Genomic DNA, 230686 nt, shown 5'->3' on the forward strand with positions numbered 1-230686 from the left:
TTTAAAATATATGTTTTAGTTTGTTTTTCATAAAGCAGTTAATCTTAAATTCTTAACATCTTTATCCAAACCTCATGGTGGGCCTAACAAGACTTGAACTTGTGACCTCACCCTTATCAGGGGTGCACTCTAACCAGCTGAGCTATAGGCCCTTTATAATGGTGGAGAATAGCGGGATCGAACCGCTGACCTCCTGCGTGCAAAGCAGGCGCTCTCCCAGCTGAGCTAATTCCCCAAAATTAGCTTATCAATCTTTAAAATCTAAACAAGGACAATTGAATAAGTTAGCTTTGTGAGAAAGCTACTTTTATACTCTATCCTAATGAAAGGATAAAGTTGTACTCTAGAAAGGAGGTGATCCAACCGCAGGTTCTCCTACGGTTACCTTGTTACGACTTCACCCCAGTCGCTGATTCCACTGTGGGGGATAACTAGTTTAGTATTTCCACTTCGAGTGAAATCAACTCCCATGGTGTGACGGGCGGTGAGTACAAGACCCGGGAACGTATTCACCGCAACATGGCTGATTTGCGATTACTAGCGATTCCGGCTTCATGCTCTCGAGTTGCAGAGAACAATCCGAACTGGGACATATTTTATAGATTTGCTCCACCTCGCGGTATTGCGTCTCATTGTATATGCCATTGTAGCACGTGTGTCGCCCTAGGCGTAAGGGCCATGATGACTTGACGTCGTCCCCACCTTCCTCCTCCTTACGAAGGCAGTCTCCTTAGAGTGCTCGACCGAATCGTTAGCAACTAAGGACGAGGGTTGCGCTCGTTGCGGGACTTAACCCAACATCTCACGACACGAGCTGACGACAGCCGTGCAGCACCTGTCTCAACATTCTAGCAAGCTAGCACTTCCGTATCTCTACAGAATTTGTTGGATATCAAGCCTAGGTAAGGTTCTTCGCGTAGCTTCGAATTAAACCACATGCTCCACCGCTTGTGCGGGTCCCCGTCTATTCCTTTGAGTTTTAATCTTGCGACCGTACTCCCCAGGCGGTATGCTTAATGCGTTAGCTGCATTACTGAGATGACTAGCACCCCAACAACTAGCATACATCGTTTAGGGCGTGGACTACCAGGGTATCTAATCCTGTTTGCTCCCCACGCTTTCGCGCCTTAGCGTCAGTTGAGTTCCAGCAGATCGCCTTCGCAATGGGTATTCTTGGTGATATCTACGGATTTTACCCCTACACCACCAATTCCATCTGCCTCTCCCTCACTCTAGACTATCAGTTTCCCAAGCAGTTTAATGGTTAAGCCATTAGATTTCACAAGAGACTTGATAATCCGCCTACGCGCCCTTTACGCCCAGTGATTCCGAGTAACGCTTGCACCCTCCGTATTACCGCGGCTGCTGGCACGGAGTTAGCCGGTGCTTATTCCTTTGGTACCGTCAAAATTCTTCCCAAAGAAAAGGAGTTTACGCTCCGAAAAGTGTCATCCTCCACGCGGCGTTGCTGCGTCAGGGTTTCCCCCATTGCGCAATATTCCCTACTGCTGCCTCCCGTAGGAGTCTGGACCGTGTCTCAGTTCCAGTGTGACTGATCATCCTCTCAGACCAGTTAAGCGTCATAGCCTTGGTAAGCCTTTACCTTACCAACTAGCTGATACTATATAGTCTCATCCTACACCGAAAAACTTTCCCTATCTAACTTATGTTAGGTAGGAGTATGGGGTATTAGCACTCATTTCTAAGTGTTGTCCCCCAGTGTAGGGCAGATTAACTATACCTTACTCACCCGTGCGCCACTAATCCACTTCTAGCAAGCTAAAAGCTTCATCGTTCGACTTGCATGTATTAGGCACGCCGCCAGCGTTCACTCTGAGCCAGGATCAAACTCTCCATAGTTGTTTTATTAGGCTAAACCTAATAAGAAGTAATACTAAAGATAAGATTGCTAAAAGCAATCTATATAAGTTTCCTTAATATCTTTAGTGCTATGAAGTTTTAATCTAAAACTTTTAATGTTTATTTCACTTTATTTATAAAGTGTGGCTCAATCGTCACTTATTTAGATTTCAAAGATTGACTATAAGATTTGAATAACAATATCGATGTTAAAGAACAAGACTTTTTAGGTTTTTAATGAGGCTTAAAGCTGAGTTAAAAACAAAAAGAAATGAAATTATAGTAAAGAAAGCTTAAAATGGGATTAAATAAAGCATAAAAATAAGTTTATGGATGGATTAAGGCTTTGATCTAGGAGAGATTTTTGATGCTTGGGTTTGATCTGAAGAAGTTGAATCATTGTTCGAAGGCATTGATGATGAGTGGAGTTTGTGAGTTTATCGCTAAATTTTATAAAATTTTTCTCACTCCATTAGAGTCAGGTTCGCTTAAAAAGCCTATTTGACTTAATTGCTCTATGATAATTTCAGCTCTATTGAAACCGATTTTAAGTTCACTTTGTAAATATAGAGCATTAGTTTTGCCACCCTTTAAAATAGCCATTTTAGCCTCATCTAAAAGTTCATCTAAATTTCCTCTAAAACTAGTATTTTTAACGCTTGACGCATTTTTTAAAATGTCTGCTACCTCTACATCGCTTAGTTGATTTGGATCGACTACCATAATTTTTTCCTGCATTTTTAATCCTTTGCGTTAGAATGTAAAATTTCTCTTTGTCCTTTGGAATCAGGCTCACTTAAAATTCCCATTTGGCTCAATTGTTCTATGATATTGGCGGCTCTATTATAGCCTATTTTAAGACGGCGTTGCACATAAGAGATGCTCGTTTTGCCATCTTCTAAAATCACTCTTTTCGCCTCCTCAAAAAGCTCATCTTGTCCGCCTTCCATTTCGCCACTTATTGTTACTCCACTACTTCGCTCATCTTTTAAAAAGCTATCATCATATTCTGCAACTTGTTGTTCTTTTAGAAAATCCACAATTTTTTCAATTTCAAATTCGCTAGCAAAAGGTGCGTGCAAACGCACGATATTACTCGTTCCAGGAGGAGTAAAAAGGCAGTCTCCACGCCCTAATAAACTTTCAGCACCCATAGCATCAAGTATGACTTTTGAATCGATTTTTTGCCCTACCTTGTAAGAAATTCGGCTTGGTAAATTTGCTTTGATGAGTCCTGTAACTACATCAACGGAAGGGCGTTGAGTCGCCACGATGAGATGGATCCCACTTGCTCTTGCCATTTGTGCTAAACGCCCGATGTAAAATTCCACATCTTTACCTGCCGTCATCATCAAATCAGCCAATTCATCAATAATCACAACGATAAAAGGCAGTTCCTCCGCTTCACCGCTTAGTCTTACTTTTTCATTGTAATTTTCTATATTTTTGGTTTTTGCTTCAGCCATTAGGCGGTATCTACGCTCCATCTCTGCGACCATATTAGAAAGGGCATTGACAGCTTTTTTTGGGTCGGTAATAACAGGCGTTAAAAGATGAGGGATATCATTATAAATGCTAAATTCAAGCATTTTTGGGTCTATCATCATCAAACGCAAAGTTTTAGGACTATTTCGGTATAACAAGCTTAAAAGCATAGCATTTATCCCCACGCTTTTTCCACTTCCTGTTGTCCCTGCAATGAGAAGGTGGGGAAGTTTTTTAAGGTCGGTTACAAAGGCATTTCCCACTATATCCTTGCCGAGTGCTATGGTAAGTGGGCTTTTTGAGTTACGAAAAACTTCACTTTCTAAAATTTCTCTTAAATAAATGGTCTGCGTTTCTTCATTTGGCACTTCAATGCCGACTACATCTTTACCAGGAATAGGTGCTTGGATACGGATAGAGCGTGCCCTCAAAGCCATTGCTAAATCATCTTGTAAATTTAAAATTCGGCTTACTTTTACATCAGCACTAGGGCGAAATTCAAAGGTCGTTACCACAGGTCCTGTATAGGTGCTAATCACATCGCCTCCTATTTTAAAGCGGCGTAATTTCTCAAGCAGATCATAAATTTTTTTATCAATCTCGCTTTCGTCAATTTCTCGCTTTTTTTCATCAGGATTTGCAAGAAAATCAAGAGGAGGTAAAATGAAATCCTTTGGATTTTCAAAATTCCCCTGTTCTATCTCGGCTAAAAGAGCTTGATTTATAGCTATTTCTTTAGCTAAAACGCTTCTTTTTTGTGGCAAATTCTCTTCTGATACGATTTTAAAATCTTCTTTTAAAGGTTTTTTTGCCTCATCGTTAAGATAAAGTTTTTCATTTTTTTCCTCAACATCTTCAAGTTTAATGACGGAAGGCTTTGGTGGCATTATCGGGCTTTCAAGCTCTTCGACGACAAATTCTACATCTTGCCCTAAATTTTCTTTTAATTCTATGATTTCAAAATCGTCATTGCTTATTTGCGGTTGTGAATTTGCTAGAGGAGTGCTTTGAATTTCTGGCGTTTTTCTTAAAGAAGTTGTTTCTTCATTGAAGCTATATTTGCTATTTGTAGGAAGTGGGCTAAGATTTTTCAATTCTTCGTTTTCAAGTCTTTGAATTTGCTCTTGCACTTTTTTTTCTAAAATTTCATTTTGATTTTCTTTATATTCTTTTTCAAGTCTTGCTTTTTGCATTAAATTTTCTCTAGTTTCTAGCTCTTTAGTGAAAATTTTAGGCTTGGTTTCATTTTTTGGAGAAGTAATTGCTATATTTTTTCTTTTGTAGCTTGGCTCGTCTAAATTGTCCTTAATGTCAATTTGTTGAATATCCTCTGGCTTCTTAGGCTTTAAAAAACGCTCTGGTATCACTTCCATCTCCTCTTGTGGTATAAAGTTAAATTCCTCATCTAGCCCCATTACACTTTTGCTTGCTTTTTGTGCGAAAGAGCGTAATTCCTTAGAATTTTCATAAAGAAAACTTTGGGGATTGAGATTTTCAATTTCTATTTTTTCGTCTAAAATTTGCGTTTTAAGCTTGGCAAAATCGGCTTTTGCATTACTACTTGCTTTAAGATTATTTGTTTTTATCTCTTCTTCTATTGCAGGTTTTAAATTTTGCATTTTTGATGACGGGGTGTTTTCTTCTTTACTCTTTGTTTTTCTTTCTGCAAGCTCTTCTTTTTCGCTTTCCCCGCCAAAAATTTTCATTAAGATATTTTTGAAACTGCTTTCAAATTTAGCTAAACGCTCCCATTTAATTTCTATTTTAAACACTTCTTTGATGAAATTTGGAAAAAGTAGGCAAATAGAAAGAAGTAAAAATAAAAGTGCCACTATCCCACTTCCTATATGCCCAAAAAGCGTAGAAAATAAAGCATATAAAAGCTCTAAAATATAGCCATTATGCTTATCAAACACAGCAAATAAAAGCAAAGTGGCAAAAAAGGCAAAGCTTATGCCAAAAAGCTCCGTGCGTTTAAAAAGCTCTATTTTGTAAGATTTTTTAAAATATAAATAATTTAAAACAAAAAGGGCAAAAGGATAATAAATTCCAAATTCCCCAAATAAAAAGAAATTGAACTCATAAAGCCATACACCCATTTGAGGTGCTAACATACAAAGACAAAGATAAAAAATAATTAAAGATGAAAGGATAAAAATAGCTTCTTTTTTGATGTTAAATCCTTAAAATTTTATAAAAGAAGCTATTATAGCATTAAAGCTTTACATATAGTTTAACAAGCTTAGTTGTGATATGGTCGTGGTCGCTTTCATCGAGGCTTGATAGGCAAGTTGGGTTTGCATTAAATTCATTAAAGTTTCAGCATAATCTGCGTCATTAACTTTTGTTTTAAGTGTTTGCACATTCACTCCTAAAAATGTTACGCGTGTATTAACATTATCTATATTATTATGATACGCACCCATAGTGGTGTTAAGTTTATTGATGTGATCGCTTAAATGATCAAGCCTCTCAAGCGCACCTTGCATTCCTGTATTTCTAGGATTATCTCCGTCTGCATTAGCTCTCATATTTCCACTTAAAACCGCCTCTATCATCAAATCTAAATCCTTAATCACATCAACATTTGGCTCATCAATCACTAAAGAATTGTTCGCATTAAAGGAAAAATCCGGTCCCGGTTGAGAATTTGCCGTATGATTGTAAGGAGGCGGTGGAAATTGTCCGCTTTGTGAGTCGCTTAGAGAAACTCCTATATTCGTGCCTGTTGAAAGCTTATCTGTAACGCTAATACGCCCACGATAATCCATCGTAACATTTACGGTCGATTTTGAATCGCTCATAAGTTTTTGTAGGGTGTCGTATTGATTTGCATTAATTTGCCCATTATTTGGTGTGATGGTTTGCGTTGGCACTTGATCACTTGCAAACATTCCTATGATGTCGTTAAGCTGTCTATAAGTTATCTCATTTGGCGGAGTTACGACACCATTATTTCCTGTGGTAGGATTTGTATGCGTGATAGGAAAGGTGATAGTTTGACCCGGATTGGCAGGATCTGGAAAACTCACGGTTGAGTTTTGCAAATCAACCGTTACATTATAGGTATTTCCACCCTTTGAATTGACGGTTAAATTTAAAGTGGAGTCCATAGCATTACCCGACATTACCTCACTTAGCTTTGTATCATCGGTGGCGTAGGCATTTGTGCCTTGTATGACTTGAGAAACATTACCTATAACAGAATTTCCGTGCTTTTCAAAAAAGGTATTATCATAGTCCGCTCCATTTGTCGCATTTCCTTGTGTGTCCGTTAGTTTGGAATTAATAAAATTTGTTTGGTGTAGGTCTATGGTAAATTGCTTATTGTTAATCGTTACGGTTACAGGCGAATTTAAATCCGTGATAGGATTATTTCCTGGAGGTGGATTACGCTTTAGGGCTTCTTCCATTACTAAATTTGTTAAGGCATCTTTATCTAAAGGAGGTTGAGCCGCCGCCATTTCCGTTTCTATATCTTTCATTTGCGTCTTATCACTAAACTGCGGAGTGTAAGCCACTGCGTGAAAATCAAGCTTATTATTGCCCTCTTTTAAATCTCTTATTTGAATTTGACCGCTATCGTTAATCGTTACATCGACTACTTTTTCGGTAGAGGTGTTACCATATAAATTGCCTATTTTTTCAAGCACATCTTCCATTTTATCCGTAGGATTAACCAAAACAGCAGATTTAAAGCTCTGTCCATCAGGCTTTACTCCTTGCACATAAAGCGTAGTTGGTGGAAATTTAAGCCTAGTGTCATCTTGCTCGAAATCTTTATCAATTTCTAACTTTTTATCTTTCACATAGCCAAGCCCGATTAAATCCTGCCATAAATTATCTCCCTTTAAATACTGCTTTTTGCTAGGATCTTTAATCAAATCGTGTCTATTATCCGTAAAGCTCTCATTGGTCGTAATTTGCTTTTGATAATCTCCATCGGCTTTGAAAAATAAATCAAAGCCCGGGATATTATAAGGACTTTCCGTCCCCGCACCCGTTACGACATTGACATTATTTTTATCGCCAAAATAATTGCCCTTAGAGTCAAAAGGCTTGTGATTGAGTTGGGCTCCTGCGAAAAGGTATTGCCCATTAATGCTCGTATTTGCAAGCTGGACGATTTGCTCTTTTATCTTTTCTAGCTCTTTAGCTATGGCTTCACGAGAGGTTTGAGAATTACTATCACTTGCAGCTTGAGTTACTTTAACCTTGAAATTTTCTAGCAATTTCACCATATCCTGCAAGGCTTTCATACTATTTGAGGTCATTTCTTTAGCTGAACTTGTCGCCTCTTTAATCTGCTCCAAAGTTTTTAGCTCATACTCAAGGCGCGTATTATCGATGTAAATGCTAGCATCTTCGTAAGAATCTTGTATTTTCATACCTGAGCTAAGTTGCATACTAAGCTTATTTAAAGCAGAAGCACCGCTCATCGTATTTTGAATGGAGTTTGTAAAATTAAGTTTATTTGTAACTCTCATTGTCTTTCCTTAATGATGAATTTAATCTTTTCAAATACTGCTACGACATTACAAGCAAAAAGCGTTCCTAAATTTAAAATTCCTTTTAAAGAATTTATAAACTTAAAAAAGTATAATTACGCTCTTAATATGCCCAAGTGGTGAAATTGGTAGACGCGCTAGACTCAAAATCTAGTAAGGGCAACCTTGTGTCGGTTCGAGTCCGACCTTGGGCACCATCACAAGTCGCATTAAAACCATCTCATCGCCGTCTAAAACCTTTAAATCCACGCTTTGACACTTAGGACATTTAAAAACATTTTCTTCTAAGATACTTTTTTCCCCACAAGAAAGACATAAAATTTCAAGCTCCGCCACCTCTACAAAAAGCCTAGCTTTTTGACAGAGTATAGAATTTTCTTTAAAAGTTTCAAAGCAACGCTTAAAAAGCGAGATTTCCACCCCGCTTAAACGACCGATTTTAACATAAATTTCGTTAATTTCTTTGGCGTTTTGAGTGATGGCATTTTCCTCGCAAAGTGTGATTAGGGATTCTACTATACTTAATTCGTGCATTAGCATATCCTAGGTAAAAGCTCGCCCTTAGGGCTTTCTAAAAAGCGTTTGGCGCCATAGCTATTTTGTAAAATCACCCTTGCTTTTTCGCTTGATAAAATTTCTCCTATAATGTTCGCATTTTTGTTATATTTTTGCAAGATTTCTAAGGCTTTTTGCGCGTCTTTTTGCTCTATGCAAAGCACAAAAGTGCCTTCATTGGCAAGTTCATAAGGCTCATAGCCAAATAGCTCGCAAAGTCCTAAAACTTCATTTTTAACGGCTATTTTTTCTTCATAAATTAAAATATCTTTTTTGCAAAAACTCGCCCACTCATTTAAAACAGCCGATAAGCCCCCACGCGTAGCATCACGCATTGCCACTATACTTAAATTTGCCTCCAAAAGCTCTAAAACTTCATCTTTTACGCACTTACAATCGCTTTTAATGTCCGCTTCAAGCGCATTTCTTTTTATAAGCACACTAGCGCCGTGTCTGCCTATATCTCCACTTATTAACACGCTTAAACCTGCTTTTAAATTCCTTGTTTGGCAGGGTTTTATGATTTGCCCTAGGGCTGTTGTATTGATATAAATTTCATCGCCTTTTCCCTTAGGCACGACCTTAGTATCCCCACAAACAAGCTTAACGCCTATATTATCGCACTCACTTTTAATACTTTTTAAAATTTTTTCTAATTTTTCAAAAGCAAATCCTTCTTCTAAAATCAAAGCAAGACTTAAAAATAAGGGTTTCGCACCCACCATCAAAATGTCATTGATTGAGCCACACACGCAAAGTTTGCCTATATTAACTTCCTCATCTAAAAAAATAGGACTTAGCACAAAAGAATCCGTGCTTAAAGCCATATCATCTAAAATGGCGGCGTCATTTGCCTCATTTAAAATATCGTTGTCAAAAAGCTTAAAAATGCCTTTCAAAAATTCGTTCATTTCTTCGCCACCGCCTCCGTGTGCTAGTGTGATTTGTTTCATTTTTAACCCTTTTAAATTTTTATGCTATTTTAACATTAAATATAAAATATTGGTTGGCGATTAATTAAAATCGTTTAGAATTTTAAGAAAATACAAGAGGCTAAGGAGAAAATATGTGTAAAGACTGCGGCTGTTCTGTAGCTCCACCCACTCACACCCACTCACATCATCATTATCAAAATTATGAAAATCCCGAGCTCAAAGAGGAAAAAACCCTAGAAGTTTTAAGCAAAATTCTAAGCAAAAACGACCACGAAGCAGAGCATAATAGGGAACATTTTAATGAGGCTGGAGTGCTTTGTATTAATTTAATGAGTTCTCCAGGAAGTGGGAAAACTACGCTTTTAGAAAATACTTTAAAAGCTTTAAAAAATGAAATGAAAATAAGCGTTATTGAGGGCGATTTAGAAAGTGAAAATGACGCTAAACGCGTAAGAGAAGCGGGGGCTGAAGCATTTCAAATCACCACAGGGCAAAGTTGCCATTTAGATGCTTTTATGGTGCATGAAGCCTTACATCATTTAAGCTTAAGGGAATGCGATTTACTTTTTATAGAAAATGTAGGAAATTTGGTTTGTCCTGCGAGTTATGACTTAGGACAGCATTTAAATGTCGTGCTTTTGAGCGTTACAGAAGGGAGTGATAAGCCGCAAAAATATCCCGTGATGTTTAAAAAAGCGGATTTAGTCATCATTTCAAAAGCAGATTTGGCACATCATTTTGATTTTAACATCGAAGAAGCAAGTAAAGAGTGCAAAAAGCTTAATCCCAAAGTCGATATTTTAGTCCTTGATTCTAAAACGGGGACAAATTTAGAGCTTTGGTATCGTTATTTAAGACTTAAAAAGGAGCTTTTTTAATGTGCCTTTCTATCCCTTCCAAAATTTTAGAAATCGATGAATTAAACAATGCCTTAGTCGATACTTTAGGCGTCAAAAGAAAAGTGAATTTAGATTTGATTAGCGAGCCTTTGAAAGAGGGTGATTTTGTCTTAATCCATGTGGGAGTAGCTATGGAGAAAATCGACCAAGAAGCCGCACTTTTAAGCATTAAAACCTACCAAGAAATAGTAGATAAAATGCAAAGCGGAGAGATAAAAACGGACGAAGGGGATATGGGGCTTAATGAATTTCATCGATGAATTTAGAGACAAAAATACCCTTTTAGCACTTAATGCTTTAATTAGAAAAAATATTAAAGAGTCTATAAATATAATGGAAATTTGCGGAGGACATACACATAGTATTATGAAATATGCTCTATGCGATTTACTTCCTAAGGAAGTAAATTTCATACACGGACCGGGTTGTCCTGTGTGTGTAATGCCACGTCAGCGTATTGATATAGCCTTAAAACTTGCTAATCAAAAAAATGTGATTTTTTGCACCTTAGGAGATTTATTAAGAATCCCTGGGAGCGAAGAATCTTTGCTTGATTTACGCGCTAAGGGTGCTGATGTAAGAGCGCTTTATACTCCGCTTGAAGTTTTGCAAATTGCAAAAGAAAATCAAAATAAAAAAATCATTTTTTTCGCTATAGGTTTTGAAACAACTACGCCGATGAGTGCTTTGCTTTTAGAAAAGGTCATAGAACAAGGCTTAAAAAATATTTCTATTTTTTCAAACCATATCACCGTCCCAGCTCCGATACAAGCGATAATGAGCGATGAAAATGTCAAAATTGACGCTTTTTTGGGACCTTCTCATGTGAGTGTGATTACGGGTTATCAAATTTATGAGCCTTTGGTTAAAAATTTTCACACGCCCATAGCTGTGAGCGGTTTTGAGCCTGTGGATATTATGGAAAGTGTGCTAAATATCATCTTACAAAAAAACGCCCAAAAAGCCGAAATTTATAATCAATACTCAAGGGTTGTGAGTCGCTTGGGTAATGTCAAGGCACAAAATTTGGTTCAAAAATATTTCAAGCCTTGCGATTTTGAATTTAGAGGTTTAGGACTTATAAAAAATGGAGGCTTAGAGCTTAGAGAAGAATTTGCAAGATATGATGCAAGTAAGCTTTATGATTGCGAGGTTAAAAGTAAGAGTGAAAATAAAGCTTGTATTTGTGGTCAAATTTTAAGAGGCTTGGCAAAGCCTTATGAGTGCAAAGTTTTTGGCAAGGTTTGCACACCGAAAAATCCCATAGGCAGTTGTATGGTTTCGGGTGAAGGTGCTTGTGCGGCGTATTATAAATATGCTATCTGTCATTAAAAAGGAGATAAAATGAAATTTAAAGAGAAATTTGAAAGCATTGATGCTAATTCTATTCGCAGTCTTATGGATATTTTTTATGCGAAAGTAAGAGTTGATAAAAACGGACTTGGGGAGATTTTTAATGCTAAAATCGGCACAGATGATACAAGCTGGAGTAATCATAAGGAAAAAATCGCAAATTTTTGGGAGGGTTTATTGCTAGGAAGTGGAAATTTTAAAGGAAATCCTATGCGAACGCATATTGATTTAGCACCTTTTCCTAGAGAGCTTTTTGCTGTGTGGCTTAAACTTTTTAAAGAAAGTTTAGAATGCGTTTATAAAGAGCCAGAGCATCAAAGACTGATTTTTCAAAGAGCTGAAATGATAGCACAAAGATTTCAATATGTGCTGTATGAGAGTGAAATTGCACATTAAGATGATATTAAATTTATAAAGATATGAGATTTGAAGTTTATCTTCCTTAGCTCTTATTTAAAAGGCTTTAAATGCAAGTAGAAAAAATTTTGCAAACTTTGGAAAATGAAGCGAATTTACGCACGCTTACCCCACTTAAACACGAGGGAAATTTCGTTTTTAAGCGGGGCAAAAAATTGCTTAACTTGGCTGGAAATGACTATCTGGGCTTGGCGACAAATTCCGTTTTAAAGAGGGAGTTTTTGGAGGTTGTGCGAGAGGAGGATTTGTATTTTTCAAGTTCAAGTTCAAGGAGTTTAAGTGGAAATTACGAAATTTATGAAAGATTAGAAAATACGCTTAAACATAAAATTCAAAAAGAAGTTTTGCTTTTTAATAGCGGCTACCAGCTTAATAGCTCTTGCATCGCAGCCCTTGCTAGTGTGCCTCATACCCTTTTTTTGGCGGATAGACTTATTCACGCTAGTATGATTGATGGGCTTAGGGGGGCAAATTTTTTGCGTTTTAGGCATAATGATATGGAGCATTTGCAAATCTTGCTAGAGAAAAATCACGCAAAATATGAAAATATTATCATTTTAAGCGAAGCACTTTTTAGTATGGATGGGGATTTAGTTAAATTACAAGAATTAGTTGGGCTTAAAAAAAAATATAAAAATGTTTTGCTTTACATTGACGAGGCACATAGTGTAGGGTGTTTTGGTGGAGGTTTGGGACTTGTAAAAGAATTAGAATTAGAAGTTGATTTTTTAATCTTTACTTTTGGAAAAGCCCTTGCCTCAATGGGGGCTTGTATGATAACAAGTAAGCACTTTAAAGATTTTTTTATCAATAAAGCTAGGGCTTTGATTTATTCTACCGCACTGCCACCCATTAATGTCGCCTTTAGCCTTTTTATCTTTGAAAAAATCGCTTCTTTTGAAAAGCAAAGGATAAAATTAAAAACTTTAAGTGAGCATTTTAAGAAAATTTTAAGAGCTAAGGAGCTTGAATTTTTGGGGGATTATTATATCATCTCTCTTATTTTAAAAGAGAATCAAAAAGCCCTTGAAGTTGCTTTAAGGCTTGAGGAAAATGGCATTTTTGCTCCTGCGATTAAAACGCCCACGGTTCCTAAAAATAGTGCTAGAATTCGCTTTTCTTTGCATGCAAATTTGAGTGAAAGCGAATTGGATAAAATAGCGGAGCTTTTATGAAGATTGAGTTTTTACATCAAAATGCGAATTCTAAAGAGCTGATACTTTTTTTCGCGGGTTTTGCTAGTCAGCCATCGCATTTTCTACATTTAAATTCACAAAAAAATGTGCTTATGGTTTATGATTATAGGGATTTTGAATTCAAATTTGATCTTAATTCCTTTGAAAATATCACGCTTATAGCCTTTTCTATGGGGGTTTGTGTCGCTTCAAAAGTGCTTAAAAATTTTCATTTTAAAGCTAAAATTGCCCTTAATGGCACAAATTATGGCGTAGATAAAATAAGAGGAATTCCCCCTAGCATTTTTTTACGCACAGCACAAAATTTCAAGCTTGAGGACTTTAAAAAGGCTTTGCTTTACAAAAGGGCAAAATTTGAATTTAGAGCTGAAAGGGACTTAAAGGAGGAGCTTTTAGCTTTGTATGAGTTTTGTAAAAAGGACTTTGTCAAGAATTTTACTTGGGATAGGGCTTATATGAGCGAGGGGGACTTCATCTTTCCTAACCTAGCGTTAAAAAACACTTATGAGAATTTAATTTGCTTAAAAGAGCCACATTTTGCTTTTTTTGCTTTTGATAAGTGGGAGCAAATTTGAATTTTTTAAAAGCCAAAGATAGTTATAAATTTGCCGCTAAGGTGCAAGATATGATGGGGAAAAGCTTATGTGAGCTATTAAAAATTCATCGTTTGAAAGAATTTGAGAGGGTGTTTGAGTTTGGTTGTGGGACGGGTGAATTTAGTCAGAAATTGCAAGAAAATATTATTTTTAAAGACTATGCGAGAAATGATATTTTAGATTATAAAAGCGAATTTGAGGTTGAAATTTTTGATATGAATTGTATCCCAAAAGCTTTTTTTGAAGGTCAAAAATTTGATCTTATCGCCTCAAATGCCACTTTGCAATGGCTTAAAAATGATATTTTTACAAATTTACACACCCTGCTTAAAAAAGACGGCATTCTTTTGCTTTCAAGTTTTGGAGAAGAAAATTTAAAGGAAATTAAGAGTTTAACGGGACTTTCATTACCTTATAAAAGTCTTAAAGAGCATAGAAATTTACTTAAGAATTTTGAAATTTTAGAGCTAAAAGAAGAATTAAACCAGCTAAAATTTGAAAGTGCTTTAGAGGCTTTTAGACACTTAAAACTTAGCGGAGTTAATTCTTTGGGGCGTTTTTATTTGGGAAAAAAAACGCTTTTAAAAATGCAAGAAAATTTTAACAATAGCTTAACTTATCATAGTATTTATATTTTGTGTAGGAAAATCTCATAAGCTTTATTTGCTATAATGTGTCAAAACTTAAGGAAAAATATGAAAAAAATCGTTCTTGTTTTAGTATTTTTGGTGTTTGCATTAAATTTACAAGCGGAGAAAATTAGCATTTTTGTTGCCTCTTCAGCTTCAAAGGCGATGAGTGAGCTTAGAGAAATTTTTATGCAAAATCACCCAAATGATGAGATAGAGCTTATTTTCGGAGCTTCAGGGAAGCATTATCAGCTTTTAAAAGAGGGTAGGGAGTTTGATTTATTTTTCTCAGCCGATGCAAAATATGCCGCACAAATCGCAAAGGATGGTAATGCCCTTAGTGAGCCTAAAATCTATGCTTTAGGTGTTGTGGCACTTTATAGTTTAGATGAAGCTTTGCTTAAGGGCGGGGTGGAAAAACTAGGCGAAAAAGCGGATAAAATCAAGCATTTAAGCATAGCAAATCCAAAGGTTGCACCTTACGGAGTGGCGGCTAGTGAAATTTTAAAAAATCTTCAATTAGAAAAACAATTTAAAAATAAAATCGTGCTAGGCGATAATATCTCTCAACCTGTGCTTTACATAGATAGTGGTGCGGCGGAGCTTGGGATAGTGGCTTATTCTCTCGTTTCTAGTGTGAATTTACCTAAAGGAAAAGCGGTTTTAATCAATCCTAAATTCTACACGCCGTTAGAGCAGTCTTTTGTCCTTACAAAATACGCTAAAGATAAGAAGTTAGCCTTGGAATTTGCGGACTTTATCATAAGTAATGAGGCAAAAGCTATTTTTAAAAAATATGGATTTGACACACCTTGAATATTTTAAAAGGTTATTTTAGCTCCTTGCAAAATGAGGGTGATGTTTTAAGCGTAAAGGTCGATGTTTTGGGAGTGGAATTTAGCGTTTTGATGCTGGATTTTTCTTCTTTTGATTTTAATGGCGAACTTGAGCTAATCTTTAAAGAACACGAACTTTGCTTTGCAAATTTAGGGGCAAATTTGAGTGTGGAAAACTGCTTTGAGGCTCGAATTTGTAGGATTAAAAAGGGGCGTATTTTATGGCATATTTTTTTCAAATTTAAGCATTTTGAATTAGGCTCTATTATCGATGCTAAAAAGGGCGAAAAGCTTGACTTAAAGCTAGGAGAAAAAAGGCTTTGTTTTATTAAGGCAAATGATATCACCCTAAGGAAAGCAAGTGTTTGAGGCGGAATTTTTACAAACCTTATGGCTTAGTTTTAAGCTTTCTTTCATCACGACTTTTTTACTCTTTTTTGTCGGTGTGTTTTTGGCTTATTGTTTTGTTTTTACAAATTTCGCTTTTAAAAGCTTTTTGCAAATCATAGTCTCTATGCCCTTAGTTTTACCGCCTAGCGTTTTGGGCTTTTATCTGCTTATGAGCTTTTCGCCAAATAGCACACTTGGATACTTTTTAAAGGAGCAATTTAATCTTTCTTTAGTTTTTACTTTTGAGGGGCTTGTTTTTGCTTCGATGATTTTTTCTCTACCTTTTATGGTGCATCCTATCCAAAGTGCTTTTGCTGCCTTAAACAAAAATTTGATTGAAGCTTCCTATACGTTAGGAAAAGGAAGATGGATAACTCTTTTTAAAGTTATTATTCCAAATTCTAAGATTGGCATTTTTACAGGGCTTACTATGGCTTTTGCACATACTATGGGTGAATTTGGTGTTGTGATGATGATAGGAGGACACAAAAAAGGCGAAACTTTAGTCGCTAGTATAGCTATTTATGATGAGCTTGAAGCACTTAATTATACTCTAGCGCATCAATACGCTTTCGCACTTTTTGCGGTAAGTTTTATCCTACTTTTTGCCCTTTATATGGTTAATAAAAAATTCACCTATCAAGGCTAAATATGCTAGAATTTTGTCTAAAACACACGATAAAAGGTATTGAGGGACCTATTAATCTTGATCTTGACATTATGCTAAATCAAGGCGAAATTAGTGCCATTTTTGGAGAAAGTGGAGCAGGCAAAACAACGCTTTTAAGGATACTTGCAGGTTTAATCACTCCACAAAAAGGCTTTATAAGGGTAGGAGATGAAATTTGGCTTGATCTTAAAAAGGGGATTAATCTCAGCCCACAAAAACGCTCCTTAGGCTTTGTATTTCAAGACTATGCTCTTTTTCCTAATATGAGCGTGAGAGAAAATTTAGCCTATGCTACTCAAAATCAAAAAAAAATTGACGAGCTTTTAGAACTTATAGGTCTCAAAGAGCTAGCCAACTCACGCCCTAAAGAATTAAGTGGCGGACAAGCGCAAAGAGTCGCCCTTGCTAGAGCCTTGGCTAAAGAGCCTAAAATTTTGCTTTTAGATGAGCCTTTAAGTGCTTTGGATTTTAAAATGCGTTCACATTTGCAAGAAGAATTGCTTAAAATTTTAAAACATTTTAAAACGACAGCCTTGCTTGTAAGCCACGATTTGGCTGAAATTTATAGGCTAAGTGCTAGAGTTTTGCAGCTAAGTGGCGGTAAAATCATCAAAGATTTACCAACTAAGCAATTTTTTACCCATCATAATTTAAGTGCTAAATTGCGTTTAAATGCCATTTTGCTTGAAATCAATCAAAGCGATATTTTAGTCGTTTTAACCCTTTTGCTAGGACAAGATATAGTTAAAATCACCCTTAGCGAAGAAGAATTTATAAAAGAATATAGCGAAATTAAAATAGGAGAAACCTTAATGCTTTCCATAAAAGCCTTTAATCCTCTTATTATAGGCAAGTTGAGCGATTAGATAAATTACGCTATACTTAATTAAAATTTAGGGAGTAAATGATGCGGTTTAAAATGATTTTTACTAGTGTTTTGGCGATGAGTTTATTAAGCGGGTGTTTGACAACAAGTTTGCAAACAAATAGCACGATGAGTCAAAGCATATTTTTAGATCCTGTGGTTAAGGAAAAAAGGGTGGTTTTTTTAAATATTAAAAATACTAGTTCTTGTCAAATTCATTTAGAGCATAAACTTAAAAGCAGTTTAGAGGCTAAAGGCTATCAAATTAGCGATGATTTAGAAAATAGCACCTATATTTTAAGCACAAATGTGCTTTATTGTGATAAAAAGCAAGAAAATAATACCGCAGGTGGAGCTTTAGCAGGTGGAGCTGTGGGTGCTGGCATTAGTGCTTATAATAGCTCTTCGGCAGGTGGGGCTATTGCAGCTGGTGCGGCTGGCGCTCTTTTGGGTGGGCTTTTGGCTAAGGTGAGCGAGGATACGATTTATCAAATGCAAGTCGATGTTAATATCAAGCAAAAAATTCAAAATAAAGTCTTAAATCAAAATGTAAATATCAATTCTCAAGCAAGTGTAAGAGACAAAAAGGCGAGTGGCTTTTTAAATAGCTTTGGCGGTAATGTAAGAAATGAAAAAGTAGGACAGCTTAATGCGAATTTGACAAGTAGCACACAACAAAGCTATGAAAGCGATTATGTGGAAAGAAGCACAATTATCCTTGCAGAGGCTGTAAAAACTGGACTTAAGCTTGAGGAAGCGAGTGAAATTTTAGAAGATAAAATCACTGCTCAAATCGCAGGATTATTTTAAACCCTGCCCGTTTTTATAAGAAATTTTAGATATTTTTCTAAAATTTTATCTCTTTTTGCCAAGCTTTTATAATTCTTAATATCTAAATTAAGCCCAAAAGAAAAGGCTTGTTGGTTTAACTCATAAAAACACACAATACTAGCGATTTGCGTCTCATCATTAAAGCCTGTTTTGGCATAAATTTTAATCCCATTTATTTCTTTTAAAAGAGTAAATTTTTAAGAATTTTTTAACTTTTTAAGAATAGGGCAAAGAAGTGGTGGCGAGTTTATAAAGCAAAATGGCTTGTTCTTTGGCATTAATTTTTAAAGAATTATCCAGCTAAAAGCTATCAATTTGAGAAATTTTTTGCATATTTTCTTTGCCGATTTTTCGAGCTAGAAATTTAAAAGCTGAAACTTGAGAGCGGAGCTTAAATTCTTGTCATTTTTCCAGCTTGGCAAAAAAACTTTTTCATTGTTATAAAAATAAAAAATCTCTTTTTCATCTTGTATTATGCCTAAACTTAACGCAAAAAGAGCGTTAAAATTTTAAAAGTTGAAGCTGGAGAAAAGCGTTTTTCCGCTCTTTTTTTATCGTTTGTAAGAAAGCTTTTGTCATCATAAAGAACAAAAACTCGTTTTGTTTCATAATCTTTAAAAAAATTAGGCAAAATATCTGCTTTTAAATTTGTAAAAAATGTAAAAATAATGAAAAATGTCAAAAAATTTTTCATTTTTATCCTTTCTTTTTGTATTATTATAATATAAATTTAAAGTTAAAATGTTAGAATATCGGCTCAAATTTGGGTTTTAAGTAGGGATACGCAAGCCGAACTAACTCAAATGAAAATTTCATAGAAAGGTTTTTCAATGAAAAAAGCTATTTTTTTATTGTTTGCTTTTGCAGCGGTTGCTTTTGCACAAACAAATGCTCCTGTTGAGCAAGAAGCTATAAATGTGTGGATTAAAGCATTTTCTGTTTTAGCGGCTGGCTTGGGTCTTGGTGTGGCTGCACTTGGTGGAGCGATAGGTATGGGACATACAGCAGCAGCAACCATAGCTGGAACAGCTAGAAATCCGGGTCTTGGACCAAAATTAATGACGACGATGTTTATTGCCTTAGCGATGATAGAAGCTCAGGTAATTTATGCTCTAGTTATCGCTTTGATAGCTCTTTATGCAAATCCTTTTATCCCTTTTTCTTAAGTAGGGTTACTCCTCCTAAGGGGGAGTTTTGCGGTTATGGTGGAATTGGTAGACACGCCATCTTGAGGGGGTGGTGCGCTTCGCGTGTGCGAGTTCAAATCTCGCTAACCGCACCATATATTCAAATTTAGTTTGATTTTAAAATTTCATTAAAATCCATTTTGCAGTTGTGAAGTAGTTTATATAAAATAGCAAAAAGAGAGATTAATAATCTCTCTTATCATCATTAAGCCTTGTAGTTTTTAACGGCTTTTTCTAAAATTTCTATTGCAGCATTAATATCTTTAAAATCTTGCACTTTAACCCATTTATTAGGCTCTAAAATTTTGTAAGTTTCAAAGAAATTTTTAATTTTATTTAAAGTGGCTTGCGGTAGATCTGTGTAGCTTTTTATGTCTGTATATCTTGCGTCGATTTTATCTGCTGGCACGGCTAAAAGCTTTTCGTCCATACCGCTTTCATCTTCCATTATCAAAACGCCTATTAAACGACAAGGAATCACAGCACCCGCTTGAATAGGATATTCATTTAAAACCAAAATATCCACAGGATCACCATCATCAGCTAAAGTATTGGCGATAAAGCCGTAATTTGCAGGATAAAACATCGCACTAGCCATTACTCTATCTACAAAAATCGCTCCGCTATCTTTGTCAAGTTCGTATTTGACGCTTGAGCCGTAAGGAATTTCTATTACGGCATTAATTTTATTTGGGATCTCTCCCACCTTGATTTTGCTTAAATCCATTTTTTCTCCTTATTTGATATAGTTTTTACAAATCGCTATTTAGCAGCACTTTCTTTATAAAATGCTTAGACAGAATTTCTAAAAGTGCCATTAAACTTAGGATAAATTTATCATTTGTTTTTGCAAACGCTACTTTGCCACTGCATTAAGTTGCTTTTTCATTAGATACTTTTTGAAATAACCCTCAATTATAGCGGAAAAAGGTCTCTTTGGCAATGATCTATTTTAAAGAAGTTTAATTTGGCTTGACAAAAGAGCTGTTTTAACATACAATTTTTAGCGTTTGCGAAAAAAAGAATTTTACGCTTTTTTACAAAATTTATAAAAGGATTTGATGATGTTATTAGGTTTTAATATTGACCACATTGCTGTTTTAAGAGAGGCTAGAAGGGTTAATGACCCTGATGTTTTAGAAGCGGTTTTCTTAAGTGCTAATTTTTGCGATCAAATCACTCTTCATATAAGAGAAGATCGCCGTCATACGCAAGAATTTGACCTTGAAAATTTGACTCGATTTTGTAAAATTCCTATCAATTTAGAATGCTCAAATGATGAAGAAATGATAAAAATTGCCCTAAAATACAAGCCAAATCGCGTTACCATAGTGCCGGAAAAAAGAGAAGAACTAACGACTGAGGGCGGTTTAAATTTAGCAAATGACAAGCTAAAAACAAATATAGAGCTTTTACATAAGGCAAATATAGAAGTTTCGCTTTTTATTAATCCAAATTTAAAAGATGTGGAGATGTCAAAAGAGTTTGAGGCTGATTTTATCGAGCTTCATACGGGACATTTTGCAAATTTATACAATGCACTTTTTAGCAATATTTCTAAAACGCCTTATAAGGTGCTAGATATGGATAAAAAAGCGTTAGAATTAGGTCTTAAAGAGGAGTTGGCAAGACTTGAGCTTTGTGCTAAGAAGGGAGCAAATTTGGGACTTAAAATCGCCGCTGGACACGGACTTAATTATAAAAATACAAAAGAGCTTCTTTTCATAAAAGAAATTTGTGAGCTTAATATCGGTCAAAGCATAGTTGCAAGAGCTGTTTTTATCGGGCTTGAAAGGGCTTTAATTGAGATGAGGACTTTATTAAATGAAAGTGGCTATTAGCATAGGCGATTTAAATGGCATAAGCTTGGAGCTTGCGCTTAAGAGCCATAAAAAGCTTAGTCAAATTTGTACGCCTTATTATTTTTTACACGAAAGTCTTTTAAAGCAGGGCTTAAATCTTTTAAAAAAGAAAGAAATTGCCCTAAATTTAGTCGAATTTAGCCACGCGAAAATAAGCAAATTTGAAAAAATAAAAGAGAATAAAAATGTAAAAATTTTTTCCTTTCAAACTCCGCTTTCTTTAGAGCTTAATGCAAATTTTACTATTAAAGCTGGTGAGATTGATGCGCAAAGTGGAACATATAGTTTTTTGAGTTTTGAGGCAGCTTGTGCCTTTACTCATCAAAAACACGCCACCGCTCTCATTACCCTACCTATCCATAAAAAAGCTTGGAATTTGGCTGGAATTTCATTTAGGGGACACACGGACGCATTAAGAAGTTTTTATGGGAAAAATGCCATAATGATGTTAGGTTGCAAAAAGCTTTTTGTAGGGCTTTTTAGTGAGCATATCGCCTTAAGAGATGTTTCAAGTCAAATTAAACTTGAGCCTTTAACGCAATTTTTAATCGACTTCTATCAAGAAAGTGGATTTAAAAAAATTGGTGTTTTGGGTTTTAACCCTCACGCTGGAGACTTTGGCACGATAGGGGGTGAGGAGGAGAGCATTATAGAAGAGGCGATTAGATGTGCAAATTTGCATATTCAAAAAGAAATTTATTTGCCTCAAATTCTAGTCGCAGATAGTGCTTTTACGCCAAATTCTCTTAAAAAATGTTCGCGTTTGGTGGCGATGTATCACGACCTAGCTCTTGCTCCGCTTAAGGCTTTATATTTTGAAAAAAGTGTTAATGTGAGTTTAAATTTGCCTATTATCCGCACTAGTGTTGATCATGGAACAGCTTTTGATAAAGCGTATCAAAATGCAAAAATTAGCACGAAAAGCTATAAAGAAGCCGTTAAAATAGCTCTCAATTTGGCAAAGAAAAGAAAGAAGATATAAATTTGGAACAATTTTTGCTTGTATTTTTGTAAAATACAAGGAGGAAAAATGTTAGTCGATAAAGTGCAAAATAATGGCTCTTTTTTTAATGCAAAGATTAAAGAAAAGGAAAGGTCCGCTGAAGAATTTCAAGCGACTTTAAATGAGATTAAAGAGGAGCAAAAGCAAGAGCAAAAAACTACTTCAAAAAAAGATAAAAGCCTTGTTAATGAGGACTTAGACCTTAGTGCTTTGCAAAATGACTTTAGCCTTTATGCTTGGCAGAAATTAAGAGAAAGTCAGCATAAGAAAAACGAAGAAACTATGCTAAACAATCTTTTTAGCATGATAGACGCCAACACGGCTAATCGCTAATCCCGCTTTATTTGCGGGTTTAGATTTTAAAGAGATCTTGTAAATTCTTCATCGCTTCTTCATTGCTTATTGTTTTAGCTCCAAGTTCTTTAAGCTCAATCTCAAAACCACTTAGCATAGAAGTAAGGCGTATATTAATGCCATTTTTTCCTATGGCTTTACTTTTTTGTTCGCTATTAAGACTGACTATGGCTGTTTTATCTTCGATTTTAACGGAATTAATAATGGCTGGAGCTAAGGCACGAGCAATTAAGATTTCATTTTCGCTTGAGTATTCTATGCAGTCTATGTTTTCGTTATGAATTTCTTTACTCACAGCATTAATTCTTACACCCTTAACGCCCACGGTAGCACCAACTGGGTCGATATTTGAGCTATTTGCTTGCAGTATGATTTTCGCTCTTTCGCCCGGAATTCTAGCGCATTTTACTACGCTTACAAGTCCGTCTTTAATCTCAGGCACTTCGGCTTCAAGTAAGCATTCTAAAAATTTGGGACTAGTCCTTGAAAGCTCCATTTTAATGCCCTTATCCGTATAAACACGGCGTATCACAGCCTTAACTACATCGCCGACCTTAAATTTTTCACCCTTAATACGATTTTTACGCGGTAAAAAAGCTCTTAACTCATCGATTTCTATGAAGGTATTTTCCTCGCTATCGACACGCACAACGCTACCAAAAACTATTTGACCGACTTTGTTTTTATATTTGTCAAAAATAGTTTGCTCTAAAAGCTTTTGGATATGATATTCTAATTCTTTATGTAGGGTATTAACAGCTGTGCGACCTAAATTTTCTAAGGAACATTCATAAGTTAATTCATCGCCTATTTCTACATCTTTTGCCTCTTTTTTGGCTTTAGAAATGGCTATAAAACTTTCTTTATTTTCATCAAGCCTTTCATCATCATCTGCTACGATTAGTATTTTTTGATACAAGCTAAGCGTTTTTTTATCGACAAAAAATTCATATTCTTCGCCATAAATTTTTTTTGCCGTGTTTATAAGTGCCGTAATGACCTTATCTTTCACGCTTTCAAGTTCTAAATTTTTTTCATTAGCTATGGACTCTATGATGTCTGCTATTTTTTCCATTTAATACCTTTTTTGGGAATTTTTTTAAAAAGTAGAGTAAAATTATAATTTAATAAGTTTAATTAAAAGTAAAATTTGCTAGAATTGGCGATTTAAAATAAGCTAAGGATAAATTATGGACTTAAAATTAGCAAGAAATTTAATCAATGACAAGCCTAAAAATATAAGCTTGAGTAAGATTGAGGATGCGGTGGAGAAGGAAGGGCAAAAATTTTTTTATTTTGATAAGGAAAATTCGCACAAGCAACTCATCGCTTTAGTAGAACATTTTGAAAAAAAAGGTTTAAATGTCTATCATAGAATTATTCGCTATGGACTTGACGAGCAAGATTATATGTATGAGGTGCATATTCTTTGAGTGCTAAGAAATTATTTATCCAAACTTTGGGTTGTGCGATGAATGTAAGAGATAGTGAGCATATCATCGCTGAATTAACGCAAAAGGAGAATTATAGCCTCACAGAGGACATAAAGGAGGCGGATTTAATTCTCATTAACACTTGTTCCGTGCGTGAAAAACCAGTGCATAAGCTTTTCTCAGAAGTCGGTGGCTTTGAAAAAGTGAAAAAGAAGGGTGCTAAAATAGGTGTTTGCGGTTGCACGGCTTCGCATTTAGGAGAGGAAATTTTCCGTCGTGCGCCTTATGTGGATTTTGTTTTGGGAGCTAGAAATATTTCTAAAATCACTCAAGCGGTCAAAACTCCGAAATTTGTCGGGGTTGATTTAGATTATGATGAAAGTGAGTTTGCTTTTAGCGATTTTAGAAATAGTCCTTACAAATCCTACATTAACATTTCCATAGGTTGCGATAAACATTGCACTTATTGCATAGTCCCACATACTAGAGGAGATGAAATTTCTATCCCTTTTGAATTGATTTATAATGAAGCTAAAAAGGCGGTAGAAAAGGGTGCGAAAGAGATATTTTTACTTGGGCAAAATGTCAATAATTATGGCAAAAGATTTAGAAACGCTCATAAAAAAATGGATTTTTCCGATTTGCTAAACTCTTTAAGTGAGATTGAGAATTTAAGACGCATTCGTTTTACAAGTCCGCATCCTTTACATATGGATGATAAATTTTTACAAACTTTTAGTCAAAATGAAAAAATTTGCAAAGCTATGCATATGCCTTTGCAAAGTGGCTCAAGTGAAATTTTAAAAGCGATGAAAAGAGGTTATAGTAAAGAGTGGTATTTAGATAGGGCTTTAAAGCTTAGAGAGCTTTGCAAAGATGTCAGCATTTCAACAGATATTATCGTAGCATTTCCGGGAGAGAGCGAGAAGGACTTTGAAGACACTTTAGATGTTTTGGAAAAGGTGCGTTTTGAGCAAATTTTTTCTTTTAAATACTCCAAACGCCCCCTAACTAAAGCCGCCACAATGCCAAATCAAATTCCAGAAGATATTGCCTCAAAAAGACTAAGTTTTTTACAAAATCGCCACGCAGAAATTTTAGATGAAATCACAAAAAAGCAGGAAAATCAAACTTTTGAAGTGCTTTTTGAAGAGCTAAGGGCAAATAATGCCGTAGCAGGTCGCACGGATAATAATTTTTTAGTTCAAATTCAAGGCAGCGAAGAAATGCTAGGCACAATGAAACAAGTGAAAATCACAAACGCAAAACGCATGGTGCTTTATGGGGAAATTGTTTAAAAAAACGCTTTTTATAAGACTTGTCTTTTTTTTGCAATGGCTCATTTTTTTAAGTTGCTTTAAGCGTTATCATGGCAAGGAGGTCGATGATGAGCCTTGCGTTATCCTTTTTTGGCACGGACGCCTTGCTTTGATGCCATTTGCTTTTAGGCGTTTTAGAAAAAAAGGCAAAAGAGCTTTTGTGATGATTTCTCATCATAATGATGGGGAATTAATCGCCAGACTTATTCATCTTTATGGCTTAAATGTGATAAGAGGTAGCACTTTTAGGGGTGCTAGCACTGCTCTTCGCTCGGCTTTTAAAGTATTGGAGCAAAAAGACGATATAGTTATAACGCCTGATGGTCCAAGAGGTCCAAGACATAGCATTTCAGATGGAGCGATTTTAATCGCACAGAAAAAAAATGTTAAGATAAGAATTGCTAATTATGAAGCAAGTCGTTTTTGGGAATTTAAAAGTTGGGATAAAATGATTTTACCTAAGCCTTTTAGTAGATTAATTTATAGTTTAAGTGAGCCTTTTGATGTTTCTAATTTGGAGAAAGATGAGGCTAAAGTTTTGATTAAAAAAGAATTTGAAAAAATTTGCCAACGCGATAGTTTTAAGGAGCAGATATGACGCCATTTTTTAAAAAAATCTTGCCGCAAATTTTTATGAGTGCGATTTTAGAAGATAAAAAAAATACGCTTAAAATTTGCACTTATCGTAATAAAAAGCTCATTAAAAAATTAGAAAAAACCTTTGACAAAAGCGAACAACTCATTACCTTTATCAAAAATTATGATAAAAAATTTTTCCCCTATTATATAGCCTTATTTTTAGATAGCGAGGAGCAAGGAATTTTACCAAGTGGGGAGCAAAATTATGATGAATTTGGTATAGGCAAGATGAGCATTAAAACTCTGCCTTTGGCGAATGTTTTGCTTTACACGGCGACTGAGCATATAGAGTATTTTAGCGAGTTGTGTGAGGATTGTGGGGGGCTTGATTTTTTATTTTCTCCTTTTGCCTTACTTCATTTTTGCATCCAAAAAGAGCAAAAAGATGATAAAACAAGGCTTTATGCCTTCAAAAATTCTCAAAGTTTAGCTCTAATGGTCTATAAAAATGGTGAAATTCTTATAGGCTCTTACAAGCTTTTTGAAAAGACTTTAAGTTTTCAATTTGATGGTTTTGATGATGGTGAAATTTTAGGCGATGATGGTTTGAGTGCGGAAACTACGCCTTTAGAAGAGGGCGAAGAAAAAAAAGAAGGCGAAATCACTTTGGATAATTTTAACGAAATGTTAGGAGATAAAATAGACGCTTTAGACCAAGAGCAAAATGATGGTGAGAGTATCGTAGAAAAGCCACAAGAAGATGTAGAGATGGATGATTTGGGAAAATTTGGTGCAGATATGGAAATTTGTCGCTTTATCATCTCAAGCATAGAAAGCTTTTATCGCGATTCGCATTATGGGGGAGATTTTATCGATGAGCTTGTTATTTTTAGTGATGAGATGTTGCTGCAAGGCACCTTAGAATTTGTGGAAAGTGAAATCTTTTTAAAGCCTCAAATTAAGCTCATTGATACCCATGAGCTAATGCAAGAAGTAATGCAAAAGGAGCTAAAATATGACTTATAGCTTTACGACCCCGCAAAAACGACCGCTATTTAATCTTTTGGATAAAATTTGGATCGTGCTTTTTGCTTTTGCGATTATTTTTATATTTTTTATTTTTGCGATTTATGAGTTTCGTATAGTTTTGACACATAGCTCTATTTCTGGAAAAAAAGAAGAGGTGAAGCAAACTACGGAGCAGATTAAAAAAAGTGAAGAGCTTTATCTCATCTTACTAGAACAAAGTCAAATCGCTGCACAATTTAAGGAGAAAAATCAAAATATAAAGGATAGTCTTAAAAATCTTTTTGATATGACCTTAAAAACGAGTGGCATAAGTTTTGATAGTGTGGAACAAGACGAATTTGCCCTTAAGCTTACGGGTGTAAGCCCTACAAAAGAGATGTTTGCCTTGCTTTTGGAAACGCCTTTAAAAAGTATATTTGACGAAACAAATACAAGTTATTATGAACTTGATAATGGCTGGTATCGTTTTGTGAGTGTTAGTAAAATTGTAGGAACTCAAGATGAAAGATAAAAGCTTTGAAGAAATTAATGTTGTTAAAATTCTTGTCTTAACCCTTAGCTTTATCAGTGTTTGCACGGCTTTAATTTTATTTTTACTCTTACCTACTTTAAAAGCCTATAAAGAACTTAGTGTAAGAGAAAATTCGCAAATAGCCCTTCTAAATGCCACCAAAGCGAAGCTAAATGCAAGCGAAACTAAAATAATCCAGCTAAAAAGCGAAAACAATAAGAGCTTAGAGCAGTTTCAAACGAGTTTAAATGAGAAAAATTTTCAAACTTTTTTAACGCTTTTTTTTAAAAATATTAAGATAAAAACCCTTGAAAATGCGAAGGAACTTTACCTAAAACACACGCTCTTAGTTCAAGCCGATTTAGCTTCTCCTAAAAATTTATATGATTTTATCGATGCTTTGCAAAATTATGATAATCTCATCAAAATAGACTATCCCTTAAACTTAAAAGCAAAAAAAAGCGGCATAGAGCTTAGTTTTATCGCTAAAATTTATGGGGAAAAATAATGCTACACGCAAAGATAAAGAATTTTTCTTATATAAAATCTTGCACAAAATCTTTTGGACAGGATTTAGAGCGATATAATTTTGATAATATCAATAACCTACCTAGCAAATGTATTGTAAATTTTGAGAATAAAAGCTTTGCTATAAGCAAGTGGGTAAGCCCCAAACGCACAAGATCTTATCCTTATGCTAGAGTGTATGATACTTTTAGCAGTGGTACAAATAAGGTAGTAACGATAATCCCACTAATCAAAGATGAAGGGATAAATGGCGATAGGGATTATTTACAATGGGATAGCCTTAGCCTTATGAGTTTGCTCAATGTTTATGTGATTATCGCCTTTTATGACAAGGCAGATTTGCACCCCACAAAGCAGGGCAAAATTACCAATCAGCAATTTAATAATGAGTATATTTGCAAACAACTTAGTGAGCTTACAAATTATCATCAATCCGCATTGCATTGGAATATAAATCAGCTTGAAAATCTTCCTGCCTTAGCACAAAAAGCTAAAAATGCTTATGTGGATATTGCTACATCTCTTGGTGTAAAACTACACAATATAGAAAATATTGATAAATTCATCGCAAAAATCATAAAAAGCAAAGAATCTTTTATGGATTTCTCAAGGACAAAGGCTAGGGCAGCACAGCATAGAGAAATGCTAACTTTGCAGCCAAAAGAGCAAATTGGCATAGGGCAAAAATGCAAAATCACCATAGAAAACTATTTAGGTGGGCAGTATTTTTTCACTTGTGATGATGTGCTATTGCAGGATAATGTTTTAGTTTTGTGTGAAAGTAAGCATAGTAAAAACGCATTGCTTCCAAGTAGTGATGATATAAAAGATGGACTCTTAAAACTTATGCTTTATAACAATATAGATTCTATTGTGGGCTATGAGAAGTTTAAGGTGGTTTTGCGACTTACTTCGGGGCTTTTACAAGATAGCCATATATTGCCTAGTGATAATTTGCAAGATTTTATCAACCGCAATACTTTTTCACAAACGCATATTGCAACACTTCAAGCACTTAATATAGAATCTAGCAACAATCATTTTGAAGTATGGATAAATCTATGAAAAATTATCATAAATCTCCGCTTCGCTATCCCGGGGGCAAAAGCAGGGCGATAAAGTTTCTACAAGACTTTTTTCCTAAAGATTTTAAAGAGTTTAGAGAGCCATTTTTTGGCGGTGGGAGTGTGGGGCTTTATCTCGCACAAACACATACAAACGCAATTTTTTTTGCTAATGATTTAAACTATGATTTATACTGCTTTTGGCAGACATTAAAAGTGAATTCTATGCGTCTTATTAAAAAGATTGAAGCGATAAAAGAAGCTTATAAAGATGGCAGAGAGTTACACACAGAGATTTTAAGCCGCAGGAGGCAAGATTTAAGCCCATTGCAAAGGGCGGTAGATTTTTTTATCTTAAATCGCATTAGCTTTTCAGGGCTGCTTGATTGTGGCGGATATTCTCAAAAGGCGTATGAATCTCGCTTTACACAAAGTAGCATTGAGCGGCTTAGGGCAATGCCTAAAATTTTGCAAAATTTTCATTTTAGCAGTGATGATTATGAAGTGCTATTGCAAAAAAAGGGGCAAGGCGTGTTTATATTTCTTGATCCGCCTTATTTTAGTGCGATTAAATCAAAGCTCTATGGCAAAAAGGGTGATTTGCACACAAGCTTTGACCACAAAAGGCTTTGTGAGAATCTCAAAAATACAACACATAAATTTTTGCTAACTTATGATGATAGTGAGTTTATTAGGGATCTTTATAGGGATTTTTATGTAAAAGAATTTAGCGTGCAGTATGGTATGAATAATTTTAAGCAAGATAAGGCACAAAAGGGCAGAGAGCTTTTGATTAGCAATTTTGCTTTATCTAGCCTTTCACTTTTTAGTGCGTAGAATTTTTATATTAATTAATATAAGTTTTTACATAAATTTTACATTACAAACTTTTTAATTTTACATTAGCCCTATATACTTTTACAAACTTTAAATTTTTAAGGAGTATGCTATGAAAAAATATGCATTGGGTTTATTGGCAGGGTTGGTGCTTAGCACGAGTGTGATGGCTGAAAATATTTTTCCAATTTCTAGGGAACAGGGTTCTGGAACGCGTGGAGCATTTGTGGAAATTTTTGAAATTCAAAAAAAAGTTAAAGACAAAAAAATCGATGCGACCACTCAAAAAGCTGAAGTTACAAATTCAACAGGCGTTATGCTAACAACTGTTGCGAATTCTAAAAACTCCATAGGCTATATCTCGCTTGGCTCTTTAAATGATAGTGTTAAGGCACTTCAAATTGACGGCGTAGCACCAAGTGTAGAAAATATCAATAATAAAAGCTATAAAATCTCTCGTCCTTTTAATGTTGTAACAAAAACAACAAATCCGCTTATTGAAGACTTCCTAAAATATAGCACTTCAATAGAAGCAAAAGCTATTGTAGAAAAAGCAGGTTATATTGCAACAGCGAAGGAAAGTTTTAAAAGCTCAAAGCCAGAAGGTAAATTAATCGTAGCAGGTTCAAGCTCGGTAACTCCTTTAATGGAAAAATTAGCAGAATCTTATAAAGCGGTTAATCCTAATGCTGTGATAGAAATTCAACAAAGCGATTCTACAACAGGTGTAAATAGCGTAGTTGAGGGCATTGCCGATATTGGTATGGTAAGCCGTGAGGTTAAAGATAGTGAGCTTAAAAAGGGCGTTACTCCGCTTGTTTTGGCTATTGACGGACTTGCTGTAATTGTTAATAAAAGCAATGGCGTAGAAAATCTTTCTAAAGATTCTGTTAAAAAAATCTTTATGGGAGAAATTACAGATTGGCAGGATGCTAAATAAGAAAGCTTAACTAATGCAAGAAAAAATTTTTAAGGGCATTTTTGCCCTTTGTGCCTTACTTTCTATTTTTGCCGTTTTGATGATTTGTTTCTTTTTGTTTGCGAATGCTATTCCAACGATTACTCAAATAGGACTTTTTGATTTTATTTTTGGTTTAGACTGGTATCCCACAGAGGAGATTTTTGGAATTTTTCCTATGATAGTGGGAAGCATTTATGTAACAGCTCTTGCGATTTTAATCGGTGTGCCGCTTGGTGTTTTAAGCGCCATTTATCTTTCGCGTTTCGCAAATAAAAAGGAACAAAAATATATCCTACCAGCAGTAGAATTGCTAGGAGCGATCCCTTCTGTTGTGTATGGATTTTTTGGGCTTGTGGTAATAGTCCCACTTCTTGCAACGACTTTTAGCGGAATTCCTGGCAAAAGCGTTTTAGCGGCAGCTTTGATATTAAGTATTATGATTTTACCAACTATCATTTTAGTTTCAAAAGCAGCCATTGATGCCCTTCCTCAAAGCTATTATGAGGGAGCTTTAGCACTTGGAGCAAGTAAAGAAAGAAGCGTGTTTTTCGCACTTATACCAGCGGCTAAAAGCGGAATTTTAGCTTCCATTATTTTGGGAGTTGGCAGGGCTATTGGTGAAGCTATGGCTGTCATTATGGTCGCTGGTAATCAAGCCCTAATCCCAACAAGCGTTTTAGAGGGTGTTAGAACCCTAACGACTAATATAGTCCTTGAAATGGGCTACGCACAAGATTTACATAGAGAGGTTTTAATCGCAAATGCGGTCGTGCTTTTTGTTTTTATCCTACTTATTAACACTTGCTTTAATGCACTAAAAAAGGAAGTTAAATGAAAGCAGATAGACTTACTCTTACTTTAGCCTTTTTAATGCGTGTTTCTATGATTAGCGTTTTGCTTATTTTTCTTATTTTAATAGGCTTCATTTTTATTAAGGGTGTGGCACATTTAAATTTAGAAATGTTTGCGTGGGAGTATAATAGCAATAATATCTCTATGACTCCAGCCATTATAAATACGCTTAATATGGTCCTTTTTGCCCTTGCCCTTGCTATGCCGCTTGGCATTTTTGGGGCGATTTATTTGAGTGAGTATGGCAGTAAAAAAAGTAAAATTTTAAACGCTGTAAGGATTGCTTCTGAGACCTTAGTGGGAATTCCTAGTATAGTTTATGGTTTATTTGGGTATTTGGCTTTTGTGCTTTATTTTGGCTTTAAAACTAGCTTTGTTGCGGGGGGTTTGACCTTGGCAGTTATGATTTTACCCCTCATTTTAAGAAGTGCTGAGGAGGCTTTAAAATCTGTGCCTATGAGCTTTAGAGAAGCGAGTTTTGCTCTTGGTGCTGGGAAATTGCGAACTATTTTTATCATAATTTTACCCGTTGCAATTCCAGGAATTTTAGCGGGAGTGATTTTAAGCATAGGTCGCATAGTGGGAGAATCTGCCGCTTTACTTTACACTTCAGGAAGTGTGGCTAAGGTGGCTGGGCTTATGGACTCAGGACGAACTTTAAGTGTGCATATGTATGCGATTTCAAGTGAAGGACAGCATATCAATGAAGCTTATAGCACGGCGATGATACTTATCATCATCGTCTTTTTAATCAATCTTGGCTCAAATTATTTGGCTAAAAAATTAGTAAAAGCGTAGGGAGTGAAATGAAAAATTGTTTTGAAATTAAAAAAATGTCCTTGCATTATGGAGAATTTCAAGCTTTAAAAGATATTAATATGGACATTAAAAAGGGTAAGGTTACAGCATTTATAGGTCCTAGTGGGTGTGGGAAATCGACCTTTATTAAAAGTTTAAATCGTATGAACGATTTAGTGGAAAATTGCAAGATTAAGGGTAAAATTCTTTTTGATGGTAAAAATATTTATAAGGATTATGATGTCAATCTTTTACGCAAAAAGGTCGGCATGGTGTTTCAAAAGCCTAACCCCTTTCCTATGAGCATTTATGATAATATTACTTTTGGTCCCAAAACACACGGCATTAAGAAAAAATCTAAGCTTGATGAAATCGTAGAAAGCTCCTTAAAAGACGCTGCTTTATGGGACGATTTAAAAGACAGGCTTGATAAATCGGCACTTGGCTTAAGTGGGGGACAGCAACAACGCCTTTGCATAGCAAGAACTTTGGCGGTTAATCCAGAAGTCATTTTAATGGACGAGCCAACATCAGCACTTGATCCTATCTCAACACTTAAAATTGAGGAGCTTATTTTACGCCTTAAGAAAGAATATAGCATTATTATCGTTACGCATAATATGCAACAAGCCGCTAGAATTTCTGACCAAACCGCCTTTTTCTTGCTTGGTGAAGTGATAGAATTTGACGATACTAGCAAAATTTTTAACAATCCTAAAAACAAAAAAACTCAAGATTATGTTAATGGAAGATTTGGCTAAAATATCTTTTTATTTTAGTGAGAGGATTTTATTTGGTTTTTGTTTTAGAAGATGATGCAAATATTTTAGAGCTTGTTTTATATGCGTTAAAAAGTCAAAACATTAACGCACAAGGCTTTTTAGATATAGAAAGTTTTAAAAAGGCTTTAAAGGCTGAAATTCCGCAAATTTTGGTGCTTGATGTTATGCTTCCTAATGCCAGTGGCTTTGAAATTTTAAAAGAGCTTAAAGCAAATGCTAATACTAAGGATATTTCTGTTTTAATGCTCACGGCTTTAAATCACGAAATTGATAAGGTTAAAGGGCTTGATTTGGGTGCTGATGATTATATCACTAAGCCCTTTAGCGTAATGGAATTTATCGCTAGAATTCGGGCGATTTTAAGACGCACATCACAAGAGCAAAATGCTGAAAATATCGTTTTAGATGAGCTTGAGCTATCTTACAAAACGCGTGAGGTTAAGGTCTGTGGTGCGGTAATTGTGCTAACTCTTAAAGAATTTGAGCTTCTTGGCTTTTTACTTAAAAATCAAAATAGAGTCTTTAGTCGCGATGATTTGCTAGAAATTCTTTGGGGGTATAGTTATAGTGGCGAGAGTAGGACTATTGATATACATATCAAAACTTTGCGTCAGAAGCTAGGCATTGCAAGTCGTTTTATTAAAACAATCCGCGGTGTAGGCTATAAAATTTCTAAAGATTCTTAATGCAAAAAAAGCTTTTTTTCATTATTTTTAGTGTCATTTTTGCTTTGGTTTTTTTTATTAATGTTTTTTTGATTTTAAGTGAAGAAGAATTTTTCATAGGGCAAGATTTTTCTTGGCTTTTATCTTGTGTTTTAGCTGAATTTTTTTTAGTTTTTTTATGTAGTTTTTTCTTGGCTAGATTTTTGTCCTATATTTTTTTAAAACCTTTAGAAAAGATCGATTTTGAAAATTTAGAGCATATTCCCTACCCAGAGCTTAAAAAAATGCTTGAAAAAATCAAGCTAGAAAACAAAGCCTTTAAAATTCAATTTAAACACCTAAAAAGAAAAAAACAAGAATTGCAATCTTTAACGCAAAATATGAACGATGGCTTAATTTTCATCTCTCGCACAGGAGAAATTTTAAGTGAGAATTTAAGTGCGGAAAAATATTTTGCCAATCTCAATTTAATTCATAATATTTTAGAGCTTAAAAATTCACAATTTTTAGAATTAGTTTTGAAATATCTTAAGGAATTTAAAAAGGAGAAATTAAAAAGCGAAATAAGAGAAAATTTCACTTTCCATTATCCTAATAATTTAGAATGTGAGCTTGTTTTCTCTCCCATTTTTTCGCAAAAAAAGAAATTTAAGGGTATGCTTATCGTGCTTTGTGATATCACAGAGCTTAAGCGTTTGCAAAATTTACGCAAGGAATTTAGCGCCAATGTAACCCACGAGTTAAAAACTCCGCTAACCTCCATTATGGCAAGCTCTGAGATGATTAAAAACAAGCTTGTAGCTCCTCAAGATTTGCCCAATTTTGTCGATAAAATTCATTTAGAGTCTAAGCGTCTTTTAGATATGATTAATGAAATTTTAAAAATCTCTTTTTTGGACGAAACGCAAACCCTGCCTTTTCATAGGGTCAATCTCAAGGAGGTCGTAGAACGCGCTTACAAACGCCTAGAACTTCTTGCTAATCAACACACAATTCGTTTTGAGTTAGACTTAGAAGATGCTTATATTTTAGGCATTGATGAGCTTTTAGAAAATTTAGTTTTTAATCTTTGTGATAACGGCATTAAATATAACCATAAAGGCGGTTTTGTCAAAGTGAGACTTAAAAAACTTAACAATTTTGTGGAACTTAGCATTAGGGATAATGGCATAGGAATTCCTAAAGAATTTCAAGAAAGGGTGTTTGAACGCTTTTTTTGTGTGGATAAAAGTCGCAGTAAGAAAATCGGCGGAAGCGGACTTGGACTTTCTATCGTCAAATCCGTCTTAAAACTTCATAAAGCAAGCATAGAGCTTAAAAGCGAACTTGGAAAAGGATGTGAATTTAAAATGCGTTTTATGCAAAATTTGCAAAAAGCTTAAGCTTCACGCCCTTACCAAATTAAATTTTTAAAATGCTTTTTTTTTGAATTGTGTTAGAATTGCGAAATTTAAACAAAGACTATCTTTTGTCATTGCAAGAAAGGAATTTTATGAAGACCAAGCGTATAAAGAATAAAAAAATCGGCGTTATCATCGTGCTATCAACCACACTAGTAGGTGGTTTAGACGCCCAAATTATCCATATTGATAAGTTTTTTTACCGCGATTTTTTGGACTTAGGGCAGAATAAAGGCGCGTTTACCACAGGGGCAAAAGATGTCATAATCCACTCCCTCAAACAGCCCGGCGTTTCTGTAAGCTTTGAAGCCCCTATCATCGACCAATCCGCTAGAAGTAATAATGGTAATTCCACCGCTTTAGGGCGAAATTTTGTCATCACTGCTACGCATGTGGCAGGCAGTAGTGGTGATAGCAGTGATGCACTTGTCAATTCATTAAATGCAGAAGTGAAACGCTGGGGGCAGACAAGTTATAAGATAAGTGAAGATAGCAGATCCAACAACTACGGCTATGATGTGTCTTTTACGCGGTTTAATAAATATATTGTGGAAGGGGAGATGGAAATCTTTGACGCAAAATTAGAGTCGTATAGCAAAGATAAAGAACAAAAAAATTTAGAAACTTTAAAAAAATATTTAACTAACAATGCGACAAACAACAAGGGTGAACTTATTATTTTTCAAGCAGGTTCAGGGATATTAAGCCTTTTCAATGCGCCTGGCAATGGATTTAATAGAGCTGGGATAGCGGCGATTAGTGGGACGCGTGGGGGGAGTTTTAGTCGCCCTATTGATTTAGAGAGAATTACTTATGAAAATTCCACAGCAAATCAAAATGTCAATGCGAGAGGTATTCAACTCATAGAATTTACGGATAAAACTTGGGTAAATGGTATTAGTCCCGGGGATAGCGGAAGCGGATTCTACATTTATGATAAGACTAAGAAAAAATGGCTACTGCTTGGGGTAACTTCTAAGGCGGATTTGGTAGGGCAGGGCAGTGCCGGTGTGGCAGTGGCAACCAAAGCAGACTTTGAAGAATTTAAAAAGCAAAATGAATGGGAGTTTGATTTAAAAGGAGGGCAGAACTGGACTTTTGAAAAGCAGGTAGGGCAACAAGCAGAATTTAAACAAAATGGCTCAAATAGTAAACAACTCCAAACTGATAAAGATATAGTCTTTCAAAATGGTGGAACTATTGATTTAAAAGCGGATATGGATTTAATGGTAAGTGGGCAAGTCGGTGGGCTTGTGTTTAAGGCTAAAGCAAATAATGGAACTACTGAAACGACTTATACAATCACAAGCAATGGCACAAATAATAATATGCCTTTTGGTTTTAATGGCGCAGGGCTTGATATAGAAGAAAATGTCAAAGTGGAATGGGGGCTAGGGTTTATCAATGGTAAAAAGACGGCAGATGACGCATTGCATAAGGTCGGCAAAGGCACACTAATCTTTAAAACAGCACCACAAAATCCAAGCAGTGATGGTAAATATGGCTATCTACGCGTAGGCGATGGCAAGGTCATTTTTAATACAGATAAACAAGTCCTTGATGGTGTGCATCTCACAAGTGGGAGGGGGACTTTAGAACTGACTAAAGATAAGGCACAAGCTTTTGGTGCGAGAAAGAATACTTCATCCATAGACGCTAAATTACCTAATCATTTTATCCTAGACCAAAATAAGGTTACTGAGCTTGGATTCTACTTCGGCAATGGCGGGGGAAATTTTGATCTAAAGGGCAATAGCCTAACGCTTAATACTATCTCTAGCAATGACGCACACGCAAATATTATTAATACTGACACTACGCAGAACAGCCCTAGTGCCATTACTATCGAGGGTTATGGATATGATACAAGCAAAAATAAAACACACGAAAAAGCAAATACCATTATCCACGCAAGTTTTGGGCAAGATACAAAGAATAGCACAACTACTAGTCCAAATACAAACAATAATCTCAATCTCATCTATAAAGGTAATGGCACAGCCGCACTTATCTTTGATGGTAATATCGATGCGAAGGGGCTTGAAGTAGGTAATGGTAAGGTCGTTTTACAAGGACACCCTACAACTCACGCTTATATTAGAAATGAAAATGTAACCGCTACACAATATGGGAAACCCGGACAAAAGAATTTCTTAAACCTTGTGAAAGGTGCGGAGGGCAAGAGCCTACCTACTTGGATGGACCTAAGTCGCCCTAGCACTTTGGACCAGCCTGACTGGGACCATAGAGTGTTTAAATTTGAAAGAATTGATTTAAGTAGTGGTGCTAAGCTTGATATAGGGCGTGAGGCGACTTTGGATGGGCATATCGAGGCGAATTCTGGCTCGGTGATTAACTTCGGCGGAGATATAGAGCATTATATCGACAAAAAGGACGGCGAAAACACTACGGGCAATGGCTTTGACTATCGGCAAGAAGTGGAAAAGAAAACGCTCACAGATAAAAATATCGCTAATCAAACGACACATTTTCACGGCAGCATTACAGCCGATAACACGACTATCACATCGGGGATTTATGACTTTAATGCTAAGCTTAATTTGACAAATAATGCGAATTTGACAGCAGACTATCTTACCCTTGATAGAGAAAAGCATAATAGTGGGGCGATTTTAACGATGAATAACAGCACCGCAAATGTGAAAAATCTCATCTTTAGAAGCTTAAATGGCAATCATAGTGGGATTATTAACGCAAGTGGCAGTGGCACGCTACAAGTAACGCAGTCTCTAGGCTTTGAGAAATCAAGCTTTGATTTGAGTAATCTTAATAGCATAAATGGTATGAATAAGCCGGGGCAGTATGATATTTTTGCTAAGGATAAATCAAATATTACAGGGGCAAACACAACAATCACTGGCAATGTGGGCGTGATGGGTGGCTCTACTTTAAACATACAAAGCATTAATTTAGAAAGTGTGAATAAAAATTCTATTATAGTTGATGGACAAGGCTCAACACTAAATGTAAGCGATAAAATCAGCACGAGAAATCAAGATAATGTAACGATACTTATAAGAGGTGTTTCAAATGCTAATCACGCTACGCTCAGTGCGACAAAGGGCATTGAGCTAAGTGGGAGTGCGACAAAGGGCTTAAATATAAATTGTAGTGGTAAAGTTGGCGTAGAGTGCTTTAATAACACGCAAACTAGCAATATTATCTTAGCAAGTGGAGGAAAGCTAGACGCAAACAACCTCAAGGCGACTAATCTAGCTCTTAATGTCAGTGTAGATAAGAACTCAGACTTTTTAGCTAAGGGTAAAACGCTAGAAAGCAGTGCTTCAAGCGTAGCCTTAAATTTTGAGTTGGGTAAGGAGCGTGAATTTGACATTGACGCTAAGAGTCAAAGCCATATCACGCTTAATGCTTATACAGCTAATGACACGACAAAAGCTACAAATGCTTTATATCAAGGCACACTAAAGGCGGATAATTCTAGGATAGATGTAGCTTTAAGCAATATTACCGCAAAGGTAGATTTAAGTAATGGAGCGAGTCTTAACATCGCACAGGGAGGGACTTTAACGCTTGATAACACTCATAATAGCATTAGCTTAAATGGAAACAATACTACGCTTAAAGCTGATACTATCATCGCCGATAAATTAAATAACCTTACTTTAAATGTAATGGGTGGGGCTAAATTTAATGTGAGAGATTTTGTATTTAAGAGCGGAACTTTAAGTAATAGCGCATTTTATGGGGAAAATGTCCATTTACAAGAGGGTGCGAATCTTACTTTAAACGGCGGTGGTTTGATTAATCATAATCTTTACATCAGTGGTAAATCGAATTTCAATACAAATAGCAACGATGTTTTACTTAGCGGAGGGAAAACCCTAGTTGTGGGTGGCGAGTCTAATTTTAAGGTAGATAATAATGACGGCACTTTAAGCGTTAATGGTGGTGGTAATACAAAAATTCAAACCGAACTAGGTTCAACGCTAGGTATCAAAAAGCTTTTAGCTCAAGGTGGTAGTTCTGTAAGTATAGAACTTGATTTACCACAAGGCTATACAAAAAGCACGCAGAAAAATTTCAGCATCGAAGCAAATAAGGGTAGTAATGTCTATCTCACTAGTTGGGATATGAACCGCGAAAGTTTTGATAGTAAAAAAACTACAAGCCTTAAAACAGATGATAATTCGAGAATCCACTTTGATACCCTAACGCACGATATGACTAAGACAAATAACACGCAAACTCCTATCGCCGCAAATCTCTCTATCTCTCAGCATTTACATCTAGAAAATGTCGGCAAACAAAGCTCTGGAAGTCAGCCCTTTAAGATGATGACAATTAAAAATGAAAATGCTCTAAGTCCTAGAAATCAAATCCACTCAAGCTCAGATTCTTTAAGTTTAGCCGCACAAGTGGGAACGAGTGAGGATAGATTTCACGCATTAAAAGTAGAAAATAGCAAAAATCTCACCCTAGAAAATGGCACACGCATTGATGTGAAGCTTGATAGTAGTATTAAGACAAATCATAATGATAGTTTAGCACTCAATAAATATTACACCCTAATTTCCGCTGGGAGTATCACTGATAAACGCACAGATAAGAGAGTTAATTTTAGCTTTACTAGTGCTATGCCTTTACACTGGAATACGATAGTCGAAGAAGGGCAGGTCAAGGTCAAATTTCTTAAAGAAGACCCAAGCTCTTATAAGGAATTATCAAAACACATTAACAATGATAAATTGCTAGATGTTCTCATTCAACATAATCCAAAAGATGATTTTGTACAAATGGCAGGGACGGCGAGTCAGTATGAGGAGCTAGAGGGGCATTTAGGTAAGATTGATAAAGATATGAATGATATAGCTAAAAATAGCGTGAATATTGTGGAAAAAGTGCTTTTGACAAATAATCAAAATATAAATGCACGCGTTTCTCAAGTAAGATACACACAAAAAAACTTTGCTTTAGCTCCTGTATTACTTGCTAGCAATGATGTTGAGGCGATGTCTTTGGCTTTTGAGGAGTTAGAAACTAAGAGAAACAAGGTCTGGGCTAATACAAGTGCTGGAGCATTTACGGAGGGAAGAGGTGATGCGAATCTTAAATTTTATAGTATCAATGTGGGCTATGATAAAGTGTTTGATAGGGATAATGGAGAGCTAATGCTAGGCGTTATGGCTGGGCTTGGTAGGTCTAATTATGATGCTTCTATTTTTAACAATCAAGCTACGCTTGTTAATTTTGGTTTTTATGGTTTATATCAAACTGGTAATCACGAGTTTCAAACTAATCTTTCTATCAGTTCTATTAATGGCGATAGAAGTGTGCAAGGGGTTTTAGGAAGTGAAAATGCGAAGTCAAATTCTTATGGACTTCTTTCTCACAATTATTATAAATATCACTATGCCTTGAAAAAGGGAGAGAAATTTGAGAGTTTTATTAAGCCTATGGGGCTTTTGAGTGTGGGATATGATGGTATAGGAACTTATAAGGGGAGTAATTATGCGCAAAAGGGTTTTGATGCTTTTAATATAGGCTTAGGTGCTGGAGTGGAATATGCTCTCGTGGGCGAAAAAGAGTCTTATGGCTTTTCACTTCTAGCAAGGCAAAATATCTATAACTCGGCAAATCAGGTTTTTGTTAGCTTGAGTAATGCTAAAAGTTTCATCGGCTATGAGCTTAATGCCGAGCCTTTAACCTTTGAACTTGATTTTATAGGAAGAAGAGAGCTTGATAAAGGTTTTGGACTACAATATGGATTTTCAATTATGAGTGATGTGGAGGGAGGCTATGGAGGTAGAGGCAATATTAATCTTGAATACAAATTCTAATATTTTGACCTCTATTTTTAATGCAGGTTCGTTTTTTTCTTTTAGCCTTTAAGATTTAAGCCCTTAGGGCTTAAATTTCACGCTTTTACTAGGCTTACATCCTCACCTTTCATCACTTGATTCATTGTATTCATTGCACACATTTTTCCGCACATCGAGCAAGAATTTAGTTCCTCCGGTCGTCTTTCATTAAACATTTTTTTCGCCTTTTCTCCATCAATTGCCAGTTTAAACATACTCTCCCAGTCTATCTTTTGCCTTGCCACACTCATAGCATCGTCTCTTGCTCTTTCTTTTGGAAGTTTAGCTAAGTCTCCTGCGTGAGCGGCGATTTTAGTTGCCACTATGCCGTCTCTTACATCTTGTAAATTTGGTAGTCTTAAATGCTCGGCTGGAGTTACATAGCATAAAATATCCGCTCCAGCCGCAGCAGCTACTGCTCCACCAATCGCTCCGCTGATGTGGTCATACCCAGCACCAATGTCTGTTACTAAGGGTCCTAAAACATAAAAAGGCACACCTTTACAAATGCGTTTTTCTATTTGCATATTTGCCTCTATCTCATTAATAGCCATATGTCCGGGTCCTTCTATCATCACCTGCACTCCAGCATTCCAAGCTCTCTGCGTCAAAAGTGAAAGCTCAATGAGTTCTGCAATTTGTGCCGCATCGCTAGCATCGTGAGTGCAGCCCGGACGCAAGGCATCTCCTAAAGAAAGTGTTACATCATATTTGAGGCAAATTTCAAGTAAATCATCATAATACTCATAAAAAGGATTTTCCGCTTCTTTCATTGCCATCCACGCATAAAGCACCGATCCACCACGCGAAACGATATTTGTGAGGCGTTTTGTCTCTTTAAAAACCCTAGCCGCACGAGAATTTATCCCTGCGTGTATAGTCATAAAATCTACCCCACTTTTAGCGTGATGATACACCACATCTAAAAAATCTTTTGCTTCAATTTGTTTTAAGTCCTTTTCTAAAAAGCCCACCGCATCATATACAGGCACCGTGCCTATCATCGCCTTAGATTTAGCAATGAGCGCGTCTCTAAAATGGCTTGTTTTACCATAATTACTCAAATCCATAATCGCCTCAATGCCAAATTTATGTGCTAAATCAACCTTTTCCATTTCCTCGCTGTAATCAATGCAGTCGTTTGAAACGCCTAAATTGACATTAACCTTAGTGCGAAGTCCTAATCCTATACCATTTGGCTCTAGAGCGGTATGATTGATATTTGCAGGGATAATAATCTTACCCGAGGCTAAATTCTCAAGCAAAAAATCCTTGCTAACTTGCTCTTTATCAGCAACAATTTGCATTTGAGGTGTCCAAGTTCCCTCCTTTGCATAAAGCATTTGTGTTTTCATTTTTATCCTTTAAAGAAATTTGGATAAATGAAGGGTAAGTAGAAAAGTGATAAATCTTCCCAACGCTAGCATTATCTAGTTCTGGTTCGGTCTAAGCTTTTAGCTTACTCTCAGCCTGTCCCACAAGCTCCCGTCATTTATTGTGATTTATTATAGCATTTGTTTTTTAATTTTGCAGTTTTTGTAAAGTGGATAAGCTCTTCTGTGGTTTTAATGTGCGGAGGAAGTTTGCCAAGGCAGTATTTAAAAATTTCAGCTGCTGCTAGGGCGTCATTTAAGGCTCTATGATGTGTGCTTTCTATCTTTAAAATTTCTTTTAAAGCGTCTAGTTTGTAATGTGAGCTTTGGATGCAGCATTGTGCGAAATCTATCGTGCAAATTTTGCGGTTGAGTAAAATGCCAAAGCCACACTCATAAAGACTTTTTGAGATGAAATTATAATCGAATTTGACATTATGCGCGACAAAAACACTATCATTTAAAAAAAGTCTAAAAGCCTCTAAAACTCGCGTTAGATTAGGTGCATCTTTGACCATATTTAGTTCTATGCCTGTAAGTTCGGTAATATTTTGTGGGATTTCATCGACTTTTACAAAGCTTTCAAAGCGGTCTAATTCTTTATGATTTTGAATTTTAACAGCACCTATTTCTAAAATTTGCCCTGAGTTTATCCCGCCTGTGCTTTCTATATCTACGATACAAAAAACTTGCTCTTTAATTTTATTTGTGCGTGTTTTAAGGCTTAAAACATTATCTTTATGAAGATGAAAGCTAAGTCCAAGAAGTTCCAAAATTTCGAGGTCTAACTCATAGTCTTTCAGCTCTTCAACCTTAGCAAATTCCTTCATCACCCAAGGATAAGGCTTACTTTCTTTAACTAATTTAGCAAGGATTTGGTCAATTTGTTGCAAACTCAAAATTCAAGCTTTAAAGATTTAATGGCGTTTTTATAGTCATTTGAGGAGAAAATATAATTACCGGCGACTAAAATATCGGCTCCAGCTTCTTCTAAATCCGCCGCATTTAAGCCATTAACCCCCCCATCGACTTCGATGAAAACTTTAGCTTGTTTTTTTTCTATCAAAGCTCTAAGTTCTCGTATTTTATCATAAACTAAGGGCAAAAATTTCTGTCCTCCAAAGCCCGGATTAACACTCATTAAAAGCACCATATCCACAAATTCAATTAAATGTTCTAATGAACTTATGGGCGTGTGAGGATTAAGGGTGATAGCAGGATGAATTCCTTGCGTCCTTAAATACTCGCAAAGTTTTATAGGGTGGGCTTCTGCTTCAATGTGAAAGGATAAGAATTTGGGCTTTAAGGGTAAAAAAAGCTCGACAAATTTTGACACATCTTTTACCATCAAATGCACATCTAAAGGCACAGAGCTAATGCTTGAAATTTTTTCCAAAACACAGGGTCCAAAGGTCAAATTTGGCACAAAATGTCCGTCCATTACATCAATATGCAAAAGGTCCGCTCCCGCTTCGCTGACAGCTTTGATTTCTTCTTCCAATTTTAAAAAATTCGCCGATAATAAACTCGGTGCTACATACATTGCAAAACCTTAAAAATTTTAATCAAAATGCTAATTTTAACCTTTTTTAGATTAATTTTAAGCTTAAATTGCTATAATTTGCGTTTTAAAAAATTTAAAAGGATAAAAAATGGCAAGAATCTGTCAAATCACAGGAAAAGGACCTATGGTAGGTAATAATGTCAGCCACGCGAACAATAAAACTAAAAGACGCTTTCTACCTAATCTTCGCACAGTTCGCATTACTTTAGAAGACGGCACAACGAGAAAAGTAAGAATTGCCGCTTCAACTTTAAGAACACTCAAAAAACAAAATTCTAAATAATCTTTGAGGAGTAAATCCTCAATTGATTAACTTGCAAATTTTTACAAGTAACAAGTATAAACAATTTTTGAAAATTTTTAAACAAAAATTATACTTTTTTTGTTATAATCTAGCTTTTAATATACAAAAAAGGAGTTTTTATGCTACATGAATTTAGAGACTTAATGTCGGAGCTTAAGGGAAAGGATGCTCATTTTGATAAGCTTTTTGAGCGTCATAATGAGCTTGATGATAAGATTAAAGACGCTGAAGAGGGCAGAGCTTTTTTAAGTGATGCGGAAATTTCTACACTAAAAAAAGAAAAACTCCATGTTAAAGACGAGTTAGCTCAATATCTTGCAAATTATAAAAAATAGGGAGAATTTATATGTTTAATGCAAAAAGTAGTGGAGCAGATTTACAATCCTTAAAAGATGAAAATCAAAAATTACTTAATCAGGTTTCAAATCTACAAGTTGAAAATTTAGAGCTTAAAAATAAAATTGCCAGTTTGGAAAAGGCGGATTCAGAATCGACTCTAAAAACAGATCTTTTGGATATTTTGCTTAAGGGCGTTTTAGAAAATATCACTATAGTACAAAATGATATGCTTGAAAATGTTAATAAGGCTGAAGTGATTTCTACCTATTCTCAAACTTCTCTTGGGGCGATGGATGAGCTAAATCACATCACGCACTCTATTAACGCTTCTTTGAGCGATATTATAGAGTCTGCAAACAAATCGAGAGATACCGCAGGAACGCTACATAGAAGCGTTGATGAAATTTCTAATGTTATTAATCTTATTAAAGATGTTTCCGATCAAACAAATCTTCTTGCACTCAATGCTGCTATTGAAGCTGCAAGAGCTGGGGAACACGGAAGAGGCTTTGCTGTCGTGGCAGATGAAGTTAGAAAGCTTGCTGAAAAAACTCAAAAAGCCACAGCTGAAGTTGAAATGAATATTAACTTACTTAAGCAAAATGCCAATGAGATGTATTCTCAAAGTGAGCAAGTGGAGAAAATCTCAATGGATTCTAACGCGCACATTATGAATTTCTCTGACAAATTTAGCAATCTTGTCAGCGAAGCACACTCGACAAATGCAAATGCTGTTGGCATTGCTTCGGAAGCTTTTGTTTCTTTAGCTAAACTTGATCACATTGCCTTTAAACTTAACGGCTACAAGGAAATTTTTGCCAAATCAAATAAAGCCCTTGCAGACCACTTTAGTTGTCGTCTTGGCAAATGGCTTGCCAGCACTGGTAAAGAAAGATTTGGACAAAGCAGAAGTTTCTTAAATATTAATGAGCCACATCAAAATGTTCATGAAAATATGAACTCAGCTATTCAAATTGCTGGCACAGAAGATGTAACAAGCAAGGCTACGCAACATAAAATCGCCGAAAAATGCAAGACAGCAGAAATAGCTTCGCTAAGACTTTTTGAAGTTTTCAAAACTATGATTACAGAATCGTATCAAGCTCAAACTCAACAAACCCAAGCATAATATCGCCACCTCTTTTGAGGTGGGTGCTATCGATTTCAACTTATAAAATTAAAGATATTTTGTCGTTTAAATATGTTACAATTCAAATTTTATTCATAATATGAGATTAAATTAAAGAGGAATTGATGATAGCAAATGGCATTGGTGGAGCAAATACAAAAACGGGGCTAGTTTTTGAAGGGAAAGTGGATTTAGCGACATTATCCCGGCAAAGGATATGTCGTTGATAGCGTTGGAAAAGTGTTTTATGATGATGAGTTGGTGGCACAAATCTTTAAAAGTATAAGTTTTATAGCTTTTTACAAGAGCGTGGATTAAATTGGCGAGATATTATTTCTAAAAAGCTTTTGCTTATATTATCATCAATAACACATTTTTTATCATTGAGTGTAAATTTCAGCAAGTTGCGGAGTCGGTTGATGAGTTGCTAATTTGCGATTTTAATAAGAAACAATATCAAAAACTTCTCTCTAATCTTAATATGGAAGTGAAGTATGTGTATTTGCTAAGTGATTGGTTTAGAAAGCTAGAATATAGAGATGTTTTAGATTATATTATTAGCGTGAATTGCAGATATTATTTTGAGTATATTCCATTGCAAATTTTTGGCTTATCAGTATCAAATTTATAAAGGTTTAATTATGTCACAAAAAGAATGCGTAATCCACATATTTGAAACATTACAGGGTGTGGCAACACTAGGACAGCTCTATGCTCTTGTAGATACTTCAATATGGAAAACTAAAACGCCTTATGCTTCCATAAGGAGAATAGTGCAAACAAACAAAGAATTTTTTAAAATTAAACCCGGACTTTGGGGATTATCTCACCAAAAAGATATGATTATAAAAAATCTACACATCACTACAAATACTACTGAAAACCCGCATTTTACTCACACATATTATCAAGGAATTATCACTGAATTAGGAGCATTAAGAGGATTTCAAACATTTATACCCGCACAGGATAAAAATAAACTCTTTATCAACAAGCCACTAAAAGACATAGCAACCTTAGACACAATTTGCACTTTTACTTATTTAGAGCTAATAAACAAGGCAAAAACTATTGATAGTATATGGTTTAATGAACGCAAAATGCCTCACGCATTTTATGAGGTGGAGCATTCAACAGATTTTAAAAACTCTTTGAATAAATTTTTTGAATTACAAGATTTTCGTTCAAAATTTTATATTGTTGCTGATAAAAAACGCAAGGCACAATTTCTTTCTATAATGGAAAATTCAATTTATAAGCCTATTAAAGATTTTGTGAATTTTGCAGATTATGAAAGTATTGTAAAACAATATGAAAATGAAAGTATGAAATATGAAATGGGCATTTAATGGCAAATTTTATAATTTGCGATCCATTTATAGCACCACAGGGATTGCCGCAAATCTTTTACATAGACAATTTATAGGTATTGAAAAAGAAAGTGAATTTATTAATTTGAGTATAAAGCGTAAAAATGAATTAGATACTAAATTTGAAGAATTTAAAAGAAAAATTAAAGATTTGCAGCAAACACTTTTTTAAAGGACAATAATGCTAGGCATAGATTTAGGCTCAAATACTTTAAGAGCTGTGAAAATGAACGAAGCTTTGGAAAAGCTAGAAGAGTATGAATTTATCATAGGTGCGGCGAGAAATTTAGGTCAAAATAAAGTGATAGAAAATGAAGCGATAGTAAGACTTAAAAACGCCTTAAGAGAGCTTGGTAAAAAGCACGATTTAAGCAGGGCTTTAGCCGTAGCTACCGCTGCTTTTAGAAAGGCAGAAAATACAAATTTGATTTTTAGGGAGCTAAAAGAGGAATTTGGTATTACTTTTAAACTTATCTCCGCACAAACGGAAGCTAAACTTAGCGTTTTGGGGATGCAAAGCGGACTTTTAGCTCTTAATTTACATCAAGAATTTGGCTTTTGCGACTTGGGAGGGGCGAGTTGTGAGTTGTCTTTTAGGGAAAATTATTTAAGTTTTGATTTTGGCATTATAAGCTTTTATGAGGGCTTTAAAATGACTAGCAATGAGACTTTTAAAGCTCTGCCGCCACTTCAAACAAAGGATAAAAAACTCCTTATTCAAACTCTCATTAAAGATAAGAAGCTCAAAGCCCTTGCCTTTAGGGCTTTTGAAGTGGTTAAAGAGCCAAAAAAGGTTTTAAGAAAACAAAAGATAAAACGCATAGTCTTAAATTCCGGCGTTCCTACTAGCTTGGCTGCTTTTAAACTAGGGCTTTCTTATGAAAATTATGATGCTAAAAGGGTCAATGGTATGCGAGTTTTATCTTGGGATTTTTTAAATTTCGCACTCAAACTTTGGCATATGAGTGAGAGTGAGGCGTGTTTTTGGGTGGGAAATATGCGTAAAAATTATCTTGTCGCCGGTGCGTTTTTGCTTTTTGCTCTTTTTGATAAAGAGGAGCTTATTATCATCGATGAAGGCTTGAGGGAGGGTGTTTGTGTGGCGTATTATAAAGGACTTTTTTGAAACTCAAAAAAGTGAAATTTTGCGTCAAAATTGAAAAATAAATGCTTGGCTTGAGAGAGCAGTTTTTCTTTATTTTCACTTTGCTCTATAATGCTTTCAAGCCCAAATTCAAGCAGAGCTTTGCTTTGTTTTTCTAAGCTTAAAAGCTTAAAATGATATTTTTCGATAAGATATTGTAGGTGTGTAAAATTGACATTATAGGTTAAGTCGCTTTTGCCAAAAAATGCCCTTAAATCTACTTCAAAAGGATCAAAAAGTTGATGATTTTGATAAATTCTTAAACTAAATCGTTGTGGTAAAAATTCTCCATAATCAAACCCCGCAAAAATAAAGCTATCGCAAGCCGCGTTTAAATCCTCAAAAAAATTTGACAAATAAAAGCTAAATTCGCCTTTTTGTAATTTTAAAAGCTCACATTGCTTTTTAAGTGCGGGACTTAGAGGCTTAAAAATAAATTTAAAATCCTCAATAAAAGCCATTTTGCCATTATCTATCAAATCGCAAGCAAAACTATCAAATAGCTCATTGCAAAAGATAAAAGCATTTTGGAAATGCGTCTCTTTGAAAGAGTGATGATGGGTAAATTCTACGCCTTTTAGGGTTTGTTTTTGTAAAATTTGCAATTTTTCGTGAGGTTCTATGATGTGAAATTCTAGCTTTTCAAAAATGCTTGGACGAAATTGCACTAAGGCACTTAAAAAATCGCGACTTAAGTAGCCCTCATTAGCGCCTATCTCGACTACTTGTAGGGGGGGTGTTAGAATTTGTTTGTCAATAAGACTTAAAAAATGCTTTGCTAACAAAGAGCCAAAAAGCTCTCCCACGCTCACAGCCGTGTAAAAATCGCCCCTTTTGCCGACAAAAACGCCGTTTTTATAATAGCTCTCATAAAGCCATTTTTGAAAAAATTCGCTAAAAAGCATTAGAAAAGGGCGTTAAATTTTTGCATAAAATCTAAAGGGTCGATTTGCTTTCCTCCTGCAAAAATTCCAAAATGCAAATGCGGACCGCTCACCCTGCCACTTGCTCCACTAAGTCCTATAATTTGTCCCTTTTTGACTTTTTCACCTACTTTAACGCTTAATTTTGAAAGATGATAATACTGCGAATAAATGCCATATCCGTGGTCTATAATGACAGAAAGCCCTGCATAATAGCGGTCTTTAGCCAGTCTTACTATACCTGAATTTGCAGCTTTAATTTTCGTGCCTATGGCAGCTCTAAAGTCTGTTCCGCTGTGATAGCTTGCCACTTGTTCGTTAAAAATTCTAGCCCTACCAAAATCACTTGTGATAAAACTATCAAGCGGCTTTATAAAAGCACCATTAAATAAGGCTTCTGGGGTAAATTTCGCATAAATGGCATTGGCTTCTTTTAGCTCGTTTTGTATGCGTTTTTGCACCTTTTGGGGAGGGAAGACTTTTTGTGCTTGGACGATGATTTTCTCGCTTGTATAATGACCTTCTAACATAGTGATGTGAAAAATTTCTTTTTTCTTATCCTTATAAAAAGCCTCTATTTGAGTGTTTTTGGCAGGATTTTTATAGGGCAGGGAAAAAATGGCTAGAACTTTACCATTATCTTTTGGATGGGTAAAATAGGGCAAATTTTGATCTTTTATTTTTAATTCTTTCAAATTTGCTTTTTCAAATTCTAAAAATAAAGCCTGTCCTTTAACAAGCTCCAAATTGGTATCTGCAAAGCTAAAAAGTGTGAAAAATGCTAAAAAAACGAGTTTTTTCATAGGCTTAACTCTTTAATGTCAGCGATCTTTAAAAATTCATTATAAATAGCAAAAATGAGGGCTTGGCGATTATTTTTAAGCTTTTCATTTTCGCTATTAATCATCACATTTTCAAAAAATTCGTCAATAAAAGGCTTTAGAGCAAAAAGACTTTCTAATTTTTGCTTAAGATTTTGCACCTTTAAGCTTTCCTTAAAGGCGAGATAAAGTTTTTTTTCTGTTCCATTTTCAAACAGGCTTTCATCGATTAAATTCTCATTTTTTGTAGTGATATTTGCAAGGCGTTTAAAGGTGGAAAAATTTTCGTTAAAATTTGTTTTTTTGCTTAATTCTATAAGGGCTTTTACGGCGGCGTCTATATGGATAAGATCGCTATTTTTTGTGCTTAAAACAGCCTTGATAAAAGATGGGTTAGCCTCATAAAAAGGATAAATTCTTTCTAAAATAAAATCATAAAGTAAGTTTAAATCAAAGCTTTTATAAGTTTTACTAGCCTCCTTTAAAAAGGCGTTTAGATCAAATTTTTTACCCAAATGAAGCAAAATTTTTAAAATTCCATTTGCCGCTCTTCTTAAAGCGTAAGGATCTTTCGTGCCACTTGGAATTTTACCTATGGAAAAAAGTGAGAGTAGAGTGTCAAATTTGTAAGCAAGAGCGACTATGCTTGAAAATTCACTACTTGGAAGAGCGGATTGATTTGGCAAATATTGTTCTTTTATGGCTAAAGAAATTTCATAGCTAAGTCCCATTTTTTCCGCATAGTAAGATCCCATAATGCCTTGTAAATTTGGGAATTCATAGACCATTTGCGTAGCTAAATCGGCTTTGGAAAAATGCACGGCTTGTAAAATAGCTTCTTGTTTGTCATTATCTAAAAACTTACATAAAAGAAGTGCCAATGCCTTCTCCCTTTCGACCTTATCCATCACCGTGCCAAGCGAGTCAAGGTAGAGCATTTTGCTTAATTTTTCAGGCTCTAAGCCCTTTTGCAAGTCATTTTTGTAGAAAAACATCGCATCACTTAGCCTTGCACGAAGCACTCTTTCATTGCCGTGTATGATTTTAGAATAATCTTTGCAAACAGCATTGCTAACCACTATGAAATGATTGCTAAGTCCTTTTTCATCGAAAATAGCGAAGTAGCGTTGATTTTCACGCATTGAAGTGATGATGACTTCGCTAGGAATTTCTAAAAATTCGCTCTCAAAGCTACCAAGTAGCGCGTTTGGATATTCTGTGATAGCGATGACTTCTTCCAAAAGCTCATCATCTTGTGCTATGTTTAAATTTTCTTTTGTTTCGATGAGTTTAAAGCTTTCTATGATTTTTTCTTTTCTTTTTTCAGGGTCTAAAATGACAAAATTTTCTTCCAAAAGCTCAAAATATTCTTTAGCATTTTTAAAGGCAAAAGCCTCATAACTCACGCTTCTATGCACGAAAGTTTGTTTAGAGCTTTGCACTCCATAGCTTTGAAATTTGACTAAGTCCTCACCCAAAACGCAAGCAATATTGCGAATCGCACGGATAAATTCAAATTGATACGCTCCCCAACGCATACTTTTACCAAAATGAAGACTTTTTAAAAAGTTTTCTATCATCTCGCCTAAAATTTCGCTACTTTCTTTACCTTCAAGCTCTTTTTGATAATATAAAACTTCTTTACCCTTAATCTCCCTAAAGCAAATTTGTGTCTCATCAATGCCTACTTTTTGGATAAAGCTAAGTCCAGCTTGGCTTAATTTCCCGTCTTTATAAGCGACATTTTTTGGCGCTCCTATAAACTCAACAAGGCTATTTTCTTGCTTTGTTTTAAAATGAGGGTGAAAAAAAACTAAGCGGCGTGGAGTATAGTAAAAGTCAAACTCAGCTTCTAGGCGGTATTCTTTTAAAAGTTTTTCCCATTTTCCTTTGATGTTAGGAAGTTCTTTAAGAAAGGGGATGGCTGGAAGCTCTTCTGTGAGAATTTCGATTAATAATTCTTTCATTATGCACTCTTTTGGTAAATTTTTATTATTGTAACTTTTCTTTACAAATGATTTTTTAAAAAATTTAGTAATTCTTTGGCATTGCTAAATTCGTTTTCTTTGAGGTCTTTTTCATACCACTTAGCGTGATAATAGGGTATATCAGCTCTTTGCGCGGCTTCTTTGTCTTTAGCACTATCGCCTATAAAAAGGCTTGTTTGATAGGGTGCTTCTTCTTTTAATAAATGAAGCATCATTGGACTTGGTTTAGGCTCTATGCCGACACTCACTCCTAAAATTTTGTCAAAATAAGGCAAAATATTATGCTTGTTTAAAATCTGCGTAAGTGAGCTTTGTGGAGCATTTGTAGCTATGGCTAGATAGCATTTTTGCTCTTTTAAAAAGTCTAAAATTTCTTTAATGCCCTCAAATAGCACAACACTTTGCTGATAATGCTTGATGAAGTATTTTTCAAAGCCCTCTTTAAAGCTTGAATGATTGAAATTTTTCATTTCGTAAAGCTCTTTTGCCCAGTCAATTTGCGGGGTATTGATGATACGCATTATATCCTCACGCTTCATTGGACTTAGTTTTAATTCTGCTCTTATTTCATTTACTGCCGCACTAATGGCGTTAGCACTATCAATTAATGTGCCGTCCATATCGAAAAATACATTAATCATTAAAATCCTTTAAATAATTTTTATGTTTTTCTTTTTTTCCGCTTTGTTTTTTCTGCTTATCGAGGGCGTTTGCAAGGCTTAGTAGATCTTCTTTTGAGCGATTAAAATCCAAACAAGCATTAACAAAACTTTCCAAATTTTTTGCGTAGCTTGAATTTAAAAAGACTACTTCATTTTCTTTAAAAAATTTGGAATTTTTAAGCATTCTTTCTTGGAATTTTTGCTGGTCAAAATCTTCTTTTTTAAGTCCATTGATGGCGGAATTTGCAAATTTCTCTAAATTTCTTAGATATTTAACTCTTAAACTTTTTTCTTTATCAAAAGCCATATTTTACCTTAAGCATTTTTACTAATGCGTTTTTCAAGGGCTGCACTAATTAAAGCTCTTGCTAAAACTCTTTCTGTTTGCACGATTTCGACATTTTTGTCTATTTTAGAATAAAAGAGTTTTTTGGAGCTATTATTTGTATAAATCACAATATCAACCTCACCATAACTTTCTAAGGCTTGCTGGAGCATTGCTAGCCGTGCTTCGTTAAAAATAGTGATGATAGCGACAGCACATTCTTCAATGTTTGCAATTTTAAGCGTTTCTTCTTGAGCTGCGTTAGCGAAATAGACATTTTCACCCCGACTTAAACCAAGTTTGACTAAATTTAAATCATTTTCTAAAACCAAATAAGGCACACCGCTATTTTTAATCTTTTGCACAACCTCTTGACCGATGATTCCATAACCAAAAATAACTATATGATTTTTAAGCGTAGAATTTACGACTTGTGGTTGCACTGCTTCTTGCGTTTGTATAATGTCTTCAACGGCGTTTGAAATGCGTCTAATATTATTTAAAACAAAGGGAGTTAAAATCATAGTGATAATAGAGACGACAATGAGAATTTGAGCGGTTTGACCATCTAGCATATTTTTTACCTGTAAAAGAGAAAAAATGGCTAGTGCAAATTCGCCTATTTGCGCTATACTAAAAGCGGTTTTAATGGCAACTCGTTTTTTGTTATAAATTGCCAAAATTCCAAAAATAACGCCAAATTTTAAGAGTCCAACAAGCAAGGTTAAAAGTAAGATAAGGTCCCAATTTTCAAAGATGATTTTAAAATTAATCTGCATACCCACAGAGATAAAGAAAAGTCCTAAAAGTAGATCTCTAAATGGCACTAAGTCTGCTTCTATTTTATGCTTATATTTAGTTTCTGCTATCAAAACGCCAGCAATAAAAGCTCCAAGCGAGTAAGAAAAACCAAAATAATGTGCTAAAAAACTCGCCCCCATAACGATAAAAAGCACGGTTAGGATAAAAAGTTCATTTGATGAAGCACGGATAACAAAGTGAAAAATTCTATCAATTAGGTATTTTCCTATCAAATAAAGCAAGGTAAGTAAAATCACAACGCTAATGAGTGTGGTAAGTATGAGTTGGGTGATGTTTTGATTGTTTGAAGAAAAAATATCTACAAGAAGTAAAAGTGGTATCACGGCTATATCTTGGAATATTAAAATTCCTAGCGTTTTTCTGCCATATTGCTCTTTAATGTCGCCACTATCATTTAAAATTTTAAGCACCACAGCTGTGGAGGAGAGTGCAAGCGCAAAGCCTACGATAATGCCTACCTTACAGCCAAGTCCTAAAATTCCTAGCACGAGTAAAAAGCATACTAAGCCACAAATTGTTACTTGTAAAGAGCCATTTAAAAAAACTTCTTTTTTCATCGCCATTAAATGCGTAAAGGAAAATTCAAGCCCTATGGTAAACATTAAAAAAACTATCCCGAATTCGGCGATGTGCGTAAGCTCTTCACTGCCACTAAAACCATAAGCATAAGAGATGATGATGCCGACTAAGATATAGCCTATAATGGTAGGAATTTCAAATTTTTTAAAAAAAACATTTAAAAGAACAGCAAGCCCTGAAGTGATTAAAAAAATTTCTAAAAAATCACCCATTAATTTTTCTCATAAAAAATTAAATCAAAGCTATTTTTATGCTTAACTACGGCTTTTGATTTACCATTATTATCCCTTTTATCAAGCTCTAAGCGAAGCTCGTCAATCAAAGCTTCAAATTCGCTTAGTTGATTTTTAAGCTTTAAGATGACATCGACCCCAGCTAAATTCACGCCCATATCACGCGTAAGTCTTAAAATAAGCTTAATTCTATCGATATCGCGTTGCGAATAAAGTCTAATTTTACCATCCGTTCTGCTAGGCTCTACAAGCCCCTCTCTTTCATACTGCCTAAGTGTTTGTGGATGGATACTTAAAACCTTTGCCACCACGCTTATAAGATAAACAGGCTCATCGTAATTATGTTGCATTGTTGCTCCTTTTAAGATAATTTTTCTTCTAAAATTTGACGCACTTTAGGGTCTAAATCCTCAGCATTAGGTAAAAGCACATTTAAAACGAGATATAAATCTCCAAAAATTCCACTCTTTCTATTTTGCACGCCATAACCCTTGAGGCGAATTTTTTGTCCATTTTTAGAATTGGGAGGGATTTTAATGCTGACTTCTTTTTTTGGTGTTTTAAGATTTACTTTTCCGCCAAAAAGTGCTGTTTTTAAACTAATATCAAGCTTTCTTGTCAAATCATCTTCATCACGCTCATAAAGTTCGCTTTTTTCTAAACTCACTTTGACGATTAGATCTCCTACTTGAGAGCCTAGTTTTTTGCCTTTACCGCGAATTCTTATTTTGTCATTATTTTTAATGCCGTGTGGAATTTTTAATTTAATTGTTTCGCCATTGAAATTAATGCTATGCTCTCCTCCTAAAATTCCCACTTCAAAGGGTATGCTAATGCTCGCACTTAGGTCTAAATCTTCCCCAGAAAAGCCACCAAAACCCCCTCCAAATCCTCCAAAATTTCCGCCTCCAAAGCTACTGCCCCCAAAACCTTTTGCGCCAGAGAAGCCTCCGCCAAATAAATTTTTTAAAATTTCATCTAAATCCATATCGCCAGAATTTCTAGAAAAATCGCTAAAGCTCTGTCCTCCAAACATAGAGTCTCCATATCTATCATATTGAGCGCGTTTTTTTTCATCACTTAAAATTTCGTAAGCGGCGTTAATTTCTTTAAATTTTTCTTCTGCACCTTTTTCTTTATTAATGTCTGGGTGATATTGTCTAGCAAGGCGTCTATAAGCTTTTTTAATTTCATCATTGCTAGCATTTTTGCTAACGCCAAGTGTTTCATAAAGACTATTCATTATTTTTCCTTAAAAAATTATAGGGCGTGATTATAGCATAAAGTTTAGTCTTAGTCAATCAAGTTTAATATATTTTTACACTCAAGGTTTCATTTACAAATTTTTAAAGTTTGAGTTTTATACTATCAAGCTAATTTTTAAGGAGAGTATAATGAAAAAAATTATTTTATCGCTTTCATTGGCGAGTATATTATGTGCGGCAAATGTAGAATTTAATGAAGTAGATTCTAAAATCGAAAGAATCAATCCAGCAAATGGCGTTTTGCTGTCTTATTATGATTCTATTAAAGAGGTTAAAAAATCGGTCGTTAATATCTCAACTTCAAAAACGATTACGAGAGCAAATTCGCCTTTTGATGATTTTTTTGACGATCCATATTTTAAGCAATTTTTTGGTTTTGACCCTTTTCAAAGAAGAGGGCAAAATGAAAAAGAAGTGATTGCGAGTGTGGGTTCTGGTGTGATTATTTCAAAAGATGGTTATATCGTTACAAATAATCATGTGGTCGAAAATGTCGATAGCATAAGCGTTACCCTGCCGCAAAGTGATATGGAGTATAAGGCTAAATTGATAGGAAAAGATCCTAAGACGGATTTAGCTGTCATTAAAATCGAGGCAAATAATCTTTCAGCGGTGAGTTTTTCAAATTCGGACGAATTGTTAGAGGGCGATGTTGTTTTTGCTCTTGGCAATCCTTTTGGTGTGGGTTTTAGTGTAACAAGTGGGATTATTTCAGCCCTTAATAAAGACAATATAGGCTTAAATCAATATGAAAATTTCATACAAACGGACGCTTCAATTAATCCGGGTAATTCAGGTGGTGCTTTAGTTGATACTAGAGGCGCTTTAGTAGGGATTAATTCGGCTATTTTATCAAGAGGCGGTGGAAATAACGGCATAGGCTTTGCTATTCCTTCTAATATGGTCAAAGATGTAGCAAAAAAACTCATAGAAAAAGGCAAGATAGAAAGAGGCTTTTTGGGTGTGAGCATAACAGCACTTAAGGGCGATAGTAAAAAGGTTTATAAAAATAGCGAAGGCGCTTTAATCACCGATGTGCAAAAAGGTTCATCAGCCGATGAAGCGGGACTTAAAAGGGGCGATTTGGTTTTAAAAGTCAATGATAAAAACATTAAAAGTCCAAATGATTTAAAAAATTATATAGGCACACTCGAACCTAATCAAAAAATTTCACTGCTTTATGAAAGAGATGGTAAAGAAAATCAAATCAATTTCATTTTAAAAGGTGATGAAATAAGTGATGTGAAGAGCGTTCAAGATAGTTTAATTGAAGGCTTAAATTTAAAAAATTTAGATAGCAATTTAAAAACGCGTCTTGGTGTGCCAAGTGAGATAAATGGCGTTTTAATTGATAGTGTCAAACCTAAAAGTAAGGCTAAGGATGCGGGTTTTAAAGAAGGTGATATTATCATAGCTGTAGGGCAGAGTGAGGTAAAAGATCTTAAAGATTTGCAAAATACTTTAAAAAATCAAGCAAAAAATGCGTGGATTAAAATTTGGGTATATCGCGGAGGTGTGATAACTTTGCTTGTGTTAAAATAGGCGTTTTCTTTTTGTTATGAAATTTATTTTAGAATTTTTTATTTTAGTCAAAGGAGCAAAATGACAAATATTCTTATGATAGAAGATGATTTAGAATTAGCTGAAATCACGGCGGAGTATTTGGAACAATTTGATATGAAAGTCGATATAGCTCACGAGCCCTATATAGGGCTTTCAAAACTTGCTTTAAAAGAATATCAGCTTATCATACTTGATTTATCATTGCCGGGGATTGACGGACTTGAAGTGTGCGAGGAAATTCGTAAAAAATATGACACGCCTATTATTATTTCAAGTGCCAGACACGATATTAGCGATAAAGTTAATGCGTTGGAGCTTGGGGCAGATGATTATTTGCCAAAGCCCTATAATCCCAAAGAGCTTCAAGCTCGCATTAAAAGCCATTTAAGACGCATTTGCCATACAAAAAATGCCATAGCAAAAAGCGTGAAAGACCTTATTTATGATCAATACAAGCACATCATCACTATGAAAGGCGAGGAGCTTACTCTTACAAATGCTGAATTTGATATTTTAAGCTATCTTATTAAAAAAGAAGGCGGAGTGGTAAGTCGTGAAGAGCTTGTGTATAATTGCTCTTCCATTAGTGAGGATAGTTCTAATAAAAGCATTGATGTTATTATTAGCCGTATTCGTCAAAAAATGGGCGATGATCCTAAAACGCCAAAATATATCCACTCCATACGCGGTATAGGCTATAAGCTTACGCAATGAACCGCTCGTCCATTTTTTATACTATAACTTTCATTTTTCTTTTTGCTGGAGTGAGTGTAACGCTTGGCTTTTTGTGGCTTATAGCCTATGACCAGCAAAACTACACAAGAGAGCTTAATGCCAAATACTCTCTTATTGCTAATGTCAAGCTTTTGCAACTTAATGGTATGATAAATGAAAAAGAATTTGAAGAGCAAACTAAAGCCTACAATAAAATGATAAGAATTGAAGATGAAAAAGAACTTCAAGGTATTTTAAAACAGGGTGAAGTTTTAGAAAAAGTTGCCATAGATAAGGGTAGAGTGGAGATCATTTCCTATAAAGATGCGGTTTATTTAAATATAGTTTATGATGATGAAATTTATCTCTATGAAGACCAAGAATATCAAAGCTACCGTTATTTTATCATTAAGGTTATAGGGGTTGCTGTTTTTATTATGCTTATTTTGCTTTATTTTTTTACACTTAAAAAATTAAAGCCTTTAAGAGCTTTAAAAAAGCAAATTGACCGCTTTGCACGAGGCAAACTTAATGAAGTCGAAAATGTCAGCACGGGAAATGATGAAATTTCACAAGTATCCGAGGCTTTTTATCGTGCCATCTTGCAAATCATAAAGCTTAATCAATCGCGGCAATTTTTCTTAAGAAATATGATGCACGAGCTAAAAACACCTATCACAAAAGGACTTATAACGCTTGAAATGCTTGAAGATGATAAGTATAAAGAAAGACTTGAGGGGATATTTAATCGCCTTGAAATTTTAATTAATGAATTTGCGGCGATTGAGCAAATTACTTCGGGTGCAGCCTTTATTAACCGCAAAAAATACAATATTTTAGACATTTTAGACGAAGCTAAAGAAATTTCTATGCGTGATGAAAGCAGTATGCGTATTTTTATGGGGGAAAGTTTTTTTGTCAATGTTGATTTTAAGCTTTTCACCACAGCGATTAAAAATATGATTGACAATGGCATTAAGCATTCTCTTGATGGTTTTGTGCAAATTGACATTATGGAAGATTATATTTGTTTTAAAAATAGGGGCGATGAGCTTAATAATACCTTAGAATATTACACACAAGCCTTTACGCAAGGCTCAAAACAAAAATCAAGCTTTGGACTTGGACTTTATATTGTAAATACTATACTTGAAAGCCATAATATGAAGCTTGATTATGCTTATGAGGACGGAGTGAATTTATTTTATTTTAGAGGTTTAAAAGAGATTATCATAGGCGAATCTTGACAAAAGCTATAAATTTGCTACAATTAGCTTTTTATTATCAAAAAAGGTATGTAAATGATAAAATCAATCGCCGAATGGAGTGAGCAAGAGTGTTTAATGCTTGCTTTACCGCATAAAAATACAGACTGGAAGCCTTATTTAAGTGAAATTATTGAAGCCTATAAGGAATTTGTAAAAACTGCAAGTCATTTTCAAAAGCTTTTGCTTATAGCACCAAATGATGAGGACTTTACGCCCTTTAAAGAATTTGACAATGTGGAATTTTTTAAATGTGAAACAAATGATACTTGGATAAGAGATTTTGGTGCGATTGATGTGCTTGAAAATGGGAGATTGAAAGCTCTTGATTTTACCTTTAATGCTTGGGGAGGTAAATTTCAAAGCGATTTAGATAATGCCCTTAACACTAAGCTTTTTAAGGAAAAATTTCAAACTAGGCTTGAAAAATGTGATTTTATTTTAGAGGGTGGGAGCATTGATTTTAATGGAGCTGGCACAATGCTAACAAGCTCTTTTTGTCTGCTTAACTCAAATCGTAATGTGAATTTAAATCAGGCAAAGATAGAAGAAAAGCTTAAGAATTATTTTGGACTTGAAAGAATTATCTGGCTTGAAAATGGCTTTATAAAAGGCGATGATACGGACAGGCACATTGATACCTTAGCGCGTTTTATCGATGAAAATACCATAGCTTACTGCATTTGCGAAGATGAAAAGGACGAGCATTACGCACCCTTAAAAGCTATGGAAAAAGAGCTTTTAAAAACAAATTTTAATCTTATCCCTCTTCCTATCCCAAAGCCTTTATTTTACGAGGACAGAAGACTTGGAGCAACTTATGCAAATTTTGTTTTTATCAACAACGCTCTTATTGTGCCTTTTTATAAGGATGAAAATGATGAAGTGGTGCAAAAAAGACTCCAAGCTCACTTAAAAAATCGCGAAGTTATCGGTGTCGATGCAAGGGTATTTCTAAGACAAAATGGCTCCTTACATTGCTCTTGTCAAAACCGCTTTAAGGGACCTAGATGAATTTAGCCAAACAAGCGACCATTATAGCAACTTGCTGTGCGTTTTTTTTAGCCATTGTGAAATTTATCGTGGGGATTTTAAGTGGTTCTGTGGCGGTGCTTTCGAGTGCGATTGATTCTATGATGGATTTTGTTATTTCTGCCTTTAACTTCTTAGCCCTTAAAAAATCAGCCCAAAAACCAAACGAGCATTATAATTTCGGTTTTTCTAAAATCGAAGCTTTAATGGGCTTTTTGGAGGGTTGTTTCATAGTGGGGATAGGGATTTTCATCTTTTATCAAAGTGTGATGAAAATTTATCATAGAGAAAATGTTGAGGATTTAAATTCGGGCATAGCTGTGATGATTTTTGCTCTTGTTGTTACTTTTTTGCTTGTGTTTTATCTTTCTTTTGTGGCGAAAAAAACAAAGAGTTTGATAGTGGAGAGTGATTGCTTACATTATAAGAGCGATTTTTTGAGCAATTTTTTCACACTTCTTGCTTTGATTTTGATTTATTTTACAAATTGGCATATTATTGATGCGATTTTTGGGATTATTGTGAGTATTTATACTAGTTTTAGTGCGAGTAAAATCATCAAAAAAGCCCTTACTTTCTTAATGGACGAGGCTTTAGATGAAGAAATTTTAGAAAAAATCAAAACTTTAATCAACAATCACCAAGAAGTCATTTCTTTTCATAATCTTAAAACAAGAAAAACGCCAAGCACAAATTATATTAGCGTTCATTTAGTTTTTTGTCCCATAATTTCACTTTTAAACGCACATCAAATTTCTGATGAAATTGAGCAAAAAATAAGAGAAATTTCACAGGAGCAAAAATGGGAAATTCATATTCATCTTGATCCTTACGATGACCAAGATGAAGAAAGGGACAGGATATGAAAATAGCACTTATTCAGCAAAAATTCCACAATACTAAAGAAAAGACAATGCAAAAAACTTGCGAATTAATCATCAAAGCAAAAAAAGAAGGTGCAAAGCTCGTATGTTTGGGAGAATTACATCAAAGTGAGTATTTTTGTCAAAGTGAAGATGTGGCAAATTTTGATTTGGCAAAAGATTATGAAAAAGATGTGGAATTTTGGGCTGGGGTTGCTAAGGAAAATGAGGTGGTTTTAATCACTTCTTTATTTGAAAAGCGAAGTGCGGGACTTTACCATAATACGGCTATTGTGTTTGAAAAAAATGGAAGTATAGCTGGGAAATACCGCAAAATGCACATACCAGATGACCCTTGCTTTTATGAAAAATTTTATTTTACGCCCGGGGATTTGGGTTTTGAGCCTATTAATACAAGCGTAGGAAGACTTGGGGTGTTGATTTGCTGGGATCAGTGGTATCCTGAGGCGGCTAGAATTATGGCTTTAAAAGGAGCGGAAATTCTCATTTACCCTACAGCAATAGGGTGGTTTGATAAGGATACAAACGAGGAAAAAGAGAGACAACTTCACGCTTGGCTAGGAATTCAAAAAGCCCACGCCATAGCAAATGGACTTTATGTGGCGGCGATTAACCGCGTAGGTTTTGAGGAGGATAAAAGTGGGGTGGAAAAAGGGATAAGATTTTGGGGAAATTCTTTTGTTTATGGACCACAGGGCGAGGAGCTTTTCTTGGCTGATAAAGAGAGTGAGCTTTGTGCTTGTGTGGAGTTAGATTTAAAAAGAAGCGAAAATGTGCGTAGGTGGTGGCCATTTTTAAGAGATAGAAGGATAGAATTTTTTGGCGATTTGCAAAAAAGATATATTGATTAGTTTAAGTTGGAACGATATTTGCTTATATTTTTAAAAAATGTAGAAAGGTGTAAAGATGATTAATCCATTTAAATCAAAAGAGCTTGTAACCAGTGCTTTAGCGGGTAGGAATTTGAGAAATCAGCTTATTAATTCAAACCTTGCAAATGTCGATACTCCTTTTTATAAAGCAAGAGATGTAGAATTTGAAACGGCTTTGGTGCGTAGAGCAAATGAGATTTTCAAAAAAGATAAAGGGCAAGAGCTTGAATTAGCCAAAACAAGTGATAATCATCAAGAGCCTTGGAAATTCCCAGATCCTAGTAAATCTACCATTTATCTAAGAGACGGACATTTGGCTAGAAATGACGCTAACACTGTGGATTTAGATGTCGAAACGACCGAAATGAGTAAAAATACGGTAATGATCACCGCTCTTGATGGGGTTTTAAGAAGACAAAGTAATATTTTTAGCTCCATTATTGATGCGAGTTCTAAATTAAGTTAAAGGTAAATTATGGCATACTTAAGTGATTTTGATATTAGCGGTTATGGTTTAAGTGCGCAGCGTTTTAGAATGAATGTAATAAGTTCAAATATCGCAAACGCACAAACGACACGCACAGCAGAGGGCGGACCTTACCGCAGAAGAGAAGTTATCTTTAAGGCAAATGATTTTGATGAGCTTTTAAACAAGCAAATTAATAAAGATAACAATTTTTTAAAATATGAAAATCCGCTCAATGACCCAAGCTCACCTGAGGAGGCTAAACCAGCCATTATGAGCGTGGTGGTAGATAAGGTTGTGCGTGATGATAAGGACTTTCGTATGAAATACGACCCAAGCCACCCTGATGCGAATGCTGAGGGTTATGTGGCTTTTCCAAATGTTAATCCCGTCATCGAAATGGCGGATTTGATAGAAGCGACAAGAGCTTATCAAGCAAATGTGAGTGCTTTTACGAGTGCTAAAACCATAGCGCAAAGTGCGATCGATATTTTAAAAGGATAACAAAAGATGAATAGTATAAACGAGCTTAGATTTAACACTTTAGCAGGAAATAAAACAAACAATACCCAAGATAAAGGCATAGGCGATGAATTTGCTAAAATGCTTAAAAATGAAATTGAGGATTTAAACACCGCTCAAGAAAAGGGCGAGGCAGCGATGACAGACATTGCCACAGGGCAGGTAAAAGACCTACACCAAGCTGCGATTGCCATTACTAAGGCGGAAAGCAGTATGAAATTTATGCTTGAAGTAAGAAATAAGGCTATTAGTGCTTATAAAGAAATTACAAGAACTCAAATTTGAGTCTTAATGCAAGAATATAAAAAAAATAGAGTTTCAAAAGTCGCCTTTGCTTATTGTATGGCACTTTTGTTTATGATTATTTTTTTAAGCTCGACCTTTTTTTTAACCTCTAAACGCTATATCCCCAATACAGAAAAAGATCAATATAGTCTCGCTTTGCGAGGGTCTATCATCACAAAAGATCATTTTACCATAGCAAGTTCGCGTGAGATTTATAGAGCGGAGATTGATTTAAGAAGTCTTAAGAAAGATAGAACCGAGCTTTTTTTAAAGCTTTTTCAAATTTATAGCGGTTTTGATGATAAGCAAATTGCAGAGATTAAAAAGCGTATGCAAACACAAAAAAAACGAAATTACAATTTTGTCTTAGCCTCAAATTTGGATTCTAAACAGGCAAGTTATCTTAAAGATTTAGCTAAAAAGCTCTATATACAAGGTTTTTTTAAGGCTTTTACAAATAATAATGGGCGTGTGGAAACTAGGGGGCTTAGTATTATTGAGCATAGAGAAGATAGAAATTATATATCTATCAATGCTCTAACTCCTGTTATAGGTTACACGCGCACACTTTTAGATAAGGAAAATAATATTTTAAAAAATGTGGGCATTAAGGGTTTGGAAAAATATTATGAGCGATGCTTAATGCCCTTGCAAGATGAGAAAATTCAGGGGCTTAAAGATGTGGGTGGAAATATTATTTTAAATTTAAATTCTATCCAGCAAAGAAAAATTAATGGTTGCGATTTGTATCTTAATGTTTCTTTAAAGCTTCAAAAAAATATAGAAAAAGCCATAGACCAAAGAAATGCTGACTTAAAGGCGAATGAAATTATAGTTGGGGTTATGGAGAGTAAAACGGGTAAAATTTTAGCTTTGGCTAGTTCAAGACGCTATGACCCGCAAAATAGAGGAAAGGATTTATCCGTGCTTAATGCAAGTGTCATTGAGTATGGGTATGAGGCTGGTTCTGTGATAAAGCCTTTTATTTTTGTAACGGCTTTAAGACTTGGCAAACTTAAAATCGATGAAATCATTAAAACCTACGGCGGACAATATAAACTTGGGCGTTTTACCATTAGCGATGACCATAAAAAAGATAAGATGAGTATGGAGGAGGTGATTACCCTTTCATCAAATGTTGGTATGATACAAATTGCCAAAAGAATGAGTAATTTGGAAATTATTACTGGGCTTAAAATCTTTAAATTTGGTGAGAAAAGCGGGATAGATTTGCCTTATGAGCAAAAGGGCGACCTGCCTAATCCTAACCGCTTAAGGGAGATAGAAAAGTCTGTTTTAAGCTATGGTTATGGGCTGAAAACGACCTTTATGCAGCTTCTTGCCGCTTATAATGTCTTTAATAATGACGGCATTTATATCACGCCGCGTTTAGCAGAAAAATTTTATCAAAATGCTAAATGGACTATGCTTGATGATGAGATTAAGCAAGAGAAAATTCTTTCAAGCAAAGCAGCAGCTGAAATGAAACAAATTCTCATTAATGTCATAGAAAAAGGCACAGGAAGAAGAGCTAGGACGGAGGGGATTATCATAGGGGGTAAAACGGGCACAGCAAGGATAGCGGAAAGAAAGGGTTATACAAGCAACCGCTATAATTCTTCCTTTTTTGGCTTTGCAAATGATGCGACAAATTCCTATACCATAGGCGTTTTGGTAAGAAATCCAACTAAGCCTTATAGCTATTATGCTGCACAAAGTGCTTTGCCGATGTTTAAAGATATAGTAGATATTTTAATCAATGAAAATTTTTTAAGCCCTATGGAGATTAAACAATGAATTTTAAAAATTTAAAAGAAGTTCCTTTTAGCCCTTCGATTTATATTAAACCTAAGCGTTTCACATATGAAAGTAGGGGTAAGAATTATACTTGGGATTTTATCGAGGCTAAGGATAGCGTTTCGGTGCTTTTGTATCATAAAAGTTTAGAGAGTTTTGTTTTTGTAAGGCAATTTAGAATCCCACTTTGGTATCATCAAAATAATGATGAAACTTATAAAGAAAATGCAAATATGGGCTATACCATAGAGCTTTGCTCTGGACTTGTGGATAAAAATTTAAGCCTAGAAGAAATAGCAAGAGAAGAGTGCGTGGAGGAGCTTGGCTTTTTACCAAAAGAGCTTGAAAAAATAGGCGATTATTATACAGGTTTTGGCTCTGGGGTAAGTAAGCAAAGCTTTTATTATGCTGAGGTTGATGAGGAGGATAAAATCGCACAAGGTGGGGGCGTTGATGGGGAGCAAATTGAAGCTGTTTATGTGAAAGTTTGTGAGTATGAAAGCTTTATAAAAGAGCAGATAAGAACGCCTTTGCTAGACTTTGCTTATCTTTGGTTTATGAAGCATCATTTTAAAATGCGTTGAAGTTCAAGCAAATTTGCGAGTAGAAATTCCTTTTTGCTAAGCTTGGAATTTGTTTTGATTTCATATTCGCTTTTAAGAAGAAGGTTAAAAATAGCTTTATATTGTTTTAAATTGAGCTTAAAAGCTTGTCCGCTTAAAGCTTGTCCCACTTGAGGAGGAGGCGTGTAGCCTAAAAGGTCTTTAAAGTCTATTTTTCCATAAATTTTAGCGTAAATGGTTATTTTAAAAAGCCTATAAAAGGCACTTGAGAGTGAGTTAATGAGAGCGATTTCGTTAAAATTTTCTAAAATTTTTTCAAGCTCTTCTTTGATATTTCGCGTTTTTAAAAGCTTGTCAAAAAAATCATCAAATCCCACTAAAGCAAGGCTATAACAATACTGCTTAATAATATTTTCATCGACTTTTAAATTTACAAATTTGTTTAGCTCACTTGCCGCTAGGTAAAGGTTTTCATCAAAGCTGACAAAAAGCGTTATGAGGGCATTGTGCGTGATTTCTACATTTAATTCTTTAGCCTTCATAGCTAAAAGCTCTATGCCCTCTTTAGAATTGGAAATTTTAAAAAATCTTGCAAAATGATTTTCAAAAATTTTTTCCAATTCACTTTGCTTTGCATTTTCATCATAAAGCTCAAGTAAGAAAAAATTATCCGCATTATTTTTGCATAGAGAAATTAGGGCTTTTAAATCTTTACTGCTAGGCTTTTTTAAGCATTTTATCTCCAAGAGTTTTTTAGAGCTAAAAAGTGAGCCAAGCGCTAAAAAATCACTCGCTCTAGCAAAATCATATTCTTCAAAATAAAGTTTCAAATTTTCTTCTACACCATATTTTTGCTTAATGAAATTTGCATAAAGTTCAATTTGAAAATTATCTCCTCCATAAAGCAAGAAAAAATTAGGAAAATTTTTATTTTCTAAAGCCTTTTGCAAATCTCTCCTATACATCAAAGCTCCTCGATCACACGCCCATAAATCTTAGCAAAAATGATGTCCGCTTCTACAATTTGCACTTTCACTTTTTGCAAAAGATTGCTTTTATTATGCTCTAAAATAATTTCCGCTCCTTTAATTTCATCGTCAAGTTTGGCTATGCTAAGGGTATCATTTTCACTAATAAAGGCGTTAAAAACCCCGCCTATATGACGCTTTGCCCATCTTGCAAATTTTCTATCCATAAAGTCATAAGCAACCTTGTCCGCCTCTCTTTCTAAAAGGCTTAAATTTTCGCAAGTGCTTTGTATATTTAAAAGCAAATATTCATAAAGTTTCAAATCTCCTCTTTGTTTTGCCTTTAAAAGTCTGTGTAAAATCAAATCCGAATAGCGTCTAATCGGGCTTGTAAAATGCGTATATTTATCAAAACCAAGTCCAAAATGTCCCCCATTTTCACTTGCATAACAAGCCTTTTTTTGTGCTTTGATGATGAGTTTATCCACTTCAGCCCTTATGTCAAGCTCATCGGCTAAGGCTTGGACATCGCGTATAAGTTCGCTAAGATTATTTTTATAATTAACATCTATGCCAAGCATACTAAGCTCTTCTAAAAGTTTTGTAATTTTCTTATCATCGGCTGGAGCGTGGTTTCTAAAAATGCCAATTTCACCTAGCATTTTAGCCGCTGCCTTATTTGCCAAAAGCATACAATCTTCAATCAAGCCGTGCGAAGGTGTATCTTTTTCATAAAAAGTGCTTTTAAGGCTTAAGTTTTCATCTAAAAACATTCTTAATTCTTCCGTTTTAAATTCAAAAGCGTTTTTAAGACGAGCCTTTCTTAAAATTTGTGTTAAATTAAAAAGCTTATAAATCCAAGAAAGCTCACCTAAATTGCTTTTTTTCTCCAAAAGTTCATCGACTTCATCATAATGAAAACGCCGCTTAGAATTGATAATGGCTTCAAAAAGCTCTTCTTTGCAAATTTCATTATTTTGATTAAAAGTGATTTTAAAGCAGTAAGTAAGGCGATCTAAATTTGGCTTTAAGGAGCAGATATTTTCACTTAAAGGACGCGGCAACATAGGAATAGAAATGTGAGGAAAATAGATAGAAAAGCCCCTATGCCTCGCCTCTTTATCGGTCGCACAATAAGCAAAAACATACTCACTCACATCAGCAATCGCCACATAAAGTTCTTTCTTTTTTTCATCATAATAAATCGCATCATCAAAATCTTTCGCGTGAATAGGATCAATCGTGCAAAAGCTTAAATGCCTCAAATCTACGCGATTAGGATACATACTTGCATCGACTTCATCGCCATTAGCTAAGGCTTCTTCTATGCAGGTTTCATCAAATTCGCTATTTTTATTAAAAAGTGCTAGAGAAATTTTTTCATCAATACTCTCATCGTCAATATATCCTAACACTTCTAAAATTTCGTTATTTGTATTTTCTATCTTTAAAACGGAGCCAAGTGGTAGAGCCTTTAGAGATTTTTGTGAAGCTTTAAGAGCAGTGGAAAGTCCTGTTTTGACATTAAGTCCTAGCACGGCTTCGCCATATTTTTTAGTTACAACTATGGAGGTTTCATTGGCTTTTTTAAGCACCAAAACGACCTTAGCACTTGCCCTTTTTTTCTTAAGTGGAAGAAGTTTGGCTGCGACTATGTCCTTATAATTTGCTCCTTTTAAATGCTTATTTTCTATTAATAAATCTCTAGTAAAACTTTCATCATACACATTTAAAAAGCCTGTACCTTTGCTTGAGATGTCAAGCTCTCCAAAAACATAGCCATTGTTAAGATAATATTTATTTTTATATTCTTTTAAGACATTTGAGGCTAAAAGCTCTCTTAAAATTTGCTTAAATTCATTGCCGACTTGATTTTCCCTAACGCCATAACTTAAACTTTTTAAAAATTCTTTCACTTTACTTCACTTTATTTGAATTTTTATACAATTTTACTTAAACTTTATAAATGCAAATTTAAGGCTCTTTTGCTATAATTTCGCTTTTGTAAAAAAGGGGAGTAAATGGCTCTTAGGGTGTATTATGATAAAGATTGCGATCTTAATTTAATCCAGTCAAAAAAGGTCGCCATTATAGGCTTTGGCTCGCAAGGACACGCTCACGCACTGAATTTAAGAGATAGCGGCGTGGAAGTTTTTATCGGCTTAAGAAAGGGAAAAAGCTATGAAAAGGCACAAAATGAAGGCTTTGAAGTTTTAAGCGTAGCGCAGGCTTGTAAGAAGGCAGATTTGATTATGATTTTAACGCCTGATGAAAGTCAAGCAGAAATTTATGAAGAAGATATTAAGCCTCATTTAAAACAGGGGCAAATTCTAGCTTTTGCACACGGCTTTAATATCCACTACGGACAAATTATACCGCCTGAATTTGTTGATGTGATTATGATAGCTCCAAAAGGACCGGGACATACTTTAAGAAATGAATTTATGCAAGGTGGAGGCTTGGCTTGTCTTATTGCCATTTATCAAGAAGCAAGTGATGATGCTAAAAATTTGGCTCTTTCTTATGCAAGTGCGATAGGAGCTGGAAAGGTTGGCATTATGCAGACAAGCTTTAAGCACGAAACTGAAACGGACCTTTTTGGAGAACAAGCCGTGCTTTGCGGAGGACTTGTGAATTTGATAGAGGCTGGTTTTGAAACTTTAGTTGAGGCAGGGTATGAGCCTGAAATGGCGTATTTTGAGTGCTTACACGAGGTGAAGCTCATTGTCGATTTGTTATATCAAGGAGGCATTGGCGATATGCGTTATTCTATCTCAAACACAGCTGAATATGGAGGCTATGTGAGTGGGGCTAAGATTATCACGCCACATACGAAAAAAGCGATGAAAAATATCTTAAAAGATATACAAAATGGCGTTTTTGCGAGAGATTTTATCCTAGAAAAAAAGGCTAATTTTGCCAAAATGCACGCTATGCGTCAAAATACTAAGCAATCTTTAATTGAAAAAACAGGGCAAAATTTACGCAAAATAATGCCTTGGATTAGCAAAAATAAGCTTGTAGATAAGGATAAAAATTAAATTGTCAAAAAAAAATATTAGTCTTATTCAAAAATTTTTAATTCTTATCATTTTAGTTTTAATTTGCGTGATTTTAATTTTATTGATTGTAGGTAAAACACAAACAAAAGAAGCAAAAAAGCCAAATTTAAACTCGTCAAATCATTTACTTAAAGAAAATTTTTTAGAAAATCAAGAGGCTGTTTTTAAGCCTTTTGAAGAGAATTTAAGTCAAGAAAGAGAAGATAAAGAAGAGCATTTTGAGGCAAATTTAAGTCAAAAAAATGCTTTTAAAATTGATAACAATAAGAGTTTAGTGATAGATAAAAATTTAAGTGAAGATTTAAGGGAATTGAATTTCAGCAAAGAGCAAAATCAAAGTCTTAATTTGGAGCAAAATTTAAGTAAAAAGGAAGCAAAGCAAGAAAATTTAAAGCTGATTATAGGGCAAAAGCCAAAATTAGCCATTATTATCGATGATATGGCAAATGAGGAACAAACAAGAAGTCTTAAAGCTTTAAATTTGAAGCTTAATCCCTCATTTTTCCCTTCTCACGCTTTACATCCAAATACCCCTAAACTTGCCAAAGAATTTGAATTTTATATGGTGCATTTGCCTCTAAAGGCTCTTAGCTTTCAAAATAAAATGTCCGTTTTAAGCCCGGAGGATAGTGAAGAGGAGATTGAAAAAACGATTGCTAAGATTAAGGGTGAATTTAAAAATTTAAAATTTATCAATAATCACACAGGAAGCCTTTTTACAAGTGATGAAGAAGCGATGAGAAGGTTTTATAAAGTTTTAGATAAGTATCATTTAAGCTTTGTGGATTCTAAAACTATACACAATTCAAAAGCTCCTAAAATCGCCAAAGAAATGCAAAAAATTTACATTAAAAGAGATGTTTTTTTAGATAATGAAGATGATGTGATTTATATTAAAAATCAGCTTTTAAGTGCGGTCAATTTAGCTAAAAAAAGGGGTTATGCCATAGCCATAGGACATCCTAAAAAAAATACTTTTAAAGCCTTAAAAGAAAGCAAAGAATTATTAAAAAGTGTGGATCTTGTGTATTTGAGTGAGCTTTATGAGTAGCGAAGTTTTACCCAGTGCTTATTTAAGTCTTTTTAACGCCTTAAAAGATAAGCCTAAAAGCCTTTATTTTAAAGGGAATTTGGAGCTTTTATCTTATCCTAAGATCGCTATTATAGGCTCTAGAAAGATGAGTGTTTATACAAAAAATTGCGTTTTAGAATTAGCCACTACTCTTAAAAACGCTGGAGTTTGCGTAGTAAGTGGAGGGGCTTTAGGTGTGGATATTAATGCGGCTTTAGGCTCTTTACCCCTGCATATAGGCATTTTTGCAAATGGTTTAAGTCATATTTATCCACGCACAAATGAAAAAATCATCAAAGAAATTTACACCAAAGGCTTGGCTTTAAGTGAAAATGAGGACACTTATATGCCTCAGGGCTTTGATTTTCTGCTAAGAAATCGCCTTATTATCGCTTTAAGTGAGGCTGTTGTCATCGCACAAGCACATCTTCAAAGTGGCTCTATGCAAAGTGCTAGGCTTAGTTTGCAAATGCAAAAGCCACTTTTTGTTTTACCTCAAAGACTAGAGGAGAGTAGAGGGACAAATTTGCTTTTACAAGATAAAAAGGCAAATTTGATAGCGGACTTTAAAAGCTTTGCGGAGCGTTTTGGGACAAAAATTAAGCCAAGAGAGGAAGACGAGTTTTTGTTCTTTTGCAAACAAGGCGTAAGTGTTGAACAAGCCCTGCAAAAATACGGAGAAAAGGTTTATGAGTATGAGCTTGAGGGCAAAATCGCCATTGATGGCATTTGGATAAGGCTTTTATGATGAGGGCTTTAGCGTTAGATCTTGGTTTAAAACGCATAGGACTTGCTTTATATGTGGAAAATATCGCCGTGCCACTTAACGCCATTTTGAGAAAAAATCGCAATCAAGCCGCAAACGAAGTGCGAAAGCTTATCGAAGAACATCAAATTTCTAAGCTTATCGTAGGCTTACCAAAAGGTGGAGCAAGTGAAGTGGAAATGACTAAGAGAGTGCAGCATTTTATCTCCTTACTAGAATTTGATGGGGAGGTCATTTTTGTCGATGAGGCTTATACGAGTAAAGAGGCACAAGGCTTAGGTGTGGCGAATTCGCGTAAAAAAGATGGTAAATTAGACTCTTTAGCAGCTTTGATAATGTTAAGGGGATATTTTGGAGACTAAATTAGCGCAAATTTACACCCAAAATGAGCTTACAATTTTAAAAGAAAGCTTTAAAAGCCCTAAAAATATTTGTGTATTTTTAAATTTCTTAAAAACAAATGAAAATTTAATTAATGAATTTTTTAAGGATTTAAAATTTCAAAAGCTTAATCCTTTTTGCTATCTTTTCAAGGCAGAAGATAAAAGCATTTTAAGCAAGATGAAAGCCTTTAATGAGGGGCATTTTTATATACAAAATTATTCTTCTTATCTTTGTGCTAAAAATTTGGGTGTCAAGCCTAATGAAAATATTTTAGATATGTGTGCGGCTCCGGGTGGAAAGAGCATTAATTTAGCAAATTTTATGCAAAATAAAGCCTATTTAGCCTGTGTGGAGGCAAATAAAGAGAGGTTTTTTACCCTGCAAAAAAATTTGAAAAATTATGGAGTTAATGCTAAGATTTTTTTAAAAGATGCGAAAAATATAGGGCGTTTGTGTCCTTTGAAATTTGATAAAATTTTACTTGACGCACCTTGCTCTACCTTAGCTAAAACAGGCTTTGAAAATGTAAAATCTCCAAAAGAAATCAAAGCCCTAGCTCTTTTACAAAAAAAGCTTCTTCACTCTGCTTTAAAAGCCTTAAAACACGGAGGCGAATTAGTTTATAGCACTTGCACCTTTTTAAGAGAAGAAAATGAAGAGGTTTTAGAAAATGCTTTAAAAAGTGAATTCGAGCTTGAATTTTTAGAGCTTGATTTAGAGGGCGTGAGAGTAAGGGAGGCAAAGAGCGAATTTAAAGAGCTTATAAAGGCTAGACGCATTATGCCTTGCGAAAATTATGATGGCTTTTTCATTGCTAAAATGCGTAAAATTTAGGATTAGCACAAAAATAAGCCGTTTAAAGGATATTGGAAAATAAACAAGAATTCATTTTTGATAATTAATATTAATTTTATAATTTTGATATATAATATCATTATTATTTTTTAATAGGAGGATTTAAGATAATGAAAAAAATGTATTTTTTGTGTTATTTTTGTCTTATAGTCCATTAAAAGCGGCTGATGAGTGTAGCTACCAAGAAGATAGAGCCGTTCCCTTACTTTATAAATTATGCGATAAGATTGGGAGTAACGGGCGTTACAGTTGCAAATGCTCCTGAAGTAACTACAAAATGCCATTAGGGATTTAAGAGTGTTAGATTTTATTCTTATTCTTATTTTAGATTATACTCTTTATTTTAGTAAAGTTTTAGAGAAAGTCTTTTTAGGGCGTGTTATTTTTGTATTTCTTTTTGTTATTTTTATAATTCTTTTTTGTGTGGAGGGCTTGTTATTTCATTTATTTTTGATTTTGGCATTATCCTTGCTTTTATATCTTTTTTTGTCAATTTTGCTTATGAAATTTAGCTAAGTTACAAAGCTTTCAACTAATCTTTGAACGAGTAAATTCCATCCATCAACTAGCACAAAAATAAGCAATTTAAAAGGCAGAGAAATCATCACAGGCGGAAGCATCATCATACCCATAGCCATTAAAACAGAGCTTACAACCATATCAATGACTAAAAAAGGTAGGTAAATGAGAAAACCTATCTCAAAAGCCGTTTTAAGCTCTGAAATCATAAAGGCAGGCACCAAAACACTCAAAGGCACATCGTCTATGGTTTTTGGGTTTGGTAAATTGCGAATGCGGTAAAATAGTGCTAAGTCTTTTTCGCGTGTATTTTTGAGCATAAAGTCTTTAAAGGGCTTTACGCCTCTTACAAAGGCTTCTTCATAGCCTATTTGCTCACTTAAATAAGGCTTTACGCCCTCATTATAGGACTTTGTTGCCACAGGTTCCATAATAAAAAAGGTCAAAATCAAAGCCATAGTAACTAAAATAGTATTTGGAGGCATACTTTGCGTTCCCATAGCTTGTCTTAAAAAAGAAAAAACAATGATAAGCCTTAAAAAAGAAGTCATTATGAAAATAATGCTAGGGGCAAGGGCAAGTATGGTTAAAACGATGATGATATTTAGCGTTGTTACGAGCTGGTTGGGTGTGTCTGGTGCGCTAAGACTTAAATTTACGGTGGGTATGGTCGCCTCCGCTCCAAAGACACTTAAAGCAAACAAAATGAGCAAAAAAACGCTTTTCAATCCAAAAATCCTAACTTAAAATAAAGGCTGAATTCTACCTTTAAGCACTTTAACTTTTGCTTTAATTTTAACTTTTTGTTGCTAAAATAAAGAAATAATTATAAGTAAAGGGAAATGATGAAAAGCTCTATTGTTATTTTAGCAGCAGGTCTTGGCACAAGAATGAAATCAAGCACACCTAAAGTTTTGCAAAAAATTTGTGGTAAAAGTATGATTTTGCATATTTTAGAAAAGGCTTTTGCCTTAAGTGATGATGTGAGTGTTGTTTTATCACATCAAAAAAAAAGAGTGGAGAAAGAAATTTGTGAGTTTTTTCCACAAACTAAGTTTATAGAGCAAGATTTAGTCCGTTTCCCCGGCACCGCAGGAGCTTTAAAGGATTATAAGGCACAAAATGAAAAAGTTTTAATCCTTTGCGGAGATATGCCCTTAATAGAGCTTCAAAGTCTCAAGGCTTTGCTTGAATTAAAAAGCGACCTAGCTTTAGCCGTTTTTGAAGCAAAAGATGCAAAAAGCTATGGTAGGGTTGTGCTTGAAAATAATGAAGTGCAAAAAATAGTCGAGCTAAAAGATGCAGATGAAAAAGAAAAGATGATTAAAACTTGTAATGCGGGCGTTTATATGGTAAATACGAAGCTTTTAAGTGAGCTTTTACCCCTAATCGACAATGAAAACAAGGCTAAGGAATATTATTTAACAGACATCATTAAACTTGCAAGAGCTAAAAACACGCACATTAAGCCACTTTTTGTGGATGGAGAGGAATTTATGGGCGTTAATGATAAATTTGAACTTAGTGTAGCAGAAAATTTAATGCAAGATAAAATTAAAAAATTTTGGCAAAAAGAAGGCGTGATCTTACATAATCCAAGCTCCATTTTTATAGGCTTAGATGTGAAATTTATAGGCGAGTGTGAGCTGTATGAAAATGTGAGGATTGAGGGTAAAAGTGTGATAGAAAGCTCTATTATTAAAAGCTCAAGCGTGATAGAGGATAGTAAAATAAGCTTTTCGAGTATAGGACCCTTAGCACATTTGCGTCCTAAATGTGAGCTTAAAAATACGCATATAGGGAATTTTGTCGAGTGTAAAAATGCTAAATTAAATGGCGTGAAAGCGGGGCATTTAAGCTATTTGGGTGATTGTGAGATAGAGGAGGGGACGAATATAGGCTGCGGGACTATCACTTGTAATTATGACGGAGTTAAAAAACATAAAACCATTATTGGTAAAAATGTTTTCGTAGGCTCTGATACGCAGTTTATCGCACCTGTTTGCATAGAAGATGAGGTTATCATCGCAGCGGGAAGTTCTGTTAGTGAAAATGTTCCTAAAGGTTCGCTTTTTATTAATAGAGCGTCAAGTAAAATCATAAAAGATTATTTTTATAAAAAATTTCAATGAAAACCATACTTTTAGCTGTAAGTGGCAGTATAGCTTTTTATAAGTCTTATGAGCTGATTTCTTTATTTAAAAAAGAGGGCTTTAGAGTTAAGGTTTTATTAAGTAGGGGGCTTTTGAAATTTGCTTCTAGGCTTAGTTTTGAGGCTTTAGCGGACGAGCTTTTGTGTGAGGCAAATGAATCGTGGCAAAATTATAATAATCATATCGCCTTTAGCAAAGATGCGGACCTTGTGCTTTTTGCTCCAGCAAGTGCGAATTCTATCAATAAATTAGCAAATGGCATAGCAGATACGCTTTTTATCCAAACTTTAATGGCGACAAAAGCTCCCATTATCATCGCTCCAGCGGCAAATTCGGCGATGTATTTACATTTTAGCACGCAAAACTCTCTTCAAATTTTAAAGCAAAATGGAGCTAAAATCATTGAGCCTATTGTTAAAAAACTAGCTTGTAAAGATGAGGGAATCGGTGCTTTAGCGGAGCTTGAGGATATTTTTCATCTTTGTAAAAGAGAGCTTCTAAAAGAAAGCTTTTTTACCGGTAAAAGTGTGATTATAAGCGGAGGCGGCACAAGGGAAAAAATCGATGATGTGCGTTGCATTAGTAATTTTTCAAGCGGAAAAATGGCTAAAGAACTTGCCTTTGCCTTTTATTATTTGGGTGCTGATGTCGTGCTACTTAGTTCAGTGGAATTTAAAACGCCCTTTCAGCTTCTTACCTTTGAAAGCTCAAAGGATTTAAAGGCACTTTTAAAGCGTTTTGAGGGGGGCGATTTTTTGATAATGTGTGCGGCGGTGAGTGATTTTGTCCCCAATTATCAAGAAGGCAAGATTAAAAAGAGTGAGGCGGGACTAAATTTAAGCTTAAGTTTAAATGAAGATCTTCTTCAAATTTGCAAATTTGAGGGTAAAAAAATAGGCTTTAAAATGGAGCTTGACCCTCAAAACGCCCTCAAAAACGCACAAAATGCCCTTGAAAAAAAGGGGCTTGATATGATTTGCCTGAATATTTTAGGTAAGGAAAATCATTTTGGAGCAGATTTTAACGAGCTTATTTTCATCACGCAAAAAGAAAGCGTTAAAAGTGGCTTAAAAAGCAAAAAAGAGCTTGCATACGAGCTTGCCTTAAGGTGTCAAGATTTATGAATTTGATTAATTCTACTCTTCCCATAGCTATGAAAGTCCTAGCAAAATCAGGCTACGCACACTACACCCTAGAGCTTAATAAAAAGCAAATTCAAACAAAAAGTATGATTGAGCTTGAAGTAGGGGCGTATTATTTAGCGGAGCTTTATATGAGTGAGGGCGTGATACAATTTAGACATCTTTGCAAACGCCCAAATTTCACTCCTTACGAACAGGGAATTGAGCTGATTTTAAAATTGTTAGGAGAGGATTTTGATTTTAAGCATTTTATTATAGAGAATTTAAGCGTGGCTAAGGACGCACAAAGTTTTAGTGTGTTTAAAGAAATGCTTTTTGCTAGTTTTGAAAATGTTTATCATATCCCTTTCATTTTTGAAAATAAACCTTGCTTGTTTCAATTAAGAAAGAGGGGGGATACAATAGAGCTTTATTTATATTTTAGTGTTTTTGGAGCGTTGAAAATCGTTAAAGATGAAGTGGGAATTTCGATTTTCACTCCCTTTTTTAAGGTGCAAAAATTTCTAAACGAGCATTTAGAATATAGGGTTTTCCAAGATAAAAATTTAAAAGCCTTTTTTGAATATAAAAAATTGCTAGATTTTAAGGGATAATTTATGGAAAGAATAGACATTATAGAGCGTATCGGTAAAAAATATTTAATCTCAAATACAGAAAAAGGCGAGTTTAGTTACGCACACGATAATAAAAAAGCAAAATTAAAAAAAGAGCTTGGCGAAGAATTTAATAATTTTTATGTTGATATGCGTTTTTGTAAAGATGATGTTGTCATTTTAGTCGAAACAAAAACAAAATTTACACAAAAAGACGAAAAGCAACTTAAAGCCTACCTAGAGGCTGAAAAAGCCCTGCACCATAGCCAAAAAATCATCGCCATACTTGCCAACACTGACGATAACAAAATCAAAGTTTGGAAAAATCATATAAACGATGAGTGCTTACTAAAAAATGAAGTCGTGCTTGATACTATGGAGCATTATGCCTCTTTATTTGAGATAAATAAGCAAAACGATAGAGAAAAGGTTCTCAAAAACACCTATGATTTAAACGAGCTTTTACATAAAAAGGACATTGATGAAAAGCTCCGTTCTCAATTTGTCGGCACGACTCTTTTATATATCAAAAATGAAGTGAAAAAACGAGGCGCAAATCACATCAATGATAAATTAGTTAAAGATTTAAAAGAATTTTGGAGCAACACAAACGAAGACGCCATTCGCGTAAGCATAGAAAGAACCTTAAGCGATTTACTTGACGGCTCAAATAACAAAGCGAAAAAAATAGAACTTTTACAAAAAAATGTCCTAAACGATCAAAAAATCAAAAAGCTAAAATTAAAAGACTGGATAGAAATTTTAACAACCATACTTACAGACATTTATAAATACATCGATACCGAGAGCGAGGAGGGGCAAGACATCTTAAATCTTTTCTTCATAGCCTTTAACAAATACACAGGCAAAGCTGATAAAAATCAAGCTTTTACCCCTGACCATATCACAGATTTTATGTGCCGAGTTGTGGGCGTGGATAGGACAAAAAGGGTGCTTGACATCACTTGCGGAAGCGGGTCATTTTTAGTTCAAGCTATGGTAAAAGAATTAAGCGATTGCAAAAGGGGTAAAACCGAAAAAGAAGCTAAAGAGCTAATGGAAAAGGTCAAAAAAGAAAATATCTACGGCATAGAAGTGGAGGAAAAGGCTTACGGACTAGCCACGACAAATATGCTAATCCACGGCGATGGTAATAGTAATATAGAATTTGGTTCTTGCTTTGAAAAAAAAGAATTTATCAAAAAGGCAAAACCTGATATTATTTTAATGAATCCTCCCTATAACGCCAAGCCCATAAGCATACCTGAATATTACAAAAACAAATGGAGCAAAGGTGCGAAAGAGGGCAAGGAAGACCCCACAAAAGGGCTTGTGTTTATACAATATCTAAGCGATATTATTAAAGAGATAAATGAAGAAAGAGAGAGCAAAAATGAGGCGAGAAAGGAAGTAAAATTAGCCGTCTTACTGCCTATGAGTGCTGCCATAGGCTCTAAAAGCGATATTAAAAATATCAAAGAAGCTATGCTAGAAAATAACACCCTAGAAGCTGTTTTCACACTCCCAGCGGAAGTATTTTATCCGGGGGCTTCAGTGAGTGCTTGTTGTATGGTTTTTACCCTTGGTAAGCCGCATATTAATACAGATGGCACGATCAATGAAACATTTTTTGGTTATTTTAAAGAAGACGGCTTTAAGAAAAAGAAAAATTTAGGCAGAGTGGAGCAGTTTGACGAGGGGGGCGAGTCCAAATGGAAAAAGATAGAGGAGCAATGGCTAGATGTCTTTAGAAATAAAAAGGTCGTTGATGGCTTAAGTGCTATGGCAAAGGTAAGCGGCGAAGATGAGTGGCTATGCGAAGCCTATATGAAAACGGATTATTCTAAACTTTCACAGGCGGATTTTCAACAAACATTAAATAATTTTTTAGCTCATCTTGTTCAAAAAGGCGATATTTATGAATCTTGATGTGGAAAATTGGAAAAGATTTAAATTGAAATATCTTTTTGATATTAAAAAGGGCAAGAGATTAACCGCAGATGAGCAGACAGAGGGCAATAATATTTATATTGGGGCGATTGATGCAAATAATGGAATAGCAAATTTTATAGGACAAGCACCTATCCACAAAGGCAACACAATATCATTAAGCTATAACGGCTCTGTGGGCGAAGCTTTTTACCAAGAAAATGATTATTGGGCTACTGATGATGTTAATGCCTTATATTCTCGCTATGATGATTTTAATAAATATATTGGCTTTTTTATCGTATCTATGTTGAGACAAGAAAAATACAAATTTTCTTATGGTAGAAAATGGAAATTAGAAAGTATGAAAGATACTGAAATTTCATTACCTATAAAACATAATCCCAACGGCTCAATTTTTAGAGATAAAAGCAAAACATATTCTAAATGTGGCTATGTCCCCGATTTTGAATTTATGGAAAATTATATTAAATCCCTGCACTACAAGCCTTTAACGACTAAAAATCGCCCTGAAAATGCCCTACCATTAAATATTGAAAAATGGGGCGAGTTTAGACTTGGGGATGTTTTTGAATGCTCTGGCACTTTTTCTTTGGTAAAAAGTGATTTAGATGAAGCTTACGGGGGGGGGGGGGGGGGGGTAATGTCCCCTTCATCTCTAGGACAACTTTCAATAATGGCTGTGATGGGTATGTAGAAGTGGAAGCGAAATTTATAACAAAGGGAAATTGCATTAGTATAGGCGGAGAGGGCATTTATGCCTTTTATCAAAAAGAGGATTTTGCGACAGGGACTAACATTTGCACTTTAAGAAATGAAAAATTAAATCAATATGTAGCCCTTTTTGTATGTGCGGTGCTTAATCACGAAGTTTATCGTTATTCTTACGGGAGGGCGAGAAATTTGGGAAGAGTAGAAAACGAAATCATCAAACTCCCCATAAATCACAAGGGCGAACTAGATTTTGACTTTATGGAAAATTACATCAAATCCCTGCCTTATGGAGATAGAGTATAATGAATGAATTAAAACATTTAGCCGTGGTAATGGACGGAAATAGGCGTTGGGCGAAAGCTAAGGGCTTTTTAGCGAAATTTGGCTATACAAGAGGAGTAAAAACTCTACAAAAACTTATGAGCGTATGTATAGAGGAGCAAATTTCTCAACTTACACTTTTTGCCTTTAGCACGGAAAATTGGAATCGTCCAGCTGATGAAGTGGAATTTATCTTTAAACTTTTGGAGCGTTGTTTAGATGATGCCTTAAAAGAATTTGAAAAAAATGGCGTGCGTTTAAAGGCGATAGGGGATTTGTCGCGTTTAGATGAAAAACTAAAAGAAAAAATAGCTTTAGTTGAGGAAAAAACGAAGCACTGTGAGCGTTTGTGTGTCAATTTAGCTATTAGCTATGGCTCAAGAGATGAGATAGTAAGAGCGGCTAAAAGAGTGATAGAAAGGGGCTTAGAGCTTAGTGAGGAAAATTTAAGTGCGAATTTAGACCTGCCCTTAGATGTGGATTTAATGCTACGCGTGGGAAATGCTAAAAGACTTTCAAATTTTTTACTTTGGCAAAGCTCTTATGCTGAAATTTGCTTTAGTGAGACTCTATTTCCGTCCTTAACTATAAGGGAATTTAAAAAAATTATTAAAGAATATAGAAAAAGAGAACGCACCTTTGGAAAATAATGCTTTATTATGGGGAATTTTGGGGGCGGTTTTGGGGTCATTTTGTGCGAGTTTTGTAAGTCGAATTTGTGAAAAAAAGCCCCTTTTTGCTATGCGTTCTTTTTGCTTTTCTTGTGAAAAAAAGCTTGGATTTTTAGAGCTTGTGCCTATTTTTTCTTATCTTTTTTTAAAAGCGCGTTGTAAAACTTGCGGTGTAAAAATTCCTCTTATGTGCTTTTTGAGTGAAATTTTTGGCATTTTTTTGATTTATCTTGCCTCATTTTGTGCGAAATCTTTTAAAGAATTTCTTGCTTTAACGCTTTTTCTTTTTGTGTGCTTTAGCCTTTCTTTGATTGATTTAAGATTAAAAGCTGTGCCAAATTTCTTACTTTGGATCGGCTTTTTTACTGCTTGTTTGCTAAAAATTTTAGAAAGTCATCTCAATGCTTTTGATATGAGTATTTTTCATTTTTTTATGGACGCTTTTATGTTTGCTGGTTTTATTTTTTTACTTAAAAGTTTTATTTTATTTTTGAAAAATTTCAAAAAACAAGAGCTTGAAGAAAATTTAGGCGATGCTGACATTATATTATTAGCGGCTTTTGCTGGGGCTTTTGGTTTTATGGGGGCGTTTTATGTTCTTTTCATCGCTGCGTTTTTATCCTTGCCCTTTTTTTATTTTGCTTTTAAAAAAGGAGAAAAAGAGCTTGCCTTTTTGCCTTTTATAAGTCTTGCTATGTGTGTATATTTAGTCGTTGGGAGAGTATTTTGAAGCTTATATTTAAGTATATTTTAAATCAATTTTTAGGGACACATCTTTCTATTTTTCTAGTGCTTTTTGGCATTGTTTCTATGGTATTTTTTATCCAAATTGCGAATCTTACTTCAAGCATTGAGATTAGTTTTTTAGACCTTTTTAAGCTTTATGGCTTTATGCTGCCACGCATTTTGATTTTTACTTTACCACTTGCCTTTTTTGTGGCACTGACCTTAGCTCTTTATAGGCTTTCTAAAGAAAATGAAAGTGTTGTCTTTTTTACGCTTGGTTTTACGCCTTTAAAAATGGCACAATTTTTCCTTAAAATCGCCACATTTTTAAGTGTTTTAATGCTTGGCGTTGCTTTAGTGATGATACCTATTGTGTATCAATTACAAAAAAATTTCGTTGATTATAAAAAAACGCAAATTAAATTTAATTATAAAACAGGTGAATTTGGACAAAAATTTTTAGATTGGATGATTTTTATACAAGATGAAAAGGAGGGGGGGTATGAAAATATCATTATGTATCACCCAAAAAGCACTGATAATTTAAAAGAGCAACTCATCATCGCTAAGGAGGCGAATTTAGAGCGTTCAAACGAGGGCTTTGCTTTTAGGCTTAGTGCAGGGAAAATGTATAATTTTGACGCAGATGAGGCTCTATTTATCGGTGAGTTTGAAAATTTGGTTGTTAATACAAAATTTAGTGATAATTTAGGGCAAACTAAGGCATTTTACGAATACTGGGACGACATTAACACAAATGCCGATAAGGCTAGGGAATTTGTAATGTATGTTTGTATAAGCTTATTTCCTTTAGCTAGCACACTTTTTGCCCTTAGTTTTGGAATTGTAACTTACCGCTATGAAAAAGGTTTTATTTATCTAGGTATGTTTGGGGTGATCGCCGTTTATTTTGGGCTTTTATCGAGTTTATACAAGCCTCCTTTATTGATGAGCTTTTTGATTTTTAGCTTTGCTTTTGCGGCTTCTATTATATGCTTTAAAAAGATGATAATGAGTCGTTATTAATGCGTCTTAAGCTCGTTTTCTCCTATGATGGCTCGGCTTTTTTAGGCTCTGCTTCTCAGCCTCATTTAAATTCCGTCCAAGATGCCTTAGCGGCGGCTCTTGCTCATCTTGGCATTTTCTCTCCTGTGCTATTTGCTTCACGCACAGATAAGGGTGTGCATGCCCTTCGTGCGGTAGCTTGTGTGGAGTGTGGAGAGCATTTTAAAGACTTAGTCTATCTTAAAAGGCAAATAAATCGCTTTGCTCACCCTTTCATACACATTAAAAGCTTAGAGAGGGTGAGCGAAAATTATGCTGTGCGTTTTGATGTGAGGGCTAGGGAGTATCGCTACATCTTTCATCACGGGGAATTTAACCCCTTTTTAAGCCCTTATGTGTGCTTTAGTGAGCGTTTTGACATCAAAAGAGCAAATGAGCTTTTAAGTCATTTTGTAGGAGAAAAGGACTTTAAATTTTTTCAAAAAGCAGGTGGAAGTGCGAAAACTAGCGTTAGGATTATGTTTATAGCTAAGGCTTACACGCATAAAAATTTAAGCGTATTTCGATTTAGGGCTAATGGCTTTTTAAGAGCGCAAATAAGACTAAGTGTGGCTAGCGTTATGGCGGTGCTAAGGGGAGAATTAAGCGAAGATAAATTAAAAGAGCAAATCGAAGCTAAAAAATGCCATTATCGCTTTTTAGCTCCAGCAAATGGGCTTTATTTAAGCCGTATTATTTATTAAGAATTTCGCACAAAAAGCCCTCATTTGTATCTTTAAAGCGGTAAATTTTTTCTTTACAAGGATAGCTTATCTCATTATATGAGGGAATTTCTTGTGTTTGATTTTGCATTTTTTCTAAAATAATGGGCAATTCTTTCTTAATCATCGCCTTATCGCTCATTCTTAAGCCGTGATCTAGGCTTTTAAGAAGTCGTCCGTCAAGCTCACTTTCATCTTTTATCAAATGTAAAGTCGCATCAAATCCTAAATGTTTGTAAATTTCGTAAAGATTTTGCTTGTCTTTGGAGGGATTAAGCTCATCAATAAGACTATGATAACTTACAAAAATGGTGCGAGGATTTGCCCTTTTTTGAATTTCTAAATGCGTAGGATTTAAAATAGACCTTATAAGATAGCAATCATCGCTAAAATAGTATTTTGAAGCAGGATCTCTAGTCCAAAGAGTTTTGGTGTAGTATTGATTTTGATTATGTGGGTAGCTATCTATGGCATCGCAGGTTTTGCTTTCGCGTCCTAGTATGAATTTAACCTGCGGTAAAGCCGAGCCTGAATTATCAAAAACGCCATCAACATACCAAGGAGCAATTTTGCTAATGAGTAGAGCCAAATAGCCTCCATAACTTCCCCCAGCGTAAATTTTAGGCAGCTTTAAAATGCTACCCCCCCCCCCCCGATAATTTGATCTAAATGCTTAAGAGCATTGATATAATCAATAGCCGACATTATCCCTGCATTTTCATACTCATCTCGTGCTGGCACAGTGCCTAGTGTAAATTCTAGTTGAAAATCTTTTGCCATTATGCCTTGACTTTTAAGCTCTGCGACTCTTTGGATTAATTTTTGTGCAGCAAAGGGTGCGTTTTGCTCATTAATATTTTTTGAGTCCCAAGCTATACTTTCAAAATAGCTCTTAATCCTCTCTACATCTTCTTTTTCAAACACATTTTTAGCACTATATTTAGATTCTGTGGATATTCTTCTATGTATGGCGTGATGATAGACTTGTACGCAGATGACATTGAAATTTTTGGCTATATTTTCTCTTTCAAAATCATAAAATTTGATATTTTTAGTCGCTCCCCAGCCTCCCACCATAAAAACAAGGGCTTTGGGGCTTTTGCTTGTATCGTAACTTATGCGGTATTCAAGTTTGGCTTTTCTTTTAAGATCTAATTCTACATCATCACAAGAGTGGATTAAAAATTTTTGACTTTTTAGCATTATAAGCCTTTCTAAATTTTAGTTAAATAAACGCCACTTTCTAAATGAGGCGTGAGAGCAAACTGATCAAAAAGGGCGAAATTTGTAATAGTGTGCGTTTTTGTGAGTTTGATTAAATTTTCTTTAAGGCTTGCAGGATTACAAGAAATGTAAATGATGTGATGATAATTTTGAGCTAATTCTATCACGCTTTCTTCAAGTCCAGCCCTTGGAGGGTCAAGGAGAATATGGGAAAAATGAAAGCTATCTAAATCAATGTCCTTAAGTCTAAAAAACTCCCTCTCTTTTTTTAAAGCCTTGCTTAATTCCTCACTCGAAAGCCTTGCAAAATGGATATTTGTAGCATTATTTAAAGTGCAGTTTTTAAGGGCGTAGGCTATGTTTTTTTTGCTAAGTTCTGTGGCTAAAATTTGCTTAAAAGAAGAGGCTAGGGCGAGGGTAAAATTTCCATACCCGCAATAAAGCTCCAAAAGGTCGTTTTTTTCCTCAGTTGAAATTTGCTTTAAAACCCACTCTATCATCTTTTCATTGATGTAAGTATTAGGCTGTATGAAGCAGTCATTGTCAAATTCATAATGAATCGCCTCTCCTTTAATGTCTAAAACCTGCCTTAAGTTTTCTTTACCAAAAACAAGCTTTTTACCTTTGCTTCTTGCAATGAGATTAAGATTTAAATTTCGAGCTAAATTCGCTAAATTTTCTTTAAGGGTGCTAATGTCTTTATGGTAAAGTAAGGTTACACTAAGTTCTTTTTTACTTGCTAAAAATTCCACTCCAAAAAGCTTATTTTTAAGCGTATTATCATCATTTAGTGCTTTTAAGAGCTTTGGCATTAAAAGACAAATTTTTTCATCAACAAAGTCTAAATTTTCTACGATGTATTTTTTTCTTCCATTAAACATCGCATAAAAAATCACACCATTTTCATTATGAAAAAAGCTTAATTCAACTCTCGTTCTAAAATGAGAAGTAGGGGAGCTAAAAAGCTCAAATTCCCCCTTATAAAAGGGAGCAAAAAATTCTCTTGCAAAATGAGCTTTTTCTTTAAAATTTGTGGGAAAATTCATCAAGTCTTTTTACCGAAAATACGCAATAAAATAAAAATAAGAATTAAGTCCAAAGGTAAAACTATCCATACACTCAAACCCAAAGTTACCGGTAAATAACCCGCAAATAAAGATATAAAACATATGAAAATGGCATAAGGCATTTGCGTTTTAACATGGGCTAAAAGCTCACATTTGCTTGCCATAGATGAAAGTATCGTGGTGTCCGAAATGGGTGAGCAGTGATCTCCAAAAATAGCTCCTGTTAATACAGCGGAAATATTGATAACCATATAATGATGTAGTTGAGCATCCATCAATTCATTATGCACCCCCAAGCCTATGGCAAGTGGCACGGTAAGTGGCATTAAAATACCCATTGTTCCATAACTAGTGCCTGTTGATAGAGATACAACGGAAGAAAGTAAAAATACAATCAAAGGCAAAAGATAAAGCGGCAAAGTGTCAGAAAGTAAATCAACTAGATAAATAGAAGTGCCTAAATCTTTAATGACGGAAGATAGGGGCCAAGCACACATTAAAATAATGACCGTAATAATCATCATTCTCCAGCCATAAGTCCAAGTCATTATTCCCTCTTTTAGTGTGAAAATTTTTCTATAAACCCCCATAATGATAGCGACAATACTTGCAAGAAATGCTGCTTGAAATAAGGCTGTGGCTGTATCTGCCGATGAAAAAGTCTCTCTTAAAGCAAGGAGGCTTAGGGGTGCAAGTTCGATTTGAGCTTTTAAATTAGTATCTTCAATATTAGCATAACCGCTAAAATAAAAGCCTACAAAGGAAAAAACGATTAAAATACCAAGAGGAATCGTAGCGTTTGAAGCTTTTAAATCAATGCCTTCTTTAGGTTCTAAAAGCTTGTCTTCAAGATTTTCACTCGCATTTTGTATCGTGCTAAAATCGATGTTTTTAGCGTGTCTTTGAGCTTGTAGCATAGGACCAAATTCTCTTTCTTGTAGTATGGTAAAAAGTACAAAAGCAAGCATAAGAATATTATAAAAGCGATAAGGTAAAGTTTGTATAAAAATTTCAAAGGCGTTAATTTGCTCTCTACTTTGATTAAGAGCGAGAAAGAGCTTATCGTCTATCAAATCATAGCCTTGCTTAATGACAGAAAGTTCAAAGCCTATCCAAGTGGAGATAATGGCAAGTCCAGCAATGGGTGCTGCCGTAGAATCCATAATGAAAGCAAGTTTTTCGCGAGAAATTTTAAATTTATCCGTTAATGGACGCATAATAGGACCAACAATAAAAGAATTAGCATAATCATCAAAAAAGATAAAGCAACCCATAAACCAAGTGGCAAGTTGAGAGCTTTTAGCTTTTTTGGCTTTTTTAGCAAACCAAGTGGCAACAGCCTTTGTTCCACCCATTTTAGTGATTAAAGCTACCATACCACCTATGGTAAGCATTTGTAAGATAATACCAGCATTAGAAGTGTTAGCCAAAGATTCTACTGCTTTTTTGACAAAAATCACAAAGCTATTAACGAGAGCGTAAAAAATATTTTGCTCCACCAAGGCGAGCATAAAGCCACCGCTTAAAGCTCCTATAAATAAAGATAAAATTACATCTTTTGTTATAAAAGCTAAAGTAATAGCAATAATGGGCGGCAAAAGACTAAAAATACCAAAAAACTGAGCATTAAAAGTCGCATCACCAAATAAAAATAAGGGGGTAAAACATAATAACAATATTTTCATTGTATCCTTTCAGTGTGAGTTCCTGCCCAAGTTTGTGTTATAGGCATAAGTTCGATTTTATTTACATTAATGTGTGGCGGAAGATGAATAATGGACATTACCACCCTAGCAATATCTTCTGCCGTGATAAATTTAGTATCTTCATAAACGGCATTTGCTTGAGCCTTATCTCCTTTAAAACGCACTTCGCTAAATTCAGTTTTGCAAAGTCCGGGCGCTATGTTTGTAACCTTAATATTTGTTCCTCTTAAATCATTTCTTAACGCCCTAGAAAACTGCCCCACAAAGGCTTTCGTTCCGCAATAAACATTACCACCGAAATACGCCACATTTTCCGCTATGGAGCCAAGATTAAAAATATAGGCATTTTCTTGCCTTCTTAAAAGCGGTATAACAGCCCTTGCTACATATAAAAAGCCCTTGACATTAGTATCGACCATAGCGTCAATGTCATCAAGGCTTAATTTATCAAATTCCTCAAGTCCTAAGGCTAGTCCGGCATTATTAAAAAGCACGGAAATGTTTTGAAATTCGCTAGGCAGAGTAGCCACAGCTTCAAAAAGTTCTTTTTTCTTTCTTACATCAAGATTAAGCGTGTGAATTTCTTCTTTATAAAGCTCTTTAAGCTTGTCTAATCTTTCTTTGCGTCTTGCTAGAGCAACGACCTTAAAGTCCTCATTGATAAAGGCTTTCACACAAGCCTCTCCAAAACCAGAACTCGCACCCGTGATAAAAGCAACCTTCTTCATTATTCTAAATTTTCTCCATAAAATAAATTTTCATTTTCCTTAAGCCCTAAGCTTCTGAGGTAAATGGCGTTTTCTTCTTTATCTGCCATTAGGGCGAAGTCAAGCGCATTAAAGCCTAAATCATCAACAGCAAAAATGTCCGCCTTTTTTTCTACCAAAAGCTTTAACATAGCGACATTAGAAAAACTAGCAGCGTGCATAAAGACATTTTTAGAAGTATGCTCTAAGGCACAAAGTGTGATGAAATAGGGCGTTGTATTGTTAGCATTAAGGGCTAATTTTTCATTATTATTAATATATTTGGCATTGACATTTGCACCCTTTTCTATGAGAAGTTTAGCGACTTCATCTTGATGAAATTCTAAGGCGTAAAAGAGTGGAGTTTTGCCAAAAGCGTTGGCGTGATTGACATTTGCACCTTTTTGGATTAAAAATTCTACATTTTGCTTATTTTCTAAAGCGTAAAAAATGGCACTTTCATAGCCTTCGTTTAAATCAAATCCAAATTTTAAAAGCATATTAATAATTTTAATATCTCTAGCATTTAAGAGGGCTGACCTTAAGGCGAGATTAAGCTCGGCAAGAGAAGGGCTATTTGCCATAATATATTGCTCTAAATGCACTTCGTCATAATTTTTATTTGCCATCATTTTAGCAAGAGTGCTGATATCTTTATGGATTTTACTCTCTCCAACAGCCCAGTTTAAAAATTCGTTTAAGGCATTGCTTGTGAAATAAATATTACTTCCTTTATCAAATTTAAAATTTCTTTCAAAATAAGCTTCTAAAGGCTCAATGGCTTTATTATATTCTTTCCAAAATTCTCTATAAAGTCTAAAATTTCCTATACTTTGATACGCCCAGTAGCGAAAATATGCCTTTAAAGCATTATTTCTCTCTTCTGTATCCTTTGCGTCTGCGAGTTTTTTTTGGTAGGTTTGGGGACTTAGGGCGATTTCTAAAAGCAAATATTGAAATTCTTTCAATTTATCAAAATAGCTAAGTCCTGAGCAAATGCTATTGTTTCCACGAATTTGATTAGAAAGCTCATAAAGCTTTTGTGTTATAGCTTGATTTTTAAGAGAAAATTCGCAAGTTTGAAGATTGTCAAGCAATTCTTTTTGATTTAAATCAATTTTTTGATTAAAAATTTTTGCCTTATTTTCTATAACAAATTCGCAATTTGCCAAGCCAAAACTTAGCAAAATTACACTTAAAAAAATTAAAATTTTCATTTTAACCCTTACAAAAGCTAGAGTTTTAGTCCTCTAGCTTGAAATTTTGTATCTCATTAAAATTAAGATATTTGTAAATATTTGCTTTGTTTGCGTCATTGAGTTTATCTTTGACGATTTGCAAATATTCTTCTTTATTGGGAATTTTACCTAAAATTGCACACACGGCTGCAAGTTCCGCGCTACCAAGATACACCTTAGCACCCATTCCCATTCTATTGTCAAAATTTCTCGTTGAAGTGGAGAAAACGACAGCACCATCATTAACCCTAGCTTGATTTCCCATACATAAGGAACAGCCCGGCACCTCTATCCTAGCACCTGCCGCACCAAAGATACTATAATAACCCTCGTTAATTAGTTGAGCCTTATCCATTTTAGTCGGTGGCACAACCCAAAGGCGTGTTTTAAGTATGCCTTTGTCTTTTAAAATTTCACCTAAAGCTCTATAATGCCCTATATTTGTCATACAAGAGCCAACAAAAACTTCATCGATATTTTGTGGGCGTTTAGGATCTTGCAAAATTTCACTTAAGGTCGCTACATCATCAGGGTCATTAGGACACGCCAAAATAGGCTCTTTAATCTCATTTAAATCGATTTCAAGCACATAAGCATATTTTGCGTCCTTATCTGCTCTTAAAAGAGTAGGATTTTTAAGCCACTCTTTCATTTTTTCCGCTCTTCTTTTAAGTGTGTCTCGATTTTCATATCCAGCTTTAATCATTGCTTCTATAAGGCTTATATTTGATTTAATATATTCGCTCACGCTTGCTTCATTTAAATCCACACAGCAAGCCGCCGCACTTCTTTCAGCTGAAGCGTCGCTTAATTCAAAGGCTTGTTCGACTTTTAAATCTGGTAAGCCTTCAATTTCTAAAATTTTACCGGCAAAAATGTTCTTTTTATTTTGCTTTTCTACGCTTAATTTTCCGTCCTTAATCGCATAATAGGGGATAGCATTAACTAAATCTCTTAGGGTAACTCCGGGTTGTAACTCTCCACGAAAGCGCACCAAAACACTTTCAGGCACATTTAAAGGCATAGCGCCCGTTACCGCCGCAAAGGCTACAAGCCCACTTCCTGCTGGGAAAGAAATGCCGATAGGAAAACGCGTATGCGAGTCTCCGCCTGTTCCCACGCTATCAGGTAAAACAAAGCGGTTAAGCCAAGAGTGGATAACGCCGTCTCCAGGCTTTAAGCTCACGCCTCCACGACTTGTGATGAAATTTGGTAGGGTTTTGTGGAGCTTAGAATCGCTTATTTTAGGATAAGCTGCTGTATGGCAAAAGCTTTGCATTACAAAATCTGCATTAAAGCCAAGACTAGCAAGCTCCTTAATCTCATCTCTTGTCATCGGTCCTGTGGTATCTTGTGAGCCAACCGTCAAAGTCATAGGCTCTATATACATACCAGCTCTCACGCCCTCAACGCCACAAGCACGCCCTAGCATTTTTTGTGCTAGAGTGTAGCCTCCCTCGCTTACTTTTGGCTGCTCTGGTTTGATGAAAATATTTTCATTTTCAAGCTTTAAAAATTCTCTCGCCTTAGCACAAAGCCCACGCCCTATGATAAGAGGGATTCTTCCACCTGCTCTTACTTCATCGATGATGGTATTGGGGCTTAGTTTAAATTCGCTAATAACCGAGCCATTTTTAATAATTTTACCCTCATAAGTATGAATTTCAAACTCATCGCCCATTTCGAGCTGACTTACATCGCAAACGATAGGTAAAGCTCCGCTATCTTGAGCGGTATTAAAGAAAATTGGTGCTATGGTTGAGCCTAGTATGATGCCCCCACTATGTTTATTTGGCACACCTTTAATCTCTTTTCCTAAATGCCATTGTATGGAATTGATAGCAGATTTCCTACTTGAGCCTGTGCCGACTACATCGCCGACATAAACGACTTCGCGACCGCTTTTTTTAATCTCTTTTATTTTTTCTAAAGAACCGGCTTGTCTTACTTTTAGCATAGCATTAGCGTGGAGTGGGATATCGCTTCTTGTAAAAGCATCGCCAGCGGGACTTAAGTCGTCCGTATTTGTTTCTCCAGCGACCTTAAAAACTATGCATTTGATTACTTCAGGGAGTTTTTCTTTTTTTAAAAACCACTCCGCATTTGCCCAGCTTTGTAAAATTTCTTTAGCATAAGCATTAGTTTGGCTTAATTCTGCTATGGTATGGAAATCATCGTGGATAAAGATGATATTTTTAAGCACATCAGCGGCTTCTTTTGCTAAAGTTTCATTTTTTAAAGCTTCGATTAAAACTTTGACATTATAGCCACCTAGCATAGTTTCTAGCATTTTAAGGGCGCGTTTTTTATCGATTTTAGGGGCGTTAATTTGTCCTTTTAAAATTTGATCTAAAAATTCGCATTTGACTAAAGCAGCATCATCAACGCCAGGATTGACTCTTTCTTCTAAAAGTGTAGCTAAAAACTCATCATCACTTGTTTTAAGCAGCTCACAAAGGGCTTTTGTTTGTTCTACGCTTAAAGCTAAAGGTGGAATGCCAAAAGTCGCTCTTTCTTTAACTAGAGCATCATATTCTTCTATAAAAGACATCGCTTCTCCTTAATAATTTTTTAGTTGCAATTTTAACATTTATAAAGATAAAAAATATTTAAATTTTATTTATAAATTGCCTTTTGTTACTTATTGATACAAGAAAATAAAAAAATTAAAATAATTTATTTTCCTCCTCCTCTTTTTTGCTAAAAAGCTCGAGAAATTTTTGAGTATTTTGTAGCAAAATGAGGCAGTAGGTAAAGTCTTTAAAATGTTTCAAATCTTCTAGTTTGTTATAAGAATAATCGCAAAAAAGCGAATTGCACAAAGCGTTTTTAAAGCCTTTTATACCCTTTGCTTTTTTCTTCCAAAAATCAAAATTTTCTTCATTAAAAACGACAATAAAGGCTTTTCTAGCTTTGCCAAATTCCGTGATTTCGAAGCTTTCATTAATAAAATAAATTTGATAAGAAATATTTTTTTTAAAATCAAACGCTATTTTTCTCCCATTGTTTTCCAAAAGGTTAAGCCACTTAACAAAAATATTAATATAAAAAAAAGCGATAGGTAAATTTTTATACAAATTCCCTTTATAAACAAAAGTGCTAAAAAATAAGGAGCTACTTTTTTGAAGCTCAAAACTATCATCACAAAGCGTTTTATAATCACCGCAAAGTTTCAAAAGATAAGCCGTATCATCAAGGCAAAAAAGCGTATTATTTTTAGCATTTTTAATAAGGTCGAAATCTAAAAAAACATTTGCATTAAGTTGTTGAATATTAAAAATTTTAGCAAATTCTAATGCTATTTTGTCGCAAAAAATGAATTGTAAATTCTTTTCCTCACTTAAAAAACGCAACAACCTCAAAAGTGCCTTTGTCAAATTCTCGCACAAAAGATAAAAGACATCTTTATCTTCGGCGATAATTTGCTTTTCGCTCACTACGACAAAAGCTCCCTTTTTTACCGCCTCTTTTAATTCTTCCTCATCGTTTGAAAAAAAGGCGTAGCCAGGCTTTAAGCTTTGCAAATTAAGAGCAAAACCACCCACACTGAGCATACTACCTTCATTTAGCACTTTTGCGTTTAAAAGTTCGCTTAAATTTGAAATTTTCATTAGCCTATTAAAGAGCCATTTTCTACAAGTCCATTGGGACTAATTAGCACAAGTTTATCGCCACTTTTGGCTGAAAGTATCATACCATCACTTTCATAGCCAAAAATTTTTGCCTTTTTAAGATTGGATATGAGACATACTTGCTTACCTATAAGCTCTTCTGGTTTGTAAAATTTCGCTATGCCTGAAAGGACCTGTCTTGTTTCGCCATTTTCAAGCTCAAGTATGAATTTAAGCAATTTTTCACTCCCTTCAATCCTTTCGCATTGTTTTACCAAGGCGACCTTAAGCTCTATTTTGGCAAAATCTTCAATTTTAATTTTAGGGCTTTCATCTTTTTTTAATTCTTCTTTGACGGAACTTAAAAGTGGCTTTTCTATCTTTGGAAATAAAGCCTCGCAAGCATTTGCTTTAAAATTTAAAAGCTCATCGTTTAAAATGAGTTTTTGATAATTTTGCAAAGTGATGTCGAAACTAAGAGCTTTAGCTACCTTTTGTGTGCTTTTAGGCAGGGCAGGGTGCAAGAGTAAGCTAACCTTAGCTAAAATATTCGCACATAGAGAAACTAGAGCATTTGCCTCGCTTGTTTCATTGTTTTTTATCAAATTCCAAGGCTCATATTTGCTTATGCTTAAATTTGCTACACTCAAAGCCTTAAAAAGCTCTTCTAAATAGCGATTGAATTGAAAATTTTCTATGAATTCTAGGGCATTTTGAAGATGTAAATTTGCTTCCTTTAACTCTGCTTTATAAAAATTTAAAACTTCATCTTGCAAAATATTGCCATTTGAGTATTTAAGACTCATTCCTATAATGCGGTTTAATAAATTGCCAAATTCATTACTAAGCTCGGCATTAATGCGGTTTATAAGCATTGTTTCGCTAAAGTCCCCATCATTTCCAAAAGGCACTTCTCTTAATAAAAAATAACGAAAAGCCTCCAAACCATAGGCATCTGCTATGATTTTTGGATAGAGGGCATTACCTTTTGACTTGCTCATTTTTTTTCCGTCCCTAGTCCACCAGCCGTGTGCGGCGATGTGTTTTGGTAAGGGTAAATCAGCACTCATTAAAAAAGCAGGAAAATAAATCGCGTGAAAACGCAAGATATCTTTACCCACTAAATGCACAAAAGCGGGTAAAAAGCCTAAATTTTCGCTTTTTTCATCAAGTTCTAGTGAGCTAATGTAAATAAACAAAGCATCAAGCCATACATAAATGATATGCTTATCATCGTTTAAATTTGACGGAATTTTAATCCCCCACTCAAAGCTTGTGCGTGTGATAGAAAGGTCTTTAAGTCCATTTTCTATAAAATTGACAAGTTCTGCCTTTTTATTTTTAGGCACTATGGGTTCGCTTTCATACCATTTTAAAATGTCTTTTTCATATTTTGAAAGCCTGAAGAAATAGCTTTCTTCCTTCAAAAGTTTCGTTTCTTTTCCGCAATCAGGACAACCGCATTGCGAGATGAGTTGAGACTGCGTAAAAAAACTTTCGCAAGAAACGCAGTAATATCCTTCATATTCACCCTTATAAATGTCGCCTTTTTCCCACATTTTCAAAAAAATTTGTTTGACAAATTTAATATGCCTTTCATCTGTGGTGCGTGCGTAAATATCATAGCTTATCTCAAATTCGTCCCAGAGTTTTTTAAATTCAAGACTGATTTTATCGGCGTATTCTTTAGGGCTGTGATTTTTATTTTTAGCGGCTTGTTCGATTTTTTGTCCGTGTTCATCGGTGCCTGTTAAAAAGAGCGTTTTATGTCCGCTAAGTCTATAAAAGCGTGCTAAAGTATCGGCAATAATGGTCGTATAAGCGTGTCCTAAATGAGGGACATCATTGACATAATAAATCGGTGTGGTAATATAACGCATTTTACTCCTTTAAAATTCAAATCCGCCTTCGGTTTTACCCTTAGACATACTATTATAAACGGCATCTACATAGTTTTTTCGTGTAGTGCAACTAAAAATTTCTTCACATTGATAGCAGGAATTTAGTCCTCTATCATTTTGACATTTTTGCAAAATGTCTTTTTTGAACCTCATATCTTCTTCAAATTGATCAGCCATTATATGCCTTTAAAAGCTTATTGATTTCATACTCGCTACCGAAAAAACAAGGACTAGTAGCGTGAATTTTATCAAATTCAAGCTCAAGCAAAGAGGCGTTTTGTCCGTTTGTAGTCGCTCCTCCAGCTTTTTCTATGATGAAAGCAAGGGGGAAAATTTCAAAAAAGGCTCTTAATTTTCCATTTGGAGCATCTTTTGTGGCAGGGTAGCTAAAAAGCCCTCCGCCCTTAAGTAAAATTTGATGAATATCGCTTACCATAGCACCGCTATATCGTAATCTATATCCTTCTTCAAAAAGCTCTTTAATGAAATTTGCGTGTTTATTGTCCCAAAATTTTTGCGTGCCACCGGTAGCGTTGATTTTGCCTTTTTCAGCCATTTTAAGCTCTTTGACAAAGTCAAATTTACCCCCCTCATTTAAACGATACAATTTAACTTCCTCACCCTCGCAGCAAACAAGCTCAAGTCTCGCTCCATAAATGCTATAAAGTGCCGCTTTTAAATTTTTAGGCGAAACTTCCTCTTTATAAATAGCAAAAATAGAGCCTATGGCAAAATTTACATCCATCAAAGAAGAGCCATCAAGTGGGTCGTAAGCAACGATAAATTGGGCATTTTCATTGAATTTTAAAATTTCTTCTTTTTCTTCGCTAATGAGAGCTTTTAAAGCTTTGCTTTTGCTTAAATGATGGGTAATGATTTCATCACTTAAGACATCAAATTTAAGCTGAGTGTCGCCGCTTGAGTTTTTTTCCTCGCTGTATGAAGTGTCTGGAAACTTAAGAGCGTTTGAAATGTCTATCACGGCTTCTTGTATGAGTTTAACGAGTTCTTGCATCAAATTCTCCTTTTAAGGCATTGTTAAGTATGAAGGAAGCGATTTGCTCTAGGTCATTTAAATCAAGCCAAATAAGGCTTTTGTGAGAAATTTTTTCATAGCTAGCCACTGCATTTGAGTGGGCGAAATAATTCTCGTCAATATCCTTATAAAAAACGCTAATTCTAGGTAAATCAAGCTCTTTAAGTCCCTCAATGAGACACAAATCAAATTCCACAAGCTTTAAGGCTTCGAAAATATCCCTTTTCTTGTGAGAGAAAAGGATTGTTTTTGTTGGGCTTAAGATGATGGTCTCAGCACCACTTTGAAAGAATTTAAAGCTATCTTTGCCCTCTTTATCAAAATTTGCTTTATCGGCTGGATCGTGCTTAATAACGAGAACCTTTAAGCCTTTTTGCATAAAGTGCCGTGTTAATTTTTCTATAAGCGTAGTTTTACCAGAATTTGATGGACCGCTAAAAGCCATAATAAGTTGCTTCATATATACTTCTTTAAAAATTTTACAAAATTATATCTTTTTAAAGCAAAAAATTTATAATAATGAGATTTTTTTAAAGGATAAGTTGATGAAAAATATAATTTTAATTTTTGCTTTGTTTTTAACTTCTTGCGTAAGTAAAAATGAGGTGCAAAAAGATGTCGATTTAAAAACACAAACATTAATGTTCGCACAAAAACATAAAATTAGCATTGATGAATTAAATATTGTAGCGACCTTGAGTTATCTTAATCCCACCTTAGATGAGGAGAGCGAAAGGGATATTTTTATTTTATCTTTCACGCCCCATTTGTTAGAATTTCATAGTTTAAAAGTTTTTATTAATCATAGAGAGGCACAAGTTGAGGCACTTAAAACAAATGATGAGCTTTTGAAATATCTTATTAATAATAGCTATACGAAATATTTTAAGGTTTATTTACCTAGCTTTAAAAAAGAAAATTTTCTTAAAGCTAGGGTTTGTTCGCTAGAGTTTGCGTGTTTTGAATTAGATTTTCAAAGATATCCGAAATCTTTATATTATCGTTCAGAAGATGTCGATACGCAATATAATTAGCCAAAACTTTTTTTCCATAAATTCGCGTTTCTTGGTAAGGCACAAGCTCCATCGATAAAAAAGGCTCAAATTTCCCTTCTTTAAACATATCGTTTCTTTTTAAAAGTCTGCTTGTGAAACCTATGCCTGCATTATAGGCGTAAAAAACATAAAGTGGTGAATTAAGATGTTTTTCTAAATAATTAAGATGATGATTGGCAAATAAATAAGCAATTTCTGGCTTAAACATAAAATCTTGGTCAAAATTTGCAATTTTAAGCTCCTTATGACCGATGTGATTTGCTAAAAATGGCATAAATTGCATAACGCCGAGTGCGTAAGAAGTCGAAATCGCCGTAGGGATAAAGCGACTTTCTTGTCTGGCTATGGCTAAAATAAGGGCTTGTCTTTTTGCTTCATAATCTTTTATGTATTCATAATAAGGCATAATAAAATAGTTTTTTTTGTCGCTTTTTTCTTTGATTAAAGCGTAAATAGGCAAGGTGCTTTCTGTTTTAAAATGCTTTTCTAGCTTTTTTAGCTCATTTGAGTTGGCATCTCTTATCTTTCTAGCAAGATTTTGCCAAGCAAAAGGATCGCTCATATCAAAATCGCTTTTTTTCTTAGGAGCTTTCAATACTTTAAGCTCGATAAAAGGTGCGTTAGTAAGCTCTCTGGCATAAAGGCTATAAATGTTTAAAGATTGACTTTTGGCTAGTTCTTTTAGATGCTTTTCATCTTTTTTAATAAGCCACAGCCAAAAAAGAGCATTGTCTTTATTTGCCTTCACTTTAAAGCTTTCGTAAGCATTTTTAAAAAATTCATAAGCCAAATCTTCTTCTTCAAAAATAAGCGCATTAACTCCTAGATAAAAAGCACTATCTTCACTTACAAGGGTAGCATTGACATCTAAAAGCGACTCGGCAAATTTGGCATTTTCTTTTTTGATGATGATATTTTGTGCGAAATTTTTAAAATTTTCGTGCGTGGCAAGCTTATTAACAAATTTTTCATTGAGATTAAAATCCGCTTTTTTAGAATAATTAAAATATTTAAAAAAAGCATTTGTGTCTTCATTTTTAATAATATAACTCATAGGATTTTTTTCATTAAAGGCAAGAAGTAATGTGTTAAAATTTGGTAAATTTTTTGCAAGGATTTGCCTTGTATCTGGCGTAAGAGAGGCGATGAAAGCAAGGGAATTTAAACGCACACTTTGACAGCTAGTATTTGCATCTAGTATATTTTCTTTTGTGTAGGTGTAGCATTTTGCATATTTTGAATTAACATAAGGTTTTATAGGAGCGAGTTTATCAAGCTCCTTTTTTAAAGAACCGACATAGCGAAAAATGTGAGTATGCAAATTTTTCGCCTCTTTTTTATCTAGAGCATCATTTTGCAAAAGTCTATAAATATAATAATCTTTAGCTATGGAATTTTCATATTTTTTAAGGGTTTCTAGCTCGTAGGGAGCAGCATTTAAAAAACACAATGTAAAGATGAGTAAAATAAGCTTTTTCATCGCATAAATCCTACAATTAAATTGCCTAAAAGACTATTAGCAAACCATAATGCTAAAATAATAATTAAGGGTGCGAGATCTATACTTCCTATACGCGTTGGAATTTTGCTTACTAAACGATAGGCAGGAGCGCTAAGTTTGTATAAAATTTGCACGATGGGATTATAAGGGTCTGGGTTGACCCAGCTAAGTAAAGCACTAATCACAATCACCCAAGTGTAAATATTAATTAAAAATTGCAAAAGTTGTATGAAACTAATGATTAAAAAATCCATTTTAAGCCTTTCTAGCAAGTTCTTTTATAAAGGGTTTAAGATGAGGATAAAGCTCATTAAGCTCGGGTCCGTGTGTGCTACCCGTTAGCACTATCCTTAAAGGCATAAAAAAATTTTTGCCTTTTAAGCCACTTAGTTTTATTAATTCTTGTTTAAATTCCTCATAGCTCTCTTTTAGCTCACATTTTTCTAAAGCTTCTTTTAAAATAAGGCTTTCTTTCTCAAATTCCTTATAATCTTTTGGACCAAAAATAGCATTTAATTTTTCCTTAAGCTCGACTAAGGTGCTAGCCTCTTGAGTATAAAATTTCGCCAAAGGGGCTAAATTTTTATCCGTTTTTAAGAGAGCATTTAAGCTTGTATCGTCAAGTTTTTTAATATGTTCTCTATTAAGTTGCAAGAGCTTTTTTAAATCAAATCTCGCTGGAGCTTTAGAAAGCTTAGTTAAATCAAACCACAAAATCGCCTCATCAAGAGTAAAAATTTCACAAGGCGTTTTATTGCCAAGTAATAATAAATAATTTGCCACCGCACTCGGTAAAATCCCGCTTTCTAAAAGCCACTTTACGCTAGAGTGCGCTTCTCTTTTACTCATTTTTTGTCCCTCTTCATTAAGGATAATGGGCAAATGCGCGTAAGTCATAGGCTTTTCATAATTTAAACTCGCACGGATATGCTCTTGTTTGGGAGTGTTAGAAACATGGTCTTCACCTCTTATAATACAAGAAACCCCCTCAAGCATATCATCAACCGCACAAGCAAAATTATAAGTGGGAGTTTTATCCGCTCTCATAATGACAAAACTATCGATATTTTCAGGCTCAAAGCAAAGCTCTCCTTTGATAAAATCTTTAAATCTCATCGCTTTTTCTGGCTTTTTAAGGCGTATAACAAAGGGCTTTTCGTTTTCTAAAACATCGCTATCTTGCAAATTTTCACAAGTTCCATCATAGCGGTAAGGTTTATTTTGTGCCTTAGCAGCTTCTTTTTTAGCGTTTAATTCTTCTTCCGTGCAAAAACAAGCAAAAGCCCTTTTTTCACTCACTAGTTTTAAAGCCATTTGTCTATGAAATTTCAAATTTTCACTTTGCACATAATAATGCTGCCACGAAATGCCAAAAAGTTTTAAAATTTCCTTAATTTCCTCTTCTTTCCCTGCGATATTTCTAGCCTTATCTGTATCTTCTATGCGTAAGATAAAGTCCGTTTTCTCTTGCTTAGAGCAAATGTAATTAATCAAAGCCGCCCTTAAATTCCCTATGTGCATATCTCCAGTAGGAGAGGGTGCGAAACGATACATTTTATAACCTTATTGTGTATTTGAGTGGGGATTATAGCAAAAAAGTTTATATGGATATTTAATTTTAGCTTGTTATAATTCGCATTTTATTTTGGAGGGCTTAATGATATTTTTGATTTTTTCTTTTGGTGTAACTTTAATCTTTGGCTTGGCAAATATTTATATTTACAAAAGATTAGTGCTAAAATTCATCACGCTTAAATATTTAAGGCGACTTTTTGCCTTGATACTTTTCGCTCTTTTTTTAGTGCAAGGCTTTTTTATGGTTTTTCGCTCAAGCGAGTATTTAAATGACGCTTGGTATAGCTTTTTTGCTTCTTTGTATGCGCCGACTTATTGCTTTTTCTTTGTAACTTTACTTTTGGATTTTTTAAGATTTATGTTGGCACTTTTGGGTAAAAGTTTTATGAAAATTGCCTCTTTTCTTAAAGTGAGTTTTGAAATTTTTGTGCTTTTATTTGGAGCTTTTATAACTTATTTTAGCATTTATAGTGCGATTAAGGTGCCTGAATTTAGTGAGGTTGATATTAAAATTTCTCATTTAGAAAAAGAACTTAAAATTGCTATGCTAACAGATATCCATTTAGGAAAAAATTTACACGAAAAATTCCTAAGTGAGATTATAGAAAAGATTAATAGTAAAAATGTCGATATGGTCGTTATTGTGGGTGATTTAGTCGATGCAAAGCCTGAAACTTTAAAGCCCTACATCTCAAAACTTAACGATTTAAAATCGACCTATGGCACTTTTTATGCTTTGGGAAATCACGAATATTATCACGGGATTAACGAAGTTTTAGAGCTTTTAAAAGGTCAAACTAATATGAAAATTTTAGTTAATGAGGGACTTGATTTGGGTTTTATGAATATTGCTGGAGTAGGGGACTTAGCTGGACTTAGAAAGGGCATTTTAGCACCTGATTTAGCAAGAGCTAAGGTGGATTTAAATTTAAGCAAACCAAGCATTTTGCTCGCTCATCAGCCCAAAACCACACAGCTTTATGATGTGAGTGATTTTGATTTGATTTTAAGCGGGCATACGCACGGAGGGCAAATTTTTCCTTTCGCACTTTTGGTAAAGCTTCAACAAGGTTTTGTTTCGGGTCTTTATCCTTTGAGTGAAAAGACACAGCTTTTTGTAAGTCGTGGGGCAGGCTTTTGGGGACCTAGTCTTAGAACCTTTTCTCAAAGTGAGCTTGTCATTTTAAATTTAAGGGGCAATAAATGAGTTTTGATAGAGATAGTTCGAGGATTTTTGGAGTTATAGCGGGTTTTAAATTTTTTAAAGCTTTACAAAAAATTATCAATGAACGCTATGTGAAATATTTTAGCATTGATATGAGCGAATTTAAACAACCAAGCGAATATGAAAGCCTAAACGCACTTTTCACAAGAAAGCTAGAAAAGCCAAGAATTTTAGAAGATGATTTTGTCTCGCCTAGTGATGGAAGCATTTTGCTAAGTGGAGAGACTTTTTTGGCTGAAAATGAGCTTTTTGCTTTTAGTATTAAGGGACGAACTTATAGCGTAGAGGAGCTTTTAAGAGATAATTATGAAAAAGAGGAGTTAGAAAATGGACTTAATTATACAAATATTTACCTTTCTCCAAAAGATTATCATCGCTATCACGCACCTTGCGATATGCAAATTTTAAGTCTTAGTTATACAGGTGGTGCCCTTTTTAGTGTCAATGAAAAACATTTGTTAAAAATAGCAAATCTTTACACCAAAAATGAAAGGGTGAGTTTAAAATGTAAAAATGTGGAAAAAAATTTCATCTTTTGGCTTGTTTTTGTTGGAGCGCAAAATGTCGGCAAAATGCGTTTTAAATTTGATAAAAGTGTGCAAACAAATATGAAATTCGCACATAATTTCACGCGAAAATATGATAATTTAAGTATCAAAAAAGGCGAAGAGCTTGGGAATTTTGAGTTAGGTTCCACCATAGTTGTTTTGTCGCAAAAAGGATATTTAAATTTTGAGTCAAAAGTAAGGATTAAATTTGGAGAAAAGCTTGCAACTTTTCTTTGAAGAAAAGTTGCCTTTTTCTCTATTAATAAAACTAAAAAAAAGTTTAAACTTGCTCTTGCATTTTTTCGAAATTTTATTATACTTTGAAGAAATATTAGGAAAAAGGATAAAAGATGCATATTACCTATACTCTAACAGATGAATCGCCAGCCCTTGCAACTTACTCGTTTTTACCTATAGTCAAAGCTTTTTTAAGTAAGGCTAATATAAGAGTAGTAAGCTCTGATATTTCTTTATCTGGTAGGATTATAGCCGAATTTAGCGAAAGCTTAAAGGAAGAGCAAAAGTGTGAAAATGCTCTAGCAAATTTGGGCGAATTAGTCAAAAAAGCGGACGCAAATCTTATTAAAACTCCAAACATTTCCGCTTCTATCCCCCAGCTTAAAGCGGCGATTGAAGAATTGCAAAAAAAGGGGTATATGTTACCAAATTACCCAGATGAGCCAAAAAATGATGAAGAATTTCAAATTAAGTCAAAATACCAAAAAATTCTTGGCTCTGCTGTAAATCCTGTTTTGCGTCAGGGTAATTCAGACCGCCGCTGCACTAAGGCTGTGAAAGATTATGCAAAGCATAATCCTTACCGTGTTATCCCATTTGATCCAAAGTCAAAAAGTAGAGTTTCTTATATGAAAGATGGTGATTTTTTCTCCAATGAAAAAGCGATTTTAATCAAAGATGATTGTTTGGCTCATATTGAATTTATTAGCGAAAATGGCACAAAAATGATTTTAAAAGAAAATTTAAAGCTTGAGAAAAACGAGCTTTTGGACGCAACTTTCATGAGTGTAGAAAAATTAATGCGTTTTTATGAAGAGCAAATTAAGCTTTGCAAAGATGAAAATCTGCTTTTTTCTTTACACTTAAAAGCTACGATGATGAAGGTAAGTGATCCTATTATTTTTGGTTATGCGGTGAGGGCTTATTTTAAAGAGCTTTTTGAGGAATTTGGCGAGGAATTTGAAAAATTAAGTATCAATGCAAACAATGGCTTAAATGAGCTTTTAAACAAAGTGGAAAATTCAAGTCAAAAGGATGCTATTCTTAAGAAATATCACGAAATTTTAGATAAAAGTGCGGATATTTCTATGGTAAATTCAGACAAAGGCATTACAAATTTACATATCCCAAGTGATGTTATAGTCGATGCTTCTATGCCTGCTATGCTTAAAAATGGTGCAAAGCTTTGGGATAAAGAGGGTAAAGAAAGAGATGCTAATGCCTTAATCCCCGATAAGACTTATGCGACTATTTATGAAGCGGTGATTGAAGATTTGCATAAAAATGGCACTTTAAATCCTGCAAAACTTGGTAGCGTTTCAAATGTCGGTTTAATGGCTAAAAAAGCGCAAGAATATGGCTCGCACGATAAAACTTTCATCGCACCAGAAAATGGCACGATGAGAATTATTGCAAATGGAGAAGTTTTACTTGAACATAAGCTTAATAAAAATGACATTTATAGGGCAAATCAAGCTAAATTTGACGCGATATTAAACTGGATTGACTTAGGAATTCAAAGACAGGAATTAAGTGGCGATGAGGCTATTTTTTGGCTTGATGAAAAGAGGGCTAACGATAAGATAATGATAGAGCTAGTTAAAAATCGTCTCAAAGAAAAGGGTAAAAATATTGAAATTTTGGCACCTTATGAAGCTTGTTTAAAAAATTTAGAGCTTATTCGAGCGGGAAAAAATGCTATTGCCATTACGGGTAATGTTTTAAGAGATTATTTGACCGATTTGTTCCCTATTTTAGAACTTGGAACAAGTGCTAAAATGCTCTCAATTGTGCCTATGCTAAATGGTGGAGCAATGTTTGAAACAGGAGCAGGGGGGTCAGCACCCAAACAAGTGGAGCAACTTGTCGAGGAAAATCACTTGCGTTGGGATAGTTTGGGAGAATTTTTAGCCTTGCAAGCGAGTTTGGAATTTTATGCACAAAAATGCAAATCAAACAAGGCTGAAGTTTTAGCTAATTGTTTAGATGAAGCCATTGGTGAGTGGCTTGAAAATAACAAAACGCCTTCGCGTAAGGTCGGTGAGGACGATAATAGAACGAGCCATTTTTATTTGGCGATGTATTGGGCTAATCATCTATCAAGACAAGCCCAAGATGTGGAATTGCAAAGCTTTTTTAAGGATATAGCTTTGGAATTTAGTTCTAATGAAGAGGAAATTAGGGGGCAATTTAACAATGCTCAGGGCGTCAAAGTCGATTTGGGAGGCTATTATAAATTTGACGATACAAAAGCTGAGGCAATTATGCGTCCTAGTGCTTTATTTAACAATATTATTGCAAAGATAGGGCAAAGATGAAAATTACCATCATAGGTGCTGGAAATGTCGGCACAAGCGTTGCCTATGCTTTGATTATGAGAGAATTTGCAAAAGAAATTGTCTTAATCGACATCAATGATGACTTACTTTTAGCAAAGGAACTTGAGCTTTCTCAAAGTATAGCGGCTTTAAATTTGGATATAGAATTAATTTGCACTAAAGAATATTCTCATACGCAAAATTCTCAAATTATTCTTTTTACGGCAGGTTTGGCTAGAAAGGATGGGCAAAGTAGAGATGAGCTTTTGCAAATTAATGCAAATATTATGCTCGATTGTGCTAAAAGAGTTAAGAGGTTTAATGAAGAACCACTTTTTATCATTTTGACAAATCCTGTAGATTTTCTTCTTAATACCCTTTATGAAAGTGGGATTTTTAATGCTAAGAAAATTGTCGCTATGGCTGGAGTTTTGGATAATGCGCGTTTTAAATATGAACTTGCCAAAAAACTTAAAGTAAAAACTTCAAGTGTGGATACAAAACTTATGGGCTTTCATAATGATGATATGGTTTTGTTAAAATCGCATTCAAGCGTAGGTAATCGCAAATTAACAGAACTTTTAAGCGAAGAAGAATTTGAAGATGTGGAAAATGAAGTAAAAACGGGTGGGGCAAAAGTTATCAAACATCTTAAAAATTCGGCTTACTTAGCTCCTGCTAGTGCTTGTCTTAGAATGCTTGAAGCTATGCGTTCTGGGGAATTTTTACCTATGAGTGTGATTTTAAATGGAGAATTTGGGATTAAAAATAAGGCTTTTGGGGTAATGGCTAGACTAGGACTTGAGGGCGTAAGGGAGATTATGTGTCTAACTTTAGCTCAAGAAGAGCAAGAAAAATTAGAAAAATCGCTAATTAAATATCAATACAAAGGAGAATAAATGAATATACATGAGTATCAAGCAAAAGCAATTTTTGCGGAAAATGGCGTTGCTACGCTGAAAGGCAAAGTGGCTTTTAGCGTCGATGAGGCTGTGGCTAATGCCAAAGAATTAGGCGGTAGCGTATGGGCTGTTAAAGCTCAAATTCACGCTGGTGGTCGTGGGCTTGGCGGTGGTGTTAAAATCGCCAAAAGCCTTGATGAGGTGAAAAGCTATGCCGAGCAAATTTTAGGTATGACTTTGGTTACACATCAAACTGGACCTGAGGGGAAACTCGTTCAAAAACTTTACATTGAAAGTGGAGCAAATATTGTTAAGGAATATTATTTGGCGATACTTTTTAACAGAATGGCGGAGCAAATTACCATTATCGCTTCAAGTGAAGGCGGTATGGATATAGAAAAAGTAGCTAAAGAAAGCCCAGAAAAAATCGCTAAAGTTGGTATAGACCCACAAATAGGCTTTAAGCTTTTTCACGCCTTAGAGGTGGCGAAAGTTTTAGGACTTGATAAAGATGAGAGTAAAAAACTTGCCGTAATGATAGAAAAGCTTTATAAGCTTTATATGGATAAAGATATGAATATGCTTGAGATTAATCCTCTCATTAAAACAGCTGAGGGTGATTTTTACGCTTTGGACGCAAAATGTAGCTTTGATGATAGCTCTTTATATAGACATAGCGATATAGCAGCACTTAGAGACATTACAGAAGAAAATGACGCCGAGCGTGAGGCGGGAGAATTTGGACTTAGCTATGTCAAGCTTGATGGAGATGTTGCTTGTATGGTTAATGGTGCTGGTCTTGCTATGGCGACTATGGATATTATTAATTATAGCGGTGCAAAGCCTGCAAATTTCTTAGATGTGGGTGGTGGTGCTTCGCCTGAAACCGTGGCTAAAGCTTTTGAGATTATTTTAAGAGATAAAAATGTCAAGGTTATTTTCATTAATATCTTTGGTGGAATTGTGCGTTGTGATAGAATAGCAAATGGAATTTTAGAGGCGACTAAAAATGTCGAAGTTAATGTTCCTATCGTGGTGCGACTTGATGGCACGAATGCGGCAGAGGCAAAAAGTATTTTAGATAATTCAAATCTTAAAAATATTAAAGCAGCGACTAATCTTAAAGAGGGCGCTGAACTTGTAAAAAGTCTAGTAGGATAAGGAAGAAAAATGAGCATTTTAGTTAATAAAAATACAAAGGTTATCGTTCAAGGTTTCACAGGCAAAGAAGCAACTTTTCACGCCGAGCAGTGTATGGCTTATGGCACACAAATCGTTGGCGGGGTAACGCCTTTTAAAGGTGGCACAGAGCATTTAGGAAAGCCTGTTTTCAACACTGTCGCGGAGGCTGTTAAGGCTACTGGAGCTGATGTGAGCCTTATTTTCGTGCCAGCTTTTGCAGTGGGAGATAGCGTGATAGAAGCGGCGGATGCGGGCATTAAACTTGCTGTTGTGATTACTGAGCATACGCCCGTTAAAGATATGATGTTTGCAAAGCAATATGCAAATAAAAAAGGTATGAAAATCATAGGACCAAATTGTCCGGGCATTATCACTTCGCAGGAGTGCAAATTAGGCATTATGCCGGGCTTTATTTTTAAGAAAGGTTGTGTGGGTTTAATTTCAAAGTCAGGCACACTCACTTACGAAGCTGCTAATCAAGTCGCACAAAGTGGTTATGGAATTTCAACTGCCGTAGGTATAGGCGGAGACCCTATTATAGGACTTGCTTATAAAGAATTACTAAGTGAATTTGAAAAAGATGCTGAAACCAAAGCTATTGTAATGATAGGTGAAATCGGTGGAAGTTTAGAAGTGGAAGCGGCAAAATTTATTAAAGAAAATATCACTAAACCTGTGGTAGCTTTCATCGCAGGAGCGACTGCTCCTAAGGGTAAAAGAATGGGACACGCAGGTGCTATCGTAGGAAGTAGCGATGAGAGTGCAGCAGCAAAAAAAGAAGCTTTAAAAAGCTATGGAATTCATGTTGTCGATTCTCCAGCTTTAATCGGCGAAGAGATTAAAAAAATACTAGCTTAAAGGATATTTATGAGTATAATCGCTCCAAAAGATACGCCCGTTTGGGTTGATGAGCATAGATGTAAAGCGTGTAATATTTGCGTTAGTTACTGCCCTGCTGGGGTTTTAGCTATGCGTGATGATATTCACGCTGTTTTAGGACAGATGATAGAAGTTGTGCATCCTGAATCCTGTATAGGATGCACAGAATGCGAGACGCATTGTCCTGATTTTGCAATTATGGTAGCAAAAAGAGATGAATTTAAATTTGCTAAGCTTAGCCCAGAAGCCAAAGAAAGAGCTTTAGCGGTGAAAAATAACAAATACAAAAAATTAGCATAGGAAAAGATATGAGAGAAGTTATAGCAACGGGAAATGTTTTAATTGCGAAAGCTGCGATTGATTGCGGGTGTAAATTTTTTGGAGGTTACCCTATTACTCCAAGTTCGGAAATTGCTCACGAGTTAAGTCATATGCTTCCTGCTAATGATGGCACTTTTATCCAAATGGAAGATGAAATTTCGGGCGTGAGTGTGGCTATTGGTGCGGCTATGAGCGGAGTAAAATCAATGACAGCGAGTTCAGGTCCGGGAATTTCACTTAAAGCAGAACAAATCGGTCTTGCTTTTATTGCTGAAATTCCTTTAGTGATTGTTAATGTTATGAGAGGAGGTCCATCGACAGGTTTGCCAACGCGTGTGGCTCAAGGCGATTTATTTCAAGCTAAAGCTCCCACTCACGGCGATTTTGCTAGTATAGCTTTAGCACCTGCTTCTTTAGAGGAGGCTTATACAGAAACAATAAGAGCTTTCAATTTAGCTGAAAAATATATGACTCCCGTGTTTTTGCTTATGGACGAAACTGTGGGACATATGAACGGAAAAGCGATTTTACCTGACTTAAAAGATATTAAAATCATTAACCGCAAAAAATTTAGCGGTGAGAAAAAGGATTATAAGCCTTATGCGGCAGGGGAAAATGAAGCGGCGGTTTTAAATCCTTTCTTTGAAGGTTATCGTTATCACATTACAGGACTTCATCACGGAGATATAGGCTTTCCTACTGAAGATGGTGCCATTGTGAAGAAAAATATAGAAAGATTAATAGGCAAGATTAAAAATAATAAAGATGATATTTGTGCTTATGAGGAATATAAGCTTGATGATGCTGAATTTTTAATTATAGCCTATGGAAGTGTGAGCCGCTCGGCTAAAGAGGCGATTAACCGCTTGAGAGAAGAGGGTATCAAAGTAGGGCTTTTCCGTCCTATTACACTTTATCCTGTGGCGGAGGAGAAAATCGCTGGGGTTGTAGCTCGATTTAAAAAAGTTATGGTAAGTGAGCTAAATATGGGGCAATACCTTGAAGAAATTCAAAGAGTAAGCTCGAGAAAAGACTTCATCTCGCTTCATAGAGCTAATGGACGCCCTATCACACCAAGTGAAATCATCGCTAAAGTAAAGGAGAATTTGTAAAATGGCATTTGATTATGATGAATATCTAAGAGTAGATAAACTCCCAACGCAATGGTGCTGGGGCTGTGGCGATGGAGTTGTGTTAAAGTGCATTATTAGAGCGATTCAAAAATTAGGCTGGAATATGGACGATGTATGTTTGGTTTCAGGTATAGGGTGTAGTGGAAGAATGAGCTCTTATGTAAATTGCAACACTGTGCATACTACACACGGCAGGGCTATTGCCTATGCTACAGGTATTAAACTTGCCAATCCTAGCAAACATGTTATTGTGGTAAGTGGAGATGGCGATACTTTAGCTATCGGTGGAAATCATACCATACACGGTTGCCGTAGAAATATTGATTTAACGCATATTGTGATTAACAATTTTATTTATGGTCTTACAAATTCACAAACCTCCCCTACGACACCAAAAGGCTTTTACACTGTTACCGCACAATTTGGAAATATTGATCCAAATTTTGACGCTTGTGAATTAACTAAGGCAGCAGGAGCTTCCTTTGTAGCAAGAGGCAATGTAATCGAAGCAGCGAAACTTGAAAATTTAATTTATAAAGCTTTAGCACATAAGGGCTATAGCTTTGTCGATGTGTTTTCAAACTGCCATATTAATTTAGGTCGTAAAAATAAAATGGGCGAAGCTGTGGCTATGCTTGATTGGATTAAAAATCGTGTCGTTGATAAGTCTAAATTTGAGGCAATGGATTTTGAAGAAAGAAGAGATAAATTTCCAACAGGCGTTTTGCACGAGGATAATACCCAGCCTGAATACTGCCACGCCTATGAAGAAGTGCGTAAAGCTGCGAAGGAAAAAAGAATGGTCGATTTAGGAGCTTTGAAATGAAATATCAATTAAGATTTGGAGGTGAGGGCGGTCAAGGTGTTATCACTGCTGGTGAAATTTTAGCTGAGGCGGCGATTAAAGAAGGGCGTCAAGCTTTTAAGGCTTCTACTTATACTTCTCAAGTGCGCGGAGGTCCTACTAAGGTCGATATTATCATCGATGAAAAGGAAATTTTATTTCCTTACGCTGTTGAGGGGGAAGTTGATTTTATGCTTTCAACGGCAGATAAGGGCTATAAGGGCTTTAGGAGTGGAGTAAAGGAGGGAGGCATTATAGTTATTGAGCCGAATTTAGTGCATCCTGAGGAAGAGGATTATAAAAAATGGCAAATTTTTGAAATCCCTATTATCACCATAGCTAAAGAAGAAGTGGGTAATGTCGCTACACAATCAGTCGTTGCCTTAGCTATAGCTGCCTATATGAGCCGTTGCATTGATCTTGATGTTTTAAAAGAAACTATGCTTCATATGGTTCCACCTAAGACTCGTGATGCGAATTCTAAGGCTTTTGATTTGGGTATTCAATACGCTAAACAAACAAAGCCTCACGCTTAAAAAAGGGCTTTACGCCCTTAAACGCACATAGACTCTTTTTGGTGCTTCATAGCCTTCGCAAGTTAAATTTTCATTTTCAGGATCAAGAAAATTTTCTAAAGAATAAGAATCTATCCAAGCTGTTTTTCTTTGCTCTTCTTTGTCTGTTTTTTTAGTCGCTAAAATTTCAAAATTTTTAAAGCCAGCCCTTAAACACCAATTTTTCAAAGCTTTAATGGAAGGAACAAAATAAATATTTGGAATTTTAGAATAGGTATTTTGCGGAACAAGTGCTATTTCCTCGTCGCTTTCTATATACATCGTATCTAAAAAAACAATGCCTCCTAATTTAAGAGCTTTTTTTAAATCCTTAAGCATTTTGATAGGGTCGCTTCTATGATAAATCACACCAAGACAGAAAATCACATCAAATTTTACTGCGTAATTAGGTAAATCCTCCACCCCCAAAAGCTCAAATTTAATGTTGGTTTTTGCTAGAGCATTGATAAGCTTAAATTGTAGATGATATTTTAAGGATGGGTCAAAGCCTATGATTTGTTTGGGAGAAAATTCGAGCATTTTAAACATATAATAGCCATTATTACATCCCACATCGGCGACTACTTTATCTTTAATATTACACATAAAAGGTTTTAAAATGTCAAATTTGATAAAGCTTTGCCACTCTGTATCGATGAAAAGATCATCTATTTTAAAAGGACCTTTACGCCAAGGTTTAAGGGCTATGGCAAGTTCTTTTATTAGGTTTGTTTGACTTTTATCGGTGGTAATTTCTACGCTTTGAGTTAGCTTAAATTTACAAGATAATTTTTCTAAAGAAGCGATTTTTGCTTCAAGTGTTTGTATGTCCATTTGTAATGAGGATAAAGCCTTAAATAAGGCTTTTACTTATCTCTAAGTTTTAATTCTGTGATAATTTTGATGTAAGATTGATAATCTTTTCTTTTAAGATAGTTTAGCAATCTTTTTCTTTGACCAACAAGCTTTAAAAGTCCCAAGCGTGAAGAAAAATCTTTTTTGTAAATTTTAAGATGTTCTGTAAGCTCGGTAATCCTAGCTGTTAAAAGTGCCACTTGCACTTCCGTAGAGCCTGTATCTCCTGCCTTTTTGGCGAATTTCGCAACAATTTTTGCTTTTTTAGCCGAATCCAAAGCCATTTTGACCTCCTGATTGGTAGAATTAAAGTGGGAATTATACTTTAAAAAGCAAAAAATAAGCTTAATTTTACCTCTTAACACTATGGAAACTTTTTTTTATTATAATACCTAAATTTATTTTAAGGAGAATTTGTGCTTTTAACTAAGGCTAGTGAGTATGCTTTGCTTTCTTTGATTTATATCTCTTCTAAATCTACCCCTTGTGATGTCGATACTATGGCGACTGAGCTTGAAATCCCTAAAAGTTTTTTGGCGAAAATTTTGCAAAATTTAGCAAGAGATGGTTTGCTTCACTCTTATAAGGGTGCAAAGGGGGGCTTTAGTCTTGTTAGAGAGCCAAAAGCCTACACGCTTAAAGAAATTTTAGCAAGTGCTGAAAAAAAGGAAGTTAGCGTTTTTGAGTGTAGTGGTGGAGTTTGCCCTAGTCAGAAGGAAAATTGTCATCTTTTATCCGTGCTTGTGAATTTACAGCAAAAAATTGATAATTTTTTAGATTCCATTACTCTAGAGGATATTATTAATAATAATGGCTAAAAAGAAAACTCTAGATTTTGTTTTTCCTTTTTTGGGTCCTTTAATTGCGCCCATTATTAAAGCAAAAAGCATAACGATTGTTATATTTATCGTTTGTATTTTAGCCATTATCATCGTTCCTTTACCTGGACCTATCTTAGACTTTTTTTTGGCTTTAAGTATAGCTCTTTCTGTTTTAATCATACTTATTTCAATTTATATACCAAAGCCCACAGACCTTACGACCTTTCCTACGCTAATTCTTATTATCACGCTTTTTAGATTAGCCTTAAATATTGCTACAACAAGAATGATTTTAAGCGAAGGGCAAAATGGAGCTGATGCTGTTAGTGAAATTATCGCTGCTTTTGGGGAATTTGTCGTTGGGGGGAATTATGTCATCGGTGTAGTTGTTTTTTCTATTTTAGTTTTGATTAATTTTATGGTTGTAACTAAAGGTAGCACGAGAGTTTCGGAGGTCCAAGCGCGTTTTACTTTGGATGCTATGCCGGGTAAGCAAATGGCTATCGATGCGGATTTAAATGCAGGCTTGATAGATGAGCAAACGGCTAGAGCAAGACGCCAAGAAATTATAGCTGAGGCGAATTTTTACGGAGCTATGGATGGTTCTTCTAAATTCATTAAAGGCGATGCGGTTGCTGGGATTATTATCACAATCATTAATCTCATAGGCGGTTTTCTTATTGGCTCTTTTCAGCACGATATGAGCTTAAATGACGCTGCGGCGACCTTTACCATACTTACCATAGGCGATGGGCTTGTCTCTCAAATTCCAGGACTCATCACTTCTACTGCCACCGCTATCATTATCACGCGCGCAAGTAAGGATGAAGAAAATTTTGCAGAAGGTTCACTCACTCAACTTTTAAGTGAGTATCGCACGCTTTTGATTGTGGGTTTTGTTTTATTTATTTTTGCTTTAGTTCCGGGTCTTCCTACACTTTCGCTTGGTTTTATGGCTTTAATTTTTTTGAGTCTTGGCTATTTAACTAAACAAGTAAGAGAGGGTAAAATCGACATTGTTAATGTCAAAAAAACTAAGCCAGCCGCCGCAAGTGCTATGGGAGGAGTTGGTGGAACAGCTGCTGCTATGCCTGTGGCAAAGAAAAGTGAAGAGGAAATTTTAAGGGAAGAGGAAGCGAAGATCAATGACATCTTAAAGGTTGAAATTTTAGAACTTGAGCTTGGCTATGCACTCATTAAACTTGCTGAAACAGAGCTAACCGAGCGTATCCGCTCTATGCGTAGAAATATCGCTCAAAGTCTTGGCTTTTTAATGCCTAAAATTCGCATTAGAGATAATTTAAAATTGCAATCTAATAAATATAATTTCAAACTTAAAGGCGTGTCTTTAGCGACTTTTGAAATTTACCCTGATAAAGTCTTAGCCGTTGATGCAGGCTTTGTAACGGAAGAAATGGAAGGTATAGCGACAAAAGAACCAGCCTTTAATTCTAATGCCGTTTGGATCGATCCAAGTAATAAAGATGAGGCAAATTTAAATGGCTATGTTGTGGTTGATCCTGCTAGTGTGATTGTAACGCATATGACAGAACTTATCAAAAAGCACGCTAGTGAGCTTTTAACACGTCAAGAAGTGCAAAATATGCTCGATAAAGTGCAGCAGGACTACCCTGTGATAGTCGAGGGGTCTAATATCTCTGTGGGCTTAGTGCAAAAGGTGCTTAAGGACTTGTTAAAATACCGCATACCGATTAAAGATATGCTTACCATTCTTGAAACGATGAGTGATGTGGCTGAAGTGAGTAAGAGTCCGGATATGATTATAGAGCATGTTCGCTCCGCTCTTGCGAGGGTTATTACAAATATGTATATGGACGAAAAGGGGGTTGTAGATTTCTTTATTTTAGACTCTGCAACTTCGGCGTTTTTATGTGATTTGGTGCAGTTTAGAGACGGGAGCTATCATGTGCCTTTAAGTGTGGCACAAACAGCGGTTTTAATCGACACTTTAAAGGCAGAATATGACGCCGTTTCAAACGGTCGCATTAAGCCTTTTTTACTCTGTGTGGAGTCTAAGCTTCGCAAATTTTTAGCCGAGCTTTGTCATAATTTTAATATTAACATTGTCGTTATAAGTTTTGCTGAAATCACAGAAAATACAAATTTAAACACAGAAGGCATTATTAAGGTCGAATTTTAAGGATAAAAAATGAAAATTTATCATCTCTCACACACGGATTTAGATGGATATGCGTGTCAATATATTGTCAATTTTTATTTTAAAGATGTGAAATTTTATAATTCTAATTATGGCAAAGAAATTAATGAAAATTTTACAAGCATTTTAAACGATATTGAAAAAGATGAAGAAAATGAAGCTTTGCTTCTTATTAGTGATTTAAATTTAACCCTTACACAATGTGAGGAATTTGAGAAAACTTGCAAAGAAAAAGGCATTAAACTTTTGCTTTTAGATCATCATCAAAGCGGCTTTGAGTGTATGCAAAAATATGATTGGTATTTTTTGGACAGTTCGCGTTGTGCGGCTAAGATTGTTTATGATTTTTTTTCTAAAATTTGCTTTAAAGATGAGAATTTAGAGCGTTTTGTGAGAGTTGTTAATGCGGTGGATATTTGGCTTAAAGATGATGAGTATTTTGAGCTTGGGAAAGTTTTTTTAGGGCTTATCGCTAATGCAAAAGAGATTAATCGCGTCATGTTTCAAAAAGAAAATGTGCTTTATATGTTTTTTTTGCTTGAGAGAGCGAGAAAATTTATAGAAAAAGAAAATGCTCACATTTTGCTTGATAATGCTGTGCATTTTATCAAAAAGGATTATTTTTTGATAAAAAAGCCTGATGATACTTTGGCAAATTTACTTTCTTATTTCATAGTGGAAAAATTAAGCTTGATGAAGGAAGAATTTGTGATTTATTATGAAAATTGTAAGGGAATTTTAACTTCAAATATCGGCAATACCTCCATAATAGGCAATGATTTTTTAGTGCAAAATCCTGATTTTGACTTTTTCATCGATGTAAGCTCGAGAAAAACTTTAAGTTTTAGAGCAAATGGCAAAATTGATGTGAGCTTAATGGCTAAAAGATTAGTCGGCGGAGGAGGGCATAAAAATGCTAGTGGAGGGCTTTTTGTAGGCTTTAAAGAAAGTGCAAATTATAAATTCATCAAAGCGCAAATAATAGATTTGATTAAGGCGAAAGAATTGAAAAGGGAGGTGGAAAATGTCTAAGGAACTTGAAGATTTAAGATATGAGTTAAGCATCGTTTTGGAGGCTATGCTTTTATATGCTGGGGTTAAAAAAGATAAGCTTGAAAAGACTATTGAGCTTTATATTGATAATATCGACTCTGTGCTTGAAAACTCACAAAGCGAGGGCGTAGAGGAGGTTTTAGAAGTAGTGGAATATCTAAGAAAACATCACGGGGAGTGTTTTGAGTGAAATTTTTTTTAAGTCTATGTTTGCCCTTAATGCTTTTGGCAAATATCTATGAGGAATTTAGCGATTTTGCTTATAAAAAAAGGGCAGGGCAGGGCTTTAAAATCAGCGATGTAAAGCTTGTTGATTTCTATCAAAATGAAAAATTTTGCCTACAAATTCTTATAGATTCTAAAGAAGTAAGAGTGATAAAAAATTCTATAAAATGCGAAAATTTGGCTAAGGATAAGAGCTTTTTAGATTTTTTAAATAATAATTTCCTAAGCCTTTATCATCAAGATGACACCGCACTTCAAAAAGAGCTTCTATCTATAAAAAAAGTGATGAGAGACATTATGGTGTATTATAAGCTTAGATTAAAACTTGATAAAGCTATGACAAAAGATCCAAATATAAGCATTTTAAAGCTTGATGAAAATGGCGGAACCTTACTTTATAAGATTAACAACCAAGCTTGTGTTGGCATAGAGCTTTTTAAGGAAAATAAGATGAATATGAAAATTTATGGCATAGAAAATTTAGATAAAAAGTGCAAATTTTTTATCTCATCTCCAGCTTTTAAAGAGCTTTCTTATACTAAAAACGAATTTAGATTGTATGTTTTGGAGTGAAAAACGCTTTAATTTTTAAGAAAAAATGACTAAGAATTTGCCAAAGATTCTGCTCTTTTGAACCTAAAGCCTTAAAAACGCAATTATCCAAATCTTTTTTTTCTTGAACGCTTAAATTTTTCATTAAAAAACCTTATAAAATATTGCAAGTGCTAATTATAGCATAAGATTTCATTTTTTACTCAATTCTTCAGCGACTTTAGCGGCTAATTTTAATTTTTCACTATCAAAATGCGTATAAATGCGTGAAGTATTTAAGCTAGCGTGTCCTAGGGCTTCTTGAACTAAAACGAGATCTTTTTGCTTTTTGTAGAGTAGAGTGGCAAAAGTATGGCGAAGCATGTGAGCGCCATTTTTTTGCTTTCTAATGCCTGCTTTAAAAAGTATTTGCTCGACTATACGACTCACATAAGCTTGGGTGAGAGGAGTGCCTTTTTTATTGACAAAGAGTAGGGAGTCTTGACTGAGATAATTAATTTTAACATTATCAAGCAAAGTGAAAATAAGCTCTTTTTTTATCATCACGAGGCGATATTTATTACCTTTGGCGTGAATTCTTATGTGATATAAGCCATCTTCTTCGCTAATGTCCTTAAGCTTTATATGTAAAGCTTCACTCACTCTTATGCCTGTGAAAATGATGATTTTAATGATAAGCTTATTGCGTATGGTGTTTGCTTTAAAGTCGGCATTATCGATAGCTTCAAGGAATTTTTTAAGCTCATCTTCGCTCATAAATTCAGGCAGCTTCACGCCTCTAGCACCAGAGACACCTGCCCAATTTTTGAGATTAATATCGAAAATATGGGCTTTAGAGTCCTCTTCATTTTGTCTATTTAAAAAATCAAAAAAATTCATCACGGCAATGCGATAATTTTTTTTACTCGCATCAGAAAGTGCTCCTGTGATACTAGCTAAAATCTCTATAATCAAAGCCTCATCGATTTGTTTTAGAGAGTGAAGCTTGTAAAATGCGAGATAATCAAAAAGTTTTTTGAGTGGATTAAAATAGGTGCTTACTCCTGTAAGACCGGCATTTCTAGCCTTTTTGACAAGGGCATCAAGAGCATTAATGTGTTTTGGAATTTGTGTTAAGGCGTAATTAACCTCCGCTAAAATGGCTGGATTTTTAAGCTCTTTATTAGAAAGGGAGCTTAGTTTATATTTTACAAATTTAGTAAGCCAAAACAAAAGAGATTTTTCAAAATTCTCTTCACAATCTAGAGGATATTTCATCATTAAGCCTTAAATTTTTTAAAAGCTATTTTAGTATTAAAAAAGTAACGAAAGGCTTTTTAAAGTAAATTTGAATTTATAATAATAGTTAAAAAAAATTATAAAATAAAACTTAATTTAATCATATAATTTTATGATTAAAGGTAAAATTTGTTAAATTTTATAATTTTATATTGAAAACTATAATTTTCAAACTTTTATTAAAATACACAAAGCTTCACTCTAAATATCTCCTTTAATCTCTATTTTATAGGATATATATCTTTTTAACTTTTGCGTTAAAATAACTTATCCATAAAATTTGACAAAATATTTTTTGTAAAATCTCTTGCATTTTGAAAATTTATATTTTACTTTTTAAATTTTCTAAGATGAAATTTGAAAATATGATTTTTTAAAAATTATCAATATTATTATTTTATTGATAAAATTTTTTAATGATAAAATAAGTCAAAATTACCCTATTCTCACTCTTTCTTTTTTTATTAGTTTAAGTTTTTTATAATTTTAAAAAAGGAGCTTCATTTTGATTTTAGATGAAAAGAAAATTTATTATTTGCTTTTTTGCCTTTGTATTTTCTGTTTGCTTTTATCGCATACTTTTTTTCAAAATTATCTTTTTATGCGTCCTTGCGAGCAGTGTGTTTATGTGCGTTTGGCTTTCTGTATTTTAATACTTTCTTTCATTTTTCTTTCATTTAAATCTATTCAATTTTTGGGCTTTACCTTAGCCTTTTTTGGAATTTTTTATGGAGTAAAAGCCTCTTTAAAATTAATGCAAATGCACTCTGCTCTACTTTCAAATAACCCTTTTCTAGCCTCTTGTTCGACCTATCCGCGTTTTGCTTTTAACTTACCTTTAGATAGATTTTTCCCATCTTTTTTTGCACCGACAGGCATTTGTGCTTTGGATGCACCTATGCCCCCTAACGATGTGAATTTAAGCACTTTGCAAGATTTTTTTGTCGATTTTTATTCGCAAGGATGGTATTTAGTGCCAAAATTTGAGTTTATTAGTATGGCGGAGGCTTCTTTGCTTATTTTTAGTTTTATTTTAATCATAATTTTTTTATTTTTTATTAAAAAACTTAATTTAAGAGCTAAATTTGTAAGTTTTGCTCTTTTTTTAGGCTTGATTTTACTTGCGTGATTAGGAATTTTTGCTACAATTTTTTTTATTTTTAAGGAGTTTTTATGTTAAAAAAATCTATTTTGACACTTTTTTGTGCGTTGTCTTTTGCCTTTTCGCAAGATTATATCACGCTTAAGGATAAAATTGAGACGAAAAATACTCTCATTGAGGTTTTTTCTTATAAGTGTATCCACTGTTATAATCATCAAAGATTTGGCACTCTTGAGACTTTAAGGGAGAAAATTCCAAATTTATCTTATGAAATTTATCCCATAAGTATAGCTGATGCGAAATTTGGCACGCTTTTAAATGAGCTTTTTGCTTATGCTATTCATACAGATAGGCAAAATAAAAAAGATGCAAGTTACCAAGATAGTCTAGCTCATCATTTAGCAAAGGCATATTTTGAAAAATATTTTTTGATGAATAAAAAGGGACAAGTCGTTGCTACAAAAGATTTTGAAAATGAAAAAAGCTTTTTGCAAAATGGACTTAGTGTGCTTAAAATCAGCGAAAAAGAACTAAAAGATTTTATCCAAACAAAAGAGGCCAAAGAGCTTTTAGAGCGTTTTGAGTGGGCTAACGGAGTCGCTAAAAACTACGGAACACCGGCTTTTGTCGTCAATGGCAGCTATCAAATCAAGCCCGAGGCTATCGATTCTTTTGAAAGCTTACTAAAAATTATAGAAGAATTAAAAAACAAGTGAGGCAGTGCATATAGCATTGCCTCATATTTTAGTAGTCAAATTCGCTATCTATGGCGATTTTAGAGATGTCTTTTTTATGCTCTAGCTTTAAAAGTGGAGCTTTTTTATCCATACCCAAAACCTTAACTTTTTTACCATCGATAAGTAAGGCTACACCCTCAGGAAGAGCATAAACGATGGATTTTGGATTAAGAATTAAAAATTCCTCCAATCTTTCCTCCCTACTCTCGCCATTATGTCCCACAGGCTTTCCTGAAATAAAATGCGGATTAATTTGATGTGGAAAAATGTTGAAAGTGTTAAAAGACTCAGGCTCTGCGATAGGCATATCGTTTGTTGTTTGCATAGTGGCACCTGCGACATTTGAGCCAGCCGACCAGCCCACATAAGGCACACCCTCACTCACTCTTTTAGCGATTAATTCTACAAGTTCATTTTTATAAAGCTGATTGACAAGCTCAAAAGTATTTCCACCGCCTACAAAAATGGCGTCCGCACTTTTAACTATATCTGCGGCTTTACCCTTATGCACACTTATAATCTCCACACCAAGACTTTCAAGTGCTTTTTTAACCTGTGCTTCATAAGCATCATAACTCTTTCTAACTCCAGCATAAGGGATAAAAGCGACTTTTTTGCCTTTGAGCTTATTTTTCTCCACAAATTCCTTAAGCCAAGGAAGAGCGTGATTTAAATAGCCCGTATCCTTATAGCCAGAACTTGAAAGCAAAAGAGCTTTTTGCTTATCTTTTGGGAAATTAAACGCCTCTTTCGCACTTAAGCTAGAAACGCTAAGACATAAAGCCGCCAAAGAAGCGACACCGACCTTAAGAATCATTCTTCTTTTCATTTAATCTCCTTTAAAAATATTAACCTTTTCATTATAATTTTATTTACTTAATTTTTTGTAAATTTTTATCGTAATGAAAAATAAAAGCAAAATTATTGGCTAATTTTAATGCTGTTTCAAATTTTTTAAATATCTATAAACACTAGGTTCCGAAATTTTTAAAAATTTCGCCACGATAGGAACAGCCCCTTTAATGTTAAAAATACCCTTTTCGTAGAGTTTTCCTACAAGCTCTTCTTTTTGTTCTATGCTTAATTGATACTTGGAATTTAAATAACTCGCATCGACACTTTGAGCTAAAATATCTTCTATGCTAGGACTTAGTGTCTCTATGCTTGGACTATTAAATTCGCATTTACCCAAAAATGCACCCATATCGCCTATTTTTTCTAAATCTATGATTTTACACACTATATCTCTCATAATGCTAGTGTCGTGATTGATACATAAAATTCCTACCAAATCATCACCGTGCTTAATGAAAAAGGTCGAACCGCGTATGAGTTTTGACTGCCCTACAAGAGCCTTATAATCGCACAAAAAGTCCGTTTCTAAATATTTTTTATTTTGGATTAGCTCACTTGCAAAAGCTGTTAGTGGGGAATTTAGAGTGCGTCCGCTGATGTGATTGTTGGCTATTGCGGCTATTCTTGCTCCGTCTTTTTCGATGATGTGAAAGACGACTTCATATTGCACTCCTAAAACTTCTCCTAAAAAATGTGTTAATCTAATAAATTGCTCTTTTTGCTCTTCGCTCATAAAATCCCCTATTATTACTTAATAAAAGCCTAAATTCTACTCTTTATCTTTAAAAATTTTCTTAAAAATAAAAAATTATTATTATAATAAAAAAGTATTGACAAAATATTATTATTAATGATACAATATAATTTATTTAATTTATATTTAAAGGAGCGTTTATGTCAAATTATCCTAAGGCTATAGGTCCCTACTCTGCTTATAGAGAGGCAAATGGACTCTTATTTATTTCGGGGCAGCTTCCTATTAACCCTACTTCAGGAGAGATAGAAAGCGAGGACATTAAAGAGCAGACAAGGCAGTCTTTAAAAAATATAGGTGCCATTTTAAAAGAAAATAGCATTAGTTATGATAAGGTGTTAAAAAGCACTTGTTTTTTAGCGGATATTAATGACTTTGCAGCCTTTAATGAAATCTATGCAGAATTTTTTCAAGCACCATACCCAGCAAGAAGTGCGTTTGCAGTAAAAGATTTGCCGAAAAAAGCTAAAATTGAGATAGAGATTATCGCTCAAAAAGGATAAGTTATGCTAGGGATTACTTTTTCTTTATTTAGCGTTTTTTTGCTTGTTTTTATGCTTTATAAAAAGATTAATGCACATATGGCATTGCTTTTAAGTGGGCTTTTATTACTCTCTTTGGCTACTATTTTTGGACTTTCACCGCATATTGTGGCTAAGGGTTCTTTAAATTTGGGCTTTTTTGATATCTTTCAAGTTTTTAATCAAACGATGTCAAGCACCCTAGCGGGACTTGGCTTAACTTTAATGTGTATAGCGGGTTTTTCTGCTTATATGGACCATGTTGGGGCTTCTTATGCTCTTTTTAAGGTTTTTGAAAAGCCTTTAAAAGCAGTAAAATCACCTTATATTTTACTGATAGTTGCCTATTTTATCGTGCAATTTTTGGTTCTTTTTATCCCATCTCACGCTGGTTTGGCACTTTTGCTTATGGTTACGATGTATCCTATACTCGTTCGCTCGGGCGTTTCGAAGCTTTCAGCTTTAAGTGTCATTGCTATTTGTCAATATATCGACCACGGACCTGGAAGCGGTAATGTTATTATGGCGTCAAAAGTCGCTGAGATTGACCCTGCGATTTATTTCGTTCATTATCAATTACCCACAACCCTACCTATCATCATCGCAGTAGGTATAGCTCTTTATCTTTGTAATAAATTTTTTGATAAAAAAGATCATTTTGTCTTTGACGCTGAAAAGATAGAGCAAGAACTTAATGAAAACAAAGGTAAGGAAGAGGAGCTTAAAAAGCCTCCTAGAATTTACGCCATTTTGCCCGTTATTCCTTTGGTTTTAATTTTAGGCTTTAGTGCTGTTTTGGATAGTATTTTGGTTTTGCTAGGTTTTAGCACAGCTGAAGAGGTCAAAGCTGCGGCTAGCACGGCGATTAAAATGAATGTCCCTGTGGCTATGGTTATTTCGACATTTATTGCCATTTTATTTGAAATGATTCGTTATAGAAGTGTTGTAGATACTTTAAATTCTATTATGATTTTCTTTAAGGGTATGGGGCATTTATTTGTAATTACCGTATCTCTTATCGTTTGTGGTCAAGTGTTTGCAAGTGGGCTTTTATCTGTAGGTTTTGTCGATACCCTAATAGAATTTTGTAAAAATGCAGGTTTTGGAGTGCTTGCCATTATCATTGCTGTTTCGATCTTACTTGCCGTTTGTGCCTTTTTAATGGGAAGTGGTAATGCGGCGTTTTTTAGCTTTGCTCCGCTTATCCCAAATATAGCAAAGCATTTTAGCGTTGAAACTATCACTATGATAGCTCCTATTCAAATAATGACAGGTTTTGGAAGATGCGTTAGCCCTATTGCTCCGGCAATTCTAGCTATTTCGGCGATTGCAAAGGTGAGTCCTTTTGCTGTGATTAAGCGAACGGCTATTCCTATGCTTGTAGCGGCTATTGTAAATATTATTATGACTTATATTTATCTTTAAAGGAGAAAAAATGAATAACAAAACAAAACTTATCCATTGCGGAAGAGGCGATGAAAATGCCGAAGTAAGATCGGTAAATCCAACCCTAATGCGTGCATCAACCATACTTTTTAAAGATCACGCCACTTGGCAAAAATATAGAGAGTTAAGAAAAACCCAGCGTGTTTTAAGCTATGGTGCTAGAGGCACAGCGACAAATTTTGAGCTTGAAAAGCTTATTTGTGAGCTTGAGGGAGGACATAGAGCACAGCTTTTTCCAACGGGCTTGGCAGCTTTAGCTATGGTGCTTTTAAATTATGCAAGTAAGGATGCGCATTTTTTAATTACTGATGCGATTTATGGACCTGTGAGGACGATTTGCGACTTATTTTTGAAAAAAATGGGCGTTGAGATTGATTTCTTAAAAGCTGATGCAAGTGATGTGGAGGAGAAAATCAAGCCTAATACTAAGCTTATTTTATGTGAGTCGCCGGGATCAATTTTATATGAGATTATAGATCTACCAAAGCTTTGTAAAATCGCCCACTCTCACAATATTCCTGTGGCGATTGATAATACCTATTCAAGTGGGTATTTTTTAAATCCTTTAGAACTTGGTGTGGATATTTCCGTTATAGCGGCGACTAAATATTTAAGTGGGCATTCAGATGTTACTATGGGTATAGTTGTCATTAATGAAAAAGAGTGGAAAAATTTCGACAAACTTCCAGAAGCTTTAGGGCTTACGACAAGTCCAGATGATGCCTATTTAGTGCTTCGTGGTATGAGAACTTTAGATGTGAGAATGAAAGCACACGAAAAAAGTGCTGATGAAGTAGTCGAATTTTTACAAACAAGAAAAGAGCTTAAAACCATCTTTTATCCTAAGTTAAAATCTCACCCAAATCACGACATTTTCGAACGCGATCACAAAGGTGCTAATGGTATGGTAACGATAGAATTTGCCGAAGGTTACACTAAAGATGATGCGATTAAATTTGTAGATTTATTGCAATTTTTCTCCATAGGTGCTAGTTGGGGTGGCTATGAAAGTCTAGCCACGGTAACAACTCCTCCTAGAACAGCGACTGATTGGAGTGCTAGAGGTCCTTTTGTGAGATTTCATATAGGACTTGAAGATCCTAAAGATTTGATTGCTGATTTAACTCAGGCTTTTAATGGTATTAAAAAATAAGGAGTGAATATGACAGGAGTTAGCGTATTTGACCAAAGATTATTAGCGAATTCTTGGAGTAGTGAGAGTATGCGTGCGGTTTTTTGCGAAGAAAACCGCATACAAAAATGGCTCGATGTCGAAGCAGCACTTGCTAAAGCACAAGCTAAGCTTAAGATTATCCCTAAAAAAGCTGCCGATGAAATTGCTAAAAAAGCACATTATAAATTTATGGATATGGATTTCATTTTCGCAGAATATAAAAAGACTAAGCACCCCCTAGTGCCAACGGTAAGAGGCTTAGAAAAGGCTTGTGATGATAATTTGGGTGAATATGTGCATTTTGGAGTAACAACTCAAGATGTCATTGATACGGGACTTGTATTGCAGTTTAAAGAAGCGATGACTTTGATAAAAAGTGAATTAAAAGCCATAGCAAAAGCACTAGCTAAACTTGCTAAAACACATAAAAATACCCCTATGATGGGAAGAACTTTAGCACTTCAAGCCCTGCCTATTACCTTTGGGCATAAGGTTGCCATTTGGCTTAGTGAGCTTGACCGCCATTTTGAAAGAATTTTAGAGCTTGAAAAAAGACTTTATGTCGGTAGTATAGTAGGTGCTGTGGGGACTAAGGCAAGTTTAAGTGATGAGTGTAATGAAGTAGAGAAGCTAACTTTAGAAAATTTAAAGCTTGAAGTGCCTAATATCTCTTGGCAGCCAGCAAGAGACCGCTTTATCGAACTTGGTTTTGTTTTGGGTAATATTAATGCCACTTTTAACAAAATCGCTCATCAAATTTTAATCTTAGCACACAATGAAATTGATGAAGTTGCCGAGCCTTTTGGTAAAGGTCAGGTAGGCTCAAGCACTATGCCGCATAAAAGAAATCCAGCCGTGAGTGAAAATGCCGTTACCGTAAGTAACGCCCTAAAGGCAAATTTAGCCATATTAAGCGATATAGAAAGGCACGAGCACGAAAGAGATGGGCAGGTATGGAAAATGGAATGGAAGCTTTTGCCAGAAATGTTTTTAATGCTTTCTGTCGTTTTGGAAAATATGAAATTTGCGCTTAGTGATTTGGAAGTTAAAAAAGACAAAATGCTTAAAAATCTCAACACTCTTAATGGCTTTGTTTTAGCCGAACGCGTGATGTTTGCTTTGAGCGATCATTATGGTAAGCAGCACGCTCACGAAATCGTTTATGAAAATGCTATGCTAGGTATGGAAAAGAAAAAGAGTTTTAAGGAAGTGTTGTTAGCAGATAAAAGAGTTTCTAAGGTCTTAAAAGAAAGTGAAATTGACGCTTTGCTCGATGCTAGCACTTATGTAGGATATGCACCAAAACTTGTCGATGAATTTTTAGCGAAAATTAAAAATAGTGCTATTTTAAAATAGGAAATTTTATGTTTTATAGCGAAAATTTAGCAGATTTTATCACAAATCTTAAATTTGAAACCCTCCCCTTTTCTGTCGTTCAAAGAGCTAAAGAACTTATGCTTGATAGCTTTGGCACGGGTTTGGCGGCAAGTAAGGAAGAATGCGTTTTAAACGCTTTTAAAGCCTTTGACGCTTTAAGTTTAGTTAAAAACACGCCTATTTGGGTGAGTGATAAAAAGTTAGATCCCATTTATGCCACTATGCTAAATGGCATAGCAGCACACGCTCTAGACTTTGACGATACACATACAGAAGCCATTTTGCACGCTAGTGCCATTTTGACCCCTCTTTGTTTAAGCTATGGTTTTCACGCTACTAAAGACGCAAAAAAGATCATAAAAGCCTTTATTGTAGGCTGGGAAGTGGCTGCTAGAGTCGGTATAGCAAGTAAGGGAAGCTTTCATAAAAGAGGCTTTCACACAACGGCTATTGCGGGAATTTTTGGTGGAGTGAGTGCGGTGGCTGTTTTGCTTGATTTAGACAAAAAGCAAATCATCAATGCCTTAGGACTTGCGGGAAGCTTTGCAAGTGGAGTTAATGAATTTTTGTCAAATGGCTCAAATTCTAAGGTCTTACATATTGCTAATGCTATTAAAAATTCTATCATCATCGCTCATTTTGCTAAAAATGATATGAGTGGTCCATTAAGCATTTTTGAGGGGCGTGATAATGTCTTTAAATGCTTTGGTATAGAAGAGCAGTGCGATAAAGACGCACTTAGTGAGGGTTTAAATGAAATTTGGCAAATTATGCAAGTGTCGATTAAGCCTTATCCAAGCTGTCATTTTGCACATGGACTTATTGACTGTGCAATTTCTTTAAAAAATGACGGCTTTAAGGCTGATGAGATAAAAAGTATCCATTGTTTTGTTGATGAAGTGCCTATCGCTTTTATTTGTGATCCTTTAGAGGCTAAATACACTCCAAAAAGTGCTTATGAAGCTAAATTTTCTATGCCCTTTTTAATGGCTTTAGGTTTTTTCGATGGTAAAATCACTCTTGATTCTTATGCAAATTTAAAGCGTAAGGAAGTGCTTGATTTTGCAAGAAAAATCACTTATGAAAAAAGAAGTTCGCAGGGCTTTCCTAAATATTTTCCGGGACATTTAGAAGCTACTTTGCAAAATGACAAAAAAATTCAAAAAGATGTTTTCATCAATAAGGGTAATTTTGACAATCCTCTAAGCCTTGAGGAGCTAAAAGCTAAATTTATGAATAATGCTCTAATTTGCATTGATGAAACTAAGGCTTATGAAATTTGGGAGCAAATCGCAAGGCTTGAAAGTCTAAACGAGCTTTCCTTTTAACCCTCCCCCCTATTTTAAGGGGGTTTTAAAATATATATTTTCTCTTTGTCTAAAATCTTGCATATTTTCAAGTAAAAAAGCGTAAAATTCTTTGCCGTGATGAGGGAATTTTAGGTGTGTTAATTCGTGCAAGATGACATATTCTATCGCTTTTAAAGGCTTTTCCGTAAGCTTTAGATTAAGATTAATGTAGGCTTTTTTATGATTACAAGAACCCCAACGCGTTTGCATCATTTTAAGACGAATTTTACTTGGATAAAGCCTTGTTTTTCTCTGCCATTTTTTAAGATAAAAATTAAAAATAATTCTAGCATTTTTCCTTATAAAAATTTGCAAATGCTCTAAATTTGGCGTTTTTATCTCATTTTTGAAAAGCTGTGCTTTGCTTAAATTTGGCTCTAAAATAAGCTTGTATTTTTTACCAAGAAATTCAACTTCATCTTCTTTTTTTAAATTTTTTTGATAATTTCTATAAGCGTTTTGAAGCCATTTTTCATTTTTTATCAAAAATTCTTCAAGTCTTTCTAAGGGATAAAAATGCGGCATACTAAGTTTAAAATTTCCCTCATTATCTATTCTTAAGATGAGATTTTTAATCTGCTTTTTATAGATAAAAATTCGCCATTTTTTCCATATTATACAAGTGCTTTGCCTTGCCATTTTTTACTTTTCCATCTATAAGCATTAACTAAGCCTCTTAAAAACTCGTCCGCACAAAAGCCAAGCCACACACCCACTATCCCAAGTCCAGCATAAAAACACAAAGCATAGCCCACAGGTAAAGAAACGCCCATCATAAAAACAAGTCCACTAAAAAATGGAAATTTTGCATCGCCACTCGCCCTTAGAGCATTAACCATAACAATATTAAAAGAGCGAAAAACCTCAAGAAAAATAGAAAGCGTGAAAAGTGGTATCATAAGCTCCTTAAGCACATTTTCAAGCTTGAGAGTGTTCATAGTAAAATCTTGCAAAATGAAATTAAGTAAAGCCACCACCAAAGAAGCCACTAGACTAAGATATAAAGCGACCCAAGTGTGCTTATAGGCAACATTAAAATACCTAGCACCGACAAGTTTGCCGATGATGATTTCATTAGCCACGCTTATGGCTTGACCAATAAGCATAATCATCATAGAAATTTGAAAATAAATCGTTTGAACGCTTAAATTTTCTTTACCCAAACTTGCCACAAAGGCAAAGGCTATGGTGTATTGCACGATCCAAAGTAAATTTTCTCCAGCTGAAAAGCCACCTATATTTAAGATTTTTTTAACAACCTCTTTTTCAAGGGCAAACATTTCGCGTAATTTTAAATGAATTTTAAGTTTAAAAATGAGTATAAGTAAAAGTGCGATTATGGCTAAAACACGCCCTATGACATTACTAAGCCCTACTCCAAAAAGCTCTAAGCTTGTGTGATGCAAGACGATATAATTTCCAAAAATGATAAATCCATCCATTAAAAGCGTTACAAACATCACAAAAAAAGCGTGATTATACACTCTCACAACGGCTGCCATAACGATACCAATAGCGTCAAAAAAGAGACAAATCGCAAGCATATGTAAATAAATTTGGCTATCTTTTAAAAGCTCATTGGGAATTTTAAGCAAAGTGAGTAGAAAATCTCCTTGCCATAAAATAAAAAGCATACAAAAAAAGCCCAAAAGTGCATTTAAAAACAAGCTTTGATGAATTACTTTCCTAGCAAGAGTGAAATTCCTAGCTCCTAAAGCCTGTGCGATGACTACGCTACAACCCACGCTTAAAAAGCTAAAAATGGTAATGAAAAGATCTAATATTTGATTTCCAGCACCCATAGCACCGACTAGGGAATTGGAGTATTGAGAGACCATAACGGTGTTGATGATTAAAGAGAGATAGCGTAAAAACATCTCGCAAAATATTGGAACACTAAGCTGTTTTAAAGAGAGTTGTTTGTTCATTTGTTAAAGTCCTTATTATCTAATTTGCTATTTAAATTTAATTTACAAAGTTTGAAATTTAATAAAAATTATAACAAATTTGATTAACTAACCCCCACAAAAAAGTGGAGGTTATAAGAGTGGGTATAAATTAAAGCTTTTAAAACTTCTTCTTCTTCACATCTTCAAGGATATTGTTTGCTATATCACTAACAGTATTAGAGATGATAGCACTTTCATTAGCAATTTCTACATTATCCTTAGTGGTTTGATCTATTTGAGCCACACTTTCATTAATCTGTGTGATACCAGCAGTTTGTTCTTTAATGCTTTCTGCCATATCATTGATAGATTGGACAAGTAAGTTAGTATTTGCTTCTATCTCACTTAAAGACTTTTGGGTTCTTTCTGCAAGTTTTCTTACTTCATCAGCCACGACGGCAAAGCCTCTTCCGTGTTCTCCTGCTCTTGCAGCTTCTATGGCAGCATTAAGAGCTAGAAGATTGATTTGATCAGCTATATCACCTATAATGCTTGTTACATTTTTAATATCTTCACTTTGAGCGATAACATCACTTGTTTTTTGAGAAACATTTTGCATAGAGGAGGTTATCTCTTCTAAAGCAGCAGCAGTTTCTTCTAAAGAAGCAGCTTGAGAATTTGAACTTGTAGTAAGGTTTTGCACAGCGTTTTGAAGTTTGGAGCTTTCATTGGCTAAAGAATTTGCAAAATCAGAGCTTTGTTTAAGCATTTTGATGATTTCTTCGCCTAAGGCATTAGTGGTTACTTCTACACTACCGCTTGCATTTTCTATTTTGTGTCTAAAGTCTAAGTTTTTATACTCTTCAAAAATATCGTGGATTTTATTCATATCTTTACCCACTTTAGTTTGTAAGACATCAAGGAGATTATTAAGAACACTTTTAAGTTCTATAAGTTGAGGGTTTCTAGGATTAGCTGTGATTCTTGCTGTGAGATTGCCACTTTCTACAATGGAAACGGTCTCTACACTTTCTTTCACGGCTTGACTATCTCGGTCTAAGCCTTCTTTAGTGGCTTTGATGTTTTCGTTAATAGCAGCTGCCATTTGACCGATTTCATCATTCGCACGAGGGCGTAAATTGCCAGGTAATTCTGTCGTTTCTAGATTGATATATTTAAAAAACGCAAACAAATGCTTGGATACATTTTCAATTCTTGTAGTAATATAATTTTTAACATAATACAAAATGGCGACACTAAGCACCAGCAAACTAATCAAAGAAGTCAAAACTATGCTAAACAATAAGTCATAGAAAGGCTCGTAAATACTGCGAGTTGGAGCGACAGTAACCATAGTGAAATAGGCATCAGAATTAGCAATTTTAAAAGGTTGGACCCCAGCCATATACGCACTACCCATATAATCATACTCATAAATTCCTCGTTTATTTTCCATAGAAGCATTTATAATGTTTTGCGCACTTTCATCAGTATTTACCTCACGCAAATTCTTACCTAAGAAGTCTTTGTTAGGATGCAAGAAAACCACGCCATCTTGAGTCATTAAAAATCTTCTATCCTCGCTAAAAATACTGCGTCTTGGGTCTAGCAAATCCTGACTTAAAGCACTCACATTATACAAAATGCCTAAGGTTCCTACCTTTTGTTTTTGAGAATTAAAGATGTTAAAGCTAAAATTGATTGTGAAAATATTTTTATTTTTAATTTGGACATTAAAAGGTTTAGACACAAACATTTTATCATTATTAGTATCAATATTTTGACTAAGCACATTTTTAAGACCATTATCCATCACTTCACCCGCTCCATTTGCTGCTATATAAGACTTAGAATGAGGCAAAATGATATAAGCATATTCTATAAAATCAGATGAACCCGATAAAGCCTCTAAAACATCTAACAATTCCCTATCACTTAACTCTCCTCGCTCTAATGCTGTATTAAGTCTATTAACCGCAAATTGAGTTGTTGCACTTACTCGATTGATAAAGCCTTCCGTCTTATTAACATTTCTTGCACCTGCGTTATCAATTAAGGAACGCGCCTCTTTACTTAAAACCTGATAACTTTGATAAGAAACAATGAGAGTTAAAAAGAAAATAACTAAAAATACACAACAAAGAACAATGGTGATAATTTTAGTCCCCAGTTTAAAATTATTTAACATTATGATAGCTCCTTTTTATATTTAAAAACTTTGGATTTTACCAAAAAAAAAAAAAACAAATTCTTAAAATAAAATTAAAATGAGATTTTTTTGTCCTAATGGCATAAAATTAAGATAAGCCCATAAAATATAGGGCTTAAAAGAAAGTTTTAAAAATTTGATTTTGATAAAGGGAAGGTTTGCACTAAAAATTACTTTTTCTTAGGACGAAAGATTTTAATATTATCCTCATTATTTTCTATATACGCACCACCTATTAAATCTATGCAGTAAGGTATAGCAGGGAAAACAGGCTCTAAGCACTCTTTTATGGCTTTTGGATTACCCGGGAGATTTAAAATAAAGCTTTTGCCACGAATACCAGCAGTTTGTCTTGAAAGTATGGCTGTGGGGACAAATTTAAGGCTTTCTTGTCGCATTAATTCTCCAAAACCCGGCATCATCTTATCGCAAACCGCCTCTGTGGCTTCAGGGGTTACATCTCTAAGTGCCGGTCCTGTGCCACCACTTGTAACGATAAAATCGCATTTTTTCTCGTCGCTTAAAAAAATCAGTTTTTTAACTATCTCATCATAATCATCAGCAATAAGCTCTTTATGAAAAATAATTTGATTTTTAATATAAGAGCTTAAGACTCTCTCCACCTCGCAAGTGGCTTTATCCTCGTAAATTCCACTGCTTGCCCTATCGCTTAGGGTTAAAATTCCTATGTTAATAATATCCATTTTTTCTCCTTTACAACCAACCTTTTTTCTTAAAAACATACACAGGGACGATGATAGAGATTATCATCACACCAAGCACAATAGGATAAGCATAGTGCATTTCAAGTTCAGGCATAAATTTAAAATTCATTCCATAAATCGTTCCTATTAAAGTCGGTGGCATCATCGCCACAGTAGCAACCGTGAAAAGTTTAATGGTCCTATTTTGCTCGATATTAATTTGTCCTGTGAGTATAGTTTGAATATTATCTAAAATATTAAACTGCGAAACGCTAAATTCCACAAGCGAATTTAAGTCTTTTAAAACTATGGTTAAATTTTGCTTAATATCCTTATCGATTTTATCGCTTTTTAAAAGAGAGGTCATAGCACGGCGTTTATCAAAAAGTGAGTCGCGAACACGCATATTTAAATCTTGCAAATTTGAAATATCCTTTAATAACTCATCATACCCACCCTCATTTTTCTTTTCTAAAATACTACTTCTTAAACGCCTCGCCTCTTTATCAATCCACTCTAGCAAGTCCGCATCCTTTTCCACACGCACTTCAAACATTTTGTCAATAATATCAAAACCATCTTCGAAATTTTTAGGACTGGCTAAAATGCGGGTTTGAATTTCATTAAAGGTGCTAAAATCGCTATAACGCACGGTAAAAAGAATATTTTTAGCCGTAGCAAAGGTGATGATTTCGGTGTGAAGGTTGAGATTTTTCTCATCATCAAGCTTTAAGCCTTTCATTAAAAAATGTGCATTGATTGTAATGCTAGTGCTATCCTCCCAGTATTTAGCACTTAGCTCTATCTCACCTCTTTCTTCCTCGCTTGGAAATTGCAAGTTAAAATGCGAAGAAATAAAACTAATCTCATCAGGCTTTGGGTGTAATAAATCTATCCAAAGGATATTTTGTGGCAAAGCTCCGCTTTTAAAGTCAAATTCTAGCCTCTTCACTAAGGCGTCTGGGGTTTTTGTGTAAATATAGAGCATTAAATTCCTTTAAAAAATAATAGTTTTATTTTTATGGATAAATATTCTATCCTCAAAAACTAAATCTAAGGCGTGAGAAAGAACATTTTTTTCCACATTTCTCCCTGCTTCTTGCATTTGCTTCCAACTAAATTCGTGATTGATATTAATCACATCTTGAGTGATGATAGGACCCTCATCTAAATTATTATTAACAAAATGTGCAGTCGCTCCTATAATCTTAACCCCTCTTTCAAAAGCTTGTTTGTAAGGGTTTGCACCGATGAAAGCAGGTAAAAATGAGTGATGAATATTAATAATTTTACCCTCAAAATGTCGCACAAAATTTGGACTTAAAATTCTCATATATTTAGCTAAAACTAAATAATCAAATTGATAATTTTCAAGGCACTCAAGCACTCTACCCTCTTGCTCCTCGCGGCTTGTATTTTCAGCACTGATGAGATGATAAGGGATATTAAATTTATCAACCAAGTTTTTTAATTCATTATGATTAGAAATCACGGCTTTAATGTTTGCTTCAAGCTCATTGCTATAATGACGGATTAGTAAATCCCCCAAACAATGGCTTTCTTTAGTAGCAAAAATGACAATATCTTTTTTTCTTTTTTCGTGAAGTTCTATTAATGCTCCCTCTCCAAGCATAGCTTCAAGTGTTCCCACAAAGGCTTTTGGCTCAAATTCTCCCTCTAAAAGTGCGCGGAAAAAAAACATCTCTTCACCGACAAATTCATCGTTTTTAATAATATTAATATGATATTTAAAAATCACATCAGCAATTCTATAAATAAGCCCCTTAGCATCTTTTGTGCAAATTTTTAAGACATAGTGCATTTTAATCCCTCTAAATAAGCCATCATTTCTTTTTCTTTCTCGCTTTGTAATTTTAAGCCTAGCATTTTACCAGAAAATCCCTGCTTTAGATAAGTTTGAGCTTGAATTTGACTATGAAATTTCTCCTCATAAACACCTAAAAATTTAGCCCTTTCAATACGCTTTTGATCCCAAAGCCCTAGCCAAGATTTAAGCGGCATTAAAGAAGCGATTTTTAAAAGCTCTAAATCACTTATCTTTTTTTTAAAAAAAGGCTGAGAGGCTTGATTTAAAAGCTTTTTTTTAAGCTTAGATTTTTTACAAAATGGCTCTTTAATGTTAAAATAATTAAGATAAAGATATAAAAATAAAGCTTCATCTTTGACAAATTTCCTAGCATTTTCTAATAATTTTAAAAAATTCTCATCATCAAATTCTGCATCAAAAAGCTTTTTTTCCAGCCCTAAATCCTGCAAAGTTTTATAAGCTAAAGCTAAATGCTCTCCTTTAAAAAATTTATAAAGCTCAGCATTAATTCTATCTTCGCTTAAATCGCTTATATCCATAGTTTTCATTAAATTTAAGCTTTGAGAAGCTAGATGAAAATTAAAGCGAGAGACAAAGCCTACAGCCCTTAAAACCCTAAGACTATCCTCCATAAAACTTTTATCATCAATATGCCTTAAAATTCCGCTTTTTAAATCTTTAAATCCGCCATAAAAATCCAAAAGTTCACCGCTAAAAATATTAATCATCAAAGCATTAAGGGTAAAATCACGCCTTTTAGCTGCTAAAGTCTCATCGTTACAAAGTTGGACTTCAAAGCCCTTATGACCGGGGGCATTTTTGTTTTCCGTTCTAGCTAAAGCTAAATCATAATTTTGAAATTTATAGACAAAAAAGCTTTTTCCATAGCTATTTGCACCAAGTTTTTGCATTAAATCATCAAATTTTTTAGGACTTATATCATAAACTTCTACATCAAAGTCCCTAAGTTCAAGCCCCAAAAAATAATCTCTCACACTCCCACCGACCAAATAAGCTCTTTGAGTATGAGGGCGTAAAAAATCGCTTATAAAATGAAGCTTATTTATTAAGTCTATCTTCGATATTTGCAAGTAAAAACTCTAAAAAATTAATCGTTAGCTCAAGTCTAGCGTCCAAATCTTCTTTTTTAGTGTCATTAAGCCCCTCAAAAAGCACCAAAATACGCTCTTTTAGGTTTTTCAAAAAGATGTCTTCATTTAAACTTTGCACCTTAGCTATGATGTTAGGATTTAAAATTTCACTTTCTTCGACAAGCTCCTCTTGCAAAGGTTCTTTCTTCGTTTCGTCTTGTTCGCTAATTTCCAAATTTTCTTGCTCTTCTTGGAATTTTGCCATTTGAATTTGTTCTAAAATGTCTTCTTGGCTTGTTTTTAAATGATCATCTTCAAGCACTTCTATTTTAGTTTCATCTGCTTTTTGATGTTCTTCCTCTTGCTCTTTTAGGCTTTGAAGTTGCCTTTCTTGTTCTTTGATTTGATGATGCACTTCATCAATCGTTTTTTTTGCTAAATCCTCTAAATTCATATTTTTATCAACCACCTTTTAAATTCGTTAATCTCTTCTTCGCTTTGCATAGTGAGAAAAAAATCAAGCATTTGTATGTTTAAATCCTTATTTTTAGAACGCAAACCACTTAACCTTCGAATAGCCACAATGGCATTTTCATTACTAGGATCATTTTTAAGTATCTTTTTATAAATTTCTAAAGCCTCGTTTTTAAGTCCCTGTGCTTCATAAATAGAGGCTTCTGTGATAGTATTTTTCATCATTTTCCTTGAAAAAATTTGAAATATTTTAGCACAAAGCTTTATTTTATTCAAGCAAAAAGCTAAGGGCAATTCCAACGATACATAAGGCACTAAATTTGCCGATTTTATCCAAATGTGCGTTCATAAAATGCTTAAAAACACTTCCGCCTAAAGCATAAAGACTAAGGCAAGAAAATTCTACACTAAGGATTAAACTCATTAGAAAAAATAAATTTAAATGGATAAAAGAGGGCAAAAGAGAAAAGAAAAAAATCCACACTTTTGGGTTACTTACTGAAGTGATAAAGCCTTGCAACATAAGGGAAAATCGCCGTTTTTTTGTGATTTCATCTTGTTTTATACTTAATTTAGTCCGCCATAATTTAACACTCATATAAAGTAAAAAAGCGACGCTAAAATATTTTAAAATTTGAAAAATAAACTCAAATTGTGATAGAAAATTTAAGCTCAAAATGCAAATTCCAACAGCCAAAGCAAGTCCTACCAACTGCCCCACCATAACCCATAAAGTCGCTTTGTAACCTAAGCTAAGTCCCAAAGAAAAAGCTAAAAGCATATTAAAACCGGGCAAAAGAGAGATGGGTATAAGAGTAAGAAATAATAAAAAATATTCCACAAAAATCCTTATAATCTTAAACAAATCATATAAAAAATCGTCCCTAAAATAATGCTTAAAAGTGCATTTTTAAATTTAAAATGAAAAAGAAAGACAAAAACACAAGCTAAAATCATATCAAGTCCGTAAGGAGAACGCATAAAATCTACCCCATAAAAGGTGTAAAAAAATAAAATGATTATGATAAGTAAAGGCATATTTTTCTGTATAAAAAGCAAATTTTGACTTTCTTTTTTATGCTTAAAAAGAGCATAGGACAAAACTCTAGAAAGATAAGTGCCAAGAAAAGCCGCAAAAATCATCATTAAAATATAATTTTCAAACATATTTTTTTCCTAAAAGAAGTAAAGCAAGTCCCACACTCAAACAAAAAGCAAACATATATGCCTTATCAATGCAAAAAAGTGCGATGAGTGAAAGCAATGTGGCAAAAAGAAGAATTTTTAATTTGGGATTTTGCTTATAAAGCTCATAAGCTAAGACGATAAAAAGCGCATTAAGAGAAAATTCTATCCCACTATAATCAATCTTAACATTTTGCTGAAACAAAAATCCAAGCAAAGAGCCTAAAATCCAGTAGCTATGATTTAAAAGGCAAATAATAAAAATTAACCGAGAATGTCCTTTTTGCTTTAAATTTTTTATCTGTCTTTTTTTAGAGCTAATGATAGCAAAGCTTTCATCTGTGAGTGCGAAAATAGCATAATGCTTTAAAAAATTCATCTTTTTAAATTCTTCTAGCAAAGATAGGGTGTAAAAAAAGTGCCTGAAATTGACTAAAAATGAGGTTAAGGCGACCTCTAAAAATCCTGCCCCACCGCTTATTAAAGCAACTAAAATAAACTGCCCTGCCCCAGCATAAACGACCACAGAGCTTAAAAGCACTTCATAAAAGCTAAATCCAGCACTAGAAGCTAAAATTCCAAAAGCCATTCCAAGAGGGATATAGCCCATTAAAACAGGCAGAGTAATCGCTAAAAGTTTTTTCATTTGTTTTTAAAAAGGCTTTCTATATGTTTGCGTTTTTCTTGCTCTAGGGTTAAATTATTTTCTTCTTTTTGAATTTTTTCTTGCTTAACATCTTTAAAATAATAATAATCTATGCCAAAAAGTAAAGCGATAATAAAAAGCAAGGGAAGTAAAAAAACCATATGCACAACTTTCTTTAAAATTTAAAGAAAGAATTGTAGCGAAAATTTAGGACATTTTTTGAAAAACACTGCCATTATAAACGACATTTTCAGCTTTTTCGTTTTTTTCTATACTCTCTATTGCGCCGCTATTAAGTGCTTTTTGTATATCTTCATCTAAATCTTGATAAGAAAAGATCATATTGATACTAATTAAATTTGGTAAAGCTTCAAGCTTTTTGTAGGCTTTAAGCTCACTATCTAAATCCTCACTCTCTATTACCACGACCAATTTATCTTTTTCTTTAAGCTCCACAGAGCAAAGCTCTATCTTAGCGATACTTTCGGCTAAAGTGTCAATCATCTCTTCTTTAGCGACAATCAAAACGCTAGAAAGATTCATTATAAACTCCTCATCAAAATTACCTTACCAAAACCAGAAATCAGCAAAGTGCTATCATCTAAAAATACGATAAATTCACTCATCATATCCAAATCTTCAAATTTCTTAACGCTTTTTAAAGTAGCTGTTTCAAAAAGCTCCGTAATACCGCTATTATTATCACTAAAAGCAGCTAATTTTCCACTAGGACTTAAGGCGCAAGCATAGATTAAAAAATCTTTTTGCAAAAAATTTTGCTCCTCTTTTCTTATCACACTCACACGCCTATCCGTGCCACAGCTTAAAATTACGCCATTTTTGTAACTCACTTGATAAATATTATCCTTATGTATAGCATTATAATTTTTAAGAATTTGCCATTTTTCTAAGTCAAAAAGCTCCACTTCTCCACTTTCAAACCCAGCTACAAAACTCTTTTTATCCTCACTTAAAACAATGTCATTAAGGCTAGAGTGAGAAAATTTAAAGCTTTTTAATTCCTTAAAATCCAAATTTAAAAGCTTGACTTCAGAGCCTATTAAACCAACAAGCAGGGTATTTTCATCGATAAAAAAGGCACGATTTATCCCCTCAAATTCAAGTTTTTTGGTTTGCTTTAAATGATTATTTTCATAAATGCTTAAATTTTTACTCCCAAAATCGCCCTCACTTAAAACGAGCATTTTATTATTAAGCACATCAATATAATAAATTTTAGCCCCTAAAGTTTCATAATAATTTTGCACTTTTTCAAATTTAACAAAGGGTTCATTTAGAAAAAGATCTTCATCTTGCCCTTTTAAATTTTGTGTCTCTAGGATATAAATTTCCCCCTCATCTGTGCCTATATATAAGCTTTTTTCTTCAAGCTTTAAAGCGGTAACATTAGAATTTAACTCCACCTTAAAGCCCATAAGCTCCAAACTCAACACAAGAAGAAGGAGGAATTTTTTCATTATTTTACGCCCTCGTTCATCACATCAAGTAAGTTGGATTTGCTCTTAAGTGCTTCATTTTTAAATTCCGCTTTAAAGGTATTACCCACCAAAGGTTTAGCATCACTTTGAGCGACATGGCACTGAATGCAATTATATCTTACCTCGCTAATTACATCGCCCGTTGGTTTATTTTTTCGAAAATCATAATAATGACTCGCAGGAGCAGCGATAGCACCGACATCTTGAGCGATAGCTTTATCGTGGCAAGTTAAGCAAGAATTACTCTCCTTTGTGATAGGGAGCATACCATCAAGATTATGCGAGATAAGTGGTGGAGCGTTTTCAAAAGCTCTTTCTAAAAGAGCTGATTCTCCAGCACCTAAGCCACTATAATTAATATCGCTTAAAACTACGCTATTTTCATTATTTAAATTCGCCTTTCTAAGTCCAATTTGCTCAGAACTTACCCCATTATTCACCGCACAAGCTGCTAAAAATAAAGCCGCCGCCGCAGAAACTAAGAAAATTTTATTTTTCATCTTTTTTCCTTAAATCAAAAATATTAAAACTCAAAGCATCATCATTGCATACATCAATGCACCTACCACACCTTATACATTCGCCAGAATTCACACTCGCACTTTCCTTTCCTATCATCCAAAGCACTTGCTTTTCAGGGCAAACGCTCACACAATGATAGCACTTAGTGCATTTACTTACCCTATGCTTAATTTTAAGCAGGGCAAAACGCGTCATTAAAGCGTAAAAAGCTCCTAAAGGACATAAATGCGAACAAGTCGCTCTAGGACTTAAAAATGCGTCAATGCAAAAGATCACAAAAGCAACAAAAAGCCAAGAAGCCCCTCCAAAAATAATCCCTCTATGCACGATTCCTATATAAGAAATTCCTTCAAACACAGGCAAAGAAAGCGTGAAAGATAAGATTAAAACCAAGATTAAAAGATAATAACGCAAATTTTTGCTTAAAACTAAGCTTTTATTTGATTTAAATCCAAATTTCGCTCTTACAAAGGCAGCAAAATCTGTAATTAAATTCACAGGACATACCCAAGCACAAAAAGCCCTACCCAAAAATACTCCATATAAAACAAGCACCACACAAGCTCCAAGCAAAGCCATAAAATCCACACTAAAACTAGCAAGATAAATTTGAAGCACGGCAAAAGGATCGCTTAAGGGTATGGTAGAAAAAAGCTTAGATGAGCTTAAATCACCCTTTAAAATGAAGTCAAAGGCACTAAAAGCAAAAAGCACTAAAATCAAAATTTGAACCACGCGTCTTAAAATGAGATATTTCACAACAAATCCTCCGCGTTTAGATAGTCTTTAGCCTTTTCATTATCGAGCTTTCTTTGCGTGCTAGAATTTTTGAGCTTATCTTCATCTTGCTTATCCCAGCCTTTAACATAATGTGCCCCAGCTTTACCCAAAACATAAGCTCTTGGTAAAACGCGTATCGCTGCTTCTTCGGTAATGCAAGCCTTCTCACAAAGCCCACAGCCTACACAATATTCATGATCGACCACAGGTAGCAAAAAAGCGTGTTTAGCGGTGCGTTCGTTTCGTTTTGTTTCGATTTTTAGGGCTTTGTCTATTAAAGGACAGGCTCTATAACACGCATCACATTGTATGCCCCAGTGTGCCACACAAGAAGCACTATCGACTATGGCTATACCCATTTTAAGCTCTTTAATGCCATTTTCTTCTTTAAGATAATTTTTATCTAAAGCGTCAGTTGGGCAATCCTTAATGCAAGGGATATTCTCACAAAGATAGCAAGGAATTTCACGCGGCTTAAAAAAAGGTGTGCCATTTTGTGGTGCATCAAGCAAGGAGGCAAGTTTTAAAGTATCGTAAGGACAGGCTTTCACGCATAATCCACAACGAATGCATTTACTCAAAAATCTCTCCTCATCTTCAGCTCCGGGAGGACGCAAAAATACACTCTCATCAGCCTTTAAAGCTAAAGTCGCTAAAAAGCCTCCTCCAGCACAAAGACACAAGCCTTTAAAGCTTTTGACGAAAAATTCCCTTCTGTCCTTCATCATTAAGCCTTAGTGATTTTTACCGCACATTTTTTAAAGTCTGTTTGCTTAGAAAGCGGACAAGTCGCATCAAGGGTTACTTTGTTAATATACACATTTTCATCAAACCACGGCACATAAACAAGCCCTTTAGGTGGCTTATTTCTTCCTCTCATATCGACTTTAGCTTTGACTTTACCGCGTCTTGATTCCACCCATACCAAATCGCCTTGTTCAAGCTTGAGCTTTTTGCAATCTTCCTCGTTCATATAGCAAAGTGCTTCAGGCACAGCACGGTAAAGCTCTGGCACACGCATAGTCATAGTCCCACTATGCCAATGTTCTAAAACTCTACCAGTAGAAAGCCAAAATGGATACTCCTCGCTCGGTCTTTCAGGTGCTTTCATAAAAGGTCTAAAGAAAATTTTAGCCTTATTTTTAATGCTAAACTTCTCTTCCGTTTTAGGCTCAAGCAAGTCGCCTTTTTGTAAATTTTTATCAAAATCTCCATAAAAAGCAAAATCGCTCTTTGGCGCAGCTTTTTTCGCATAATAATCAAATTTGGTATTAAATCTCCACTGAGTTTCTTTACCATTTACCACAGGCCATCTTAATCCTCTTACCTGATGATAGGTGTTAAAGTCTGCTAAGTCGTGTCCGTGTCCTAGTCCAAATTTGCGGTATTCCTCCCAAAGGTATTTCTGCACGAAAAAGCCATAGCCTTTAAATTCCTTTCCATCGCTACCAATGATCCTTCTTTCATCGCCATTGACTTCACTATTATCATAACCTTTAGCAATTTTATCATCAGCCTTAAATTTCTTAGCTTCGGCATTAGCAAAAAGCACATCATAAAGCGTGTCCTCTTCACTATATCCCATAGCCTTAGCTTCGTCTAAAACACTTGGTAAATTTAATTTCTCATCGACTTTTTTCTCACCCCAAACTTCCTTAAGCTTGAAGCGTTTGGCAAATTCCATCACCTGCCAAGTATCACTCATCGCCGCACCCACAGGTAAAACCTGTTGTCTCCAGTGCTGCGTTCTTCTTTCTGCGTTACCATAAGAACCCCATTTTTCATAAATCATCGCACTAGGCAAAATCAAATCCGCCACTTTCGCTGAAATTCCCGGATAACAATCACTCACAACGATAAAATTATCCATATTACGCGCTGCTTCTATCCAGTGATTTGCATTAGCGGTATTTTGCCAAGGGTTATTCACTTGAACCCAAGCAAATTTAATTTTGCCATCTTCTAAATCACGCATAATTTTAAGATAAGGCGAACCCGGCTTTGGATTAATTGTCCCATTAGGAACTTTCCAAATTTTTTCAGAAATAGCTCTATGCTTAGGATTAGCCACGACCATATCTGCTGGTAAGCGGTGTGAAAAAGTGCCGACCTCTCTAGCCGTGCCACAAGCTGAAGGTTGTCCTGTAAGTGAGAAAGCACCATTGCCCGGCTTTGCTTGTTTGCCTAGTAAAAAGTGTATCATATAGGCTTGTTCATTAACCCAAGTGCCTCTTGTGTGCTGATTAAAGCCCATAGTCCAAAAGCTCACTACTTTGCGATTTTTTTCTATATACAAATTTGCAAGCTCTTGTAATTTTTTCTTATAATCTTCCAAACTCTCATCATCATCGCCCTTAGAAACCTTAGCTACATAGTCTAAAGTATAAGGCTCAAGTGCCTTTTTAAAGTCTTCAAAAGAAATTTCCCAGTTTTTATCTGGCACACCTTGATGTGTCATTTTAAGCGTATCACCAGCCTTAACACCCAAATAAGAAAGAGCAGTCGCCTCTTCTTCATCTAAGATTATGCTATTTTCTTTCGCAACCGTGTCTTTTTCGCTCTTTTTAAATTTAGGGTGGTTAGCATTTGCCCTCATACCATAGCCTATATCGGCATATCCTGTCGCAAAAACGCAGTGATTTTTAATAAAATCTTTATCCATAGCTTCAGGGTGATTATAAACAATTTCCCTCGCGATGAAATTTAAAATCGCTAAATCCGTATTTGGCTTAAAGATGATTTCAGTATCTGCTATATGGCTTGTGCGGTTTGAAAAAGTGCTAAGATTAACAACCTTAACCTTATCTAAATTACTTAGCTTTCTATCACTCACCCTAGACCATAAAATAGGATGCATTTCAGCCATATTAGCTCCCCAAGTGATGATAGTGTCGGTTAGCTCTATATCATCATAACAGCCCGATGGCTCATCAACGCCAAAAGTTTGCATAAAGCCCACAACAGCAGAAGCCATACAATGCCTTGCATTTGGGTCAATATTATTTGTCCTAAAACCAGCTTTTGCAAGTTTGACGCTTGCATAGCCTTCTTGGATGGTATATTGCCCGCTACCAAAAATTCCAACGCCAGTAACTCCAAGCTCATTATAAGCTTTTTTAAATTGCTTTTCCATTTCATCAAAAGCTCTTTGCCACGAAACTTGCTGAAATTTACCTTTTTTATCAAATTCTCCCTTACTATTGACACGAAGTAAAGGCATTACAAGGCGGTCTTCACCATACATAATTTTAGCATTAAAATAACCCTTAATGCAGTTAAGCCCACGGTTTACAGGTGCGGCAGGGTCTCCTTTAATGGCGACTATTTTGCCATCTTTTCTAGCCACCATAATCCCACAGCCCGTTCCGCAAAATCGGCATACGGATTTATCCCATTGCCACTCTTCTTTAGGTGCAGCCATTAAAGAGCTTGGCACACTCATACCAGCGACACTTGCAGCACTTGCAATTGCCGTATTTTTGATAAAGTCCCTTCTATTCATTTTTTTCCTTTCAAGGTAAAATCGCTATATTTTACCAGCAAAAATGTTAATAAGATGATAAATTAAGAAAAAAATGAATAATTTTTAAGCTATGGATTTATAGGACTTTTTTACTCTTTTTAATCATTACAAAACATAAAAAACTATTGATTTTTAAAATAGCCCATTTGAAACATTTTTTGATAAATTTGTGCGGTTAAAACCCCAGTCGTTGTGCTTTTGCCACCGTGTTCAAGTAGTATGGTAACGACATAACGAGGCTTATTATAAGGTGCATAGCTTGTAATCCAAGTATGAGAACGCGTGTAATATTTAAGCTCGGCTTCATTGACCCTATTTTTATCCGCTTGAGAAAAACCTATAACTTGTGCTGTGCCTGTTTTGGCTGCCACTTTAATAGGCAAATGATTAAGATAGCGATAAGCCGTTCCACCTTGCTCATTTGCCACAGCATACATTGAATTCCTAATATAAGGAAGTTGGCTTTTTTCAAAAAGTGTAAAAACTTCCTTAGGGGAGCTGAGATTTTTATCTTTTAAAAAATGAGGACTAACTTCCTCTCCTGTGGCAATTTGTGCGGTGTATTTGGCAATTTGCATAGGAGTTACTAAAAAATTGCCCTGCCCTATGCTAGTATTAAGCGTTTCGCCTTGATACCACGGCTTTTTATAGCGTTGCATTTTCCACTCTTTACTTGGCACGACTCCGACAAATTCATTAGGCAAATCTACGCCCGTTTTTGCCCCAAAGCCTATGCGTGAAAGCGTGGAGGCTATAAGATCTATCCCTACTTTTAAGCTCCCTTCATAAAAATACACATCACAACTATGCTTGATGGCGTGTTTTAAGTCCATAGAGCCGTGTCCGCTTCGATTCCAACAGCGAAAATTTCGCCCTGCTAACTCAACAGAACCAGAGCAATAAAACTCAGTGGCGGTATTGATGGAATTTGAATTTAAAAAAGCAAGTCCAACGCCCATTTTCACAACGGAGCCGGGTGGGTAATTTGCATTAACTAAGCGATTTGTAAAGGGGTGGTCTAAATTTTCTATTAAGGCTTTCCAGTCTTTTGTGGAAATTCCACGCACAAAAGGATTAAGGTCGTATTCAGGAAAGCTTGAAGCGGCTAAAATTTCTCCACTATAAGCGTCCATTATCACGGCTGCTCCGCTATTATCGGCAAAAATTTCGCTCAAATAACTCTGCAAAGCTATATCTATGCTTAAACTAATATCTTGTGAGCTAGAGTCCTTGTAAGAAAGCTCCTCTAAAACTTGATTGAAGGCATTAACCTTATAAACTCTCTCGCCTTTTTGTCCTTGCAAAATTTCATTATAATAACGCTCAATGCCACTTTTTCCCGTGTAATTTGTAAGCTTTGCTATCTCATTTTCACTTATATCTTGCAAATTTGCCTTTTGGGTGTAGCCTATGATATGCGAGGCTAATTTGCCATAAGGATATTTGCGTTTAGTCGTGGGGATAATGCGGATATTTTCATTTTGAGAAAGCTGTGAAAAATGCGGACTAATCTCATCATAGCTTAGAAAATCAATCACCTCGATAAAGTCTTGGTTATAGTAAGAATCAGCCCTCTTATAGTTTCTTACCAATATCGTTGCGTTAAGATCTGGAAAATGCTCTTGCAATTTGGCAATTTCAAGCTCTAGCTTACCCCTATGCTCCTTTTTAATGCTTAAATAAGGCTTAAGAGCTATGCTAAACCCTAAATCGTTCATCGCCAAAATTGAGCCATTTCTGTCTAAAATTTCGCCTCTTGTTGGGACCAAATATTCTGTTTTAATGGAATTTTGTCTTGCAAGCTCCTCATAATAAACATTAGATTTTATACTAAGATAATACACCCTACTTAACAAAAGCACAAAGAAAAGAAAAATAAAAGCCACAACAAGACGCATTCTCATTAAATCTTACCTTTAAAAAACACAAAAGCAAACAAAGCTTCAAAACATATAGAAATAAAATAAGAAAAACTAAACAAAATTGTTTTTTCATTATTTGCATAAGAAAAAACAAGCTCTAAAATCACCACAAAAAGATAGGCACAAAAAACGAAAACAATAGGTGTCGTGCTTGACATCTTTAAATTTGTTTTAATCCACCCCGCCAAAGCATAGTAAAAAATAAAAAAGGCTATCCAAGAAGAAAAAGGAAAAAAATCGTGAGTGATATCTGCAAAAAGCAAGAAAAATAAAGAAAAATACCAACGAAAATCAAGCTTTAAAAGCGTCTTTTCTCTCTCCTCTAAAAGCATAAACATATAGCAAAAAAAGAAGCCGTAAAATAAAGGAAGATAAGAAAAAACAGAACTTAAAATTTCATAAAAAATAAAAAAAATTCCTAAAAACACATAAGAAAAATTTAAGCTCTTATTATAAACACTTACCCTTTTCATCATAATCCTAGCGTCTTTTCTAAGATGATATTTTCTAACAAAGCTAAACCACTTTTATTTAAATTTGAAATCAGTAAAGAATTTTCAAAATCATTTTTAAGTTTTGTTTTTTGACTTTGATTAAGCTTATCTGCCTTAGTAAAAACTTTTAAAATTTGCTGATCGCCCCTCAAAAAACTTTTTAAATACGCATCGACACCTAAATCAATCTCTAAATTTGTATGTCTAGCATCGATAAGGTGTAAAAAAAGCTTTATAGAGGTGCGGAGTTTAAGAAATTCGTCTAAATTTTTATTCCAAATTTCTTTAAGATTTTTAGAAACCTTAGCATAGCCAAAACCGGGCAAATCAATAAAGTGAATTTTAAATTCTTCTTCATTTTTCTTGCATTTGATTTCAAAAAAATTAATAAGCTGGGTTTTTCCCGGTGTGCTTGAGCTTTTGGCGAGTTTTTTTTGCTTACAAAGTGTGTTAATGAGCGAACTTTTTCCCACATTTGAACGCCCTAAAAATGCCACTTCAGCACAATTTGCTTCAAAATTTGGGTCAAATTTAGCTAAAGAAGTGAGAAAAGTGGCGTTACTTATCATTTTCAAGCTCAAAAACAAAACGCGCAGGTTTATTTTGCCTGCTTTGCACTTGATAGATATTTGCTTTTCTATCGACTATGATTTTATCTCCATAAAGTTTTTTATCTGTGTTGATTTCGTGGATAAAGGCATTGCCATTGATCTCATAGGTATCTTTAGCAACATTGTAGATAAATTTATCTCCACTTCCTTTATAGGTTTTATCGTTAAGCATAATGCTAAATTTAGGATTTTTACTCGCTTCATAACGCAAAGGTTTTCTATTTTTATCCATAAAAATGACAAGCTCTTCGGCATTTAGCACATCTTTGCCTCTACTTACGACAACATTACCACTTAAGACACTCTTGCCTGTGTTTTCATCAGCATAAAAATTAAGTGCTTTAACCTCAATCTTATCGGCAAGTAAAACATTAAAGCTTAAAAAAAATCCAATGATTAATTTACAAGCCATGCATTAACTCCTTGCACTTTTAAAATTTTGTTTTTAGTATCGTAATTTAGCGTATTTCCCTTAACTACATTATTATTAAAAAGGGCTTTAAAATTTGTATCAGTGCTAATTTGCTTACTTGCAGTATTGTATTTGACCTTTTCACTCATAATTTTAACTTCATCACTAATATAAACAACATCTCCTTCAAAAACGATATTTTCTTGCTTTTTACCCAAAACCTCTAAAGAATTTGCACTCAAATTAAAATCTCCACCTAAATTAACGAAATTTTTAAATACATCTTTATCATTATAACGCGTCCAAGTTTTTGCTTCATAGTAGGACTTTACGCTACTTGCATTTAATTCATAAGCGTATAAATGATGTGCTTCGACATTTTTAAAATCAAGTGCATAGTTTTTTAAATCCATAGTGTAAGGATTTTGCATACCAAGCAAAGCAAAAATAATACTAAAAAGAGTAATCAAAATTCCAAAAATTTTTATCGCCAAAGTGCGTCCCACTCTTTTTGCATAGCATTTCTTTCGATGATAAGCTCTATCATTTGTGCTACGGCACCACGCCCCCCTTTTTTCTTAAGCTTTACATCGACTTTTAAATCCTTATGTGCGTCTTTAGGCTTAAAACTAAGTTTGACAGCTTCAAGCAAGGCTTTATCGTTATGATAATCGCCTATGGCAGCACATTGTGAAAAGTCTAAATTTAATTTTACTAAAAGCTCTTTGGCACAGCTTAATTTATCTTTAATGCCCTGAAAGACAAATTCGATTTTTAAATCTTTAGCTCTTTGCTCTACGCAAGGACTATTACGCCCTGTGATGATAGCTATTTTTTTGCCAAGCTTAAGCCACGCTTCAATGGCAGCTCCGTCCTTTACATCAAATTCTTTAATCTCACCACCATTTTGCGTGTAAATAATCTTACCATCAGTTAAACAGCCATCAATATCTAAAAAAATAAGCTCTATCATCTTACTCTCTCACGACAAAAGCCCCAGCAAAAGCCCCGCTACTGGCAAAATCTCTTGCCTCATCTTCACTTCTAAAGCCTGTTAAAAAGACGCGGTTTAGCCCATCAACAGAGCTTGTGCGTATAGTAGAGCTATAACTGCGGTAGGTTTTGTATTTTGACGCGGTGATTTCAGCTCCAGAGCGGTTTTTAAATGCACCAATTTGCACCATAAAATTTCCTCCCTCATAGACATTTCCACCGCTAGAAATTGCACCGCCACTTCCATAATTTACATTAGAATGCACGACTTCATTGCCCGAATTTTTATTACCAAAGCCTATAACTTCAAGTCTTACAGGTGCTGTTCCAGCGTGAATCATATCAATTTTTCCTGCCGCACCTTTAGATAAGTCGATAATGCGGTTATGCGCAAAAGGTCCGCGGTCATTTACACGCACGGTAACTTGACGATTATTATTTAAATTTGTAACCTTTAAAATCGTATTCATCGGTAAAGTTTTATGTGCTGCTGTTAGTCCGTTTTGATCATAAGTTTCGCCATTACTTGTTTTTTTGCCGTGAAAGCCCGGTCCATACCAGCTTGCTATCCCATCTGCTGTTTCGCCCACTTCAACAACGGTTGGATAATAAGTCTTACCATTAATTGTATAAGGCTTCATCGTGCCTTTACTGCCTGATTTAGACGGATCGCTTTTAAAATCATTAGTAGGGTAATAAACTTGTGCATTTCCATTAAAATTATCTCTAATATAGCTTGTAACTCCACAGCCACTTAAAAATAAAAGCGTAAAGCTAGCGAGAGCTAACTTGAGCATATGAGTTTTTTGCATTTTTCTTCTCCTTAATCGGTATTATAAGTTTTTGATTAATGCTTAAATGATTTTTACGAATTTTATTTAATTCTCTAATATCTTCTGCGTTAATACCGTGCATTTTGGCGATTTTATAAAGCGAGTCTCCCGATTTAACAATATAAGTTTTTGTCATCGGTATCGTTGTATCGACTTTTTCAAGCTTGACATTTTTGAAATTTTTTTCAAAAAAGGCGACCTTATTAAGCGGGATATACATATAATAGCCCTTTCCCGGAGGAGTGAAGCTATGTCTAAATTGCGGATTATATTTTTTAAGTGTAGCTAAATTAAGCCCTGCACCCTTTGCAATGTCCCTAAGTGCCACAGATGAGGGGATATCAACCTTAACAAAATCATTACTCAAAGCATAATTCATCAAAGACGGGTCTTTTTGTAATAAAAATTCCCTATCACTTGCCAAAAAAGCAAGAGTTAAAATTTTGCGTATGAAATCTCTTGTCTCTAAAGAAAGATATTTTTTATCCGCATCAAGTAAGACGCGTAAATCATCACTCCCAGCCTGCTTAATCGCCTTTCTTAGCTTACCATTACCACAATTATAAGCCAAAAGTGCTAAATACCACTTGCCAAATTCATCTTTAAGCTCCTTGATGTAAGTCGTAGCGGCGTGGGTGGATTTCACAAGATCAAGCCTTTCATCAACATATGCATCGACCCTAAGTCCTAATTTTATCGCCGTTGGACGCATAAATTGCCAAACGCCAGCAGCTTTAGCGTTTGAAACGCTTCCCACTTTTAAGCCCGATTCAACCATAGCAAGATACAAAAGCTCCTGAGGAACATCTTCTTGAGATAAAATTTTTCTAATCATAGGAGTGATTTTAGAAAAATTTTGCACTGAATTTACCAAAACTCCCGCGTGTTTTGACTCCAAATCCTTTCTCACTTCCACGAAAATCAAATCGCTCATAAAGCTAGGATCAATGTCTAAATGCCTTAAAATTTGCACTTGCTTTTCATAATGCTCTGGTGCGTAAGTTTGAGAAAAAACGGAGGTTAATAATAATAAAATTAAAATTATTTTTTTCATTATTTTCCTTTAAAAAACAAAGCTTTAGAATTTTTTAAACAAAGTCTTAAAAGCTCATCTTTAGATAAATTTAAAAGCTCACTCATTTTATCCGCGACAAAATGCGTCAAAAGTGGCTCGTTTCTTCTCCCTCTAAAAGGCTCTGGGGTAAGATAGGGTGCGTCCGTTTCGATGAGCAATTTTTCCCTAGGAATTTGAGGTAAGATTTCTACCAAATTTTTAGCATTTTTAAAAGTCAAAACCCCTCCTATACCAAAATAAAAGCCATCATCTGCCAAACCAAGCAAAAGCTTACTTGCATTAAAACAATGCAAAACCCCACCGCAAAGCTCTTTTGTGTGTTCTTTTAAAATGTGATAAGTGTCCTCATTTGCCTCACGCGTATGGATAATAATGGGCTTTTTAAATTCTTTAGCAAGTTGAATTTGAGCCAAAAAACAATCTTTTTGCAATTTTTTCTCGCCCTCATCTTTCAAGCGGTAATAATCCAGCCCACATTCTCCCACAGCTACGCATTTTTCATCTTTTAAATAAGCTCTTAATATTTCTTCATCATAGCTTTTTAACTCATAAGGATGCACACCCGCAGCAAAAAAAACATTTTCATAGCTATGTGCGATTTCACAGGCTCTTGGAAGGTCCTTAATGTCTGCACCGGGGATAATGATTTTTTCTATGCCGTTATTAAAAGAGTGCTTTAAAAGCTCGTCTAAATCATCAAAATAACGCTCATCATCTAAATGACAATGCGTGTCGATGATCGTCCCCTCATCTTTAAATTCAAGATTTAAGAACATACTTCTATTCTATCCTTGCCATTATTTTTAGCGGCACTTAAAGCTTTTGATGCTTTTTCAACCAAATCATCAAGCTTGGCACCAGAATTTGCAAAAACAACACCTAAAGAAGCGGTAAAGAAAAGCTCATCTAAATTAATCAAAATGCCAGCATTTTTGATATTAACGCGTATGCGAGAAAGAATTTTAAGCGCTCTTTCCTGACTAATATTTTTAAGTAAAATTCCAAATTTTTCAGCACTATAACGCCCTAAAATATCACGCCCCTTAGTTTCAGCGATCATTTCATCGGCACAAATTTTAATAATGCTATCGCCTATTTCAAAGCCGTATTCATCATTAATGCTTTTTAATTCGTCAATATCTAAAAACGCAAAAGCGAATTCTTGCTCTCCACTCGCAATATCATTGAGATAATCCTCAACCTCAGATCTAAAAGTATAGTGATCCTTAAGACCTGAAGTATGGTCTAAATTATTATAGGTTTTGATAAATTTTTTATCTTGCATATAGTTTAAAACTCTATCTAAACGGCAGTTAAAAAGCTCCTTTAGTAAGGGTTTGATAAGATAATCATTTGCACCATTTTTAAGAACTCTAGCTTCTGCTACATCATCTTTTTCGCCTAGCAAAATAACTCCCAAATCATCATCGTTATACTTCGTTCTAATCTCAGTCAAAAGCTCCTCACCACTTACCACAGGCATTTTCGCATCAGCGATAATGAGCTTTGTATCATCATTATCCTTTAAATAAAGCAAAGCCTCCTCACCGTGTGCGGCAGCTAGGACTTTAAAAAGTCTTTGGGAAAGAAATTTTTTAATTTCATTACGCTCCGGAAGTTTCGCCATAGCTAAAATGACCTTTGTCTTAGCGTAATAGCTAAGTGTAGAAATCGCATCTAAAATTTGATCGACGCAAGTATCGCTTTCTTTAAAAATATAATCAAGGATATTTTTATGCATAAATTCTTCGCGTTTGTTTGTATCATTACTTGCTGTTAAAACGATTGCGGGGATTTTATCAGCGACCACATCGACAATTTCCCCGTTCATCGCATCAGGCAAACATAAATCCACAAAGCTTAAAAAATAGTCATTATTTAGCATAGCAATAGCCTCAGCCATAGTATGAGCGATATCAACTTCGTAATTTAAGGTATTTTGTATCTTTTTAGCTAAAAGCTTACTTAGCATTTTATTATCATCAATTAGTAAAATTTTTCTCATCACTTTCCCTTATAAATAAAAGTCAAAATTGTAGCAAATTTAAACCACATTTTAGTTAATCCTCAAACAAAGTCCTTGCAAATTGCAACGCTTCATCGCTGATTTGCTCTCCACTTACCATTCTAGCTAACTCCTTAATTCTCTCTTCTTTTTCAAGCTTTTTGACATAACTTTGTTTGCCATTTTTTTCTACTAGAAAATGATTATGTGCTTTTGAAGAAAGCTGGGGCAAATGAGAAATGGCAAAAATTTGATAAAAGCGACTCAATTCATCTAAAACTTTAGCTATACTCATCGCCTCTTTTCCGCTTAAATTTGCATCGATTTCATCTAAAAATATAATGCCACGCCCAGAATTTAAAATTTTACACTCGGTTGCGATAAAAGCAAGTCTTAGGCGGTTTAATTCTCCTGAGCTAAGATTTTTAAGCTTGGTTTCACTCACGCTTAATTTAATTTCATCTTTTCCAAAAAGATTAATTTCATCATTTTGCACACAATCAAGTTTTAAATTTTTCATATAAAGTTTAGCTAAATAATCATTTAAAAAATTTTCCAAAACTCCCAAATTTCTTACCCTAGCTTCACTTAAAATATGTGCTTTTTTTTCTAACTTTTCCTTTAAATCGCGATTTAAAAGCTCTAATTCTTTTTTCTCAAAACTCAAATTTTCATAATGCTCTAATTCTTTTTTCTTAAGTTCAAGAGTTTCTAAAGCCCCTTCAATGCTTTCATAACGCTTGATAAGATAAGACAAGTCGCTAATGCGGTCTAATAATGCCTCAATGTCAAAGTCAAGCTCTTCCATTTTTTGATTTTCAGCAATAATGCGTAATTCATTAAAACATTCACTAAAAAAATTCGCATCCACTTCGCTTAAATTTAAAGCATCTAAAACGGCTTTTTCATATTCAAAAATTCCACCGACTTTATTCCACGCTTCTTCTATTTTATCGCGCTTTGAAAGTCTTTTTTTAAGTTTTAATAATTCTTCATATTCGCCTGATTTTGGATTGATTTTAGAAATTTTTTCAATGTGCGTTTGGGCAAGTTCTTTTAGCTCCTCAATTCTCCTTTCTTCCTCTAAAACCCTATTAAGCTTTAAGGAATTTTCATTGTATTCTTTAAAAATTTGCTCGAATTTTTCTTTAGTTTCATTAAATTTTGGATTTTTCGCACTCTCTAAAGCGTCTAAGAGCGTGAGAAATTTTTCATTGCTAAATTCATTATTATCCTTAACGCTAAGATATTTTATGAAGCTTTTGCTAAGGCTTTGGAGGCTTTTTTTAGCTATGCTTTGATTATTAATAAAATATTTTGTGCTTTTTTCCTTAAGCATTTTAAAGACATTTTCGCTCTCGCTTTCTATGCCAAAGCTTTCTAAATCAAGCTCATCATCAAGCTCAAGCTCAACAAATTTAGCCTCACTCTCACCAAAGCCAAAAGCCGCAAGTATCCCCTTAAATAGCACAGATTTCCCCGCTCCACTTAATCCACTAAAAACAGTAAGCCCTTCACTAAGCTTTAAATTTGCCTCTTTAAAGCTCAAATTTTCTTTCATTAAAATACGACTAATCATCAATTGCCCCAGTTTAATTTTTCTTTTAAAATTTGAAAATAGTCCCTATTTTTAGGGTGGATTAAGCCCACGCCTTTATCGCTTAATCCTACCTTAATGCTTTTAAATTCATCGACTTCATAATGCTCTTGCCCATCCACGCACAAAATGCAGTCCTTAGCACCTACCTCAAGCTCAAAGCCACGCGGTAAAACAATGGGTCTTTGCGTAAGAGAATGCGAACAAACGGGCGTTAAGATAAAAACTTCCGCTAAAGTATAGACTATGGGACCATTTGCACTTAAATTATAAGCTGTTGAGCCTGCTGGAGAAGCTATGATAAGACCATCTCCAAAGTATTGATTAAAAATTTTACCCCTTCTAAAAACCTCAATACTCACCATAGAATTCATTTGTTTTCTAAAAAAAACAATATCATTAAAGGCATTTTTGCGTAAAATTTGACCAGCTTTTGTCTCAAGTGTAAGTTCGAGCATAAAGGGCATTTCAAGTCTAAATTGACCTTGAAAAAAGTCCTCAAAAAAATTAGGAGCATCTTGCAAAGATAAGGTAGTCAAAAAGCCAAGCTTCCCTGCATAAATTCCCAAAATAGCCTTTTCATACTCATAAGCCTTTCTACAAAGTGAGATTAAAGTACCATCTCCACCTAAAGAAATCACAAAATCACTCATTTCAAAAAGCCCATTAAGCTCAAAACTTGCCAAATTGAGCCTTTGTGAGCTTTCTTTAAAGAGCAAAAGCTCAACGCCCTTTTTTTTCAAAATGCTTTCAAGATTTGCGATTTCAGTATCTAAATTTGAATTTGGTCTTGAAACAAGCCCAACTTTCTTAACATTTTTGTAATTAAATTCCTTTTGCATAAAAAAATTATAACAAAACTTAGCAAAGCAAAAGAATAAAGATATTATAATTTCACAAATTTATCTTTGTAAGGAAAAAAATGCGTAGTCATTATAATACAGACTTAAATAAAGCTAATATCGGCGAGGAAGTGAGACTTTGCGGCTGGGTTAATAGCTACCGCGACCACGGCGGAGTAATTTTTATCGACCTAAGAGATAGAAGTGGGCTTATCCAACTAGTATGCGATCCAAACGATAGTCAAAAAGCTCACGAAATAGCCTCTAGCGTAAGAAATGAATTTGTTTTAATCGCTCACGGAAAGGTGCGTCCAAGAGGCGAGGGACTTATTAATGCCAAGCTTAAAACAGGTGAAATTGAAGTTGTGGTAAGTGAGCTTATTGTGGAAAATGAAAGTATGGTGCCACCTTTTGCCATAGGCGATGAAAGCGTTAATGAAGAGCTTCGTTTAAAATACCGCTTTTTAGATCTTAGAAATCCACGCCTTTACGAAAATTTCGCTTTACGCTCAAAGGCTTGTATAGCAGCTAGAAATTCCTTAGCAAATATGGGCTTTTTGGAGGTGGAAACGCCGATTTTAACCAAGGCTACGCCAGAGGGGGCGAGGGATTATTTAGTGCCTTCTCGTGTGCATCAGGGTGAATTTTACGCCTTGCCTCAAAGTCCGCAGCTTTTTAAGCAACTTTTAATGTGTGCGAATTTTGACCGCTATTTTCAAATCGCAAAATGCTTTAGAGATGAAGATTTAAGAGCGGACAGACAGCCTGAATTTACGCAAATTGATGTAGAGATGAGCTTTTGTGAACAAAAAGATGTTATGGCAGTGGCGGAGACCTTTTTGAAAGATATTTTTGCTGCTTGTGGTAAGCAAATTAGGACGCCTTTTAGACAAATGAGCTATAAAGAAGCTATGGAAAATTATGGGAGCGATAAGCCTGATTTGAGATTTGATTTAAAACTGATCGATGTGATTGACATTTTCGCCAAATCAAACAACGAAATTTTTACAAATATCGCAAAAGATCCTTATAAAAATCGCATTAAAGCCCTAAAAGTGCCAAAGGGAGATACGATTTTTTCAAAAAGGCAAATGCAAAGATTTGAGGAATTTGTGCGTAAATTTGGAGCTCAAGGCTTGGCTTTCATACAAGCTAAAGAAGACGGACTTAAGGGTCCGCTTTGCAAATTTTTTGGCGAAGAAGATCTAAAAGAGCTTGAAAAACGCTGCGAACTTGAGGTCGGTGATGTCGTATTTTTTGGTGCTGGAGTAAAAAAGGTCGTGTTAGATTACATGGGGCGTTTTAGACTTTTCTTAGCGGAGGAATTAAAGCTTTTAGACCCTAACATTTTAGAATTTTTATGGGTGGTGGATTTCCCTATGTTTGAAAAAAATGATGACGGCTCTTATTCTGCTATGCATCATCCTTTCACTATGCCTAAAAACATTGATGAAGAAAATTTGGAAGAAATATCTTCCATAGCTTACGATGTGGTTTTAAACGGCGTTGAGCTTGGTGGTGGAAGTATAAGAATTCACAAAAATGAAATCCAACAAAAAGTCTTTAAACTTCTTAATATCAACGAAGAGGAGCAAAGAGAGAAATTTGGCTTCTTGCTTGATGCCTTAAGTTTTGGAGCACCGCCACACGGAGGTATAGCCATAGGACTTGATAGGCTTATAATGCTAGTAAGCAAAGCAAGTAGCATAAGAGAGGTCATAGCCTTTCCTAAAACGCAAAGAGCACAGTGCCTGATGACAGAAGCACCGAGCGAAGCAAGTAAAGAGGCTATGAGAGAACTTGGACTAAAATTAAGGGAGAGTGTAAAATGAAAGAATTGTTTTTAATCATAGGAGCGCCGGGTAGCGGCAAAACAACAGATGCAAGTTTAATCGCCAAAGATGATGTTAATATCACGCATTATTCTACGGGCGATTTATTAAGAGAAGAAGTTGCAAGTGGCAGTGAACTTGGCAAAACCATAGATAGTTTTATCTCTAAAGGAAATTTAGTGCCTTTAGATGTGGTGATTAACACTATTGTTACAGCACTGAAAAACGCACCGACAAAAACTATCATCATCGATGGCTACCCTAGAAGCGTAGAGCAAATGATAGAATTTGATAAGGTTTTAAACGGACAAAATGAAGTCATTTTAAAAGGCGTGATTGAGGTTCGCGTAAGTGAAGAGATCGCTAAAGATAGAATTTTAGGCAGAAACCGCGGAGCTGATGATAATGAAGAAGTGTTTTATAATAGAATGAAAGTTTATATTGAGCCTTTGGAGGAAATTTTAAGCTTTTATCAAAAGAAAAAATTACATTTCATTATAGACGGCGAAAGGGCTATCGAGCCTATTGTAGCGGATATGAGAGAATTAATCAAAAAAATTCAAAATATTTAATGAAAAAGTGGCATTTGCTGATATTAAAGCATTTGCCAAACTTTCATTTCGTAAATCTTATACAAAATCAAGCAAGGGATAAAAGCTTTCACTCTATCCCAATTTTAATCATTTTACAAATTAAAATTTGCGTCCATTTTTACCAGCGATGATAAAACGAAGAGCATTAAGTTTGATAAAGCCTTCGGCATCTTTTTGATTATACACTTCATCTTCTTCAAAGGTGCAAAAAGCGGCATTAAAGAGGCTATCATTCGCACTTTCACGCCCTACGACCATCACGCTACCCTTATAAAGCTCCAACCTTACCTTACCATTGACAAATTTTTGACTCTCATCGATTAAGGCTTGAAGCATTAATCTTTCCGGAGAAAACCAAAAGCCATTATAGATAAGATGAGCATATTTAGGCATTAGCTCATCTTTTAAATGTGCTGCTTCTCTATCAAGCGTAATGCTTTCAATGGCTCTATGTGCCTTTAGCAGTATCGTCCCGCCCGGTGTCTCGTAGCAACCCCTACTTTTCATACCTACAAAGCGATTTTCTACGATATCAAGGCGTCCTATGCCGTGTTTTGAGCCTAGCTCGTTAAGTTTTGCTAAAAGTCCTGTTGGAGTTAAAAATTCGCCATCTACTGCCACTAAATCGCCCTGTTTAAATTCAAGCTCTATAATTTGACTTTCATTTGGTGCCTCTTTAGGACTTTTAGTCATTCTCCACATATCATCTTCCGCTCTTGCTGCAGGGTCTTCTAAAACAAGTCCTTCGTAAGAAATGTGAAGTAAATTTGCATCCATTGAATAAGGAGATTTACCCTTTTTCTTGGAAATATCTATGCCGTGTTTTGCTGCGTAGGCTAAAAGCTTTTCGCGACTATTTAAATCCCACTCTCTCCAAGGAGCGATGATTTTTAAATCAGGATTAAAGGCTAAATAACCAAGCTCAAAACGCACCTGATCATTACCCTTGCCAGTAGCACCGTGGCTAACTGCATCAGCTCCTGTTTGTAGGGCGATTTGTGCTTGAGTTTTGGCGATTAGAGGGCGTGCTATGCTTGTGCCAAGTAGATATTCTCCCTCATAAATAGCATTTGCTCTAAACATAGGGAAAACATAATCTTTAACAAATTCATCTTTTAAATCTTTAATGAAAATATTTTCTTCTTTAATGCCAAGTGATAAAGCCTTAAGCCTAGCGGGTTCAAGCTCCTCACCCTGCCCTATGTCTGCTGTGAAGGTAACGACCTCACACCCATACTCATCTTGAAGCCATTTTAAAATAATGCTCGTATCAAGCCCACCAGAATAAGCCAAAACCGCTTTTTTAACTTTATCTTTCACCTTAAACTCCTTTATAAAATTTCCGTAAAATTCTAGCAAAAAAAGCCTTAAGTGAAAGTTTTTTAAAGCAAAATTTGTTCCAAAATAATTTTTAATTTGCATTTTTTTGCTAAAATCTCCCTTATGAGAGTTGATAAATTTTTAAATGTAGTTAATATTACTAAACGCCGTAGCATAGCTGAGGATATGTGTAAGAGTAAGGTTGTGGATATTAATGGCACTATTGTAAAGCCTAGCAAAGATGTGAAAATAGGCGATATTATCACGCTTCATTTAAATGAGCGTAAAGAAAGCTATAAGGTCCTTGCCCTACCTACAAGTAAAAATATACCAAAAAACGCACAAAGCGAGTATGTGAGTAAGCTGTGAGGGAATGGATTTTAAAACAAGATGAGCTTAATGAGCTTTTAAAATACTTGCCAAATAGTGGCGTTGTGCTACTTCGTGGAGATTTAGCAAGTGGGAAAACAAGTCTAGTCCAAGCCTTGCTAAAAAAAATAGGTTTTGACGAAAACGCAAATTCGCCGACTTTTTCTTTAATGCAAAGCTATGAAAAAGATGCAAAAAAAATTTATCATTATGACATTTATCAAGTGGGTTTAAATGGCATTTTGCAAAATGGCTTATTTGAAAATTTTTTTGAAGAAGGTTTGCACTTGGTTGAATGGGGCGATGAAAATTTAGAAAAAGCTTTAAAAAAAATGGGAATTAAGCCCTATATCATAGAAATTTTTCCTTTAAATCAAAAAAGAAAGTATGTGATTTATGAGTAAATTAGAAGTTTTACATTTAGAAAAAGTGATTAAAAAAACGAAAATTATCCACGACATCTCACTTGAAATTCAAAGTGGAGAGGTCGTGGGACTTTTAGGTCCTAATGGTGCTGGCAAAACGACAACTTTTTATATGATATGCGGTCTCATTACACCTAGTGGAGGTCAGGTCAAACTCAATGGCACAGACATCACTAAAGAACCGCTTAATAAAAGAGCAAGGCAGGGCATAGGCTATTTGCCACAAGAAAGTAGCGTTTTTAAGGATTTAAGCGTGGAAGATAATTTGCTTTTGGCTGCTGAAATTTTTTATAAAGATAAAAAAATTTTAAATGAAAAAGTGGAAAAAATGCTAGAACTCTTAAGCATAGAGCCTATACGCCTTAGAAAGGGCTTAAGTCTAAGTGGAGGGGAAAGAAGGCGTTGTGAAATCGCAAGAAGCTTGATGTGTGAGCCTAAATTCTTACTTTTAGATGAGCCTTTTGCGGGGGTTGATCCCATCGCTGTGGCTGAAATTCAAAATCTTATCAAAGAGCTTAAAAGACTTGATATTGGAATTTTAATCACAGACCACAATGTCCGCGAAACCTTAGCCATTTGCGATAGGGCTTATGTTATCAAGCAGGGCACACTTTTAGCTAGTGGAAATGCTAAAGAAATCGCACATAATCAAGATGTGAAAAAATACTACTTAGGAGCGGAGTTTAAACTCCTTGATTGATGTTAAGACAAAAATTAAGCCAAAGTCCTAAAACAAAGCTTTCTAACACCTTACGCTCTTGGCTTCCTCTTTTGCAAGCAAATATCGAGGATTTAAAAGAAAGCTTAGATAAATTTGCTGAGGATAATCCTTTTTTAAGCATAGAAGAAAAAGCACAAACTCAAAAAAATGGACAAAACTATTATGATAATTTCTTTAAACGCAATGCCAAAAGCGACATTTTAGAGCAAAAAGCTTTAAGAGAGCAAAGCGTTTGGGAGCTTTTAGACGAGCAAATTATCCCCCCTCTTTTTCCCACTGCAAAGTCTCAAACCATAGCTAATCAAATCATACAATGCCTCAATCACGAAGGCTATTTTGAATATGATGAAACAATTTTGAGAGAATTTACCAAAGAAGAGGTAGAAAAAATTCGCACACGCTTTAAATATTTAGAGCCTGTGGGTGTAGGGGCGATAGACTTTAAGGAAGCCTTTTTATTTGCCTTAGAAAATATAGAAATTAAAAATGATGAGCTTTATGAATTTAGCAAAATGCTCATTTTAGATTTTGAAAATATTCAGCAATATACAAAAGAAAAGCTTTATAAAGAAGCTATTGAGATGATTAAAAAATTTTCTATCCCGCCTTTTTTGGAGTATTTTGAAGAAAGCAGAGCAATAGTGCCTGATATTTTTATCTTTAGAGAAAATGGGGAAATTAAAGTTAAAATTAACGATGATTATTACCCAGAAATTCACATAGAAACAGACGGCTTAGAACACGAATTTTTAAGCAGCTATTTAAAAGAAGCTAGAAATTTAGTCGATGCACTTGCTATGCGTAAGGCGACCTTATATAAAATAGGCTTAATGATAGTCGAGCATCAATATGAATTTTTTTTAGGAAAAGAAATTAAGCCTATGACCTTGAAAGATTTAGCACAAGATCTAGAGCGTAATGCCTCGACCATTTCAAGAGCCATTGCTAATAAATATTTAAGTTGTGATAGAGGGCTTATCCCTCTAAAAGATTTTTTTGCCTTTGCACTTGATGGAGATGGAGAGACTTCAAATGCTAGCGTTAAGGACTTTGTCGCAAATTTAGTCAAAAATGAAAACAAACAAAAGCCCCTAAGCGATAGTAAAATTTTAGAACTTATCTTAGCGGAATTTAAAATCGACATAGGAAGAAGAACGATTACAAAATACCGCAAACAACTAGGCATCACAAGCTCTACAGATAGAAAAAAACTTTACGAGCTAGAAGGCTCGTAAAATTAAAACGGCCACACCGCCTCGATAAACTTACTACCCCAAGGCTTTCTCGTGCTTCTATCCACTTCACCTTCGGTTTTGTAAAGAATTTTCGCATCGGCTATGTATTTACTATCTATAGTATTATCCTGCCCTATATCATAAGGGCGAATCACACCGCTAAGTTGGATAATTTGCTTCTCGCCGTTAATCAAAAGCTCCCTAGAACCTTCAATGAAATAATTTCCATTAGAAAGAATTTTAATCACCCTTGTAGAAATAGTCGTATTAAAACTTTCATTTCTACTTTGTGTGCCTGTGCCTGTGTAGTTGTTTGTGCTATTTGTTTGAAAGCCTATGTTGGAATAGGAATTGACCCTATTTAAGACCTGATTGACAGCGCCTGTGCTACCCACTAAAGCGCCGCCGCCCAAATTGGCATTATTTGTTCTGCTAGTCGTTTTGTTTGCTTGTGTGCTTTGCGTTGTGCTTTCTTGTATGATGACGGTAACTAAGTCATTGACATTCATCGCCTTTTTGTCGGAAAATAAAGGATTATCCCCCTTGCCAAATAAGGATCCCGGTGCTGATTCTACATTATGACTTTGCTTAGGTGCAAGCTCTTCGACATAAGTTGGCGGTTTCATCGAAATTTCAGGATCTACCACAGCACTACATCCAAAAAATGCAAATGGTAATATATATACGAAAACTTTTTTCATTTCTGTCCTTTGATATGAATTTTTTATATTTTTTCGTTACAATAACTTCAAAACCTTAGAAAGCAAAGAGCGTTCCAAGTTTAAATTCAAAGGAAAAATAATGGCAAATCTTTATCTTATGCGGTCAAAAAGCGATGATTTAAATACCCTCATCACCAAAAAACTTTTAGCAAACTACACAAAACATTATAAAAATGTAGCCATTTACTGCCCTGTGATTTATGTGCATAGAATAGCTGCCGTGCAGGAGTGGCTTGAAGAATTTAACATCAAACAAAGCTCAAAAGAAAGTTACGGCTTTACCTTACGCGATGCGATGAATACCTTTAGCCACGATCCTCACTATTTTTTCAACAAAATTTTAGAAGAATATGAAAATTTAAAAGCTAAATATGACTTTGTTTTAGTAACAAGTTTTTCGGAATTTGGCATTTTAGACGGCTTTGAATTAAGCGTTAAACTTGCTAAAAATCTTAACACCCCCATAGCCGCCATTATCGATCAAAAAGACCAAAATATAGCAAGAAAGATCTTTGATGAAAGCCTTAAGGGCGAAAAATACGCCTTAATTGACGCAAATTTTGATTTTAATGAGCTTATGAATTTAAAAGAATATGAATTTATCACACCCAATCGTTTTAAATTTGAGCTCATTAAAAAAAGTGTGAAAAATAAAAAAATCGTTGTTTTGCCAGAAAGCGATGATGAGAGAATTTTAAGAGCAAGTGAAATCCTACTTAGAAGTAATGTCGTTCATCTCATCTTACTTGGAAATGAGACTAAAATCAAAGAAGATGCCCTAAAGCTTGGACTAGATCTTAATGGCATTGAGGTGCTAGATCCTGCAAATTCGCCCCTATGTGAAGAATTTAGCGTTATGCTTTATGAGGCAAGAAAGGCTAAGGGTATGAGCCTAGAAGAAGCCGCTAAACTCGTTAAAGATAGAACTTATTTTGGCACTTTACTTGTGCATAGTCAAAAAGCCGACGCTATGGTAAGTGGTGCTTCAACGACTACGGCTGAAACTATACGCCCTGCCCTTCAAATCATCAAAACAAAAGAGGGCATTAATTCCGTCTCTGGCATTTTCTTTATGGGGCTTGAAGATAAGGTTTTAGCCTTTGCGGATTGTGCGGTTAATCCTAACCCAACAGCCGAGCAACTCGCTCAAAGTGCTTATGTAAGTGCTTTGAGTGCTAAGGCTTTTGGGCTTGAACCGCGTATTGCTATGCTATCTTATTCTAGTGGAGATAGTGGCAAGGGTGAAAGTGTGGATTTAGTCAATGAAGCTTTAAAAATCGCTAAAGAAAAATATCCAGACCTTCAAATTGATGGACCTATGCAGTTTGACTGCGCTTATGATAGTAAAACCGCTGCAAAAAAAATGCCAAATTCCACCATAGCAGGCAAGGCAAATGTTTATATTTTCCCTAATCTTGACGCGGCAAATATTTGCTACAAAGCCGTGCAAAGAACGGCAAATGCCCTTGCCATAGGACCAATTTTACAAGGACTTAAAAAGCCTGTTAATGATTTAAGTAGAGGCTGTTTAGTAGAAGATATAGTCGATACCGTAATTTTAAGTGCGATTCAAGCACAATAAGGATTAAAAATGAAAATTTTAGTTTTAAATTCTGGCTCTTCTTCCATTAAATTCAAACTTTTTGATAATAAAATAGTCTTAGCAAGTGGTTTGGTCGAAAAAATAGGCAATAATCAATCTAAAATCGAACTTAAAAATGTCAAAACGGGCACAAAAATGCGTCGCGATACACATATAGGTAATCACGAAAAAGGCTTACAACTAGTCGAAGAGCTTTTTAATGAAAGTGGGATTTTAAAAGATTTAAACGAGCTTGATGGTTGCGGACATAGAATTGTGCATGGAGGGAAAAATTTAACGGAGCATTGTTTAGTTAATGACTTCGTGCTAGAGGAAATTGATCGCGTTAGCACCATAGCCCCACTTCACAATCCAGCCCATTTAGCGGGGATTAAAACTATGCTTAAAGCCGCTCCTAAAGTTCCAAATGCGACCATTTTTGATACGGCTTTTCATAAGAGTATGCCCGATTACGCTTATATGTATGCTTTGCCTTATGATTATTACACAGAATATAATATTAGAAAATATGGCTTTCACGGCACTTCGCACTCTTATGTAAGCTCAAGAGCGGCGATTTTAATGCAAAAAGAAAATATTAACGCCATAAGCGCACATCTTGGCAATGGTGCTAGTGTGTGCGCCATAGAAAATGGAAAAAGCATAGATACCTCTATGGGCTTTACACCTCTTGAGGGTTTGATGATGGGGACAAGGTGCGGAGATATCGACCCTGCCACCCTACCCTTCATCGCTAAGGCTAAGAATTTAAACGCCGATGAGCTTGATACTATGATGAATAAGCAAAGCGGACTTTATGGCGTTTGTGGCTATAACGACTTTCGCGATGTAGTAAGTGAAATTCAAAATGGTAATAATCTCGCTCGCCTCGCCCTTGATATGTATTGTTATCGTTTGGCTAAATATATAGGCTCTTATTTTGCCATCTTACCGCATACAGACGCCTTGATTTTCACTGCTGGAGTAGGAGAAAATGCCTCTTTAGTGCGTCAAAAAACCTGTGAAAGACTTAAACATCTAGGCTTTGAGCTTGATGATAGCCTAAATGAAAGTGATAAGGATGGGGAAAGAGAGATTAGCAAAGCAAATTCTAAAGTGAAAATTTTTGTTATCCCCACAGATGAAGAGCTTGAAATCGCTAAAATCACAGAAGAGCTTATCAAAAAAGCTTAGATGAAGGCTTAGTGGTTTAAAACCTTATTTAAAAATTCTCTAAGCCTTTCATTTTTAGGATTTTCAAATACGCTTATTGGGCTTTCATCAACGGCGATTTGCCCCTTGTCCATAAAGAAAATGCGATTTGCCACATTTTTCGCAAAGCCCATTTCGTGCGTTACTACAAGCATAGTTAAACCCTCTTTTGCCAAATCTTTTATAATGTTTAAAACCTCACCTATCATTTCAGGATCCAGTGCGGAAGTAGGCTCGTCAAATAAAATCACATCAGGATTCATCATCAAGCTTCTAGCTATGGCTATGCGTTGCTTTTGACCGCCTGAAAGTTTGTGTGGCATATAGGTTTTTTTATCTTCTAAACCCACTTTAGAAAGCAAAAGTTCTGCTTTAGCTATAGCTTCATCTTTGCTTAAAATTCCTGTTTTAATGGGCGTTAAGATTAAATTCTCAAGGACATTTTTATTTGCAAAAAGGTTAAAATGCTGAAAAACCATACTAACTTTTTGACGAATTTTATTAATATCAACCTTTTTGTCTAAAATATTTTCTCCTTTGATAAAAATTTTACCACTATCAGCAAGTTCTAGCTTATTAAGACAGCGTAAAAAGGTGCTTTTACCGCCTCCGCTAGGTCCTATTAAAGCCACAACATCACCTTTTTTGATTTGCGTGCTAATGCTTCTTAAAACTTCTAAATCTCCATATTTTTTACACAAATTTTCGGTTTTAATCATTTTTATTTAACCTTTTTTCTAACAATCTCACACCTAAGCTAAAAATTTTAACACTCACATAATATACAAGCCCTGTGAAAATAATGGGCTTAGGATTATAAAGCACAGCTTGCAAACTCTTACTTTGCATTGTAATATCCACCACGCTTATAAAGCCTACAACGGAAGTTTCTTTAAAAAGAGAAATAAACTCATTTGCAAGGGCGGGCAAAATATTTTTAAGTGCTTGAGGTAAAATAATCTCTCTCATCGTGCTTTGATAATCAAGCCCCATAGCCCTAGCCGCTTCCATTTGCCCCTTATCAACGCTATTAATGCCACTTCTTACAATCTCAGCAATATAAGCCGAACTATTAAGTCCAAGTGCTAAAATCGCCGCATAAAGATTATCTAAAAAGGTAAAAATCACAAAAGCAAAAATCATAAGCTGTAAAATCACAGGCGTTCCGCGTATAATGTCGATAAATTCATCAACGATAAAATTAAGCACCCCAAAAGGAGAAAAGCGAATCAAAGCCAAAATAAAGCCAAAAACAAGCCCTATACAAACTGCACAAAAAGTAAGTAAAATTGTAACGCCATAACTTAGCATATAAGCCTTAGCATTAGGGGTAAAAGCATACCGCACCTCATTACCCTCACTTACTTGCAAAATTTCGTAAGGGAAAGAAAAATAGCCCCATAAAATGATGATGGTAAAAAATACAAATGCTTGCATACTTTTTTGGGTCAAAATAAAGCCTTAATACTAAAAATTAAAGCCCAAATTTTAGAAAAATAATCTTTTATTTTTCTTTAAAGATTTAAAAAAATGTGTTAGAATTTTTAAAATTTCAAAGGGTAAAAATGGCAATTTTAGAATTTATTTTAATCTTTCTTTTTGTTTTGTTAATGGCATTTTTAATCATAGGCTTTAATCGCCAAATGCTAGAAAAAGCCAAAGAAAGAGAAAAAAGATTGGAAAAATACAGCAAAAGACGCGATTTTAAGGAAAAATGATGAGAAAAAGCATTATTAATTTTCAAAAACAAAAAGCAAATGGGGACAAAATCACTATGGTAGCAGCTTACGATTATCCTAGTGCTAAGGCTTTAGATGAGGCTGGGGTGGATGTGATTTTAGTCGGTGATTCTGTGGCTATGGTGCTTTTAGGACACGAGGATACGCTAAGTGTAAGTATGGAGGAAATGCTAATTTTCACCAAAGCTGTCTCAAAAGCCGCTAAAAATGCCTTTGTTTTAGCTGATATGCCCTTTATGTCTTATCAAAGCTCGGTTTATGACGCCTTGCAAAATGCGGCGAAATTTATGAAAGAGGGTCGTGCAAATGGCGTGAAATTAGAGGGAGGGAGAGAATTTAGTGAGTGCATTAAAGCCTTAAATCGTGCCTCCATCCCAGTTATCGCTCACATAGGACTAACCCCGCAAAGTGTCAATGCTATGGGAGGATATAGGGTGCAAGGTAAAAGCAAAGAAGCCGCACGAAAACTCATAGACGATGCCAAAGCCGTGCAAGATGCGGGTGCTAGTATGGTTTTAATGGAATGTGTGCCAAGCAAATTAGCGAAAAAAATCACTCAAATCCTAGAAGTGCCTACCATAGGCATAGGAGCGGGGAAACACTGCGATGGGCAGGTTTTAGTCTATCACGATTTTTTAGGACTTCATCAAGGATTTAAACCCAAATTTGTCAAACAATTTGCCAACCTAAATCCAAATGAAGGTATAAAAGCCTACATTAATGCCGTTAAAAGCGGAGAATTCCCAAGTGAAAAATATAGCTTTTCTTTAGAAAATGACGAGTGGATTGAAGAATTATATTAAAGGAAAAAAATGCAAATTATTAATGATATTAAAGATTTAAAAAACATTATCAAAAAATGGAAAAATCAGGGTCTAAGTATAGGCTATGTGCCGACTATGGGCTATTTGCACGAGGGACATTTAAGCCTTATTAAAAAAGCAAGTAAAAACGATAAAATTATCGTAAGCATTTTTGTCAATCCTATGCAATTTGGCGTTAATGAGGACCTAGCGACCTATCCAAGAGACTTAGAAAGAGACGCTAAACTTTGCGAAAATGAGGGCGTAGCAGTGCTTTTTACGCCTAGTGTAGAGCAAATGTATCCTAAGGGCTTTAGCTCTTATGTGGATATGAACTCACTCACCGATAAATTATGCGGAGCAAAAAGAGAGGGGCATTTTCGTGGAGTTTGCACCATTTTGATGAAATTTTTTCATCTTATCACACCTGATGTGGCGTATTTTGGACAAAAAGACGCCCAGCAATGTGCTGTGGTTAAACATATGGTAGAGGATTTAAATTTAGACCTTGAGATAGAAATTTGCCCCATTATGAGAGAAAAGGACGGCTTGGCAAAAAGCTCACGCAATGTTTATTTAAATGAGGCAGAGAGAAAGGCGGCTTTAGTGCTTTCAAGGGCGATTTTTTTAGGAGAAAATTTAATCCAAAAGGGTGAAAGAGAGAGCAAAATCATACTTCAAGCTATGCGTGAAGAATTACAAAAAGAAAGCCTTGCTAGGATCGATTATATCGAGCTTGTTAATCCTAAAACTATGCAAAATTTAGAACGCATTGAGGATAGTGCTTTGGGTGCTTTAGCTGTTTATATCGGCAAAACGAGGCTTATTGATAATTTTTTGTTTTTAAATCTTAAATAAGTATTTTTAGATAAAATGCTATCTTTTTTAAGGCTTTTTTATGAGTATGGGTGAAATTATCGTTATTTTAATTGTCGCTATTTTGGTTTTGGGACCGGATAAGCTTCCAGACGCCATAGTGCAAATTGCTAAGATTATTAAGGCTATCAAGCGTAATATTAATGACGCTAAAGCTGGCATTGAAAAAGAAATTCGCATTAAAGAGCTTAAAGACGAAGCGCAAAAATACCAAGATGAATTTTCACTAAGTAATGAAAACATACGCAAAAAGCTTAGTTTTGAGGAATTTGACGACTTAAAAAGAGATATTTTGGATAAAACAAAAGTGGATTTAACTTTTGATAGTAGAGAAAAAGAAACTCCCCCACAAAATCCTACGGAAAAAGCAAATGTTTGAAGAGCTAAAACCCCATTTAATCGAACTTAGAAAAAGGCTACTCATAAGCGTTTTATGTGTTATAGTGATGTTTTTTATCTGTTTTACTTTCAATAAATATATCCTAGATGTCCTTACTATGCCCCTTGAAGCTGTTTTGCCTGAAATTTCAAAGCAAATTAACTTCATCGAAATGGCAGAGCCTTTATTTACCGCGATGAAAGTGGCATTTTTCGCGGCGTTTTTGCTATCTTTACCTGTGATTTTTTGGCAGTTTTGGAGCTTTGTCGCGCCCGGACTTTATGATAATGAAAAACGCCTTGTCGTGCCTTTTGTCATTTTTGCTAGTGTGATGTTTATTTTAGGCTGTGTGTTTTGCTATTTTGTCGTTGTGCCTTTTACTTTTAAATTTCTCATCGATTTTGGTGCAAGTGTGCAAAATTTTAAGCCTATCATTAGCATAGGGGCTTATGTAGGCTTTTTTACAAAGCTTATGATAGCCTTTGGTTTGGCGTTTGAAATGCCTGTTTTGACCTATTTTTTCGCTAAGCTTGGCTTGATTGACGATGCTTTTTTAAAAAGACAATTTAGAATCGCCGTTTTAATCATCTTCGTTTTTTCTGCGATGATGACCCCGCCTGATGTTTTTTCGCAATTTTTACTCGCCATACCACTTTGCGGACTTTATGGAATTTCTATTCTCATCGCCAAAAAAGTCAATCCCACCCCTACCGATAATAATGAAAGGAATAAACAATGAAATATGACGGCTATATACAATCTAGTGATTACGAAGATTTGTATTTTGATGTAATTCAACCTAATATTATTAATCTTAATCTCCTCTTTGCAGGCTTTAAACCGGTCAAGAACAAGCATTATTTAGAACTAGGCTTTGGTATGGGACGCTCATTATTAACCCACGCTGTAAGCAATGAAGGGCATTTTGTCGGCACAGATTTTAATGAAAATCAAGTCGCATTTGCTAAAAACATCTGCGAACAAGCCAAAATTTCAAATCTTACCCTTTATGCAGACAGCTTTGAGCAGCTTTTAGAACGCTTTAGGAAAATGAGAGCTAAGGGCGAGGAAGTAGGCTTTGACTTCATAGTCTTGCACGGAATTTATTGTTGGGTTAATGAGGAAAATCGCCAAATTATCCTTAGCATTATCAAGGAATTTTTGCGTGAAGGTGGCGTTGTGTATATTAGCTATAATTGTTTGCCAGGTAGAGCAACAAATATGGACGCAAGGCATATTTTCAAACTTTACTCGCAAAAAAAACATACAGAAAATTTTGACAAAATTTTTTCTTTCACAGAAAAATTTGCACAATTAGAACCGGAAAATACCATCAATAAAAACATTTTAGACACCATCAATACACACCGTCATTCTCATCCTATCTACCGCATTCACGAATTTCTATGTGATTCTTGGTATTTGCCTTATTTTAGTGATATGGCTGAAACTATGAAAAAACTGGGAAATTTGAATTATATTTGTGAGTGCGTATTAGCCTATCATTTTAAAAATTTTACTCCTAAACAAGAGAATTTCTTAGCTCAAATTAACGATGTGATTTTTAAAGAACAAATGAAAGATTTTATCCTTAATAAACAATTTCGTTACGATTTGTACGGCAAACGGCTTGCCAAACTTAGCAAAAAATGGATTGATAATTATCTTTTTAATACGCAATTTATGCTTTTAGATTATCCTACAAGCCACACCTTTAAGGACTGCGAGGAGAATTTAAAATGGGCTTATATTGAGCTTATTTCAAGGCTTGAAAATGAGAACTTCACTCCTAAAAGTGCCAAAACACTTATGATGGGTATTGATATAAATCAAAGGGTTTTTTTCTCACTCTTAATTAATCTTATGGCTCTCAATCTTGTAGGCATTTGTGTGCCAAATACGACACGCAAAATTGACGAGGTCAAATTTTATAATCACAGCCTTTTGAAAAATCAAAAGCTAAGTGAGGAATATATTTTTGCCTGTGCGCTTACTGGAGGAGGAATTTCACTAGATAGCTTAGAAAGAGCTTTTCTCAATCATTATTTTAACGAAAATCAAATGAATTTAGAAGAGCTATTTGAGCGGATTTATCAAAATGAAAATTTCCACTTCAATGACGCAAATAACCAAGCTTGTAAAGATAGAGAAAGCGTTTTCACTCAACTCAGCTTACATTACAAAAAATTTTTAAGGCGTCTGCCTATACTAATGAAACTTGAAATGTTTTAATGGATAAAGATTTAAGCCTTTCAAATTACAATTATACCTTACCAAAAGAGCTTATCGCCACGCACCCAGCCCAGCCTAAAGAAGCGGCGAGGCTTTTAATTTATGAGCGTGAGAAAGATAAGATTACACACACCACTTTTGCGAATTTGGAGCAGTTTTTGCCTGATTGTGCCATATTTTTTAACGATACTAAGGTCATTAAGGCTAGAATTTATGGGACAAAAGAAAGCGGAGGGAAAATTGAGCTTTTTTTACACTCTAGCGTGAGCGAGTGCGAATTTAACGCACAAATTAGAGGCAGGGTTAAAAAAGGCGAGATTTTACATTTTAAAGAGGGCTTGAGTACTGAAATTTTAGAGCTTTATGCGGACGGCTTACGCAAAGTTTGCTTTAAACAAGATGAAAATTTGCTTAACACCCCTAAGCTTTACGCCCTTTTAGAAAAGATAGGGCATATCCCCTTACCGCCCTATATCAAAAGAGCCGACACACTTAAAGACACGCAGGATTATCAAAGCATTTTTGCTAAAAATTTAGGTGCTGTGGCAGCCCCTACGGCGAGCTTGCATTTTAGTAAGGCTATGCTAGAGAGTCTTAAAAAACGCCACGAAATTCACACCATAACCCTACACATAGGCGCAGGGACTTTTAAAAGCGTAGAATGCGAAGACATAAGAGAGCATCAAATGCACAGCGAATTTTTTCACATCAACGAAGCCGCAAAAGCGTGTATCGATAGCAAAAAGGCAATTTTAGGCGTAGGAACGACTGCGACTAGAAGCATTGAACATTATGTTAGGACGGGGCTTTGTAGTGGGGCGTGTGATTTATTTTTACACCCTTTTAATAAGCCTTTAAGGCAAAATTTTCTCTTAACGAATTTCCACTTACCAAAATCCACGCTTATAATGCTTGTATCCTCTTTTATAGGGCGTGAAAAGACCCTAGCACTCTACAAAGAGGCGGTTTCGTTACGATACCGCTTTTATTCTTACGGCGATGCGATGCTAATTCTTTAAGCCGTTTTAAGCGTAATCACTGCGATAATGATGATAAAAATCCCAACCCAGCCGATAGGCTTTAATTTCTGCTTAAAAAAATACCACCCCCCCAAAGTCGTGCCTAAAATCCCTATACTTCCCCAAAGTGTGTAAGCGATAGCCAGTTTCATACCCTCCAAGCTTAAAGCAAGAAGATAAAAGGCAAGCCATACAAGTAAAATGGATAATAAGCCCCATTTAAGATTCCTAAAGCCATTAGATTTATTTAAAGCGAGATTAGCCACGATGTCTAAAAGTGCGGCTAAAACGACATAAAGCAAGTAGATATTAAACATTTTCCACCTCTTTTTCGTCCTCGTGTTTCTCCCCCAAATTCACAAGCACAATGCCTACAATAGCAAGTGCCAAGCCTATATATTCTTGCGTTTTTAAGGAAGTGCCAAAGATAAAAACGGCGATAAGGGTTATCAAACTAAGCCCCACAATTTCCCAAATCGCATACGCCACACCTACGCTAATCGTGCGTATAGAAAGAGACATAAAATAATACGCCACAGCTATCATAGCGAACATAAAGCCATAAACGAAAATTTGATTACCCTCCTGTGAGTAATTCATCACAGAAACGCCAAAAACTTCACATACGATAGCAAGCATTAGAAAAATCCACGCTTTTAGCATAAGTCTCTCCTTAAATTTGCAAAAGTGAAATTTAACACAAAAAAGCTTTTAATTTGTTTATTCTAAATTTAAAAAATGTTTAAAAACAAATAATAAAACTAAAGCAAAGATAAAACTAAAATCAAACAAAAAAAAGTCAAAAAGCAAATAAAAACTCATAAGGACACAAGCCTTAGCTTATATCCTTTAAAAAGTCTTAAAAAGTCTTATGCAGTCTTAAACTAGCAGTGTGTGATGTTGCACTTTCTCCAAAGAGGAATTTATAGCCTAAACTTACATCTACTCCATAAGGATTTATCCACATAAAAGCTCCCCCTAATTGTGAATAGTATTTTGATGTTTCAAAATGATTGGTAAAGTTTTGATTATTGATTTTAGTTTGGGTATCTATTTCATTATTAAGATTGACCCTTACACCTCCATCAAGCTGAATAGCAACATTATCTTTTCTTTTAAACCAATTCAAACTTGCTGTTGCATAAGTGATACCATAAGTCATATCATCTAAGCTTTCTTTATAGGCTAATTTATTCCCTTTCATATCAAAGCCTTTTAACTTAGCTCCTGTATGACCTATGCCTATTTGAGGAGTAAGATATTGGCTATGATCTTGTAAGTTATAATAAATAATAGAAGCTAAAAATACTCTAGCATCATAAGCATAGTTTTTTGCATCTCCTTGAGATTTAAAACCACTTACTGGTTCCCTTTCAAGATCTGCTTTAGTATAAGAGCCTCTTATATCCACTCCACCAAAAAGTTGTCCTATATGACTTTGAGCTAGTTCTATGCTATATTTTGAACCAAGTAAGAAAGTATCACTATCAAAATTAAAGACATCATCAGCTAAATGAGTCTTATTTTTCTCTACTGCTCCATAAAGCATTAATAAGCTATTATCAAAATATGTATGTCCTCCTGCTAAGATACCAGAGCTTGTTCCATCTGCTTTTTCTGGTATATCTGCTAAGTCTGTTTTAATCTTAGAATAATAAGGACGCACAAAGATATCAAAATTTGTATCAGGTTGGGTTCTTTTATATCTTAAAGAAGCACGACTTGCTTCATTTAAGAAAGAATCAAATAATAAAGAACGACGCCCTAATTGATTGATAAAGGCTTGAGAGAATAAACCTGCCGCACCAAGATTAGCATTAAAACGGGTGTCTATGGTTTGAGTTTGTGCATTAAATTTCCCATAAAAGCCACTTTGTTTAAGATCTTGTGAAAAGTCTGCACTTTTAACATAAACATTTCCAACTCCAGTATTAGCAGCACCTGATACTGAATTAGCTAAAGAAACACTTTTACCAATTTGTGTATCCTCACTCACTAAGGCTATGGTAAGTTTATCTATGGCTACTTTAGCTTGAGTGGTATTAGCATTATTTGTATCTACAAGCTTAACAGTTGCATAGGTTTCTTGTGCTGTGGTGGCTGTTCTTACTTCACCAAAATTTAAAGTAGGAGCAGCACCACTTGCTATTCTAAAGGTAGAAATTCCATTATTATAGCCTATATTCATATTATCATTAATATTAATCTTACCATTTCCACCTATTTCTATATTAGCAATTCTACCTTGTTGCATATTATTTAGTTCAAAATCACCTGAAGTAATTTTAAGATTTTCAATAGTGCCTTGGTAATTGTTTAGGGAGCCACCTTGAGTGGTAAAGAGGCTAATGTTTTGTTGAAGGTTATTAAAGCTTCCGCCTTCTTGTTTTAAAGAGCCTATCGTTCCACCTTGATAAGTAAAGTTTCCTCCTTTTTGAGTAAGAGTTTGTATAGTGCCTCCACTTTGCATTGTGTTTCCACCTTCTTGAGTGTAGGTTTGGATAGAGCCTTGATTATTAACATTACCTCCTGTGTTATTAAGCATAGTGATAGTTCCACCTGTATTCATAACCCTACCGCTAGTATTAGTTAAGGTTGCTATAGTGCCGCTTTGATTTGTTACACTTGCATTGGCATTATTGTTATTAAGCGTAGTGATGGTTCCGCCTGTATTCATTACATTACCGCTACCATTATTGTTGAGGGTGGTGATAGTTCCGCTTTGGTTGGTTATAGTATTCATATTATTAAGAGTGCTAATTGTTCCGCCTTGATTTGTCAAATTTCCGCCTCTGTTATAGAGAGTGCTTACTTTAGCATTATTATTTATAGTTGTGCTACCTCCATTTTGATTAAGGGTTGTGATAGTTCCGTTATTAAGAGTGCTTGTGCCATTATTTTGCTGGAAAGTATTTATCGTTCCATTTGTGCCATTTAAAGTGGCATTACCACCATTATTTTCTATCGTTTTTATCGTCCCACTTTGATTGTTAAGGGTTAATTTAGCCCTATTGTAGTATAGATTAATGCTATCTATCGTTCCTGTGTTTGTTAAATTTGAAATTGTCGATTCTTGATTATAGTGACCATTCATAAGCCATAGTTGTTTTATTGTGCCTTGGTTATTAAAAGTGCCTGTAATCAATCCTTCTTGATTATATAATGCGCCTATCGTTCCTGTGTTTGTTAAATTTGTGATAGATTCAGAATTGGTAAAATCATTTATCGTTCCATTATTAGTGAAATCATTTATCGTTCCAAGATTTAGCATATAGCCTTTATCTATCGTTCCACTATTAGTGAAATTATTTATCGTTCCCTCATTGCGGATAGATTGTTTTTTGTTATCAGCTACCGTGATGCCTCCATTTGAGCCTATGGTAATGCCATTTACCCTAGTGTTCCTGCTCACAGAGACACCGCCCCCAGCACCGCCTGAGGCATTAGCAGTAAGCTTAGCATTGATAGTTAAAGTTCCTGCGGAGTTATTATTTGTATAAAAAATCCAGTTTTTGTCATTAACCGTGCCTCCGTTTGAGATTGTTAAATCATTGCCATTTTGGCTACTTCCATCAGGCTTATTATGCACCCACGCTGCTTGCAAAGGGCTATATAAGGCAGTGATGACGCTTAAGGCTAAGAAAGAGGGGATTAAACGACTTTTGAAACTATGAGAGTCTAAGCGACTCTGGGGTAAATTTTGAATTCCTTGCTGATTACAGAAGAGCATTGCCCCCCCCCCCCCCCCGCAAGAGAGTTAATAAGATCTTTTTTCATAACTAAATCCTTTCTAAATAAGATAAAAATAATCGTAATTATAAGGAAAAATTAATGAAAAGTAAAGAGGAATTTGAAAAATCGTTTTTTTTTTTTTTGTAAAATGTGTAAAAATAGGAGTTAAAAACTAAAATCCTACAATTTTACTTTTATCAAAACTTCCCTCAAGTTCTTTTTGTATGCTTTCTAAAAAAGCTCTCATCGTAAAAATGCCGTCCTTTGAAATGGCTGTTTTTAGGGCTGTGTTTTTCACTACCATAAGAATTTGTGCGCCACTTAGCTCGTATTTGGCTAGAGTTTCAAGCTCAAAAGCCTCTTCAAAATCCGCATTTTGAGGCAGAAATTTCTCCCACATCTTAAGCCTGTCCTTAAAATCAGGCTTTTTAAATTCAATCTTTAAATCAAAACGCCTAGAAAACGCACTATCAAGGCTTTCTAAAAAATTGGTCGTGGCGATTAAAACTCCGCTAAAACGCTCGATTTGCTCTAGGAAGATATTTTGCATTTGATTGTGCATTTTATCACTTCCACTGCCTCCCTCTATGCGTGTGCTTAAAAACTGGTCTGCTTCATTTAGCAGTAAAATGGGGCTTTGCTTACAAGAATTGGCGATATTTTTATAAGTGTCAAAAATTTTCCGCACATTTTGTTCGCTCTCGCCTACCCATTTGCTTAAAATTTTAGAGCAATCAAAGCTTAAAACCGCCTTTTTCATAGCCTTAGCTACGCCAAATGCTGACATCGTTTTACCTGTGCCTGGAGGTCCGTAGAAAATAATCTTTGCTTCGATATTTTTAGAGCTTTTAATCCCCCATAAACTAAGCCTTTCAAGGACTTTTTTATCTTTTTGTTTTAGGATATTGCTTAAAAGCTCTTTGGTGTTTTCTGGCATTATGATGTCATTAATGTCGATATTTGGCTCGATAAGTTCGAAAATTTCTTGCTCTTTGACAAGGCTTTCAAGTTTTAGCTTTTGATTTTGTTTGGTAGGAGAATTAATCACCCTTTCTAACACTTCATCGCTGATAAAAAAGCTCTTAGAAAGCTCTCCAAAAGCGTTTAAATACTCATCATACTCGATTAAATTTAAAAGCTTAGAATCGTCCTCTAAAAGCTTTTTATTTTGACGCAGTTCAAGCTCGTTTTCACTGATGAGATTAAGGAGGGCGTTTTGCTCTCTGGCGGCTGAGTTTTCGTGGCTTAGGGTGTATTCCTCCTTTAAGAGTGATAAGAATAGAATTTGCTCTTTAGCGTTTAGGGCGTGTTCTTTGAAAATCGCATTTAAGACATTATGAAATTTGCTAAGTTTCAAGCACTCTTTAATATACTTTTCAAATTCTTTAATGTGGCTTTTAAGCACGGCATAATACTCGCTATGCCTTGCGAAAGAAAGCTTTTCATAAAGCTCCACTTTTAAAAACTCGTCCCTTAAATACTCCAAATAAGCCCCATAAGCTTTAATTTTAGGCACTTCAAAGGAGGTTTTGCTGTCTAAAAAGTCTAAAAAATACTGACTAAGGCTTAGTTCGCTTTGAAGTAAGACTAGCTTAGAATTGCTTAATTTATTTGAATCGATATTTTTAAAAAAGCCCGAACCACTCGTTACAAAACCGCGTTTAATCAAGCCTTTTAAATCCTCTAAATAATCTAAATAAGCATAATCTTTCTCCCCAAAAAGTCCCACAAGTAAGCTAAAAGCACTCACGGAGGCACTGGCACAAACATAGCTTTTACAAAGCTCTTTCAAAATCAAGGCTTCATTTTTAGAGCATTGAAGTCTTTGATAAAGCTTGGTTTTTTCAATTTTAGGTTCGTTTAAAAATTCTTTAAGTTCAAGCATTATTTCCCCTAAAAACGGCTAATCATTATCCTAAGCCCTGAAATTTCATCTTTAAAACGCAGTTTTTCATCGCAAATTTCATAAAATATCACGCTATCTTTACGGCGTAATTTCTGGCTAAAACCGCAAGGCGTTTTTTCTAAATTTTCGCCCTCAAAAAGAGGCTTTAACTCTAAAATGTCGCGTAAAAAGTCCTCATAATAGGCGTTTTTTAGGTATTTTTTATTAAATTCTTTTTTCGCATAACAAACGCCATTAAGACAAATTTTTTCTTTAAGATTAAGCTTAAAAAAGGGCTTGGCGAATTTATAAAGCTCTAAAGAAAGGACGGAGCTTTCACGCTTTAAAAAACCCGCCTCGTTAATCTTAAAGCTAGAAGAAGAGATGAAAACCTGCATACTTTGAGCCTTTTTATTTTCACTCTTTGTCGCACACGCACACAAAAATAAAACGCAAATTAAGCTAAGAAAATATTTCATTTTAAATTTTTAAAGCTAAGATTAAGCTCTAAATCAAGCTCTTTGACAAGCTTTATCACTGCTTGTAAATCGTCAATTTGCTTCGCACTCACACGCACTTCCTCGCCTCTTATTTGAGAGCTTACCTTGAGTTTGCTATCCTTAATCGCCTTATTGATTTTTTTAGCGTTTTCGCTGTCTATGGCGTTATTAACCTTTAAATTTAGCTTAAAAACAGCCCCACTCTCACGGGATAGCTCCTTAATACCCTTAGGATTAATCCCTCTTTTGATAAGCTTTGAAATCACAATATCTTTTAAAACCTCAAGCTTTGCTTCACTCGAGCATAAAAGCTTAAAAACGCTTTCTTTTTCGCTAAATTCTAGCTCACTTTTCACGCCTTTTAAATCGTATCTGCTCTCAAGCTCTTTTTTAGCTTGTTCTAGGGCGTTTTTAAGCTCCCCACAATCAACCGCTCCGCTAATGTCAAAACTATGCTCACTTGCCATTTTCTACCCACTCCTTTAAATTTTCATAAACTTTTTGGATTAAAGTTGCTAAACTTTCCTTACTCGCCCAAGCAATGTGCGGGGTGATTAAAAGCTTATTTTTATTTTTCACGCTTAAAAGGGGGTGATTTTTAAGCATAGGCTCATTTTCTAAAACATCAAGCCCCACTCTAAAATTCTTTTCATCTAAAGCTTTTGCTAAATCTGCTTCATTAATAATGCCTCCACGCCCTACATTAATCAAAATCGCCTCATTTTTAAGCATTTTAAGCTCTTTGTAAGAAAGTAAATTTTTCGTTTTATCATTAAGCGGTGCGTGAATACTAATAATATCGCAAGTTTTTAAAAGCTCGTTAAGCTCTATTTTCTCATACTCTGCGTTATGATTTGCTCCGCTTGTAGAATAATAGCACACCCTAGCTCCAAAGGCACTTGAAATTCTAGCCACTTCTTTACCTATGGTCCCAAGTCCTATAATGCCGTGTTTTTTACCGCTTAAATCACTTAGCATTTGTGTAAAATCGGTAAAAATTTCACTCTCGCACCACTTGCCCTTTTTTACCCAGTCATTATAAAAAATCGTTTGATTTAAAAAAGCAAAGATTAAAGCAAAGCTATGTTGAACGACACTTTTTGTCGAGTATCCTGCGACATTTTTAACGATAATGCCTTGCTTTTTAGCATACTCAAGGTCTATATTATTAAGCCCGGTTGCGGTTTCTAAGATGAGTTTTAAATTTGTATTTTTAAGGACATTTTCATCTAAAATGACCTTATTAACCATCGCTACATCGGCATTTTTAAGCCTTTCGATGACCTTATCTTTTGATGTGGTAGCGTAACTTACAAAGTCCCCAAATTCGCTAAATAAGCTTAAATCCGCTCCGCCTAAAGTCGCAGAGTCTAAACATACGATTTTCATTTCACTCCTTAACTTAACTTTTTCTTTAAAAATTCATAAGCTTCGTTGATTTTTTGAAATTGCTCTACGCCCTTTTTAAGCTCTTCTTCGCTGACATTATTTGCGTTTAAGATGTCGGGGTGGTATTTTTTCGCTAAAGCTCTATACTGCTTTTTGACCTCACTTAAACTTGCTCCAGTCTTAAGCTCCAAAAGTGCGTAAGCTTCATTTTCGTTTAATTCTTTTTTAGGGCTTTTAAGCCTAGAAAGGCTTTCTATAAAGGCTTCAAGCTCACTTTTTGCTATATTAAAAGCTCTTGCGATTTGCTCTAGGAGTTCTCTTTTTTTCGCATTAAATTCCCCATCAATCAAAGCCATAAAAACAAGCACTCTAAGCACATTTAGCCTTTCATTTTTAGGGAGGGGGACCTCTTTTAAAAAATCCTTAGCCACTTCAAAAACATCATTTAAATTTTCTTTATGCTCGTTAAAAGCGGACTTTAAAAACGCCCTTTCTTTCTCATCTTTCGCATTTGCGTCTAGGAGTTCGCTTATCATTTCAGCTTCTTTTTCACTGACCCTGCCATCACTTTTAGCAATCTTAGCCAAAAGGGCGATGACATAGTAATTCATACGCCTTTTAAACTCCTCAACCCTCTCTTGCATTACCCCCCTAGCAAAGCCTCTTGCAAAGCCCTTAGCACCGCGACTAGCTGAATTTACAAATTCGCTTTTGCCCCATTTTTTATAATATAAATAAAAAATGAAAGCGACTAAAATAAGAAGTAAAATTCCACTCATAGTATTTGCTCTTTAAAACTTTCAAAATAGAGCTTTTTAAGCTCCTCACAACTTAAACTAAGGCTATCAAAAATGAATTCTTGCTTTTTCGTGCTAAGTCCTAGTTTGTAAGCTTTCACGCCATATTCTTTTGCCAAAGTTAAAAACGCCTCCTCATCACTCACGCCCACAATAGCCCTTGAAGCACTTTCCTCAAAAAGCCACGCTTCATTTTTAAATTCACTTTTTAAATCGACCCCCACACAAGAAAGGGCGACCATTTTAGCCACGCTTAAAGCCACGCCTCCTACGCCTACACTATTAGCACACTCTAAAAGCCCTTTTTCATTTGCACTTATGAGTAAATCCCAAAGTGTAAGTTCGGCTTTATAATCCACGCCTTTTATGCTACCTGCTGTCTTTTTATCTTGCACCCTCATCGCTAAAGAGGCACCAAATTCCCCAAAGCTCTCTCCTAAAAGATAAAGGGCTATATTCTCCCTTTCTATCCTCGCTTTAAGGGTCAAATTTGCGTTTTTTTGCACTCCTACGCCCACTATGGTAGGGCTTGGATAAATGCTAATGCCGTCTGTTTCATTATATAAAGAAACATTACCGCTTACAACAGGCGTATTTAAAGCCTTACAAGCCTCTTTTATGCCCTCGCAACCTTGTGCGAATTGCCACATTACTTCAGGATTTTGTGGGTTGCCATAATTTAGACAATCACTAATCGCCAAAGCCCTAGCCCCAGCACAAGCTATCTTTCTCCCCACAGCCGCCACAGCCATAGCTGCACCCTTTTTAGGGTCGATGAAATTAAGCGCTGAATTACACTCCATAGCCATAGCTAAAGCCGCACCATTTTCTTTAACTCTAAGCACACTCGCACCTAAAGCGCCGTCCGCTTTTATAGTATTTGTCCCTACACTTGAGTCAAATTGCTCGTAAATAAAGCTTTTGTCATTAACACTTTCATTACTTAACATTTGCTTAAAAAGCTCATTTATAGGGAGTTTTAGTTCGAATTTTTCTTTTTTAATTGTTTCTAAATAGCTAGGCTCTTTTATAGGTCTATCTAAAATCGGTGCTTTTTCGCTTAAAGGTTCAATAGGGATAAGCCCTACCCTTTCCTTATGCCAAAAAAGCTCCATTAAGCCTGTATCCGTAACCTCGCCCATAACCACAGCATCAAGCTGCCATTTTTTAAAAATTTCTATGACCTCATTTTCAAAACCCTTTTTCGCACAAATAAGCATTCTTTCTTGACTTTCGCTAAGCATTAATTCATAAGGGTTCATACCCTCTTCACGCATAGGAGTTTTATCTAAATAAAGTCGCATTCCACTTCCGCTACGCCCTGCCATTTCAAAGCTTGAGCTAGTAAGCCCAGCTGCGCCCATATCCTGTATGCCTACGATATAATCTTTCTCAAAAAGCTCTAAACAAGCCTCCATTAAAAGCTTTTCGCTAAAAGGGTCGCCTATTTGGACTGTGGGGCGGAGTTTTTTACTCTCTTCGTTAAAGCCTGAAGAACTCATCACAGCTCCACCAAGCCCATCACGCCCTGTTTTTGAGCCCACATAAATGACAGGATTACCCACGCCCTCAGCCTTAGCGTAAAAAATATCCTCTATTTTACAAATTCCAAGTGCAAAGGCATTAACTAAAATATTGCCATTAAAGCAAGGCTCAAAGGCACACTCTCCGCCAATTGTCGGCACTCCCATACAATTTCCATAATGTGAAATTCCACTCACCACGCCCTTGAGTAAATATTTTTGATGTTTAGAGACTTTTGCGTCTTTAATGTCGCCAAATTTTAAGGAATTAAGCCCTGCAACGACCCTAGCTCCCATAGTAAAAACATCTCTTAATATCCCCCCTACTCCAGTAGCTGCCCCTGCAAAAGGCTCGATAAAGCTAGGGTGATTATGACTTTCGACTTTAAAAACTGCCGCCATACCTCCGCCTATGTCGATAACGCCGGCATTTTCCCCCGGTCCTTGTATGACCCAAGGTGCTTTTGTGGGAAAGCCGTTAAGATATTTTTTACTTGACTTATAAGAGCAATGCTCGCTCCACATCGCAGAAATCACGCCAAGCTCGAGTAAATTTGGCTCTCTACCTAAGATGTTTAAAATTTCAGCATATTCCTCATCGCTGATTTTATGGGCTTTTATCGTTTCTTTATCCATTTTGTGTCCTTTATTTTCCTAAGCAAAAATTACTAAACATTTCATCTAAAATTTCTTCCCTCTTAAAATCTTTGGTAAATTTTGCAAGCTCTTCTATGGCTACATTAAGCTCAAAAGCAAAAAGCTCCAAAACTCTCTCATCTAAAAGCGTTTTTGCCCTTTGTATGGCTTCACTAGCCTTTTTACAAGAGTGGATAAAATCAAGTGAGCCTACCAAAAAACCCTCGCTATCTAGGCTATTTAAATAACTTTCTAAAGCCTTTTTTAAGGGTGTTATGTCCTCTTTGGCACTGATTTTTAAAAAATGAATTTCGCTAGGACTTTCAAATTCCTTTTTTAAATCGCACTTATTTAAAAGATAAAAAATCTTTTTTTCACTAGCTTTTAAAAGGTTTAAAATTTCTTTATCCTCATCGTCAAATTCCCTTGAGGAGTCAAAAAGTGCTAGGATAATGTCTGCTTCATCAATGCTTTTTTTACTTAGCTCAATGCCTATTTTTTCGATTGCCTCCTCGCCTTTTCTAATACCTGCGGTATCGATGATTTTGACTAAATGTGTGCCGATTTTAAGGCTTTCTTCTATAAAATCTCGTGTCGTTCCCGCTAAAGGCGATACTATGGCTCTTTCATAGGCTAAAAGAGCGTTTAAAAGTGAGGATTTGCCTGCATTTGGCTTACCTATGATGGCGATTTTAAAGCCCTCTAAAAGGGCTTTTTTGCTTTGAGAAAGGGTATAAATTTCCTCCAAAATTCTCGCATTTTCCTCACACATCGTGCAAATTTGAGTCATTAAATCACTTGGCAAATCATCATCCGCATAATCAATGCTAGTCTCCACAAAGGCTAAACTTTTCACTAAATCAAGCCTAATTTTTTCAATCAAATTAGCTAAAGTTCCTTGCATATTTCTAGCGATAATTTTGGCTGATTTGGCTGATTTGGCATTGATAAGATCTTGGATATTTAAAGCTTTTAATGCACTCATTTTGCCATTTAAACACGCTCTTTTGCTAAATTCCCCAGCCTTAGCCAAACGCACATCATTTTTTAATAATTCATCTAATAAAATTTCACTTACACTAAAGCCGCCGTGAATTTGAAACTCTACCACATCTTCACCCGTAAAGCTAAAGGGTGCTTTAAAATAAATCATAATCGCCTCATCAATGAAGACATTTTCATCATTAAAAAGCTTGACAAAATACGCATAACGAGGACTTAACTCATCTTTATGTGAAAGCTTTAAGCCAAGCTCTAAAGCTCTACTTCCACTTACTCTTATGATAGAAATAGAACCTGTGCCATAGGCTGTTGCAAGGGCGGCTATGGTATCATTCATCTTTTTTTACAAAATCATTAACCACGACAAAACGCTGTTCGCCATTTTGCTTAATGCCTACATATTTGTGGGGAAACATTGCTCTTAATTCTTCTAAGGCGATTTTAATCAAAACCCCATCAAGTGGCTTAGTCTGCCCTCTTCCACTTTGTTTAATTTTTTCCGCCACACCTTGCAAATAAAACTGCATCGCTTGAATTTGTTTTTCTAAAAATTCGGCAATTTCAAGACGAACTAAAAGATTATATTTTAAATTAATCCAATTATGCAAAAGATAAGAAAAGGCTTTATAGCGATGTGCCTCTTTACCTATTAAAAGTGCAGAGTCTTCACCATCTAAACGGATAAAAATGCAATTTTCATCATACATTTTAATCTCTTTTAAAGAAATTTGAAAACAAGAAATTTTTAAAAGCCTTTCTAATTGAATTTTAATCTCGTCCAAAAGGTCATCTTGATTACGACTAGTATGGTCTTCTTTATGAAAGCTATCAAAAATGGCATCGCTTTTAACGACATATTTTTCTTTTTTACTTGACTCCATTTTTACTTCAGTTTTAGGCTCATTTTCTTCCATTTTTTTAATTTTAGACTCATTTTTTTTAAACTCACTTTCTGTTTTTACGACTTTGTCTGTTTTTTGAAAATGATTTAATTTTTCTTCATTTCTAAAATGAGGCTTATTTTCTTTTTTAAAATGCTTTTTTTTGTATCTTTTTACTTCAACTTCTATAATAGCACTTTTACGCCCAAAACCTAAAAAGCCACTTTTATGCTGCTGTAAAATGGTATATTCTAAATCTACCACAGAGCATTCAAGCTTGATAGAAGCTTCCGTTAAGGCACTTTGGAGGTCTTTAGCTTCTATTTTCATTTCGCTTTCTCGCTTTCTCTTTTGTGATGTTCTTTTTCAAACATCTTATTAATTATCCATTGCTGAAGCAAAGAACAAAGATTATTGATAAACCAGTAAAGCGTCAGTCCAGCAGGGAAAGTGATGAAAAAGATTGTAAAAATCACAGGTAAAAATTTCATAATCTTAGCTTGTAAAGGATCTTGTATAGTCATAGGAGTGATGAGCTGCTGTAAAAACATCGTAGAACCCATTAAAATCGGCAAGATAAAATAAGGATCCATCGCTGATAAATCCTGTATCCAAAAAATCCACGGCGCATCTTTAAGCTCAATAGCATTAAATAAAACACGATAAATCGCAAAGAAAATAGGAATTTGTAAAAGTATAGGCAAACAGCCACTCATAGGATTTGCGCCGTGTTTTTTATAAAGCTCCATCATATGCATATTCATCTTTTGAGGGTCGCCCTTATAACGCTCCCTAATCTCTTTCATTTTAGGGGCTAAATCTTTAAGCTTATTCATAGAAATCATAGATTTATAAGTAAGAGGGAATAAAATCACACGCACAATCAAGGTTAAAACAACAATAGCCCAACCCCAATTTCCTATATGCTTAAATAAAAAGTCAAGTCCTACATACATAGGTTTAGCGATGAAGGTAAACCAGCCAAATTCCACAACATCTTCAAGCCTTTTATCAATAGCCCTTAAAGCTTCGTGTTCTTTAGCACCTATATAGCCACCTGCCTTAAATTCTCTATCTGCATAGGCAAATAAAATAGGATTATCATTTGTATCTTTAGAAATGGTAAGGTTTAAAGGCTTGTCAAAATTATAAAAAAAGCTCGCATAATATCTATCAAAAGCTGAAGCGATGAAAGCTTTATCGATACGCTCCTCCATATCCATATCTCCATCTTCAAAGGTATGGGTAGTATTCTCACTATCTAAAACTAAAGCTCCATGCACGGTATAAGAATCAACAGCTATACTAGGTCTAAAGCCCGGAGTGATGAAAAAAGGTGCATTTTGATTTAATCGAACCTCAATTTCATAATTTCCTCTTGGGTCAAAAGTGATGATTTTTTCTACTTTTAAATTTGATAAATTCTGCGTTAAAACAAGTTTTTTACTCTCATTTGTGTCTAAAAAAAGCTCATTTGTGCTAGTTTTGTAATCCGTTTTAAAAGCTTCTTCATTAATAGAGCTATTTGAAAAACGCAATTCTAAGGGGCGAGGATTTTGCTCTTTTGCGATGAGATTGATTTGACTTTTATCTTCATTAAGATATTTTTTATCTTTGAGATAAAAACTTGAAATGCGTCCAAGTGTGTCAATTTCCGCTTTAAAATGCGGACTTTCCACACTTGCCAAAACTCCACTTTTAACGCTACTTAAAGCTCCATTTGTCTCTACACTTTTGGCTAGGTCTTCTTGTAGCTTAGGAGCAGCATTAGCCTCTAAATTTTGAGTTTTTGTTGTGTTATTTTGCGTAATGTTTTGTTCATTTAAATTTGGCTTAGGCAAGAAAAAATAATCATAAGCCACAAAAAAGATAAAAGAAAGCACAACGGCTAATAAAATGCGTTTTTGCTGAAAGATATTGTTATTATTTGAATGATTCACTTAATTTCCTTTAAAGATTATTTTTACGAGATAAAAGCCTTTATCTTCGCAAGGTATATATAAAAAATGCAATTTTTTTTGTGCTAAAAATTTAGGTTTAAAACATAAAGTATCACTTTTGAAAATCTTAAAAACTTTAGGATAATCAAAGCCACCACGAAAAAGAGGATTGCATCTTATAATTCTAAAAAAAGTTAAAAAGAAAGCAAAAAGAGCATTATTTTTTTCAAACTGCCAAAAAGCATACTCTGAACAACTTGGATAATACCTACAAACAGGAGGTTTTAAAGGGCTTAAAAATCTTTGATAAAAACGCAAGGAAGTCAAAAATGCTATCTTAAACATTGTATTCTTTTTAAACCCCATTTTAGACTTTTTTCTAACTTCAAAAAGGAAAACTCATTTAAATCCGCTTTTGCAACAAGAACATATTTGCCATTTTTTAGGTCATTTTCAACCTTTGCAAATAAAGCTCTTAAAACACGCTTTGCACGATTTCTCACCACAGCTTTCCCAACTTTTTTACTCGCAACGACCGCTCTTTTTCTTTCGTTTGCAGGAAGATAAAAAAGAATAAGTCCATCGCAAAACCATTTTTTGCCAGATTTATAAACAGCAACAAATTCTCCAGCATTATCAAATCTAGAAAATTTCACACAGCAAGTCTTTTTCTTCCCTTAGCGCGTCTAGCATTAATCACTTTGCGACCATTTTTAGTTTTCATACGCACACGAAAGCCGTGAGTGCGTTTTTTAGGAGTTTTATGCGGTTGATAAGTTCTTTTCATTATTTTTCCTTAAAATAAAATTTAAGCAGGGATTATAATCTAAATTTACTTATAAAATCTTTTAATTAAGAGTAATTTTTAAGTTATTTTGCTAAATTTCAATTTTTGAAATGATGAATTAAGGAAATTATAATGAAAAATTTTAGTATCAAACCTTTAGAAAAAGAAAATTTAAACGAACTTTTAACTATGCTTAAAGAATTTGCCGCGTATGAAAATAAACTTGCCTATTTAAAATGCGACGAAACAAAACTTGCAAATTTATTTTTAGAAAATGAGTATGCAAAAGCCTTTATATTAAGAGAAAACGAACAAATTATAGGCTATGTTATCTTTTTTTACACCATTTCCTCTTTTTTAGGCGAAAGAGGAATTTATATAGAGGACATTTATATTAGAGAAAATTTTCGCAAAAAAGGCTATGGGCGTAAGGTTTTTGAATTTATCGGTGAGCTTTGTCAAAAAGAAAATATCACTATGCTTTCTTGGGTTTGCCTCAATGATAACGCTCAAGGCGTTAATTTTTACGAAAAACTTAATGCAACACATCTCAAAGACATTCGCACTTACCGCTTAGATGGACAAAATTTAGCTAAACTTAACAATTTATGATACGCTCTTTACATTATCTTAAGGCTATGGGCTATGATTTTAGCCCTCAAAATTTTTCTAAACTAGACAGCTTAGATGATTTTAAAACTTTACGCGATAAAATTGCGACCTGCACTCTTTGCAATTTTTCAAAAACGCGTAAAAAAATTTTAATGGAGGAGAGATTAAAGCCTTGCAAACTCTTTATTTTAGATACTCACGCCTCACAAAATGAAAATGAAAGCGGAATTTTACTTCAATCTAAAAAGGGCAAATTTCTTTTCAATTCTTTAGAAAAAATTCTCAATTTAAGCAGAGATGAATTTTATTTTTCTTATATTTTCAAATGTTTTAGTGCAAATAAAAATGATGATTTTGCCTTGCATTCTTGTTTGCCTTTTTTGCTTAATGAAATCAAACTCATTAAACCAAAAATCCTTCTTTGTCTAGGAGAATACGCCCTAAAAGCTTTAGGTTTTTCAAATTTTAAAGCTCTTAAAGGTGAGCTTTTTGCTTATGAAGATTTTTTCATTTTAGCAAGTTTTGATGGGGAATTTTTAGAAAGAAATCCCAGTTTCAAAGAAGAATTTTTTAACGATTTAAAAAAACTCAAAGGATTTTTATGAAAAAAATATTTTTATGTCTTATTTTGCTTTTTACTTTCGTGCAAGCAAAAAAGCAAGAGCTTTTAAATTTTATCCCACCTGAAGAAAGCTATGTTAATTTAGAAAATAAAAAATGCAATGAAAGCTGCTTATTGGAGCTTTTAGAAGAAAAAATGTATCTTAGTTTTTTGAGTGAATTTGTTGAAAATCAAAACCAAATTTTATCCAACATTTACGCAAAGCTCCTAAATTCCATCACGGATTTTGAAAAAAATTTACAAAAAATTGATAATAAAAATACTATTTCCGTAAAGCTAGCACTCATCATACCTGAAAAAACTATCAAAAATTACTCCAATATCATTATTAATTCAAGCATTGCTTATCTTTTAAAACAAAGAGCTGAAATTAAGGTTGAAGTTTTTTTAATCGGCACCGAAGAGGAGCAAAAGATCAAAGAAACCTTACGCAAAATCAGCTCTCAAGGCTATAAATTTGCCATTGCTGGATTTACCAATAAAGGCGTAAAAGCCTTAGAAGGCTACCAAGGAGATGTAAAAATTTTCATTCCAACCACTCACAAAAGCACTACGCAAATTCATAATGAAAATATTTATTTTGGTAGTATAGATTATGATGTGCAAATTAAAAAATTACTCGATAAATCTAACGGCTTTAACGCCATATTAAGTGATGAAAGTGCTCTTTTAAACGAGCTAAATTCTAAAATAAAAGCCCAAGATCCTAACGCAATAATCTACAAAATAGGCGATGAAAAGATTGACTTTGCAAGGGTTTTAAGGGGACTAAGAGGTGCTTCTGTATTTTTTAACACTCCTTTAATTAAAACCGCTCTTTTAAGCTCTCAAATTCGTGTGCATAATATCCGCACTAATGTTTTATTTTCTACCCAACTTAATTACAATCCAGCCTTTTTAAGCCTCACACAAGAAGGTGATAGGCGTCAATTTATCATTGCAAATTCTATCGATAAAAACGATGAAGAATTAAATTATCTCAACGAAATGTTTGCACAAAATTTAGATTATAATTGGGTCGCTTATGCGACTAGTGTGGGGCTTGATTATTTTTACACAAATTTTTTAAATCCCAAAAGTGAAAGAATTTTCGAAGAGGAATTAAACAATTCTCAATTTATTTACAAAGTTCGCTTAATGCAAGGTAAGGCTGGAAATTTTGAAGAGTTAGAATAGCTCTTCAAAAAGTCTTTTAAGAGCATCGTCTATCCTTGTGGGCTTTGAGTCTTTCACAAAAGCAAGGGTAAATTCTCCCCTAAATAAAAGCTCCTTTTCTCTAAAAATCTCCTGTTCTATCACAAGTGAAGCCTTTTTGAAATTTAAAATTTGTGTCTTAACCTCCACAATATCTCCAAGCCTAGCAGATTTTAAAAAGGCACAATTAGCACGAGTTAATAAAAAATGCCCACTTTTTGCATCGAAAATATCAACATTTTTTTTAAAAAAAAGCTCACTTCTAGCGCGTTCGCAAAATTTTAAATAATTGCTATGATACACCACTCCCCCAGCATCTGTATCTTCATAATAAATTCGCATTTTCATTTTAAAATCCTTAATTATATATTTTAATCATTTTTTATTATCGTATCTATTTTTTAATTTTTTACTTTATCCTATTTTTGTATAATAAGCAAATAAGAATTACAACATCATTTAAGAGGTTTTGATATGAACATAAAAAAAGCTATCATCGCTGGTAATGCTCCTAGTTTAAAAAACATAGATTACACTCTTTTGCCGCAAGATTATGATGTTTTTCGTTGTAATCAATTTTATCTTGAAGATAAATACTATTTAGGGAAAAAACTTAAGGCTGTATTTTTTAACTCTTGTGTCTTTTTTGAAAATTACTATACTCTTAAAGAATTAATTAAAAATGAAGAATATACCACCTCTTTGATTTTTTGCTCCTCACATAAGCATCTCGAGGAGAAAGATTTTTTAGAAAATTTTAAGGATTTTTACCCAGATAGCACTATGGGGCATGAAATTTTAAGTCGATTGGAAAAGTTTTATGCCTGGACTATTTTTAATGATATTTATGAAAATCGCCGTTTTACAAGTGCGATTTATATGTGTGCAATTGCCGTAGCTATGGGTTATAAGGAGCTTTATTTGGCTGGGATTGATTTTTATAACACCGGCTCAACTTATGCTTATACGCAAGGAGAAAATCTTACGCGTATTTTTGGCGATTTTAAAAAATATAATGGACATACTCAAGATATAGAATTAGAAGCCTTAGAATTATTAAAAGAGCTTTACGATGTAAAAATTTATTGCCTTTGTCCTACTAGTCCTTTAGCCAAATTTGTAACCCCCCCCCCCCCCCTCAATTTCTCATCTTAATCATTTTACATTAGAAAATAAACCTCAAAACCACATTAATGATATGCTCTTACCTTCAAAAAGAGCTTATAAAAATGCACGGAAACTTAGAAATTACGATAACTCAAAATTAACGGATAATCTTTATTATCGCCTCATCAAAGATCTTATTAAACTTCCTAGCAATATCAAACATCATCTTAAAACAAGGAGATTTTAATGCAAGAAATAAAAATAGGAAAATTAATCGTCTCACAGAATACTTCTCCTTTAGTCGTGCCTGAAATAGGGATTAATCATAATGGTAGCCTAGAATTAGCCAAGCTTATGGTCGATTCTGCTGCAAGGGCTGGAGCTAAAATCATCAAGCATCAAACGCACATTATAGAAGATGAAATGAGCAAGGAGGCTAAAAAAGTCATACCTGGGAATGCTAAAATTAGCATTTATGAGATTATGAAAAAATGTGCGCTTAATGAGAAAGATGAAAGAGAGCTTAAAGAATATGTAGAAAAACAAGGACTTGTCTATCTTAGCACTCCTTTTAGTAGAGCTGGAGCTAATCGCTTAGAAGATATGGGAGTAAGTGCCTATAAAATAGGCTCTGGAGAATGTAATAACACTCCACTCATTAAACATATCGCCTCCTTTAAAAAACCCATAATATTAAGCACTGGTATGAACGACATTAAAAGCATTACACAAAGTGTAAAAATTTTAAAAGATTTTGAAGTGCCTTTCGTGCTTTTACACACGACAAATCTTTACCCAACTCCCCCTCATCTTGTAAGACTTCACGCTATGCTAACCTTACAAAAAGAATTTAATGCTCTTGTGGGACTTAGCGACCACACGACTAATAATCTTGCTTGTTTAGGAGCTGTAGCACTTGGTGCTTGTATGATAGAAAGACATTTTAGCGATACAATGAATAGACAAGGACCCGACATCATCTGCTCTATGGACGAAAATGCCCTAAAAGAACTCATCATACAAAGTGAGCAAATCGCATTAATGAGAGGCTTAAATGCCAAAAAAGAAGCTGCAAAAGAAGAACAAGTTACTATCGATTTTGCTTTTGCAAGTGTGGTAAGCATTAAGCCTATTAAAAGGGGTGAGATTTTAAGCGAGGAAAATATTTGGGTAAAAAGACCCTCATTAGGCGGTATCCCTGCTCGTGAGTTTGAAAATATTCTAGGCAAAAAAGCTTTGAGGGATATAGAGTGTGATAGTCAGCTTAGTAAAGAGGATTTTCAATGAAAAAAATTGTTTTCATCACAGGCACGAGAGCAGATTTTTCTAAAATCAAATCTTTAATGTTAAAAGTTGAAAAAGCAAATGATTTTGAACTTTTTATCTTTGCAACAGGTATGCATATGAGTAAAAATTTTGGACTAACTGTGAAAGAGATAGAAAAATGCGGCTTTAAAAATATTTTTAAGTTTATCAATCACGACAAATATTTTCAAATGGATAAGGCTTTAAGTGCGACCATAGACGGCTTTTCGCGTTTTATCCACGAGTTAGAACCTGATTTAATAGTCGTTCACGGCGATAGAATTGAGCCTTTGGCTGCTTGTATGGTGGGAAGTCTTAATAATATCTTGGTAGCACATATTGAAGGAGGTGAGATTTCAGGCACAATTGATGATAGTATAAGACACGCCATCTCTAAACTTGCACATATTCATTTAGTTAATGATCAAATGGCTAAAAAACGCCTGATTCAAATGGGAGAAGCCGAAGATTCCATTTTTATCATAGGATCTCCCGATTTAGAAATTTTAGCACACAATAAAATTTCACTTGAATTAGCAAAAAACTACTATGATATTCCTTATGAAAATTATGCTTTAGTGATGTTTCATCCTGTCACTACGGAATTTCACACTTTAAAAGAGCAAAGCGATTGTTTGGTTGAAGCTCTTAAAAAAAGTCAAAAAAATTACATTGTTATTTATCCCAACAATGACTTGGGATTTGAACAAATTCTTCAAAGCTATGAAGATTTAAAGAAATTTAAAAATTTTAAATTTTTTCCCTCTTTGCGTTTTGAGTATTTTATAACTTTACTGAAAAATGCCGATTTCATCATAGGAAATTCTAGCTGTATCTTAAAGGAAGCAGTGTATTTAAATATCCCAGGCATACTTGTAGGCTCAAGGCAAAATGGAAGAAAGGGTCAAGAGAGCGTTAAGTGCGTAGAAACAAAAACGGAAGTAATTTTACAAGCCATACATACACTTCAAAAGCCAAATAATATAAATAAAAATAAGAAATTAAAAATTTTAGACAGTTCGAAATTATTTTTTAAACACTTGCAAAATGGCGATTTTTTCAAAATCAAACAGCAAAAAATTTTCAAGGACTTAAAATGACCTTAGCACTTATCCCAGCTCGTGGTGGCTCAAAAGGTATCAAAAAGAAAAATCTCACCCTACTTCAAGGCAAACCACTACTCTACTACACCATAAACGCTGCTAAAAATTCTAAGTATATTGACAAAATTGTATTAAGTAGTGATTGTGATGAAATTTTAAACTATGGTAAAAGTCAAGATATAGAAATTCTAAAGCGTCCTAGAGAATTTGCTCTAGATGATACTACCAGCGATAAAGTTATATTGCATAGTTTGCAATTTTATAAAGGATATGATAATATCATTTTACTGCAACCCACTTCACCTCTTAGAACAGCATCGCATATCGATGAAGCCTTTGAGTTTTTTGAAAAAGAAAAAACTGACTCTATCATCAGTGTATGCGAGTGTGATAATAAAATTTTAAAAGCTTTCATCAATGATGAAAAAGGTTATTTAAAAGGAATTTGCAATAATGATTATCCTTTTATGTCTCGTCAAAAATTACCAAAAACATATATAAGCAATGGTGCGATTTATATTTTAAACATTAAAACATTTTTAACAAATCCCCATTTTTTACAAGAAAAAACAAAATGCTATCTTATGGACGAAAAATCGAGTATAGATATAGATACTTTAGAGGATTTAAAAAAAGCAGCAACGCTTCTTAAAATCACACAATAGATAAATGTTTTTACTTAATTATAAACTAGGCTCAAAACTCTCCGTTTTTTGTGTTTATAATCTTATAAGTTTTGCACCAAAACCACCCTGATTAATCGGTGCATCGCTAAAATTCTTAACGCTTTTGTGTGATTTTAAAAATTCTTTGACCGCAAAAGCTAATTTACCCGTGCCTATGCCGTGATAGACTAAAACTTCATCAAGCCCAGCTATAAGGGCGTCTGAAATGAATTTATCTAGCCTTTCTAAAGCCTCATCGCTTCTAAGTCCGTGTAAATCAAGGCTAAGAGCTAAATTTGTAGGCTTTGTTAAGCTAATTTGCGTTTTTGTTTTAGGTTTGGGGGTGGGGGTGCTTTTTCGCAGTAAATTTAAGCCTATGCGAAGTTTTAAACCCTCGCTTTCTATCAAGGCATCGTTTTTAGAAATGCCTATAATCACGCCTTTTATTTTTTCATATTTGACCACATCGCCCACGCGAAATTCCTCTTTTTGTGCGCAAGTGGGTGGAGTGATGGCTCTTTTAAGCTCGTTTGCCCTATTAAGACCTCTTTGCTTTTCTTTAGTGTCGTGGAGTTTGATTGTTTTTTTTGCCTCTTCTATGGCTTTGTGAAATTCTAAACCAAGTGCATTATATCTAGCTCTAAACTCATTTTCATTTTTCTCTTTTTGTTCTTTTAAATTCTGTAAAATGGAGTCCGCTTTTTGCTCTTTTTCACTGACTTTAGCTAATTTTTCTCTAAGCTCAAGCTCTAAATTGATATTTTTACCGACTAAATCCTCCAAGCCTTGCTTCTCCTCGCCATAATTCTGCCTTGCCTTAGCAACTAAATTTGGCGGAATTTGGTAGCGAAGTGCCGTTTCAAAGGCGTAGGATTTGCCTATCGTGCCTTTTAAAAACTCAAACTTAGGACGCGCTAAAGCCTCATCATATAAAGCGGCTAAAAGCTCAATCTCACTATTTTTAGATAAAAGCATAGCAAGGCGTTTGTGGTGCGTTGTGATGATGATTTTAAGCTTATTTTCTATGAGTTTTTCTATCAAAGCGCTATAAAGACAAGCCGCCTCTTCAAAATCTGTTCCAAGCTCTATTTCATCGACTGCTAAAAGCAAATTTTTCTTACTAAAAAGCTTAGAAAAGGCTAGCATTCTACCCGCAAAAGTGGAGATGTCATTTTTGGCATTTTGCGGGTCTTCAATGATGGCTTCAAAGTCCTTAAAAGAGCCGATTTTGCTTTCATCTGCTTTAATGTGCATAGGGAGTAAATATTTAGCTAAAAAAGCCGCACTTAAAATGCTTTTAAGTAGCATAGATTTTCCACCTGCATTAACACCTGTGATGATTAAAACCTGTTTGCCAAATTCCACACTAATGCTTTTTGGGTTTTTAAGGGCTGGGTGGGCGAAGTTTTTAAGCCTTATCATAGAACTATTTTCACACAATATAAACTCATAATCTTTCTTTTTTGCAAGTAACACCCTCGCACTATAATGGTCAAACAAATCAAAGGCTTGATTGATAAATTTCAAAAATAAAAGATTTTTATGGAGTAAGGTGGAAAAATTTTTAGCATATTCATAATAAATTTCTTCTTTTTTCTCCTCTAAATCATCAAGCTCACTTTGCAATTTTTCCACGCCAAAAGGCACGACATAAAAGCCTCCGCCACTACTTCTGCCTATAATTTTAGCCTTTAGGGCGTGATTAAATCCTCCTCTTACAAGTAAAGCTTCAAAACCGCTAATCAAGTGAATTTGGGTATCGATAAGATAAGGGCTTAAAGCCTTTGTGTGGGCGAGTTTTTTGAATTCAAGGCTGATATTTTCTTTTTTAAGCTTAATGGTGTGATTGAGATTAAGCAATCTTTCATCAAGGCTTTCTTTTAAAACACCCCTTTCATCAAAAGCGTTTATAAAATCTAAAAGCTGGGGCAAAAGTTCAATTTTATCAAGCCAAGCTTTTAGTGAACCTTCAAATTTTAAGCTTTTAAGATAAGAAAAATAACGCAAGATTTTCACAAATTCAAAAAGCTCGTCAAGATGCAAAATGCCTTGTTTGCTAAGATGTATGAGAGCAAAATCCAAATTTTTCACGCTTAAGGGCGGCTTAAAGTCAAGCTCACTAAGCTCACGCAAACGCTTAAAGTGCAAATGCGTATCGCCTTCTAAAAAAATCTCCTTTTCTCTTGCAAAAAGTGCCTTAAATTCGTCGATATAATCTTTTAAATCAAGCTTAGTTAAAAGCTTATTCATTGCTAAGCTCACATTTTCTAATGTCAAGCACCACGCCTTTAAATTCTTTACTCTTAGCTACAAAGCTTGAAGTGCCAAATTCGTAGTTAAAATGCTCTTTAGAGACATTAAAATCTTTGCATTTTAGGGCTTTTCCCTGATTAAAAGCGTAAAGTAAATCTTGCTTTTTGTCGCTTAGTTTGAGATTTTTACTTTCAAAAAGCACGGCAAAAATGATGAAAATTGCAAGTAAAGCGATAAAAAATGGCTTCGTTTTTTTACCTAGTTTTTTTCTCAAAGAAAAAGCGATGAGAGCTAAAATTAAAATGATTAAAATGAAAATAAAAATTTTTGCCATTTTTATCCTTTATCTTAAAATAATCTTATTATTTTGATCTAAATCTATCTTGATTTTCGCACCTTCTTTAAGCTCTTTGCGTAAAATTTTTTCACTCAATTTTGCTCCGATTTCATCTGCTATAATGCGTTTTAAAAGCCTTACGCCAAATTCCTTTTGATACGCCTTTTTTGCTAAATATACTTTAGCCGCTTTTGTCGCATTTAGGCTAATGTTTTTAAGATTTTTAGAAAGCTCACTTAGCTCTTTTTGGACGATTTTTTCTAAAATTTCATCATTAAGTTCATTAAAATGCAAAATTTTATCAATTCTATTAATGAATTCTGGTGCGAAAAAATCCTTAATAGCACGATTTGTTTTTTCTTCATTTTTGCTTAAAAAGCCAAGCTCATTACTTTCTTTAAGTCCCAAATTTGAAGTCATTACAATGATAGTGTTTTTAAAATCGACCTTCAAGCCGCTATTATCCGTAAGCATAGCATTATCAAAAATTTGCAAAAAAGTATTAGTTAAATCAGGATGTGCCTTTTCTATCTCATCAAAAAGCACGAGAGAGAAAGGATTTTTACGCACAGCATTGCTTAAAAGCCCCCCATCTTCATAGCCCACATAGCCAGCTGGGGAGCCGATGAGTTTGCTTAAGGCGTGTTTTTCAGCATATTCGCTCATATCAAAGCGTTCTAAATGAAGTCCCAAAAATTCAGCGATTTTTTTACAAAGTTCAGTTTTGCCCACTCCACTTGAACCTGTAAAAAGGAAAACTCCTCTAGGGCTATTTTCACCCTTAAAACCCACATAACCTTGCTTTAAGGTTTCACAAAGACTATCGATCACGCTATCTTGTCCAAAAATTTGCGTTTTTAAATTTGCATTAAGACTTAAAAGAGCTTTATTTTGATTAAATTCAAAAATTTTATGCGTGCGAGTCATTTTAGCTACGATTTCATTTAAATCTTTTAAATTTGGCTTTTTCTTTGTTTTTAACGCAAAGGAAGCTCCAAGCTCATCAATGAGATCAATGGCACTATCAGGTAAGAATTTATCCGCAAAAAATTTCTTTCCAAGCTCTATACTTTCTTTTAAAAGCTCATCGCTTAGTTTAATATGATGAAAATTTTCATATTTTTCTTTAAGTCCCTTTAGTATGAGAAAGCACTCCTGCTTACTTGGCTCATCAACGCTAATTTTAGCAAAGCGGCGGGAAAGGGCTTTATTTTTCTCAAAGCTGTTTTTATACTCCATAAAGGTAGTCGCACCTATACATTTTAAATTGCCATTGCTAAGGGCTGGTTTTAGCAAATTAGAAAAGTCAGTATGTCCCTCACCTGTAGCCCCAGCTCCTACTATAGTATGAATTTCATCGATAAATAAAATCGCCCCCTCAATCTGCATTAAACCTTCGATAATCTCCTTAATCCTACGCTCAAAATCGCCGCGGTATTTCGTGCCTGAAAGAAGTCCTGTAAGATCAAGGCTAAAAATCTTAGCATTTTTTAATTTATCAGGCACTAAGCCTTGTGAAATTTTTAGAGCTAAACCCTCGACAATAGCAGTTTTACCGACACCTGCTTCACCAATTAAGATAGGATTATTTTTTTTACGGCGTAATAAAATTTGCATCATTCTCTCAAGCTCAAATTCGCGTCCTATTAAAGGGTCGATTTTACCCTCACTTGCCAAAGCATTAAGATTGATAGTATAATTTAAAAGAGGATTTTGACTCTTAGGATCATCTACTTTTAAGCCGTGCTTTTTTAATAAATACGCACTAAAAGAACGCCCATCTTTCAAAAGCTCCTCAATAAACTCCATCACATCAACTTGTGAATTTTTCGCCAAAAGCTCTTCTAAAACAACGGAAAATTCAGGTTTAACTTCTGTCCCTAAATTTTCATTTTTGGAGGCTAAATGATTTTTAAGCTCTCTTTCTAAAAGCAAAAAATCACCATCTCCACATTTCTTAAATAAATCTTTAAAATCGTGGCTTAATTTAAGCAAAATAAAAAGCAAATGCTCACAAGTAACAAATTCGTGGTGATTGATAAAGCTTAGATGTTTAGCATTATCTAAAAATTCATTGATTTTTTCGTTCATTCTTCCTCCACTCTACTTTGCAAAGGAAATTGTGCCTCTTTTGCCATATTTTGCACTTTTTTTTGCTTAGAAAGGGCTATTTCTTGCGTGTAAATTCCACACACTCCACTTCCCTCACAATGAATTTTTAGCATAATTTCATTTGCCTTTGTAAAACTATGAAAAAACACATGCATTAAAACCTCAATCACAAAATCCATAGTTGTAACATCGTCATTTAAAAGCACGACCTTATACATTTTTGGTTCTTGCAAATGCTCTTTTTGCAGACTTTCAAGCTTTTCCATTATAAAGTTCCTTTTAAAATCGTATTAATATCCTCTTGTATTAGCTCACTTGGCACTTTACCGAGATAAAACTGAACCTTTTTGCCTTTATTCCAAAAGTCGCTTACATTTTGATATACTCCATCTTTTAAAACGACTTTAAAAGGCAATAATTCCATATTTTGATAAGATATATCCTTTAAAATTTGTGCAATTAGTCTGTCTTTTTCTTTAGAATTACTTAAAAAATAAAAAGCATTATAATCTTTAGCAAATTTCAAAACCTCTTCATCACTGACCTCTTCAAAATGGCTTAAGCCTATAATGACAAAATGCTTAGAATTATTTTGCCACAATTTACTAAGCTCCAATGCTTCTTCCTTGCAAGGCTGACAAAAAGTGCCAAAAAAATCAAACATTAAAATTTTATCCTCTTCCCCCTCGATAACAAAGCCTTTTTCCTTACGCACAAAGGTTTTTTCCCCTCCATTAACACTTCTTAAAAGCACCTTTTCCCCAAGTGCAAATTCTTTAAAATCTAACTCATTTTTAACATCTTCACTCGCACAAGCTATAAAGAGAAATGCGATTAAAAAAGCTGAAAAAATAATTCGTATTTTTTGCATTTTAATTCCTCATAATAAAATGAAGCCCATTATATCGTAAAAAGCTTATTTTAAAATGCGAAAAACTTTATTTACAAATCAATTTTCAAATTAACTCACATTAACGACAAACATTGATGGATGTAACTTAAAGTTACACCAATGCCTACTATTTATTGACATTTGCTTTTAATTATCTAAAAAAGAGTGATAATTAAAAAATTCAACACAAAGGAGTAGCAATGAAAAATTTTGATCCTTATGATGAAAAAATCATCTTTTCTCAACTTAGCGCCTTTATCAATAGGCTTGATTGCTCTAAGCAGAGTTTAGAGCAGCACAAAGAGCAAGAAGGCATAGTCTATGCTAAGGATAAAGAGAGTATCCAATCATCTAGCACGGATAAAAAAATCTCCTTTGCAGGGAAGATTCTAAATGGTGGAATCTTGCAGCAAGATGGAAGCTATCTAAGTGATGATAGGGAGTTTATATATAGCCTTGATACAAGCAGCGGAGCGGGGATTTTGCGTATCACTTCTGTGTGCAAAAAAAACAAGCTTTACGCTTATAAATTTTTCGCAAAAAAATTGTGATTTTGGAATCTATTTGTGTGAGAAGCCTTACAAAGAGCTTGGCTTTGTGTATTGTAATACTTTTAGTGTGCATCCCTACATTAAGGCTTTTAAAGAAATCGCCCCTTATATCGCAAAGAGGATCTATAAGGCAGGGCATTTAACAAAAGCGGTTGTAAATGATTATAAGAGTGAAAAAATCAATGTTTTAGGTCCTTTTTATGATGATAGGAGTTTTACAAAAAGCGTTCAAAACATCCCTATGAATTTAGAAAATCTTTATTTGCTAAATGATGCGATGATTGAGAGTATGCGGCATTTCACAAAGGATAATGGGCTAGCAAAAGAGCTTTATATCTTTGGCGGAAATCCCACTCCTTTGGATAAATTTCGTGCGGATTTGGTGGTCAAAACGATGAAAAATCTCAATCACAATATCACGCAAGGTAGGCAAGAGCAAGCTATCAACCAAGTCGTGTTTCATAGCTTTGCTTTGGGTGAAGAAGTGGCGTTTTTACAAGAATTAAGTAAAGATAGTGGTGGGAAGTATTATCGAGTAAATTCTACGCTAGAATTTAAAAGAGCATTATTAACTCATCTTGATAATGGCAAAATACCTAGCCCCAAAGAGCTGGGCGATGATGCAAGGATTTTACCCATCACACCAGAGAAAATCCACGATGATAATCCACCATGCTAAAATAAAGCACTAGAATTCTAGTGCTTTTATGGGAGGGGGAATTAAAATTAATTTTTGTTTTAATATCTATACAAAATAATACACAAGCAAAAAGCCGCCCAAAATTAAAATTAAAAACAAAATAAAAGCGAGTAAAAATGCCTTTGTGCCACTTTCTAAAAAGTTTTTAAAATCCACTTGAAGTCCTAAAGCACTCATAGCCATTACCAAAAAAAAGCTAGATAAAAATTTAAAAAACTCCACAAGCTCCGCAGGCAAAGTTATAAAAGAGTGCAATGCCACAACACCTAAAAACCAAAAGGCAAACCAAGGTATATGAAGCTTCCTACGCTCTCCCTCTTTGCTCTGTGCGAAAAAATAAGGCACGATAAGTAAAACAGCTACAAGTAAAATAACGCGTATCATTTTGACGATTAAAGCGACTTCTTGTGTGTGAGGAGAAATAGCTCCTGCCGCACCCACGACATTTGCTAATTCGTGCAGGGTAAGTCCTATAAAATAGCCTTCTTGAGTGTGAGTAAAGGAGGGCAAATCAAAAGAGTAAAATAAAGGATATAAAAACATACCCAAAAGTCCAAAAAGCACCACAGTTCCAACGGCTATGACGCCTTTGTAAGGCTTAGATTTAATTGAAGATTCCAAAGCTAAAATCGCTGCTGCCCCGCAAATAGCACTCCCTGCACTAACCAAAATAGCGATTTCTCTATCAAGCTTTAAAATTTTTACACCAATAAGATAACCAAGCCATAAAATTCCAACAACCACGATAAGACTAAGTAAAATTCCACTCAAGCCCACAGAAGCAATACTACCAAGTGTAACATTAAAGCCAAAAAGTATAATCCCAAGTCTTAAAAGCTTTTTAGCACTAAAAACGACCGCTTTTTCACAACTTTTCTTAGAAGTTCTAAATAAAGGTGCCGCAACTATACCAAGCAAAACGCTTAAAATTAAAGGCGATAAATGAAGACTTTTTACCCACGGTAAAAAGCTCACATAATAACTCGCAAAACTCACTAAAAGCACAAGCACAAAGCCATTGATATAGGCTTTGCCTTGTTTTGAAATAATATTTTTTAAATTTTTCACCATATAAACTTTCTCATTTATAATTTTTCATCGCCATTTTAGCATCTAAATCGGCTTGCTTTTTCTTCAAAACCTCTCTTTTATCGTGTAAGGTTTTACCTTTAGCAAGAGCTAGAGTTAATTTTGCTTTATTTTTAGCATTAAAATACAAATCCAAAGCTACCAAAGTATAGCCCTCAACGCTCACTTTGCCGAGCAATTTATCAATTTGCTTTCTATGCATTAAAAGCTTTCTAGCGCCTCTTTCTTCGTGTCTATAAAAGCTATGAGTTGTGCTAAGTAAGGAAATATGAGCATTTAGCAAAAAAAGCTCTCCTCTAATAATACGCACAAAAGAATCTTTTAAATTCGCTCTACCCGCTCTTAAAGCCACTACTTCACTACCCTTTAGCACAATACCCGCTTCAAAACGCTCGATAATATGATAATCAAACAAAGCCTTTTTATTTCTAGCGATTATTTTCATACTTTAGCCTTAAAAACACTACTTCCACTTCCGCTTAAAAAATAGCCTTTTTCTAAAAATTCACTCATCTTAGGATAGAGTCTCACACAGGGTGCAAAAAGATCATTAAGAGCCAAATTTTCACACTCTAAAAGCTCTTTTGTGTTTAATTTTTCATAAATTTTAGCCTCTTTTAAGGCTTGATTAAAATCACTTTTTTGCTTGTCAAATTCCTTATAAACCTTAGCCGTTTCACAAGCGATATTTGGAAAGTGAAGTTCAAATTGGGCTAATTCATCTTCAAATTCTTCAATCACTTCACCACAGCCCTTTACATTTGCACTTTTTGCTCCACTTAAGAAAAACGCCACATCAGCACCTAATCGAACGCTAAGTTGTATCAATCTTTCTTTAGAAATTTTTAAATTTAGCTCTTCGTTCATCATCTTTAAAAACCCTGCCGCATCGCTACTTCCACCCCCAAGTCCAGCACAAGTTGGGATATTTTTAATTAGCTTTAAACTTTTTTTACTAAAAAATTCTTTAAGCTCATTTTCAAAGCCTTCCTTACAAAGCAAATGATAAGCTTTATTGATAATATTATCCTCGCACTTAAAATCGCTAATAAGCTCAAAGCCTTCCTTTTGCTTTTCATCAATTAAAATAAGTTCATCATAAAGCGTATCTAAAAGCACAAAACGCGAATTTAAAAGATGATAGCCCCTATTATCAAGTCCTATAATTTTTAAAAAAATATTGACCTTAGCTTTGGCTTTCATTGCTTAAGCTTTTTGCTTAAATCGTCAAGTTTGATTTCATTTTGAGCGACAGAGTGTAAATTTTCGTCTTTGATTTGCATAATTAATTCTTTTCTTAAAATCAATAAAGACCTAGGGGCTTCAATGCCTATTTTAGCGTAGCCTTTGCCTGTTTGAACGATTTTGATTTCTATATCCTCGCCTATTTGTAAGCTTTGCCCTTCTTTTCTCGATAAAATCAACATTTTTCAACCTTATTTAAGATATATTCTACTTTTTTATGATTTATTTTTATAATGGAAAAAAATTTTTCATCTTCTAAAAAATACTCTCCATCCTCTCCAATTTCAAGTTCATCTAAAGCAATTTTCGTGCCATTTTCAAGCTTACTTAAATCTTTTAGAGAATTTTTTTTAAGATTTAAATATTCTAACACATTTAAACTTTTTTCATCATTATAAAAAAATTTTCCCTCACTCAAACGCTCCAAAGAGCTTAAAGTCGCATTGATTTCAAGCTTTTGCGCTAAAAGCTCACACCAAGATCTCACATAAGCTCCTTCGCTTAATTTTAATTCCACGCTTAAAAAGGGGTGAGTGTAGTGCAAGATTTCATAAGAAAAAACCTGCATTTTGCACTTTTTAAGTGGGATTATTTCTCCTTTTTTTGCAAATTCATAAGCTCTTTTTCCCTCTATTCTTTTGGCACTAAATTGCGGTGGAAAAAAAGAAATTTCCCCCAAAAGCTCCTCACAAGCCTTTTGAATTTGCTTATAATCAAAGGGCTTTAAAAGACGGACTTCTTTGATATTTTGCGTATCAAGACTTAAGGATTTGACCCCCAGCCAAAGCGTAGCACGGTAGCTTTTTGGGCTTTTATCTAAAAAGCGGAAAAGCTTAGTGTATTGATTAAAAGCTACGATTAAAACACCCTTTGCAAAAGGATCTAAAGTGCCAGAATAACCCGCCTTTTTGACTTTATATTTTTTTTTAATTTGACTTAAAAAAGCATTTGAGCTAATTTGGGCGGGTTTATAAGCAACAAAGAGCCTATTCATACCGCTCTTTCGACATAAGAATCAAGTATAATTCTTTCAATACCGCCAAAATTAATGCTTAATTTATCTTTATTAATCCCCACAATTCTCCCCACTCCAAAAATTTTATGTCGCACTAAATCGCCCTTTTTAAATCCCTCTTCCATTTTCATTTCTTCATTAAGCACTCCACTTTCTTCCAAAAAACAGCTTTTTTGTAAATACGCTCTACTTCCTTGATGAAAACGCGAATTAGCATAACTTAAACATAATCTTTTTTTTGCTCTAGTAAAAGCCACATAAGCCAAACGCCTCTCCTCTTCTATATTATCATAGCCCACAGGAAAAAAGCCCATTTCTAAGCCTATAACAAAAACATAGTCAAATTCCAAGCCCTTGCTTGTATGCACACTCATAATGCAAATGCCATTATTTGCTTTATCTTGCTCACTTAAAAGTGAAATTTCGCTTAAAATCGTTTCTAAATTTTCAATATTTTCATTATTGATTCTATCTTTTAAACTTGCACAAAATTCGTTAATATTTGCTATTTTATCCTCACCATCATTTTGTTTTTCGTAATAATCCTTAAATTTAAATTTTTCATCAAGCCCATCGATTAAATCTTTTAAATTTGAAAGCTCTCTCAAGCTTTTAATATTTTCTACAAAATCACACAATTCATTTTGCAATTTTTGACTAAAAGCACCACTCCCTTCCAAATTACACAAGGCTTCAAAAAGTGAAATTCGATGCTTTAAGGCGTGATTTTCTAGCTTTTGAAGTGCCACCTCTCCAAAACCTCGTTTAGGTCTATTAATAATGCGTTTGAAGGAAAAATCATCTTCTAAATTATTAATAAGTCTAAGATAGGCGATTAAATCTTTTATCTCCGCTCTTTCATAAAAACGCATTCCGCTTAATAAAAGATAAGGAATTTGCTCCTTCATTAATGCTTCCTCCAAAGCACGAGAAAGAGCATTAACGCGAAATAAAACGGCAATTTCGTCCGCTTTAACGCCCTGTTTTAAGAGAGATTTGATTTTCTTTGCGACCATAGCACTTTCTTCTCTCTCATCTTCACAGGCACAAATTTCAATCTCCTCTCCCTCATCTTTAGTGCAAATTAAAGTCTTGCCTAGTCTTTTTTGATTATGTGAGATTAACTCATTTGCCGCTTTTAAAATAGTGCCGACCGAGCGGTAATTTTGCTCTAATTTCACTAACTTAACATTTTCAAATTCATTTTGAAAATTAAGGATATTTTCGACCTTAGCTCCCCTCCAGCTATAAATGCTTTGATCATCATCACCCACAACGCAAAGATTTTCGTGGCTTTTACAAAGACTTTTTAGAATTTGATGTTGCAAAAAATTCGTATCTTGATACTCATCAACCATAATGTAGCGATAAATTAAGCTCTGTTTTTTTGCAAATTCCTCATCTTCAAGTAAAAAACAAGTCAGCAAAAGCAAATCGTCAAAATCGACAAAATTATATTTTAAAAGATAAGCTTGATAATTTTTATAATAAGTCGCAAGTTTAAAGACTTTCTCATATTCTTGCCCTTCTTTTTTCAGCTTTTTCGCTTCTTCAAAAACATCTTCTACGCCAAAAGCCATATTTTTAAAGCGTGAAATTTCACTCATAATAAAACTTATACTATCCTTTTCCGCTCCTATGATTTCTTTAAGAATTTTTTTAACATCATCGCTGTCAATCACTACAAAATCATTTTTTCGACCAAGCCTTGCAATGTGAAGTCTTAAAAACATCAATCCAAATTTATGAAAAGTGCAAAGTAAAGGCATAGCTTCTTTATCTCTAATCAGCTCCAAAGCCCTAGTTTTCATCACCATAGCAGCCTTATTAGTAAAAGTAAGCGTTAGGGTGCTTTGTGCTGGAATTCCCACCTCATCGATAAGATAAGCAAGACGCGTTGTGATAGTCTTAGTCTTACCACTTCCAGCTCCTGCTAAAATAAGCATAGCTCCGTCTATATGCCTCACTGCTTCTTTTTGGCTTTCATTGAGACTTTGTAAAATTTTCATTGAAATAAGTCTTTGTTGTTTTTCAAAAAGATATTTTTGGAATTTTTAACATTTTCTTCATCTTTTTTGCCTTTATAGATACTAAAATTGACAAAAATAATGGTATTTTCAATTTGAATTTGTGTAATGGCTCCCAAATCCACACTTACATAAGTCGCAAAATCATCCGCCCCAAAACCTGCATGAAAATACAAACGATCCTTATTAAGCTCCATTGACTCAAAGGTATAACCAGCCAAAGCAAACATTACAAAAGGATTATTTTTAAGGCTTAATTCTTCGGGTAATTCAGGGTCAAATTTAACAAATTGCATATTTGCCACTATGGAAAATTCTATCTTTTCTTCCTGTAAAAATTGAAGCATCTCAAAACAATGCTCTCTCATTAAGCTAACAAATTTTTGATTTTTTAAAATTGTCTCTAGCATTTTAAAGCCTTTATTTTAAATTCCTTTAATAATTTTTCAATCTCACAAATGCCAAATTGCCAAAAATTTTCATCTTCTACATCAAAGCCGAAAACGCTTATCAATTCCTTAGGACTAACACTTCCACCACGAGAAAGCATTTTGATGTAAAGCTCTTTAAAATTCTCACATTTACCACTTTTATAAAGTCCATAAAGTGCCAAAACTAAAAGTTGTGCGTAAGAATAAGCATAGCAATAAAAAGGAGAGTGGATAAAATGCGGGATATAGCTCCACCAAGAAGCATAATTTTTAGTGAGTTTGACGCTTTTGCCAAACATTTTAGCCGACTCTTCCATCCAAATGGCATCAATTTGCTCTTTTTTTAGCTCATTTTCTTCTTTATGAACGCGTCTTTCAAAACAAGTAAAGCTAATCTGCCTATAAAGTGTCGCAAAAATATCTTCAATTTTAGCTGCATAAAGGGCGATTAATTCTTCATTTTTAAGCTTATTTTTTACATAATCAAACACAAGCATTTCGGCAAACACGGACGCCGTTTCAGCTGTGGTTAAAGGCGTGTTTTGATTTAAAAAGCTTACCTTATAAGAAAGCTTTTGGTGTATGGTATGTCCTAATTCGTGTGCTAGAGTAAAAAGGTCGCGGCGTTGATTAGTGAAATTTAATAGCACAAAAGGATGTGCTGTGGAGGTCGCAGAGTGTGAAAAAGCACCTCCTTGCTTATTTTTTTGAGGATATACATCAATCCAGCCGTTTTCAAAAGCCTCTTTTGCTATATCTTCAAATTCGCTTGAAAAACTTTTAAATGCTTTTAAGACAATGTCTTTACTTTTTTCAAAGCTAAAATTTGCCTCCTTACCCAAAGGAGCATACCTATCATAATCTTTAAGCTCCTTAAAGCCTAAAATTTGCTTTTTAAGCAAATAAAAATCTTCGACCAAATGATAGCTTTTCTCCGCACTCAAAATAAGTGCATCAACGCTTTTTTGTGAAATTTGATTACTTAAATGTCTTGGCATTTCAGCATTTTCATAGCCTCTTAAATGGCAAATATTTTTAAGCTCGGTTTTGATCATATTTAAAATAAAGCTTAACAAAGAAGCATTTTTATTTAAAGCCTTAGTGAAATTTTTTGCAGCTTTTTTTCGCACTTTGCGGTCATGATGATAAAGCTTACTTAAAATTTCTTCTTCGCTTAGTTTTTGACCTTCAAAATTAATCCTCAAAGCACTCATGCTCTCATCAAAAAGCCTAGAAAAAGCATTTGCACCCGTATTTGAGAGATAAAGTAAAATGCGTTCTTCTTTTTGACTAAGATTAAATTCTTTATTCTTCAAAAGGGTTTCTAAATAAAAACGATAATCCTCGCAAAAAGCCACAAATTCACTATTTTTTAAGGTTTCCAACTCACAAAATTCTAATTCAAAAAAGAGTAAATTCTCCTCTATTTTTTTACACTTTTCCTCATATCTTGCGTAAAAATCGCCATTTGAAGTATTTTTAGCAAAACATAAATAAGCATAAGTCATTATTTTTGCGGCATTTTCATTTAAATTTTCATATTGTTTTAAGCTGATTAAAAATTCTTCCTTACTTAAATGAGCTATTTTTTTTTCATATTTTTGCTTAAATTCCTCTGCTTGTCTTATATTTTCACAAGTAAAAGCCTCAAGCTCCTCTTCGTTTTTAAATAAAGCACTTAAATCCCACTCCAACATCTCATTTCTCCAAAATTAATTTTTTTAAAATCGCCATCCTTATCGCTACACCATTTTTAACTTGCTTTAAAACAAGACTTTGTGAGCTAGCCATCACTTCATCACTTAAATCAATATTTCTATGCACGGGTCCAGGATGCAAAATGATAAGCTTAGGATTTTTAGCTAATAAATTTGAACGAATACAAAAATCATTAGCATAATCTTTCAAGGAAGCATAAATCGCCTTTTGATGTCTTTCTGTTTGCGTTCTCAAACTCATAATGATATCCGCTTCTTTGACTAATTTTTCGCTTAATTCATAAGAGCTTTTAAGTGAAGTTTTAGGCATAAAATGTGGGGGTGCAACTAAAGTGATGTCAAGTCCAAAACGCCCTAAAAGTTCTATATTTGAAGCGGCAACACGCGAATTTTTTACATCACCTACGATGAGAATTTTTCTCCCCACAATATCGTCTTTAAAATGCTCTTTAATGGTAAATAAATCAAGCAAAGCCTGACTAGGATGAGCGTGCTTCCCGTCTCCTGCGTTTAAAACGGGACAATGTAAGTGTTTAGCTAAAAGATAAGGCACACCTGAGTGCTGATGCCTTACTATAATAGCGTGAGGTCCCATAGCGTCCAAATTTGCCGCCGTATCGTAAAGCGTTTCGCCCTTGCTTGAGCTTGACCTTGAAACATCTAGTCTTAAAACCCTAGCTCCAAGCCTTCTAGCCGCACTTTCAAAGCTTGATAGCGTTCTAGTGGAATTTTCAAAAAATATAGTCGTTACACTTTTTCCTTCAAGCAAAACTCTAGGCTTTTCATCTAAAAATTCACGCGCATCTTCAAAAAGCGCTTCAATCTCACCCCTATCAAAATCCCTAGTCGTAATCAAATGCTTCATACTATCCCACTTTATAAACGCAAATCATCTTTTGAACAAATCGCCGTAAAAAGCACATCGGTAGAGCTATTAAGTGCGGTTTCAACACTATCTTGTATCACACCTATGATAAAGCCTATCGCCACGATCTTCATCGCCACATCATAATTGATATTAAATAAAGAGCAAGCAAGAGGGATTAAAAGCAGTGAACCGCCCGCCACCCCACTCGCTCCACACGCCGCAAAAGTAGCAATAATACTTAATAAAAAGGCTTGAAAAAAGCTTACTTCAATGCCAACCGTATAAGCCGCCGCCAAACTTAAAACCGCTATAGTAACAGCCGCACCGCCCATATTAATAGTCGCTCCAAGCGGGATAGAAATGCTATAAAGCTCTTTGTCAATGCCAAGTTTAGCGCAAAGTGCCATATTTACAGGGATATTTGCCGCTGAACTACGCGTGAAAAAAGCAAAAAACGCACTTTCTCTAAGGCAAATAAAAATGAGTGGGAAAGGGTTTTTACGCGTATAAATGAAGACAATTAAGGCATTAATTACAAAAGCTACAAAAAGCATAGTCCCCACCAAAACAAGCAAAAGTTTTGCATAGCTGATAAGCCCCGCCGCACCCGTGCTAGCAACGGAATTTGCCACCAAACCAAAAATTCCAAAAGGAGCCAATTTGACAATAAATTGCACGATTTTTAAAACACCCTCATTAATATCCACAAAAACTTGTTTTGCCTCTTTTGAGCAGTGTCTAAGTGCCACTCCCCCAGCAATAGCCCAAGCTAAAATTCCCAAATAATTCCCACTTGAAAGAGCGTTTATAGGATTATCTACGATTTTTAAAATCAAATCTTTAAAAATTTCACTCATAAAAGCAGGAGAGCTTTGTGAAGCTTTTTCCACACCTTCTAAAACAAGCTCTGTTGGCGCCAAAAAGCTTATCCCAACAGCACAAGCAGAAGCTAAAAATGTTCCTACAATGTATAAAAAAGCGATATTTTTCATTTTTGCACTTTTTTGTGTGAAATCTTTCGTGCAAATGGAAGTTAAAATAAGAATGAACACAAGCATAGGTGCGATAGCCTTAAGCGCACTAGTAAATAAAATTCCTAAAAAATTTGCCACCACAGCTACATCTTTAGACAACAAACCCACAAAAATTCCAAGCACTATACCAACGCAAATTTGCAAGATTAAATTTCCCTTAGAATAGCTCTGCATAAGTTTAGCAAACATCTCATCTTCCTTAACAAATCGAAATTATAGCACAAAAGTGCTTAACTATGTTAAAGGATTAAAGCAAGGAAGGTTTTAGAGATATTTTATAAAGACAAAAGCTTTATAAAAAAACCTACCAACTACTGCTTACAAGCCCGTATCGTTTTGATTTAAACTTATTTAAAAATTTACAAGAAAGCCCAAGCTAGTAAGTAAAGGCTAGGACTTTGTTTTAGTTAGGATTGTTAGAGCTTTTAAATAAATCAATAAGTGTTTCTATAATGTCTTTGTGGTCTGTGAGTGAGATTGTAAAGTTTTTGTTACTAGGTTTCAGTGATGATTTCTCTAAAGCCTTTTTATACTCATCACTAAGGGGCGTTAGCACAAAGCTATTATTTTCGCATCGTATCTCGCATTTGCCTGTGATTACTATAAAATGCTCTTTTGCCTCAGTGCTTGCTACTGCCTCATCTTCAGCTCCATATTTAACTTGAAGTTTTAGTATCTCGTTAATCTTTTCTTTAAGTGTCCATAGAAATGGATTTATCAGAGGCGGTGTTCTTTTTATGTCTGTAAGTCTGTATATTTCTAATGGGCTAGCTTCTTCATTACTCCATATAAACAAATTGTGATTTTCTTTAAAAAAACTCTTGCTGTATTTGATGAAATAATACTGCCACTCATTTGAGACAAATTTTTCACGCAACTTATCATCACTTATTAGCCCATTTTTAAACATAGCCTGAAAAGCATTTTTTACACTATCGTTATTTTTACAATTTTGCGTCAGCATAATATGCCAAGCCTCTGTGCCGCCAAAGAGAAATTTACCCTTACCATAAGTCCAGCCTAACCAAAAATTACAATTAAATCTGTGATGAATAAGATAGGCGATAATGCGATGTGTGGGCGTTGTGTTTAAGATGTTTTGAGCCTTTTCTAGCATTGCTCCATCATTTTCATCTAAAGGCTCTTTCCCTTTTGCTTTATTTTCATCAAGCAAAAGCTTCAAATCCCCTTTGAAATAGTGGTGATCTTCAAATTGTCGTATAATCTCATCTTTAATTGCTATATCTTTTTTACAAATTTTTACACATTCTGCTATATGTTTTCCCATATCATCTTGTATTGTGCTTTTATAGAATAATGCACCACTAGATAAGTCCCTTTGCTTCTCGCAATAGTTTCTTACCTCACGCAGTTTGTTAGTCTTGTTTTCATCTTGCTTTTTCATAAGAGAGATAAGAGCAAAAAGATAGAGAGCATCTTTTCTGCTTAATTTTCTAGTTTGCTCTTTATTTGATAATCTTGTATCTTGCACCATTGCAGCAAAAAGCTCTTTTCCGCTTGTAATTTCATTGGAATTTTTTGTATCTTTTTTATCAAAAATACAAACTTTATCCCCTACGCTTTCGCCTATTGTTGTAGTAAAGTTTATAAAAATCTTTTCTGCTTCATCTTTTATCTCGCCAAAATTATCAAAGACATAGATAAGAATCTCCAATGCTTCTTTATCAAAAATTTTATACATACTATGAGCGTTTTGTGTTGCATAAGAACCCTTTTTTGTAGGGCTGCTAGATTCTAGCTTTTCATCAAAATGACCAAAATGCACCCTATCCCAATCAAACGAGCTTTTTTCATTTTCATTTGCTTTGTAATAAAGCATTTCGCATAGATATTTGATAATGTTTAGCATATAGCTTTGTGCGAGTTCTATACACTCCATTTGCTTCTCTTCGCCCTGATATTTCACATAGTTAAACAAAGTCTTTAGCCATTTATTATCAAGCTTTTGTGAAATCTCTTCTTGTTTATCTTTCAACTCTCCGCCAAACTTCTCGCCCAAAAAGCCCTCAAACGCTGCTTTAAAATTTTCCCATTCATTGAGCGGTGTTCCTCTAGCATTCATTTTGATATATAGCTCATCATCTAGCTCATCATCTAGCTCAATCAAAGAAAAGGTGAGTCTATCTAAACGCTCTAGCGTGAGAGTATCTAGGCTATATTTGCTCGCTTCTGTATGGATAGAATCTAGCATTGTAAGCATAGATTGTATAGTGGGGTCTTGCTCCCAAAAGGGTAGAAACCACGCTTGATCTTTGATAGTTGTAGATAGGATTGTTTCATTGCTCTTACTTTTCTTTTTCTCCTGTATTTGTGCTAATGCTTCTTGCATTGCTTGGTAAAACTTCTGCGTATTCTCACTCAAAGCCTTGCAAAATTCCCTTGAGCTAGAACGAGTCTCATAAGTGAAGTTTGCTAGATAGGATTCTGTCGTGTTGTTTCGCATTGCGATATACCAATGCAAAAGATAGAGAGTTGTAAGTCTTTGTTGTCCATCAAGGGGGATAAATTCATTATTATTTTTCACACTGCCATAGACAAACTGCAAGTGGAGTGTCTTATCATCATTGCCTTTTAACACCTCAAATAAATCTCGCACAAATTTTTCTCTTATCTTTTGTGCGTTTTCTCTACCCTGTGCGTAGTCGCGTTGGATTCTAGGGATTTTGATCGTGTATTCTTGTGCTAATTCTTTAAAATTTTCTGGCTTCTTCTTATTTGTTTGCTCGCTCATTTGCTCCCCTTATTTTTAGATTCTGGGAATAGATACTCCCGTATTTTTTTGATAATCTCTGCTTGATAGTCTTTGCTATCTTGCTCGCTCCAAAAGAGTGCTTGAGAGATATTCTGCTCTTTTGTATAGTATTTTAAAAACACATTGCGTGTGCAAAGGGGGATAAACTTGCCTTGTTGCTCTAGCTCTTTTATCCTTTGTTGCTTCATTGCAAAGACAGCATTGCTAAGAGAGATATTCTCGCTCTTGCCAAGCAAGGTTAGATTGCCTATTGTGTGTAGTTCCTCGCCTTTAAATATCTCAAAGACATCATTGACACATTTCTCAAAATCTTTAGCTTCACTATCGTCTAGCTTCTCATTTTTTTCTTTTTTATTTTCCACTTTGTTTAGCAAATTTAGCACTTTTTCTAAGGTTTGTGGTATTGCTTTAATCTTAGGCGATGATTCTTTATCGCTTTGCTCCGCATTTTGTATGTTTGCAATATCTTTGGCGTTGTTAAGAATCTGCTTGGCGATTTGTAGCCATTCTTTTGCTTTATTTGTGGATTTTATATTTTTTGCTTCATCTTGCTGGGCGTGGATATGCTCAAGCTCCCATTTTTTGTCTTTGTATATATCAAAGCTAAAGCGGAGCTGTGAGTCTATGTAAGAAAGCATATTAAAGAGTAGTAAAATGGATTTTAGCTTGCTGCTATCATCGCCATATTGTAAAGATGACACTGCTTTTTGAAACTCATCGCCGCTTTTTTTATCTGTAATTTTACCTGTAATTTTTTCTTTTATCGTTTTTTCTATAAACTCACTTTTTGTTTGTTTTTTCGCTAAATTATATAGACCTGCTAGGCTTTCATTTTGAGTAAGTAAAAAGCCGATGAGATGATAAAGCTGTGAATTTTTATACCACGATTTAAGAGTAAGAAAGATTTTTTTAATCTCCTGCCAAAAGCACTCTTTGGGATTTTCTTTAGAATCCACTTTTGAATCTGTAAGCTTATCTTGTATAAACTCAAACACGGCGTGGGATTTATCTTTTTTATCACACACTTCATCACCACAATATATCTCAAATAGCAGTAAAATCCTTGTGTCATAACTCTTTTTATCCTTGACTAAAAAGCTAAAAAACTCATCATCTTGCAGGGCATATTCCATAGAATCCCACTCTTTTGTAATCTCTATCTGCCGCAATTCTTGTGTGTCTTTTGCTTCATCTTTTGGCGGGAGCAAAAGCTGTGCTTTGATAAGCTCGGCATCATTTAGCGGGATTTTTCCGCTATTGACATTTGCAAAAAGATCTGTTTCATCCTCTTTACTTTCATACCAAATCACGCCGACATATTTTTTGCTTGTTGTCTCGCCTTTGAGTAGTGTTTTTATCGCTTCTTTTTTGCTATTATTATCAAACCACTTTTCAATCGTGTTGTAAGCATTTTGCATAAAGTAATAATCCATACCTTTAAAGGCATTATCGCTAGAACCTTTGTTTTCACGCCATAAAGTTTTTAAAAACTCCGTGCTATCCCCTCTTGTTTCATACTCTATCGTGCATTTTACGCTTAAGTCTAGTACCTTAGCGATAAGATAGAGAGTCGTAAGCCTTTGCTGACCATCAATGACATTGTATTTGTCATCAACTTTTTGCACCATAATGGGTTGTAGGCAATAAAACTTTGCTTCAGCTGGTGAGTCTAAAAACTCTTTCAAATCATCAAGCAGAGCATTTACCTGTTGCGTTTTCCACTTATAGCCCCGTTGATAGCTTGGGATATGGTAGTTTATCTTATCATTACTGCCTATCAAAAGCAATTCTTTAATTGTTTTTATATTATTACTCATCATAGCTCCACTCAACTATATACAAACCTATAGCTCATTGTATATCATAAAAATAAACATATCTTTAAACTCAAAAAATATTAAGATTATCCATGTTACAATTTCCATCTAAATTCTAAGAAAGTTATCTTCATCAATAACATTAAAAACTTAAAGGATTAAAATGCCTATTGCTTGTGAAACTATCCAAGAATATACCCTTTCAATCAATAAAAAGTCTTTTTGGCTTTGCTTCAATGAGGTCTATAACCGTGCTTATATCTATAAAGAATACAAGGAAGGAAAAAACCCATTTGATAAAAAACATACTGATAATAAGGCACGGGAAGAATTTTTACAATTTATGAAAACGCACTTTCCCAAAACAAGCTTAACGATGGTTTTTGACACTGCACCTGTTGGATATTTACTATACCCTTACCTTGGAAGTATAGCTGTAGATTGTGATGAAAATGATGCAGTCTATAAAGCTTTGAGTGAAAAATATGAGTTAGAAAATAGCGTACCTAAATCCTTAAATGCAGTTTTTTACGAAATGAGCGTTGATGTTGCTAAAAAAATTTGTGATGATAGACGCGATGAATTTGAAAATTTTTAAATCTTACTTAAATATCACAAAAGTATGCAAGGCTATCATTTAATTTCTCTCATTACATTAGCGGACACATTTACTCTCATACAGCACATATTGAAATCTTTGTGCTATCATTTCAGCTCTTTGAAAAATCAGTCTTTGATGCTCTGGCTCTTTATAAACGCATTCTAAACTTTCTTTAAAAAGTTTAAGCCACACAGCAAAAAGCTCTCTAGGAAAAGGTGCTAAATCAATATGCGTTCGCATAGGATTTCCTTTAAAATTTCCACTTCCTAGCAATAAACCCTCCCAAAAATTTGCGATTTTTTCCTTATGATTACTCCAGCTTGTATCATCTGTGCCGATTTTAGCATTAAAAATCTCCCCAAGTCCGTTTTTATCAACTCTTACTTTCGCATAAAAAATATCCATAAGACTGCGAATAGAATTAGCGTCAATGCTTTCAAATTTCTCTTTAAATTTCATTTTATCTCCTTTTTAATGACCGATAGCATATTTATAATACGCCGCACAAGCACCTTCACCCGAAACCATACAACTGCCTATGGGATTTTTCGGTGTGCAAACCTTACCAAAAACTTTACACTCATAAGGCTTTGCCAAGCCTCTTAAAATTTGACCGCAAATACAAGCTTTATTTTCGCCCTTACTTTTAACCTCGCAATCATAAAGCTTACTTGCGTCATAATTTGCAAATTCTTCTCTAAGCTCTAAGCCTCCATTTTTTATAAGTCCTAAACCTCTAAATTCAAAATCGCAAGGCTTGAAATATTTTTGAACCAAATTTTATGCCTTGACATTACCCAAGCGACTCACAACCCTTGAGTATTGATTATAAATTTCGGCTTTTTGGGCGTTTTTTTTGTAAATTTAAACTTAGTTATTAACTTTTAAAATTTATATTGTTATAAAAAAAGGAAAATTATGTTAAAAGAGCTAGATTTATTATACCTTTGGCATCCTTGCACACAAATGAAAGACCACGAAAAAATCCCCCTAATCCCCATAAAAAAAGCACAAGGAGTATGGCTTTACGATTTTGATGATAAAGCTTATATGGACTGCATTAGCTCTTGGTGGGTGAATCTTTTTGGTCATTGTAATCCTGAAATTTCAAACGCCATAAAAACTCAACTTGAGCGCTTAGAACATGTGCTTTTAGCGGGTTTTAGCCACGAGGGTATTATTAGGCTTTCTCAAAGGCTTTGTGCTTTAAGTGGCTTTGATAAGTGCTTTTATGCAGATAATGGCTCTTCCATCATCGAAGTTGCTCTTAAAATGAGCTTTCATTATCATCTTAATAAGGGCAAGAAAAAGAATAAGTTTTTATCCCTTGCAAATTCCTACCACGGCGAAACTTTAGGAGCTTTAAGCGTAGGTGATGTCAAGCTTTATAAGCAAACTTATAATCCACTTTTTTTAGAAAATTTAAGCACAAAAGCCCCAAGTGGAGAAGATTATGAGGAGGCTTTAAAAGAGCTTAAAAGCACCCTAGAAAAACACGCAAATTCTCTTTGTGCTTTTATCGTAGAGCCTTTAGTGCAGTGTGCTGGCAATATGAATATGTATGAATCTAGCTTTTTAAATGAAGCAATTAAGCTTTGCCGCTATTTTGAAGTGCAGGTGATTTTCGATGAAATTGCCGTTGGTTTTGGTCGCACAGGAAAGCTTTTTGCTATGGATTATTGTAAGGAAAAGCCCGATTATCTTTGTCTTTCTAAGGGCATTACGGGGGGCTTTTTGCCTTTGGCTGTGGTTTTGGTAAAAGATGAAATTTATAATGCCTTTTACGCGCCTTATGAGGATAATAAAGCCTTTTTACACTCGCACTCTTACACGGGTAATGCCCTTGCCACAGCAGCAGCTAATGAGGTTTTAAATATTTTTGAAACGCAAAATGTTTTAGAAAAAAACGCTAAATTAAGCCTTTTCATTAAGCAAGAATTTGAAAAATTAAAAGAATTTCATTTTTTAAGTAATTTTAGACAACAAGGTATGATTTACGCTTTTGATATCAAAAGTCAAATTTCAAGGGCGGGGCTTTTGGTCTATGAAAAGGCTTTGCAAAAAAAGCTTTTGTTAAGACCTTTAGGAAATACGATTTATTTTATGCCGCCTTATATCATTACAAAAGATGAAATTTCTTATGTTGTAGATAGTTTGATAGAAATTTTTAAGGAATTTAAAGCTTAAGAAAAGTTTCAACTTGACTTTTAAATTTCTTATTTTCTATATTTTTTGCATTAAAAAAAGGAAGATTAATAATAGGAATTTTTGCATAGCTTTTAATAAATTCATCTTGCAAAGGCTCTTTTTTCCCCATCATCGCCAAAAAAAGTATGGGAATTTGCCTCATTTTAAGCGCTTCTATACTTAGTAAAATGTGATTAATACTCCCAAGATAATAACGCCCCACTAAAATGGTAGGTTTTTTAAATTTTTGCATAAAATCTATCATCGCAAAATTTTCATCAAGGGGCGTGAAAAGCCCACCGGCTAATTCTATTAACAAATTTTCATTATTGGGAATTTGTAAAGAGAAAGCCTGATAATTTGCTTTTTCTTTTATCTTAGCTAAATGTGGTGAAGCGGGTGTTTGAAGTGTAAAGCCCTCTTTTAAAATGCGCGTTTTAGGGCTTAACTTAGCAATTAAATCACTATCTGTTGGAGTGCCAGCTTGTATGAGTTTAAAATAATCATAGTTTAAATTTGCACAAAAAGCCGCACTAAAATGCGTTTTCCCAGCGTCTGTATGAATCCCACTAATATAAATTTGCATTATGAAATCCACTTCAAACCTACGCTTGAGGCTAAGATAAGCCCTAAGAAAAAAAGCTTCATTAAGCTTTTGCTTTCTTTAAAAAACACCACGCCCACTATCACGCCTCCAGCCGCTCCTATGCCTGTCCATATCGCATAAGCAGTTGCCATAGAAATTTCACGCATAGCCAAAGAAAGAAAGCCAAAGCTTAAAGAAAACTGCATTAAAATGGCAAGGAGGTAGATTTTCCGTTTTGTAAGGATAAGTTTTTTCATCGCTATCACGCCCAAAATTTCCATACACCCAGCTAAAAAAAGAAAAAACCAACTCATTTTTTCTCCTCAAAATCTAGTCCCAAATCCTGCGAAAGCTCCTCCACTAAAGCTTCATCATTTTCTCTACTCACAAATTTAAGTCCCACCACGCCCAAAAGCAAGATGAAAATTAAAGAAATCTTAAGTAAAGAAAAAGGCTCATTGAAAAAGAGCATTTCAGCCAAAACCACTCCCGCTGTGCCTATACCTACAAACACCGCATAAGCCACGCTTACCTCAATCTTTTGCATAGCCACCACAGCACAACAAAAAGAGATCAAAATCCCACAACCCGTTAAAATATACCAAATAAGCTCATTGGCATATTTTAAGCCGCTCACCCAAAAGCACTCCACAAAACCGCCCAAAAGCACCAAACACCAAGCTAAATTAACACTGACTTCTTTTTTCAAATCCAAGCCTTTTGTAAAAATAAGGAGCGAATTTTAGCATAAAAAATTGATTTACTATACATTTATAATTTTAAATGAAAATTTTATGACTTTTAATTTTATCAAAAGGAGAAGTGATGAATTTAATAAAAGGTGGTAAAAAAGCCTTGTTGGTAATGGCTAGCCTTGCGTTTTTAACAAGTGCAAATCTTTATGCGAAAGATTTTAAGCCTGTCATTGTAATCCACGGAGGAACAAGCGGTTTAGGTCTCACAAAAGAGGAATTTGCTAAAAGAGAAGTGGTAATGAAAGAATCGCTTAAAGCTGGTCAAAAAATTTTAGAAGCAGGAGGAAGCTCAACCGATGCTGTAATTGCTGCAATTAAAGTAATGGAGGATAGCCCTGAATTTAATGCAGGTAAAGGAGCTGTATTTACCGCTGATGGCTATAACGAACTTGACGCTTCATTAATGGATGGGAAAACCTTAAATGCAGGTGCTATCGCTATGGCAAGAACGATTAAAAATCCTATCGAGGCGGCAAAAGTGGTTATGGAAAAAACGCCACATACCCTAATTGCCGGTGAAGGTGCGGACAAATTAGCCAAAGCAAATGGCTTAGAAATCGTCAAGCAAAAATATTTCTACACAGAACACCGCTATAAACAATTCAAAGAAGCACAAAAAAGTAAAGAAGTTTTACTCGATAGTGATAAGGCTAAGGCACATTTAGGACTTAGCACAGAGCCTTATTTAGGAACAGTGGGAGCAATCGCCTTAGATAAAAATGGAAATTTAGCCGCTGGAACAAGCACAGGCGGAACGACAAATAAAATGACCGGACGCATAGGAGATTCACCTATTATAGGAGCTGGAAATTATGCAAATAATGATTCTGTGGCTGTTTCTTGCACGGGAACAGGTGATATTTACATAAGAGTGGCAGCAGCACACGAAGTCGCAGCCCTTTACAAGCATAAAAAATTATCTATCCAAAAAGCAGCAGAAGAAACCATTAAAGAGGTAGCAGAACTTGGCGGAATTGGTGGAATTATCTCAATCGATAAAAATGGTAAAGTAGGATATGCTTGGACCAAAGATAAACTTGGAATGTATCACGGCGAAGCTAGAGCTGGTGAAGAGCCTAAAATCTTTTGGCCTGTGGCTAAATAATCAAAGTGCCTAAGCTTAGGCACTTCCTTCTTAAATACTTCTTTAAATAAAATTTGATAAAATGATAATTTAAACTTTCTATAAGAAAACTTAAGGGAAATACTAATGCTTAGCAAAGATGTCAATTTTTATTATAGACAAATTTTAGAAAAATATCCTAATTCTTATTTTACACAGGATTTAAATAAGGTTATTATTGGGATTGATTGTGAATATTTAGATGCTAATTCTATAACATTTAGCGAATTAAAAGCTAAATTTTATGAGTGTGCGGCAAGAGAAAAATTATGCGAATATGCGGGTTTTTTTGGGGTTTTGAGTGCAGATTTTATTCATTTGTTTGAAAATTTGCCCTCTTTAGAGCGTAAAAATTACGATTTCCCGCCCTTTTTATTTGCTAATGCTAAGGCTTATTTGCTCTATGAAAAAAACAGCAAAATGTTTTTTAAATTTGGAGAAAAAACTTATTTTGATTTCTTAGATGATCATTTTAAAATTCCTCCTAAAAACAAAGCTGAATTTAGCATTTTAAACGACTTAAAAGAAGAGAAAGAAAGCTATGAAGCTATGGTCGAAAAGGCTAAAGAATATCTTTTGAGTGGAGATATTTTTCAAGTCGTTTTAAGCAAACAGCTTTGCATTAAACATAATCTTAAGCCTTTTGATTATTATGAAGCTTTAAGCCTTGAAAATCCTAGTGCTTATATGTTTTATTTCCCTACTCAATATGGCGTAGTTTTAGGCTCATCGCCTGAGCTTTTGCTTAGCATTAAACAAAAAGAAATTTTTACAGCACCCATAGCTGGAACAAGAAATTTGAACGCAAATAGCAATTTAGAGGCGTTAGAAAAAGATCTTTTAAGTGATGAAAAAGAATTGAGTGAGCATAGAATGCTTGTAGATTTAGCAAGAAATGACATCTCTAAATTTGGTAAAAATACTAGAGTTGAAAAACTTTATAATGTCCTAAAAAGCAAATATGTGATGCACATCGTTAGCGAGGTTTATGCTAATTTAAGAGAAGAAGCCAGCATTTTTGACGCTATTGGCGCACTTTTTCCAGCAGGGACTCTAAGCGGTGCACCTAAAATTCGTGCCTTAGAAATCATCGGCGAACTTGAAAATCTTAATCGTGGCGTTTATGGCGGTGCGGTAGGCTTTTTAAATTTTAATGAAAATGTCGTTTTAGCTCTTATCATACGCTCTGCCTTTTTCAAAGATGACAAAGCCTACATTTCAAGCGGTGCAGGTATAGTGCTAAAAAGCGAAGCAAAAAAAGAATATGATGAAATTTGTGCCAAAAGAAAAGCTTTACTAACGACATTTGAAAGGCTTGCAAAATGATACTTTTAATCGACAATTACGACTCTTTTGTTTATAATATTAAATTAATGCTTGAAAGGTTAAGTAATGATGAAATTAAGGTCGTTAGAAACGATAAAATAAGCCTTAGCGAAATCAAGACTTTAAATCCTTCTCATATCATTTTAAGTCCGGGTCCAAAACATCCAAAAGATAGCGGAATTTGCCTTGAAATTTTTAAAGCAAAACTAGAAATTCCTGTGCTTGGAATTTGTTTAGGGCATCAGGCTTTAGGACTTAGCTTTAATGCTAAAATTAAAAGACTTCAAAACATAGCTCACGCAAAAAGCTCCACACTTACTATACAAAAAGAAAGCATTTTGTTTAAAAATTTGCCAAAAAGCTTTAACATTATGCGTTACCACTCTTTAGAAGTTGTGGAACTTAGCGAGGATTTAGAAGCTCTGTCTTATAGTGAAGATGGAGTTTTGATGGCGATGAGGCATACAAATTTGCCTTATTTTGGGATACAATTTCACCCTGAAAGCTATTTTAGCGAGTATGGTTTGCAAATTTTCTCTAATTTTCTCAATGAAAATAAAAAAGAAATAAAGCAAGATAAAAATTTAAATCAATACCTGCATAAACTCAGTGAAAATATCGCCTTAGAAAGTGAGGATTTTAAAAATATTTGCGAATTTATAATGAGTAAAGAATATGAGCCTTTGCAAATCGCCGCCCTACTCATACTCATCACAGAAAAATCACTCAATCAAAAGTCTTTAAGTGCTTTTGTGCAAAATATCTTGCGTTATTCTAAAACCTTTAGTGATGAAAGTGAGATGATAGATATTTGTGGCACTGGGGGCGATGGCTTTAAGAGCATTAATGTCTCGACGGCGGTAGCTTTTATCCTTGCGTCTTTGGGGGTAAAAGTCGCTAAACACGGCAACCGCGCGATATCTAGCTCAAGTGGAAGTAGCGATGTTTTAGAAGCTTTACAAATTCCAATCCCTTCATCTTTAGAGGAGGGTTTAAAACTTTTAGAGGAAAAAAATCTTAACTTCTTTCACGCGCCATTTTTCCATCCTTTAGTGGGAGAATTAAGAGAAATTCGCTCTAAGCTAGGAGTAAGAACGGTGTTTAATGTCTTAGGTCCCTTGCTGCATCCAAATTTAAAACTTAAATATCAGCTTATGGGAAATTATCACGCACCCGTGCATAGACTTTTAGCTGAAGTGTTAAAAGCACTCGGTAGAAAACACGCCTTAGTAGTAAGGGGAAATGATGGAATGGATGAGCTTAGCATTTGCGATGAAAGTAAAATTATAGAATTAAAAGATAATGAAATTTATGAATATAATATTGCCCCCGAGCAATTTGGCTTTAAAAGGGCTTTTCATAGTGAAATTTTAGGCTCAAGCCCTGAAAATAATGCTAAAGATTTAGAGCTTATTTTAAGTGCAAAACTTAAAGGTGCAAAATTTGATATAGTCGTTTTAAATGCGATGTTTGCACTTTATACCGCTAATAAAGCAGCAAGTCCTTTGGAGGCTAAAGATGTGATTTTAGAGGCTTTAAATTCGGGGCTTGTGTATGAATTTTTTAAAGCTTATCAAAATGACAAAGCTTAAAATTTGCGGCATAAAAGACATTTTAAACGCTGAGCAAATCAGTGGCTTAGAACAGATTAATTATCTAGGTTTAATTTTTGCTCAAAGTGTGCGAAAGGTCGATGAGAAAACGGCGATAAAACTCTCTCAAATCATCCATAAAAATCATAAAAAAGTCGTGGGGGTTTTTGTCGATGAAAGCTTAGAATTTATCCTTAAAATAGCTCAAAATGCAGAGCTTGACGGCGTGCAAATTCACAGACACATCGCTCAAAAAGATTTCGAAATTTTGCAAAAAAATAAACTTTTCGTTTGGCAAGTCATTAGCGTAGGAGAAAATCTTCAAATGCCTAGTCAAATTTATGCAGATATGACTCTTTTTGACACTAAAGGTAAATTTAAGGGTGGAAATGGGATCAGTTTTGACTGGAATTTGCTAAAAGATTATAAACAAAAATTTGGCATAGCTGGAGGTATAGGAGTGCATAATATCCGCGAAGCTAAAGCTTTAAATCCCACTCTCATCGATGTTAATTCTAAGGTAGAAAATTCGCAAGGTTTAAAAGAACTTGCTAAAATTAAAGACTTAATTAAGGAGTTTCAAAAATGAAAAAAAGCTATTATGGAAATTATGGGGGGCAATTTTTACCCGAAAGTGCGATGTTTGCCCTAAATGAGCTTGAAAAAGCTTTTTTGAAATTTAGCAAGAATAAAGAATTTAAAAAAGAATTAAACGAGCTCTTAAAAAATTATGTTGGACGCCCAACTCCTCTTTATTACGCTAAGAATTTAAGCAAAATTTACGGACATAAAATTTATCTCAAAAGAGAAGATTTAAATCACACAGGCGCACATAAAATCAATAATGCCATAGCTCAAGCCTTGCTTGCTAAAAAAATGGGTAAGAAAAAAATCATAGCCGAAACAGGCGCCGGACAGCACGGACTAGCCACTGCTACTGCTGCGGCACTTTTGGGACTTGAGTGTGAAATTTTTATGGGTGCTGTCGATGTGCAAAGACAAGCTTTAAATGTCTATAAAATCGAACTTTTAGGTGCGAAAGTTAATGCCATTGAAAGCGGGCTTAAAACCTTAAAAGAAGCTACAACAGCGGCAATTCAACATTGGGTAAGTGATATAAAAAATTTATTTTATGTCGTAGGAAGTGCGGTTGGTCCTTATCCCTATCCTAAAATGGTAACGCATTTTCAAAGTGTCATAGGCAAAGAGTGCAAAATGCAGCTTAGAAAGCTTGGTAAAAAGGCTGATTATATCATCGCAGCAGTTGGTGGAGGTTCAAATGCGGCGGGAATTTTTAACGAATTTTTAAATGATAAAAGCGTCAAACTTATAGGCGTAGAGGCTGCGGGGCTTGGCATTGATACGCCTTATCATGCTGCAACTTTAACTAAGGGAAAAACGGGCATTATTCACGGAATGAAAACTAAGGTTTTGCAAGATGAGTTGGGGAATATACTGCCCGTGCATAGCATTTCTGCGGGGCTTGATTATCCCGGAGTGGGACCTTTGCACGCACATTTGTTTGAAAGTAAAAGGGCTAAGTATGAGGCAATTAGCGATGATGAGTGCATGAGGGCTTTAAAACTACTTTGTAAGGAGGAAGGGATTATCCCCGCTATCGAAAGTTCGCACGCCTTAGCTTTTTTGGAAAAGCTCTGCCCCACTCTAAAGAAAAAAAGTGTGATTATCGTTAATCTTTCTGGGCGTGGGGATAAAGATATGACAAGCATTAGAGCTTATAAAAAAGGAACAATTTATGGTTGATTTTAGAAAATTTTATAAAGACAAGGCAAATATTGCTTATATCGTAATGGGATATCCTAATTTAGATATGAGTGTGAAATTTATCAAGCGTTTAGATGAGTGCAATATCGATATTTTAGAAGTTGGTGTGCCTTATAGCGACCCCATAGCCGATGGAGAAATCATTGCAAACGCTGCTAACAAAGCTTTAGAAAATGGAACAACCATACATAAAATATTAGAAAAACTAGAAAAAATCGAAACTAACAAAGCCCTAGTTTTTATGGCGTATTATAATTTAATCTTTGCTTATGGATTAAAAGCCTTTGTAAAAGCGGCTAAAAAGGCTGGAATTTGTGGTTTAATCGTGCCTGAGTTAAGTTATGAAGAAAGCAGCGATTTAAAAAAAGAATGCGACAAAGAGGGCTTAGCTCTCATCACTTTCATCAGCCTTACAACACCAAAAGAACGCATAGTTAAACTTTGCAAAAATGCAAATGGCTTTATTTATCTTTTAGCAAGCATAGGACTAACGGGCGGAAAATCTTCTCGTAATGAACTTTTGGTGAATAAAATTGAAGAAATTAGAGCCTATACAAAACTGCCTATTTTTGTAGGTTTTGGCATAAAAAATTATGAAGATGTTGAAAAAATTCGCAAAATTAGCGATGGAGCTATTGTCGGCACAAGTATAGTTAATGAATTTCAAAATGAGAACATCGATGAAGTGATAAAAAATGTGAAAGAAATCTTTAAAAAATAACCTTTTAGTTAATTTTTACTTTTTTTATAATATAATGTAAATTTAAAGTTAGAATAAGGAGCTTAAATGTTAAAAATACTTGAATATTCCATTACTCATTTTTGTGAACATATTTTAAGACTACGCATAGAAAAGGGTGAAAATATCGGTGGTGAGCTTTATGGTGCTTCTATACCTATCGAAGGGACTAAGGGTAATGAGTATGATTTTTACCTCTTTTTTCCTAAGGAAGCCTTGAAAAAATTCGCCGATGTTTTAATAAGTGATTATAAATTTAAAGAAGACGATTGGTGCGACCTAATAAAAGAATGTGCAAATCAAATCATAGGTTATGCTAAAAATTTACTAAATGACGCTAAAGGTGAAGATGAATACAAGCTTGGCATACCAGAATATTTAGGTCGTATAGATTTTTCTACAATTAAGCTTGATGAGTCTTTGACTTACTCCATTGACAATTACAATTTTAGAATAGGCTTTAAAAAATATGAGTGATGAAGCAATCGAAGATATCCACGATGCACATGGTCTTTTAAATTCCTATGAAGACATTTTAGATATCACGGTGGATTTTGTTAGTGAGCTAGGCACTACCAATATGAGCGTATCAGAGCTTTTAAAACTTGAGGTCGGTTCTGTAATAGACCTTGAAAAGCCTGCGGGGGAGAGCGTGGAGCTTTACATCAATAAGAGAATTTTTGGAAAAGGTGAAGTTATGGTCTATGAGAAAAATCTAGCCATAAGAATTAATGAAATCCTCGACTCCAAAACGGTCTTACAATACTTCAAAAAAGAAATTTAGTGAAAAAAATTTTTCTTTTACTTTTAATGACTATGCCTCTTTTTAGCGCTAAACTCATTAATTATAATATTTATGACAGAAATGACAGAGTTGATTTAATGCTCTCTTTTGATAGTGCTTATCAAGGTAAAATTTCCCAAAAAAAAGAGGGAGAATTTGCCCTTTTAAGCTTTGAAGGACTTGAAGCTAAAGAAGAGCTTAAAAGTTTAAATTCTAAACTCATCAATAAAATTCAAATTAGCTCTAAAAATAATGCAACTCACATTATGTTTCAAACAAAAGAAAAGCTAAACTTTAGCCTAAGCACAATCAATGACAAATTTGGACTTCGCATAAGAGCCTTACCTGAAGGTGCAAATCTTCCTTCACTTTCTCAACCCATTAAGCAAGAAGTGGATAAACAAAACGATTTAATGCCTAAACCCAAAGATATTGAAAGTTATGATTATACAAATTACATACTTGTTATGCTTGTTTTAATGCTTTTACTTATAGTTTTATGGTGGCTTAAAAAAACAAATGTGAATTCAAAAAATTTTGGCGGAATTAAATTTCAAAGAAATATAGATAGAAATAATCAGCTTGTCATTTTAGATTATGAAAATAAACGCTATGTTTTAATCATAGGAAATTCAAATCTTCTTTTAGAAAGCAAAGAAATACCGCAAGAAGAAGCAAAGGTCAATGAGGAAAATTTCAACTCTTTCTTTGAAAATAACAAAAGAAAAATTCAAAATATCATTTTAGAAAAGCAAAAGAAAGCTTAAGGAATTTGATTGATAACAAGAGTTAGAGAAATGGACTTTGATATTTTCTTAAGCTCTTCTTTGGCTAAATTTAATTCCTTATCCTCGTTATAAATATATAAAGTGCTACCTAATAATTTAAAAGAAACCTTATCTTCATAATTTAACGCTTTTGCTAAAGCCAGAAGAAAACTTAACCAAGTTATAATTTTAGTATTAGGTAAAAGTTGCCTCAAAGGATCATTGCTATAAGGATTTGATTTTTTCCCATTGAGTTTAATAATTGTAGCGATTAAAACTTTATCTTGGTGCGAAAATCCATAGCTTAATCCACCCATTATAAAATTCATAGCGTGTTCATTAGCAAAATAAAAATTTAAATATTCGCCTATATGAGAAAGCTTTGCGGCATTTATCAAAATGTTTCTATATCTTCTATTTAAATAATGCAAATCTTGCAAAACATCAAAAAGCTGTGAAGCAAAATGTGGAGTTTTATAATTTAAATCCTGCTTTAAAAATCGATCTTGCAAAGACTTTAGGCTAGGATTAAAATTAATAGGAAAAGTGTGATTTACCCTAAGCAAATCTTTTAAAAAAACACCTTCGCGTATGCCAACTCCACTTGTAATAACCTGCTTACTTTTAAGCCTTTCTGCGATTTTAAGAAAAATCAAAGTGCCCTCTTGAATAGTATCAAAACGCTCTTTTTTAATGCCAAAATTTGTTAAAGCCTGCGCGTCCGCATTGAGCATTTTTATAATATGCTGTTTTTCACTCTTAAAATCATAACGATAATCGTGCAAATTTTTTAAAGGATAAGAATTTTTTTGCATAATGGAATTGGAAATAGCTCTCAAGCTTCCACCTATGGCTATAAGATTATCATTGCAAAAATGCGTAGGAATTTGTTCTAAAATAGGCTTTAAAAACGCTTCAATATTACCCAGCTTATTAGTATCGTAAAAAAGCTCCTTAAGTCTTACCGTGCCTATATCAAGAGAGATGTAATCTACAATTTTATTATCCTTAATCAAGCAAAGCTCACTTGATCCGCCTCCTATGTCGAGTGTAGTAGCATTTTTAAAAGGGCTAAGTAAATTTAAAGCAGCCAAGCCTCCCAAATAACTTTCACTCTTTCCATCGATACAGCGAATGTTTAACCCTAGCCTTTCCTTAATTCTTTGAATAAAATCCTTAGAATTTGGTGCATCTCTTAAGGCTGAAGTCCCCACAATAAAAATTTTCTTACACTTATGCTTATAAGCACACTCCTTAAAATATCTTAAGGCATCTTCAGCCCTTTGCATAGCTTCTTCTTGTAAAATTTTACCATTATTATAGGCATTTTCACCAAGTCTTACTTTTCTTTTAAATTCCGCAGCCGTATAAAAACCATAGCGTGAAGTTTTTTCAAATACTATCATTCTTATAGAATTTGAACCTAAATCCACAACAGCTGTTTTTTTTGCCATTTAATTTTCTCTATGACGACTTTTAAGACGAAGTTCTTCTATGGTTTCACTATTGTCAGGGTCTGGTATAATGCACTCATAAGGGCAGGCGACTATACAAGCAGGTTCGGAAAAATCATTCACGCACTCAGAACAAAGATCGGGATCAATAACATAAATGGGGCTATTTTCACAAATAGCATCATCAGGACATTCTTCCCTACAAGCATCGCAACAAACACAATCTTTTGTGATTAAAAGAGACATTTTTACCTTTCACAATAAAATAATTTAACCTTATACAATAAGAAAACTTAAAGAAAATATAAACTAAAAAACAAAGGGAAAAATTTGCACCATAAGGTGCAAAAATTAAGATTTTTTAGGGAAGCAAAAACGATAGCCCCTACGACGAACCGTTTCTATGGTAGAGATATTAAGCGGCTTATCCATTTTTTGACGAATTTGATTAATAGCTACTTCAATAACATTTGGCGTTACAAGCTCAGGCTCCTCCCAAATCGCATCTAAGAGCTGCTCTTTAGAAACAATTTGATCAGAATGCCTTGCAAGATGTGTTAGCACCTCAAAAGGCTTACCTTTAAGCTCAATATCTTGCCCTTTATATGTAATTTTTTCTTCATCTGGGTCTATTGTCAAATCTTCTATTTTAATCACATTTGTTCCGCCAAGTCTTAGCCTTGCTTCAATTCTAGCTAAGAATATATCAAAATCAAAAGGTTTTTTGATAAAATCATCAGCACCCAATTTTAAAGCTTTTATTTCATTATCCTTATCTGCTTTTGAAGAAATAATAATCACAGGAGTGCGAGGAGACTTTTGTTTAACAAGACGAATAAGCTCCGCCCCATCACCATCAGCTAAGGTCCAGTTCGCCAAGACTAAATCATAATGTCTAATACCGATGAAGTATTCTCCATCCTTAAAATTCTCAGAAGAATCACTTTGATAACCAAATTGAGCAAGGTTTTCTACTATGCTCTTGTTAAGACCTATATCATCTTCTATAATCAAAATTCTCATTTTTTATCCTTTATATTTAAGAAAATTTTAAAAAGTATAACACAATTTAAGTTAATATTTATTTTTTCATTACATTTTACTTAAATTTATGAGCCAAAATTTGAATTGTTTGTTGTTGATTTTGAACCACCACCAAAAAAGCCCGATTTTGTTCCAGCCTTACTAGCACCTGCTGTTCCAGCTTTATTAAAACTATTCATACTTCTTTGATAAGCACTTTGATTTGAAAAAGCTCCTCTTTGCTGATTTGCAAAATTTTGATTATTAAAAAGCTTTGAGCCTATCCAGCTACCCAAAATTGCTCCCGCCGCACTTGCTAGCAATGTTTCTCCAAGACTTAAGCCTCCACTACTTATTTGAGCGTTATCTTTGGTTAAATTTGAAGTTCCCTCATCTATTTTCGCTGCCTCTTCCTTAATAAGAGCGTCCATTTCTTCTTTAGTTAAAACTCTTTCCGTTCCATCAAGCTGCTGTAAAACAACTCTAGTTTCAGCACTTGGAAACTGCTCTTTGATTTTGTATTGATTAGGAGCTGTTTCCTCTATAATGACAAAAGCACCTTGTTGAGCGTTTTGTGTGCTTTCACTTGAAGCTTGAGTTGAATCATTGCAGCCAACCAAAGCCCCAGCAGCAACGGCTGTTAAACCACTTATCATACCGATTTTGAGGATTTTTTGAATTTTTGACATATTTTCCCTTTAAATTTAAAATCTAAAGGAATTTTAACGCAAAATAATAAATTAAGAGTTTAAAAAATGAAAAAGCCCTTACGGGCTTTAAGATTAAAGTCTTGATTCGTAGCGTCTTAGCATATAAAGTCTCTTAAGCATTTTTTTACGAGCTGAAATTTTTTGCTTTTTACGAATTTCAGTCATAGGCTCAAAAAACCTTCTTGCTCTCACTTCAGTTACAACAAGATTTCTATCAACTTGTTTTTTGAATTTGCGATACGCTTCATCAAAAGACTCGTTAGGATGCACCTTAATACCTGGCACGACCCTCACCACCTTTCTTTAATGATTTTAATTGTGAAGCGAAATTATAATCAAATAAAGTAAATTTAACAAAAATGATATAAATAAAATTTTTATTTAAGAATTGTTTTTGTTTATTTGCATTACAATTAATAAAAACTAAACACAAGGAGTTCTTCTATGCAAGGACACATCACGCATTACACGCAAAAAAGATATATTTGGTATCTTATCACTACCATTATTATTTTTACCCTACCTTTTATAAGAATTAATGATAACCACTTTTTTCTACTAAGTTTTGACCACAAAAAGCTTCATTTGTTTTTTACCGCTTTTGATACTCAGGAATTTTATCTTATGCCCTTTGTGCTTATTTTGCTTTTTTTAACTATCTTTTTTGTTACAACTTTAGCTGGTAGAATTTGGTGTGCGTGGAGCTGTCCGCAAACTATATTTCGTGTGATTTATAGGGATATTATTCAAACAAAACTTTTAAAAATTCGTAAAAATATCAATAATAAACAAAAAGAATATGAAGGGCAATTTTTTAAAAAATTCTTAGGCGTATTACTTTTTTACCTTATTTCTATCGTGGCTGTAAGTAATTTATTATGGTATTTTATACCACCTGAAGATTTTTTCATTTATATACAAAATCCAGAAGAACATTTGCTTTTGTTTGGAATTTTATTTTGTGCGTCTTTATTTTTGACCTTAGATATAACCTATCTAGCGGAAAAATTTTGCATTTATGTTTGTCCTTATGCAAGAATTCAATCTGTAATGTTTGACCGCGATACTATGCAAGTGATTTATGATGAAAAAAGAGGTGGTGTGATTTATGATGGGAAAACTAAGCTTTATAAAAAACCTCCACAAGGTGAGTGCATAGGCTGTGAAGCCTGTGTGAGTGTATGTCCTACGCACATTGACATTAGAGCTGGGATGCAACTTGAGTGTATTAATTGTTTAGAGTGTGCTGATGCTTGCTCTACTATACAAAGCAAATTTAATCGACCAAGTTTGATTAACTGGACAAGTGCGAAGGCTATGCAAACGCGTGAAAAAGTGAATTATTTTAGATTTAGAACTATAGCTTATGCTGGAGTTTTAACCATAGCTTTAATTGCACTTTTTGTTATGGGCTCTAGAAAAGAAAATATGCTCCTTAATATCAATAGAAGCACGGAGCTTTATAGTATCAAGCATAAAAATAATGTTTTGCAAATTACAAATGCTTATACCTTCTTATTTCAAAATACAGACAGTAAGCCACACGAATATTATTTTGAAGCTATTTTGGAGGGGGTGGAAAATGGAGTTAAAATTCTAAGACCAACCAAGCCTTTTAAACTAGAAGCTGGAGCAAAAGATAAAAAAATCATTGTCCTAGAAGCCCTTAAAGAATTAGCTAATGATAATCAAAAAGACACAATTTTTTCACTTAAAATCAAAGCCTACGCTCTTGATGACCCAAACATAGTCGTATATAGAGAAAGCATTTTTGTCTATCCAAAAAGCACTCTTTTAAAAGGAAAAAATGGTGAATAAAAGAAGCAAAGAGCCATCCGTAAAAGTTCTAGCAAGACAAGAAAAAATCAAGGCTGTCGCCCTTGAGCTTTTTCTTACCAAGGGCTACACAAAAACAAGCTTGAGTGATATTATTAAAATTTCTG

Annotated in this window: 243 protein-coding genes, 4 tRNA genes, 1 rRNA gene, 4 pseudogenes and 1 riboswitch (1 of these 253 cut by a window edge); of the genes and pseudogenes, 128 read left to right on the forward strand and 124 right to left on the reverse strand. The window is 34.7% G+C overall.

Annotated elements, in window-relative coordinates; translation table 11 throughout:
- Positions 1–75: 75 nt before the first annotated feature.
- The 6 genes from EL158_RS03495 to flgL form a co-directional block, all read right to left on the reverse strand.
- Positions 76–152: transfer RNA gene (locus tag EL158_RS03495), tRNA-Ile, on the reverse strand.
- Between the two features lie 7 nt (positions 153–159).
- Positions 160–235 (reverse strand) — tRNA-Ala (locus tag EL158_RS03500).
- Positions 236–347: 112 nt separating this feature from the next.
- Positions 348–1860, reverse strand: a 16S ribosomal RNA gene (locus EL158_RS03505).
- A 450-nt stretch (positions 1861–2310) separates the two neighbouring features.
- Complete coding sequence (locus EL158_RS03510) at positions 2311–2598, reverse strand: DNA translocase FtsK (RefSeq protein ID WP_027303944.1); 288 nt, start codon at positions 2596–2598, stop codon at positions 2311–2313.
- 2 nt (positions 2599–2600) lie between these two features.
- Complete coding sequence (locus tag EL158_RS03515; protein ID WP_027303945.1) at positions 2601–5459, reverse strand: DNA translocase FtsK; 2859 nt, start codon at positions 5457–5459, stop codon at positions 2601–2603.
- Positions 5460–5567: 108 nt separating this feature from the next.
- The gene (gene flgL, locus EL158_RS03520) at positions 5568–7832 is read right to left on the reverse strand and encodes a flagellar hook-associated protein FlgL (RefSeq protein ID WP_027303946.1); all 2265 of its coding nucleotides are present in this window, start codon (positions 7830–7832) and stop codon (positions 5568–5570) included.
- A gap of 131 nt (positions 7833–7963) precedes the next feature.
- Between flgL and EL158_RS03525 the strand changes: the two genes are divergently transcribed.
- Positions 7964–8050, forward strand: a tRNA-Leu gene (locus EL158_RS03525).
- On the opposite strand, the gene hypA is transcribed toward EL158_RS03525, so the two are convergent.
- Together hypA and hypE are read right to left on the reverse strand one after the other, a co-directional pair.
- The gene (gene hypA, locus EL158_RS03530) at positions 8004–8387 is read right to left on the reverse strand and encodes a hydrogenase maturation nickel metallochaperone HypA (RefSeq protein ID WP_081788090.1); all 384 of its coding nucleotides are present in this window, start codon (positions 8385–8387) and stop codon (positions 8004–8006) included. The two genes, EL158_RS03525 and hypA, sit on opposite strands and share 47 nt — an antisense overlap.
- Positions 8387–9361, reverse strand: coding sequence for a hydrogenase expression/formation protein HypE (gene hypE, locus EL158_RS03535; RefSeq protein ID WP_027303947.1), 975 nt, complete (start codon positions 9359–9361; stop codon positions 8387–8389). Before hypE ends, hypA begins: the two co-directional genes overlap by 1 nt.
- A gap of 113 nt (positions 9362–9474) precedes the next feature.
- On the opposite strand from hypE, the gene hypB reads away from it, so the two are divergent.
- The 12 genes from hypB to traT all read left to right on the forward strand — a co-directional run bounded on the left by hypB (position 9475) and on the right by traT (position 18004).
- Complete coding sequence (gene hypB, locus EL158_RS03540; RefSeq protein WP_027303948.1) at positions 9475–10221, forward strand: hydrogenase nickel incorporation protein HypB; 747 nt, start codon at positions 9475–9477, stop codon at positions 10219–10221.
- Positions 10221–10502: a HypC/HybG/HupF family hydrogenase formation chaperone gene (locus EL158_RS03545; protein ID WP_004275042.1), complete on the forward strand. Its 282-nt coding sequence runs from the start codon at positions 10221–10223 to the stop codon at positions 10500–10502. The genes hypB and EL158_RS03545 overlap by 1 nt, the downstream gene beginning before the upstream one ends.
- Positions 10486–11574, forward strand: a complete 1089-nt coding sequence (gene hypD, locus EL158_RS03550; RefSeq protein ID WP_126361503.1) for a hydrogenase formation protein HypD — start codon at positions 10486–10488, stop codon at positions 11572–11574. The genes EL158_RS03545 and hypD overlap by 17 nt, the downstream gene beginning before the upstream one ends.
- Positions 11575–11586: 12 nt before the next feature.
- Complete coding sequence (locus EL158_RS03555) at positions 11587–11991, forward strand: group III truncated hemoglobin (RefSeq protein ID WP_027303950.1); 405 nt, start codon at positions 11587–11589, stop codon at positions 11989–11991.
- A gap of 71 nt (positions 11992–12062) precedes the next feature.
- A complete protein-coding gene (locus EL158_RS03560) occupies positions 12063–13187 on the forward strand; it encodes an aminotransferase class I/II-fold pyridoxal phosphate-dependent enzyme (protein ID WP_027303951.1) in 1125 nt (374 codons plus the stop codon).
- On the forward strand, positions 13184–13783 hold the full coding sequence (locus tag EL158_RS03565) for a pimeloyl-ACP methyl esterase BioG family protein (RefSeq protein ID WP_027303952.1): 600 nt from the start codon (positions 13184–13186) through the stop codon (positions 13781–13783). Before EL158_RS03560 ends, EL158_RS03565 begins: the two co-directional genes overlap by 4 nt.
- The gene (locus tag EL158_RS03570) at positions 13780–14460 is read left to right on the forward strand and encodes a methyltransferase domain-containing protein (RefSeq protein ID WP_027303953.1); all 681 of its coding nucleotides are present in this window, start codon (positions 13780–13782) and stop codon (positions 14458–14460) included. The genes EL158_RS03565 and EL158_RS03570 overlap by 4 nt, the downstream gene beginning before the upstream one ends.
- A 39-nt stretch (positions 14461–14499) precedes the next feature.
- On the forward strand, positions 14500–15249 hold the full coding sequence (gene modA / locus EL158_RS03575) for a molybdate ABC transporter substrate-binding protein (RefSeq protein WP_027303954.1): 750 nt from the start codon (positions 14500–14502) through the stop codon (positions 15247–15249).
- A complete protein-coding gene (locus tag EL158_RS03580; protein WP_027303955.1) occupies positions 15246–15638 on the forward strand; it encodes a transporter in 393 nt (130 codons plus the stop codon). The genes modA and EL158_RS03580 overlap by 4 nt, the downstream gene beginning before the upstream one ends.
- Positions 15631–16308: a molybdate ABC transporter permease subunit gene (gene modB / locus EL158_RS03585; protein ID WP_027303956.1), complete on the forward strand. Its 678-nt coding sequence runs from the start codon at positions 15631–15633 to the stop codon at positions 16306–16308. The genes EL158_RS03580 and modB overlap by 8 nt, the downstream gene beginning before the upstream one ends.
- Positions 16309–16310: 2 nt before the next feature.
- Positions 16311–17195, forward strand: coding sequence for an ABC transporter ATP-binding protein (locus EL158_RS03590; RefSeq protein WP_027303957.1), 885 nt, complete (start codon positions 16311–16313; stop codon positions 17193–17195).
- A 38-nt stretch (positions 17196–17233) separates the two neighbouring features.
- Complete coding sequence (traT, locus tag EL158_RS03595; RefSeq protein WP_027303958.1) at positions 17234–18004, forward strand: complement resistance protein TraT; 771 nt, start codon at positions 17234–17236, stop codon at positions 18002–18004.
- On the opposite strand, the pseudogene EL158_RS03600 reads toward traT, so the two are convergent.
- Positions 18001–18719: pseudogene (locus tag EL158_RS03600) on the reverse strand (penicillin-binding transpeptidase domain-containing protein). The gene traT and the pseudogene EL158_RS03600 overlap by 4 nt on opposite strands.
- A gap of 136 nt (positions 18720–18855) precedes the next feature.
- On the opposite strand from EL158_RS03600, the gene EL158_RS03605 reads away from it, so the two are divergent.
- Together EL158_RS03605 and EL158_RS03610 are read left to right on the forward strand one after the other, a co-directional pair.
- Positions 18856–19191 carry a F0F1 ATP synthase subunit C gene (locus tag EL158_RS03605; protein ID WP_004277167.1) on the forward strand — a complete coding sequence of 112 codons (336 nt, stop codon included), beginning with the start codon at positions 18856–18858 and terminating at the stop codon, positions 19189–19191.
- 30 nt (positions 19192–19221) lie between these two features.
- Positions 19222–19307 (forward strand) — tRNA-Leu (locus EL158_RS03610).
- 110 nt (positions 19308–19417) lie between these two features.
- Here the strand turns inward: EL158_RS03610 and ppa are convergent.
- Positions 19418–19939, reverse strand: a complete 522-nt coding sequence (gene ppa, locus EL158_RS03615; RefSeq protein ID WP_004277168.1) for an inorganic diphosphatase — start codon at positions 19937–19939, stop codon at positions 19418–19420.
- Between the two features lie 337 nt (positions 19940–20276).
- Here ppa and EL158_RS03620 point away from each other — a divergent pair, with 337 nt between their 5' ends.
- Genes EL158_RS03620 through EL158_RS03630 form a run of 3 tightly spaced genes read left to right on the forward strand, consistent with a single transcriptional unit; the run spans position 20277 to position 22410 of the window.
- On the forward strand, positions 20277–21053 hold the full coding sequence (locus EL158_RS03620; RefSeq protein ID WP_027303960.1) for a pyridoxine 5'-phosphate synthase: 777 nt from the start codon (positions 20277–20279) through the stop codon (positions 21051–21053).
- A complete protein-coding gene (pdxA, locus tag EL158_RS03625; protein ID WP_027303961.1) occupies positions 21037–22056 on the forward strand; it encodes a 4-hydroxythreonine-4-phosphate dehydrogenase in 1020 nt (339 codons plus the stop codon). The genes EL158_RS03620 and pdxA overlap by 17 nt, the downstream gene beginning before the upstream one ends.
- Before the next feature lie 48 nt (positions 22057–22104).
- Positions 22105–22410: a hypothetical protein gene (locus EL158_RS03630; protein WP_027303962.1), complete on the forward strand. Its 306-nt coding sequence runs from the start codon at positions 22105–22107 to the stop codon at positions 22408–22410.
- 19 nt (positions 22411–22429) lie between these two features.
- Here EL158_RS03630 and nusA read toward each other — a convergent pair whose 3' ends face one another.
- Positions 22430–23506, reverse strand: coding sequence for a transcription termination factor NusA (gene nusA / locus EL158_RS03635; protein WP_027303963.1), 1077 nt, complete (start codon positions 23504–23506; stop codon positions 22430–22432).
- Positions 23507–23621: 115 nt separating this feature from the next.
- Here nusA and EL158_RS03640 point away from each other — a divergent pair, with 115 nt between their 5' ends.
- From EL158_RS03640 to EL158_RS03710, 15 genes are all read left to right on the forward strand, one after another.
- On the forward strand, positions 23622–23864 hold the full coding sequence (locus EL158_RS03640; RefSeq protein ID WP_004275100.1) for an HP0268 family nuclease: 243 nt from the start codon (positions 23622–23624) through the stop codon (positions 23862–23864).
- Positions 23861–25162 (forward strand): tRNA (N6-isopentenyl adenosine(37)-C2)-methylthiotransferase MiaB, encoded by a 1302-nt coding sequence (miaB, locus tag EL158_RS03645; RefSeq protein WP_027303964.1) that lies wholly within the window; start codon positions 23861–23863, stop codon positions 25160–25162. The genes EL158_RS03640 and miaB overlap by 4 nt, the downstream gene beginning before the upstream one ends.
- Positions 25146–25781: a lysophospholipid acyltransferase family protein gene (locus tag EL158_RS03650; protein WP_004277174.1), complete on the forward strand. Its 636-nt coding sequence runs from the start codon at positions 25146–25148 to the stop codon at positions 25779–25781. The genes miaB and EL158_RS03650 overlap by 17 nt, the downstream gene beginning before the upstream one ends.
- Positions 25778–26788: a DUF8341 domain-containing protein gene (locus EL158_RS03655; protein ID WP_027303965.1), complete on the forward strand. Its 1011-nt coding sequence runs from the start codon at positions 25778–25780 to the stop codon at positions 26786–26788. Before EL158_RS03650 ends, EL158_RS03655 begins: the two co-directional genes overlap by 4 nt.
- Positions 26778–27302: a hypothetical protein gene (locus EL158_RS03660; RefSeq protein WP_027303966.1), complete on the forward strand. Its 525-nt coding sequence runs from the start codon at positions 26778–26780 to the stop codon at positions 27300–27302. Before EL158_RS03655 ends, EL158_RS03660 begins: the two co-directional genes overlap by 11 nt.
- A complete protein-coding gene (locus EL158_RS03665; RefSeq protein WP_027303967.1) occupies positions 27292–27810 on the forward strand; it encodes a hypothetical protein in 519 nt (172 codons plus the stop codon). Before EL158_RS03660 ends, EL158_RS03665 begins: the two co-directional genes overlap by 11 nt.
- Entirely contained in the window at positions 27810–28895 is a 1086-nt protein-coding gene (locus EL158_RS03670) for a hypothetical protein (RefSeq protein WP_051529125.1), read from the forward strand. Before EL158_RS03665 ends, EL158_RS03670 begins: the two co-directional genes overlap by 1 nt.
- Positions 28892–29731: a DNA adenine methylase gene (locus tag EL158_RS03675; protein WP_051529126.1), complete on the forward strand. Its 840-nt coding sequence runs from the start codon at positions 28892–28894 to the stop codon at positions 29729–29731. The genes EL158_RS03670 and EL158_RS03675 overlap by 4 nt, the downstream gene beginning before the upstream one ends.
- Positions 29732–29843: 112 nt before the next feature.
- The gene (locus tag EL158_RS03680; protein WP_027303969.1) at positions 29844–30671 is read left to right on the forward strand and encodes a substrate-binding domain-containing protein; all 828 of its coding nucleotides are present in this window, start codon (positions 29844–29846) and stop codon (positions 30669–30671) included.
- Positions 30672–30684: 13 nt separating this feature from the next.
- Positions 30685–31527: a phosphate ABC transporter permease subunit PstC gene (gene pstC, locus EL158_RS03685; RefSeq protein WP_027303970.1), complete on the forward strand. Its 843-nt coding sequence runs from the start codon at positions 30685–30687 to the stop codon at positions 31525–31527.
- Positions 31524–32342 carry a phosphate ABC transporter permease PstA gene (gene pstA / locus EL158_RS03690; RefSeq protein WP_027303971.1) on the forward strand — a complete coding sequence of 273 codons (819 nt, stop codon included), beginning with the start codon at positions 31524–31526 and terminating at the stop codon, positions 32340–32342. The genes pstC and pstA overlap by 4 nt, the downstream gene beginning before the upstream one ends.
- An 8-nt stretch (positions 32343–32350) precedes the next feature.
- Positions 32351–33103 (forward strand): phosphate ABC transporter ATP-binding protein PstB, encoded by a 753-nt coding sequence (gene pstB / locus EL158_RS03695; RefSeq protein ID WP_004275076.1) that lies wholly within the window; start codon positions 32351–32353, stop codon positions 33101–33103.
- Positions 33104–33120: 17 nt separating this feature from the next.
- Positions 33121–33810: a response regulator transcription factor gene (locus EL158_RS03700; RefSeq protein WP_232008215.1), complete on the forward strand. Its 690-nt coding sequence runs from the start codon at positions 33121–33123 to the stop codon at positions 33808–33810.
- Positions 33810–35171: a sensor histidine kinase gene (locus EL158_RS03705; RefSeq protein ID WP_027303973.1), complete on the forward strand. Its 1362-nt coding sequence runs from the start codon at positions 33810–33812 to the stop codon at positions 35169–35171. Before EL158_RS03700 ends, EL158_RS03705 begins: the two co-directional genes overlap by 1 nt.
- A gap of 110 nt (positions 35172–35281) precedes the next feature.
- Positions 35282–41008, forward strand: a complete 5727-nt coding sequence (locus EL158_RS03710; protein ID WP_027303974.1) for a S6 family peptidase — start codon at positions 35282–35284, stop codon at positions 41006–41008.
- A 77-nt stretch (positions 41009–41085) separates the two neighbouring features.
- Here the strand turns inward: EL158_RS03710 and thiC are convergent, their stop codons facing one another.
- The 3 genes from thiC to rpe all read right to left on the reverse strand — a co-directional run bounded on the left by thiC (position 41086) and on the right by rpe (position 43945).
- Entirely contained in the window at positions 41086–42384 is a 1299-nt protein-coding gene (gene thiC / locus EL158_RS03715; protein WP_027303975.1) for a phosphomethylpyrimidine synthase ThiC, read from the reverse strand.
- A gap of 39 nt (positions 42385–42423) precedes the next feature.
- Positions 42424–42528: riboswitch (TPP riboswitch) on the reverse strand.
- Positions 42522–43301, reverse strand: a complete 780-nt coding sequence (locus EL158_RS03720) for a 3'-5' exonuclease (protein WP_027303976.1) — start codon at positions 43299–43301, stop codon at positions 42522–42524. It overlaps the preceding riboswitch by 7 nt.
- Positions 43298–43945, reverse strand: a complete 648-nt coding sequence (gene rpe, locus EL158_RS03725; RefSeq protein WP_027303977.1) for a ribulose-phosphate 3-epimerase — start codon at positions 43943–43945, stop codon at positions 43298–43300. Before rpe ends, EL158_RS03720 begins: the two co-directional genes overlap by 4 nt.
- 109 nt (positions 43946–44054) lie before the next feature.
- On the opposite strand from rpe, the gene rpmB reads away from it, so the two are divergent.
- The 7 genes and pseudogenes from rpmB (at position 44055) to EL158_RS03760 (ending at position 48234) form a co-directional block, all read left to right on the forward strand.
- Positions 44055–44249 (forward strand): 50S ribosomal protein L28, encoded by a 195-nt coding sequence (gene rpmB / locus EL158_RS03730; RefSeq protein ID WP_004277192.1) that lies wholly within the window; start codon positions 44055–44057, stop codon positions 44247–44249.
- 140 nt (positions 44250–44389) lie between these two features.
- Positions 44390–44605 (forward strand): HP1242/YdcH family protein, encoded by a 216-nt coding sequence (locus EL158_RS03735; RefSeq protein ID WP_004277194.1) that lies wholly within the window; start codon positions 44390–44392, stop codon positions 44603–44605.
- A gap of 11 nt (positions 44606–44616) precedes the next feature.
- Positions 44617–45738: a methyl-accepting chemotaxis protein gene (locus tag EL158_RS03740; protein WP_027303978.1), complete on the forward strand. Its 1122-nt coding sequence runs from the start codon at positions 44617–44619 to the stop codon at positions 45736–45738.
- Positions 45739–46162: 424 nt separating this feature from the next.
- Positions 46163–46369, forward strand: a complete 207-nt coding sequence (locus EL158_RS08740; protein ID WP_225532223.1) for a hypothetical protein — start codon at positions 46163–46165, stop codon at positions 46367–46369.
- A gap of 10 nt (positions 46370–46379) precedes the next feature.
- Positions 46380–47087, forward strand: coding sequence for a type II restriction enzyme NmeDI-related protein (locus EL158_RS03750; protein ID WP_027303979.1), 708 nt, complete (start codon positions 46380–46382; stop codon positions 47085–47087).
- A 31-nt stretch (positions 47088–47118) separates the two neighbouring features.
- Positions 47119–47280: pseudogene (locus tag EL158_RS03755) on the forward strand (site-specific DNA-methyltransferase); the annotation flags it as partial.
- Positions 47281–47289: 9 nt separating this feature from the next.
- Positions 47290–48234 (forward strand): Ppx/GppA phosphatase family protein, encoded by a 945-nt coding sequence (locus EL158_RS03760; RefSeq protein WP_027303981.1) that lies wholly within the window; start codon positions 47290–47292, stop codon positions 48232–48234.
- On the opposite strand, the gene EL158_RS03765 is transcribed toward EL158_RS03760, so the two are convergent.
- The 8 genes from EL158_RS03765 to EL158_RS03800 are packed head-to-tail and all read right to left on the reverse strand — an operon-like array spanning position 48216 to position 55848.
- On the reverse strand, positions 48216–49157 hold the full coding sequence (locus tag EL158_RS03765) for an SAM-dependent methyltransferase (RefSeq protein WP_027303982.1): 942 nt from the start codon (positions 49155–49157) through the stop codon (positions 48216–48218). The two genes, EL158_RS03760 and EL158_RS03765, sit on opposite strands and share 19 nt — an antisense overlap.
- A complete protein-coding gene (gene pgp3 / locus EL158_RS03770) occupies positions 49157–49978 on the reverse strand; it encodes a peptidoglycan metallopeptidase Pgp3 (RefSeq protein WP_027303983.1) in 822 nt (273 codons plus the stop codon). Before pgp3 ends, EL158_RS03765 begins: the two co-directional genes overlap by 1 nt.
- Complete coding sequence (gene glyS / locus EL158_RS03775) at positions 49975–51963, reverse strand: glycine--tRNA ligase subunit beta (protein WP_027303984.1); 1989 nt, start codon at positions 51961–51963, stop codon at positions 49975–49977. Before glyS ends, pgp3 begins: the two co-directional genes overlap by 4 nt.
- Before the next feature lie 41 nt (positions 51964–52004).
- Positions 52005–52625, reverse strand: a complete 621-nt coding sequence (locus tag EL158_RS03780) for an HAD family hydrolase (RefSeq protein WP_027303985.1) — start codon at positions 52623–52625, stop codon at positions 52005–52007.
- Positions 52618–52953: a hypothetical protein gene (locus EL158_RS03785; protein WP_027303986.1), complete on the reverse strand. Its 336-nt coding sequence runs from the start codon at positions 52951–52953 to the stop codon at positions 52618–52620. Before EL158_RS03785 ends, EL158_RS03780 begins: the two co-directional genes overlap by 8 nt.
- An 8-nt stretch (positions 52954–52961) precedes the next feature.
- Positions 52962–54584: a cation:proton antiporter gene (locus tag EL158_RS03790; RefSeq protein WP_027303987.1), complete on the reverse strand. Its 1623-nt coding sequence runs from the start codon at positions 54582–54584 to the stop codon at positions 52962–52964.
- Entirely contained in the window at positions 54584–54955 is a 372-nt protein-coding gene (locus tag EL158_RS03795; protein ID WP_004275117.1) for a heat shock protein transcriptional repressor HspR, read from the reverse strand. Before EL158_RS03795 ends, EL158_RS03790 begins: the two co-directional genes overlap by 1 nt.
- Before the next feature lie 11 nt (positions 54956–54966).
- The gene (locus EL158_RS03800; protein WP_027303988.1) at positions 54967–55848 is read right to left on the reverse strand and encodes a DnaJ family protein; all 882 of its coding nucleotides are present in this window, start codon (positions 55846–55848) and stop codon (positions 54967–54969) included.
- Between the two features lie 151 nt (positions 55849–55999).
- Here EL158_RS03800 and htrA point away from each other — a divergent pair, with 151 nt between their 5' ends.
- Genes htrA through EL158_RS03855 form a run of 11 tightly spaced genes read left to right on the forward strand, consistent with a single transcriptional unit; the run spans position 56000 to position 65854 of the window.
- Complete coding sequence (htrA, locus tag EL158_RS03805; RefSeq protein WP_027303989.1) at positions 56000–57412, forward strand: serine protease HtrA; 1413 nt, start codon at positions 56000–56002, stop codon at positions 57410–57412.
- A gap of 60 nt (positions 57413–57472) precedes the next feature.
- Positions 57473–58147: a response regulator transcription factor gene (locus EL158_RS03810; RefSeq protein ID WP_004275120.1), complete on the forward strand. Its 675-nt coding sequence runs from the start codon at positions 57473–57475 to the stop codon at positions 58145–58147.
- Positions 58144–59394 carry an ArsS family sensor histidine kinase gene (locus EL158_RS03815; RefSeq protein WP_027303990.1) on the forward strand — a complete coding sequence of 417 codons (1251 nt, stop codon included), beginning with the start codon at positions 58144–58146 and terminating at the stop codon, positions 59392–59394. The genes EL158_RS03810 and EL158_RS03815 overlap by 4 nt, the downstream gene beginning before the upstream one ends.
- 54 nt (positions 59395–59448) lie before the next feature.
- Positions 59449–60426, forward strand: a complete 978-nt coding sequence (locus tag EL158_RS03820; RefSeq protein WP_027303991.1) for an agmatine deiminase family protein — start codon at positions 59449–59451, stop codon at positions 60424–60426.
- Positions 60423–61310, forward strand: a complete 888-nt coding sequence (locus EL158_RS03825) for a cation diffusion facilitator family transporter (RefSeq protein WP_027303992.1) — start codon at positions 60423–60425, stop codon at positions 61308–61310. The genes EL158_RS03820 and EL158_RS03825 overlap by 4 nt, the downstream gene beginning before the upstream one ends.
- On the forward strand, positions 61307–62179 hold the full coding sequence (locus tag EL158_RS03830) for an N-carbamoylputrescine amidohydrolase (protein WP_027303993.1): 873 nt from the start codon (positions 61307–61309) through the stop codon (positions 62177–62179). Before EL158_RS03825 ends, EL158_RS03830 begins: the two co-directional genes overlap by 4 nt.
- A 55-nt stretch (positions 62180–62234) precedes the next feature.
- Entirely contained in the window at positions 62235–62666 is a 432-nt protein-coding gene (gene flgB / locus EL158_RS03835; RefSeq protein ID WP_004277213.1) for a flagellar basal body rod protein FlgB, read from the forward strand.
- 9 nt (positions 62667–62675) lie between these two features.
- On the forward strand, positions 62676–63170 hold the full coding sequence (flgC, locus tag EL158_RS03840) for a flagellar basal body rod protein FlgC (protein WP_027303994.1): 495 nt from the start codon (positions 62676–62678) through the stop codon (positions 63168–63170).
- Between the two features lie 6 nt (positions 63171–63176).
- On the forward strand, positions 63177–63473 hold the full coding sequence (gene fliE / locus EL158_RS03845; RefSeq protein ID WP_004275127.1) for a flagellar hook-basal body complex protein FliE: 297 nt from the start codon (positions 63177–63179) through the stop codon (positions 63471–63473).
- A 6-nt stretch (positions 63474–63479) separates the two neighbouring features.
- Positions 63480–65270, forward strand: coding sequence for a peptidoglycan D,D-transpeptidase FtsI family protein (locus EL158_RS03850; RefSeq protein ID WP_027303995.1), 1791 nt, complete (start codon positions 63480–63482; stop codon positions 65268–65270).
- Positions 65267–65854: an NUDIX hydrolase gene (locus tag EL158_RS03855; protein WP_027303996.1), complete on the forward strand. Its 588-nt coding sequence runs from the start codon at positions 65267–65269 to the stop codon at positions 65852–65854. Before EL158_RS03850 ends, EL158_RS03855 begins: the two co-directional genes overlap by 4 nt.
- Here EL158_RS03855 and holA read toward each other — a convergent pair.
- On the reverse strand, positions 65836–66798 hold the full coding sequence (holA, locus tag EL158_RS03860) for a DNA polymerase III subunit delta (protein WP_027303997.1): 963 nt from the start codon (positions 66796–66798) through the stop codon (positions 65836–65838). The two genes, EL158_RS03855 and holA, sit on opposite strands and share 19 nt — an antisense overlap.
- Positions 66798–68717, reverse strand: coding sequence for an RNB domain-containing ribonuclease (locus EL158_RS03865; protein WP_027303998.1), 1920 nt, complete (start codon positions 68715–68717; stop codon positions 66798–66800). The genes holA and EL158_RS03865 overlap by 1 nt, the downstream gene beginning before the upstream one ends.
- 105 nt (positions 68718–68822) lie before the next feature.
- Here EL158_RS03865 and ilvC point away from each other — a divergent pair, with 105 nt between their 5' ends.
- From ilvC to EL158_RS08745, 6 genes are all read left to right on the forward strand, one after another.
- Complete coding sequence (ilvC, locus tag EL158_RS03870; RefSeq protein ID WP_027303999.1) at positions 68823–69842, forward strand: ketol-acid reductoisomerase; 1020 nt, start codon at positions 68823–68825, stop codon at positions 69840–69842.
- 1 nt (position 69843) lies between these two features.
- Complete coding sequence (locus EL158_RS03875) at positions 69844–70914, forward strand: divergent polysaccharide deacetylase family protein (RefSeq protein ID WP_027304000.1); 1071 nt, start codon at positions 69844–69846, stop codon at positions 70912–70914.
- Positions 70907–71683 (forward strand): DNA-processing protein DprA, encoded by a 777-nt coding sequence (locus EL158_RS03880; RefSeq protein WP_027304001.1) that lies wholly within the window; start codon positions 70907–70909, stop codon positions 71681–71683. The genes EL158_RS03875 and EL158_RS03880 overlap by 8 nt, the downstream gene beginning before the upstream one ends.
- On the forward strand, positions 71683–72063 hold the full coding sequence (gene ruvX, locus EL158_RS03885) for a Holliday junction resolvase RuvX (protein ID WP_027304002.1): 381 nt from the start codon (positions 71683–71685) through the stop codon (positions 72061–72063). The genes EL158_RS03880 and ruvX overlap by 1 nt, the downstream gene beginning before the upstream one ends.
- A complete protein-coding gene (locus tag EL158_RS03890) occupies positions 72053–72919 on the forward strand; it encodes an SAM-dependent methyltransferase (RefSeq protein WP_027304003.1) in 867 nt (288 codons plus the stop codon). The genes ruvX and EL158_RS03890 overlap by 11 nt, the downstream gene beginning before the upstream one ends.
- 318 nt (positions 72920–73237) lie before the next feature.
- Positions 73238–73456 carry a hypothetical protein gene (locus tag EL158_RS08745; protein ID WP_027304004.1) on the forward strand — a complete coding sequence of 73 codons (219 nt, stop codon included), beginning with the start codon at positions 73238–73240 and terminating at the stop codon, positions 73454–73456.
- On the opposite strand, the gene fliP is transcribed toward EL158_RS08745, so the two are convergent.
- Positions 73453–74187, reverse strand: a complete 735-nt coding sequence (fliP, locus tag EL158_RS03900) for a flagellar type III secretion system pore protein FliP (RefSeq protein ID WP_004277225.1) — start codon at positions 74185–74187, stop codon at positions 73453–73455. The two genes, EL158_RS08745 and fliP, sit on opposite strands and share 4 nt — an antisense overlap.
- Positions 74188–74304: 117 nt before the next feature.
- Here fliP and glmU point away from each other — a divergent pair, with 117 nt between their 5' ends.
- The 10 genes from glmU to truA are packed head-to-tail and all read left to right on the forward strand — an operon-like array spanning position 74305 to position 83477.
- Positions 74305–75591 (forward strand): bifunctional UDP-N-acetylglucosamine diphosphorylase/glucosamine-1-phosphate N-acetyltransferase GlmU, encoded by a 1287-nt coding sequence (gene glmU / locus EL158_RS03905; RefSeq protein WP_027304005.1) that lies wholly within the window; start codon positions 74305–74307, stop codon positions 75589–75591.
- Positions 75588–76736: a bifunctional phosphopantothenoylcysteine decarboxylase/phosphopantothenate--cysteine ligase CoaBC gene (gene coaBC, locus EL158_RS03910; protein WP_027304006.1), complete on the forward strand. Its 1149-nt coding sequence runs from the start codon at positions 75588–75590 to the stop codon at positions 76734–76736. The genes glmU and coaBC overlap by 4 nt, the downstream gene beginning before the upstream one ends.
- Positions 76733–77347: a hypothetical protein gene (locus EL158_RS03915; protein WP_027304007.1), complete on the forward strand. Its 615-nt coding sequence runs from the start codon at positions 76733–76735 to the stop codon at positions 77345–77347. Before coaBC ends, EL158_RS03915 begins: the two co-directional genes overlap by 4 nt.
- Positions 77348–77350: 3 nt before the next feature.
- Positions 77351–79276, forward strand: a complete 1926-nt coding sequence (locus EL158_RS03920; protein ID WP_027304008.1) for an HsdM family class I SAM-dependent methyltransferase — start codon at positions 77351–77353, stop codon at positions 79274–79276.
- Complete coding sequence (locus EL158_RS03925; protein ID WP_197718618.1) at positions 79266–79994, forward strand: restriction endonuclease subunit S; 729 nt, start codon at positions 79266–79268, stop codon at positions 79992–79994. The genes EL158_RS03920 and EL158_RS03925 overlap by 11 nt, the downstream gene beginning before the upstream one ends.
- A complete protein-coding gene (locus EL158_RS03930) occupies positions 79952–80314 on the forward strand; it encodes a restriction endonuclease subunit S (RefSeq protein ID WP_126361506.1) in 363 nt (120 codons plus the stop codon). Before EL158_RS03925 ends, EL158_RS03930 begins: the two co-directional genes overlap by 43 nt.
- The gene (gene uppS, locus EL158_RS03935) at positions 80314–80982 is read left to right on the forward strand and encodes a polyprenyl diphosphate synthase (protein WP_027304010.1); all 669 of its coding nucleotides are present in this window, start codon (positions 80314–80316) and stop codon (positions 80980–80982) included. Before EL158_RS03930 ends, uppS begins: the two co-directional genes overlap by 1 nt.
- A complete protein-coding gene (locus EL158_RS03940; RefSeq protein ID WP_027304011.1) occupies positions 80972–81733 on the forward strand; it encodes a prepilin peptidase in 762 nt (253 codons plus the stop codon). Before uppS ends, EL158_RS03940 begins: the two co-directional genes overlap by 11 nt.
- Positions 81730–82755, forward strand: a complete 1026-nt coding sequence (locus EL158_RS03945) for an LptF/LptG family permease (RefSeq protein ID WP_004277234.1) — start codon at positions 81730–81732, stop codon at positions 82753–82755. Before EL158_RS03940 ends, EL158_RS03945 begins: the two co-directional genes overlap by 4 nt.
- On the forward strand, positions 82755–83477 hold the full coding sequence (gene truA / locus EL158_RS03950) for a tRNA pseudouridine(38-40) synthase TruA (RefSeq protein WP_027304012.1): 723 nt from the start codon (positions 82755–82757) through the stop codon (positions 83475–83477). The genes EL158_RS03945 and truA overlap by 1 nt, the downstream gene beginning before the upstream one ends.
- Here the strand turns inward: truA and EL158_RS08890 are convergent.
- From EL158_RS08890 to mobB, 12 genes are all read right to left on the reverse strand, one after another.
- Positions 83467–84084, reverse strand: coding sequence for a DUF2920 family protein (locus tag EL158_RS08890; protein ID WP_318654274.1), 618 nt, complete (start codon positions 84082–84084; stop codon positions 83467–83469). The genes truA and EL158_RS08890 overlap by 11 nt on opposite strands.
- Before the next feature lie 41 nt (positions 84085–84125).
- Positions 84126–84698: a DUF2920 family protein gene (locus EL158_RS08895; RefSeq protein WP_318654275.1), complete on the reverse strand. Its 573-nt coding sequence runs from the start codon at positions 84696–84698 to the stop codon at positions 84126–84128.
- An 11-nt stretch (positions 84699–84709) separates the two neighbouring features.
- A complete protein-coding gene (gene trmA / locus EL158_RS03960; protein ID WP_034955920.1) occupies positions 84710–85765 on the reverse strand; it encodes a tRNA (uridine(54)-C5)-methyltransferase TrmA in 1056 nt (351 codons plus the stop codon).
- Positions 85765–87471, reverse strand: a complete 1707-nt coding sequence (locus tag EL158_RS03965; protein WP_027304015.1) for a Na+/H+ antiporter NhaC family protein — start codon at positions 87469–87471, stop codon at positions 85765–85767. Before EL158_RS03965 ends, trmA begins: the two co-directional genes overlap by 1 nt.
- On the reverse strand, positions 87468–88220 hold the full coding sequence (locus tag EL158_RS03970) for an SDR family NAD(P)-dependent oxidoreductase (protein ID WP_027304016.1): 753 nt from the start codon (positions 88218–88220) through the stop codon (positions 87468–87470). Before EL158_RS03970 ends, EL158_RS03965 begins: the two co-directional genes overlap by 4 nt.
- On the reverse strand, positions 88220–89455 hold the full coding sequence (locus EL158_RS03975) for an ankyrin repeat domain-containing protein (protein WP_027304017.1): 1236 nt from the start codon (positions 89453–89455) through the stop codon (positions 88220–88222). The genes EL158_RS03970 and EL158_RS03975 overlap by 1 nt, the downstream gene beginning before the upstream one ends.
- A 25-nt stretch (positions 89456–89480) precedes the next feature.
- Complete coding sequence (locus tag EL158_RS03980; protein ID WP_027304018.1) at positions 89481–92027, reverse strand: bifunctional aconitate hydratase 2/2-methylisocitrate dehydratase; 2547 nt, start codon at positions 92025–92027, stop codon at positions 89481–89483.
- Between the two features lie 115 nt (positions 92028–92142).
- Positions 92143–93087, reverse strand: a complete 945-nt coding sequence (locus EL158_RS03985) for a hypothetical protein (protein WP_027304019.1) — start codon at positions 93085–93087, stop codon at positions 92143–92145.
- Positions 93087–94967: a methionine--tRNA ligase gene (gene metG, locus EL158_RS03990; RefSeq protein WP_027304020.1), complete on the reverse strand. Its 1881-nt coding sequence runs from the start codon at positions 94965–94967 to the stop codon at positions 93087–93089. Before metG ends, EL158_RS03985 begins: the two co-directional genes overlap by 1 nt.
- Before the next feature lie 9 nt (positions 94968–94976).
- Positions 94977–95165 carry a hypothetical protein gene (locus tag EL158_RS03995; RefSeq protein ID WP_027304021.1) on the reverse strand — a complete coding sequence of 63 codons (189 nt, stop codon included), beginning with the start codon at positions 95163–95165 and terminating at the stop codon, positions 94977–94979.
- Positions 95158–96003: a class 1 fructose-bisphosphatase gene (locus tag EL158_RS04000; protein WP_027304022.1), complete on the reverse strand. Its 846-nt coding sequence runs from the start codon at positions 96001–96003 to the stop codon at positions 95158–95160. Before EL158_RS04000 ends, EL158_RS03995 begins: the two co-directional genes overlap by 8 nt.
- Complete coding sequence (gene mobB, locus EL158_RS04005) at positions 95987–96484, reverse strand: molybdopterin-guanine dinucleotide biosynthesis protein B (protein WP_027304023.1); 498 nt, start codon at positions 96482–96484, stop codon at positions 95987–95989. Before mobB ends, EL158_RS04000 begins: the two co-directional genes overlap by 17 nt.
- Positions 96485–96569: 85 nt before the next feature.
- Here mobB and EL158_RS04010 point away from each other — a divergent pair, with 85 nt between their 5' ends.
- Positions 96570–97058 (forward strand): hypothetical protein, encoded by a 489-nt coding sequence (locus EL158_RS04010; protein WP_027304024.1) that lies wholly within the window; start codon positions 96570–96572, stop codon positions 97056–97058.
- Here EL158_RS04010 and EL158_RS04015 read toward each other — a convergent pair.
- Genes EL158_RS04015 through gltX form a run of 3 tightly spaced genes read right to left on the reverse strand, consistent with a single transcriptional unit; the run spans position 96955 to position 100134 of the window.
- The gene (locus tag EL158_RS04015; protein WP_027304025.1) at positions 96955–98559 is read right to left on the reverse strand and encodes a lytic transglycosylase domain-containing protein; all 1605 of its coding nucleotides are present in this window, start codon (positions 98557–98559) and stop codon (positions 96955–96957) included. The genes EL158_RS04010 and EL158_RS04015 overlap by 104 nt on opposite strands.
- The gene (locus EL158_RS04020) at positions 98556–98834 is read right to left on the reverse strand and encodes a YggT family protein (RefSeq protein ID WP_004277249.1); all 279 of its coding nucleotides are present in this window, start codon (positions 98832–98834) and stop codon (positions 98556–98558) included. Before EL158_RS04020 ends, EL158_RS04015 begins: the two co-directional genes overlap by 4 nt.
- Before the next feature lies 1 nt (position 98835).
- Positions 98836–100134, reverse strand: coding sequence for a glutamate--tRNA ligase (gene gltX, locus EL158_RS04025; RefSeq protein WP_027304026.1), 1299 nt, complete (start codon positions 100132–100134; stop codon positions 98836–98838).
- Positions 100135–100237: 103 nt separating this feature from the next.
- Here gltX and EL158_RS04030 point away from each other — a divergent pair, with 103 nt between their 5' ends.
- From EL158_RS04030 to EL158_RS04075, 10 genes are all read left to right on the forward strand, one after another.
- Complete coding sequence (locus EL158_RS04030) at positions 100238–101362, forward strand: metallophosphoesterase (RefSeq protein WP_027304027.1); 1125 nt, start codon at positions 100238–100240, stop codon at positions 101360–101362.
- Positions 101359–102165 (forward strand): phosphatidylserine decarboxylase, encoded by an 807-nt coding sequence (locus EL158_RS04035; protein ID WP_027304028.1) that lies wholly within the window; start codon positions 101359–101361, stop codon positions 102163–102165. Before EL158_RS04030 ends, EL158_RS04035 begins: the two co-directional genes overlap by 4 nt.
- Before the next feature lie 113 nt (positions 102166–102278).
- Positions 102279–104483 carry an NADP-dependent isocitrate dehydrogenase gene (locus tag EL158_RS04040; protein ID WP_027304029.1) on the forward strand — a complete coding sequence of 735 codons (2205 nt, stop codon included), beginning with the start codon at positions 102279–102281 and terminating at the stop codon, positions 104481–104483.
- Positions 104480–105382: a malate dehydrogenase gene (locus EL158_RS04045; RefSeq protein ID WP_027304030.1), complete on the forward strand. Its 903-nt coding sequence runs from the start codon at positions 104480–104482 to the stop codon at positions 105380–105382. Before EL158_RS04040 ends, EL158_RS04045 begins: the two co-directional genes overlap by 4 nt.
- Complete coding sequence (sucC, locus tag EL158_RS04050; RefSeq protein ID WP_027304031.1) at positions 105383–106546, forward strand: ADP-forming succinate--CoA ligase subunit beta; 1164 nt, start codon at positions 105383–105385, stop codon at positions 106544–106546. It begins immediately after the preceding gene.
- A 9-nt stretch (positions 106547–106555) separates the two neighbouring features.
- Positions 106556–107425, forward strand: a complete 870-nt coding sequence (sucD, locus tag EL158_RS04055; RefSeq protein WP_027304032.1) for a succinate--CoA ligase subunit alpha — start codon at positions 106556–106558, stop codon at positions 107423–107425.
- A 9-nt stretch (positions 107426–107434) separates the two neighbouring features.
- A complete protein-coding gene (locus tag EL158_RS04060) occupies positions 107435–107746 on the forward strand; it encodes a 4Fe-4S binding protein (protein ID WP_004275437.1) in 312 nt (103 codons plus the stop codon).
- Between the two features lie 8 nt (positions 107747–107754).
- Positions 107755–108879: a 2-oxoglutarate synthase subunit alpha gene (locus EL158_RS04065; protein WP_027304033.1), complete on the forward strand. Its 1125-nt coding sequence runs from the start codon at positions 107755–107757 to the stop codon at positions 108877–108879.
- A gap of 1 nt (position 108880) precedes the next feature.
- Entirely contained in the window at positions 108881–109726 is an 846-nt protein-coding gene (locus EL158_RS04070; RefSeq protein WP_004277258.1) for a 2-oxoglutarate ferredoxin oxidoreductase subunit beta, read from the forward strand.
- A complete protein-coding gene (locus EL158_RS04075; RefSeq protein WP_027304034.1) occupies positions 109723–110280 on the forward strand; it encodes a 2-oxoglutarate:acceptor oxidoreductase subunit OorC in 558 nt (185 codons plus the stop codon). Before EL158_RS04070 ends, EL158_RS04075 begins: the two co-directional genes overlap by 4 nt.
- Positions 110281–110289: 9 nt before the next feature.
- On the opposite strand, the gene cmoB is transcribed toward EL158_RS04075, so the two are convergent.
- Positions 110290–111132, reverse strand: coding sequence for a tRNA 5-methoxyuridine(34)/uridine 5-oxyacetic acid(34) synthase CmoB (gene cmoB / locus EL158_RS04080; RefSeq protein ID WP_027304035.1), 843 nt, complete (start codon positions 111130–111132; stop codon positions 110290–110292).
- A gap of 32 nt (positions 111133–111164) precedes the next feature.
- Positions 111165–111437 (reverse strand): 30S ribosomal protein S15, encoded by a 273-nt coding sequence (rpsO, locus tag EL158_RS04085; protein WP_027304036.1) that lies wholly within the window; start codon positions 111435–111437, stop codon positions 111165–111167.
- A gap of 132 nt (positions 111438–111569) precedes the next feature.
- Between rpsO and EL158_RS04090 the strand changes: the two genes are divergently transcribed.
- From EL158_RS04090 to EL158_RS04110, 5 genes are read left to right on the forward strand one after another with little or no spacing between them, the layout of a single operon-like run.
- Positions 111570–111971 carry an Rrf2 family transcriptional regulator gene (locus EL158_RS04090; protein ID WP_027304037.1) on the forward strand — a complete coding sequence of 134 codons (402 nt, stop codon included), beginning with the start codon at positions 111570–111572 and terminating at the stop codon, positions 111969–111971.
- Positions 111964–114135: a flagellar biosynthesis protein FlhA gene (flhA, locus tag EL158_RS04095; RefSeq protein ID WP_027304038.1), complete on the forward strand. Its 2172-nt coding sequence runs from the start codon at positions 111964–111966 to the stop codon at positions 114133–114135. Before EL158_RS04090 ends, flhA begins: the two co-directional genes overlap by 8 nt.
- A 9-nt stretch (positions 114136–114144) precedes the next feature.
- Positions 114145–115185 carry a DHH family phosphoesterase gene (locus tag EL158_RS04100; protein ID WP_027304039.1) on the forward strand — a complete coding sequence of 347 codons (1041 nt, stop codon included), beginning with the start codon at positions 114145–114147 and terminating at the stop codon, positions 115183–115185.
- Complete coding sequence (locus EL158_RS04105; protein ID WP_027304040.1) at positions 115178–115396, forward strand: hypothetical protein; 219 nt, start codon at positions 115178–115180, stop codon at positions 115394–115396. The genes EL158_RS04100 and EL158_RS04105 overlap by 8 nt, the downstream gene beginning before the upstream one ends.
- A gap of 29 nt (positions 115397–115425) precedes the next feature.
- Positions 115426–116004 (forward strand): hypothetical protein, encoded by a 579-nt coding sequence (locus tag EL158_RS04110; RefSeq protein WP_051529127.1) that lies wholly within the window; start codon positions 115426–115428, stop codon positions 116002–116004.
- Here the strand turns inward: EL158_RS04110 and EL158_RS08540 are convergent.
- Together EL158_RS08540 and EL158_RS04115 are read right to left on the reverse strand one after the other, a co-directional pair.
- Positions 115982–116128, reverse strand: coding sequence for a hypothetical protein (locus tag EL158_RS08540; protein ID WP_004277266.1), 147 nt, complete (start codon positions 116126–116128; stop codon positions 115982–115984). The genes EL158_RS04110 and EL158_RS08540 overlap by 23 nt on opposite strands.
- Before the next feature lie 47 nt (positions 116129–116175).
- A complete protein-coding gene (locus EL158_RS04115; RefSeq protein ID WP_027304042.1) occupies positions 116176–117240 on the reverse strand; it encodes a tyrosine-type recombinase/integrase in 1065 nt (354 codons plus the stop codon).
- Between the two features lie 526 nt (positions 117241–117766).
- Here EL158_RS04115 and EL158_RS04120 point away from each other — a divergent pair.
- Both EL158_RS04120 and EL158_RS04125 read left to right on the forward strand, forming a co-directional pair.
- Positions 117767–118390: a disulfide bond formation protein B gene (locus EL158_RS04120; RefSeq protein WP_027304043.1), complete on the forward strand. Its 624-nt coding sequence runs from the start codon at positions 117767–117769 to the stop codon at positions 118388–118390.
- Positions 118391–118434: 44 nt separating this feature from the next.
- The gene (locus EL158_RS04125) at positions 118435–119079 is read left to right on the forward strand and encodes a thioredoxin domain-containing protein (protein WP_027304044.1); all 645 of its coding nucleotides are present in this window, start codon (positions 118435–118437) and stop codon (positions 119077–119079) included.
- Positions 119080–119107: 28 nt separating this feature from the next.
- Here the strand turns inward: EL158_RS04125 and pepE are convergent, their stop codons facing one another.
- Positions 119108–119929 carry a dipeptidase PepE gene (pepE, locus tag EL158_RS04130; protein WP_034955927.1) on the reverse strand — a complete coding sequence of 274 codons (822 nt, stop codon included), beginning with the start codon at positions 119927–119929 and terminating at the stop codon, positions 119108–119110.
- A gap of 105 nt (positions 119930–120034) precedes the next feature.
- Positions 120035–120688: a helix-turn-helix transcriptional regulator gene (locus EL158_RS04135; RefSeq protein WP_027304046.1), complete on the reverse strand. Its 654-nt coding sequence runs from the start codon at positions 120686–120688 to the stop codon at positions 120035–120037.
- A gap of 161 nt (positions 120689–120849) precedes the next feature.
- Here EL158_RS04135 and EL158_RS04140 point away from each other — a divergent pair, with 161 nt between their 5' ends.
- From EL158_RS04140 to EL158_RS04160, 5 genes are read left to right on the forward strand one after another with little or no spacing between them, the layout of a single operon-like run.
- Complete coding sequence (locus EL158_RS04140; protein ID WP_027304047.1) at positions 120850–121212, forward strand: Rid family detoxifying hydrolase; 363 nt, start codon at positions 120850–120852, stop codon at positions 121210–121212.
- A gap of 3 nt (positions 121213–121215) precedes the next feature.
- Positions 121216–122655 carry a C4-dicarboxylate transporter DcuC gene (dcuC, locus tag EL158_RS04145; RefSeq protein ID WP_027304048.1) on the forward strand — a complete coding sequence of 480 codons (1440 nt, stop codon included), beginning with the start codon at positions 121216–121218 and terminating at the stop codon, positions 122653–122655.
- Between the two features lie 10 nt (positions 122656–122665).
- Positions 122666–123829, forward strand: coding sequence for a cystathionine beta-lyase (gene metC / locus EL158_RS04150; RefSeq protein WP_027304049.1), 1164 nt, complete (start codon positions 122666–122668; stop codon positions 123827–123829).
- A 9-nt stretch (positions 123830–123838) separates the two neighbouring features.
- Positions 123839–125206 carry an adenylosuccinate lyase gene (purB, locus tag EL158_RS04155; protein ID WP_027304050.1) on the forward strand — a complete coding sequence of 456 codons (1368 nt, stop codon included), beginning with the start codon at positions 123839–123841 and terminating at the stop codon, positions 125204–125206.
- 8 nt (positions 125207–125214) lie between these two features.
- Positions 125215–126555 carry an MmgE/PrpD family protein gene (locus EL158_RS04160; protein WP_027304051.1) on the forward strand — a complete coding sequence of 447 codons (1341 nt, stop codon included), beginning with the start codon at positions 125215–125217 and terminating at the stop codon, positions 126553–126555.
- Between the two features lie 9 nt (positions 126556–126564).
- Here the strand turns inward: EL158_RS04160 and EL158_RS04165 are convergent, their stop codons facing one another.
- The 31 genes from EL158_RS04165 to EL158_RS04310 all read right to left on the reverse strand — a co-directional run bounded on the left by EL158_RS04165 (position 126565) and on the right by EL158_RS04310 (position 153710).
- Complete coding sequence (locus EL158_RS04165; protein ID WP_027304052.1) at positions 126565–127215, reverse strand: M48 family metallopeptidase; 651 nt, start codon at positions 127213–127215, stop codon at positions 126565–126567.
- On the reverse strand, positions 127191–128504 hold the full coding sequence (locus EL158_RS04170) for an MATE family efflux transporter (protein WP_027304053.1): 1314 nt from the start codon (positions 128502–128504) through the stop codon (positions 127191–127193). Before EL158_RS04170 ends, EL158_RS04165 begins: the two co-directional genes overlap by 25 nt.
- Positions 128505–128643: 139 nt before the next feature.
- Complete coding sequence (locus EL158_RS04175) at positions 128644–130653, reverse strand: methyl-accepting chemotaxis protein (protein WP_126361509.1); 2010 nt, start codon at positions 130651–130653, stop codon at positions 128644–128646.
- A 191-nt stretch (positions 130654–130844) separates the two neighbouring features.
- A complete protein-coding gene (gene mog, locus EL158_RS04180; RefSeq protein WP_027304666.1) occupies positions 130845–131378 on the reverse strand; it encodes a molybdopterin adenylyltransferase in 534 nt (177 codons plus the stop codon).
- A gap of 10 nt (positions 131379–131388) precedes the next feature.
- Positions 131389–132366 carry a magnesium/cobalt transporter CorA gene (gene corA, locus EL158_RS04185; protein WP_004277283.1) on the reverse strand — a complete coding sequence of 326 codons (978 nt, stop codon included), beginning with the start codon at positions 132364–132366 and terminating at the stop codon, positions 131389–131391.
- Between the two features lie 9 nt (positions 132367–132375).
- Positions 132376–133200, reverse strand: coding sequence for a formyltetrahydrofolate deformylase (purU, locus tag EL158_RS04190; RefSeq protein ID WP_027304665.1), 825 nt, complete (start codon positions 133198–133200; stop codon positions 132376–132378).
- Positions 133185–134297 (reverse strand): tRNA nucleotidyltransferase/poly(A) polymerase family protein, encoded by a 1113-nt coding sequence (locus EL158_RS04195; protein ID WP_034956149.1) that lies wholly within the window; start codon positions 134295–134297, stop codon positions 133185–133187. Before EL158_RS04195 ends, purU begins: the two co-directional genes overlap by 16 nt.
- The gene (gene ciaD / locus EL158_RS04200) at positions 134266–134751 is read right to left on the reverse strand and encodes an effector protein CiaD (protein ID WP_027304663.1); all 486 of its coding nucleotides are present in this window, start codon (positions 134749–134751) and stop codon (positions 134266–134268) included. The genes EL158_RS04195 and ciaD overlap by 32 nt, the downstream gene beginning before the upstream one ends.
- On the reverse strand, positions 134748–134996 hold the full coding sequence (locus EL158_RS04205; protein ID WP_099462039.1) for a hypothetical protein: 249 nt from the start codon (positions 134994–134996) through the stop codon (positions 134748–134750). The genes ciaD and EL158_RS04205 overlap by 4 nt, the downstream gene beginning before the upstream one ends.
- A gap of 43 nt (positions 134997–135039) precedes the next feature.
- On the reverse strand, positions 135040–135612 hold the full coding sequence (locus EL158_RS04210) for a LysE family translocator (protein ID WP_081788104.1): 573 nt from the start codon (positions 135610–135612) through the stop codon (positions 135040–135042).
- Positions 135613–135620: 8 nt separating this feature from the next.
- Positions 135621–135938, reverse strand: a complete 318-nt coding sequence (locus EL158_RS04215) for a branched-chain amino acid transporter permease (RefSeq protein WP_027304661.1) — start codon at positions 135936–135938, stop codon at positions 135621–135623.
- Positions 135931–136602 carry an AzlC family ABC transporter permease gene (locus EL158_RS04220; protein WP_027304660.1) on the reverse strand — a complete coding sequence of 224 codons (672 nt, stop codon included), beginning with the start codon at positions 136600–136602 and terminating at the stop codon, positions 135931–135933. The genes EL158_RS04215 and EL158_RS04220 overlap by 8 nt, the downstream gene beginning before the upstream one ends.
- Positions 136599–136763, reverse strand: coding sequence for a hypothetical protein (locus tag EL158_RS08545; protein WP_164715686.1), 165 nt, complete (start codon positions 136761–136763; stop codon positions 136599–136601). Before EL158_RS08545 ends, EL158_RS04220 begins: the two co-directional genes overlap by 4 nt.
- A 46-nt stretch (positions 136764–136809) precedes the next feature.
- Positions 136810–137145 (reverse strand): chaperone NapD, encoded by a 336-nt coding sequence (locus tag EL158_RS04225; protein WP_034956146.1) that lies wholly within the window; start codon positions 137143–137145, stop codon positions 136810–136812.
- Positions 137145–138080 (reverse strand): WD40 repeat domain-containing protein, encoded by a 936-nt coding sequence (locus EL158_RS04230; protein WP_027304658.1) that lies wholly within the window; start codon positions 138078–138080, stop codon positions 137145–137147. The genes EL158_RS04225 and EL158_RS04230 overlap by 1 nt, the downstream gene beginning before the upstream one ends.
- Positions 138080–138601 carry a nitrate reductase cytochrome c-type subunit gene (locus EL158_RS04235; RefSeq protein ID WP_027304657.1) on the reverse strand — a complete coding sequence of 174 codons (522 nt, stop codon included), beginning with the start codon at positions 138599–138601 and terminating at the stop codon, positions 138080–138082. Before EL158_RS04235 ends, EL158_RS04230 begins: the two co-directional genes overlap by 1 nt.
- Entirely contained in the window at positions 138591–139382 is a 792-nt protein-coding gene (gene napH, locus EL158_RS04240; protein WP_027304656.1) for a quinol dehydrogenase ferredoxin subunit NapH, read from the reverse strand. Before napH ends, EL158_RS04235 begins: the two co-directional genes overlap by 11 nt.
- Positions 139379–140128, reverse strand: coding sequence for a ferredoxin-type protein NapG (gene napG, locus EL158_RS04245; RefSeq protein ID WP_027304655.1), 750 nt, complete (start codon positions 140126–140128; stop codon positions 139379–139381). Before napG ends, napH begins: the two co-directional genes overlap by 4 nt.
- A gap of 2 nt (positions 140129–140130) precedes the next feature.
- Positions 140131–142905 (reverse strand): periplasmic nitrate reductase subunit alpha, encoded by a 2775-nt coding sequence (gene napA / locus EL158_RS04250; RefSeq protein WP_004277297.1) that lies wholly within the window; start codon positions 142903–142905, stop codon positions 140131–140133.
- Positions 142906–143048: 143 nt separating this feature from the next.
- A complete protein-coding gene (gene mrdA, locus EL158_RS04255; protein ID WP_027304654.1) occupies positions 143049–144830 on the reverse strand; it encodes a penicillin-binding protein 2 in 1782 nt (593 codons plus the stop codon).
- Positions 144830–145324, reverse strand: a complete 495-nt coding sequence (locus tag EL158_RS04260; protein WP_027304653.1) for a hypothetical protein — start codon at positions 145322–145324, stop codon at positions 144830–144832. Before EL158_RS04260 ends, mrdA begins: the two co-directional genes overlap by 1 nt.
- Complete coding sequence (yihA, locus tag EL158_RS04265; protein WP_027304652.1) at positions 145321–145911, reverse strand: ribosome biogenesis GTP-binding protein YihA/YsxC; 591 nt, start codon at positions 145909–145911, stop codon at positions 145321–145323. The genes EL158_RS04260 and yihA overlap by 4 nt, the downstream gene beginning before the upstream one ends.
- On the reverse strand, positions 145901–146365 hold the full coding sequence (locus EL158_RS04270) for an LptA/OstA family protein (RefSeq protein WP_027304651.1): 465 nt from the start codon (positions 146363–146365) through the stop codon (positions 145901–145903). Before EL158_RS04270 ends, yihA begins: the two co-directional genes overlap by 11 nt.
- Positions 146350–146859, reverse strand: coding sequence for a hypothetical protein (locus EL158_RS04275; protein WP_027304650.1), 510 nt, complete (start codon positions 146857–146859; stop codon positions 146350–146352). The genes EL158_RS04270 and EL158_RS04275 overlap by 16 nt, the downstream gene beginning before the upstream one ends.
- Complete coding sequence (locus tag EL158_RS04280) at positions 146850–147338, reverse strand: HAD hydrolase family protein (protein WP_027304649.1); 489 nt, start codon at positions 147336–147338, stop codon at positions 146850–146852. The genes EL158_RS04275 and EL158_RS04280 overlap by 10 nt, the downstream gene beginning before the upstream one ends.
- Position 147339: 1 nt before the next feature.
- The gene (locus tag EL158_RS04285; protein ID WP_027304648.1) at positions 147340–148170 is read right to left on the reverse strand and encodes a septal ring lytic transglycosylase RlpA family protein; all 831 of its coding nucleotides are present in this window, start codon (positions 148168–148170) and stop codon (positions 147340–147342) included.
- Positions 148133–149245: a lytic transglycosylase domain-containing protein gene (locus tag EL158_RS04290; RefSeq protein ID WP_027304647.1), complete on the reverse strand. Its 1113-nt coding sequence runs from the start codon at positions 149243–149245 to the stop codon at positions 148133–148135. Before EL158_RS04290 ends, EL158_RS04285 begins: the two co-directional genes overlap by 38 nt.
- Positions 149245–150042: a TatD family hydrolase gene (locus tag EL158_RS04295; RefSeq protein WP_027304646.1), complete on the reverse strand. Its 798-nt coding sequence runs from the start codon at positions 150040–150042 to the stop codon at positions 149245–149247. Before EL158_RS04295 ends, EL158_RS04290 begins: the two co-directional genes overlap by 1 nt.
- Positions 150033–151274 (reverse strand): bile resistance response regulator CbrR, encoded by a 1242-nt coding sequence (gene cbrR, locus EL158_RS04300; protein WP_027304645.1) that lies wholly within the window; start codon positions 151272–151274, stop codon positions 150033–150035. The genes EL158_RS04295 and cbrR overlap by 10 nt, the downstream gene beginning before the upstream one ends.
- A gap of 52 nt (positions 151275–151326) precedes the next feature.
- Positions 151327–152850 (reverse strand): AAA family ATPase, encoded by a 1524-nt coding sequence (locus EL158_RS04305; RefSeq protein WP_027304644.1) that lies wholly within the window; start codon positions 152848–152850, stop codon positions 151327–151329.
- Complete coding sequence (locus EL158_RS04310) at positions 152850–153710, reverse strand: NAD(+) kinase (RefSeq protein WP_027304643.1); 861 nt, start codon at positions 153708–153710, stop codon at positions 152850–152852. Before EL158_RS04310 ends, EL158_RS04305 begins: the two co-directional genes overlap by 1 nt.
- Before the next feature lie 80 nt (positions 153711–153790).
- Between EL158_RS04310 and aspS the strand changes: the two genes are divergently transcribed.
- Positions 153791–155542 (forward strand): aspartate--tRNA ligase, encoded by a 1752-nt coding sequence (aspS, locus tag EL158_RS04315; protein WP_027304642.1) that lies wholly within the window; start codon positions 153791–153793, stop codon positions 155540–155542.
- Positions 155539–156114 carry an adenylate kinase gene (locus EL158_RS04320; protein ID WP_004277311.1) on the forward strand — a complete coding sequence of 192 codons (576 nt, stop codon included), beginning with the start codon at positions 155539–155541 and terminating at the stop codon, positions 156112–156114. Before aspS ends, EL158_RS04320 begins: the two co-directional genes overlap by 4 nt.
- Positions 156115–156234: 120 nt before the next feature.
- On the opposite strand, the gene EL158_RS04325 is transcribed toward EL158_RS04320, so the two are convergent.
- Positions 156235–157455: an argininosuccinate synthase gene (locus EL158_RS04325; protein ID WP_027304641.1), complete on the reverse strand. Its 1221-nt coding sequence runs from the start codon at positions 157453–157455 to the stop codon at positions 156235–156237.
- 123 nt (positions 157456–157578) lie between these two features.
- On the opposite strand from EL158_RS04325, the gene EL158_RS04330 reads away from it, so the two are divergent.
- Genes EL158_RS04330 through EL158_RS04345 form a run of 4 tightly spaced genes read left to right on the forward strand, consistent with a single transcriptional unit; the run spans position 157579 to position 160205 of the window.
- Positions 157579–157824 carry an RNA-binding S4 domain-containing protein gene (locus tag EL158_RS04330; protein WP_027304640.1) on the forward strand — a complete coding sequence of 82 codons (246 nt, stop codon included), beginning with the start codon at positions 157579–157581 and terminating at the stop codon, positions 157822–157824.
- On the forward strand, positions 157821–158228 hold the full coding sequence (gene tsaE, locus EL158_RS04335) for a tRNA (adenosine(37)-N6)-threonylcarbamoyltransferase complex ATPase subunit type 1 TsaE (protein WP_027304639.1): 408 nt from the start codon (positions 157821–157823) through the stop codon (positions 158226–158228). The genes EL158_RS04330 and tsaE overlap by 4 nt, the downstream gene beginning before the upstream one ends.
- Positions 158221–158949, forward strand: a complete 729-nt coding sequence (gene lptB / locus EL158_RS04340; RefSeq protein WP_004277315.1) for an LPS export ABC transporter ATP-binding protein — start codon at positions 158221–158223, stop codon at positions 158947–158949. The genes tsaE and lptB overlap by 8 nt, the downstream gene beginning before the upstream one ends.
- Entirely contained in the window at positions 158949–160205 is a 1257-nt protein-coding gene (locus tag EL158_RS04345) for an RNA polymerase factor sigma-54 (protein WP_027304638.1), read from the forward strand. Before lptB ends, EL158_RS04345 begins: the two co-directional genes overlap by 1 nt.
- Before the next feature lie 2 nt (positions 160206–160207).
- On the opposite strand, the gene flgH is transcribed toward EL158_RS04345, so the two are convergent.
- The gene (flgH, locus tag EL158_RS04350; RefSeq protein ID WP_027304637.1) at positions 160208–160906 is read right to left on the reverse strand and encodes a flagellar basal body L-ring protein FlgH; all 699 of its coding nucleotides are present in this window, start codon (positions 160904–160906) and stop codon (positions 160208–160210) included.
- 97 nt (positions 160907–161003) lie between these two features.
- Here flgH and pta point away from each other — a divergent pair, with 97 nt between their 5' ends.
- Together pta and EL158_RS04360 are read left to right on the forward strand one after the other, a co-directional pair.
- Positions 161004–162509 carry a phosphate acetyltransferase gene (gene pta / locus EL158_RS04355; RefSeq protein ID WP_174705434.1) on the forward strand — a complete coding sequence of 502 codons (1506 nt, stop codon included), beginning with the start codon at positions 161004–161006 and terminating at the stop codon, positions 162507–162509.
- 9 nt (positions 162510–162518) lie between these two features.
- Positions 162519–163703: an acetate kinase gene (locus EL158_RS04360; RefSeq protein WP_027304635.1), complete on the forward strand. Its 1185-nt coding sequence runs from the start codon at positions 162519–162521 to the stop codon at positions 163701–163703.
- A gap of 8 nt (positions 163704–163711) precedes the next feature.
- On the opposite strand, the gene EL158_RS04365 is transcribed toward EL158_RS04360, so the two are convergent.
- Together EL158_RS04365 and EL158_RS04370 are read right to left on the reverse strand one after the other, a co-directional pair.
- Entirely contained in the window at positions 163712–164440 is a 729-nt protein-coding gene (locus EL158_RS04365; protein ID WP_027304634.1) for an amino acid ABC transporter ATP-binding protein, read from the reverse strand.
- Complete coding sequence (locus EL158_RS04370; protein WP_375274846.1) at positions 164433–165158, reverse strand: amino acid ABC transporter permease; 726 nt, start codon at positions 165156–165158, stop codon at positions 164433–164435. Before EL158_RS04370 ends, EL158_RS04365 begins: the two co-directional genes overlap by 8 nt.
- Positions 165159–165286: 128 nt before the next feature.
- On the opposite strand from EL158_RS04370, the gene EL158_RS04375 reads away from it, so the two are divergent.
- The 7 genes from EL158_RS04375 to queA are packed head-to-tail and all read left to right on the forward strand — an operon-like array spanning position 165287 to position 170769.
- Complete coding sequence (locus tag EL158_RS04375) at positions 165287–165439, forward strand: hypothetical protein (RefSeq protein WP_223293654.1); 153 nt, start codon at positions 165287–165289, stop codon at positions 165437–165439.
- The gene (panB, locus tag EL158_RS04380) at positions 165439–166263 is read left to right on the forward strand and encodes a 3-methyl-2-oxobutanoate hydroxymethyltransferase (protein ID WP_027304633.1); all 825 of its coding nucleotides are present in this window, start codon (positions 165439–165441) and stop codon (positions 166261–166263) included. The genes EL158_RS04375 and panB overlap by 1 nt, the downstream gene beginning before the upstream one ends.
- Positions 166264–166272: 9 nt before the next feature.
- Positions 166273–167121: a pantoate--beta-alanine ligase gene (gene panC, locus EL158_RS04385; protein WP_027304632.1), complete on the forward strand. Its 849-nt coding sequence runs from the start codon at positions 166273–166275 to the stop codon at positions 167119–167121.
- A gap of 40 nt (positions 167122–167161) precedes the next feature.
- Positions 167162–167518: a Sec-independent protein translocase protein TatB gene (gene tatB, locus EL158_RS04390; RefSeq protein ID WP_004277326.1), complete on the forward strand. Its 357-nt coding sequence runs from the start codon at positions 167162–167164 to the stop codon at positions 167516–167518.
- Entirely contained in the window at positions 167511–168257 is a 747-nt protein-coding gene (gene tatC / locus EL158_RS04395) for a twin-arginine translocase subunit TatC (protein ID WP_027304631.1), read from the forward strand. Before tatB ends, tatC begins: the two co-directional genes overlap by 8 nt.
- The gene (locus tag EL158_RS04400; RefSeq protein ID WP_027304630.1) at positions 168254–169750 is read left to right on the forward strand and encodes a methyltransferase regulatory domain-containing protein; all 1497 of its coding nucleotides are present in this window, start codon (positions 168254–168256) and stop codon (positions 169748–169750) included. Before tatC ends, EL158_RS04400 begins: the two co-directional genes overlap by 4 nt.
- Positions 169750–170769, forward strand: a complete 1020-nt coding sequence (gene queA / locus EL158_RS04405) for a tRNA preQ1(34) S-adenosylmethionine ribosyltransferase-isomerase QueA (RefSeq protein WP_027304629.1) — start codon at positions 169750–169752, stop codon at positions 170767–170769. Before EL158_RS04400 ends, queA begins: the two co-directional genes overlap by 1 nt.
- Here queA and EL158_RS04410 read toward each other — a convergent pair.
- The 15 genes from EL158_RS04410 to rpmH form a co-directional block, all read right to left on the reverse strand.
- Positions 170766–171077 (reverse strand): SMR family transporter, encoded by a 312-nt coding sequence (locus EL158_RS04410; protein WP_225532307.1) that lies wholly within the window; start codon positions 171075–171077, stop codon positions 170766–170768. The genes queA and EL158_RS04410 overlap by 4 nt on opposite strands.
- Before the next feature lies 1 nt (position 171078).
- On the reverse strand, positions 171079–171432 hold the full coding sequence (locus EL158_RS04415) for a DMT family transporter (protein WP_027304627.1): 354 nt from the start codon (positions 171430–171432) through the stop codon (positions 171079–171081).
- A gap of 196 nt (positions 171433–171628) precedes the next feature.
- Positions 171629–174499: a hypothetical protein gene (locus EL158_RS04420; protein WP_126361512.1), complete on the reverse strand. Its 2871-nt coding sequence runs from the start codon at positions 174497–174499 to the stop codon at positions 171629–171631.
- A 174-nt stretch (positions 174500–174673) separates the two neighbouring features.
- Positions 174674–176386 (reverse strand): AAA family ATPase, encoded by a 1713-nt coding sequence (locus EL158_RS04425; RefSeq protein ID WP_027303678.1) that lies wholly within the window; start codon positions 176384–176386, stop codon positions 174674–174676.
- An 8-nt stretch (positions 176387–176394) separates the two neighbouring features.
- The gene (locus EL158_RS04430) at positions 176395–176865 is read right to left on the reverse strand and encodes a hypothetical protein (protein ID WP_027303679.1); all 471 of its coding nucleotides are present in this window, start codon (positions 176863–176865) and stop codon (positions 176395–176397) included.
- A complete protein-coding gene (locus EL158_RS04435) occupies positions 176862–177353 on the reverse strand; it encodes a YajQ family cyclic di-GMP-binding protein (protein WP_027303680.1) in 492 nt (163 codons plus the stop codon). The genes EL158_RS04430 and EL158_RS04435 overlap by 4 nt, the downstream gene beginning before the upstream one ends.
- Positions 177343–178275, reverse strand: coding sequence for a D-2-hydroxyacid dehydrogenase (locus tag EL158_RS04440; protein WP_027303681.1), 933 nt, complete (start codon positions 178273–178275; stop codon positions 177343–177345). Before EL158_RS04440 ends, EL158_RS04435 begins: the two co-directional genes overlap by 11 nt.
- Positions 178276–178283: 8 nt before the next feature.
- Complete coding sequence (locus tag EL158_RS04445) at positions 178284–179054, reverse strand: molecular chaperone DjiA (RefSeq protein WP_027303682.1); 771 nt, start codon at positions 179052–179054, stop codon at positions 178284–178286.
- Complete coding sequence (gene purL / locus EL158_RS04450; protein WP_027303683.1) at positions 179051–181231, reverse strand: phosphoribosylformylglycinamidine synthase subunit PurL; 2181 nt, start codon at positions 181229–181231, stop codon at positions 179051–179053. Before purL ends, EL158_RS04445 begins: the two co-directional genes overlap by 4 nt.
- Before the next feature lie 10 nt (positions 181232–181241).
- Entirely contained in the window at positions 181242–182570 is a 1329-nt protein-coding gene (mnmE, locus tag EL158_RS04455) for a tRNA uridine-5-carboxymethylaminomethyl(34) synthesis GTPase MnmE (protein WP_027303684.1), read from the reverse strand.
- On the reverse strand, positions 182563–183444 hold the full coding sequence (locus EL158_RS04460) for a Jag N-terminal domain-containing protein (RefSeq protein ID WP_027303685.1): 882 nt from the start codon (positions 183442–183444) through the stop codon (positions 182563–182565). Before EL158_RS04460 ends, mnmE begins: the two co-directional genes overlap by 8 nt.
- Positions 183441–185054, reverse strand: a complete 1614-nt coding sequence (yidC, locus tag EL158_RS04465) for a membrane protein insertase YidC (protein ID WP_027303686.1) — start codon at positions 185052–185054, stop codon at positions 183441–183443. Before yidC ends, EL158_RS04460 begins: the two co-directional genes overlap by 4 nt.
- Entirely contained in the window at positions 185055–185399 is a 345-nt protein-coding gene (gene yidD, locus EL158_RS04470; RefSeq protein WP_004275165.1) for a membrane protein insertion efficiency factor YidD, read from the reverse strand. It lies immediately after the preceding gene.
- Positions 185387–185710 (reverse strand): ribonuclease P protein component, encoded by a 324-nt coding sequence (gene rnpA / locus EL158_RS04475; protein WP_004277341.1) that lies wholly within the window; start codon positions 185708–185710, stop codon positions 185387–185389. Before rnpA ends, yidD begins: the two co-directional genes overlap by 13 nt.
- Complete coding sequence (gene rpmH, locus EL158_RS04480; RefSeq protein WP_004277342.1) at positions 185707–185841, reverse strand: 50S ribosomal protein L34; 135 nt, start codon at positions 185839–185841, stop codon at positions 185707–185709. Before rpmH ends, rnpA begins: the two co-directional genes overlap by 4 nt.
- A 132-nt stretch (positions 185842–185973) precedes the next feature.
- Between rpmH and EL158_RS04485 the strand changes: the two genes are divergently transcribed.
- From EL158_RS04485 to EL158_RS04495, 3 genes are read left to right on the forward strand one after another with little or no spacing between them, the layout of a single operon-like run.
- On the forward strand, positions 185974–186453 hold the full coding sequence (locus EL158_RS04485) for a GNAT family N-acetyltransferase (protein WP_027303687.1): 480 nt from the start codon (positions 185974–185976) through the stop codon (positions 186451–186453).
- The gene (locus tag EL158_RS04490; RefSeq protein ID WP_027303688.1) at positions 186450–187058 is read left to right on the forward strand and encodes a uracil-DNA glycosylase family protein; all 609 of its coding nucleotides are present in this window, start codon (positions 186450–186452) and stop codon (positions 187056–187058) included. The genes EL158_RS04485 and EL158_RS04490 overlap by 4 nt, the downstream gene beginning before the upstream one ends.
- Positions 187055–188251 (forward strand): hypothetical protein, encoded by a 1197-nt coding sequence (locus EL158_RS04495; RefSeq protein ID WP_027303689.1) that lies wholly within the window; start codon positions 187055–187057, stop codon positions 188249–188251. Before EL158_RS04490 ends, EL158_RS04495 begins: the two co-directional genes overlap by 4 nt.
- On the opposite strand, the gene EL158_RS04500 is transcribed toward EL158_RS04495, so the two are convergent.
- The gene (locus EL158_RS04500; RefSeq protein WP_027303690.1) at positions 188243–188617 is read right to left on the reverse strand and encodes a YbgC/FadM family acyl-CoA thioesterase; all 375 of its coding nucleotides are present in this window, start codon (positions 188615–188617) and stop codon (positions 188243–188245) included. The two genes, EL158_RS04495 and EL158_RS04500, sit on opposite strands and share 9 nt — an antisense overlap.
- A 126-nt stretch (positions 188618–188743) precedes the next feature.
- Here EL158_RS04500 and EL158_RS04505 point away from each other — a divergent pair, with 126 nt between their 5' ends.
- From EL158_RS04505 to EL158_RS04520, 5 genes are read left to right on the forward strand one after another with little or no spacing between them, the layout of a single operon-like run.
- The gene (locus tag EL158_RS04505; protein WP_269470919.1) at positions 188744–189424 is read left to right on the forward strand and encodes an alpha-2,3-sialyltransferase; all 681 of its coding nucleotides are present in this window, start codon (positions 188744–188746) and stop codon (positions 189422–189424) included.
- Positions 189425–189467: 43 nt separating this feature from the next.
- Complete coding sequence (locus EL158_RS08850) at positions 189468–189623, forward strand: alpha-2,3-sialyltransferase (protein WP_004277348.1); 156 nt, start codon at positions 189468–189470, stop codon at positions 189621–189623.
- Positions 189623–190663 carry an N-acetylneuraminate synthase gene (gene neuB, locus EL158_RS04510; protein WP_027303691.1) on the forward strand — a complete coding sequence of 347 codons (1041 nt, stop codon included), beginning with the start codon at positions 189623–189625 and terminating at the stop codon, positions 190661–190663. The genes EL158_RS08850 and neuB overlap by 1 nt, the downstream gene beginning before the upstream one ends.
- Positions 190660–191781 (forward strand): UDP-N-acetylglucosamine 2-epimerase, encoded by a 1122-nt coding sequence (neuC, locus tag EL158_RS04515; RefSeq protein WP_027303692.1) that lies wholly within the window; start codon positions 190660–190662, stop codon positions 191779–191781. The genes neuB and neuC overlap by 4 nt, the downstream gene beginning before the upstream one ends.
- Positions 191778–192449 (forward strand): acylneuraminate cytidylyltransferase family protein, encoded by a 672-nt coding sequence (locus EL158_RS04520; RefSeq protein ID WP_027303693.1) that lies wholly within the window; start codon positions 191778–191780, stop codon positions 192447–192449. The genes neuC and EL158_RS04520 overlap by 4 nt, the downstream gene beginning before the upstream one ends.
- A 54-nt stretch (positions 192450–192503) precedes the next feature.
- Here EL158_RS04520 and EL158_RS04525 read toward each other — a convergent pair whose 3' ends face one another.
- The 5 genes from EL158_RS04525 to EL158_RS04545 are packed head-to-tail and all read right to left on the reverse strand — an operon-like array spanning position 192504 to position 198022.
- Positions 192504–194699 carry an endonuclease MutS2 gene (locus EL158_RS04525; protein WP_034955741.1) on the reverse strand — a complete coding sequence of 732 codons (2196 nt, stop codon included), beginning with the start codon at positions 194697–194699 and terminating at the stop codon, positions 192504–192506.
- Complete coding sequence (locus EL158_RS04530) at positions 194692–195036, reverse strand: hypothetical protein (protein ID WP_027303695.1); 345 nt, start codon at positions 195034–195036, stop codon at positions 194692–194694. The genes EL158_RS04525 and EL158_RS04530 overlap by 8 nt, the downstream gene beginning before the upstream one ends.
- A gap of 9 nt (positions 195037–195045) precedes the next feature.
- Entirely contained in the window at positions 195046–197130 is a 2085-nt protein-coding gene (locus tag EL158_RS04535) for an AAA family ATPase (protein ID WP_027303696.1), read from the reverse strand.
- Positions 197127–197417, reverse strand: coding sequence for an ATP-dependent Clp protease adaptor ClpS (locus EL158_RS04540; protein ID WP_027303697.1), 291 nt, complete (start codon positions 197415–197417; stop codon positions 197127–197129). The genes EL158_RS04535 and EL158_RS04540 overlap by 4 nt, the downstream gene beginning before the upstream one ends.
- Positions 197417–198022 carry a thioredoxin domain-containing protein gene (locus tag EL158_RS04545; RefSeq protein ID WP_027303698.1) on the reverse strand — a complete coding sequence of 202 codons (606 nt, stop codon included), beginning with the start codon at positions 198020–198022 and terminating at the stop codon, positions 197417–197419. Before EL158_RS04545 ends, EL158_RS04540 begins: the two co-directional genes overlap by 1 nt.
- Positions 198023–198243: 221 nt before the next feature.
- Between EL158_RS04545 and EL158_RS08750 the strand changes: the two genes are divergently transcribed.
- On the forward strand, positions 198244–198594 hold the full coding sequence (locus tag EL158_RS08750) for a hypothetical protein (protein WP_225532225.1): 351 nt from the start codon (positions 198244–198246) through the stop codon (positions 198592–198594).
- 13 nt (positions 198595–198607) lie between these two features.
- A complete protein-coding gene (locus tag EL158_RS08755) occupies positions 198608–199273 on the forward strand; it encodes a hypothetical protein (protein ID WP_225532226.1) in 666 nt (221 codons plus the stop codon).
- A 66-nt stretch (positions 199274–199339) separates the two neighbouring features.
- Here the strand turns inward: EL158_RS08755 and EL158_RS04555 are convergent, their stop codons facing one another.
- The 12 genes from EL158_RS04555 to EL158_RS04610 form a co-directional block, all read right to left on the reverse strand.
- A complete protein-coding gene (locus EL158_RS04555) occupies positions 199340–200365 on the reverse strand; it encodes a YeiH family protein (RefSeq protein ID WP_034955700.1) in 1026 nt (341 codons plus the stop codon).
- Positions 200366–200375: 10 nt separating this feature from the next.
- A complete protein-coding gene (smpB, locus tag EL158_RS04560; protein WP_027303700.1) occupies positions 200376–200828 on the reverse strand; it encodes an SsrA-binding protein SmpB in 453 nt (150 codons plus the stop codon).
- On the reverse strand, positions 200825–201586 hold the full coding sequence (locus EL158_RS04565; protein ID WP_027303701.1) for a 4-(cytidine 5'-diphospho)-2-C-methyl-D-erythritol kinase: 762 nt from the start codon (positions 201584–201586) through the stop codon (positions 200825–200827). Before EL158_RS04565 ends, smpB begins: the two co-directional genes overlap by 4 nt.
- Entirely contained in the window at positions 201583–201810 is a 228-nt protein-coding gene (locus tag EL158_RS04570; RefSeq protein WP_004275052.1) for a carbon storage regulator, read from the reverse strand. The genes EL158_RS04565 and EL158_RS04570 overlap by 4 nt, the downstream gene beginning before the upstream one ends.
- A complete protein-coding gene (gene truB, locus EL158_RS04575; RefSeq protein ID WP_027303702.1) occupies positions 201804–202622 on the reverse strand; it encodes a tRNA pseudouridine(55) synthase TruB in 819 nt (272 codons plus the stop codon). The genes EL158_RS04570 and truB overlap by 7 nt, the downstream gene beginning before the upstream one ends.
- Positions 202619–204652 (reverse strand): ATP-dependent helicase, encoded by a 2034-nt coding sequence (locus tag EL158_RS04580; RefSeq protein WP_027303703.1) that lies wholly within the window; start codon positions 204650–204652, stop codon positions 202619–202621. Before EL158_RS04580 ends, truB begins: the two co-directional genes overlap by 4 nt.
- A complete protein-coding gene (locus EL158_RS04585; protein WP_027303704.1) occupies positions 204649–205080 on the reverse strand; it encodes a hypothetical protein in 432 nt (143 codons plus the stop codon). Before EL158_RS04585 ends, EL158_RS04580 begins: the two co-directional genes overlap by 4 nt.
- A complete protein-coding gene (locus tag EL158_RS04590) occupies positions 205074–206798 on the reverse strand; it encodes a M3 family oligoendopeptidase (RefSeq protein WP_027303705.1) in 1725 nt (574 codons plus the stop codon). Before EL158_RS04590 ends, EL158_RS04585 begins: the two co-directional genes overlap by 7 nt.
- Before the next feature lies 1 nt (position 206799).
- Positions 206800–207684 carry an aspartate carbamoyltransferase catalytic subunit gene (locus EL158_RS04595; RefSeq protein ID WP_027303706.1) on the reverse strand — a complete coding sequence of 295 codons (885 nt, stop codon included), beginning with the start codon at positions 207682–207684 and terminating at the stop codon, positions 206800–206802.
- 11 nt (positions 207685–207695) lie between these two features.
- A complete protein-coding gene (sstT, locus tag EL158_RS04600) occupies positions 207696–208910 on the reverse strand; it encodes a serine/threonine transporter SstT (RefSeq protein ID WP_027303707.1) in 1215 nt (404 codons plus the stop codon).
- A 214-nt stretch (positions 208911–209124) separates the two neighbouring features.
- The gene (locus EL158_RS04605) at positions 209125–211473 is read right to left on the reverse strand and encodes a GmrSD restriction endonuclease domain-containing protein (RefSeq protein ID WP_027303708.1); all 2349 of its coding nucleotides are present in this window, start codon (positions 211471–211473) and stop codon (positions 209125–209127) included.
- Positions 211470–213311: a DUF262 domain-containing protein gene (locus EL158_RS04610; protein WP_027303709.1), complete on the reverse strand. Its 1842-nt coding sequence runs from the start codon at positions 213309–213311 to the stop codon at positions 211470–211472. Before EL158_RS04610 ends, EL158_RS04605 begins: the two co-directional genes overlap by 4 nt.
- 163 nt (positions 213312–213474) lie before the next feature.
- Here EL158_RS04610 and EL158_RS04615 point away from each other — a divergent pair, with 163 nt between their 5' ends.
- Positions 213475–213909: a hypothetical protein gene (locus EL158_RS04615; RefSeq protein WP_027303710.1), complete on the forward strand. Its 435-nt coding sequence runs from the start codon at positions 213475–213477 to the stop codon at positions 213907–213909.
- A gap of 57 nt (positions 213910–213966) precedes the next feature.
- On the opposite strand, the gene EL158_RS04620 is transcribed toward EL158_RS04615, so the two are convergent.
- The gene (locus EL158_RS04620) at positions 213967–214371 is read right to left on the reverse strand and encodes a group III truncated hemoglobin (protein WP_027303711.1); all 405 of its coding nucleotides are present in this window, start codon (positions 214369–214371) and stop codon (positions 213967–213969) included.
- 12 nt (positions 214372–214383) lie between these two features.
- Positions 214384–214746: pseudogene (locus tag EL158_RS04625) on the reverse strand (hydrogenase formation protein HypD); the annotation flags it as partial.
- Positions 214747–214830: 84 nt separating this feature from the next.
- On the opposite strand from EL158_RS04625, the gene EL158_RS04630 reads away from it, so the two are divergent.
- On the forward strand, positions 214831–216099 hold the full coding sequence (locus tag EL158_RS04630) for an adenosylmethionine--8-amino-7-oxononanoate transaminase (RefSeq protein ID WP_034955703.1): 1269 nt from the start codon (positions 214831–214833) through the stop codon (positions 216097–216099).
- Here the strand turns inward: EL158_RS04630 and bioD are convergent.
- The 3 genes and pseudogenes from bioD to EL158_RS04645 all read right to left on the reverse strand — a co-directional run.
- Positions 216089–216685 carry an ATP-dependent dethiobiotin synthetase BioD gene (gene bioD / locus EL158_RS04635; protein WP_027303714.1) on the reverse strand — a complete coding sequence of 199 codons (597 nt, stop codon included), beginning with the start codon at positions 216683–216685 and terminating at the stop codon, positions 216089–216091. The genes EL158_RS04630 and bioD overlap by 11 nt on opposite strands.
- Entirely contained in the window at positions 216685–216999 is a 315-nt protein-coding gene (locus EL158_RS04640) for a DMT family transporter (RefSeq protein ID WP_027303715.1), read from the reverse strand. Before EL158_RS04640 ends, bioD begins: the two co-directional genes overlap by 1 nt.
- A gap of 62 nt (positions 217000–217061) precedes the next feature.
- A pseudogene (locus tag EL158_RS04645) lies at positions 217062–217394 on the reverse strand (DMT family transporter); the annotation flags it as partial.
- A 116-nt stretch (positions 217395–217510) separates the two neighbouring features.
- Here EL158_RS04645 and EL158_RS04650 point away from each other — a divergent pair.
- The 9 genes from EL158_RS04650 to EL158_RS04690 all read left to right on the forward strand — a co-directional run bounded on the left by EL158_RS04650 (position 217511) and on the right by EL158_RS04690 (position 225556).
- Positions 217511–218545, forward strand: coding sequence for an isoaspartyl peptidase/L-asparaginase family protein (locus tag EL158_RS04650; protein WP_027303717.1), 1035 nt, complete (start codon positions 217511–217513; stop codon positions 218543–218545).
- Positions 218546–218650: 105 nt separating this feature from the next.
- Positions 218651–219889, forward strand: coding sequence for an anthranilate synthase component I family protein (locus tag EL158_RS04655; protein ID WP_027303718.1), 1239 nt, complete (start codon positions 218651–218653; stop codon positions 219887–219889).
- Entirely contained in the window at positions 219886–221481 is a 1596-nt protein-coding gene (gene trpD / locus EL158_RS04660) for an anthranilate phosphoribosyltransferase (RefSeq protein WP_027303719.1), read from the forward strand. The genes EL158_RS04655 and trpD overlap by 4 nt, the downstream gene beginning before the upstream one ends.
- A complete protein-coding gene (locus EL158_RS04665; protein ID WP_027303720.1) occupies positions 221468–222070 on the forward strand; it encodes a phosphoribosylanthranilate isomerase in 603 nt (200 codons plus the stop codon). The genes trpD and EL158_RS04665 overlap by 14 nt, the downstream gene beginning before the upstream one ends.
- On the forward strand, positions 222067–223245 hold the full coding sequence (trpB, locus tag EL158_RS04670) for a tryptophan synthase subunit beta (protein ID WP_027303721.1): 1179 nt from the start codon (positions 222067–222069) through the stop codon (positions 223243–223245). The genes EL158_RS04665 and trpB overlap by 4 nt, the downstream gene beginning before the upstream one ends.
- Complete coding sequence (gene trpA / locus EL158_RS04675; protein WP_027303722.1) at positions 223238–223987, forward strand: tryptophan synthase subunit alpha; 750 nt, start codon at positions 223238–223240, stop codon at positions 223985–223987. Before trpB ends, trpA begins: the two co-directional genes overlap by 8 nt.
- A gap of 66 nt (positions 223988–224053) precedes the next feature.
- The gene (locus EL158_RS04680; protein WP_027303723.1) at positions 224054–224482 is read left to right on the forward strand and encodes a hypothetical protein; all 429 of its coding nucleotides are present in this window, start codon (positions 224054–224056) and stop codon (positions 224480–224482) included.
- Positions 224475–224789, forward strand: coding sequence for a flagellar motor switch protein FliN (fliN, locus tag EL158_RS04685; RefSeq protein ID WP_004277381.1), 315 nt, complete (start codon positions 224475–224477; stop codon positions 224787–224789). The genes EL158_RS04680 and fliN overlap by 8 nt, the downstream gene beginning before the upstream one ends.
- 26 nt (positions 224790–224815) lie before the next feature.
- Complete coding sequence (locus tag EL158_RS04690) at positions 224816–225556, forward strand: hypothetical protein (protein ID WP_225532308.1); 741 nt, start codon at positions 224816–224818, stop codon at positions 225554–225556.
- On the opposite strand, the gene EL158_RS04695 is transcribed toward EL158_RS04690, so the two are convergent.
- From EL158_RS04695 to rpsU, 5 genes are all read right to left on the reverse strand, one after another.
- Entirely contained in the window at positions 225553–227010 is a 1458-nt protein-coding gene (locus EL158_RS04695; RefSeq protein WP_027303725.1) for a Ppx/GppA phosphatase family protein, read from the reverse strand. The genes EL158_RS04690 and EL158_RS04695 overlap by 4 nt on opposite strands.
- Positions 227011–227256, reverse strand: coding sequence for a YfhL family 4Fe-4S dicluster ferredoxin (locus tag EL158_RS04700; RefSeq protein WP_004277384.1), 246 nt, complete (start codon positions 227254–227256; stop codon positions 227011–227013).
- A 105-nt stretch (positions 227257–227361) separates the two neighbouring features.
- On the reverse strand, positions 227362–228033 hold the full coding sequence (gene hsrA / locus EL158_RS04705) for a homeostatic response regulator transcription factor HsrA (RefSeq protein WP_004277385.1): 672 nt from the start codon (positions 228031–228033) through the stop codon (positions 227362–227364).
- An 86-nt stretch (positions 228034–228119) separates the two neighbouring features.
- Positions 228120–228722, reverse strand: a complete 603-nt coding sequence (locus tag EL158_RS04710; protein WP_004277386.1) for a UPF0323 family lipoprotein — start codon at positions 228720–228722, stop codon at positions 228120–228122.
- A 93-nt stretch (positions 228723–228815) separates the two neighbouring features.
- Complete coding sequence (gene rpsU / locus EL158_RS04715) at positions 228816–229028, reverse strand: 30S ribosomal protein S21 (protein WP_002780697.1); 213 nt, start codon at positions 229026–229028, stop codon at positions 228816–228818.
- Between the two features lie 159 nt (positions 229029–229187).
- Between rpsU and ccoG the strand changes: the two genes are divergently transcribed.
- A complete protein-coding gene (gene ccoG / locus EL158_RS04720) occupies positions 229188–230561 on the forward strand; it encodes a cytochrome c oxidase accessory protein CcoG (RefSeq protein WP_027303726.1) in 1374 nt (457 codons plus the stop codon).
- Positions 230551–230686, forward strand: the start of a protein-coding gene (locus EL158_RS04725; RefSeq protein ID WP_027303727.1) for a TetR/AcrR family transcriptional regulator. It continues 494 nt past the right edge of the window; 136 of the gene's 630 nt are visible here — the first part of the coding sequence; its start codon is at positions 230551–230553; its stop codon lies off the right edge, out of view. Before ccoG ends, EL158_RS04725 begins: the two co-directional genes overlap by 11 nt.

The sequence above is a fragment of the Campylobacter upsaliensis genome (genome assembly GCF_900637395.1).
In the GTDB taxonomy this organism is placed as follows: Bacteria; Campylobacterota; Campylobacteria; order Campylobacterales; family Campylobacteraceae; genus Campylobacter_D; species Campylobacter_D upsaliensis.

Bases quoted from the DNA above. Each gene is read 5' to 3' on its own strand.
- EL158_RS03510 (WP_027303944.1), bottom strand. From the start codon at position 2,598: ATGCAGGAAAAAATTATGGTAGTCGATCCAAATCAACTAAGCGATGTA.
- EL158_RS03515 (WP_027303945.1), bottom strand. From the start codon at position 5,459: ATGTTAGCACCTCAAATGGGTGTATGGCTTTATGAGTTCAATTTCTTT.
- flgL (WP_027303946.1), bottom strand. From the start codon at position 7,832: ATGAGAGTTACAAATAAACTTAATTTTACAAACTCCATTCAAAATACG.
- hypA (WP_081788090.1), bottom strand. From the start codon at position 8,387: ATGCACGAATTAAGTATAGTAGAATCCCTAATCACACTTTGCGAGGAA.
- hypE (WP_027303947.1), bottom strand. From the start codon at position 9,361: ATGAAACAAATCACACTAGCACACGGAGGCGGTGGCGAAGAAATGAAC.
- hypB (WP_027303948.1), top strand. From the start codon at position 9,475: ATGTGTAAAGACTGCGGCTGTTCTGTAGCTCCACCCACTCACACCCAC.
- EL158_RS03545 (WP_004275042.1), top strand. From the start codon at position 10,221: ATGTGCCTTTCTATCCCTTCCAAAATTTTAGAAATCGATGAATTAAAC.
- hypD (WP_126361503.1), top strand. From the start codon at position 10,486: ATGAATTTCATCGATGAATTTAGAGACAAAAATACCCTTTTAGCACTT.
- EL158_RS03555 (WP_027303950.1), top strand. From the start codon at position 11,587: ATGAAATTTAAAGAGAAATTTGAAAGCATTGATGCTAATTCTATTCGC.
- EL158_RS03560 (WP_027303951.1), top strand. From the start codon at position 12,063: ATGCAAGTAGAAAAAATTTTGCAAACTTTGGAAAATGAAGCGAATTTA.
- EL158_RS03565 (WP_027303952.1), top strand. From the start codon at position 13,184: ATGAAGATTGAGTTTTTACATCAAAATGCGAATTCTAAAGAGCTGATA.
- modA (WP_027303954.1), top strand. From the start codon at position 14,500: ATGAAAAAAATCGTTCTTGTTTTAGTATTTTTGGTGTTTGCATTAAAT.
- EL158_RS03590 (WP_027303957.1), top strand. From the start codon at position 16,311: ATGCTAGAATTTTGTCTAAAACACACGATAAAAGGTATTGAGGGACCT.
- traT (WP_027303958.1), top strand. From the start codon at position 17,234: ATGATGCGGTTTAAAATGATTTTTACTAGTGTTTTGGCGATGAGTTTA.
- EL158_RS03605 (WP_004277167.1), top strand. From the start codon at position 18,856: ATGAAAAAAGCTATTTTTTTATTGTTTGCTTTTGCAGCGGTTGCTTTT.
- ppa (WP_004277168.1), bottom strand. From the start codon at position 19,939: ATGGATTTAAGCAAAATCAAGGTGGGAGAGATCCCAAATAAAATTAAT.
- EL158_RS03620 (WP_027303960.1), top strand. From the start codon at position 20,277: ATGTTATTAGGTTTTAATATTGACCACATTGCTGTTTTAAGAGAGGCT.
- pdxA (WP_027303961.1), top strand. From the start codon at position 21,037: ATGAAAGTGGCTATTAGCATAGGCGATTTAAATGGCATAAGCTTGGAG.
- EL158_RS03630 (WP_027303962.1), top strand. From the start codon at position 22,105: ATGTTAGTCGATAAAGTGCAAAATAATGGCTCTTTTTTTAATGCAAAG.
- nusA (WP_027303963.1), bottom strand. From the start codon at position 23,506: ATGGAAAAAATAGCAGACATCATAGAGTCCATAGCTAATGAAAAAAAT.
- EL158_RS03640 (WP_004275100.1), top strand. From the start codon at position 23,622: ATGGACTTAAAATTAGCAAGAAATTTAATCAATGACAAGCCTAAAAAT.
- EL158_RS03650 (WP_004277174.1), top strand. From the start codon at position 25,146: ATGGGGAAATTGTTTAAAAAAACGCTTTTTATAAGACTTGTCTTTTTT.
- EL158_RS03655 (WP_027303965.1), top strand. From the start codon at position 25,778: ATGACGCCATTTTTTAAAAAAATCTTGCCGCAAATTTTTATGAGTGCG.
- EL158_RS03660 (WP_027303966.1), top strand. From the start codon at position 26,778: ATGACTTATAGCTTTACGACCCCGCAAAAACGACCGCTATTTAATCTT.
- EL158_RS03665 (WP_027303967.1), top strand. From the start codon at position 27,292: ATGAAAGATAAAAGCTTTGAAGAAATTAATGTTGTTAAAATTCTTGTC.
- EL158_RS03670 (WP_051529125.1), top strand. From the start codon at position 27,810: ATGCTACACGCAAAGATAAAGAATTTTTCTTATATAAAATCTTGCACA.
- EL158_RS03675 (WP_051529126.1), top strand. From the start codon at position 28,892: ATGAAAAATTATCATAAATCTCCGCTTCGCTATCCCGGGGGCAAAAGC.
- EL158_RS03680 (WP_027303969.1), top strand. From the start codon at position 29,844: ATGAAAAAATATGCATTGGGTTTATTGGCAGGGTTGGTGCTTAGCACG.
- pstC (WP_027303970.1), top strand. From the start codon at position 30,685: ATGCAAGAAAAAATTTTTAAGGGCATTTTTGCCCTTTGTGCCTTACTT.
- pstA (WP_027303971.1), top strand. From the start codon at position 31,524: ATGAAAGCAGATAGACTTACTCTTACTTTAGCCTTTTTAATGCGTGTT.
- pstB (WP_004275076.1), top strand. From the start codon at position 32,351: ATGAAAAATTGTTTTGAAATTAAAAAAATGTCCTTGCATTATGGAGAA.
- EL158_RS03705 (WP_027303973.1), top strand. From the start codon at position 33,810: ATGCAAAAAAAGCTTTTTTTCATTATTTTTAGTGTCATTTTTGCTTTG.
- EL158_RS03710 (WP_027303974.1), top strand. From the start codon at position 35,282: ATGAAGACCAAGCGTATAAAGAATAAAAAAATCGGCGTTATCATCGTG.
- thiC (WP_027303975.1), bottom strand. From the start codon at position 42,384: ATGAAAACACAAATGCTTTATGCAAAGGAGGGAACTTGGACACCTCAA.
- rpe (WP_027303977.1), bottom strand. From the start codon at position 43,945: ATGTATGTAGCACCGAGTTTATTATCGGCGAATTTTTTAAAATTGGAA.
- rpmB (WP_004277192.1), top strand. From the start codon at position 44,055: ATGGCAAGAATCTGTCAAATCACAGGAAAAGGACCTATGGTAGGTAAT.
- EL158_RS03735 (WP_004277194.1), top strand. From the start codon at position 44,390: ATGCTACATGAATTTAGAGACTTAATGTCGGAGCTTAAGGGAAAGGAT.
- EL158_RS03740 (WP_027303978.1), top strand. From the start codon at position 44,617: ATGTTTAATGCAAAAAGTAGTGGAGCAGATTTACAATCCTTAAAAGAT.
- EL158_RS03750 (WP_027303979.1), top strand. From the start codon at position 46,380: ATGTCACAAAAAGAATGCGTAATCCACATATTTGAAACATTACAGGGT.
- EL158_RS03760 (WP_027303981.1), top strand. From the start codon at position 47,290: ATGCTAGGCATAGATTTAGGCTCAAATACTTTAAGAGCTGTGAAAATG.
- EL158_RS03765 (WP_027303982.1), bottom strand. From the start codon at position 49,157: ATGCTTTTTAGCGAATTTTTTCAAAAATGGCTTTATGAGAGCTATTAT.
- pgp3 (WP_027303983.1), bottom strand. From the start codon at position 49,978: ATGAAAAAACTCGTTTTTTTAGCATTTTTCACACTTTTTAGCTTTGCA.
- glyS (WP_027303984.1), bottom strand. From the start codon at position 51,963: ATGAAAGAATTATTAATCGAAATTCTCACAGAAGAGCTTCCAGCCATC.
- EL158_RS03780 (WP_027303985.1), bottom strand. From the start codon at position 52,625: ATGATTAATGTATTTTTCGATATGGACGGCACATTAATTGATAGTGCT.
- EL158_RS03785 (WP_027303986.1), bottom strand. From the start codon at position 52,953: ATGGCTTTTGATAAAGAAAAAAGTTTAAGAGTTAAATATCTAAGAAAT.
- EL158_RS03790 (WP_027303987.1), bottom strand. From the start codon at position 54,584: ATGGGTGATTTTTTAGAAATTTTTTTAATCACTTCAGGGCTTGCTGTT.
- EL158_RS03795 (WP_004275117.1), bottom strand. From the start codon at position 54,955: ATGCAACATAATTACGATGAGCCTGTTTATCTTATAAGCGTGGTGGCA.
- EL158_RS03800 (WP_027303988.1), bottom strand. From the start codon at position 55,848: ATGAATAGTCTTTATGAAACACTTGGCGTTAGCAAAAATGCTAGCAAT.
- htrA (WP_027303989.1), top strand. From the start codon at position 56,000: ATGAAAAAAATTATTTTATCGCTTTCATTGGCGAGTATATTATGTGCG.
- EL158_RS03810 (WP_004275120.1), top strand. From the start codon at position 57,473: ATGACAAATATTCTTATGATAGAAGATGATTTAGAATTAGCTGAAATC.
- EL158_RS03815 (WP_027303990.1), top strand. From the start codon at position 58,144: ATGAACCGCTCGTCCATTTTTTATACTATAACTTTCATTTTTCTTTTT.
- EL158_RS03820 (WP_027303991.1), top strand. From the start codon at position 59,449: ATGATAAAATCAATCGCCGAATGGAGTGAGCAAGAGTGTTTAATGCTT.
- EL158_RS03825 (WP_027303992.1), top strand. From the start codon at position 60,423: ATGAATTTAGCCAAACAAGCGACCATTATAGCAACTTGCTGTGCGTTT.
- EL158_RS03830 (WP_027303993.1), top strand. From the start codon at position 61,307: ATGAAAATAGCACTTATTCAGCAAAAATTCCACAATACTAAAGAAAAG.
- flgB (WP_004277213.1), top strand. From the start codon at position 62,235: ATGATTAATCCATTTAAATCAAAAGAGCTTGTAACCAGTGCTTTAGCG.
- flgC (WP_027303994.1), top strand. From the start codon at position 62,676: ATGGCATACTTAAGTGATTTTGATATTAGCGGTTATGGTTTAAGTGCG.
- fliE (WP_004275127.1), top strand. From the start codon at position 63,177: ATGAATAGTATAAACGAGCTTAGATTTAACACTTTAGCAGGAAATAAA.
- EL158_RS03850 (WP_027303995.1), top strand. From the start codon at position 63,480: ATGCAAGAATATAAAAAAAATAGAGTTTCAAAAGTCGCCTTTGCTTAT.
- EL158_RS03855 (WP_027303996.1), top strand. From the start codon at position 65,267: ATGAATTTTAAAAATTTAAAAGAAGTTCCTTTTAGCCCTTCGATTTAT.
- holA (WP_027303997.1), bottom strand. From the start codon at position 66,798: ATGTATAGGAGAGATTTGCAAAAGGCTTTAGAAAATAAAAATTTTCCT.
- ilvC (WP_027303999.1), top strand. From the start codon at position 68,823: ATGGCTCTTAGGGTGTATTATGATAAAGATTGCGATCTTAATTTAATC.
- EL158_RS03880 (WP_027304001.1), top strand. From the start codon at position 70,907: ATGAGTAGCGAAGTTTTACCCAGTGCTTATTTAAGTCTTTTTAACGCC.
- ruvX (WP_027304002.1), top strand. From the start codon at position 71,683: ATGAGGGCTTTAGCGTTAGATCTTGGTTTAAAACGCATAGGACTTGCT.
- glmU (WP_027304005.1), top strand. From the start codon at position 74,305: ATGAAAAGCTCTATTGTTATTTTAGCAGCAGGTCTTGGCACAAGAATG.
- coaBC (WP_027304006.1), top strand. From the start codon at position 75,588: ATGAAAACCATACTTTTAGCTGTAAGTGGCAGTATAGCTTTTTATAAG.
- EL158_RS03915 (WP_027304007.1), top strand. From the start codon at position 76,733: ATGAATTTGATTAATTCTACTCTTCCCATAGCTATGAAAGTCCTAGCA.
- EL158_RS03920 (WP_027304008.1), top strand. From the start codon at position 77,351: ATGGAAAGAATAGACATTATAGAGCGTATCGGTAAAAAATATTTAATC.
- EL158_RS03925 (WP_197718618.1), top strand. From the start codon at position 79,266: ATGAATCTTGATGTGGAAAATTGGAAAAGATTTAAATTGAAATATCTT.
- uppS (WP_027304010.1), top strand. From the start codon at position 80,314: ATGAATGAATTAAAACATTTAGCCGTGGTAATGGACGGAAATAGGCGT.
- truA (WP_027304012.1), top strand. From the start codon at position 82,755: ATGCGTCTTAAGCTCGTTTTCTCCTATGATGGCTCGGCTTTTTTAGGC.
- EL158_RS08895 (WP_318654275.1), bottom strand. From the start codon at position 84,698: ATGCTAAAAAGTCAAAAATTTTTAATCCACTCTTGTGATGATGTAGAA.
- trmA (WP_034955920.1), bottom strand. From the start codon at position 85,765: ATGAATTTTCCCACAAATTTTAAAGAAAAAGCTCATTTTGCAAGAGAA.
- EL158_RS03965 (WP_027304015.1), bottom strand. From the start codon at position 87,471: ATGAAAATATTGTTATTATGTTTTACCCCCTTATTTTTATTTGGTGAT.
- EL158_RS03970 (WP_027304016.1), bottom strand. From the start codon at position 88,220: ATGAAGAAGGTTGCTTTTATCACGGGTGCGAGTTCTGGTTTTGGAGAG.
- EL158_RS03975 (WP_027304017.1), bottom strand. From the start codon at position 89,455: ATGAAAATTTTAATTTTTTTAAGTGTAATTTTGCTAAGTTTTGGCTTG.
- EL158_RS03980 (WP_027304018.1), bottom strand. From the start codon at position 92,027: ATGTCTTTTATAGAAGAATATGATGCTCTAGTTAAAGAAAGAGCGACT.
- EL158_RS03985 (WP_027304019.1), bottom strand. From the start codon at position 93,087: ATGAAAATTTCAAATTTAAGCGAACTTTTAAACGCAAAAGTGCTAAAT.
- metG (WP_027304020.1), bottom strand. From the start codon at position 94,967: ATGCGTTATATTACCACACCGATTTATTATGTCAATGATGTCCCTCAT.
- EL158_RS03995 (WP_027304021.1), bottom strand. From the start codon at position 95,165: ATGGCTGATCAATTTGAAGAAGATATGAGGTTCAAAAAAGACATTTTG.
- EL158_RS04000 (WP_027304022.1), bottom strand. From the start codon at position 96,003: ATGCAAGAACTCGTTAAACTCATACAAGAAGCCGTGATAGACATTTCA.
- mobB (WP_027304023.1), bottom strand. From the start codon at position 96,484: ATGAAGCAACTTATTATGGCTTTTAGCGGTCCATCAAATTCTGGTAAA.
- EL158_RS04010 (WP_027304024.1), top strand. From the start codon at position 96,570: ATGAAAAATATAATTTTAATTTTTGCTTTGTTTTTAACTTCTTGCGTA.
- EL158_RS04015 (WP_027304025.1), bottom strand. From the start codon at position 98,559: ATGAAAAAGCTTATTTTACTCATCTTTACATTGTGTTTTTTAAATGCT.
- EL158_RS04020 (WP_004277249.1), bottom strand. From the start codon at position 98,834: ATGGATTTTTTAATCATTAGTTTCATACAACTTTTGCAATTTTTAATT.
- gltX (WP_027304026.1), bottom strand. From the start codon at position 100,134: ATGTATCGTTTCGCACCCTCTCCTACTGGAGATATGCACATAGGGAAT.
- EL158_RS04030 (WP_027304027.1), top strand. From the start codon at position 100,238: ATGATATTTTTGATTTTTTCTTTTGGTGTAACTTTAATCTTTGGCTTG.
- EL158_RS04035 (WP_027304028.1), top strand. From the start codon at position 101,359: ATGAGTTTTGATAGAGATAGTTCGAGGATTTTTGGAGTTATAGCGGGT.
- EL158_RS04040 (WP_027304029.1), top strand. From the start codon at position 102,279: ATGCATATTACCTATACTCTAACAGATGAATCGCCAGCCCTTGCAACT.
- EL158_RS04045 (WP_027304030.1), top strand. From the start codon at position 104,480: ATGAAAATTACCATCATAGGTGCTGGAAATGTCGGCACAAGCGTTGCC.
- sucC (WP_027304031.1), top strand. From the start codon at position 105,383: ATGAATATACATGAGTATCAAGCAAAAGCAATTTTTGCGGAAAATGGC.
- sucD (WP_027304032.1), top strand. From the start codon at position 106,556: ATGAGCATTTTAGTTAATAAAAATACAAAGGTTATCGTTCAAGGTTTC.
- EL158_RS04060 (WP_004275437.1), top strand. From the start codon at position 107,435: ATGAGTATAATCGCTCCAAAAGATACGCCCGTTTGGGTTGATGAGCAT.
- EL158_RS04065 (WP_027304033.1), top strand. From the start codon at position 107,755: ATGAGAGAAGTTATAGCAACGGGAAATGTTTTAATTGCGAAAGCTGCG.
- EL158_RS04070 (WP_004277258.1), top strand. From the start codon at position 108,881: ATGGCATTTGATTATGATGAATATCTAAGAGTAGATAAACTCCCAACG.
- EL158_RS04075 (WP_027304034.1), top strand. From the start codon at position 109,723: ATGAAATATCAATTAAGATTTGGAGGTGAGGGCGGTCAAGGTGTTATC.
- cmoB (WP_027304035.1), bottom strand. From the start codon at position 111,132: ATGGACATACAAACACTTGAAGCAAAAATCGCTTCTTTAGAAAAATTA.
- rpsO (WP_027304036.1), bottom strand. From the start codon at position 111,437: ATGGCTTTGGATTCGGCTAAAAAAGCAAAAATTGTTGCGAAATTCGCC.
- flhA (WP_027304038.1), top strand. From the start codon at position 111,964: ATGGCTAAAAAGAAAACTCTAGATTTTGTTTTTCCTTTTTTGGGTCCT.
- EL158_RS04100 (WP_027304039.1), top strand. From the start codon at position 114,145: ATGAAAATTTATCATCTCTCACACACGGATTTAGATGGATATGCGTGT.
- EL158_RS04105 (WP_027304040.1), top strand. From the start codon at position 115,178: ATGTCTAAGGAACTTGAAGATTTAAGATATGAGTTAAGCATCGTTTTG.
- EL158_RS04110 (WP_051529127.1), top strand. From the start codon at position 115,426: ATGCTTTTGGCAAATATCTATGAGGAATTTAGCGATTTTGCTTATAAA.
- EL158_RS08540 (WP_004277266.1), bottom strand. From the start codon at position 116,128: ATGAAAAATTTAAGCGTTCAAGAAAAAAAAGATTTGGATAATTGCGTT.
- EL158_RS04115 (WP_027304042.1), bottom strand. From the start codon at position 117,240: ATGAAATATCCTCTAGATTGTGAAGAGAATTTTGAAAAATCTCTTTTG.
- EL158_RS04125 (WP_027304044.1), top strand. From the start codon at position 118,435: ATGTTAAAAAAATCTATTTTGACACTTTTTTGTGCGTTGTCTTTTGCC.
- pepE (WP_034955927.1), bottom strand. From the start codon at position 119,929: ATGAAAAGAAGAATGATTCTTAAGGTCGGTGTCGCTTCTTTGGCGGCT.
- EL158_RS04135 (WP_027304046.1), bottom strand. From the start codon at position 120,688: ATGAGCGAAGAGCAAAAAGAGCAATTTATTAGATTAACACATTTTTTA.
- EL158_RS04140 (WP_027304047.1), top strand. From the start codon at position 120,850: ATGTCAAATTATCCTAAGGCTATAGGTCCCTACTCTGCTTATAGAGAG.
- dcuC (WP_027304048.1), top strand. From the start codon at position 121,216: ATGCTAGGGATTACTTTTTCTTTATTTAGCGTTTTTTTGCTTGTTTTT.
- metC (WP_027304049.1), top strand. From the start codon at position 122,666: ATGAATAACAAAACAAAACTTATCCATTGCGGAAGAGGCGATGAAAAT.
- purB (WP_027304050.1), top strand. From the start codon at position 123,839: ATGACAGGAGTTAGCGTATTTGACCAAAGATTATTAGCGAATTCTTGG.
- EL158_RS04160 (WP_027304051.1), top strand. From the start codon at position 125,215: ATGTTTTATAGCGAAAATTTAGCAGATTTTATCACAAATCTTAAATTT.
- EL158_RS04165 (WP_027304052.1), bottom strand. From the start codon at position 127,215: ATGGCAAGGCAAAGCACTTGTATAATATGGAAAAAATGGCGAATTTTT.
- EL158_RS04170 (WP_027304053.1), bottom strand. From the start codon at position 128,504: ATGAACAAACAACTCTCTTTAAAACAGCTTAGTGTTCCAATATTTTGC.
- EL158_RS04175 (WP_126361509.1), bottom strand. From the start codon at position 130,653: ATGTTAAATAATTTTAAACTGGGGACTAAAATTATCACCATTGTTCTT.
- mog (WP_027304666.1), bottom strand. From the start codon at position 131,378: ATGGATATTATTAACATAGGAATTTTAACCCTAAGCGATAGGGCAAGC.
- corA (WP_004277283.1), bottom strand. From the start codon at position 132,366: ATGCTCTATATTTACACAAAAACCCCAGACGCCTTAGTGAAGAGGCTA.
- purU (WP_027304665.1), bottom strand. From the start codon at position 133,200: ATGCACTATGTCTTAAAAATTTGCACAAAAGATGCTAAGGGGCTTATT.
- ciaD (WP_027304663.1), bottom strand. From the start codon at position 134,751: ATGAATTTAGAGGATTTAGCAAAAAAAACGATTGATGAAGTGCATCAT.
- EL158_RS04205 (WP_099462039.1), bottom strand. From the start codon at position 134,996: ATGATGAAAAATACTATCACAGAAGCCTCTATTTATGAAGCACAGGGA.
- EL158_RS04215 (WP_027304661.1), bottom strand. From the start codon at position 135,938: ATGTTTGAAAATTATATTTTAATGATGATTTTTGCGGCTTTTCTTGGC.
- EL158_RS04220 (WP_027304660.1), bottom strand. From the start codon at position 136,602: ATGAAAAAACTTTTAGCGATTACTCTGCCTGTTTTAATGGGCTATATC.
- EL158_RS08545 (WP_164715686.1), bottom strand. From the start codon at position 136,763: ATGGTTTTTTTACTTCCCTTGCTTTTTATTATCGCTTTACTTTTTGGC.
- EL158_RS04225 (WP_034956146.1), bottom strand. From the start codon at position 137,145: ATGAATCTTTCTAGCGTTTTGATTGTCGCTAAAGAAGAGATGATTGAC.
- EL158_RS04230 (WP_027304658.1), bottom strand. From the start codon at position 138,080: ATGAAAAAATTCCTCCTTCTTCTTGTGTTGAGTTTGGAGCTTATGGGC.
- EL158_RS04235 (WP_027304657.1), bottom strand. From the start codon at position 138,601: ATGAAAAATAAAATTTTCTTAGTTTCTGCGGCGGCGGCTTTATTTTTA.
- napG (WP_027304655.1), bottom strand. From the start codon at position 140,128: ATGAAGGACAGAAGGGAATTTTTCGTCAAAAGCTTTAAAGGCTTGTGT.
- napA (WP_004277297.1), bottom strand. From the start codon at position 142,905: ATGAATAGAAGGGACTTTATCAAAAATACGGCAATTGCAAGTGCTGCA.
- mrdA (WP_027304654.1), bottom strand. From the start codon at position 144,830: ATGAGAATGCGTCTTGTTGTGGCTTTTATTTTTCTTTTCTTTGTGCTT.
- EL158_RS04260 (WP_027304653.1), bottom strand. From the start codon at position 145,324: ATGATGAAAAGGGTAAGTGTTTATAATAAGAGCTTAAATTTTTCTTAT.
- yihA (WP_027304652.1), bottom strand. From the start codon at position 145,911: ATGATAAGTAACGCCACTTTTCTCACTTCTTTAGCTAAATTTGACCCA.
- EL158_RS04270 (WP_027304651.1), bottom strand. From the start codon at position 146,365: ATGGCTTGTAAATTAATCATTGGATTTTTTTTAAGCTTTAATGTTTTA.
- EL158_RS04280 (WP_027304649.1), bottom strand. From the start codon at position 147,338: ATGATAGAGCTTATTTTTTTAGATATTGATGGCTGTTTAACTGATGGT.
- EL158_RS04285 (WP_027304648.1), bottom strand. From the start codon at position 148,170: ATGCAAAAAACTCATATGCTCAAGTTAGCTCTCGCTAGCTTTACGCTT.
- EL158_RS04290 (WP_027304647.1), bottom strand. From the start codon at position 149,245: ATGAAAAAAATAATTTTAATTTTATTATTATTAACCTCCGTTTTTTCT.
- EL158_RS04295 (WP_027304646.1), bottom strand. From the start codon at position 150,042: ATGTTCTTAAATCTTGAATTTAAAGATGAGGGGACGATCATCGACACG.
- EL158_RS04305 (WP_027304644.1), bottom strand. From the start codon at position 152,850: ATGATTAGTCGTATTTTAATGAAAGAAAATTTGAGCTTTAAAGAGGCA.
- EL158_RS04310 (WP_027304643.1), bottom strand. From the start codon at position 153,710: ATGCAAAAGGAATTTAATTACAAAAATGTTAAGAAAGTTGGGCTTGTT.
- aspS (WP_027304642.1), top strand. From the start codon at position 153,791: ATGCGTAGTCATTATAATACAGACTTAAATAAAGCTAATATCGGCGAG.
- EL158_RS04320 (WP_004277311.1), top strand. From the start codon at position 155,539: ATGAAAGAATTGTTTTTAATCATAGGAGCGCCGGGTAGCGGCAAAACA.
- EL158_RS04330 (WP_027304640.1), top strand. From the start codon at position 157,579: ATGAGAGTTGATAAATTTTTAAATGTAGTTAATATTACTAAACGCCGT.
- lptB (WP_004277315.1), top strand. From the start codon at position 158,221: ATGAGTAAATTAGAAGTTTTACATTTAGAAAAAGTGATTAAAAAAACG.
- EL158_RS04345 (WP_027304638.1), top strand. From the start codon at position 158,949: ATGTTAAGACAAAAATTAAGCCAAAGTCCTAAAACAAAGCTTTCTAAC.
- flgH (WP_027304637.1), bottom strand. From the start codon at position 160,906: ATGAAAAAAGTTTTCGTATATATATTACCATTTGCATTTTTTGGATGT.
- EL158_RS04360 (WP_027304635.1), top strand. From the start codon at position 162,519: ATGAAAATTTTAGTTTTAAATTCTGGCTCTTCTTCCATTAAATTCAAA.
- EL158_RS04365 (WP_027304634.1), bottom strand. From the start codon at position 164,440: ATGATTAAAACCGAAAATTTGTGTAAAAAATATGGAGATTTAGAAGTT.
- EL158_RS04370 (WP_375274846.1), bottom strand. From the start codon at position 165,158: ATGCAAGCATTTGTATTTTTTACCATCATCATTTTATGGGGCTATTTT.
- EL158_RS04375 (WP_223293654.1), top strand. From the start codon at position 165,287: ATGGCAATTTTAGAATTTATTTTAATCTTTCTTTTTGTTTTGTTAATG.
- panB (WP_027304633.1), top strand. From the start codon at position 165,439: ATGAGAAAAAGCATTATTAATTTTCAAAAACAAAAAGCAAATGGGGAC.
- panC (WP_027304632.1), top strand. From the start codon at position 166,273: ATGCAAATTATTAATGATATTAAAGATTTAAAAAACATTATCAAAAAA.
- tatB (WP_004277326.1), top strand. From the start codon at position 167,162: ATGAGTATGGGTGAAATTATCGTTATTTTAATTGTCGCTATTTTGGTT.
- tatC (WP_027304631.1), top strand. From the start codon at position 167,511: ATGTTTGAAGAGCTAAAACCCCATTTAATCGAACTTAGAAAAAGGCTA.
- EL158_RS04400 (WP_027304630.1), top strand. From the start codon at position 168,254: ATGAAATATGACGGCTATATACAATCTAGTGATTACGAAGATTTGTAT.
- queA (WP_027304629.1), top strand. From the start codon at position 169,750: ATGGATAAAGATTTAAGCCTTTCAAATTACAATTATACCTTACCAAAA.
- EL158_RS04415 (WP_027304627.1), bottom strand. From the start codon at position 171,432: ATGCTAAAAGCGTGGATTTTTCTAATGCTTGCTATCGTATGTGAAGTT.
- EL158_RS04420 (WP_126361512.1), bottom strand. From the start codon at position 174,499: ATGCTCTTCTGTAATCAGCAAGGAATTCAAAATTTACCCCAGAGTCGC.
- EL158_RS04425 (WP_027303678.1), bottom strand. From the start codon at position 176,386: ATGCTTGAACTTAAAGAATTTTTAAACGAACCTAAAATTGAAAAAACC.
- EL158_RS04430 (WP_027303679.1), bottom strand. From the start codon at position 176,865: ATGAAATATTTTCTTAGCTTAATTTGCGTTTTATTTTTGTGTGCGTGT.
- EL158_RS04435 (WP_027303680.1), bottom strand. From the start codon at position 177,353: ATGGCAAGTGAGCATAGTTTTGACATTAGCGGAGCGGTTGATTGTGGG.
- EL158_RS04440 (WP_027303681.1), bottom strand. From the start codon at position 178,275: ATGAAAATCGTATGTTTAGACTCTGCGACTTTAGGCGGAGCGGATTTA.
- EL158_RS04445 (WP_027303682.1), bottom strand. From the start codon at position 179,054: ATGAGTGGAATTTTACTTCTTATTTTAGTCGCTTTCATTTTTTATTTA.
- purL (WP_027303683.1), bottom strand. From the start codon at position 181,231: ATGGATAAAGAAACGATAAAAGCCCATAAAATCAGCGATGAGGAATAT.
- mnmE (WP_027303684.1), bottom strand. From the start codon at position 182,570: ATGAATGATACCATAGCCGCCCTTGCAACAGCCTATGGCACAGGTTCT.
- EL158_RS04460 (WP_027303685.1), bottom strand. From the start codon at position 183,444: ATGAAAATAGAAGCTAAAGACCTCCAAAGTGCCTTAACGGAAGCTTCT.
- yidD (WP_004275165.1), bottom strand. From the start codon at position 185,399: ATGTTTAAGATAGCATTTTTGACTTCCTTGCGTTTTTATCAAAGATTT.
- rpmH (WP_004277342.1), bottom strand. From the start codon at position 185,841: ATGAAAAGAACTTATCAACCGCATAAAACTCCTAAAAAACGCACTCAC.
- EL158_RS04485 (WP_027303687.1), top strand. From the start codon at position 185,974: ATGAAAAATTTTAGTATCAAACCTTTAGAAAAAGAAAATTTAAACGAA.
- EL158_RS04490 (WP_027303688.1), top strand. From the start codon at position 186,450: ATGATACGCTCTTTACATTATCTTAAGGCTATGGGCTATGATTTTAGC.
- EL158_RS04495 (WP_027303689.1), top strand. From the start codon at position 187,055: ATGAAAAAAATATTTTTATGTCTTATTTTGCTTTTTACTTTCGTGCAA.
- EL158_RS04500 (WP_027303690.1), bottom strand. From the start codon at position 188,617: ATGAAAATGCGAATTTATTATGAAGATACAGATGCTGGGGGAGTGGTG.
- EL158_RS04505 (WP_269470919.1), top strand. From the start codon at position 188,744: ATGAACATAAAAAAAGCTATCATCGCTGGTAATGCTCCTAGTTTAAAA.
- EL158_RS08850 (WP_004277348.1), top strand. From the start codon at position 189,468: ATGCTCTTACCTTCAAAAAGAGCTTATAAAAATGCACGGAAACTTAGA.
- neuB (WP_027303691.1), top strand. From the start codon at position 189,623: ATGCAAGAAATAAAAATAGGAAAATTAATCGTCTCACAGAATACTTCT.
- neuC (WP_027303692.1), top strand. From the start codon at position 190,660: ATGAAAAAAATTGTTTTCATCACAGGCACGAGAGCAGATTTTTCTAAA.
- EL158_RS04520 (WP_027303693.1), top strand. From the start codon at position 191,778: ATGACCTTAGCACTTATCCCAGCTCGTGGTGGCTCAAAAGGTATCAAA.
- EL158_RS04525 (WP_034955741.1), bottom strand. From the start codon at position 194,699: ATGAATAAGCTTTTAACTAAGCTTGATTTAAAAGATTATATCGACGAA.
- EL158_RS04530 (WP_027303695.1), bottom strand. From the start codon at position 195,036: ATGGCAAAAATTTTTATTTTCATTTTAATCATTTTAATTTTAGCTCTC.
- EL158_RS04535 (WP_027303696.1), bottom strand. From the start codon at position 197,130: ATGAACGAAAAAATCAATGAATTTTTAGATAATGCTAAACATCTAAGC.
- EL158_RS04540 (WP_027303697.1), bottom strand. From the start codon at position 197,417: ATGGAAAAGCTTGAAAGTCTGCAAAAAGAGCATTTGCAAGAACCAAAA.
- EL158_RS04545 (WP_027303698.1), bottom strand. From the start codon at position 198,022: ATGCAAAAAATACGAATTATTTTTTCAGCTTTTTTAATCGCATTTCTC.
- EL158_RS08750 (WP_225532225.1), top strand. From the start codon at position 198,244: ATGAAAAATTTTGATCCTTATGATGAAAAAATCATCTTTTCTCAACTT.
- EL158_RS04555 (WP_034955700.1), bottom strand. From the start codon at position 200,365: ATGGTGAAAAATTTAAAAAATATTATTTCAAAACAAGGCAAAGCCTAT.
- smpB (WP_027303700.1), bottom strand. From the start codon at position 200,828: ATGAAAATAATCGCTAGAAATAAAAAGGCTTTGTTTGATTATCATATT.
- EL158_RS04565 (WP_027303701.1), bottom strand. From the start codon at position 201,586: ATGAAAGCCAAAGCTAAGGTCAATATTTTTTTAAAAATTATAGGACTT.
- EL158_RS04570 (WP_004275052.1), bottom strand. From the start codon at position 201,810: ATGTTGATTTTATCGAGAAAAGAAGGGCAAAGCTTACAAATAGGCGAG.
- truB (WP_027303702.1), bottom strand. From the start codon at position 202,622: ATGAATAGGCTCTTTGTTGCTTATAAACCCGCCCAAATTAGCTCAAAT.
- EL158_RS04580 (WP_027303703.1), bottom strand. From the start codon at position 204,652: ATGAAAATTTTACAAAGTCTCAATGAAAGCCAAAAAGAAGCAGTGAGG.
- EL158_RS04585 (WP_027303704.1), bottom strand. From the start codon at position 205,080: ATGCTAGAGACAATTTTAAAAAATCAAAAATTTGTTAGCTTAATGAGA.
- EL158_RS04590 (WP_027303705.1), bottom strand. From the start codon at position 206,798: ATGTTGGAGTGGGATTTAAGTGCTTTATTTAAAAACGAAGAGGAGCTT.
- EL158_RS04595 (WP_027303706.1), bottom strand. From the start codon at position 207,684: ATGAAGCATTTGATTACGACTAGGGATTTTGATAGGGGTGAGATTGAA.
- sstT (WP_027303707.1), bottom strand. From the start codon at position 208,910: ATGTTTGCTAAACTTATGCAGAGCTATTCTAAGGGAAATTTAATCTTG.
- EL158_RS04605 (WP_027303708.1), bottom strand. From the start codon at position 211,473: ATGAGCGAGCAAACAAATAAGAAGAAGCCAGAAAATTTTAAAGAATTA.
- EL158_RS04610 (WP_027303709.1), bottom strand. From the start codon at position 213,311: ATGAGTAATAATATAAAAACAATTAAAGAATTGCTTTTGATAGGCAGT.
- EL158_RS04615 (WP_027303710.1), top strand. From the start codon at position 213,475: ATGCCTATTGCTTGTGAAACTATCCAAGAATATACCCTTTCAATCAAT.
- EL158_RS04620 (WP_027303711.1), bottom strand. From the start codon at position 214,371: ATGAAATTTAAAGAGAAATTTGAAAGCATTGACGCTAATTCTATTCGC.
- EL158_RS04630 (WP_034955703.1), top strand. From the start codon at position 214,831: ATGTTAAAAGAGCTAGATTTATTATACCTTTGGCATCCTTGCACACAA.
- bioD (WP_027303714.1), bottom strand. From the start codon at position 216,685: ATGCAAATTTATATTAGTGGGATTCATACAGACGCTGGGAAAACGCAT.
- EL158_RS04640 (WP_027303715.1), bottom strand. From the start codon at position 216,999: ATGAGTTGGTTTTTTCTTTTTTTAGCTGGGTGTATGGAAATTTTGGGC.
- EL158_RS04650 (WP_027303717.1), top strand. From the start codon at position 217,511: ATGAATTTAATAAAAGGTGGTAAAAAAGCCTTGTTGGTAATGGCTAGC.
- EL158_RS04655 (WP_027303718.1), top strand. From the start codon at position 218,651: ATGCTTAGCAAAGATGTCAATTTTTATTATAGACAAATTTTAGAAAAA.
- trpD (WP_027303719.1), top strand. From the start codon at position 219,886: ATGATACTTTTAATCGACAATTACGACTCTTTTGTTTATAATATTAAA.
- EL158_RS04665 (WP_027303720.1), top strand. From the start codon at position 221,468: ATGACAAAGCTTAAAATTTGCGGCATAAAAGACATTTTAAACGCTGAG.
- trpB (WP_027303721.1), top strand. From the start codon at position 222,067: ATGAAAAAAAGCTATTATGGAAATTATGGGGGGCAATTTTTACCCGAA.
- trpA (WP_027303722.1), top strand. From the start codon at position 223,238: ATGGTTGATTTTAGAAAATTTTATAAAGACAAGGCAAATATTGCTTAT.
- EL158_RS04680 (WP_027303723.1), top strand. From the start codon at position 224,054: ATGTTAAAAATACTTGAATATTCCATTACTCATTTTTGTGAACATATT.
- fliN (WP_004277381.1), top strand. From the start codon at position 224,475: ATGAGTGATGAAGCAATCGAAGATATCCACGATGCACATGGTCTTTTA.
- EL158_RS04690 (WP_225532308.1), top strand. From the start codon at position 224,816: ATGACTATGCCTCTTTTTAGCGCTAAACTCATTAATTATAATATTTAT.
- EL158_RS04695 (WP_027303725.1), bottom strand. From the start codon at position 227,010: ATGGCAAAAAAAACAGCTGTTGTGGATTTAGGTTCAAATTCTATAAGA.
- EL158_RS04700 (WP_004277384.1), bottom strand. From the start codon at position 227,256: ATGTCTCTTTTAATCACAAAAGATTGTGTTTGTTGCGATGCTTGTAGG.
- hsrA (WP_004277385.1), bottom strand. From the start codon at position 228,033: ATGAGAATTTTGATTATAGAAGATGATATAGGTCTTAACAAGAGCATA.
- EL158_RS04710 (WP_004277386.1), bottom strand. From the start codon at position 228,722: ATGTCAAAAATTCAAAAAATCCTCAAAATCGGTATGATAAGTGGTTTA.
- ccoG (WP_027303726.1), top strand. From the start codon at position 229,188: ATGCAAGGACACATCACGCATTACACGCAAAAAAGATATATTTGGTAT.